Below are 230686 nucleotides of genomic sequence, written 5' to 3'. Positions count from 1 at the left end.
CATCCATGCCGATCTTTTCCCGGACAATGTCTTCTTCCTCGGCGAAAAACTGTCCGGGCTGATCGACTTCTATTTCGCCTGCAATGATCTCTACGCCTATGATGTCGCCACCTGCCTCAACGCCTGGTGCTTCGAGAAAGATTTTTCTTTCAACCTGACCAAGGGCACGGCGCTGCTTGCCGGCTACCAGAGCGTGCGACCCTTGAGCGGCGACGAGAAAGCCGCGCTGCCGATGCTGGCGCGCGGCTCGGCACTGCGCTTCATGCTGACCCGGCTTTACGACTGGCTGACTGTTGCCAACGGCGGGCTGGTCATAAAACGCGACCCGACCGAGTACATCCGCAGGATGCGCTTCCACCGGGCGATCAAATCCCCTTCCGAATACGGACTGACATGACCAAGCGCGTTGAAATCTTCACCGATGGTGCCTGTTCGGGCAATCCGGGGCCGGGCGGCTGGGGGGCGGTCCTGCGCTTCAACGGCATCACGAAAGAACTGTCGGGCGGCGAGGCTGCTACCACCAACAACCGCATGGAACTTTTGGCCGCCATCTCGGCGCTCAATGCGCTAAAAGAACCCTGCGCCGTCGATCTTTATACCGACAGCAACTACGTCAAGGACGGCATTTTCAGCTGGATTGACGGCTGGAAGCGCAACGGCTGGAGGACGGCCGCCAGGCAACCGGTGAAGAATGCCGAACTGTGGCAGGCACTCGACGAGGCGCGCAGCCGTCATCAGGTCGTCTGGCACTGGGTCAAGGGCCATGCCGGCCATCCGGAGAACGAGCGTGCCGACGAACTGGCGCGGCTCGGCATGGCGCCGTTCAAGAACAAGTCGGCCAGGCCCGCGCTCCTTTCGGCCAAGGAAAGCACCCAAGCCAAGCAGCCGGCAGCCAAGAAAATGCGGCGCTCGACCCAGAGCTACTAAACCAGTCTGGTCCTCCGTGTTCAGCGGATCAGCAGCGCCGTGCCGAAAAGCCCGAGCGCGAACACCGTATGCGACACCAGGTTGAGGGCGCGGATCTGCATGGGGTTGGGGCGCTTTGATGCGGCCCAGCCGGCGCCCATGCCGGGCGCCAGCAGGAACCAGCCGGCGCCCACGGTGACGATGCCGAGGATGAAGGCCGGCAGGAAGGTCGGCGCCGCCAGCCACGCCGCTCCCGCCAAAACGGCCAGAATGATGCCGTAGACGATGCCGACAAAATAGTGGAAGGCCCAGCCCAGCGCCGATTCATGCGCGTAGGGTGCTGCCTCGCCGATATCTTCGTGGAAGACCTTGCCGTCCCTCAGATGCCAGACCCAGCGGCCGACCAGCCCCCAGTTCGGCCGCGGCTGAGCAAACACCGTGTTCAGGAAAATCGCCCAGAGGTCCATGAGCGCCGTGGCGCCGATGCCGATCGCCACAGCGCGCCAGAAGATATCAAACATCATCGAGGTCCCCCAAAAGCAAGCAGTCCCGAAGAGCCAGCGCACGATCCCGAAAACCGGAATCGGCTTTCGGAAAGGATCATGCGCCGATTCGAAAGTCTTGAAGCGTCCTTGGGACGCGCGACGTTCTAAAAGGCGACTGTGGCCTATGCTGTCGCCAGAACGGAAAGCTGTCCGAGAATGTGAGCCGCACCGGATTCATCAACGCCAGGCTTTGTCTCGACATTAAGCGCGATGACCTTGCCGTCGTCGACGATCATCGAGAACCGCTTCGAACGCAGTCCCATGCCACCGCCGGAGAGGTCGGCGTCGAGGCCGATCGACTTGGCGAAGTCGCCATTGCCGTCGGCAAGGTAAAGGATCTTGCCTTCGCCGCCGCTGAAGCGGGCCCAAGCGCCCATGACGTGAACATCGTTGACGGCGACGACGGCGATGGTGTCGACGCCGCGCGCCAGGATGGCGTCGTAATTATCCAGATAGCCGGGCAGATGGTTGTTGCTGCAGGTCGGCGTGAAAGCGCCGGGAACGGCGAACAGCACCACCTTCTTGCCCGAGAAAATCTCGGCCGTCGTGATCGGTTTTGCCCCGTCGGCAGTCATCGTCTTGAAGGTCGCTTGGGGCAGCTTGTCGCCAATGGCAATCGTCATGATGGTCCTCATTTGACAAATGGGAGGGAGTATCCTTGCGATAGCGAACTCAGACCTTTCCCGCAACCGTTGGGAAGCCCCTCGCAAAAGGATGTTCGACCCTGAACATCCTTTGCCCGAGATCAAGGGAAAGGCAGCTGTCCCTCGACCGCGCCGACCGCAGTTGTCAGCGTGTAGTAAAGTCCGCCATCCGTCGGCGTCGTCGTCGGCCTGTCGAGGATCGGCACGGTAAACACCAGCTTGCCGTCCTTTTCGCTGCGAGCCGGCACGCCGAACATGTAATCCCGCTCACCGGCGACGAAGAAATCCGCCGCCTTCGGATTGCCCGGAAAGCTCGCCTCGACAATCAGTGTCTCGCGGTCACCCGGCAGGATATTGATGCCGAAATCGGGCCTTGCAGGGGCCGGCAGGGTTGCGAGGGCCGCCTTCACCAAAGCGGCGTCTTCGACATTGTCCGGATCGGAGCCCGGATCGATGGCCAGCCTCGTCTGCACCGGGATGCAGATCGTCTCGCAAATGCCGAGAAAGATATCGGCGTCGATGACGGCCGGCTCGTTCGGCGCCGACAACGTGAACGTCACCGGCAGCGAAACCGGATGGTCATAGCCGGCCCATTTGCCGTAGCCGTCGTCGTGGCGCTGGGGCGGCGGAAACGAAAAAGTCGCGTTGGCAATGTTGGTGCTGGCCGAGACATCGATTTGCGGCGGCACGCCCGCGTCGCCCGGATCGCGCCAGTAGGTTTTCCAGCCAGGCTTGAGCGCAATATCGAGGACGCCATGGATGCGCCCGGCTTCGTCGGGCTTGCCGGTGGTCACAAGCCGCACTTTGCCGCCTTCGGTGTTGTACCAGATCGACGAGGAGGCTACAGCGGGAAGGCCGGTTCCACATCCAACAGCGGCGCTGAGCAGCAGGACTTTCAAGCTTTGCATGGCGGTGATTTGAGCGTCCGTTCATGGCTGCGCAATGATTTCATGGCTTCGCTGTTATCATATTTGCGTGACCTCGGGCACAGCTTTGCGTGACCTTAGACGCACAGCCGAGACCAAATCGCGCGCGGCACATCTTTTCGGCGCTTCCAAAACGCGTTACGCTGCCTGTCATGGACTTATTGCGCCACAAGAAGATGGTCGCAGGACGCGGCTTTCTCGACGACCAGTTCCTGATTGCCATGCCTGGCATGAAGGACGACCGCTTCACGCGCTCCGTCATCTACATCTGCGCGCACAGCGACGAAGGCGCGATGGGCCTGATCATCAACCAGACGCAGCAGATGCTGTTTCCGGATCTTCTCGTGCAGCTCGGCATTATGAACGAACAGGAGGCGATCCGCTTGCCCGCGCAGGCCCGTGACTTCGTCGTGCGCAACGGCGGACCGGTGGACCGCAGCCGCGGCTTCGTCCTGCATTCGGGCGACTACCGGGTGGAATCGTCGCTGACCGTCTCCGACGAGATATGCCTGACCGCGACCGTCGACATATTGCGCGCCATTTCGTCGGGCCGCGGCCCTCGGCACGCGCTGATGGCGCTCGGCTATTCGGGCTGGGGCGCCGGCCAGCTGGAAAGCGAAATCGCCGAGAACGGCTGGCTGACCTGCCCGGCAACTGCGGAGCTTCTGTTCGATACCGACATCGAGCGCAAATACGACCGGATTCTCGCTTCGATCGGTATCGACCTTGCGCATCTTAGCCTGGCGGCCGGTCACGCCTAGTGGTGAAAACCTGACACCATCGCCAGCCGTTTGCCCAAATCGTAGACGAGATTCTCGATAACGGCTGTCCAGAAAAGGTCAGCCTCTTTCACGCGGGTTTCGACATCGCTGTATTTGCCGATGCGGGCTTCTAAGAAGGAGCGCATGCGCTGGTGAAACTGGCCGACGGTGAGCTGTTTTCCCTTGGCCCTGAACATCGCGGTATTGAACCGCGCCGCCTTGGGGAAGATTTTGCTGGCTTTGGCATTGGGCGTCTCGTCGGCGTTCGACAGGAGGTTTGCTGCGCCGTTGGTGCCAAGGAAATGGGGGAGGTAAAGATCCCGTTCGTCCATGGCCTTCTCGAGACGGGCTTCGATGCGCTCCTTGGCCGCAAGAAGGTTCTTGGCCGCAAGTGCTGCCGACAGATAGGGATCGCGCCTGAATTGAAGGATGCGCTCTTCTTCGGCCTTGTCGTCGACGAAATGGTGTTCGCGCTTGCCCTCGAGGCGGATCCGGATCAGTTCCGCTTCGTCGCCCAGGCCGAACTCTGCACCGTAGTCCTTCACGGCCTCGAGCCATGTCTGGTCGAGGAACTGCATAAGACCAAGTGCCGACCCTTTAGGCGGGCGGTTGTTGATGTCGAAGGAGGATTCCTTCTCGGCGATCGCGAAAAGGGTGTCGGCAGGAAATTGGGTGTCCTTGGCTGCACGCAGAATCTCGCTGGCAATGTACTGGGACACCTTGTATTCGCCGAACTCGTGCACCGACATGCCGACGACGATCTGTTCCGCGCCTTTGGAAAGGATGGAGACGGTGCCCTTCAATGCATCGGCCAAGGTGCCTTCTCCCTTGCGTCGGGAGGTCGATATGGTGCCCGGATCGATGATGTCGAACTCGGGCGCGGCCGAGGGGAAACCCAGAGCGGAGGACGGAACAGCAGTGGCAACCGCGGCTTCGGTCGCTCCGTTGACCAAGGCTCCCGAATAGACCGGCCATGGCATGGCTGCCACTGTCGCCGCCAAGCCAAGCCCCGCGATCCTTTTCGACAAAGGCCGCACGCCCGAAAGAATGACGCCTCCGCAAGCAAAGAATTCACGTGTTCTTTGGAGCGACGCCAGGTCTTCCTCCGTTCCTTGTCTGGCCCAGATATTTTGGGCAGATCTATTTCCAACGTTGAGCCGTCAACGTCGAAAAAGACAAGAAGAACGGTCAGTTCTTCCGCTAGCTAGTCATGGATAATGGCGGTACAATGGCCGCAGTGCGGCGAAATAATTCGAAATGTACAATGAGTTGATTTTTATCGAGCGTTGCGTAGGCAATTTGTTGCTTGTGAAGAGAAATCATTTACCCTTTGGCTGTCGCCAGATTGGTGCTGAGCTCGAAGGCTAGTTTCGACCCGTTGGTGTACGGCTGCAGCACGGGCGCACTCTCGCTCACGATCTCCTCCACGACGCGCTTGCGTTCCTGATCGTCCATTTCTTTGGCTAAAGAACTCATCCCGACCAGCGCCATCGTATTCAAATGCAGGAAGGGTGCGCCTTCCCCGAAATGGATGGTGCGCGAAATAATCCTTGATCGGACCTCGCGGAAGCCGGCGTCTCGCAGCAGCGCCTCAAGTGGCGCCGCTTCCCCGAAGCTGTACCGTTGATCGGCGATGGCGCCCAGGTGGCGCTCCGCCACGCGGCGCAGTTCGCGAAAGAACGGGATTTCGTCATCCGGGCGCCACGTGGCAAGCGCCAGCCTACCACCCTTCGCCAGCGCGCGACGCATCTGCGCCGCCGCCGCGGGTTTGTCGGGAAAGAACTGCAGTCCTTGCTGGCAGACGACCACGTCGAACGTCTCACCGTTACGCAGAGGCAGCTCGCCGGCATTGCCCCGACGCCAGTCAATGGCTGGTTCTACAGCCCGCGCCACGGCAAGCATGTCCAGGCTGATGTCGACGCCGACGATGTATCCGGCTTCACCGAGCCGCTCTCTTGCAACGCGCGCCACTATTCCTGTTCCGCAAGCGATATCGAGTACGCGATCGCCCGAAGACAATTCCAGCTCGTCAAGAGCCAACTCGGCCCATGGACGGAAGAGAGGGCCGACGAGCCACCGCTCGTACATTTCCGGGAAACTTGCCTGGTTCATTGCGTAACTGGGCAAGGTCATGATTGTCCTCCCTCAGATTTCCATCCGGCCATCGCGAGCCTTCTCCGCTGTTCCTTGGCCGCGTGCGATTCCAACCAAGAGAAAGTTGCAGCCGTTTAGGAGAAAGAGAGAAAGCATCTCAAACCAGCAGCAGCTCAAGCTTCAGCAATAACGCCTAGCCCGGCCAATCGAAACTTTGGGCAGCTCGGACCATTGCCGCCGTCGCCGGGCTATATGGCCGGCCCGGAACGCTAGCCAGGGACACCGTGCGTGCCACCGCGGGTTCGATCAGCGGGCGTTGAAGAAGTTCAGGCGATGTCACCGAATATTCAGGCATGAAGGCGAAGCCGATCCGCGCCAGCACCATTGATTGGACCCAATCCTCGCGCTCGGAACGAAAGCGGGCATAAAGGCTAACGTTTCTTTCCCGGCACACCCCCATCACAAGGTCCCGCATTTCGCAGGACAGACGATCGACATAGGGTTCTTGAGAGAGATCGACCAACTTGATTGCATCGAGGGTCGCAAGCCGGTGATCGGGCGCGAATACGACGACGTAACGCTCACTGTAGAGATCATGGACGCGGAAAGCCGCTCCCAATCCCTCCAGCGGATTGAGAACGGCCAGATCGAGATCGCCATGCTCAAGCCTGTCTTTCAGTTCCTGAACGCCCGCTTCGCTAACTTCAAGCTCGACACCATGATAGTCGCGCTGGAACTTTGCCAGGAACCGGGCGAGCTTCACATGGCCGATGGTCGACATCACGCCGAGCCGGATCGGCACCTGATTGAGTAGCCTAAAATTATCGGCAAGCGTCCTGGTTGCGTGGGCCTCCTGCATGATCTGCTGAAGATGAGGCAGAATGGAGCGCCCGAACTCACTCAGGAGGATGCGCTTACCCTCGCGGTGGAACAAGGGCGCGCCAAGCTCATCCTCGAGTGTTTTGACCGCTTTGGTGAGCGCCGGCTGAGACACATTGCAATCGGTGGCGGCCTTGGTGAAATTCAGTATTTTCGCGGCCGCAAGCACGTAGCGGACCTGAAACATCTCCATGGCGAGCCCTCCCGAGGCGGTTCCACGAAACGACATTATAGCCCCTTCATCGATAACTGTCGGCTATCGATCGATAGAAAAAATGTCGTTTTCTTTCGCCCGCCATTGCATTCAACTCCTGTAGTCACCGAACTAGGAGGAGATCTGGAAATGACCGTCTATATGGTGGAACGGGACCTCAAGGGCATCAGCATGGAAGCTCTGGGAGATGCACAGAAGGCGGCGATCAGCAAGGCCGCTGAGATGACGTCCAACGGCACCGACATTAGGTATCTGCGCTCGACCTTCGCACCGGAGGACGGGCGCTGCATGTGCCTGTTTGACGCTGTCTCCAATACCGACGTGAAGCGTCTAAACGACGATGCAGGACTGCCCTATCACAGAATCGTGCCGGCGCTCGATCTTACCCCATAAGACCAGCACGACCGGGCTCGTGATGACCATCCGGGCCCGGCGTTCTGGAGAGGCTGATCATTTGGAACGACGGAAAGACCCAAGACGTTCGTGCTGCATCCGCTAGCCGCAGTTCTAACGCTTGTTGCTCCCAGGAGTCTGAGGCGGACCATGTTTGGCAGCTCGGGCATCATTCCTCTGCCTCGCCCGCTTGAGCGTCGTGTGGATACTCTTGCGCAGTCGTTCATGCGCCAGCGGCTCGGATCTCAGATGGATTTCTCGATCCCGCAAGGCGAGCCGGCGCTGTTGCCGCCCAACTCGGTGTCCTGGCGTATTTTCAAGAACCCTGTTGCGCTGTTCATCGGCGGAGTTACTGCGGTGCTGCTCGAATTGGCAGAGCCGCGGGTTCGCGACGCCATTTGGCAGCACAGCACATTCCGCTCCCACGCGCTCCGACGATTACAGCGTACTGGCCTCGCTGCCTTGGTCACGGTCTACGCCCCCCGAACCAAGGCTACGGCCATGATTGAAGGTGTGGTCAGGATGCATGGGCGCGTTTCAGGTCGAACGAGCGAAGGCGAGCCATACCACGCCACCGACCCGGAGTTGCTGGATTGGGTGCAAGCGACGGCCGGGTTTGGTTTCATGGAGGCGTATCACGTCTATGTGCATCGTCTGCATTTCTTCGAACGGGACGCGATGTTTGCTGAGGCTCGCCCCGTCGCGCTTCTCTATGGTGCGGTTTACGCGCCCACGTCTCAGGCCGAGCTTTACGCGCTGTTCGACGTGATGAGGCAAAGACTCGTCGCGTCGCCGATCATCTTGGAATTCCTGGAGATCATGGAAGAAGTTCCCGCCTTGCCGGGAGTGGCTCGACCGCTTCAGCGGCCGCTTCTGAAGGCGGCCGTCGAGATATTACCCCGCTGGGTGCGCAAGCGCTTGGCACTCGGCGACCGATGGACGTTGAAGCCGTGGGAGCGTGCTTTTGTGAAGACGACGGCTGCAATCTGCGAGAGCATCGTGCTCCCTTCATCACCGGCCGTCCAGTCGTGCCGTCGCCTCGGCCTTTCCGAGAACTATCTCTATCGCCGCCGTTAATTCAGGCTTCCAACATTGGTAGAGCCACGCCACGGGTCGGGAGTTAAAGTTTTCGATACTGCGGACCAGAAGGGTTGACTTGCAACCTCCGAGCGCCGGGAAGCGGCCGGCATAAGGCCGCTCTGGTTAGGAAGGGTCGTTCTCTGCCATTCCAAGCGGGTACGCATGTCGCCCAAAAAATGCTCAGCGGATTTGGGACAACGACATGCGCAAAAATCAAGCCTGAGTCAGCGGATACTGTTCCTTCAGCGTCTTCAGCACCTGATCGCCGGGCATCGGTGCGCCGAACATGAAGCTCTGCACATATTCGCAGCCCATCTGGCGCAGTTCGAGCGCATCGCTTTCGTCCGAAATGCCTTCGGCCACGACCGAAAGGCCGAGCTCATGCGCCATATTGACCATGGATTTGAGCAGCACCGCGCGCTTCGGTGTCGAGTCGTCGACAAAGCTCTTGTCGATTTTGATCGTGTCGAAGGGGAAGCGCGTCAGATAGGCTAGCGATGAGTAGCCGGTGCCGAAATCGTCCAGCGACAGGCCGATACCAAGCTTCTTCAGCTTGTTCAGCACATGGGCTGTCTGCTCGGGATTGTCCATCACCAACGATTCGGTGAGTTCGAGCCGGAAGCAGCGCGGCTTTAGATTGGCTCGCGCGATCACCGAGCGGACGTCGCTGACCAGATCGCGGCGGATGAGCTGACGGCTGGACAAGTTGACCGAAACCGACAACGGCGCATCGCCGATCTGCTTTTGCCAGCCCGCCAGATCTTCGGCGGCCTGTTGCATGGCAAAAAGGCCAAGCTGCACGATCAGGCCGCAGCTCTCGGCGACCGGGATGAAATCGCCCGGCGGGATCATGCCGCGGCGCGGATGGTCCCAGCGCAAAAGCGCCTCGAAGCCGGCAACGCTGCCGTCTTCGAGCCGCACGATGGGCTGGTAGGCTAGTGTGAATTCGCGCCGTTCGATGGCGCGGCGCAGGTCGGACTCGAACTGCAGCCGGTCGGTGCCGACGGTCCGGAAGGCGGGGCGGAACGGCTCGATCCTGTCGCCGCCGAAACGCTTGGCCTGATGCATGGCAAGCTCGGCGTCCTTGACCATGTCCTCGGCTGAGCTCTGCGCCGAGGTCCAGGTGACCAGTCCGATCGAGGCGGTCAGCACGATCTCGCGTTTGGCAAAGGTGATCGGATTGTTGATCGCATGCTTGATGGCGTCGGCGACCGCCGCGATGCGGGCCGGGTCCTGTTCAGAAAGCAGCATCAGCGCGAACTGGTCGCCGGCAAAGCGCGACAGCGAATCCTTCGGCTTGAGCAGCCGGTGCAGGCGGCGCGCAATGGTCAGCAGGATGGTATCGCCGGCCGAGATGCCGAGCCCGTCATTGACCTGCTTGAACCGGTCGATGTCGATGACGAAGACGGTCGGACGCACCTTCTCTTCCGTGCGCGCGATCGAGATGATCGCCTCCAGCCGGTTCATCAGCAATTCCCGGTTCGGCAGGCCGGTGAGATTGTCATGCACGGCATCGTGCAGCAGCCTCTCCTCTGACTTTTTCTGCTCCGTCACGTCGACCATGGTGCCGACGCAGCGGATGACCTCGCCGTCCGATCCGATCACCGGCCGAGCGCGCAGCGAAAACCAGTGATAGTGCCCGTCGGCGCCGCGCAGGCGGAAGTTCTGCGACACGCGGCCGCGCCGGTGTTCGAGCACCACGTCGAGCGTCGTGCGGAACGTGTCGCGATCGTCGGCATGCAGCACCGGCAGCCAGTTGCGGGCGGCCCCGCCCAGACTGTCGGGCGCAAGGCCAAGCTGGATGCTGACATCCGGCTTGGTGACGACGCGGTCGCGCATCACGTCCCAGTCCCAAACCGTGTCGCCCGATCCGGCGACGGCCAGCGCCTGCCGTTCGAGATCGGAGAACAGGCCCTGATGCAGCGCGCCACCGGCAAAGGCGTGCTGCATGACGGTGAAGCCGATCAGCAGGATGATGAGGATCAGCCCGCCGCCCAGCGCCGGCTGGGCAATGTCGTTGTCGAGCATGCCGGTGATCGCCATCCACGACCCGCATAGCCACAACAAGACCATGACCCAACTGGGCACCAGCATGATGGCACGGTCGTAGCCGCGTATGCCGAGGAAAATGATCAGGCCGAGGCCGGTCAGGGCGGTGGCGGCGAAGGACAGCCTGGCGATGCCGGCGGCGACCGCCGGATCGACGATGGCCACACCCGCGATCAGCACCAGCCCAAGAATCCAGACCAGCGCGCCGTAGCTGAAATGGCCGTGCCATCGGTTGAGGTTGAGGTAGGCGAACAGGAACACCACGAAGGTCGCCGCAAGCGCCACCTCCGTTCCGGCTCGCCACATCTGCTCGTTGCCGGGCGATATTTCCAGGACCTTGTTGAGAAAGCCGAAATCGATGCAGATATAGGCGAGCACCGCCCAGGCGAGTGCAGCGGTAGCCGGGAACATCGAGGTCCCCTTGACGACGAAAAGGATGGTCAGGAACAGCGCCAGAAGGCCGGCGATGCCGATGACGATGCCGCGAAACAGCGTGTAGGAGTTGACCGAGTCCTTGTAGGATTCCGGATCCCACAGATAGACCTGCGGCAGTTTGGGCGAGGCAAGTTCGGCAATGAAGGTGATCACCGTTCCGGGATTCAGCGTCACCCGGAACACATCGGCGTCGGGGCTGGTCTGGCGGTCGAGCGCGAAGCCCTCGCTGGGCGTGATCGCGGCAATGCGGGTCGAGCCGAGATCCGGCCAGAAGATGCCGGAATTCACCAGCCGGAAATGCGGTGCGACGATCAGCCTGTCGAGCTGCTGGTCGGTGGTGTTGGCTAGCGCGAACACCGCCCAGTCGCCGGTCGAGCGCGCATCATTGGCCTCGACCTCGATGCGCCGCACGATGCCGTCCGGTCCCGGCGCGGTCGACACCTGGAAGTTCTCGCCCTGGTTGCGGTAGATTTCGACCGCGCCCGAAAGGTCGAGCGCCACGTCGTCGCGGGCGATCTTGATCGGTTCGACGGCGAAGGCCGAGGACGCCGCGCAGAGCGTGACGATTGCCGTCAGGACAAAGGCGAACAGCGACCCGATTCGCAGGAAATTCGTCAAAAATCAGTCCTTCGTTCCCGCGCCGGGCAGATCGTCCTCGATCCGGGCGTAGAGGTAATGGTCCTGCCAGATGCCATTGATCCTGAGATAGGATCGCAGAAGTCCTTCGCGCCGGAATCCGGCTTTTTCAAGCACGCGGATCGACCGGGCGTTGTCGGGAATACAGGCAGCTTCGATCCGGTGCAACCTCAGCGTGTCGAAGGCGAAGCGCGTCACCACCTTGACCGCGTCGGTCATCAGGCCGTGGCCGCTGTAGCGCTCGCCGATCCAGTAGCCGATATGGCCGCTTTGCGCGACGCCGTGGCGGATATTGCCGAGGGTGATTCCGCCGACAAGCTTGCCGCTGCTTTTGTCGAAGATGAAGAAGGCTATGGCCGTTCCCTGCGCGTAATCTTCGCGGTAACGGCTGAGGCGATGCCGCCAGGCCGTGCGGTCGAGCTCGTCGGGGTTCCACCGCGGCTCCCACGGCTCCAGGAAGCGGCGGCTTTCCCCGCGCAGCACCGACCATTCGCGATAGTCGTTGGTCAGCGGCACGCGCAGCGTGACGCGATCGCCCTTCAGTGCCGGCAGGTCACGGCGAAAGAAAGGGAGCGCGAACATGACGCTTTGATGGACTTAGCCGGCGAGCTTTCGGGCCGTGGTCTGCGTGCCCGAAAGCGACTCAAGGACCGCCTCATAGGGAGCGAGCGTGCCCACCGGTCCGACGGCAGTCAGCGTCGGCTTGGTCGAAAACAGCCGTGACGACAGGTCCGTCAACCGCTCGACCGTCAGCGCCGACAGCCGTTCCATCAGCTCTTCCTTGGCGATCGGCCGGCCGAACAGAAGCATTTGCCGGGCGATCTGCGAGGCGCGGCTGGCCGGGCTCTCGGCGGACATGATCAGGCCTGCGCGGTACTGGGCGCGTGCCCGGTCGAGTTCCTCCTGCAGGATGTTCTCGCCGGCCTTCTGCAACTCGTCGATGACCACCGGCACCAATTCGGCGATGTCGCTCTGCCCGGTCGCGGCATGGACGCCGAATATGCCGGTGTCAGAAAAACCCCAGTGGAAGGCATAGACCGAATAGCACAGCCCGCGTTTTTCGCGGACTTCCTGGAAAAGGCGCGACGACATGCCGCCGCCAAGGATCATCGACAGGACCTGCGAGGCGTAGAAGTCACGCACATGATAGGCGCGGCCCTCGAAACCCAGCACGATCTGCGCGTCCATCAGGTCGCGGTCCTCGCGGAAATCGCCGCCGACATATTGCGCATATTGCGGCATCGTGTTGTCGGACTTGCTGCGGAAGCCGCCGAGATGCTTCTCGACCTCACGCACGAAATTGTCGTGCTTGATGTCGCCGGCGGCGACGACCACCATGCGTTCGGCGCCATATTGCCGTTCGATGAATTTGTGCAGTTGCTTCGAGGTGAACGATTTGACGGTTTCCGGCGTGCCGAGGATGGAACGGCCGATCGTCTGGTGGCGGAAGGCCGTCTCGGTGAAACGGTCGAAGACGATGTCGTCGGGCGTGTCGTGAGCGGCGCCGATCTCTTGCAGGATCACATGCTGCTCGCGCTCTAGCTCCTGCGGGTCGAACTCGGATTCCTGCAGGATATCGGAGAGGATATCGACGGCCAGGGGCACGTCGTCGCTCAGCACCCTGGCATAATAGGATGTGGTCTCGACACTGGTGGCGGCATTGATCTCGCCGCCGACATCCTCGATTTCCGAGGCGATCTCGAAGGCGCTGCGCCTTCTGGTTCCCTTGAACGCCATGTGTTCAAGCAGGTGGGCCATTCCGTGCTCTTCGTTACGCTCGTTGCGGGCGCCTGATTTGACCCAGGCACCAAGAGCGACGGATTCGAGGCTTGGAAGGGTTTCGGTGGCGACTGTCAGGCCGTTCGACAGACGGCTTACCTCAACACCCATATAGCTAATACTCCCTAACTTGCCGCCCGCGTGTGACGGCTAACATAATCTTCCACCATTTTCAGGTCGGATGGAAGTACCGTGTATTTTTCCTCTGATGTCATCAACCCGCCTAGCCAGGCGGGCAGGGCAGGCGACACGCCGCTGGCGGCTTCGACGGCAGCCGGGAATTTTGCCGGATGGGCGGTGCCGAGCACCACCATGGGCACGGCCTTGGTGGCCTTCGCACCCGCAACATGCATGGCCGCGGCCGTGTGCGGGTCGAGCAAATAATCACTGGCGTCGAGCGTCGAGCGGATCGTGGCGGCGACTTCGTCCATCGTCGAACGGCCAGCATCGAATTCGGAGCGGATCCTGGCGATCTCGCCCGCTTCGATGGCGAAGGCGCCGGACTGCTTGAGGCCGCTCATGTAGCGCCGCACGGTCGAGGCATCGCGACCGGCCGCCTCGAACAGCAGGCGCTCGAAATTCGACGAGACCTGGATGTCCATCGACGGCGACGTGGTCCAAAAGACGCCTTTCGTGCGGTACTCGCCGCTCGACAGCGTGCGCGCCAGAATGTCGTTGTCATTGGTCGCGATGATAAGCCGCTCGATCGGCAGCCCCATCTTCTTGGCGGCGTAGCCGGCGAAGATGTCGCCGAAATTGCCGGTCGGCACCGTGAAGGAAACCGGCCGGTCGGGCGCGCCGAGCGACAGCGCCGATGAGAAATAATAGACGATCTGGGCCATGATGCGGGCCCAGTTGATCGAATTGACGCCCGACAGCGACACCCGGTCGCGAAAACCGTGATCGTTGAACATGTCCTTCACCAGGCCTTGGCAGTCGTCGAAATTGCCTTCGACCGCCAGTGCATGGACATTTGCCGCGGTGGACGTCGTCATCTGCCGCTGCTGCACCGGCGAGACCCGGCCGTGCGGGAAAAGAACGAAGATGTCGGTCCGATTGCGCCCGGCGAAGGCATCGATGGCAGCCCCGCCGGTATCGCCTGATGTGGCGCCGACAATGGTGGCGCGCTGGTCGCGTTCGGCAAGCACATGGTCCATCAGCCGGGCGAGAAGCTGCATGGCGACGTCCTTGAAGGCAAGTGTCGGGCCGTGGAAGAGTTCCAGAACGAACATGTTCGAGCCGGTTTGCACCAGCGGGCAGACCGCCTCGTGGCGAAAGGTCGCATAGGCTTCACGCACCAGGCGTTCGAACACCGGCATCGCGACCTCGTTGCCGAGAAACGGCGACAGCACGCGGATGGCGAGGTCGGGATAGGCAAGGCCGCGCATGGCGCGGATCTCTGCCGCCGAAAACTGCGGCCAGGCATCAGGCACATAAAGTCCGCCATCGCGTGCCAGACCCGCCAGCACCGCGTCGGAAAATCCAAGCACGGGCGCTTCCCCGCGGGTACTCACATATTGCATCGTTACATGTCCATTGCTGCCGGGCGGCTTCATCCGCGGCAAAGTGGTTAATTTCCGCGCTTGCTCAGTCGCATTTTTGCCGCGCGGTTGATATACGTCACCCGCTTTGCGAGAGGGAAGTGCAGTTCATGGCGTTTCATTCATTCAACGGTCGTTTTGTCGCGGGTCTGGCCCTCGCTGGCTTTATGCTTACCGCCGCCGGCTGCCAATCAGGCGGCAGTAGCATTCTGGGCTTCGGAAAAAAGGACACGACACCGCCACCACCTCCGGACCCGAAGGTTCTTTCCAGCCAACTGCTGGCCTATTGTCCGAAAGTGACGCTGCGCGACGGCACCGCTTTCTTCAACACCTATGCCAAGGGCAACCAGAAGCCCAAGAAAAAAGCCGCCGCTCAGGACGCCGAGGCTGCTGTGCTCGACGCGAGCAGCGATCAGCAGGACGATTCGGCAAAGGTCATCTATCAGGCCTCGATCACCGATGTGACCCGCGACTGCAACCGTGCCAACGGCTCGCTGACGATGAAGATCGCCGTCGCCGGCAAGGTCGTTCCGGGACCGATGTTCAGCCCGGGCACGATCACAATGCCGATCCGTATCGCAGTGATGCATGGCACCGAGGTGCTTTACTCGCAGCTTCATCAACATCAGGTCCAGGTTACCAATCCCTCGAGTGCCACCCAGTTCGTCTTCACCGATTCGAACGTCGTCGTTCCCGAGCCCACTGCGCAGGACTATCAGGCGTTCGCCGGCTATGACGAAGGCCCGGCGAAGAAGACCGACAAGAAGATTGCCGCAGCCGAATAGCGGCGGCATTGGGGCCGCCTCCGGTCGGAGGCGTATGCATCACGCATCCGACCATTCCGACAGGGCGGCGATCACGCTTTTCAGTTCCGCCCAGCGGCGGATGACCGTTTCGGCGCCGGCCTCGGTCAGCGCGTCGGCATGCCCGGGATAGCTGTGCGCCGCGCCGGTAAAGCCGATAACGCGCATGCCGGCTGCCCTGGCGCCGGTCACGCCATGCACGGAATCCTCGATGACGAAGGTGTTGGCCGGATCGGCCTTGAGCTTTGCCGCGGCAAAGAGAAACACGTCTGGGGCAGGCTTGGACTTTCCGCTCGGTGTTTCCAGAGAGGAAAAAATCCGGCCGTTGAAAAACGGCAGCAGATGCACCTTCTCCAGCATGAATTCGATCCGCTCGGAGCGAGAATTCGAGCAGATGCAGCGCGGTGCAGTCACCGCGGCGACCGCCTCGTGCACCCCGTCGATGGCGCGCACATCGCTGCGCAGCCTGCGGTCGACCAGGTCTTCGGCGCGATCGATCAGCGAGGCCTGGAACGGGATGCGGGACTTCTCCTCGACCCGCATCATGATGTCCTTGAAGGTCAGCCCGGCATAGGTTTCGGAAATCTCCTCGGCCGATATCTCGTAACCGGCCGATGTCAAAAGCTCGGCTTCGATGCGCGCGGCGATGATTTCGGAATCGACGAGCACGCCGTCGCAATCGAAGATGACAAGGTCTGGCTGGGGCATTGGCGATCCGGAAAGCGGGAGGGAGGAGGCTGAGACGCTCAGGCGGCGCGGCATACACCAACAGGCCGGCCTTCGCAAATTACCTGTGGTCCGAACCCTCAACCTTCATCGAATATTTACGCTGATCGGTAACCATAACAGGGAGTAAACAGTAACGCGTGCTTTGGGTGTCACAATGTCTGCCGTGCGTCTTCTCGACGACCTTTCCCATGCTCCCCAGCAGTCCGAATGGCTGGATACGATCCTGAAGGGCGATTGCGTCGCCGCGCTCGACCGGCTGCCCGAAAAGTCCATCGACGTGATCTTTGCCGATCCGCCCTACAATCTGCAGCTCGATGGCGATCTGCACCGGCCCGACCAGTCCAAGGTCGATGCCGTCGACGATGACTGGGATCAGTTCGCGAGTTTTGAGGTCTACGACGCCTTCACCCGCGCCTGGCTGCTGGCGGCGCGCCGCGTGCTGAAACCGAACGGCACCATTTGGGTCATCGGCTCCTACCACAATATTTTCAGGGTCGGCGCCAAGATGCAGGATCTGGGGTTCTGGATCCTCAACGATGTTGTGTGGCGCAAGACCAATCCGATGCCGAATTTCCGCGGCCGTCGCTTCCAGAACGCCCATGAGACGATGATCTGGGCCTCGCGCGATCAGAAGGGCAAGGGTTATACCTTCAACTACGAAGCGCTGAAGGCGTCGAATGACGACATCCAGATGCGCTCCGACTGGCTGTTCCCGATCTGCACCGGCGGTGAGCGCCTGAAGAACGAAAATGGCGACAAGCTGCATCCGACGCAGAAGCCCGAGGCGCTGCTCGCCCGCATCATGATGGCCTCGACGAAGCCCGGCGATATCGTCCTCGATCCCTTCTTCGGCTCCGGCACCACCGGCGCGGTAGCCAAGCGCCTCGGCCGCCATTTCGTCGGCATCGAGCGCGAGCAGACCTATATCGACGCCGCCAACGAGCGCATAGATGCAGTCCGGCCGCTGAATGGCGCCGATCTTACCGTGCTTACCGGCAAGCGCGCCGAGCCGCGCGTTGCTTTCGTCAGCCTCATCGACACCGGGCTGATGTTGCCGGGTGCCACGCTTTATGACGCCAAGAAGCGCTGGGCGGCCAGGGTACGCGCCGATGGCACGGTGGCGATCGGCGACAGCGCCGGATCGATCCACAAGATCGGCGCGGAAGTGCAGGGGCTGGACGCCTGCAACGGCTGGACCTTCTGGCACTATGAGCGCAGCGGCGGCCTGACCCCGATCGACGAGCTTCGCCGCATAGCCCGTCTTGGCATGGAGCGGGCAGGGGCCTGACGACGGATTCTATGGATCCGTCATGTTAAAGCGGATTATCGATCGGCCTGTCGAAGTGATTCAAATCACACTCTGATCCCCAGCTCTCTAAGGTCCGCCTTGAGCGTCTTGGCGTCGGTGAACAGCACGGACTGCCAGCCGGCCGCCTTGGCACCTTCGACATTCTTCTGGCTGTCGTCGATGAACAGCGTGGCCGCGGGCTCGAGGCCGAAGGCGGCGACGTGATGATCGTAGATGCCGCGATCAGGCTTGATCAGGCCGATCTCGCCCGAAATGGTCACCCCGCGCGGACGGTTGAGGAAATCGAAACGCTGCCGGGCTTCGGCGAGCGTATCGGAGGCGAAGTTGGTCAGCATGGTGACGTCGTGGCCGGTGTCGATCAGCTTCTCCATGATCTCAACGCTGTCCGCATAGGCGTGCGGCACCATCTCGTGCCAGAGGCGGCGGAAGCTGCGGATGTTTTCGGCATGGTCGGGATGTTCGGCGATCAGCAGGGCTTCGGCTTCCTCCCATGTCCGCCCTCGATCCTGCTCGATGTTCCAGTCATGCGTGCAGACATTGTCGAAGAACCACTTTCTCTCCTCGGCATCCGGAATGAGACGGCTGAACGGAAGGTTCGGGTCATAGTGGATCAGCACTCTGCCGATGTCGAAAACGATGTGGCGGATTTCAGTCATTCTGTCCTCATTCAATGCAATTCAATGCGGGCGCTGCTTTTTGGTCGCGCCCGGTATCGCCGCTTCGATTACCTTTTTCATGACAGTGGGTAAGGCTTCCCCGGAAATTTCATGGGCCAGTGACCAGAAATGCCCCGCCGGAGCAGCGCCTTCTGTCACCGATTTGAACACGTCGAGTTCAAGCCCGAAATGGGTAAAGACGTGGCCAATCCGCCCGGCGGGCCGCCAGTCGCCGGGAAAGGGGGCTGCCGCATCCGTGGTGGCGCCGTCAATCCGTGCTGTCCAGCCGGTCGTCGGCACCTCGGTCATGCCGCCGAGCAGGCCTTTTTCCGCACGTTTTCGCAAAAGAATGGCGCCGTCGGCCCTGACGGCGACAAAGGCGGCGCCACGCCGCAATGGCTTTTCCGCCTTCGGCAGGCGCACCGGAAAATGCTCGGGGTCGCCCGAGACAGTGGCGCTGCAATCGTCTCGCAGCGGGCACAGCATACAGCGCGGCCGGCGTGGCGTGCAGATCGTCGCGCCCAGATCCATCATCGCCTGGGCGAAATCGCCCGGTCTAGTCGCTGGAACCATGCGCTCGACATAGGCGCGTATGTCTCCCTTGGCTTCGCTTAGCGGCGTGGCGATCGAGAACAGCCGGGAAACCACACGCTCGACATTGCCGTCGACGACCGCGGCTGGCTGGTCGAAGGCGATCGCCGCGATCGCCGCCGCCGTGTAGGCGCCGATGCCGGGCAGCTCTCTCAAGGCAGCTTGCGTATCCGGAAACCTGCCGCCTTGCCGTGCGACGAGATCGGCGCAGGCCTTTAGATTGCGCGCGCGGGAATAGTAGCCGAGCCCGGCCCAGGCCTTCATGACATCTTCGGTCGGTGAAGCGGCCAACGCCTCGACATCCGGCCATTTCTGGACAAAGGCCCGGAAATACGATTTTACCGCTTCCACCGTGGTCTGCTGCAGCATGACTTCGGAAAGCCAGATGCGGTAGGGATCGGGACGCACCCCGCGTGCCAGCTCGCGCGGCGCAATGCGCCACGGCAAGTCGCGGTGATGCGCGTCGTACCAGGCGAGCAGGCGGGACGCGATCTCGGCGCTCTCCCCCGATGCAGCCTTGCTGCTATCGTCGGACGCAGCTTTGCTGCTGTCTCTAGACGCGGCTCCGCCGCTGTCTCCGGATGCGGTCTTGCGGGTCTGGTCGTGCAGTGCCATTGATCGAGGACAGGCCTAGCCGATGCTTGGTGAAGGTCGTGACTGGAGAGCGCACATGGCAGGGAAAAGGCCCTTCGGCAATCCCGTTCCGGTGAGTGATCTCGCAACCCAGATCCTCGATCCGGTGTTGCGCAAGCGGGCCGGCATGTCGATCGGGCTCGTGCAGTCTTGGGAGGAGATTGCCGGGCCTCGGCTCGCCAGCCGTTCGCGCCCTGAAAAGATCCAGTGGCCGCGGCGCATGCATGAAGACGATCCGTTCGAGCCGGCGGTGCTGGTCATCGCCTGCGAAGGCATGGCCGCGCTCCATCTGCAGCACGAAACCGGCGAGATCATCAACAGGGTCAACGCCTTCCTCGGCTTCAACGCTATCGGCCGGATCAGAATCGTGCAAAAGCCGGTGACGGCGGACAAGGGGCGGCCTAAACCAAGCTTCCGGCCGCTGACTGCGGCCGAGAAGGTGAAGCTGTCAGGCACTGTCGGAATGATCGAGGATGACGGGCTGCGTGCTTCGCTGGAGCGGCTCGGCGCCACCATTCTCGGTCAAAAGAAGGTATAATCTCGCACTTTCGTGATCGCGCACACAAAGTTTGGCGATTGGAATGGGGACGGCGATGCCTTAATTCGCGCCAACTCTCGCCTTTTCTAGTCTTTGCATTGCAAAATCCAACTATTGTCAGGTGATTCGTATGACCCGTCCTTTGTCCCGCAGAAACCTCCTGTCGTCGCTGGCCGCCATTCCGGCGGTGGCTCTGCTCGCCGCCTGCAGCGACTCGGGCGAGAAGGCCGTCGCGCAGGATGCGGCTCCCGCCGATGCGATGAAGCCGGCCGATCCGGCGAAGCCGGCAACGCCGGCCGCGGTCAAGGCGCCTGAGGCCCAGGGCACGGTGGACATGGCGGCCTTGCTGAAGCCAGGCGCGCTGCCCGACGCGCAACTGGGCAAGGACGACGCGAAAGTCACAATCGTCGAATATGCCTCGATGACCTGCCCGCACTGCGCGCATTTCCACGAAACCACCCTCCCGGAGCTGAAGACGAAATATATCGACACCGGCAAGGCCCGCCTTATCCTGCGCGAATTTCCGTTCGACCCCAGCGCTGAGGCCGGTTTCATGCTGGCGCGCTGCTCCAAGGACAATTATTTCCCGATGGTAGACGTTCTGTTCAAGCAGCAGGCGAACTGGGCAGGTGTTGCCAATACCAAGGATGCCCTGCTGCAAATCTCCAAGATGGCCGGTTTTACACAGGAGTCCTTCGAGGCCTGCTTGACGGACCAGAAACTTCTGGACGATGTGAGGTCGGTCCAGAAGCGCGGCGCCGATGAATTCAAGGTCGACTCGACGCCGACCTTCTTTATCAACGGAAAGACCTACAAGGGGGCGCTGTCGATTGAGGAAATATCGGCCATCATCGACCCTCTGCTCTGACGTTTCCGCAGCGCCGAAGCGGCTGCGCTTCGGCGTGCGCAGCTTTTTGCTGTGCCGCGGATTCTCTTCGCAAAACCGCGGAACACTTTTGCGGAACTTGGCTATGGGGCGGCGCGAATGAAGTTCTCGCGCCTTCGCCTGCTCGGGTTCAAGTCCTTCGTCGAACCCGGCGAGTTCGTCATCGAACGCGGCCTGACCGGCATCGTCGGGCCGAACGGCTGCGGCAAGTCGAACCTTGTCGAGGCTTTACGCTGGGTGATGGGCGAAAGCTCGTACAAAAACATGCGCGCGTCCGGCATGGACGACGTCATCTTTTCCGGTTCCGGAACGCGTCCGGCCCGCAATACCGCCGAAGTCACGCTTTTCCTTGACAACAGCGACCGTACTGCGCCCTCGGCCTTCAATGATGCCGATGAGCTGCAGGTTTCGCGCCGCATCGAGCGCGAGGCCGGTTCGCTCTACCGCATCAACGGCAAGGAAGCCCGCGCCAAGGACGTGCAACTGCTTTTCGCCGACCAGTCTACCGGCGCGCGCTCGCCTTCGATGGTCGGGCAGGGCCGCATCGGCGAGCTGATCCAGGCAAAGCCGCAGGCGCGCCGCGCGCTTCTGGAAGAGGCGGCCGGCATTTCGGGCCTTCACACACGCCGCCATGAGGCCGAGCTGCGGCTGAAGGCGGCCGAACAGAATCTGGAACGGCTGGACGACGTCGTCGGCGAACTCGAAAGCCAGATCGAAAGCCTTAAGCGCCAAGCCCGCCAGGCGTCGCGCTTCAAGAACCTGTCGGCCGATATCCGCAAGGCCGAAGCGACGCTGCTGCACCTGCGCTGGACGCTGGCCAAGACGCAGGAAGGCGAGGCCCGCTCGGCGCTGGCGATCGCCACGGCGCTGGTCGGCGACCGCGCCGCCGCCCAGATGGCTGCCGCCAGGGAGCAAGGGATCGGCGCGCACCGGTTGCCGGACCTGCGCGATGCGGAAGCCGCCGCCGCTGCCGCCTTCCAGCGCCTGTCGATCGCCAAGACGCAGATCGAGGAGGAAGCGGGCCGCATCCGCGCCCGCCAAGTGGAACTCGACCGCCGCCTCCAGCAGCTCGACGGCGACATCACTCGCGAGGAGCGGATGGTCCGCGACAATGCGGATATCCTCGAACGCCTCGCCACCGAAGAAGCCACGCTCAATGCCGAGAATGCAGGCGCCGCCGAGCGCGAGGCCAGTACCCGCGCCGCGGTCGAACAGGCAGCGTCGACGCTTGCCGCGAGCGAAGCCAAACTCGCCGGGCTGACGGCCGAACGGGCGGAGGCCGCCGCCTCCCGCAACCAGATCGAGCGAACGCTGCGCGATACCGCTGAGCGCCGCGACCGTTTCGCCCGCCAGCTCGCCGATGTCGACCGGGAATTGTCCGACATCGCCTCCAGGGTCGCCGGCCTGCCCGATCCCGCCGAAAAGCAGCTTCTGGTCGAACAGGCGCTGGCGCTGCTGGAGGAGACCGAAGCCGCGGCGATTGCCGCCGAACAGGCTGTCGCCGAGGCGCGTACGGCGGAAAGCGCCGCCCGCCCGCCGGTTCAGGATGCGAAGGCCGAGCTGGCGCGGATCGAAACCGAGGCCCGCACGCTGGCCAAGATCCTGAATGCTGCGAGCGGCGACCTCTTCCCCTCCGTCCTGGAGCAGATCAGCGTCGAACGCGGCTACGAGACGGCGCTGGGAGCGGCCCTCGGTGAGGATCTCGACGTGCCGCTCGACCGCAGCGCACCGGTGCATTGGGGCCAAAGCGAGGTCCAGCCCGGCGACGCCGCTCTGCCCGAAGGCATCAAGAGCCTTGCCAGTATGGTGCGCGCGCCGGCGCAACTGGCCCGCCGATTGGCGCAGATCGGCATCGTCGAGGCCGGCGACGGAAAGCGGCTGCAGGCGCTGCTCGCCCCCGGGCAACGGCTGGTAAGCCGCGAAGGAGCGCTCTGGCGTTGGGATGGGTTCACCGCCAGCGCCGACGCGCCGACCGCGGCCGCGCAGCGGCTGGCGCAGAAAAACCGGCTGGCCGAACTCGACGCCGAGGCGGTCGACGCGATCCGCATCCTGCGCCAGGCCGAAGAGGCTCTCGCTCATGCCGAGCAGGCGCTTACCCAGGCGAGCGAGGCCGAGCGCTACGCCCGTCAAGCCGGGCGTGATGCCCAGCATGGGCTGGACGCCGCCCGCAGCGTGCTGGCCGAGGCCGAGAAGGCCGGCGGCGAGCTGTCGAGCCGACGCGCAGCACTTGACGAGGCGCGCGCGCGCATCGTCGACAGCCATGAAGAGACGGCGGCGGCCTTCGTCGAGGCGGAGATGCTGCTGCAAAGCGCTCCCGATCTCGGTGATCTCCAGTTGCAGCTCGAACAGTCGGCCGCCAACGTTGCTCGCGACCGCGCCACCCTTGCCGATGCACGCGCCGTCCATGAAGGCTTGAGGCGGGAAGCCGAAGCGCGAACGCGCCGCCTTGAGGCCATCGGCGCGGAACGCCGCAACTGGCTGGCGCGTGCCGAAAACGCCTCGACGCAGATCGCCGCACTCGGCGAACGCAAAGCCGAGGCCGAGGCCGAGCGTGAAAGACTGGCCGACGCACCCGATGAGATCGACGCCAAGCGGCGCGCTTTGCTGTCGCAGCTTGCCGAAGCCGAAAGTCTGCGCCAGGCAGCCGGCGATCGTTTGCAGGAGGCGGAGAACCGGCAGTCCGAACTGGACAAGGCCGCGACATCAGCAATCCAGTCGTTGGCCGAAGCGCGCGAAACGCGCGTCCGCGCCGAAGAGCGGTTGACCGCAGCCGACGAAAGACGGCTCGAGGTCGAGGCCCGCATCCAGGAGACGCTGAACACGCCGCCGCATCTGGTCATCCGCCACACCGGCCTGGAGGCCGACAGCCCGATGCCGGAGATGACCGAGATCGAGCGCCAGCTCGACCGGCTGAAGATCGAGCGCGAACGGCTGGGCGCCGTCAATCTGTGCGCCGAGGAAGAACAGAAGGAACTGTCCGACCGGCTGGAGACCATCGTTTCCGAACGCGAGGACATCATCGAGGCCATTCGCAAGCTGCGGCAGGCGATCCAGAGCCTGAATCGCGAAGGCCGCGAACGGCTGCTGGCTGCCTTCGACGTGGTCAATGGCCATTTCCAGCGGCTGTTTTCGCATCTGTTCGGCGGCGGCACGGCGGAACTGCAACTGATCGAGTCCGACGATCCGCTCGAGGCTGGTCTCGAAATCCTTGCGCGGCCGCCTGGCAAGAAGCCGCAGACGATGACGCTGCTTTCCGGCGGCGAGCAGGCGTTGACGGCGATGTCGCTGATCTTCGCCGTGTTCCTGACCAATCCCGCGCCGATCTGCGTGCTCGACGAGGTCGACGCGCCGCTAGACGATCACAATGTCGAGCGTTTCTGCAATCTGATGGATGAAATGGCAGCCACCACCGAGACGCGCTTCGTCATCATCACGCACAACCCGATCACCATGGCCCGCATGAACCGGCTGTTCGGGGTGACCATGGCCGAGCAGGGCGTGAGCCAGCTCGTGTCGGTCGACCTGCAGGCTGCAGAGGCCCTGCGCGAGGCGAGCTGACGCGTCGACTAGACCGCTTGTCGGTAGCGCTTATAGGGACTCTCGGTTGTAGCACGAACTGAAACGGTCGGTTCCGTTCATTCGGATGTAGCATTTTGATGTTGTGCATGATCCTTTCCGAAATCGATCTCGATTTTGCGATCATGTGCCGGCATATGCGTGGAGAACCTTGTTGCCTATACTTGTCACTGGAGCCGCGGGATTCATTGGCAGCCATGTTTGCCACTACCTCCTGAACAGGGGGGAAGCAGTCGTCGGCGTCGACAACATGAACGACTACTACGACCTGGCGCTGAAAAAAGGACGGCTCGCCCGCCTTCAGCCTGACAAGAAATTTTCATTTCATCAGATCGAGATCGCCGAACAGGGCGCGCTCGCTACCGCTTTGGCCGGGCAAGGCATAACCAGGATTGTCCATCTCGCTGCTCAGGCGGGTGTGCGCCATTCGCTCGACAATCCGCGCCTCTATGTCCGTTCCAATGTCGTCGGCCATCTCGAAGTGCTTGAATTCTGTCGCGCGCAGCCCGCATTCGAGCATCTGGTCTATGCCTCGTCGAGCTCGGTCTATGGGGGCAACCGCAAGGTGCCGTTCAGCGAGACCGATCAGGTCGACAGGCCCGTCTCGCTCTACGCCGCCACCAAGAAGTCAGATGAATTGATGAGCCATACCTACGCCCATCTCTTTGGGGTGCCGCAGACCGGCTTGCGGTTTTTCACCGTCTACGGTCCCTGGGGCCGGCCCGATATGGCCTATTGGATATTCACCAAGGCGATGCTCGAGGGCAAGCCGATCCGGGTGTTCAACAATGGCGAGATGTGGCGGGATTTCACTTATGTGGACGATGTGGTGAGGGCGGTCGTTGCCGTGCTCGACCAGCCGCCCGTGGCCGAGGTTCCGCCGAGCAGGGTTTACAATGTCGGCAACAACCGGCCGGTGCGGCTGGGCGATTTCATCGACACTCTGGAGAAACTGCTCGGTGTGAAGGCGATCCGCCACAGCGAGCCGATGCAAAGCAGCGACGTCGAGCGGACCTATGCCGACATGACCGCCATGGAGCGCGATTTCGGCTTTAAGCCGAGCGTTTCAATCGAAGACGGGCTGAAGAAATTTGTCGACTGGTACCGGTCGGAATGGGCTGCGGGATCAACGACAAGATGATGGCGGCCTGAGTATCGTCATCGCCGGGTTCTCCGCGCGTCAGCATATACCGAAGAACTTGCCGGTGATACGCGCCACGTCCCACCGAGGCTCCGTCGTCTGCATTGTGACGTGGCCGGTTTGTAGCCTTGAGCCTCGCGCCATAACCAGCCCAGCTCGATCATCGCCTCAGCCCGGCCATGAAGGCCTTTACTCTGGCGGGGTCGACCTGGTTCCACCAGACGCCGTCATGCTTCAGCGCGCTGGCGATGATGACGCCATCGACGATGCCAAGAATATCGTTTGCATTGTCGGGCGTCACGCCGCTGCCAACCAGCGTCGGTAGGCCGGCAGCCTCTTTGATCATGCGGATGTAGCTCAGATCCGCAGCGTGCCCGGTGCGCTGACCGGTCGCTATGATGGCATCGGCATCGAAGAAGACCAGATCCTTGACCAGTTCCTCCACCGGGCGGTCGGCAACGATCGCGTGCGCGCCATGCTTGACATGAGCATCAGCGAAAATGCGGATGCCGTTGGCGCGCAGCTTGGCGCGGTAGCGTGCTGCGCGACCCGACTCCCCCTCGACAAAACCCTCGTTGGCGACATAGGCATTTGCCCATTGATTGACGCGGATGAAGCCCGCGCCAGCGGCACTGGCGATGGCAAGGGCCGGGATCGCGGCGTTAGCGAGCACATTAATGCCGACCGGCTTGCCGAGTTCGCGGCGAATACGGTCGGAGATAACAGCCATATAGGCCGCTGTCTCCGGCCCAATATCGTCAGGTTTGGCAAAGGGGATGTCGCCATGATTCTCGACGATCACCCCGTCACATCCGCAATCGAGATAGGATCTCGCATCATCGAGGCCCCGCTGATAGATCGCCTCGACCGCCTCGCCGTCAAAGCGCGGCGCGCCAGGAAGCGGCGCAAGGTGAACGACGCCGATCACCACCTTGGTGCGGCCGAAAAGTTCTACGAGCGCGTCGCCGCCTGATTGGCCGAGTTGGGTCATGAGAACTCCGTTTGATCGATGAGCGCCGCCATTTCAGACGCGGAAGGACAGGATATCAGTGTGCCCGGGCGAGTCACTGCAATTGCCGCCGCCGCGAGCGCGAACTTCAGCGCTGAGATAACCGACATTCCCTTGGCAAGCCCGCCGGCCAGACAGCCGCAGAACACATCGCCGGCACCGCTGGTGTCGAGCGCTTCGACGCGCGGCGCCGGCAAACGACGCGGTCCTGCCTGGTCCGGGCCAAGCACGAGACAACCTTCAGCGCCAAGCGTGACCACAACTGTCCCGGCGCCTTTGGCCGCGAGCGCGTCGGCCGCGGCTGCCATATCACCCTGGCCTGTCAGTGCTTTCGCCTCGGACTGATTCACCACCAATACCTGCGCCAGACCGAAGTCAGGCAGAGCCGCCGCATCGATAGGGCTGGCGTTCAGGACGGTGCGCGCGCCATTTTGCCGTGCTGCCCGCAGGCAGGCATTTATCGCGGCGGCTCGCAGGTTTCCTTGGCAGACAAGGATGTCGCCAAACGCGATCCGGCGGGCAAGCGCAGTTTGCGCGATCGGATCGAACGCCTCGCTGCAGGCGACACCGCTGACGATGAAATTCTCGCCGCTAGCCTCAATGACGATAGTCGAGCGGTCGCTTGGCAGGTCAAATTCGCTCGCCTCGAGGTCAGACAACTCCCTGTCGAGGCGGCTCCTGATCCATGCGCCTGCGCGGTCCTTGCCGAGCGCCGTCCAAAACGTCACCGCAGCACCCGTGCGCGCGGCCGCAACCGACTGGTTTGCGCCCTTGCCGCCGAGGCCGTCGGCGTAGCTGCTGGCGTTTAAAGTCTCGCCGGCGGCAGGGAAGCGGCCGACGCGAAACATCGTGTCGACACAGGCATTGCCCACGACGTGGACGTGCATCGCTCAGCTCTCGCCGGTCGCCCAGCTCAGCATCTGTTCGAACAGGGTTTTGTAGCCTTTCCAGGCGATGAACTCCGGTGGCAGCCAATGCGGCCCGACATCGGATGTCCAGGCCACAGTGCGGCCCCTGCCATAGTGGCCGGTGACGAGCAGCGGCAGCGATCCGTAGTCCGACGACACGGTCGCCAGAACTTCCGCCCCGTCCTTCAGCGTCACCTCGTTGAAGCCGAGCAGGATCGGCCAATCCGCACCGAGACCCTTCAGGATGGGATGGCTGGACGAGCTATTTATTACAGGCGAAAAACCTTCCGGCACCTCGACGCGGTCGTCGAACGCGAGGCAGTTCACCGGCAGGACCTCCTCGACCGGCGTCTTGCGGTAACGCGCGCCGCCATTGATGCCTTGGAAGCTATAGTAGCCGCCGAACATCAAAAGCCCGCCGCCATCGCGCACGTAGTCGCGCAGCAGGCGCAAGCGGTTCGGCGTCGGCTTCGAGTGGACCCAGGTGTCGGGATGCAGAAGCAGCGTATTGGCGCCGATGTCGGAGAGCACCACCGCGTCATAGGCCGAAAGCGCCTCCATCGTTTGCGGAAAGCTGCGCTGTGCCTCATGCGCCGGCATGAAGGTCACGTCGAAGTCGGTCGCCTTCAGGGCCGTCAGCAATTCGTCCGCGCCGGTGTGATAGGTGACCGTCGGAAACTGGTCGAAACCCTTGATATGGGTCGCGGTCGACACCCAGGATTCACCGGCAAGCAGGATCTTTTTCTTGGACATTTGAACTCCGTCGTAAGTGTAAGCCGTAAGTCTGCGCTTAATTCTGCCGCGAGAACACCGCCTTCGGATTGGCGATCAGCATGCGGTCGATGGCTGGCCGCTCGACGCCATGCCGTTTCAGGCGCGGTATGAAATGCTTCAGGATATAGCCGTAGCCGAAACCGCCGAAGCGGGTCAGCATGATCTTGAGGAACACATCCTGCGACAGCAGCAGGCGGTCGCCGAAGCCGGCCTCGATAAGTGCCGCAATTGCCCGCGCGTTCTCTTCGTCTGAGGGCGACTGCGCGTCCTGATCGGCATAATAATAGTCCATGCCGATCATATCGTATTCAAGGAATGCGCCGCGCCGGGCGAGGCTTGTCTGGTAGTCGAGATCGTTGTGGCTCGGATTCATGTGGCAGAGCACGGTGTGGCGGAGATCGGCGCCCTCGGCCTCGACGACATCGAGGACCTCGTGCGCCAGCCGCTCCCAGCCCGGCAGGTGGATCGATAGTGGCACGCCCGTGATGCGCGAGGCCCGCGCCGAAGCGCGCAGCGACTTTCGTTCCTCGGCGGTAAAATCCTTGCTGACGCCGACCTCGCCGATCAGGCCGGCCAGGATCGGCGGCTGCGTCTCGCCGCCGCCGACGTCGTCGACGATGAACTCGGTCACTGCGTCGACATCCATGGTCTTCAGCCATTCGGGATGGGTGTGCTCAAGATAGAAGCCGGTGCCCATGACGATCTTCAGTCCGGACACGCGGCCGATGCGGGCGAGTTTTTCCGGCTCGCGGCCGATGCCGATATTGGTCGCGTCGACGACGGTGTGCCCGCCGAGCGCACGATAGCGCTGCAGCTCCGATAGCGCGAGATCACTGTCGTCGAGCGAAACATTGTCGCGGTTGACGTAAGGGTTCATGCGCAATTCGCCGATGATCTCGATGTTAACCGGCTGCTCGGCGAGCGCCAGGTCGTCGGGATGACAGGGACATTTCCAGGTGCGCGCGCCGTCGAGCAATATGTGCTCGTGCATCAGCGTAATGCCCATTTCTTCGACCGGAACGGGGCCGAGCACGGTCATCACATGGCCGGTTTCGACCCCGATCGCCAGCCGCTTCCTGGGAGCCGCGTCATCGAAGAGATCACTCATAGGCTCAGCGGCTCCGCATGGCGCCGCGGAACAGGCGGAAGTTCAGCCAGATGGCGATCAGGATGATCGTTCCGGTCACGATCGGCGTCAGGAAGGGCGACAGATGCGCCAGGATCAGGCCGTTGCCGATGACGGCCACGGTAAGCGCGCCGAGCACCGTGCCGACGATCGTTCCGCGGCCGCCGAACAGGCTGGTGCCGCCAAGCACGACGGCAGCGATCACTTCGAGCTCAAAGCCTTGCCCGGCATTCGAGGACCCGGATCCGAGCCGGGCAGCAATGATGATCCCCGCAAGCGCTGCCGCGGCCGCGGAAATCACGTAAACGAAAAGCGTCGTCAGCCGCGTGTTCACGCCGGCGCGCCTAACCGCTTCGGCGTTGGCGCCGATGCCGGTCACGTAGCGGCCGAACGGCGTCTCGTTGAAGGCGATATAGGCGATCGCGAGGATCGCCACCGCGATCAGCGCCGGCGCCGGCACGCCAAGCAACCAAGCGCGGCCCAGCACCGTGAAAGGGCTTCCCGGCTCGATAGGGATGGAGTAGCCGCCGGTGATCAGCAGCGCCACGCCACGGATCACCGAAAGCCCGGCAAGCGTGACGATGAAGGCCGGGATGCCCTCATAAGCCACGAAATAGCCTTGTATCGCGCCAAGCAAGGCGCCCAGCGCAAGCATGGCGATGATGACCACAGGCCATGGCAAGCCCAGCTGCAGCAGTGTTGCCGACAACGTTGCCACCAGTGCCAGCACGGAGCCGACCGAAAGGTCGATGCCACCCGTGGTGATGACGAAGGTCATCGCTGCGGCGACGATCAGCAATGGCGCCGACTGACGCAGGATGTTCAGCAGATTGGGCGACGTCAAAAAGGCGTCCGTCGCCACCGAGAAGATGACGCAAACGGCCAGAAAGAACAGCGCAATCGACACGACACTGCCATTGGCGAGCACCGCATCTCGCCATGTGCCTTCGCGGACCCTCCGAGACTGAGCGGAGTGGGTCGAAGTCACCTCGCTCATGCTGATGCTCCATCGCGATGGGCGTTGTTGGCGGAACGAGCGTTGAACTTGCGGCCCACGATCAGGTTGACGACATCCTCGATATTGGTTTCGCCGATCAGCCGCTCGGCGACGTTGCGTCCTTCGTACATGACCTGAATGCGGTCGCATACGAGGAACAGATCCTGCAGGCGGTGGGTGATCAGAATGACGCTGACGCCGCGGGCGCTCACGGTGCGGATCAGGTCCAGCACAGCCTCGACCTCGGCGACGGCAAGCGCTGCCGTTGGCTCATCCATAATCAGCACGGACGGCTCGAACGAGGCGGCGCGGCCGATCGCGATCGACTGCCGCTGTCCGCCGGACAGGTTTTCGACCTTGAGCCGCGTGTCGGCGATAACGATGCCGAGCCGGTCGAGCATCTGGCGCGTTTGCTCGTGCATGCGCTTCTTGTCGAGAAAGGAAATGCCGGCGATGCGGCGGCGCGGCTCGCGGCCGAGAAAGAGATTGCCGGCGACATCGACCGTGTCGCAGAGCGACAGATCCTGATAGACCATCTCGACGCGCGCTGCACGCGAGTCCGCAGGCGAGTTGAAGGTCACCGGCATGCCATCGATCTCGATCGTGCCGGCATCGGGAACCACCGCCCCCGAAAGCACCTTGCTCAACGTCGATTTTCCCGCGCCATTGTCGCCGACCAGCCCCAGGACTTCGCCCGGCCTCAGCACCAGCGACACGTCATCGAGCGTCTGGATGGCGTTGTAGCGCTTTGAGATGCCGCTCATCCGCACCCGATAGGTCTCGCCACTGCTCATCTTGGATCCACCGGATTTGCAAAGCGTCCGCGGCGTAGCCTCATGCGGCGCCGCGGACCGGTCATCGATGCAGTTTACTGGAACATCGCGCGGTATTGCTCGACATTGTCCTTGGTCACGATCGTCACCGGAATATTGATGATCGGCTCGACCGTTTCGCCTTTCTTGAGCTTGGTCAATGCTTCGACAGCAGCCTTGCCTTCACCGGCCGGATCCTGCTGGACGACCGCCGCCACCCAACCATCGTCAATGCCCTGAATGACCTGCTTGGTCAGGTCCCAGCCGAACACCTTGACGTCGCCGGTGCGGCCTTGGCTGGTTACGGCCGAAACAGCGCCGAGCAACGCCGGCTCGCCGGTCGCATATAGCGTCGTCATGTCCGGATTGGCGGTCATCAAATTCTCCGAAGCGCTCATCGCGGTCTCCTGAACGTTCTGGCCGTCGACCGTGTCGAGGAACGTGATCGCCAAGCCGCTGTCAGTGACCGCCTTCTTGAAACCGTCGAGCCGCTGGTTCTGGATGAACGAATTGAGTGCGCCGACAATACCGATCTTGGCAGTGCCGCCCATTTGGGATTTCACATAGTCGGCGTAGAACTTGCCGATATCCTCGCCGGCCTTGGCGTTGTCGACACCGATGAACGCAACGTTATCGCCGTCGGGGATCTGCGCGTCGATGGCGATCACGGGGATGCCGGCCGCCTTCGCGGCGGTGATTGCAGGCTTGACGCCGTTTACGTCGATGGCGACCAAAATGATGCCGTCGACTTTCTGTGTGATGTAGTTCTCGATCGCGTCATTTTGCGCGCTCGGCACATTGTTGGCATTGAAGATGACCAGCTTGGCGCCGGCGGCGTCGGCCGCCTTCTGCGCGCCCTCGTTGATCTGGTTGAAGAAGAGGGCCTGCTGGTTGATGTTGACGAGAGCGAACGTATCGGCGAACGCCGATCCCATTGCCGTCGAGCAAATGGCGATGACGGCGGCGCAACCGACGAGAAGTTTGAACGGACGCATTTACGGTTCCCCTTGCTTGCGGGCCAAACCTGTTCGGCTGGTCCCATTGGTGCTACAGGCACGAAACAAACATTCAAGAGACTTGAATGTTTGTCAACTCCTTTGAACCCGTGCGCAGGTCAGAAGGTCGCCGGCGTGTTGACCCAGAAAATGCTGGCTCTCTCCTTGCCGATGTTGCGGTAATGGTGCGGCAACTCCGACCTGAACACGAATGCATCGCCAGTGGCGAGATCATGGCTCTTGCCATCGACGATCAGCTTGATCCGGCCGGCGAGCACATAGCCGACTTCCTCGCCGGCATGCTGGATGGGACCTTCGCTCTCGCCGTCTGCCTCGATATGATGGATATTGCACTGCAGCAGGTGACCGGGCGAATACGGAATAACGCGTTCGAGCGAGATGCCCTCGCCGCGCCTTAGCGCGTCGAGCGAGATCAATGGCCGCGCGCCTGCGCGGAACACGATTGCCTCGTCGTCGTCGACCTGTTCGAACATCCAGCCGATATTGGTCTCGAGAACTTCGACCAGGCGGTGAAGCATAGGCAGGGATGGCGAAGCCTTGCCGTTCTCGATCTTGGACAAAAGGCTTTCAGAGCAGTTGGCAGCTGTCGCCAGCGTCTTCAGCGTCATGCCCCGTGTCTGGCGGGCGAGGCGCAACCGCGTTCCAAGCCGCGCGGCATTTAGGGTGGCGTCCATTTCGGACTCTGGCCGTCGCCGATCGATTTTGTTCATCCGTTCGCCAACCATTCAACAGTCATTGGACAACTGTCGCGCGAGCAAAAGACAGCGGCGACCGATTTGCAAGTGGTGATCTGTCAATTTCGACGCTGCAGTGCCCCGACCAGGTTTTGATAACACGGATAAAGCAACTCAGCGTCAAAAACACTCGCCAACGGGCGAACGGACGGTGATGCACGAGGCGCCACAGCGATATCGGCCGTGCCTCGATAAACCAGCGCTGACTGGAACGAAAAGCTTTCCTGCGTTGTTCTCCAACCGTCCTGACGTTCGATGAGGCTGGTTCATACGCCGGCCAAGGACAATCCTCCGGCAGGCACGCGAAGAAGGGATGGCGAGGCAAATGGATCCCGACGATCTCAACACAAAACGGATCGTCACCGTGTTCGGCGGAACAGGCTTTCTCGGGCGAAGGATCGTGAAGCGGCTCCTGGAAAGGGGTTTTACGGTCCGCGCTGCATCCCGCCACCCGGCTCGCGTAAGCCAAGTTTTTTCCTCGACTGCAAGGATGCCCGAAGCCGTCGAGGCGGATATATTGGATGCGTCCTCGATCGGCTCGGCCATTGCCGGATCACAGGCCATTGTGAATGCTGTCAGTCTTTACGTCGAGCAGGGTGCCCAGACGTTTGAACGGGTGCATGTGGTAGCCGCCGCTGATCTCGCCGCCGCGTCGCGCGCCGGCGAGGTTGACCAGTTCGTCCAGATTTCGGGGATTGGCTCCGATCCTCAATCGGATTCGAATTATATTAGGGCACGTGGGCAGGGAGAAATCGCCGTGGCGAGCGCATTTCCCGGCGCTTTCATTGTGCGTCCCGCCGTCATGACCGGACCTGACGACGTTTTCCTCACGACCATTGTGAGGCTGATACGCCTCCTGCCGGTCTATCCGCTGTTCGGCGACGGCAGCACACGGCTTCAGCCGGTCTATGTGGCAGATGTCGCGGAAGCAGTGAGCCGGCTGATCGACGGGCGAAACCATAAGGGTTCATTCATATTCGAATTCGGTGGCCCGCGCATCTACACCTATACGGAGCTGCTGCGGGAGGTCGCCCGGCAGCTCGACACCCACATCAGGCTGATGCCGGTGCCGTTTGCGGCGTGGGACGCCTTGGCTGGCCTCGCGGAACTCCTTCCGGCCGCGCCCATAACGCGTAACCAGGTCGATCTTATGCGGCACGACAATGTGGCAGCAATCGGCGCGCCGGGCCTGAAGGAACTCGACATCGAGCCGCGGGACATCGACGAGGTGATCCGCTTGATCGAACGGCGCGCGTGATGCCGGCTCGCGCTCTTCTCCTGCTTAGCAAGACTCTACGACCCTGACGGGAACCTATCGCGATGCGGCGGGTTGGTCGAGCGCGAGCCAATGAAGAAGGAAAAGAGCCATGGCCAAATGCGACCAGTGCGGGAATGACTACGACAAGGCTTTCGAAGTGAAGCTAGCCGAGGAGACCTATACGTTCGACAGCTTCGAATGCGCGATCCAGAAACTTGCTCCGATGTGCCCGCATTGCGGATGCCGGATCATCGGACATGGCGTCGAACAAGATGACATCATCTACTGCTGCGCCCATTGCGCCGCGGAGGAAGGTGCAAGCGCGCTGACCGATCGCGCGCCTTGAAGCAACGCAACCAGGAACATCGCCCTCAAGGGCCAGGAACATCGCTCGGCACGGGCTTATTGGCGAGCATGGAAGTTCAGCATTGAGAAGCGTGCTAGCAAAGCCGTGATCAGCGAAAGCAACTAAAAAGCGGGTTGGCCGTTCTGATCAGCCGCCCCGCTTTTTAGTTGCTTTTCGCTGAATTGGCGGCGGGGCATCCGAACATGACTACGCCGCAAATTCTGTCGTTCGCCGTTACCTTCGTGATGATGGCAGCGTTCGTTTGGGGTCGATATCGATATGATCTGGTCGCAGCTGCGGCACTGTTGCTTGCACTCGCGGTTGGCATTGTGCCTTTTGACGAAGCCTTCAGCGGGTTCAGCGACGATATCGTGGTCATTGTCGGCAGTGCTCTTCTGGTGAGCGCGGGCATAGCACGCTCGGGCATCATGGAAGTCGCCATCAAGCGCTTCGTTCCGAATTTATCGGGAGTTCGGTCGCAACTGGCGCTGTTGGTGATCGTGGTCACGATCCTGTCTGCCTTTGTTAAGAATATCGGTGCGCTCGCTATCATGATTCCGATCGCCTTCCAGTTCGCGCGCCGGTCGAGCATTTCACCCTCGATATTCCTGATGCCTATGGCGTTCGGGTCACTGCTCGGCGGACTCATGACGCAGGTGGGGACATCTCCCAATATCGTTGTGTCCCGTGTGCGGGAGGAACTGACCGGAACCGCCTTCACGATGTTCGACTTCACACCTGTTGGAGCTGCCCTAGCCGCCGCCGGAACGATCTTCCTGCTGCTTTTCTATTGGCTTTTACCGGTGCGCGAAAAGCTCGGCGGGTCGCTGAATGAAGCCATCGACATCAAGAATTACCTGACAGAGGCTCGAATTGTCAGCGATTCCACGGTGCTCGGGAAAACCGTCACAGACCTCATGAAGCTTTCCGGCGGCGATGCTATCGTGACGTCGATCCTTCGCAATCGCACTATGCGGATGACGCCGCTGCCCGATGCTGTGCTCAAGGTGAACGACATACTGCTGCTCGAAGGCGACCCGGAGGCGCTGGATCGCCTTGTCTCTCAGGGCAAGCTCAGCGTCACGGGCAATAGGGTCGGTGGTGACGGCACCACCAGCGAGACGGTAGCCATCGAAGCCGTAATCGGTGAAAGCTCCTCTTTGATCGGCTGGACAGCCCAGCGCCTTGCCCTTTACGACCGCTTCAATGTCAATCTCCTGGCCGTCAGCCGCCGCGGCGAGCGCCTCGACCGCAGGCTGGCCGAAATCGAGCTAAGGCTCGGCGACGTCGTCGTGTTGCAGGGCAATGCTGCGACGATACCCGAGATACTGCGTGAGCTCGGCTGCCTGCCGCTGGCAGAAAGGGCTATCCTGCTTGGTAGCGTCCGCAAGGGAATCGTGCCGGTAACGGTCCTTGCTCTCGCCATTGTGGCGACTGCGTTTGGGCTGCTCCCGGTCTCCGTCGCTTTCTTTGCGGCAGCGGTCGGGATGGTGCTTTTCAAGGTCATCCCGGTCCGGGAGGTCTACCAATCGCTGGACGGTCCAATCCTCCTTATGCTCGCCGTTCTCATTCCAGTGAGCGATTCGCTACGCAGCACAGGGGCGACGGGAGTAATTGCCGGCGAGCTTGCCAAACTGGGGACCACTCTTCCAGCGTCCGGCGCGCTGATGCTCATTCTCGTCGCTGCCATGGCCGTTACGCCATTCCTCAACAATGCCGCCACCGTTCTTGTCATGGCGCCCATCGCCGCCGCATTTGCCGGCGATCTCGGCTATAGGCCGGAAGCATTTTTGATGGCAGTCGCCATTGGCGCCGGCTGCGATTTTCTCACTCCGATCGGACACCAGTGCAACACGCTCGTCATGGGGCCGGGCGGCTACCGCTTCAGCGACTATCCGCGTCTGGGACTGCCGCTATCGTTCCTCGTCGTCATTGTTGCTGTGCCGATGCTTATGATCGTATGGCCAATGAATTAGTATGCGATGGACGGACCAATCCGGCTCGACCTTTCGACGGCCGGCGAAAACAACCCCTCGCTGCCAATTCGAGAAGGCTGGCACATCAGCACATCGAACATGGACCCCGCGTATATGATGGCCATGCTTTGGTATCCCGATCGCCGGCGACGGATTGTTAACCACACCGGAAGCACAACACTGCCAGAGGTGTGCTTGACCGATCAAATGGCGTGATGACCATATCTCGATAGAGGGTAGTCACCCGAGCGCAAGCGGTTACAATTGGCGATCAGATCAGTTATCAACCGAACGCAGGCGCTAGTGACCAATCGATTGAAAAAATTTCTGGCCCTGACGGCCGCACAACGCAGGACAGTGATCGCTGCAATGTTGCTGTTGCCATTCACTGCAATGGTATTGCAGTTGTTTGGTTTCCGACGTGCAAGAATTATACTGATCTGGATTTGCGACCTTCGAAGCGCGAGGAGGGTTGCAACTCCGTCACTCACGCTTCGTGAATCGCCGCCGCCTTCAAACGTTCCGGTTGCGGTTTGCAACCCCGACCGGCTTCAATCAATGGGCGGGGAGACCGATTTTTATGGGCAGGCACAAGAGACCGCTCGTCTGGTATCCATCGCCGCGTATCGTGGTTCCTATTCCGGCAACTGCCTGAAGCGCTCAATGACGCTTTGGTTTTTGCTGCGCCGGCAAGGCATCGAAGGAGAACTGCGCATCGGCACGCGTAAGGCTGATGGCAAATTTGAAGCCCATGCCTGGGTCGAATACCGGGGCAAGGTTCTTAACGATACGGTCGATGTTGGCGAGCGCTTTGCCGCATTCAAGCGCAATTTTGGTTGATGCCATGGGGATGATATGAGCGGCATCGCCGGGATAATTCATTTTGACGGTAAGCCGGTCGAACCCGGGTTAGTGGAAAAAATGACCACGGCCATGGCGCACCGGGGCCCGGATGGCATCCACCATTGGGTGAAGGGCTCCATCGGGCTCGGCCAATGCATGCTTCGCACCACGCCAGAGTCGCTGGAAGAAACCCAGCCGCTGACGAATGAGGATGCAAGCCTTGTCCTGGTCATGGACGGGCGGGTGGACAACTGGGAGGAACTGCGGGGGGAACTGCTGGTGCGCGGCGCCGTACTTCGAGATCGCTCGGATGCTGAACTGGTGCTGAGAGCCTATCAGATTTGGGGGCGGGAATGTTTGCCGCATATCGACGGCGATTTCGCACTGGCAATCTGGGATGCGCGGCGACAAGAGGCCTTTTGCGCCCGCGACCGCATGGGCAACAAGCCTTTCTATTACCATTGGGACGGCAAAACCCTGGCCTTCGCCTCAGAGTTGCAAGCGATCCTTGCGCTGCCTTGGATGAAGCAGGAACCCAATGAAGGCATGTTGGCCGAAATGCTGGCGGCGGAATGGTATTCCAGGGACGAGACTCTATGGAACGGTATCCTGCGCTTGATTGCAGCACATCAAATGGTAGCCGGGAACCAGGGGCCGCGACTCGAACAATACTGGGAACCGAATCTTTGGGCGATGTTGCCGTTTCGCAAGGACGAAGAATACATTGAGCATTATCGCGAATTACTGTTCGAGTGCGTCAGGCGTTCATCCCGGTCGCATCGGCCGGTCGCCATTGAGGTGAGCGGCGGGCTCGACTCCTCGGCGGTGTTTTGTGTGGCGGAACACCTGCGCCGCTCGAACAGACTGCTCACGCACGGCATAAATGGCTACACGCTTGGCTTCACGGAGGAGGAAGGCGATGCCAGCGAACTCCCCTACGCACGGGCCGTGGGCGGGTATTTAGGGCTCCGGATTCATGAGACTCCCCCTTCCAGGATGCCTCTTTCATGGTTTGCGGAACGCGCCCGGTCCGGCCGGCAGTTTCCGGGGTTTCCGAACCTGTCAATGCAGGCTGGCCTATGGCAGCAAACCGTTGCGCACGGGAGCCGCGTGACGCTAGGCGGTCACGGAGGAGATCAATGGCTGGAAGGTTCCCGGGCGTATTACGCAGAGGCACTGGCGCAAGTGCATTTGCGTACGCTCTATGACTGCCTCAAAACCGACGCGACGGCATTCGGCGCGCGACAGGCGGTGAGTTGGCTCATACGGCAGGGGTTTTTCCCGCTACTGCCAATCGCTCTCCAGGAGGGTCTCCGCCGCCTGGTTCGTAGGATGCGCGGGAGCGGGACCAGCAAAGCCTGCTACTGGCTCTCGCCGCGGATGGGGGAAGTGATCCGGATGCGTCGCGAGCTTATTCCCCCATCACACCATCGGCGAGTGCGCAGGGTCGGCCAGAGGGCGCTACTTGAGGCTCTATACGATGCTTATGATGCCCAGGCGATGGAGGACCTTGATTGCATGAGCGCCCATTGCGGGATCGAAATGCGATACCCGCTCGACGACCCCAAACTCGTTCAGTATGCGTTTTCGCTACCCGAGAGGCTGCGTCTGCGTGGAGACAGAACCAAATATATCCATATCCAGGCTTTGAAGAATCTCCTGCCGAAGCGGATTCTCGAACGGAAAAGCAAGGCAGAATTTTCTATAGTGCTCCGTGAGCATCTGGACCGGATGCAAGCCATATTGACCGAGACGATTCCCGATGAGCGTAGCACCTGGGTTGATCGGGACGGGATGGCCCGGCTATTCCGGGCTTATCGAGACAATCCGCAGGCCGGCATGGCGAAATGGATTTTGTGGGGAATTTATGGATGTCATGTAACGTATATAGGGGACTGTTAATGGGTTATATAACGTACTGTTAATCGATGCCATGTAACGTACCGTTGAAGCCGTGTAGCGTACCGTTAGATAACTTGATCGTCACATCGGTTAAATTTTCGACGAATGCTGCCCGTCAGGGTTGCGCCCGTTTTCGCTTGGTGGCAAGGTAAAATCTTGTTCAAAAGCCACCGAGAACGTCCAGATAGTTCATCTGACGGTTTCCTGAGAGATTTCCCAGTCAGCGTAAAGGGCCGAGTTAATGAAAAGCAATCTGAACGACCAGCAGACGCCATCCCACCTCACCGTTGAGAACAAAGCTGCTGAGGTAAACAAGGCGCCCTATTCGACTCCCACACTGCAGATCTACGGTTCCGTAAGCGCGATAACAAGAGGCGGTACCGGAAGCGGGCTAGATGGGGGCCCCGCCGGTATGAGTATGGTGTCCGACCCGCGCGCCAAAGAGAACGTCGTCCGTATTGGCACCCATTCGCTTGGAATCGGCCTCTATCTGTTCGACTACAAGCCTGAATACCGCGAGCAGTGGGGCCTTGGCAGGCAGTTTGGTGTAATGGCCGACGAGGTCGAGACGGTGATGCCGGAAGCCGTAAGCGTTCATCCTGACGGTTACAAGAGGGTGGACTACGGGATGCTGAGGATACGGCACTCCTCTATTCACTGAGCCTTGCGGGGGAATGTCGAGTTCCGCGCTGCAGGAACACTTGGGGTATGTCGGCGATTCGGTAAGGCTTGAACAGTTCAAGTCCGCTGTCGCCCAAGTCGTCAAACATGGGGATTACATCACGGATCTCGGTTGTGGCACCGGGATCCTGGGGCTGTTGTGCTTGCAGGCGGGCGCGTCCCGTGTCTACGCCATCGACTCAACCGCCATGATCGAGGTCGCGCGGGAATCCTTCGTTCGCGCGGGATGGGGTGGCCAGGCGATTTTCATGGGGGACTACTCTGCGCGGGCCAACCTGCCCGAACGGGTTGATGTGGTGATCTGCGATCAAGTCGGCTACTTCGGCTTTGATGCCGGTATCATCGAATACCTCGCGGACGCCAGGCGGCGTTTCCTGAAGCCAGGGGGGGCATTGATTCCCGCCAGGCTCAGGCTTCAACTCGCCGCAGTGGAATCGGAAACCAGTTACGGCTTGGCCGACGGGTGGCGACGAGAGGGCGTACCCAGCGAATTCCATTGGGTGGGCCAATACGCCGTCAACACCAAGTATGCGGTCAATCTTCAGCGGGAAGAATTGCTTGGCGCCCCCGCTGAACTGGGCGGCATCGATTTTCGTGAAGACAATCCGGACTTTTTCTCCTGGGATGCGGAGTTGCGCATAGAGCGCGATGGCGTTGTGCACGGACTCGGCGGCTGGTTCGATTGTGAGTTGGCCGAAGGGGTGTGGTTGACGAACTCGCCGCTTGCCGATCGTCCAATCAAACGCTCTCAGGCTTTCCTGCCCATCGGCGAAGCCGTCGAGGTAAAATCCGGCGATGTGGTGAGGGCGAGGGTGATGGCGCGCCCGACGGATTCGGTTATCGCGTGGGAAGTTGAAATCGCGTCCGGAGGGCGGAAATTCAGCCATTCGACCTGGCAGGGCGAGTTGCGGACGCCGGCCGAGATCATCACACGGAATCCCGCGCATGTGCCCCGACCCAATTGCCAGGGGCAGGCAAGAATGATCGTGCTAGGACTTTGCGACGGTCAAAGGACGGTCAGGCAGGTTGAAGAAGCCGTGCTGCGCGAACACCCCGGCTTGTTCCCTTCCGTGGAAGAAACAGCGCGATTTGTCGCCCAGGTGCTGGGCAAGGACACGGAATGACGGTGGACTTTCAGGTGGCGGACGCCCGCCCTCAAATGCCACTTGACGCCACCTTGTTTCACCAGTGGGTTTTCCCAGACGGAACTTTGTGGACGGATTTCTACCGCATCGGGGGAGCCTACCTGCTGCGTTTTCCCGAACTGGCGGATTTCCAGCTAAGTCAAGATGGCGGACAGATCCAAGCATGGCCGGTGCAGGGAGTCTCCGGCGCGACCATTCAGCATCTTTATCTGAATCAGGTTTTGCCCCTGGCGCTCAGCAAACAGGGGAAGCTGGTTTTGCACGGCAGCGCGGTCGAAATCAGCGGCGAGGGCATCGCATTTATCGGCGAGTCAGGCCGAGGCAAGTCCACGCTGGCGGCAAGCTTTGCAACCGACGGGTTCCGCTTCCTGACGGATGACGGGCTGCTGGTAGAGCCTTGCGACGGTGGGTTTCAGATTATGCCGAGCCATCCTTCGATCCGCTTATGGGGAGACAGTGAGGAAGCCTTGGTCGGCAAGGATGGTGTGCGGAAAGCGCCCCCGGTGCAGTTCACATCGAAGGCGCGTTTTCTTGCGGGCGATGAGATCGCCTTCTGCGGGCAACCCCGGCGCTTGCGCCAGGTGTATTTTCTTGGCGAGGGTGTTCAGCAGGAAGCGGTGTTCGAGGGTATGACCGGGCGCGAAGCTCTGATGGAACTAATGAAGCATTCTTTCTTACTTGAAATTGAGGCACACGAATTGCTTGCCGCCCATTTCGATGAATTATCCAGCCTGGCTGGGCAACCAATTTTTTACCGCCTGGATTATCCCCGTCGCTTTGAAGACCTGCCGCGGGTCAGGCAGGCCATTGTGAAACACGCGTTTAAGGTGGGTGAACAGGCATGAATTTGACTGACAGAGTGGCGATTCCGGCGCAAGTGATGGCGCGACAGGTGGGCAATGAGACAGTGATCCTGGACCTCGCCAGCGGAACGTATTTTGGGCTGGACACGGTCGGAGCACGTATCTGGATACTACTGTCCGAAGGAAAAACCGTCGGCGAAATCTGCCGAACCATGCTCGACGAGTACGAGGTCGAGCCTGCGCCCTTGGAGAAAGACGTATTCAGCTTGTTGCAAACGCTCGAACGCCAGGGGCTGATCAAGATTGAAGAGGCATGAGTGTATAAATTTGTATGTCTAGCAGCAGGTGCGCGTAGCCTGATCCGAAGCACCGAGTTCAGTTGAGCCGGCCTGGGTGACGGTGAGGCTGGACTTACTCGGCGCTTGTCGTGATGCCGTCATCCAGCTTGAACACCCGATCAGCCAGTGCCAGGCTCGCCGGCCGGTGGGTTATCAAAAGCACTGTCCTCTGTCGCAGCACATCGACGCATGCCTGCAAGAACTCGCGCTCCCCCTCCGGGTCGAACATAGCGGTAGCTTCATCGAGTATTAGAATCGGCGGATCTTTCAACAGCGCCCGAGCCAACGCCAGCCGCTGCTGTTGCCCTCCGGACAGCCGCACGCCCCGATCGCCGATCGGCGTCCGGTAGCCCTGCGGCAATTGCATGATGAAATCATGCGCGCGGGCCGACCGTGCTGCTGCCTCGACCTCATCCTGTGTGGGCTCAGGCCGCCCGTATGCGATGTTGTCGCGGACGGTGGCGTTGAACAGTAACACGTGCTGAGGCACAACCCCTATCTGGCTGCGCAGGCTATGCAAGGAGACCGTGGAAATATCCACGCCATCGATGAAGATGCTTCCCTTGGAAGGCTCATGCAATCGCATAAGCAAATGCGCCACAGTGCTCTTTCCTGCGCCGTTGGGACCTATGATTGCTATTGTCTCGCCCGCGGCGACGGATAGATCGAGGCACCTCAATGCAGGCTCACGCCCCGGGTAAGCGAATGTGACACCACGGAATTCGATGTCGCCGTTTATTTTTCCCATCTGCTTGCCCGCATGCCAGCTCGGCTCAGGCTCTTCGGCCAAGGCTGTTGCGAGCCGGCTCAGCGCTCCGCGCGCGCGCTGGGTCTGTCCATAGACGTCTGCGAGCCCCGCCATGGGTCGAGCCATGACTTGGGCGTAGAGGAGAAAACTCACCAATTGAGGCACGGTGAGAGCCCCATCGCCAATTTGCCCTTGGGCCAACCAAAGCATAAGAACGACCGCGGTCGCCGTCACAAGCTGAACCCCCGGCCCCAATGCGGCGTGGATAGCGCGCTCCTTGGCGCTCAGGCTGACGACGCGCTCGATTTGGCTCCGATAACGTTGCGATTCTTGCTGTTCGCGCGTGAAGGTCTTGATGGCGGGAAGCATGCCGAGGTTTTCCTCAGCAATGGCGATGGCAATGGCGTGCTCCTCCTGAAGTTGGAGCGCCAATGGCCGCATGCGCCGTCCGAAAATTTTAAGCAGTAGATAGAGCAAAGGAATCATGATTGCAGCGGACATGGCGAGAAGAGCATCAATTCGGAACATTAAAGCCAATGCCCCACTGACGGTGAAAAAGAGCGGCAGGGCAGCAAGTGCGGTGCCGCTGATGTAATCGCTCACGACGTGCACATCATGGGTGAGTAGCGCGAGCGTATCGCCGTGACGCCGCCGATGGGAGAAAGCAAGCGGTAAGGCCTGAAGGTGGTCGTAAATTCGAATTTTAAAGTCCGCCAGTATTTGTGTAGTCGTCCCACCAATCAGGTATATATTGCTGAATTTTAAAACAGCCTGAACCGCGAACAGCGCCAGTGCTCCTAGAAAAAGTACCTGAATATCGATCGTGCTGCTGCTTGCGCGTTCTTGGAGAAACGTTTCAGCAAGCCTGCCACCAAGCCAAGGCATAACCAATAAAGCAGCGCTTTCGCATAGCATTAATACCAGACCAGCGGCCAATGCCAGGCGATAAGGTGCCGCTAAATTCAGCAGAATGTTTGTCTCGCTAATTTTCGATAATCTGTTCATAGTTCCACAAGAGATAGATCGATATGATCTGCTGGAGCAGACACCAATAGTCAGGCTGCATCATCAATCGCGGTAGATTTTCTTACGATTTTGCGGGATCATACCCGCAGATAGCAGTCACCTGTTCGGGGTGTGTAAGTACTTTAAAAACCCGGCCGTGGCCCGGCGTAAGTAGAGCCAAGGTAGCCAGGATGTGTTTGCCTGGCGATATTTTTGCCGCATATGAATTGCGGGCGGGAAGAGGAGTTCGGCCAGAAAACCGGACTTGTTCCGTACGCCTCTCGCGGCCTGGAAGTCCATCCATATTCGGTTCACCCTGGATCCGCTAAGATAGCTCGACGCGGGTTCTGTCGGTCCAGGACGGGAAAGCGCGTCAGACACGGCTTCGGGCATAGTGGTACGAAAACGGGCTCGGGTCGCCTCGATGCCGTCCAGGCAGGCCGCCCGCAGTCCTTTACGCTCGGCAAATTTCACAAACTCATTGCGTTGCGACGGCGATAGCATCGAAAACAGAAGCTGAATATCGTAAAGCCAGATCAGTCGATCGCCGCCATAATATTCCACGCCATCGACATAATACAAAGCGTGTTTGTGGACCGCTCGATGCATGCAGGCGAGCACGAGCGCATGCACTGGATCAGCTGCGAGGGCATTCGCGCTCAAGTTCGGCAGTGGCCGGGCCACGGAGCGCAATTCTTCATACGAGAACAGATTTGACAGGAGTGTGGAATTGGTGATCCGCCAATGCAAATCGAGGGTGTGTTCCTGATTGGAGGCGGGGTCTGTCCAGCTATAGCTCGTCTGGCCGCGGATGACATCCGCTCTTGTTCCCCGTTCACGAAACCCCAGGGCCTCTAACGCTTTGGCTACCCGATCACGCGTGTCCGACGGTACGAGGAGGTCCGTGTCACCTCTTGTACGCAGGAAAGACGTCGGATAGACACTGTAGGCTAAGGCCGTGCCTTTGAACAGAATTGGATGGATCCCAATAGCTGCTAGCCGCTCCAGTACTTGTTTCAGCATGTACTGGTGGCGCATCTCCCACAATGCTTGAGCAGTGGCCTGCTGACGACAAGTAGCCAGGATAACTTCCGGCCAACCCATGTCAACGCGTTCGCGATCTGCAATATAGTGATGAAGTAACGCCTGTACCCCGTGATAAGCACTTCGCTCGATGAAGCGGGCCGCGAAACTATTGTCGCCGTATTCCGGCCAAGTCGGATTTTCGCCACGTAAGGTAGCACAAAGCAGCTCTTCAATTCCCTGCATGACTAGAGCTCCGTTGCAGAGATCCAACAGCGCCCTTGAGCCCGGCGCTCTGGCAGATTGTTGTCATTCGTTCGGGCCTAGCCATCTGTTCGCTGCTGCGTTCATCGCAAGCTTTGGTCGTGACATGGTCCTGATGGGCATTGGCGACGAGGCTGTCAAGTTGGCATCGACGTAGCGTGCCGGCATTACGAAGTGGCTGCTGCACATGTGTCCGGAACGGACCTGTGAGCGATGGCTGGGGCGCCAGGATTCGAACCTGGGATTGTCGGTACCAAAAACCGATGCCTTACCACTTGGCTACGCCCCAGCAGCGGGAACATGCCCGTTGCGCGCGGCCTTATAGGACGAGCCGACGGAAAGCTCAATGCCGAGAATAGCGGTGCGCGGAACTGATCCATCGGTTCCCGCAGATAGGAGTTCGGACATTATCCCCTGCTGTCAGGCCATGGCGTCTACTCGCCCCAGACGGCCATTTCGTTGCCGGCCGGATCGACGAAATGGAACCGCCTGCCACCAGGGAACGAAAAGATCGGCTTGACGATCGTGCCGCCGGCATTTTCGACGGCGCCCAGGATTTTTTCCAGGTCCTCGGAATAAAGCACCGGAAGCGGCTTGGCGGGCGCTTCGCCGGCATCAGCCTGGAAGCCTCCATCAAGACCTTCCGAAAAGGCCGAATAGGTCGGCCCATAGTCGGTGAATGACCAGGAAAAGGCGGCGCTGTAGAAAGCCTTCAGCCTGTCCAGCGTTCCACCAGTTGCCGGCATTTCCAGATAATCGAGTTTTCCGGTCAGTCTCATGGCGCCACCTCATGTTCCTCTTATGTTCTACTTTGGTGGCCGATAAGCCGCAAGTCTTTTTGGCATGGCTTTTTCTTAATCGATTGTAGAAGCCGGCTGGCTTTGCCGACGCCTTGCCTTTCGCACTGCAGCATCATATCGCTCGGGTAGGGACACGGCGAAACTTCGGCTTCGTCAATCTTTTCAATCTCCTGCAACCGGAGAGCAAGCATGACCAAATGGGTCTACACCTTTGGCGACGGCGCCGCAGAAGGCCGTGCCGGCGACAGGAACCTCCTGGGCGGCAAGGGTGCCAATCTCGCCGAAATGTGCAGCCTGGGCCTGCCCGTGCCGCCGGGATTCACCATCACCACGGCGGTCTGCAACGCCTACTACGCCAATGAGCGCTGCTATCCGGCCTCGCTGGAAGCGGATGTCGCGGTCGCCCTCGATCATATCGGTCGGCTGACCGGGCGCCGTTTCGGCGATCCCTCGAAATTGCTTTTGGTGTCGGTGCGTTCCGGTGCCCGCGCTTCCATGCCCGGCATGATGGACACCGTGCTCAATCTCGGTCTGAACGACGAGACGGTCGAGGCGCTGGCCGCCGATTCAGGCGATGCGCGCTTTGCCTATGACAGCTATAGGCGTTTCATCCAGATGTATTCCGATGTCGTCATGGGCCTCGACCATGAGGTGTTCGAGGAAATCCTCGAAGACCAGAAAGGTGGGCTCGGCCATGAGCTCGACACCGAACTGACCGCCATCGAATGGCAGGGCGTGATTGCACTCTATAAGGCCAAGGTCGAGGAGGAACTCGGCAAGCCGTTTCCGCAGGATCCGAACGAGCAGCTCTGGGGTGCGATCGGCGCCGTGTTTTCGAGCTGGATGAACAGCCGCGCCATCACCTATCGGCGCCTGCACGACATTCCCGAAAGCTGGGGCACGGCGGTCAACGTCCAGGCCATGGTCTTCGGCAATATGGGTGAAACTTCGGCCACAGGTGTCGCTTTCACCCGCAATCCGTCAACCGGCGAAAAGATGCTCTATGGCGAATTCCTGGTGAATGCGCAGGGCGAGGATGTCGTTGCCGGCATTCGCACGCCGCAAAACATCACCGAGGCGGCGCGCATTGCCGCAGGCTCCGACAAGCCGTCGCTGCAGAAGCTGATGCCGGATGCGTTCCAGTCATTCGTCACCATTTCCGACCGTCTGGAAAACCACTACCGCGACATGCAGGATCTCGAATTCACCATCGAGCGCGGCAAATTATGGATGCTGCAGACGAGGTCCGGCAAGCGTACCGCCAAGGCCGCGCTCAGAATCGCCGTCGAAATGGCGCAGGATAAGCTCATTTCGAAAGAAGAGGCCGTCGCCCGCATCGATCCGGCCTCGCTCGATCAATTGCTGCATCCGACCATCGATCCGGAGGCCGCGCGCGATGTGATCGGCATCGGCCTGCCAGCTTCTCCGGGTGCTGCCACCGGCGAGATCGTCTTTTCCTCCAACGACGCTGAGGAGCTCAAGACGCAAGGCCGCAAGGCGATCCTCGTGCGCATCGAGACCAGTCCCGAAGACATCCACGGCATGCATGCGGCGGAAGGTATCCTGACCACGCGTGGCGGCATGACCAGCCACGCCGCGGTGGTGGCGCGCGGCATGGGCAAGCCTTGTGTGTCGGGCGCGGGCTCGCTGCGCGTCGACTACAGGGCCGGCACGCTGACGGCGATGGGGTCGACGTTGCGCAAAGGTGACATCATCACCATCGACGGCGGCAACGGCCAGGTGCTGAAAGGCGCCGTGCCGATGCTGCAGCCGGAACTCTCGGGCGATTTCGCCGCCATCATGGAATGGGCCGATTCCGTGCGCCGTATGAAGGTGCGCACCAACGCCGAAACGCCGCTCGACGCGCGCATGGCGCGCTCCTTCGGCGCCGAAGGCATCGGGCTTTGCCGCACCGAGCACATGTTCTTCGACGGCGACCGTATCGTCGCCATGCGCGAGATGATCCTGGCCGAAACGGAAAAGGGCCGGCGAACGGCGCTCGCAAAACTCTTGCCCATGCAGCGCTCGGATTTCCTCGAACTGTTCGAGATCATGGCCGGCCTGCCGGTGACGATCCGGCTGCTCGATCCGCCGCTGCACGAATTCCTGCCCAAGACCGAGGAAGAGGTGGCCGAAGTCGCCGCCGCCATGAACGTGTCGCCCGACAAGCTCCGGCAGCGCACCGAGGCTCTGCACGAATTCAATCCGATGCTTGGCCATCGTGGCTGTCGGCTTGCGGTTTCCTATCCCGAAATCGCCGAGATGCAGGCGCGCGCCATTTTCGAGGCCGCCGTCGAGGCCGGCAGGAAGGCCGGCGCGCTGGTGGTTCCGGAAATCATGGTGCCGCTGGTCGGCCTGGTGAAGGAGCTCGATTATGTCAAGGCGCGGATCGATGCCGTCGCCAAGAGCGTGATGGAGGAAACCGGCGTCAAGATCACCTATCTTACCGGCACGATGATCGAATTGCCGCGCGCGGCGATCCGCGCCCATGTCATCGCCGAGGCGGCCGAATTCTTCTCTTTCGGCACCAACGATCTGACCCAGACCACCTTCGGCATCTCACGCGACGATGCGGCCTCGTTTCTGGAGACTTATCGTCAAAAGGGCATCATCGAGCAGGATCCGTTCGTGTCGCTCGACATCGAGGGCGTCGGCGAACTGGTGCGGATGGCGGCCGAAAAGGGCAGGGCGACACGGCCGGACATCAAGCTCGGCATTTGCGGCGAACATGGCGGCGATCCGGCGTCGATCCATTTCTGCGAGGAGGTCGGCCTCGACTATGTGTCATGCTCGCCCTACCGCGTGCCGATCGCCAGGCTGGCTGCCGCTCAGGCGGCGGTGCAGGTTTCGAAGACGTCAGCGCCGCGCGCCGTTTAATTGGGACGCAAACGACGCTTCGGCACCTGGTCTTTGCGCATGATCCCGTCGAACCGAACCCCAGCGTAGCGAAAACCCGATTCGGATTTTCGCTGACGCGCACCCTCTCGGGCATGGTCTCTTGAGGCGCATTTCGCTCGCTGCACTCGCCGGTGCGGCAAGAGTCCACGCGGGAACGTCCATGCTCGCCAGAAGAGACAGACTGAACGGTGCAGTTTGTCCACCTGTCCCTGTTGGCGACCGCGGGTCCTCCCACCATGTCGCTTCCCGTCAGCTCCTTCAGGTCACAAAGAATGCGCCTGCCGTAATCGAGAGACCTGGAGAAAGGGTGGCGAACTGTGTTTGAGCTGCGCCGCCGATCCCGTCGCTGTCGAAGGAGAGCGCTCCAGTTGAACTGTTGTAGATAATATGGTCGGAGCTATCATGCGCGCCCGCGCCCGTAAAGAAAGCGGCGGATGTGAGCGCGCCCGAGCTCAGCCCGGCAAAGATGGCGTTGTCGATGTGGATTTTGTCCTGGAGCGTGTTGAAGTCAGTGACCCTGTCGATATTTCCGCTTCCAAGGGCGGAGTTGAAAACGAAAGCATCATTGCCACCGTTGCCGGTCAAGATGTCGGCACCACGGCCGCCATTGATGATATTGGCGCCGGCATTTCCCTGGATGGTCTGGGCGAACTCGTTGCCAGTGAGGTTGATTGCCGTCGTGGCGGACGGATACCTGGTGGCGAGAAGCTCGACCGCCGAGCCGGCCGCAAGCGCATAGCTCACCGTAGTGGCTATGTTGTCGCGACCGCCGCCTGCCACCTCAATCACTTTGTCGCCGGCATTGTCGACATAATAGCCGTCATTGCCGCCATAGCCGGTCATCGTGTCGGCCCCGCCGTGGCCATTGAAGACATTGGTGCCGGCATTGCCTTGGATGGTCTGGGCGAACTCGTTGCCGTTGAGGTTCATAGCCGTCGTGCCTGACGGGTTCGTGGTGGCGAGAAGCTCGATCTGCGAGCCGGCCGTAAGCCCATGACTCACCGAGGCGAGCACTTTGTCGGTACCGCCGCCTGTCGCCTCAACCACCCTGTCGCCGGCATTGTCGGCATAATAGGTGTCGTTGCCGCCATAACCGGTCATCGTGTCGGCGCCGCCGAGGCCGTTGATCACGTTGGCTCCGGCATTGCCTTGGATGGTCTGGGCAAACTCATTGCCGGTCAGATTGATCGCCGCTGTGCCGGCCGCGTTGTTGGTGGCGAGGAGTTCGATATGCGAGCCGGCTGTAAGCGCATAGCTCACTGCAGCGAGCACCTTGTCCGAACCGCCGCCCGCCGCCTCGATCACCCTGTCGCCAGCATCATCGACATGATAGGTGTCGTTGCCGCCATAGCCAGTCATTGTGCGGGCACCGACTGCCTGAAGCACATCGGCTCCGCTTGTGCCGTCCAGAACATCGTCGGTTGGAGGCGGGGTCGTGGTGCTGGTGTTGTGCTGCAGGAAAAAGGATTGCATCGACGGAGTGTTGCCAAGCGAGGTTTCGCCGTTCTGCGAGGCCCATTTATAGGCCATGTCAAAGGCAGGATTGGGAACCAGCCTTTCCCAGTGGTCCATCATGGTCTGCATCTGGGACGTCGTGGGCATGACATACGATCCGCCCGTATTGGTCGCCCAGCCGCCGCCGCCAAACGCCTGATAGACTGGAATGATCGCGCTCTGCGGGATGCCTGCTTCCAACGCCGCAGCCACGGCTCTATCAATGTAGTTGAAGTCCACCGCAGTCGTGCGCACGGGATAAGGGTTTATCCCATAATAGTCGATGCCTGTGTTGGCAGGATTGTAGGTGTTGGAATAGTCCGAATCTGCGAACGACCCCATGTCCATCAGGGTGATAAAAGTCTTGGCGCCCGGAAAATGGGAATGGATCCAGTCGGATTCCGCCTTCAGGTTGGCAGCGCTGACCTGGGTATGGTATCTGCCGGTGGGATCAGGCTCGTCGGTCAGGAAAAATCCAAGAACCTTCGGATTGCCGATGAGAGGCGTTACCTTGTCGATAAAGGACTGGGTTACCCCGTTGCTCTCGCCGAGCCAGATCAGGGCCTTCGAGCCATCCGGCAATGCGTTGACCGATGACGCGTATTGAAGATCGACCAGGTTGAAGCCAGTGGCCGCGGCCTGGGCCGCTGAGGCGCCCCAGGTGAAGTGCATTGTGGCCATGCGATATCCCTCGTCTGATTCGGAAGCCCCCGATCCCTGCCTACTCGACGGCCCATATTAGCGCCTAATCAATTAGCGACACGCCATTGATAGAATCGTTGAACTTCGATGGACCGCCAATTGTCATGTGATTTGACTGCACGGGCTTTGTGCGAACCTGCGCGAATCTTAATGGCGGCAATACGATCTTCTGGCGCTGAAGGACAGGAGGCTGACCTTCGTGCGGCTCGACCTCGGCAGCGGTGGCCCCGACTGATCGGCGGGACAGGTCTCGAGCCGTCCCTGCTCAGGCTGGTTTGGCTTCGATCGTCGCCTTGTTGGGATAGAACGCGCCGTGATCGCGGATTTCGACCATCTCGTCGAAAGGCCGCTCATACGCCCACATCGCGTCCTTGCCCGCTTCGGCGGCAGGCAGCACGCTCCAATAACTCGCATCGCCCTTGTAAGGGCAATGAGTCGAGAACTCCGTCTTGCGAAGCTGGTCGAAATCGATGTCCGCAAACGGAATGTAAAAGACTGAAGGATAGGGGGACTCGGTCAGTACCTTTGCTTTCGTGGACGAGGCGACGACCGTTTCGCCGCTGCGCACCGTGACGGTGCCGCGATAGGGCTCGACGGTGATGACCTTGCCGGGATTGCTTTGAAAGCCTGGTGCGGGGTTTGCGATCTGGTCCATTGGCGGGGTTCTCCTTGTCTGGCATGCGCCCCGAAATAGGTGTGGCGAGCGAGCGAATTGCGCAAGGTCGCCCTCTAGGAATAACGCACAGCCAGCCGTGTGGCTCAGGTTTCGGCCTGGTCTCCCGTTAAACCGGTCTGGAAACGATCAGGCGGCAGCCTGAAACGCATCCATCAGCTCGGCATAAGCGGCGGCGATACCGGCGACCGGATTGCTGCTTCTCGATGCGGTCTCGACCTTCAGCGCACCCCCGCCGGTCGGCAAGGTGAGCAGAAGGAACTGGCGGTTGCCGCCATCGCCGACGCATGCCGCGGCAACGTGCTGGCCTTCGCCTTCGTTCTGAACGCACATCTTGAACAGCAGTGTGCCACCGACCGCCTCAAGGGCGCCGCCGACAACTTCGACAAATTCGTCTTCGGAAACGGTCTTAGTGTCCGGCACCAAATCAGCCAGGCTTTCGGCGAGCGTATTTTCGAGAGTCTTGTCGTCGAGCTGCGCGTCCATGCGAACCTCTTTCATTCGCCAATCGCACCCTTGCCCATTAATCAAAGTTAACGCCGAGGATGGCCGGATTGTGGCGGTTTTCCTGTCTTTTCGATCAATGCATCGCTTCTGCCCGGTCATGGCTGGACAATCAGCTGGTTCGCCCCACAATGGAACGAAAAACCAATGGGAGGAAAAAATGCTCGGACTGATGCAGGAATGGCCGCTGCTTTGCCACAAGCTCATCGACAATGCAGCCAGGCAGCACGGCGAACGCGAGATCGTGTCGCGTTCGATCGAAGGCCCTATCGTCCGGACCACTTACGCCGAAATACGGCGCCGCGCCTTGAAAGCCGCGCAGCGGCTCGAGCGAGACGGTTTTGGGCTTGGCGACCGCATCGCCACATTGGCCTGGAATACGGCGCGCCACGTCGAAGCCTGGTACGGCATCATGGGTGTCGGCGCGATCTATCACACGCTCAATCCGCGCCTGTTTCCCGAGCAGATCGTCTGGATCATGAACAATGCCGAAGACAAGGCGATCTTCGTCGATCTGACATTCGTGCCGCTGCTTGAGAAGATCGCCGGCGCGGTCAAATCGCTGAGAAAGGTGATCGTGCTGACCGAAAAGGCGCATATGCCGCAAACGGCGCTGCCGAACGTCGTTGCCTATGAGGAGTGGCTTGACGAAGCCGATGGCGCCTTCGCCTGGAAGACGTTCGATGAAAACACCGCCGCTGGCATGTGCTACACCTCGGGCACGACAGGCGATCCGAAAGGCGTCCTTTACAGCCATCGCTCGAACGTGCTGCACGCGATGATCGCCGCGATGCCCGACGCCATGGGCCTCTCGTCGCGCGATACCATACTGCCGGTCGTGCCGATGTTCCACGCCAACGCCTGGGGCCTTGGCCAGAGTGGCCCGATGATCGGCGCCAAGCTGGTCATGCCTGGCTGCAAGATGGACGGCGCCTCGATCTATGAGTTGCTCGACACCGAAAAGGTGACGTTCAGCGCCGCCGTGCCGACAGTGTGGCTGATGCTGCTCCAGCATCTTGAGGAGACCGGCAAGAACCTTCCTTATCTGAAGAGGGTCGTCATCGGCGGCTCGTCCTGCCCGCGCGCGATCACGGCGAAGTTCCAGGACAATTACGATGTTGAGGTCATCCATGCATGGGGCATGACCGAGATGTCGCCGCTCGGCACCCTGTGCACCATGAAGCCGGGCTGTGCCGGGCTCGAGGGCGAAGCCCGGCTCGACGTCCAGAGCAAGCAGGGCTATCCGCCGTTCGGTGTCGAAATGAAGGTGACGGACGACGACAATAAGGAGCAGCCATGGGACGGCAAGACATTCGGGCGCTTGAAGGTCCGCGGACCGGCAGTCGCGCGCGCCTATTATGGCGGCGTCGGATCCGAACAGTTCGATCAAGAAGGCTGGTTCGATACCGGTGACGTCGCCCATATCGACCCGGGCGGCTATATGCAGATCACCGATCGCGCCAAGGACGTCATCAAATCGGGCGGTGAATGGATTTCGACGATCGAGCTCGAGAATCTCGCGGTCGGCCATCCGGATGTGGCGGAGGCAGCCGCGATCGGCATCCAACATTCGAAATGGGGCGAACGGCCCTTGCTTGTCGTCGTCCGCAAGCCGGGCCGGGAGCCGACCAAGACGGATATTCTCGCTTTCATGAACGGCAAGGTGGCGAAGTGGTGGATGCCGGACGACGTCGCCTTCGTCGGCGAAATTCCCCACACCGCCACCGGCAAGATCCAGAAGACCACCCTGCGCCAGCAATTCAGGGACTATCGCCTGCCGACGGATTGACGGAGATGACGTCTTTCGCCTTCAAGCCGCCGCTAAAGGGCTCTAAACGCCCGTTCGGGTTGGGGCAGTGCGGATAATGGAAACTCCCGAGCGACAGACGTCGAAGGTGGCCGGCTGGTCGCGGCGCACAGGCGCTTTTTCGGCGGTCCTGCTACTGACCGTTCTTATCGGCCATCGATATGGCCTGGTTGAAACGCCGGCTTTCCTCTGGGTGCTTGGCATTGTCGCGTTGCTTGCTGCTTTTGCCTTGCTGTTCGCCGGATTTGCCTTTTCGAGACTGTGGAATTTCGGCGACCGTGGCGGTCGCGATCTCACCGTCGGCACGTTGCTGGCACTGCTGGTGCTTGCTCCTTTTGGCATTGCTGCCTACTGGGCAGCGACTTACCCGCCGCTCAGGGACATCTCGACGGATTTCGACGATCCGCCGATGCTCGACACCAGCACCCGGACCGGGGATATGAACGCGCTTTCGCCACCGACCCCGGGCGAGCAGCGCCTGCAGACCGAGACCTATCCGCTTGTCACCGGACGCAGCTACAATCTGCCGTTCGATCGCGTCCTGGAAGCAGTCGAAACCGTGCTCGATCGGCGGGATTGGCAGCTTACGGCGCCGTTTCCCCGCGCGATCGGGCAAAGCGAGGTGACGATCAACGCCCTGGCCAAGAGCTTCATCCTCAGCCTTCCCGCCGACGTCGCTGTCCGTGTGACCGACGATGGCGATGCGATCATTGTCGACATGCGTTCGGCGTCGCGTTACGGCCGCTACGACCTTGGCGACAATGCAGTTCGCGTCGTGGATTTCCTGGCCGAACTGGATCAGGAGGTCGCCGGCCAGGTCGGCACGGCCCCGACCGAGTAGCGCCTACGCAACGGGCGCGAAAATGCCGTCGATCGCCGGGTCGCCGTCGGTGCTCACCAGGCCGCGCGCCACCAGGTCCTCCAGATGGGCAAGCACGGACAGTCCGGCAGCGCCATGAAGGCGCGGATCTGTATTGCTATAGATAGCCATGACCATGTCCTTGATCGTCCGGTCGCCGCTTCTGATCCGTTCGAGGATCGCTTGTTCGCGCATCCTGCGATGCGTCTTCAACTCGTGCATGAAACTGCGCGGCGCGGTCACCGGCCCGCCATGACCGGGCAGCAGCAGGCGATCGTCGCGCTCGATCAGCCGATCCAGCGAGGCCATATAGTCGGCCATCGCGCCATCCGGCGGCGCAACGATGGTGGTCGCCCAGGCCATTACGTGATCGGCCGAGAACAGGACACCGGTTCCTTCCAGCGCAAAAGCCGCGTGATTGGCGGCATGACCTGGCGTCAGCACTGTTCTGATCGCCCAGCCGTCGCCGTTGACGACTTCATCGTCGGGCAGTGTGATGTCGGGAGCAAAGGCGATGTCGGCGCTGGCGTCGAGCGGATTGACCTCGCCTATGCGCAGCGGCCTCGCCGGGCGATGCGGGCCTTCGGCCAGGACAATTGCGCCGGTATGCTGCTTCAGCCGCGCTGCCAGCGGAGAATGGTCGCGATGCGTGTGGCTGACAAAAATGTGGCTGACCGGCCTGTCTCCGATCACCTCGATCAGTGTCTTGAGGTGCGCGTCGTCATCCGGTCCCGGATCGATCACCGCCAGCGTCTTGCGCCCGACGATGTAGCTGTTGGTGCCGTAAAAGGTGAACCGGCTGGGGTTTTTGGCGGTAATCCGAAGCACGTCGGGCGCTACGGTCACGCTGTGGCCGTAGGACGGGTCGAAGCGTGTGTCGAATTCCAGCGCCATGGTGAATGTCGTGACCTTTATTGGGGGGAGGGCAAAACTGATTGCCGCATAACACGGAAGCCAATATAGGAAAACGCAAGGCCGCGCTCTGCGGCAGTCCGAAATGGGGAAGACCATGGCAATTGTAACGACGATGCGCCCGCTTGTTTCTCTCGCTTTGCCTGAAAAGGGCGCGGCCCGCCTTGCGATGCAGCTTCTGCTGGCGATCATTGGAACGCTGGTGCTGACCTTGTCGGCCAAGACCAGAGTTCTGCTCGGACCGGTCGACATCTCGATGCAGACCTTAGCCGTCTTTCTGATCGCCGCAGCATTCGGCATGCGCCTCGGCGTCGCCACGCTGCTTCTCTACATGGCGGAGGGCGCCATGGGCTTGCCGGTCTTCCAGGGCACGCCGGAAAAGGGCATCGGCATCGCTTACATGCTCGGCTCGACCGGCGGCTATCTTGCCGGCTTCGTGGTCATGGCGGCAATCGTCGGCTGGGCCGCCGATCGCGGTTGGGATCGCCATCCGATCAAGCTCTTCAACGCGATTCTGATTGCCGAAATCGTCATGATGGCGATGGGCTTTGCCTGGCTGGCACTGCTCATCGGCCCGGAAAAGTCATGGCAGTTCGGCGTCGTGCCCTTCATCGTCGGCGACCTGATCAAGGTCGGCCTGGCAGCGAGCCTTGTGCCAGCCGTCTGGTCGCTGCTCAAACGCTCCTGAACTCTGGTCGATAGATCGGGCGCGGCACTGATCGAGTCCACGCAACCACAGGCCTGTGATTGCGTGGTCCTGTTTCAGCGACGGCCTGGCCGCGAGTTCTCGTCAAAGCAGGCCGCCGCCAAGTGGTCGGTAACGCTTTGCTAACGATAACCGTCACACTATGTTCAAATCGACCGATTAAGGACCAGAAGTGCCAGCGGTTCGCCGCGAGTCAGCGTAACCAAGCAGCTACATATCGACGCAATTGCTCGATACCCCTGCTGGATAGCTAAAAAAGAAAGCGGCTCGATGACTTTTAGGTGCAGCCAAAGTTAGTGGACAATTAACAGGACTTTTTCGACCAAGCTTGATTCTCGCGAGATGGTTGCTTGCTGGTATCTTCACGCTGTCGTAACCCTTGCCGTCAGCCATGCCGAAAACCGCCGAGAGCGAGACGTGTGATTAGCCCGGAAAAAATAACTGTTAAGGCGACTGTATCGTTGCAACGGCCCGCAACCGGCACCGCCGCACGCTGGTATGCCGCCAGCGTATTTCCGGGAAAAGAAGACGTCGCCGAACGGCATCTCCGGGTGCAGGGGTTTCACCCGTTTACGCCTCGCTGCGAGAAGACCACACGTCATGCCCGGCGCATCGAGACGCGACCGGCGGCCTATTTTCCAGGGTATATGTTCATCTCCCTCGATGTCGCGCTGCAGCGGTGGCGCTCGGTCAATGGAACGTTCGGCGTGCGCTCACTCATCATGCAGGGCGAACGGCCATTGCCAGTCCCGTCGGGGTTGGTGGAGCGGTTCATAGCTCTGACTGGCAGGGACGGCCTGCTTGATTTCAGCGGAGGCCTCGTTGCGGGCGCATCGGTTCGGATTCTTTCAGGTCCTTTCGCGGAGATGATCGGCCGCCTTGACCGGCTCGATCCAGCTGGAAGAGCCCGGGTTCTGGTTGCCATCATGAATGGCGAGATCCCTATTGACATGGATTCAAGGGAACTCGTCGCGATCGCATAACCGCAATTGTCGCTCGGTCATGCGGTGTAGACTGTTGGAAAGTCGGCTCTCGGGTTTCACCCGGGAGTGCGGTAGCCATTGTTGGAGCCTAAGCATTCCGATGGAACGAAAGGTTGCCTTGCGCGCGTGGGCACGGAGCCTGACAATTTCTGCATTTCGCGTGGAATGCCTAACGTTTTCTGGCCGTTTCTCGGGAACCCATTAGAGAGCACTCTGAATTGAATGCGCCCATCATAAAGCCGCAAAACCAACGGCACCTGCTACACCGGATTAGATTTCAACTTCTCGGTGGATTGGCTTTTGCGATTCTGACTCCTGCGCTGGTTAGGATGCTGGTAGGTCAAAATATATTATATTACTCAAACGTTCAGATTACGATTTTCGCCGGAATAGTCGCGCATACTTCGGGATTTTTTTTCTTTCGCCGAATAATAAATCTGCCTGGCGTCGCGGCCGCTGGTTATATTATGCCGACTTTTGCGCTTTCCTACGGACTTGTATATTTGGCGATTTTCCTGTTCCGAATTGACTATAGCGCTTTCCAGGCAGCCGGCAGTTTGACGCTGTCAATCTTCTGGTATTTCGGTTTGAGTATCCTGAGCCGGCGCCTGGATCCGTACAGTCTCGCCGTGGTTCCAGGCGGGGCTGTCAGTCGTCTTGAAGAGATTGGCGGCGTGAATTGGCATTGGCTCCGCTCCCCCGAGACGGTCATTGACCGCGTGAGCGGAGTCGTTGCCGACCTTCGTGCCGAGCTATCCGACGATTGGGAGCGCTACATCGCCGATCAGGCTCTCGCAGGCGTTCCTGTCTATCACGTCAAGCAGATCAGTGAATCGCTGACGGGTCGCGTCGAAATCGAGCATTTGTCCGAAAACACGTTGGGTTCGCTTAATCCCAACCAGGCCTATATCAAGATCAAGCAGGTGATCGACTGGGCTTGCGCCCTGTTGGCCCTGATTATGCTGGCGCCGTTCTTGTTGTTGATTGCGCTGATGATCAGGCTGGAATCTCCTGGACCCGCCATATTTCGCCAGGAGCGCCTAGGCTACGGCGGAAAATCATTTACGGTCTATAAGTTTCGGACGATGACGGTTAGCGCGCCTGAGGCGGCGAACGTTCGCAGTCTCGCCGTCACCAAGCCGGGCGATGCCAGGATTACCCGGCTCGGCCGCTTCCTTCGCAGGAGCCGAATTGACGAACTGCCCCAGTTGATAAATATCGTTCGTTCGGAGATGAGCTGGATTGGGCCCCGCCCCGAAGCGACGGTGTTGTCTTCTCATTATTCGATGGCGCTGCCGTTCTATCGCTATCGAAATATCGTTCGTCCAGGAATTTCCGGGTGGGCCCAGGTGAATCAGGGGTATGTGTCTGACGACGACGACGAGATCGAGAAGCTGCACTATGATTTCTATTACATCAAGAATTTCTCGCCATGGCTCGATATCGTTATTGTGCTAAGAACCCTAAAAACGATGCTAAGCGGGTTTGGATCCCGTTAATAGCCAGGTTGAATTAGTCTGATTCGATTGGTCGAACGCCGCACCGTTAATTGGAGAACGCTATGGTTGTGTTTCTAGAGCCGCCGAAGGGAACGAAATGAGCCGAAAAACCGCATTGATTACTGGCATCACTGGCCAGGATGGCGCCTATCTGGCGGAACTCCTTCTGGCAAAAGGCTATGACGTCCACGGCATCAAGCGGCGTTCCTCGTCGTTCAACACCGGTCGCATCGATAATCTCTACCAGGACCCGCATGAAAAGAACGTCAGGCTATCGCTTCACTATGGTGATATGACTGACGCCACCAACCTCATCCGCATCGTCCAGGAAGTGCAGCCAGACGAGATCTACAATCTCGCCGCACAATCGCATGTCCAGGTTAGCTTCGAGACCGCGGAATATACGGCGAATGCCGACGCGATCGGTACATTGCGTCTCCTCGAAGCGATCCGGCTGCTTGGCCTGACAAAAAAGACGCGTTTCTATCAGGCATCGACTTCCGAGCTCTACGGCAAGGTGCAGGAGATTCCGCAACGGGAGACGACGCCTTTCTATCCCCGGTCACCATATGCGGCGGCAAAGATTTATGCCTACTGGATCACCGTGAACTACCGTGAAGCTTACGATATCCATGCTTCCAACGGCATCCTCTTCAATCACGAAAGCCCGATGCGCGGCGAGACGTTCGTCACCCGCAAGATCACGCGCGCGGCTGCTGCAATCAGCCTCGGCCTTCAGGACAAGCTGTATCTCGGCAATCTGTCGGCTGAACGGGATTGGGGCCATGCCCGTGATTACGTCGAAGGCATGTGGAGAATTCTTCAGCATGACGTGCCAGACGACTACGTCCTTGCAACCGGCGTAAAGAATTCGGTCCGCCGCTTTGTAGAGCTAGCATTCAATGAGGTCGGGACCGAGATCGAGTGGGTTGGTTCCGGGATTGATGAAAAAGGCGTCGATGCAAAATCAGGCGCTGTCCTGATCGAGGTGGATCCGCGCTATTTCAGGCCGACTGAAGTAGAGCTTCTGATCGGCGACGCCTCGAAAGCGGAGCGCGTTCTCGGGTGGAAGGCAACAACCTCGCTCGACACGATGGTTCAGGAAATGGTTCAGTCCGACCTTGAAACGGTAAAGCGGGAATCGGAGCACCGGCGCCTGGACGAGGATCGCATTCGCGTTGCGGCGCAGTAAGCGACTTTGGGCCTGGTCGACATGAAAATCTCGGTTCTGACGGTCTGCCGGAATTCCGCAGCAACGATCAGGCATACGCTTGACAGTTTTTTTGCCCAAGATCATGAGGACAAGGAACTGGTCGTCGTCGATGGAGCCTCGACCGACGAAACGCTCTCGATCGTTCGTTCCTATGGGGACAAACAACTGCAGATCGTCAGCGAGCCGGACCGAGGCATGTATGACGCTCTGAACAAGGGGCTTGCGCTTTGCAGCGGCGAGGCGATCGGGGCCCTCAATGCGGACGACGCGTTTCACGACCGGTCCGTGCTTGGCAAGATCAGCGTGGCGCTCGCTGACGCCGATATCGTCCACGGCCATCTCGACTTCGTCGAAAACCACGACAGCAAGCGGGTGGTTCGCCGCTGGCGGGCAGAACCAAGACCTCGAGATGGGTTTCGTTCGGGCTGGATGCCTGCTCACCCGACCTTCTATGTTCGGCGTGGCGTTGCCGAGAAGGTCGGGTCGTTCGATCTGGCGCTCAAAGTCTCCTCCGACTACGACTGGATGCTGCGGGCCGTCGAGCTTCATGGATTTAGGCTCGCGACAATGGATCAGGTCCTTGTCGACATGATGGTTGGGGGGGCAAGCACAAGGAGTTTCCGTGCCCATATCGGGCACAATCTGGAAGCGCTGCGCTCCCGCCGCCGTTGGCTTGGATCAGGCCCTGTCGACTACGCGCTTGTTGCGAAGCCGATGCGGAAGATTGGGCAGTTCTTCGGCGTCAAGGGTGCCAGCACTGCCAAGCAAGCCGGCACGGAGCAAGCTGAATAGTGGTTTCGGCAACTCATGCCGCGAAGGCCGGCGCAGGGGTGAGGCGAGATCGCGTTCACGTGTTTGCGCCCGATGGTCACCGCCAATTCTACCAGGGTCTCTTTGCCAGCCTGTTTGACCTTGAGCCGGTAATGGGACGCATTGGACCTCGATTGTGGCTTGACCTCGTTCGGGCCCGCCACCTCCTGTTCGCCACCATAGACGATGACTACGCTGGTTTTATAGCAGTTGCGTTGACAAGATCGCTGATCGGACGGCGCACGGTTGGGCTTTTTCTCAGGCCGTCCCAATGTTTCGAGAGCGGGAGGCTCGTCTATCGCCTCAAGAGATGGGCTTTCCGGTGCTTGCGATATTTGCCTCGCCTGTCGCTCTTTACGATTTTGCCGTTCACATTTGATCGTCGATTTGCCCAGGTCGCGTACGGATGGGTACACGACCCTCAGATGTGGGACATGCATGACCGCGCGATGTCCATCGAAACGTCTCAACTGTCACGCGACGTGTTGGCCGCGGCCGCTGGACGCGCGATTTTGTGCTTCCTGGGCAGCGTGAGAAAGTCGAAGGGCTTCGAATTCTTAGTCAACATCCTCTCCGACCATCCAGATCTCGCGAAAGATGTCTTTGTGGTGGCTGCCGGCCGCGTCGATCCGGCCTCTGGCCGGGATTGTGCTCGGCTGATTTCTACTGGCGGAATGGTGGTCGACCGTTTCGTGTCCGACGACGAACTTCTGAGCCTTTACAAGACCTGCGATTTCGCCTGGTGCTGCTACGAGCCCGACTACGACCAGGCCTCCGGCATATTCGGACGAAGCGTACAATTGGGGGCACGTCCGATCATCCGCAAAGGCTCGCACCTTGAAAAATACGCACAAGAAGGTGCAGTTGCGCCGGTCTGTCTAATTTACGGCGACACCCGTGACGCTGCCGCCAATATAGCAACGGCCGCAGCCAATCGATCCGAGAAGGTCGCGGACAGTCGGTCCGACAAAGCGGTTCGGCTGGGCGAAATCGTCGGTAGCTGGCGGTCTGATTTTATTCAGAAGATCCGAGCGGCCCTTTGACCCGCAGGCACATATTCCTCAAGTACCGCTGGCAGTCAGTTTCGGGTGCCTGCAAGGCGTGGTTCGAAAGTGTGGTCGGTTCCGAGTGTATCCGATAGTGAAGAAAGTTCTGTATTTTCATCATGCGACGGGCTTGGGTGGCGCGCCACGGAGCCTTTCCTTGCTCATCCGGGGGCTTGATCGCGAGCGATTCCAGCCAATCGTAGCTATGCCTAAGCGGGAGGGTAATGGTGCGGTAAAGGCCTTATTTCGTGAAGCTGGTGCCGAGGTCATCGAAGAGAGAGATATACGGCCGTTCAATGGGTCCTCAGTAGCCCGCAATGACGCATTAAAAGATCGCGCCTATGCGATCGCTTCCTATCCACTCACTGTAAGGTGTGCAAAGCGTCTAGTTAATGATGTTCGTCCCGATCTGGTGCATCTGAATTCAACCTGTCTAGTGGCCGCCGCCGCCGGGGCGCACATGGCGGCGCCAAAATTGCCGGTGATCGCTCATGTACGCGAGCCTCTGCTCTCCAATAGGTGGGGCCGAGCGCTGGCCAGCCTTAATAGGAGGCACGTGAATGCCTTTATTAGCATTGACGAAGCTGGTTTGCGGACGCTCGGAAGCAAAGATGCAGATGGGATAGTTGTGTACAATTTCGTCGACGACGAAGCATTTCACTCCGATCCTGAATCCGGTGAAAAATATAGGCGCATGCAGGCTTGGAATGCTGACGATATCGTTTTCTTATTCTTGGCTCGTGTTGCTCCGTCAAATGGCCCCCTGGAGTTAGTGAAGTTGATCGACGAGAACGCGCAAAAGTTGCATCCGTCTGCTCGATTTGTTGTTGCCGGATTCCCAAAAAGCAAGACCGGCTACGCTTTGGCTGCGTACGAAGCTGCAGGACGGAGCCCCCGATGTGTCGCAGTGGATTTCGTAGAAGATCCGGTTCCCTTGATGTTGGCTTCGGATGTAATGGTCGCTCCCTTCACAGAGCCTCACAGTGCGAGAAGTGTGTTCGAAGGTGCCGCGTTAGGAAAGCCGGGCTTGGTCGCCAACGTTCCACATTTGGTTGAATTAGTGAGGGACGGTCACACAGGCGCTGTGTTCAGTTGGGAAGAGCCAAATACCTTTGTGTCTGCTGTTAATGACTTGTGCAATAGGGATAAGCGAACGGAAATGGGGCGTGCCTCGCTCGAGTTTGCTAAGGCAAACTTTTGCAGCAAGACGGGTGTCGAAAAGACAATGTCAGTCTATGACAAACTGTTAGAGAACAGATGATCGCACGAATTGGACATCTGTATAACATAATATGCCGTTTCTACTGGTCTGTGAGAGTTCGCCTGCAACTGCGCATCCGCAGGGTCCCTTTGCCAAAAGGCTTTGTGGTACTTGGCCCATTGGGATTAAGCGCGCGGGGTCGAATTCGTATTGGTGAGAACGTCACAATCGTAAACAGCTCTCGTTTTAATCGGGCCGGTATCAACCACCCAACACAGTTGGTGGCTGGGCAGGGAGCAACACTGACGATCGGTAATAATACTGGGATATCGGGAGCAGCGATATTCTGCTCAGAGTCGATTACGATTGGAAATAATGTACTTATAGGAGCAAATTGCAATATATATGACACAGATTTCCATCCAGTAGACTTTATGCGGCGGCGCGAGGGCATGCCGTGCAAAACCGCGCCGATAGTTATCGAAGATGATGTTTGGCTGGGCGCGGGCGTTACCGTCCTGAAGGGGGTAATGATTGGCGCGCGCACCGTCATCGCGGCGGGAAGCGTCGTCACTTCCGACATCCCGCCGGATTGCCTGGCCGCCGGCGTGCCTTGCAAGGTCATACGGTTCCTGGCGCCCACGCACGTCGCATCGATTGAATGACGACTTATTTCCTCAATGGCGGCTGGATGACGGCCAACAACGTCATTGCCCGGGTTCTGGGCCTTCTGGTCATAGTCTTCGCCGCGCGACGTCTGAGGCCCGAAGTTGCGATGCCGCCGGTCAGCGCCGTGTTTGGTAACTGGTTCTGCTCGCGCGTCGAGGCGTGCTGTGCCGTCGTTTCCAAGTTAGCCGGTGTTGTGTGGGGGGAGGAGGTTCAAGGTGGGTGCCGTTGGAGCCATTCTGGGCGTTGGATAACGTCTCGCATGATCATGGCATTTCACGACGCTGGAAAGAGCGAGCGCCGAAGATGGCGACAGGTGCCAAATAGCTACGTGCATGGGCCCGTGACCAACCGACGAGAGCGCGCTGGAATGCCATTGTGACGAAGGCTCCGTCCGGTCGTTCTGATACGTCAAAAAGCTCTGTGCTAAGCAGCGAGCATCTGACGCGCGATCTCGGGAGACGCACGGCATCTGGGGGGGTCATAGCCCTCTGCGCTCAGGCTTTGATTCTTCTTACACAGGTCGGCTACATGGCGCTAATGGCGCGGTTGCTGCAACCCGATGACTTCGGTCTGGTGGCCATGGCGGCGTCCGTCACGGCGTTTGTCGGAGTCTTCGCCGACTTGGGTCTGTCCATGGTGACTGTCCAGCGCAAGGAGGTTGATCACGACACCGTCAGCGCGTTATTTTTCGTCAATCTTGGCGTCGGTTTCGGTCTGATGCCGCTGGCGTGGCTGATGGCGCCGGTCGCGACCTGGCTTTTCAATGACCCTCGCGTTTTTCACCTTGTCTTAATTCTGGCGATCGCCATCCCGATCACCGCGGCCGGTGCGCAGCACAAGGCGCTATTAATTCGACACATGCGTTGGATGTCGCTGCATAGTGTAAATCTTGGCAGCCTCGTGTGTGGATGTGCTGTCGGTGTTGCAATGGCCTGGGGTTGGCACTTCGAATACTGGTCGCTCGCCGGGGCGACGCTCACGACGGCTCTTGTTGGCACGACTGGCCAGTGGGTACTGTCACCTTGGCGACCGACCAGGGTCGCCAATTGGAGGAATGCACGATCGGCCATTAGTTTTGGGATCAATTACAGTGGATCCCAGTTCACAAACTACATTAACCGCCAATCCGACAACGTGCTGGTCGGCTGGAAATCCGGTCCCAACGAACTCGGATTCTACACCCGCGCTTACTCACTGTTCATGCTGCCGATGACGCTTATAAGCGGACCAATTGGCTCGGTTATCATTCCGATGCTGAGCCGCCTTCAAACCCAACCCGACAAATGGGCTAGAACCTATCTCAGCGCCATGCGGCTTACACTCATGATAAACACGATATTGTGCATTCTCATTACGATCAATGCGCAAGAAATCGTAGAGATCGTTTATGGAGAAAACTGGTCAAAGTCTGGTACTATTTTGGCGATACTCTCGTTGTCCCTCATCACGAGTATTTCCGGTCAGTTTGGTGGTTGGGCGCTGATCTCTTTGGGTCGAGCGCGCGAGTTGTTTGTATTTTCCATCTTCTCTTCGTTAATCCGATTTGCGCTCTTCCTGTTCGCCATTCAATGGGGGGCTCCGGGAGTCGCTGTCGCGTGGTGCATAACGTCTTGGGTGTTCACCCCGGTACTCTGGCTTTATGCGACAAGAGGTACAGAGCTGAGATTCAAGGATCTTGTGAAGGCATCGAGCCTATTCTTCTTTGCTTATATTGCGATCGTCGCGCTCTTTATTCTCGGGGAGTCGGTCGGAACTTCATTTAACGCCCTGTCTATGCTGACCGAGGGCGGCCTCGTCTTAAAGACTATCAGCACGATGTTAATCTATGGAGCTTTTGTTGTTGCTCCATATCGTTTCGCCGGTTCCATGTGGGAGGACATGCGGCTCTTTCTAGACAAAGACGTCCATCCAGAGGATCTAAAGCATTGAAAATCATCGTCGAAACCACGGTTTTTTTGAACGGCGGAGACGCTGCGATCCAGGTCGCGACAAAACGGATTCTTAAAGCCGCGTTCGGAGACGATATCGAGATCGTTTTTGCGGACATGGATGCGCAGGTCGCCAAACGGTACTATCCGGGAAACACCTTTGTTTGCTTTCCTTCTGCACAGCTTCACAAGAGCAAATATATTAGGTTGCTGAATAGGCTGACAAAGGGACGGCTGGAATTAAATTCAGTTTATTCAATTCTGATCGCCATGATCTTTATAGAGCGGCATTTGAGCTGGTTGAAATACCTTGGGTACGGAGGCCAAGTTGCTCGAGCCTTACGAGAGTACATTGCGGCAGATCTCATTATTTCGACCGGCGGCACGTACCTTTCAAAGAAACACCGAGGGTCGGTTTCCCATCGGCTGCCGGAATATGAGAGAGACGTCTATCTTGGAAAGCCGCCCATTTTTTTTACGCAATCGATGGGTCCATTCGGCGACGATCGCATTTTTCACCGACTTGCGGAGATTCTGAGAAAAAGCCCTCTCATACTGGTCAGAGACCGGAAATCCATGGCTTTCGCGAAAGAGCTCGTCGGACATGCGGATAATATTGAGGAAGTGGCAGACTGCGTATTCATTCTGACGGACCAGGACGAGATCGAGAGACGGCGCGCAGCGTCGCAGGTTGCGAAGCCGGGACGGCGGCCGAGAATCGCCGTTTCAGTTCGGCCGTGGGCGGATTTTGGGGAACGAGATTCTGAGGTCGGCCGCGCGAAATACCATCAATCGGTAGCCCGAGCGACCGCGTGGTTCGTGGAAGAAGTCGGGGCCGAAGTGACATTTATTTCGACCTGCCAAGGGATTCCCGAGTATCGCTTCAACGACTCGGACGCGGCGCGCGACGTCTTGAAGTATCTGCCGGAGCACGTGCGAAACAGCGTAGTCATTGATTTGCAGTTCAGGGACACCGAAACATTGCTTCGTAAAATTGGCGAATTCGATGGCGCCATATGCACACGCATGCACATGTGCATTCTGAGTTTGTGTCGCGGCCTTCCAGTCTTGCCGATTTGCTATGAGAGGAAAACAGCAGATCTTTTTCGATCACTTGATTTGGAGGACTACGTTACTTTCATCGATAAGATTGAGCCGGATGGTTTTCGCAATCTCGCTGAGCGCTGGTGGCAAAACCAGGAATCGATAGCGGAAAGATCGCTGCGGGGAACCCTTGCGCTCCGCGACAGTGCTTTATCCACGGTTGGTATTCTCAAAAACAGATTTGCACCGGTGGAGTTGCAGATGGAGGCAGTATCCCCATGATTGCTGTCATTTCGCAATTCTTCAACACGCCTTCTGAAACATTTATCCGTGATCATGTTCGCCATCTCGCGCCCGGCAGGACTGTGCTCATCTGTCAGGAGCCCGATGGTGCCGATCAATTCGGTTATCCAGTTCTTTCCGGGGTCCCGCGGCTGTCACCGCTTAGCCGACTACACAGCCGCATTGTCAATGTGGCGCGTCTGGGCTGGCTTGCGTATGTGCGTGAGGGAATGTCGCGGAGCGATGAGGACCGGGTTGTCGAATTCTTGAAGGCCCACAAGGTGGATGCCGCCCTTGTCGAGTATCTTACGATGGGCGCGCTGTTCGCTCCCGCTTGTCGCCGCGCCGGCGTGCGGTTGTACGCCCACGCCCATGGGGCGGATTCAACCGTGATGCCCAGGAAGCAACTATGGCGACGTCGCTACCGGCGTCTGTTCGCCATTGCTGACGGCATCATCACGCCATCGCGTTTCATCGCCGACCGTCTGAGTCAAATCGGCTGTCCGAATGAGAAACTCCACGTCAGTCCGTGTGGAGTTTTGCCCGAGCGCTTCACACCATCGAAGCGCGAAAGCGGTCGGCTCCTTTTCGTTGGGCGGTTCGTTGAAAAGAAATCACCGCACCTCGCGATCGAGGCGTTCGCCCGGATTGCTTCAAAGTTTCCCGAGGCGCAGCTCGATTTCGTTGGGGATGGGCCCTTGATGGCGCGATCCAAGGCGTTGGTGGAGCAGGAGAATTTGTCGGATCGTGTCATTTTTCACGGCTCTCGAAGCATAGAATATGTTCAGGGCATGATGCAGGACGCTGCTATTTTCGTGCAGCATTCAGTGACGGCTCGCAATGGAGATATGGAAGGCCTGCCGGTATCGATCCTGGAGGCCATGGCGAGCGCGCTTCCCGTTGTGGCGACACGTCACAGCGGCATTCCAGAGGCCGTTGTTGATGGTAAGACTGGCATACTTGTGGAAGAACACGATATCGAAAGCATGGCAGAGGCGCTTGCTAGTCTCCTGGCAGAGCCTCACCGTGCTGCCAAGATGGGGGATGCCGGGCGCCAGCGCGTGCTGGATCATTTCACCCAACGGCACACGCGCGATCGCCTTCGACACGCCATGATGCTGCCGACAATTGCGGAACCTCTCGACTTCGCTGAGGGCCAGGTTCAATGAAGAATGCCGAGCAGTGGAAGCCTACTAAGTTCGAACAGACCGGCAAGGGCGTTTGGCGCTCGAACCGCAAGGAGGTACCGGCGCGGTCGCGATTGATCGCCGATCGATTGGCGTCCGTCTATGCCGCGGCGATCGCTACTCATGCCAAGGGTCGTCTTGTCGATTTGGGCTGTGGTGCCGTTCCGCTTTACGGGATCTATCGCGAGCATGTCAGTGATGTCTTCTGTGTCGATTGGCCGGGCAGCACCCATGGCGCCGCCTACGTCGACCTTTTCGCGGACCTCAACGAGCAATTGGTCCTGGAGCAAGGGAGTTTCGACACGGTCATCGCCAGCGACGTTATCGAACATCTGCATACGCCGCAGGCCTTGTTCGACAGTGCAGCCCGGGCTTTGAGGCCTGGTGGTAAGTTGATAATCGGCGTGCCGTTTTTTTACTGGCTGCACGAGGTTCCCCACGATTATCATCGCTACACCCGCTTCGCCTTGGAGCGGATGACGATGAAGGCGGGCCTAAGCACAATCGAGTTGTCGTCCTACGGCGGCGTCACAGATGTTATTTCCGATCTTGCCACGAAGGCGGTGGCGTCTCGGCCCCGGATTGCCAGTTCGGTCTATTGGCTGACCAGCCTGATGCGGGCATTGCCGCCTGTCAAGAAATTGGGGCTTGCGACTCGCGAGAGCATGCCGATGGGTTATCTTCTAATAGCCGAAAAAGTATCAGCCCCACCGTCTTCGGGGGGAGGCTAAAAATACAGGACCGCCGAATATTGTGCCTGCAACCGGTGTCGCCGAGAGCTGTCAGGCTCGATTTCGTCATCCGGCGCACAGAAGAGAGACACGACAACGCTTCGTTTCATTCTTGACCGGCATCCAGAAATCGAATTGCGCGAGAGGCGCCACCTTCATCGGGTTGGAGAAATGGGGCGAATCTCGTGGTGCAGCTGGCTATGCCATATCCACTAGGAAGCAGCTATCCGCGGTACGACCGATTGGCAGAAAAGGGATACGGTGATTCTCAAGACATTTATTGGCTGGAACAGGAATGCTGCAGCATGGCTCGAACGCCGTTTTCCCCGAATCTTCGGTGCGCCATCCTACAAGGAAGAACTTGAACGGCGTATCGCTGACGATGTTGCGCGCCTAAGGCCGTCGGCGATCCTCGAAGTCGGCGGGATTGACCGGCCACTCCTCAAGCGGAGTGCTGATTTTACCTATATCGGGCTCGACATCGAGGAGAAGCCAGACTGCTATCGCATCTATGATCGATTTGTCGTCCAGTCGATTGAGCGGCCAGTCGATGTCGAGGCCGGCATGCTGATTTCGATCACATTGATGGAGCATATACCGGACAACAAGGCGGCGGCGCGTTCGATGTTTTTGGCGCTACGGCCGGGGGGCGTGATGCACCACTACATCCCATCGAAATGGCACCCCTATTCGGTGGCATTGCGGCTCGTCGGACCGGTTATGCAAAAATGGCTGATCCCGCACCTTAGGCCGTCTGCCGTCGGTGTTACCGGCTACCCTGCCTTTTTTGACCATTGCTCTCCTTCGGACATGGCGAAGCTGTTTCGCGACCAAGGATTTGAGCGGGTCGACGTCATGTCATTTTACCGCGCCAGCGATTACTTTGCGTTCTTTTTACCCGCCTATCTTTCCGTCGCTCTGTTCGAGAATCTTTGCGCGGCCCTGAACTGGCGCATGTTCTGTTCCGGCTTCGTCATCAGCGCTACAAAACCCACTCACCAGTAGGAACGAGGCCATGCGACTTTTTCAAAATTCTGGGCTCAACCCAAGCTATCGGCCCCGGCTTGCTGACCTCGTCGGGCAGGCCAGGGGATTCGAGCAGCAGAAGGAAGTGTTTCTGAACGATCGCTACGGGGCGGCACACATTCTCTTGCCGATACTCGGGCGTAGCCCGGAGGCATTCTTTACGAACGGCGACGACGAATCACTGCAGCGGGCTTGGGCGCGCGAAAACGGGCTGGGCCAAGATACGCCGCTGGCCGACATTCTGCTTGCTCAGATCGAGCACCACAAGACAGATGTCTTCTACAATCTCGATCCATTTCGCTACGACGCCACCTTTGTGCGCCGCTTGCCAGGACATGTGAAACGAAAGATTGCCTGGCGCGCCGCACCAGGCAAGATTGACTTTTCAGGTTATGATCTCGTGCTTTGCAATTTTCCGTCCATGCGACAACTTTGGGAGGAGCAGGGCGCCAGGACGGCTCACTTTTTCCCCGCTCATGATCCGGAGCTCGATACCGTCGCCGCAAATCGGGACAGGGACATCGATGTCCTGTTCTTCGGTGGTTACAGTCGCCATCACCAGCGCCGGCGGCAGATATTGGAAGCTGTTGCAGGTCTTTCCAGCCGCCGCCGGGTTGTTTTCCATTTGGATCTATCACGCTATACACCGCTGGCCGAAACGCCGCTTGGCTGGTTCGGTCCCCTGAGAGCGGTGCGGCGCCCGCCTGCGATCCGCGAGGTCAGTGCGCCTCCCGTATTCGGTCGCTCTATGTACGCGCAGCTTGGAAGAGCCAAGGTCGTGGTCAACGCCTCAATCGACATGGCAGGCCCTGACCGTGGCAATATGCGCTGTTTCGAAACCATGGGTGCCGGGGCTCTGCTGGTTTCCGATTCCGGTAACTATCCAGCGCCGATGTACGATGGGCAAACCATGGCAGTTTATGAGCATCCGCAGGACGCATCAGAAAAAATCGCACGGCAATTGGACAGCGGGAACTGGGACGGGATCGGTTGGGCCGGTCACCGCGCAATCCGTGAAGAATACAGCAAGCAGCGACAATTTGAGCGGTTTCTCGAACTGACATAGCGGAGGATTCCGTCGTTTAGCGATCAATAGCGATGGGACGCTCTGTGTGCAGCGGCTATGACCCGAGAGCGGGCTTTTGGGCGACGCGCATTGGGTGGCCAGCGCCAACCCATTGTCTTGACTGGAAGAGACATGGTATCGATCTTGCTGTTTCAAAGGTGCCATTATCGTTATGCATGTCAGCAAACCCGTCCCGATTTACAAGGATTTGTGGGCGTGGAGCTTTGCTCTGGCGCTTGCCGGTTATCCGTTGGTCGGGCTCCTTTCATCTGTGACCGGACGAGAAGATGAGAGGCTTTCGATCGCCTTTCGGCTTCTGGTAGTTTGCCTCTGTGGGCTGTCTTTTTTGTTTTCAGACCGGCAGAAAGCCTGGCGGTTCGGGGACGTATGGTTATTGTCTTTCGTCGGACTTTACCTGCTGAAGCTTGGCATTGACGCTTCCGAGATCGCTAAGGCGAGGGACGATCTTGTATTTGCCACCATCACTTCGATCGTGCCCGCGGCTTTTCTGGGCCTGTCGACGAACAGATGGTCGGAGATCAACGTGGCGTGGGCTCTTTTTGCTGTTGGGGCATTGAGCGTGGCGGGCATCGTTTGGCTTCAATATAGTGGCTCCAATGCCGTGCTGATCGATAGTACGGACCGAGTCCATTTCGCGCGGTTGAACCCTATTTCCATTGGTCACGCCGGTGTGACTACACTTATCGCCTCGTACACGCTGATAAGAATTCCCCAAAGAAAAATTCTGAAGATCGCAATTGTTGCTGTAATCGTCACCTCGGCAGCCGCCATTTATCTGGCTGCTGCTCGCGGTCCGATTGTCGCCTTGGCATGTTGCGCCATTTTGCTTCCCATGCTCCGTCCCAAATTCATGACCATGATGATGTGTCTGTTGTTTCTTACGGGCGCAGTGTTGGTGTTGGCGGTCACGGACATAACGCCGTTGCTGGATAAGTTCCATTTGACGGCGATTGGAAAAGACACTTCAACAACGAGCCGTCTTGGATCGATTGCATTGTCGTGGGAGCTCTTTCAGCAAAACCCATTGTTTGGATACGGGACGCAACTGCCTTTGTACGGATATCCGCACAATATGTTCATGGAGATCCTTCAAGCCATGGGGCTTCTCGGCATGGCGATATTCGTTCCGGTTTTCGTGAAGGTAGCAAAGGCGGTAAAGTTTTTGGCCGACAGGCGCTTGGCGCTCCTGCCGCTTTTGACCACGCAAGCCATCGTCGGAGCCCAATTTTCCGGATCGCTCTGGGGTGCAGCGTTCCTTTGGATTGTCGTTACGGTCATGATCTTCCGCGTCAACGCCATGAGGTCGTTTGATTTGTGGGCACACCGACGCATGATGTCGCGCTCATATGCCCGGTTTGGAGCACCCATCAGGGCCGGATAACCGGACGCCATAGCCCGCTCGAAAACCGGTATGCACCGGACATGAGCCGGCGATACGTTGACCCGCCACTATGGAGCCTTGTCAAGCTCGTTCAGGAATCTCAAGGTAGCTTGCCACCACTCCGCTTTTTCATCCCATTTCGCTGGCCGATAAGGGGAATTGCTGCCGATGGTACCCCATAGAACGATACCGTCAGCCAGCTTCCTGCAAGTGTCCAGTTGGGTATACCAGAGATCGCCTGGCAGAAAGGCCAAGGTCTTATGAAACTGCGGCCACAGAAAGCAGTAGACCGGCTTCCCTTGTGAAATCCTTCGTGCTTCCCCGATATTGGCCCGTGCATAGGCCACCCAGGCGTCCTTGTCGCCGTAAAATGTATACAGGGAGGGAAATAGCGCATCGACATAAGGGACGAGGGCGGACCCGATCTTGGTGTTTTGCTGCTTCCAATCGTCCAGTGCAACGGCGCCCTGGTGGCCGATCGCTCTCCAATGATCCCTGAGCGGCAAGACAGCATAAAGGCCGAGCTTGACGCTCGGGTCTGACTTTCTGAAGGCGCTGAGCGTCTTCTGATATTTCGCGATGGACGACGCTTGATCCGGGCCCTCCAAGGGCCAGCTTTCAATGTCGATATTCAGATATTCGTTACTCCTCGGCATTGCCAGCGCTTGCTGCACTTGGCCAGCGTCGGGAACGTCCGGTCCCAGAACATGAGGGTCCACGATCCTCAGGTACTCGAAGCCGAACGAACGAAAATCGGGCCCGCCGGCGAAGTTCATAGCCTCGAAAAGCCTGAACGGAGCCTGCGTCTGCGCTATCGCCGGCCAAGACGTTAGAAGGCATATTATGCAGAATATTGTCTTGAAAAACATGATGCTCGCTATCCGTAGTCCGCAACGGGGTGAGTTTGCGCTCGCGATATTGGCGCGGGTCGAATTCTCGTGATCTGAACTTGACGAGTCTCGAAACGGTAGCTTAGCTGGACGTCTCGAACAACCTCCTGACTAAAGCGTGATCGACGCTGGAAATTATCCGCCTGGGATGGTGGACGGGCGAAGCATGCGGGCCTATGACCGAAGCGCTATCCCACTCGTTAAGCTAAGCCTTGGCGGTGGTCGTCTCGGGCAATCTGAGAAATCTGGCGAGAGAGCGAGATCGTTGTGACCAAGAACATGCCGCCTCACGCAGTTGTAGCCGGAAAACCACGGGGATGATCCAGCATATGGTTTCTCTCGATGCCTGAAGCGGCCATGACTTGGGAAGACGCCGTCCGCTGGTGCATGAGCGAGCCTTCGATGAAAGAGCTCGCCCGCGCCGCCTATTTCGACGATCCGGTCGTGGCCGCACAGCGCTATCACGAAAGCGCGGAGTTCCTGGCAGTTCGCAGCATGATCCCGCGCAAGGCGGGCCGTGCTCTCGACCTTGGCGCCGGCAACGGCATTCTCTCCTACGCTCTGGCGCGCGAGGGTTGGTCCGTAACCGCAGTTGAGCCCGATCCGAGCGCACTCGTCGGCGCCGCTGCAATCCGGACGCTTGCCGAAAGGACAGGCACGCCCATCGACGTGATCGAAGCCTTCGGTGAAGCGATCCCATTGTCCGCCGCAGGCTATGATTTGGTCGTCGCACGGCAGGTGCTTCATCATGCCCATGACCTTCCGGCTTTCTGCCGCGAGATGGCGCGCCTCTCTCGCGAAGGCGCGACGATCCTGTCGTTGCGCGACCATGTGGTCACCGGGCCGCAGCAACTCGAGCCTTTTCTGCGCGCTCACCCGCTTCATCACCTCTACGGTGGAGAGAACGCCTTTACGCTGGCGGCCTACCGCGCTGCAATCCAGGAGGCCGGGCTTACGATCGACCGCGAATTGAACTCATTCCAGTCCGTCGTGAATTATGACCCAATGACACCATCTGAGATTCGCGAGAGGCTCGCCAAAATCTTTGGCCCGTTCTCCCCGGTTGTTCGCCTGGCTCTTTCGCCTGTTCCCTTTGGTGTCGTCGCCAGGGTCGCCGCGTCGGTTGACCGCCGGCCCGGGCGCCTGGTCTCTTTCCTTTGCCATAAGCACGGGAAGGACTGATTTCTTGACACAATCACAAGAGGCTAAGCCTGTCTGGGTGACTGGAGCCGGCGGTTTTATCGGCCTGCACCTCGCTCGTTTCCTTGCTCAAAAGGGCTGCCACGTCATTGGCTTCGGTCGAAAAGAAGCACCCGAGTTTGCTATGGCAACCCACGGCGCCTTTCTTTCGGGCGGGGTGACCGTGGAAACGCTGGATGCGGCTCTGGCGGCGCATGGCCGCCCAGCAGCCGTGTATCATTTGGCGGGTGGCGCAACGGTCGGCCAGTCAATTGCCGATCCCCTGAAGGACTTTGAACAAAGTGTTGTCTCTGCGGCTCGTGTGCTTGATTTCTTGCGCCGCCACGCACCCGATGCACCTGTCGTTCTTGCATCCTCGGCTGCGGTCTATGGCGGCGGGCATGCCGGTTCGATCAGGGTCGACGCGGCGCTCGATCCCTATTCTCCGTATGGCTATCACAAACGCATGGTCGAGGAGCTTGGCCGGTCATATTGTGCCGCATACGGCCAGCCGGTCTCGGTGGCTCGCCTCTTTTCGGTCTATGGCGAAGGATTGCGCAAGCAGCTGCTCTGGGATCTCTGCGGCAGGCTCGCGGCAGGCGAAACCGACATTGTGCTTGGCGGCACGGGTACGGAAATGAGGGATTGGCACCATGTCTCGGATGTCGTGCGTTTGATCCATCGCATTTTGCCTGCCGGCGAACCGCGCTTCGCCATCTATAATGGCGGTGCGGGCGCAGCTGCGTCCGTCAGCACGATTTCCAGCATGATTTTGAAGGCCTGGGGAGGGAACCATCGCCTCTCGTTTTCTGGTGAGTCCCGGCGGGGCGACCCTGTCAATCTGATCTCGGATCCGTCCGGCGTCCCGGAGGGGCTTCAGTTGCAGGTGCCGCTCAGCAAGGGTATTGCAGGCTACGTCGATTGGTATCGCGCCGACGTTCTCGCCGAGCCTGTCGGTCGTCAGCGGCGCGCCGCGCCTTGATTACCGTCGGTTTCACTCTCATCGGCCGCGGAACTTGGTCAGGCGGCGAATCCTATCTACGCAACATGTTGAGCGTTATCGCCTCCGAGCTGCGTGGTAAGGTGCAGGCGAAACTGTTTCTTACACCCGAGCAGCATTCAAGCATTGGCGCGTCCTTCGATCATATGTTGGCTGCACCCGCTATTATTGATGACCGGGTCATGGGCGCCGGGCTCGGCAGGCGAGGGCTGATCGCACTTGCTGGCGGAAGGGATCGTGCCTTCGCGGACCTTGTCGCTGCGCAAGGCATCGATGTTGTCTTTGAAGTCGCCCAGTGGTTCGGGAACCGGTTTCCAGTACCGGTTGTTTCCTGGATCCCGGATTTCCAGCACCGGCGCCTGCCGCAACTCTTTCCGCGTAGCGCCTGGTGGCGCAGGGATCTCGGCTATCGCCTGCAGACGTCCGGAAATCGTACGATAATGCTATCGAGTGGGGATGCGCTGGCGGACTGCGAAACATTCTATCCAGCCTCGCGCAACAAGACCGCTGTCGTGCGTTTCGCTATCGACCTCGATCCCGGTGCCATCCTGGCGCGCGCCGATGAGGCGCGACAGGCACATGGTCTGCCTGCGCGTTTCTTCTTCCTCCCCAACCAGTTTTGGATCCACAAGAACCATAGGCTGGTCATAGAGGCGTTGAGGCATATAGGCCAAATGGGGGCGCTGGACTCCTTGCCGCCGATAATCCTCACGGGGCGCACCACCGATCCGCGCGACCCGACATTGTTCAAGCGCATGATGGAGCTTGCGGAAACGCACCGGCTCGGAAGCCATTTTCGACACCTCGGATTGATTCCCTATGACGATGTCGTCGCCCTGATCGGAGCCGCGGACTATCTCCTGAACCCTTCGCACTTCGAGGGGTGGTCAACCACGGTCGAGGAAGCGAAGTCGCTGGGAACGCCGATGCTGCTGTCCGACATTCCGCTGCATCGCGAGCAGGCGCCGGAATCGCTCTTCTTCGCACCCGATAGTGCAGAAGCGCTGGCGCAGCGACTCCTGGAGGCCGGGCAGCGCCCACGCTTAGCCCGCGATAGTGTCGCCGTGCTGCAGGGTCGGCAACAAATGCGCCGCCGAGACTACGCGGCAGCGCTCCTTGCTTTGTTTGAAAATGTCAGAGGTGTCACCCAATGACCGAACGGATCGTCAGTTTTGTCATGAGCGGCGGCGTTGGCTCACGGCTGTGGCCGCTGTCGCGCGAGGACAATCCCAAGCAGTTCCATGACTTTTCGGGCGATGGCTCGATGCTGGCCAAGACGTTGCGCCGGTTGACGGCGCGGCCGGATGGTGAAACGCCGATTTTCCTGATTGCCTCGGAGCGGCACGCCGACCGCGTCCATGCCGACCTCGCCGGCCTCGACCTTTCCGGCGGCGGCCCCTTGTTCGAGCCGACCGGCCGCAACACTGCCGCCGCCGTTGCCTTGGCGACGCTGCGCACCTTGTCCGAATATGGCGACAGCCTGGTGCTGGTGGTGCCGTCCGATCATGAGATCACTTCCGCACGGCAATTCTGGCAGAGCGTGGAAAACGGCGCCGGTGCGGCGCGCGCGGGCCGGCTGGTGGTGTTCGGCATCAAGCCTAGCCAGCCGGAGACCGGCTACGGCTATATCGAGGTCGCCGGCGAGAAGGATGGCATCTGCGATGTCTCGCGTTTTGTCGAGAAACCGGACCTCGCGACCGCGCAAAGCTATCTGGCGGCCGGTAACTTCTACTGGAACACTGGCATCTTCCTGTTTCGTGCCAGCGCCATGCGCGACGCTTTCACGGCTTTCGAGCCCGAGATATGGAATGCCACCGAAATTGCCTACCAGGCAGCGACATCAGATCTTTCCGGTCTCTATATGCCTCTGGAGCTCTACGCCGCCATTCCCTCGACGTCGATCGACTACGCGATCATGGAGCGCGCCAGTCACATCGCCATGGTACCGGCCGGCTTCCGCTGGAACGATCTCGGTTCCTGGCAATCACTGCTCGATGTCGGTCCCTCCGACGAAGAGGGCAACGTCATCGTCGGCGACGTCGTCGCCATCGACTGCGAGAACTCCTACATCCGCAGCGACAGTCGCTTGCTGTCGGCCATCGGCCTGAAGGACGTTGCCATCGTCTCGACCGCCGACGCCACCTTCGTCGCCCCGGTCAGCCGCAGCCAGAACGTCAAGAAGATTGTAGAGCAGCTCGAAAAGAGCGGTCGGCTTGAAACCAGGTTCACGCCCGCCGACGACCGCGTGATCGAAAGCGGCGCTTGGCGGCGCCGCGTTCACCACTGGCTGTTTGAAGAGACGGTGCCGCTATGGTCCACGGTCGGTGTCGACGAGCGCCATGGCGGTTTCCACGAGGCACTCGGCTTTGACGCCACACCGCTGATGAAGCCTAAGCGCATGCGCACCATGGCCAGGCAAGTCTACGCCTTCGCTGTCGCCAAGGCGCGCGGCTGGGATGGGCCCGCCGACAGGTTGATCAGCCACGGCATCGAATTCATGAACAGGAACGGCCGCACCGACAATGGCGGCTGGGTGCGCACGCTTAATGTCGATGGCACGGTCGCCGATGCCACAGAGGATGCCTACGATCATTCCTGCGTGCTCCTTGCGCTGGCGCATGCCCATATGGTCGGCAATGCCGATGCATTGCGGCTTGGCGAAGAAACGTTTTCGTTTCTCGACGCGCATCTCGAGGATCACCGCATGACCGGCTTTCTCGAAACGTCGAGCGGCGCGGGCGAACGCCGCTCCAACCCACACATGCATCTGCTCGAGGCTTTCCTGGCCTGGCATCAAGCGACCGGCGATCTCGCCTATCTTCGCCGCGCCGCGCGCATCGTCGATCTGTTTCGCAGCCATTTCTTCGATCCGGAAAGCTGGACGTTGGGCGAATATTTCGACGCCGAGTGGAGCCCGGCGGAGGGCGAGAAAGGCGGATGGACGGAACCCGGCCACCATTTCGAATGGGCTTCGCTGCTGGTCGACTTCGCAGGGCGCACCGGCCAGAGCGAACTAACCAGCTTTGCCAGAAAGCTCTATGCCTCGGCCATCGCCAACGGCCTCAATCGCGCCACCGGCCTCGCCTATGGCGCCGTCTCGCGGCAAGGCCTGCCGCTCGACCTTGTCTCGCGCAGTTGGCCGCAGGCCGAAGCAATCAAAGCAGCGATTGCACTGGACGGTTCGGGCGGTCCCGACCTCAAGCCGGAGATCGAAGCACGTGTCGGTCGCCTGTTCCGTTGGCACATCAATCCGGCGCCGCTCGGCCTGTGGATAGACCGCATCGACGAGCGGGGGCGCTCGCTGGCGAGCGATGTACCGGCAAGCATCTTCTACCATCTGGTCTGTGCGCTGACCCAGTATCTCGACAGCACGGTCGGCGAATCTCGGTAGAGCGATTGACGGAGAGACGCGTGCTTGGCCACGGCGGGAGTGAGAATTTTTGTCGTTCAAGAAAATAGGCTTGCTGGCACTCGTTGCCTTGGCGTTTGCGATTGGCTTCTTTGCCATCATCGTGAAAAAAGGGACGCCTGTTCGTTCGCAACCCCCTAGGCCGCAAGCGGCGCTTGAGCCGTTTGATGGCAAGCTTTCCATCCAGGCGGTCGATGATCTTCGCGTCGGTGGCCGCAAGATTGTGTTGTGCGGCGTGGCGTTTACCAAGCCGCGATCTATGCGTGCGATGGTAACGGAGGCGGCGCGCCGGGATTACCAAGGGCTCGCCCTGACCTGCAAACCGGTCGGCACGGGGACGCCTTGCGACGGCAATGTCGCCTCAAAGTTTGGTGATGCCATCGTTGTGCAATGCCTCACGTCCGATGGCACGGATTTGGCGGCGAAGCTTGCCGAGAACGGCATCTTGTGCGGTCAGCCTGCGCAGGCAGGTCCGATCTACAAATCTTGCTTGTCGGGTTCGTAGCTCACGGGTTCCCTAACTGCCCCTCGCATTCCCATGGATCGCGACTGTCATAAAACGAAAGGCAGGATGTGCGATGACGCCCCCAAGTCAAACAGAGTCGACTCATAATCCCTGTACGAAGCACGGCGCGATTGGCGGTCATCAGGGCCCAAGAAATAGACCTGACTTTCCGACAATTTCCAGATGGGCCGGCGCTAGAATGCTAAATTCAAATCTGCCACGTGAGTGTGTCCGATGAAACACAGCGGAACCAAAAAGTCATCTCGCACCTGCGAAGCAGGTTGGAATCAAAGCAAAAAGCTGTTACGCGCTTGTTCAATACCTTGGTACTTGGGCGGGACGAGGTACGGCGGGAAAAAAGGATCGAAACGAATGAACCTTACTGTAAAAATTGCGTTGGCCGGATTTGTCGCCTCAATCGGCTTCGGCTCGGTTTCGTCTTTCGCTCAGGACACGCCATGCACCTGTACGACCCCTTACCAGGGAGCGGCGAATTCGATTGGTTCCATCGGGCACGCCAATGGTGACGTAATGGTTTCGCAAGCCGCCGGCTATGGCCCGGCCAAAGCGGGAAATGCGCTGGATTTCGGCAGCCGCGTAGTGGTCGGAGCCAGGGGATCGGCTTCCGTCAAGGTCGGTGGCTGCAATCTGGATGTGCCGGCTAATTCAAGCCTCGACATTTCTCGTGTCGAGAACAATATCTGCCTGAAAGTTGTGGGCTCCGAGCAGACGGCTGCCGCCGTTAGCTCTGAGTATACGGGTCAGATTCCCCCGGGCGGCAACCGGTCCAACACTCCGCTATTCATTTTCGGTGGTATGGCTGCCGCCGCCGGTATTCTGGCCGCAACGCAGGATGACGACGACGGCGTGAGCCGTTAGGCGCAACAGGACAATCGCAGCAAAGGCATGTGACGGCCTCTGCTGCGATTGTGTCGCCGGTGCCCTCTGTGCCTTGGGCTTAGCGCGCCGGCTGGAGCCGGGGTATTGATGAAACTCGTCAACCATACCGCTCTATTGCTTGAGTTGGAGCTGGGTGCGGTTCGTCTTGGGCGAACTCGCACCGTGACAGGTGGCGCGGCAACGCTGATCATTCGCTTGCACGATGACGGCAGCGCCGTCGGCGAATGGCTTGAATCTGGCAGCTAAAGCATTGCATGAATTTGATAAATGCGTCATTCGCTATCGTGCGGGTGGCGCATTTGCCTATTATCCGGGAGAAAATGTCACGTTGCTTCAGTGCGGCCACAAACGTCAATGATCGACCTGCATTCCCATATCTTGCCCGGTCTTGATGACGGCTCGCGCAGTCTTGCTGAATCGCTGGAAATGGCGCGGCTGGCCGTGGCAGACGGAACGACCCATATGGCGTGCACGCCTCATATCGTGCCAGGCATGTATGAAAACGGATCAGCAAATATTGCCCGAGCTGTTCAAGGGCTGGAGCAGGCGCTGCGCCGGGCCGAAATACCGCTCGCTCTTTATGTCGGCGCCGACGTTCATGTAGCGCCCGATCTTCCGGAGCAATTGGCTCTCGGCGATGTGCCGACGTTAAACAGGTCTCGCTATTTTCTATTCGAACCGCCGCATCACGTTTTACCGCCAAGGCTGGAAGATCTTGCTCTACGTCTCGTAAATGCCGGGTTCGTCCCGATTCTTACCCATCCTGAGCGGCTGACCTGGATCAAGGCAAATTACGACGTTGTCGAGAGGTTGAATGCAATGGGCTGCCTTGTTCAGCTTACGGCAGACTCGATTGTTGGTGCTTTTGGGCGCACGGCACTTTACTATTCGGAAAAGCTGATTGACGAAGGCAGGGTAGATATTATCGCATCCGACACTCATGGCGCCACTCGCCGGCGTCCTGGGCTCTCGCAGGCAGTCGCTGCTGCCGCGAAGCGATGTGGGGAAGATGAGGCCCGCAATATGGTGTTCAAACGTCCAGGCGAAATATTGGCGAATCGGCACCTCGAGCCGGTCGGAAAGGCACACGCAAAAAAACCAAGCCCCGGCAACGTCGGTCGCTTTGCGGGATTGGGTCGCTTGTTGAAGGGTGGGACGGCGTGATGGGCGTTTTTCATTTCGCAAAAGGCTGTATGGGCACGATGTGTGTCTTGCTCGCTTCGCTCACGATGTCTGCCTGCACAAGCACCTCGTCAACGACACCGGCTTCGGTCGATGCGCTGCAATTGACTTCAACCTCTGCGCCGCTTTCGGGCGGCGGTGCCCTGCAGGTCGTAAAGGACCTGCCTGCGCCGCAAAACACCCAGAACGGCAGCGAGCAGCCTTTGTCTCCGAACGACGTGCTCGAGGTGAATGTGTTCCAGGTCGACAATCTGAACAGAACCGTTCAAGTCGACGCCGGCGGGCAAATTTCGCTTCCACTTATCGGCACCGTCGCCGCGGCGGGAAAGACCGTCCGTCAGTTGGAGCAGGAAATCGAAACGGCATACGGCGCCAACTATCTGCAGTCGCCCGATGTGTCGGTTTTCGTCAAGGAATCGATCGGACAGCGCATTACCGTCGACGGCGAAGTTGCCAGGGCCGGTATCTTTCCGGTATCGAGCAATTCTTCTCTCATCGATGCGATCGCCCTTGCCGGAGGGTTTAATAATGTTGGAGATGCAAAAAAGGTCTTTGTCTACCGCACTATTGGCCCAAACACGTTGGTCGCAAATTACAATGTGGAGGAGATTCGTGCTGGCAAGAGCCGCAATCCACGCATCTACGGTGGTGACAAGGTTGTCGTCTTCGCCTCGAAATCGAAAATTGCGATGAACAATCTCAAAGACGCTCTCGGAGTTGCATCAAGCGCAGCGAGACTTGCGGTGGTCCCGGGACTATAAATTGCAGCTGGTCGGAATTTTCGGAACACAGACAAACCCCAGGATCATGTCGCACCATGCTCGATCGTAACAGACAGCATCAAATTGCAGGCCCAGGACACGGCCAAGCCCTGTCCGCCGACCTGTATTATGACGGCGCGCACAACTATAGCCCCTACGGCCGCGATTACTCGGAGCAGGACGAGGGCTTCAATCCGCTCAAGCTGCTTTTTTACGTTGTCCAGTATCGGTGGCTGATCGTCATGATGGTAGCCGGCGGGCTTGTCGCCGGCGTCATCGTTACCATGATGCAGACGCCAAAATATCGGGCAACAGCACAATTGGAAGTGCTGGTTCCTTCGGCCAAGGTCTTCAAGGACATTGAAGTGGTTTCTGAAGCCAGCGACGCCTATCTGGTCTTTGAAACCGCCCGGGAAAAGCTGAAAAGCCGGGCTTTGGCGCAGCGCGTGGTTTTCCAACTAGGGCTTAGCGAAAAGCCGGATTTCCTGTTTCCGACCCCGAACTTCTCGCTTAGCAATATTTTCTATCGTGCGTTCGGAATTTCCAAATCGCCTTCCATTGAAGAGACAACCCCGGAGGAACGTGAGCAGATTGCAATCGGTCGCGTTCGAGGTGACCTCACAGTCAATTTGGTCCCCAACACCAGCCTGCTGTCGATTACGTTTGCCGACCAGAAACCGAAATATGCAAGTGATATAGCCAATCAGGTTGCGCAGAGTTTTATCGACCAGCGCCTCGATCAGACGAGCGAAACCTCAGACCTGGCACGGCAATTCATTCAGGAACAGGTTTTGCAGGTCAAGCAAAAGCTGCAGAAGTCGGAGGAGGAACTCGTCGCTTACGCAAAGGATGTAGGCATCACCATAACCGGCGACGAAAAGTCGCTGATTGGATCGAACATCGAGGCTTTGAACACGGCGCTCGCGACAGCAATCCAGGAACGTCTCGATGCCGGCCGGGTGGTGGAACAAATCGACAAAGGTCGCGGCGCGAGCCTTGGCCCGGTCTTGGAAAGCGAAGGTCTGCAGAAGCTCAGCGATAAACTGGCCGATTTGACCAGCCAGTATCAACAAAAATTGGGCATATTGAAACCCGGTTTTCCGGAAATGCAGCAGCTTCAGTCGCAGATCAAGGAGCTGCAACGGCTTTATAACAATGGCGTTTTGACTATAACCGATTCGCTGCGACAGAAATACCAGGAAGCTCAGAACAAGGAAGCCGACCTCAAGTCAAAGCTCGCCGAGATGGAGATGCAGCAGGTTATCTTCAACGACAAAAATATCAAATACACGATCCTGAAGCGCGAGGTTGATTCCAATAGGTCTCAGTATGACAGCCTTATTACCAAGCTGAACGAGGTTGGCGTCAGCTCAGAGCTCAAGTCACAAAGTGCCGCAATCGTGGATTTCGCAGCACAGCCTGGCAGCCCTTATTCTCCACGATTGACAATTAGTCTTGCAATCGCTCTGTTTCTTTTCATGGCTCTGAGCGCGTCAATTATCTATATCATCGAGTTGTTGAACAACACCTTCACCAATCCTGAGCAGGTCGAAAAGGAATTGGGATTGGCGATGCTCGGCATCTTGCCGCTTGTCGATGACCGGGAACTCATAGCCAGCATCGCCGATCAGAAATCCGGACTATCCGAAGCCTACCGTTCGCTTCGAACGTCGTTGCAGTTCTCCGGCGCCGAAGGTGCGCCGCGATCGCTGCTGGTCACGAGTTCGGAACCCTCGGAAGGCAAGTCGACCACCTCGTTCAAGCTCGGGCAGGATTTTGCGGCGCTCGGTGCAAGGGTTCTCATTGTCGACGGCGATCTTCGAAAGCCCAATCTTCATCGGCTGTTTGGTCTCGACAACACAATCGGACTGAGCAACCTCCTGACGAACACCGTCCGCAAGGAAGATCTGGCAAGCATTTTCAGGGCGACGAAATATCCTAATGTGACCGTTCTGACCTCTGGAACGATCCCGCCGAACCCCGCTGACCTGCTTTCTTCACCGAAGATGGCACTGATCATCACGAATCTCGGCAAGCGCTTCGATCTTGTCATAATCGATGCCCCACCGGTCGTCGGCCTTTCAGATGCGCCCATCCTCAGCCGGCTTGCCGAGGGCACATTGATGGTCATCTCTACCAATCAGGTGACGCGCAAGTCGGCGAAGACGGCGTTGAAACGCCTGCGAGCTGCCGGCGCGAACGTGGTCGGAGCGGCGATGTCGAAGTTTGCAGTGAACAAGTTCGATTACAACTACGGCTACAAGTATATGAACTATCAGTATTACGACTACGGCACGGGTACCCCGAAAATTGAGGGCAAAGTCGATGACGGAGCAGACCAGCCCGCTTATGCAAAATCTCCGGCGTTCAGGCGTTTGGTTCGTCGCATCCGTTCTGGTGTTGGCGGCTTCGTCGATCGGGCTAAGTCGATTTCTTGAAACCGAAACGCCAACCGTTTCCCTTGCGCTGGATCCGCTGAACGTCAATGCCCTGATAGGCGAAATTACCAACGACCTGAACGATACAAGCACCGCTCCCGATCTCGACGCATTGCTTGCCAAGGCCGAAAGCGCGCTTCGCTTTGACCTTGCGGACGCACGTCTCTACAGCCTGATCGGCGAGATCAAGTACCGACAAGGTGACAAAGTCCAAGCCTATGAATTTTTCGATCAGGCTCGAAATTTATCCAAGACTGAAATCCACGCGCTCCAGAGGTCGATCGGCCGCTCGATCGAAACAGGCGATCTGTCAAAGGCTGTTGGCGAGATCGATATTTTGCTGCGGCGATGGCCAGATCAATTTCCGGCGATCGCCGAGGGGCTGCCGACAATCCTCTCGAACCCCGATGGATACCAGGCTGTACTGGCGGCCATCAGGGCCGCGCCGCCCTGGAGAGCCAAGCTGTTGGTCGAGCTGGGCAAAACGCCCGACGGGCTCGATTTCGCAAATCGGCTGCTGCTCGATTTGATTGGGTCAAGCGTGCCACCAAACTCAAGCGAATTGTCCTATGTGATCTCCGGCCATATTCGACAGAAAGAATATGAACAAGCGTATCGGTTGTTTCTTTTCAGCCTGTCCGATCAAGAACGAAAGCTGGGCGGGTACATTTTCAACAGCACATTTGAGCCTGTGTCCAGCGGTAAGCCTTTTGACTGGCAGGTCGGCAATCAGTCGGGCCTGGAAGTTACGTTTCTATCATCTCAAGATGCGGTCGAAGGTGAGGGTGGAGCGACGGTCCGCTTCCTAAACACGCCCGTCAAGAACACAGCTCTTCAGCAATATATAGAACTGCCTCCAGGCTCCTATAAAATTTCTCTCGCTGCGTCTGCGAGAAACTTGAAGCTGCCAAAGGAGTTGTTCTGGTCGATCAGATGTGTGGGGCCGACCGGCGAAATAGCGCGTCTCAATATTCCGGAGGGTACATACAACCGCCAAGCGCTCAGTCAGGATTTTTCGGTTGGACCGGCTGGGTGCCCCATGCAATTGTTGAAGCTGGAAACTGCCGCCATCGCCGAGAGCTGGCGCTTTCGATATGTCGGTACGTTGATAATGCACAAATTGAGCATCGAGAGACTTTCATCTTGAGCGACCGGCCATCGGAATGGGATAAATATCTCCTCGGATCGGTTCTGTTTATATCGCTTTTGTTCGGCGGTGGCACTGCAAACGGCCTCTATACGGACACGCTGATTGAGATCGCGGCAATTGTCTCGGCGGCGGCTGTCTTTTCACAGACCTCTGGCCAGAGGGTCCCCCATTCTGTTCTGTGGCTGCTTATCTTCGCTGTGGCGTTGGTGATTTTGCAAATTGTCCCGCTGCCTGCGGCGATTTTCAGTGGATTGCGACCAGAGCTGTTGCTCGCAGATTCCGGGCTGGTTGGAGAAACTCGTTTTCGCTTCGTCAGCGTCGGAGTTGGACGGACGATTGAATGTCTGTTGTATCTGGTGGCGGCGGCGGCATTTTTTTTGAGCGTATTGCGTTTGCGCGTCGAGCAGGTGCACGGGCTTCTGCCGTTCTTTTTTATGGGTGTTATCTGTAACGGCTTGGCAGGCGCGATTCAATATTCGCTCTCCGACGACATCGCCATAGAGGGATTGTTGCCTTTCACGATCAACGCCGGGCTTTTTGCCAACGAGAATCATTTTGCGGCATTACTTTTTGTTTCTATCCCCTTCGTCGTTTATTATGGTCTGTTCCGCGGACATCTTTTGTCCGGATCGCTCGGGCTGGTCACGCTTTTGCTGCTTCTTTTGGCCGCCGGTTCGCGCGCCGGTGTTCTGATTGGACTGGCGATCACCGTACTGTCCATCGTCTTTCTTTCAGCGCGTTCCAAGGCGAGTGGATTCGGCATCCTGCTGATTTTCATTGCGCTTTCGGTCTACACCATGGGCGCGTGGACAAAGATCGATGCCGAGGCGGTTGATCCGGATTTCGGGCGAGGAGAATTTGCGCGTACCACTGTCGAAGGAATCAAAGAGAATTGGGCTACTGGCGTTGGGTTTGGGAATTTTCAAAAGGCTTATCAGATATACGAAAAAGAAGAGATGATTTTTAAGCAATACGTCAATCACGCCCATAATGAGTATCTTGAAATAGCCTTCGAAGGTGGAGCTCTCGCCATTCTGCTGATGGTGCTTTATTTCGTAATTCTTTTGATGGCGTTTACTAGAATTCGCCGCGACCCACTTCAAAAGGCGGCGTTTCTCTCGGTGTCTTTTCTTCTCATCCATTCACTGGTTGATTATCCGTTGCGGACCGAAGCGCTTGCAATGACGTTTGCCTTTATGAACGCCATCATCTTCCATAAGGGATTTTCAGACCGTTTGGCCCAGAAGAACGAATTGATCGAGATCGACCACAACGGTGACAAATTGTTTGTTCCAATCGAAACTTCGTCCCAACGCAAGCCAAGATTGACAAGCCGCCGCGTGAAACATAAGCACGAACGCGCGAAACATAAACACGAATAAGTTGCGTCGGCTGGGGAGCGAAGGCGGTTTTTAGGAGAGCTTGTTGAAAGGCATTATCTTGGCTGGGGGCAGCGGAACCCGGCTCTATCCGCTGACACTGGCGGTCTCTAAGCAAATCCTGCCGATATACGACAAGCCGATGATCTACTATCCGCTGAGCGTCCTGATGCTGGCGGGAATCCGCGAGGTTCTGGTCATCTCGACCCCGCGCGACCTGCCGGTTTTTCGGGATCTGCTCGGCGACGGCTCAGAGTTCGGGCTTGATCTGTCCTATGCTGAGCAGCCGCATCCCAACGGCCTTGCTGAAGCCTTCATCATTGGCCGTGACTTCATCGGCAATGACAGCGTCTCGATGATCCTCGGCGATAACATCTATTTCGGCGAAGGGCTGTCGCAGCTCTGCCGCACGGCAGCTTCGCGCAAAAGCGGCGCCTCGGTGTTCGCCTACCATGTCGAGGATCCGCAACGCTATGGCGTGGTTTCGTTCGACAAGATCAGCGGCTCCGCTTTGACGATCGAGGAAAAACCGCAGGCACCGAAGTCGAATTGGGCCATCACCGGCCTCTATTTTTACGACAATGATGTCGTGAATATAGCCCCGACGATCCGACCTTCGGAGCGTGGCGAGCTCGAGATCACGGCGGTCAACAACGTATACCTGGAACGCGGGCAGTTGCAGGTTCACCAACTCGGCCGCGGCTATGCGTGGCTCGACACCGGCACCCATGACAGCCTGCATGAAGCCTCTTCCTTCGTGCGCACGATCGAGCATCGTCAAGGTATCAAGGTTGCCTGCCCGGAAGAAATCGCCTTCGAGCAGGGCTGGCTGACGGCGGACAAGGTTCTGCAGCGCGCCACCCGCCTGGGAAAGAATGAATATGCCGCCTATTTGCGCAAGCGCGTCATCGAGTTGACGGAGAACTAGGTGTTGGAGATCAGGCCCCTCGGCCTCGACGGCGTGCTGGAGATCATCCCGAAGCGGTTCGGCGACACGCGGGGGTTCTTTGTCGAGACCTACAACGTCGAGCGGTTTTCAGACGCCGGTATCGATCTGCGTTTCGTGCAGGACAACCACTCCTATTCCGCTGCCGCGGGTGTGTTGAGGGGGCTTCACTATCAGCTTCCCCCGCGTGCCCAGGACAAGCTGCTGCGCGTTATCCGCGGCAGGATTCTTGACGTTGCGGTCGATATTCGCCGCAGTTCGAAGACATTCGGAAAATGGGTGGCCCTCGATATCTCCGCCGAAAAAGGCAATCAAATTTTGGTGCCGCAAGGCTTTGCGCACGGTTTCGTCACGCTCGTGCCGGACACCGAGGTGCTGTATAAGGTCACCGACACCTATTCGCCGGAACATGACCGATCGATCCGTTTCGACGATCCCGCCATCGGCGTCGAATGGCCATCGCTATCAGGCGGATTTCAACTTTCGGACAAGGACCTCAAGGCGCCGCCGCTCGCCGCCGCCGAGGTGTTTGTGTGAAAGACGTTTACGTGAGGAGAGCGGCATGAATTTTCTGGTGACTGGAGGTGCCGGCTTCATCGGCTCGGCGGTGTGCCGGCATTTGTGCGGCAATCCGGCCTACCGGGTGACCAACATCGACAAGCTCACCTATGCGGGAAACCTCGCCTCGTTGCGGCCGATCGAAAACGCGCACAACTACAGATTCGTGCACGCCGATATCTGTGAGGACAGGACGATTCTGGAAGTGCTGCACCACGACGACATCGACGTCATCATGCATCTTGCCGCCGAAAGCCATGTCGACCGGTCGATCGACGGGCCGGGCGCGTTCATCGAGACCAACATCGTGGGAACTTACCGAATGCTCAATTCGGCCCTGGAATATTGGCGCAGACTTCCCGACGAGAAGAAAAGCCGTTTTCGTTTCCATCATGTTTCGACCGACGAGGTGTTCGGCGATCTGCCCTTCGACAACGGCATCTTCACCGAACAGTCGCCCTATGCACCGTCTTCGCCCTATTCGGCGTCGAAGGCCGCATCCGACCATTTGGTGCGTGCATGGCATGACACCTACGGCCTACCGGTCGTCCTGTCGAACTGTTCGAACAATTACGGTCCGTTCCATTTCCCCGAAAAGCTGATCCCGCTCGTCATATTGAACGCGCTCGACGAAAAACCGTTGCCGGTCTATGGCGCCGGCGCGAACGTGCGCGACTGGCTTTTCGTCGAGGACCATGCGCGCGCCTTGGCGATGGTCGCGACCCAGGGGGCGGTTGGCGAGAGCTACAATATCGGCGGCGGCTCGGAACGTACCAATCTGGCGGTGGTCGAGGCGATCTGCGACATCCTCGACAGCAGGCGGCCGCGTTCTGCCGGCCGACGCTATCGCGATCTCATCACCTTCGTCGCCGACCGCCCGGGCCATGACCGGCGCTACGCAATCGACGCTTCGAAGATCGAGCGTGATCTCGGCTGGACGCCGCGCGAGACCTTCGACAGCGGCCTCGCCAGGACGGTGGACTGGTATCTTCAGAACGAGTGGTGGTGGGGTCCGATCCGACGCGAGCAGTACGCCGGCGAGCGGTTGGGCGAAGCGCGGAAGGGCGCCGCGTGAGGCTTGTCGTCACCGGACGCGAGGGCCAGGTTGTCAGCAGCCTTGTCGAGCGTGCGCGCACGCACCCGGATGTCGAGGTCGTCACCCTCGGCAGGCCTGAACTCGATCTGGCGAAGCCGGAGACGATCGAACGGGCGCTTGTGGCTACCCGACCCGACCTGGTCGTGTCCGCCGCCGCTTACACCGCCGTCGACCAGGCTGAGGACGAACCGGACCTTGCCTTCGCCGTTAACGGCATCGGCGCCGGCCATGTCGCCGCGGCTGCAGCACGGATCGGTGCACCGGTGATCCATCTGTCGACCGATTATGTCTTCGATGGGAGCGGCGAGGGGGCTTATGTAGAAGAAGACGAGCCCGCTCCGCGCAGCGTGTACGGCGCCTCGAAGCTCGCCGGCGAGCAGGCGGTCGCCAAGGCCAATCCGCGCCATCTCATCCTGCGCACGGCATGGGTCTACAGCCCGTTTGGCAGGAATTTTGTCAAGACGATGCTGCGCCTCGCTGCCGATCGCGACGAGTTAGCGGTGGTGGCCGACCAGTGGGGAAATCCCACTTCGGCGCTTGATATCGCTGACGCAATCCTGCATTCGGCGGCGATGCTGCAGAGCAACAAGGATTTTGCTTCCTTCGGCGTCTATCACCTCGCGGGAACCGGTGAGACCAACTGGAGTGGCTTTGCCCGTCATATCCTGGACACAAGCCAGGCGTTTGGTGGCCCCTATGCGCGGGTGCGGGATATCGCCACCGTGGATTATCCGACCAAGGCGCAGCGTCCGGCCAATTCTCGCTTGGCGACGACGAAATTCACGTCCGCGTTCGGATGGACGGCACGGGAATGGCGAGAGTCGACGAAAGAGGTGGTCCGTCGTCTCTTGATCGGAGAGACGAGACAGGCACTGACAGCATGAACAAGCAGCCGTCTCCGGAAAATCTGCACGATGCGGCGCCTGATCCGCAGGCTGCCAGCGAAGAGACGCCAAAGACACGCAAGGCAAAACCGGCTGCTGCCAGGCGCACCTGCATCGTGGTGCTCGGCATGCACAGGTCAGGCACGAGTGCTCTGACGCGGGCAATCAGCCTGCTTGGCGCGGATCTGCCGAAGAATACGCTCGGTGCCAACCCGACCAACGAAACGGGCCATTGGGAGCCCGTGCGGCTGATGGAACTTCATGACCTGATGCTCGCCGAGGCCGGCAGCCGGTGGGATGACTGGCGGTCCTTCGATCCGGCTGATCTCGGTACGGCACGGCTGCGCTTCTATAAAGCCGAGATCGCCAGGCTGATAGACGAGGAATATGGTACTGCGCCGCTTTTTGTTCTCAAGGAGCCGCGCATCTCGCGTTTCGTGCCGCTTTACGCAGACATTCTGAAGCGCATGCGCCTTGATGCGTGCTACGTGCTGATCGGGCGCAACCCGCTGGCTGTCATTGCTTCACTCGAAAAACGCGACGGATTCACATGTGGTTTCAGCGCGCTATTGTGGCTACGGCACGAACTGGAGGCCGAGCGCGCGACAAGGGGCCGGCCACGTGTGTTCGTTTCATATGAAGCTATGCTCGACGATTGGCGGGCTGACATCGAAAAAATTGCGGGAACTCTGCGGATCGAGTGGCCGCAACCGACGGCCGAAATGACGCATCTCTCGACCGATCTTCAGCATCATTTTGCAAGCGTGGATCTGCTCGACGCCGATCCACGCATCGCCGACTGGGTTAAAGAGGCGTATGGGGCGCTAAAAGCCCTTGAGAAGGATCCCGCAGATGCCATCGCCATGGAGCAGCTCGACACGATTCGAGGTGCCTTCGATGGCGCGAGCGGGGTCTTCGGCGAAGCCGTCTTCCCTGAGATGGATGCACGCGAAAAGGCCGCGGCTGAGCAACTAGCGCAGCAGCGCCACGCAACCGATGAGCGAGCGGTGGAGCTAGAAGCTAGCCGCCTTGAAGCCGCCGCGCGAGAAGCTCAGCTGACGCAAAGATTGAACGACGTTCTACGTCTAGCCGACGAGCGAGCGGCAGACATCAGTCGACTGACGCACCAGCAGGAGACCCTTCGACGCCTAGCCGAAGAGCTGGCAGCGGAACAGCACAAGCGAGGAGTGGAAATTGCAGCTCGCGAAGCCGATTTGGTGGCGCAGACCGACCGCGAAGCACAACGTGCCACTGACGCGGAAACGCAGGTTCAATGCTTGACCGAAGAATTGGATGCAATGAAGACGGCTATTTTTGAAATAAAAAGTAGTTATTCATGGAAAGTAACTTATCCGGCTAGATATTTAAAGTATCTCTTGAAGGCCAGCGCTCGAAGGTCAGACGATGCTTAGAGAGGAGTATCTGGTATCTATCATCATCCCCGTTAAGAACGGCCTTCCGCATATTGCGGAAGTGTATAAGATGATTAAATGTCAGGATGCGGATTTCGAGTTTGAAGTAATTGTTATTGATTCTGGGTCAACAGACGGATCGCTGGATGCCGTTCCTCTCGATGACAAAAGGTTTCGGCTTATCAAAATTCCTTCCGCTTCGTTTGGCCACGGACGGACAAGAAATTTCGGCGTAGAAGTCTCGCACGGAGAGTTGTGTGTATTCCTGACGCACGACGCGGTGCCAGCCAGTTCCCAGTGGCTCCGGGAGCTTGTACGGCCGCTGCGCGAAGACCCCCGTATTGCTGCGGTATTTGGGAGGCATATTGCTCATGAGAATGCCTCGCCATTTACAGCATGGGAACTAGAAATGCATTTTGCGGGCTTGAGGCAGTGGCCAGTCGTTTGGATATCTGACGCGCGAGAGTATACGAAAAATCAAGGCTTGCGGCAGGCTTTTCATTTCTATTCCGACAACTCGTCGTGTCTTCGAAAATCCGTATGGATGAGGCATCCATATCCCGACGTATCTTTTGCAGAGGATCAGTTGTGGGCGAAGACGATCGTCGAGGCGGGATACCGAAAGGCTTTTTCGTGGGATTCTATAGTATATCATTCGCATGATTATTCGTTTTGGACTAGATTAATGCGAAGTTATGATGAATCAAAGGCCTTGTATGAGTTGTTCGGCTATCGACTGTCTCCTTCAAAAAGAGAAATGTTACGACAAATTATTAGAACTACTGCGAGGGATCTCAAATTAGCGGTGGTCAATCGTTGGTTTCTTTCTAACTTTTGGGCTACTGTTGGGCGGCCATTTGATAATATCGCTCGCCAGGTTGGCTATTATCTTGGTACCGCAGATATATCGTTCGTAAAACGAAATGAAACGAAATTCTCTCGAGACAGGCAGTTGATGGGACGCTGATGCCATATGTTGTTGGATAATTTCAGGCGATTTCGGACCGTTGCGGCACGCGACGGAATTAGGGCGGCAACTCGAAAGGCCTTAACTCGTGCAGCGAAGGGCATCCCGATTGCCCTACAAGGCAAGATTGACGTGTTCCACCACTATGAAGCCTTATTGGGCGAAGAACAGGGTCTTGGACTCAAAATCTCCCCAGAGAACGTGCCTGTAGGCTCAATGACCTGGTTGGTCCCGGATTTCAACGCTTCGTCTGGGGGCCATATAAATATTCTACGGTTCATGGCTCTTCTGAAAGACTTAGGATTCCCTGAACAGCGTCTTGTTGTCGTGGAACCTCATCGATGGGGCTCGGCGGCAGAGGCGCAGGCGGCGTTGAACGCAGCCTTCGGTGACAATGGCATTATGGTTTCATTGGGCGCGCGCTCCATTGAGCCATGCCAATATCTTGTTGCTACCGGCTGGCAGACTGCTTATTGGGTTGCAAAGTATAGGGACACTGCGAAAAGGCTGTATTTTGTTCAGGATTTTGAGCCTGCATTCTATGCGCACGGGACTGAATATATACTCGCTGAAAATACTTACAGACTTGGCTTGATAGGTATTACAGCGGGTAAATGGTTGGCTGATAAGCTACGCCATGAATACGGTATGCACACGATATATTTTAATTTTGCTTGCGATCTGGATCTATATCGGCCTCATGAAAGGCGCCCGTCGAAAACAAAGCACATTTTTTTCTACGCTAGACCGGTGACGCCTCGGCGATGCTTTGAACTAGGGCTTTTGGCGTTGAAGAGAGTTTGCGACCAGATGCCAGATACGGCCGTTATTTTCGCGGGGTGGGATGTCGGCGGATATGAAATTCCCTTCCATCACCTGAATGCTGGGACTGTGGCGGTGCCGAATCTCCCCGATCTTTATTCGCAATGCGATATTGGCTTGATCCTGTCGTCCACAAATTTATCGCTGCTCCCCCTGGAGATGGCTGCGTGCGGTTGTCCACTTGTAATTAACCGAGGCCCAAACGCTACCTGGCTGCTGCCAGAAGAGGAGGCTTTCTATTGCGAATTGGACGTGGATTCGATCGCCGAAACGCTTGTCGCTGCGCTCAAAAACCCTGAAGAAATGGCCGGACGCGCGGCTTTGGCCCTGGAGCGGTCCAAAAGCAGTAACTGGAAGGCGGAAGCAGAGAAGGTTTCCGTCTTCTTGGAAGAGATAGCATGATTGGGATATTCGGAGGAACTGGCTTTATTGGCCGTAATTTGATTGACCATCTGAACGCCAGAGGAATGGAGTTTCGCGTCTTTTCCAGGCGGGAAGTCTCTGATCTGGGTGTGGAAAATACGATAATAGATTTTGAGAACCCCGAAACGTATAGCGGCCATTTGAAGGATCTGACCTCGGCAATCCTTCTTGTCAGCGCTTCCGTGCCGAGCACGTTTGCCAATGACATCGCTTCAGAAGTAAAAAGGAACGTTGTTCCTTACTCTACGTTTTTCCAAGCGGCACGATCGTCGGGCATTCAGCACGTCATCTATCTATCGTCAGGTGGGGCGGTCTATGGGCCACCCCTTTCGCCGATCATTTCTGAGGATCATCCTACCAACCCAATAAGCCCGTATGGATGTGGCAAGTTGATGGTGGAGGAGATGATTCGAACAATGTCGGTTGAAGGCCGATGGACTTATACAATTATCAGGGCGTCTAACCCTGTAGGGCGCTACCAGTCATCTGAAAAGGGCCAAGGGCTTGTCGCGCGTGCGCTTAGTGCCGCGGTATCAAATCGTGAGTTGGAAATTTGGGGCGATGGAAGCAGTTTGCGCGACTACATCGATGTCAGGGATCTCTGTGAAGTTATAACGCGCACCCTGAACGCGGAAGTTGCAAGGAATCAAATATATAATGTCGGAATGGGTAAGGTTTATAGTGTAAATGAAATTGTTGAGATGTGCTCTTCTGTTGCGGGAGTCGAAATAAAGAAAACATACGTGAAGGAAAAGAGTTTTCTGGTAAAAGACGTAAAGTTGGAGATTGAAAAAGCGCGTAGGCACTTGGCATGGACGCCCAATTTCGATATCCGTTCGTCCATCGAATCGGAGTTTTCTCATGCATCTGCATTGATCTCGGATGCCGGGAGCGCTCCGCATTTATCGATCAATGAGTGATCGACTTGCCCAAAGGTGCCGTGGAGTGAGGCGATGAAAAACAAGCTCGATTTTCAAAGCAGAGCAAGAATCGAAGTTGATGATCCGCCGGATCGCGTGCTTAGGCACCCCATTAATTCGATCAACGGATGGATTGCAATTGCGGCCAACGAGACAATTGTCATCAGGTTGTCCGGAGCAGATTCTAAAATTCCTGCTGGAGCTCTGAGAGTCTCCTTTTATCCGCGCCCGGATCTCGATCAGAATGCGGCGGTCGGGTTCACTGTGTATCTTGATTTATGCGGAGTGCAACTTGTAAGCCGTTCTCTGAGCATCGCTTTCGTATCAAGTAACGTGCAGGTGGCAGAGTTAACCTTGGAGGTGACCGACGAGGCCGTAGCGCTTGCTGTCTCTTGCCATGCTGCGAAAGCGACAAAAAAAGCAAGGCTTGCGTCCCTCCTTAAGGATGGGGTTAGAAGAGACAGTCGTTGCTTTGCCCCATCGGCGCTCCCCGACAGTTGGGCAGTGTCTCCTGTCCTTGAGGAGAAGCGCGATGCGGTGTCGTCGCATTTTTATGGGCCGACGATTTACAAGTTTTTGAACGAATTTCCGCAAGACAGTATCTTTTTGGACGCTGGTGCCGGCCTAAGAAAACGTCCGCTGCCTAGCGTTATAAATGCCGAGATTTACGACTATCCTAGCACTGATATCCTTACAATTGGCCAGTCGCTGCCTTTCAAGGATAATAGTTTTGATGGGATACTTTCGTTAGCGGTTCTTGAGCATGTGGATGATCCATTTCTTTGCGCAAAGGAGTTAGTACGCGTCTTGAAGCCCAATGGAAGGGTATTCGTCATGATACCGTTCCTTCAGGCGGAGCACGGTTATCCTTCACATTATTTCAATGCAACGAGATCTGGTGTCGTAAAACTTTTCGAAGATTTGACGTTGAAAGAGCAAGTATTGGAGAAGTCGAATCATCCGATTCTATCTCTTCAGCAGATAGCCGGTATTTATCTTTCAGGGCTAGCAGAGGAGTGTCGTTATGATTTCCTGGAAATGCCGGTGAAGGATTTGTTTGCGCTTGCTGAAAAGCATATGAAAGACGAACCGCATGAAATGCTAAGGCTTGATCCCGAAAAGGCTTTTCACATAGCTTGGGGTACTACTTCAGTTTTCCAAAAAGAGTAAATAAATCGAAAAGCTGATATCGATGTTCGAGTCTTTTTTCTTTCCTTTAGCGATCTCCCTCATCCGTCGCGAGATCTCCGGCCGTTACCGCGGCTCTGCGCTCGGGTTGTTGTGGTCGTTGCTCAATCCGCTGTTCATGTTGGCAGTCTACACCTTTGTTTTCGGTGTGGTGATGAAATCGCGCTGGACAAGCCCCGACCAGCAGAGCGCCACGCATTCGACCGGCGAGTTTGCGGTCATACTATTCTGCGGACTGATCGTTTTTCAGTTTTTTGCGGAGGTGATCTCACTGGCGCCCGGGCTGGTCGTGGCCAACGCCAACTATGTCAAGAAGATCGTGTTTCCAGTCCAGATACTGCCGGTGGTTTCGGCGGGGGCGGCCCTGTTTCACGCGGCCGTCAGCCTTCTGGTATTACTCGTTTTCGCCTATACGGTCTTTGGCCGCGTCCCGCTGACGGCGGTTCTGGCGCCGGTGGTGTTCGCGCCACTGATTGTTCTCGTGCTCGGTATCGCCTGGATGTTGGCATCGATCGGCGTTTATTTTCGCGACATGAACCAGATTGTGGCGCCGTTGGTGACGGCGACATTGTTCCTGTCGCCGGTGTTCTTCCAGAGGACGTCGTTGCCGACCTGGCTACAACCCTGGCTTTCGCTCAACCCACTCGCGATCCCGGTCGAGAGTTTTCGCAACGTGGTTATCTTCGGCGTGCAGCCCGACTGGACAGCGCTTGGCTATTACTCGCTCGTGGCGATTGTGGTGGCCTTTCTCGGCTATCAATTTTTCCAGAAGACCCGCAGGGGCTTTGCCGATGTCCTCTGATGGGTCTGGCATCGAGGCTGGCGGCCGCGGCACGGACATTGCCATTCGCGTGCGCGATGTGTCGAAGCACTATGTGATGTTCGAGCGGCCCGAAGATCGTTTCAAGCAGATGGTCGTGCCGCGGCTTGAACGCTTGATGGGTCGCCCGCCGCGCCGCTACTACCGCGACTTCGCCGCTCTGTCTGGCATTTCATTCGAGGTCGGCCGCGGCGAGACAGTCGGCATCATCGGTCGCAACGGCTCCGGCAAGTCGACCCTGTTGCAGATTGTCTGCGGCACGCTGCAGCCGACCAGCGGTTCGGTCGAGGTCAACGGTCGCGTCGCCGCACTGCTCGAACTTGGCGCCGGCTTCAATCCCGAGTTCACTGGTCGCGAGAACGTCTTCCTCAATGCTTCCATCCTTGGCGTGCCGCACAAGGAGATGGAGTGGCGCTTCGACGACATTGCACGCTTCGCCGACATCGGCCCCTTCATTGATCAGCCGGTGAGGACCTATTCTTCAGGCATGTATGTGCGGCTAGCATTTGCCACCGCGATCAATGTCGACCCGGATATTCTGGTGGTGGACGAAGCGCTTGCCGTGGGCGACGAGGCGTTCCAACGCAAATGCTTCACCCGCATCGAGCAGATCAAGGACAGGGGAGGCACCATCCTGTTCGTCAGCCACGGCGCATCGACGATCGTTCAATTGTGCACGCGAGCCATGCTGATTGATGCTGGCGAGAAGATATTCGAAGGGCCCTCGAAGGCGGTGGTCAACCAATACCAGCGACTGGTGAATGCGAGTACCCAGGCGGCCGGCGAGGTCCGCGCGGCCATTGTAGGAATGCCAGATCTGAATCCCGCTCAAACGGGGATATTGGTTCAACAAACAACCCCGGCTGCCGATGGGGACGAGATAACCACGGATTCGTTGCCAAACTCTGGCCAAGAGGCTGGACCTTCGCTGCCTCAAATTCAAGATCAAGTTCAAATGGTCAAATATGCAGAGCACTTTGATCCGACACTTGTGTCGCAATCAGTTATACATCTGGAAGAACGGGGTGCCCGTATCCGTGATATTCGGATTCTCACATTCGCTGGAGAGCGTGTGAACACTCTACAGCTTGGAAAACGCTATGTATTTGAATACTTTGTAGATTTCTCGGCAGAAGCCAACAATGTTGGGTTTGGAATGTTCATCAAGTTGCTCAATGGTGTTGGCCTTGGAGGCGCCAATAGCAATCGTACACCCGGATCGCAGTTGAGGTCGGTATCGAAGACGACAACGCGCCACGTACGGTTCGAATTTGACTGTAGATTTCTCCCGGGAACCTATGTCGCAAATTGCGAGGTAACCGGCACAGTTGCAGGTGAAACCTACACGATGCATAGGGTTGTGGACGCCGAGCTTTTTCGCGTTTCGCCTGAGCCAGATCTGCTTGCAATAGGCTATCTCAACCTGGAGCCCATGCTCACCGTTTCGTATGAAGATGATGTTGCCGAAAGAACCCAGAAAAATGCCGGGACGTCTTTTGATTGATTTGGCGCTTTCCCGCGATCGAAGTCATTTTGATAGAATCAAATCGAGAAAAATAGAATAGTGAAAACGCTAGGTTTGATAATGATCGTGCGGGACGAGGCCGACGTCATTGAAAAAAATTTGAGATTTCATGAAAGTCAGGGATTTGATTACTTTGGGATAATTGACAATCTATCCACCGATGGAACTCGGGATATAATTGAGGACCTTTCAAAAGATATTCCAATGACGATTCTCTCCGAGGAGAACACCGACTATAGGCAGGATGTATGGGCGGGACGTTTGGCGGAATGCCTATCTCAAAGAGGGATAGATCTTGCGATAAGTCTGGATGCCGACGAGTTCATTTCAGGATTAGGATCAACCTTCAAGGAAATTGCAGATGAACTGCAATGCCCTTTGATGTGCCCAAGGCACAATATGGTGCCACTGAAGGCTGAATTTTCTGAATTTGCTAAGAACCCGCTCCTTGCTGCACGCTACAGGGTGGCTAGGCCGCTTTCAACGCAGTTGCCAATCATGCTTCGAAGCATGCCCGGGAAAATGCTCTTCCCGTTGCAGGGACTGCGTTCCATTGCCCGTGGGAATCACAGCATCGAACATGAAATTGGCGAACGTTCGGTCTCGGACCGCGCTCTCATTCGCCATTTCCCTGTTCGCACATACGATCATTTCCTAAAGAAGCTGGAACAGGCTAGGGCAAGATTCCGGCAGGAGCAAGATGCGCATCAAAATACATCCTGGCACATCCGCCGCTGGCTGTCGCTCAAGGACGACGGATTTATTGAAAATGAGTACGCGTCTTTTTTCGTAGGCGAAAATGATATGAAGATGTACTTGTCGGATGGAACAATTGTTGAAGATTTATTTTCAAATATGTTGTGATATAGGCTAGATTTTTGCCATATCAATTTGGGGCTTAGCACTATCGTGTTTGGCGCTTGGCACTCTTCGAGCCCCACAGCAAACCAGTGCAAACCGGGCTGATCAAGGTCCAAGTTCGGCAGGATCCGGGATACAAAATCGCGCTTGCCGCAGATCATAAATCTTCACGGTGGGTGCCACGTATGCGTAGTCGCCGTACAATCTTGAGAACTGCGCCGCGACATGGCCGTCGAGACACCGAAACATGCCGGCCAGCACGTAGGTAAGCTGGGGTTGCTCGCTCAGACCTCCGCCGCGCAGATATCGCGCAAATCTCTGCGATACGAGATAGTCGACCGACGACAAATCTCGATAGTCCCGTGTCTCGGGTGCCGGCTCTCCCATTAAATAATCCGCAAAGAAACGGGTAATGCCCCGGGTTTCGAGAAAACGCATCGCTGCGAAGCGGGTATCATTTTTCCTGCTCATAGATCCGGTGTACTCGATGCTGGCATGAGAACTGGCGGCCATGGCCAGAAGCCCCAGGCCGGCGCTCATCCAATGCGACCTGGGCGCTATCGCTTTGGAGCAGGCAATGCCGGCCGCCAGAAGCAGATAGATTACCACGGGCAAAACATAACGCATGGAGCCTATGATCTTGAGCGGCGAGAGCTCGAGCATGAAAAGCCACGCAATGGCCGCGCCCGCGAAAGCGGCGACAGCCCTGTTGCGATCGCCAAGAATAGCGATGGCGATTGCTCCCAGTGAGATCACCATCGTCGGCACCGTGAGGCTGGGAATCAGGTGATAACGGAAGTGAGTCAGCCCGTAGCCCTCGAAAAACCACTCTTTCAGATCGTGCCCTTCTTCAACATGGTTTAGTTCAATAACGAAGCCTCGGAGTATGGTCGAAAGCCCGCTGCCGGTTTCGGTCAAAAGCGACGCGGTATAGACAGCCAGAACGGTCAGTGCGCCGACTGCGGCAACGATCGCGGCTTGTCTCCACTCCAGTTTGCAATATGTGATCGCCACAACGAACAGCACCAAACTGTTGGCGACTCCGACATACTTGGCCGTGATTGCGAGCCCCAATGCGAACCCGAAATAAAGAAGGTCGACGCTGTCGGTGCGCTCTCTCAGTCGCACAAGCGCGTGCAATCCTATGCAGATCGCGAAAATAAGAACTGCGTCTTCTTTGAAGTAGTGCGCGTGGATTGTGATGGCCGGTGACGCCGCAAAAACGCAACCCCACAGGAAAGCGTTGAGCTTGTCCGCATATCGTCGCAAGACGAGATAAAAGAGGACGCTCGCCGCGACGGAAGCAAATGCACAGACGGTCCGGCCAGCCAAGCGAAAATCCCGGTCATGCACGGCACCATCGAGCCATGCTGCAAACCGCGCCAATACGATCAGCAGTGGTGGATGGCGGTAATTGTCGGGTTGTCCAAAGGCAAATCCCACTTTGATGGCTTCGTCGGGATGGACACCGAACGGAAAGTCGATGTTGTGAAAAGCCAGCAATGCGGAGATTGCCGCAACTGCCAAGGTTGCGGACAAAAGCTCGAGGGAGACATAACATCCCGATGAGCCTGTCGCCTTGAGTCGCCATGCCGCGACGAATGCCATGCCCAACCTCTGATGCATCGTGCGGGTTTTGTGAATAAACCGGCCACCAAGCCAATCCTGATGCTGTTTGTAGACCACGGAGTCGACTTATCAATACCGCCCCGCTCGGCCACATAGACTAGGCTTTAAAAAAATCTCTGGCGATGACTGCGGCTCCGCAGTATGCGATACAGCCGCTGGCTGGTGATTGGCACGACAAGCCAACGTGATCGGCGGCGAATTCGCCCGTATCACACTGGCAGCCAGTCCTCGATCTCTGGAGTGTAGTGCCGCGCAATGAATTCATACTTAGAAGCCGTATTCGGACTTCGGCCGGACATGCGGCGTTTTTTTATCATGATCCAGGACGCCGTCATGGTTCTGGTCGCGGTCGCGCTTAGTCTAGTTCTGTCGCGTTCCAACCTTTCGTTCGAAGCGTTCTCCTATGCTGGCCTGACCACCTGGGCGTGCATCGTCGTTTCCAGCCATTTGCTGTTCAGATATTGCGGCCTCTACAACACGGTCTGGCGCTTCGCTTCGACGCCGGACTTTTTCAACATCCTGAAGAGCTGCGCGATTTTGACTGTCGCGCTCTATTGCGCCTCGCTCTCGTTTCGTTTCTTCAAGCCGGTGACGGGCATCAACGAGCGCCAGTTCATCGTCTTCTTCCTCGTGTCCTTCACGATCATATCGGCGCCTCGGCTCTTCTACCGATTCCTTCGTGACGGAGCGAGCTGGCGTATCCTGAACAGGGCCGCCGACAAGGGATTGACGAAGCAAGCCCTGTTCGTCGGCCGGCTCGGCGAGGCCGATCTGATCATTCGGTTTACGCGCACGGCGCAGCCCGGGGACTATTCCATCGCGGGAGTCATGGCGATCGAGAACGACGCGCCGTTGGGCACCCGGATTCAAGGCGTTCCGGTGGTGGCAGTCCGCCCCCGTTTGACGGAATTCCTGGAGGACTACACAAGGGGCACGAAAAGCCTCGACATGCTGATTTTCGGAAATGGTGCCGGGCGGGAGATCGAGGAGTATTCGGAGCTGGTTCGTGTCGCCCGGCATAGTGGCATAGCCGTTGTGCAATTCTCGGGGTTTTCCGAACTGGGGCAGGGAGGAAAGCTGGTTCTCGATGCCGTCGAGATGGAAACGATCCTGCGCCGTCCAGCGGTGCCTTCCGACATCGAGCGTATCGGCGCTTTTGTCCGTGGCAAGCGCGTCCTGGTGACGGGCGGAGCCGGCTCAATCGGGCGAACTCTGGTCAGGCGGTCGCTGGAACTGGGCGCCGAGGCGGTTCTGGTCGCCGATCTCTCCGAGTTCGGCATTTTCCAGTTGAGCCAATATATCGACGAGAAAGACCATGATCGTCTCAAGGCCCGCATAGTCGATGTGGCGGACCGGCGGCAAATGACGCGTGTCATAAGCGAATTCAAACCCTGCATCATCTTTCATGCCGCCGCGCTCAAGCACGTCCCCCTGCTCGAGGAAAACTGGGATGCGGCGATCCAGACCAATGTTTTCGGAACGCTTGTCTGTGCAGAGGTGGCCGCCAAATGCGGGGTTCCGCAGTTCGTGCTTGTCTCGAGTGACAAGGCGGTGGATCCGACATCTGTGCTTGGCATGACAAAACGAGCAGCCGAGCAGATCGTGAGCGCCTTACATGAAACCCATGCGGCCCAACCAAACGGGCATCAACCGCGAGGGCATCATTCCGGCACCAAGTTCATTGCCGTCCGGTTCGGCAACGTTTTTGGCAGCAATGGATCAGTGGCGACCATATTCCAGGCGCAGATCGAGGCTGGAGGGCCTGTCACCGTTACGGATCGGCGCATGACGCGCTACTTCATGACGGTGGCCGAAGCCGTCGACCTCGTCATCATGTCGGCAGCCGATGCGGCGTCGCGACAGGGCAGGGACGACTATGCCGTCTATATGCTCGATATGGGCAAGCCGGTGTCCATAGTTGAAGTCGCCGAGACGATGATCCGCATGGCTGGAAAGAGCCCCTACACGGATATCCCAATCCGGTTCACCGGGATAAGGCCAGGCGAGAAACTTCATGAAACGCTTCACGGCGAAGATGAAGAAGTCGTTGAGCTCAGCACCTCCAAGGTTTTTGGCCTCAGGATGGATGTTGTCGACTGGCCGCGGGTCGAGACCGCGCTTACGGCGCTGCAGACAGCGATGAAGAGCCAGGACAAGGGCTCGGCGCTTGCCGTGCTGGAAGGGCTCCATCAAGCAGAAAGATCCCCGGGTGACGCACGTCGGCCAACAGGTCCGAAAAGAATTGGACATGCAGGATAGGACCCTTCGGGCGGTTGTGATTGGATGATGGGAAAAAATCCGATGGCCGTTCCCGGGCATTTGCAGATGACACCACAATCGTGAGCAAACAAGATCAGCGCGTCGCCATACTGATGGGCACGAAGGACGGCGCGGCTTTCATCGAAGAACAGCTCGGCTCTCTCCTCGCGCAGTCGCATTCCCCCGTCGATCTGTGGATTTCCGATGATGGTTCGACCGACGGCACGACCGCCCTCATCGGCGCCTGGAAACCCCGCTGGCACAAGGGTCGGCTGACCTTGGTGGACGGCCCCCGCCAGGGTTTCGCTGCCAATTTTCGATCAATGATCGTCGATCCGCGGATCGAGGCGGACTACTATGCCTTTTGCGACCAGGACGACATTTGGGAGCCGGACAGGTTGGAAAGCGCTGTCCGCTGGATGCGGACGCTGGACGCAGAAATCCCGGCTATGTTCTGCTCCAGAACCGCAACCATGACCGAAACCGGAAGCGTGATCGGCTGCTCGCCGCTGTTCCAACGGCCGCCGTCCTTCCGCAACGCTCTCGTGCAAAGCATTGCCGGCGGCAACACCATCATGATCAACGGCGCGGCACGCGACCTGCTGGCCAAGGCGTCGTCAAAGACCCGATTTGTCAGTCACGATTGGTGGGCCTACCTCATCGTAACGGGTGCAGGCGGCATCGTTCGGTATGATCCGCGGCCTCTGGTGCGCTACCGCCAGCATGGGGCAAATTTGGTCGGGGCCAACGTTTCGTGGAGGGCGAGATTTTCCCGGCTCGCACATCTGCTGAAAGGCGGATTTGCCAATTGGACGGATGAGAATCTCAGTGGTCTGGCCGCCAATCGTGATCTTCTCACGACAGACGCGGCTGCGTGCCTAGGCTTGTTCATCCTGGCGCGAAAGGGCAATATCTTCCGTCGTCTGAGCTATCTGCGCCAAAGCGGCGTCTATCGGCAGACGCCTTTTGGAACCTTCGGGCTCTATTTGGCAATCACCTCCGGCCGGATTTAATCCATGTTCATTGGGGCAGCGAAGCGGACCTTCGACCTCGTGGTGGCGGCCCTGCTGCTGCTGATCACGTCGCCTGTCCTGTTGGTTGCCATCCTGGCTATTCGGCTATCGTCACCCGGGCCTGCAATCTTTTCCCAGACGAGGGTAGGCCGCAACGGCGGGCTTTTTCGCTGCCACAAGTTGAGAACGATGTATCTGGGGACGCCGTCATTGCCCTCGCACGAGGCGCCGGCAAATTCGGTTACGGTGGTCGGAAAAGTCTTGCGGCGGTTCAAGCTTGATGAATTGCCGCAGCTCTGGAACGTCCTTAAGGGGGAAATGAGCCTGGTCGGGCCACGTCCATGCTTGCCCACACAAACGGAGCTGATCGAGCGTCGCAAGCAGTTGGGCGTGTCATCCATGCTTCCGGGCATAACCGGCCTGGCTCAGATTCGAGGCATCGACATGTCGGTCCCGACGCTCTGTGCCGAAACCGATGCCGCTTATCTCAAGGCGGCGTCGTTCGGTCTCGATGTCAGGATTCTGCTTGGAACGATTTATCGGACCTGAGCAAGTCTGCTGACCCGCGCTATTGCGGTCAGTCGCTCGATCGTATCGGTTTCCGGCAGCCAGCCCTCCGAAATGAGCAGGGACGGATCGCATATCTGCGTTGCGGTCAAGCTTTCCCAAAATTTGCGTTTGCCCAGCAACGATGCGACCGGCCGTATCAGGCCGGCAGGGGCCGCAACCAGGCGTTTCGGCCGTCCAAAGCCTTGTCGAAAGGCTTCGATGATGGCGGCGACCGGGATTGGCCGTATATCGCTGGCGATATAGACGGGGCGAAGCGGGATCGAATGGGTCAACAGGTGCAAAACCGCCCGGGCCGCTGCCTCGGAGGATATCAGCGAGCGGACGCCCGCCAGGGCCGCTGCGGGCAGCGGCAAGGCGGTGTCGGCCAAGCGCATCAGTGTCGCCAGATTTCCCTTCATGCCAGATCCGTAGACCGGCGGCAGGCGCAGCATGGCGGCATCGGAGCGGCCGGACGATGCATAAGCATCCAGGACCCTGATCTCGCCTTCGCGTTTCGAACGCCCATAGGCGCATTGCGGGGCAGGGATAGTCTCTTCGTCGAGCTTCCCGCTGAAGCCGGCGCCGACCACAGCCCGGGTCGAAGACAGGTAGATAAAACGACCGCTGGCCTGTGCAGCCGCGGCGCGCGCGAGCCGCCCGGTCAATTCGGCATTGGCTTTCAGGTAATCGGCTTCGGTTGGATTGCCACGATCGTTGTTCAAACCGGCGCAGTGGACGACATGCGTGACGTCTTTCGTGATCGTCGCAAAAGCCTCGGCAGGCGCGTCGAAATTCGGCAGCAGGAGGATGTCGTTTCCCGAACCGAGCTTTTCCGGGTGCCGGGAGGCGATCCGGATTTCGAACTGCGCCTCTCGGAGGAGTTGCACGACAAGGCGCCCGATGAACCCTGTCGCGCCTGTGACCAACACTTTCATTGCATTGCTCGAAGCTACTACTCGGCGGCCGATGTCGCAGGAAGCGCTTGTTCGTCCGCCAGCGGCATATGGCGCCCCGATGCAAGATATGTCCCCGACACCAGGAAGATCATCAGCACCGAATCCAGAATATCATGACCGATAAGAATGCCCACCATTCCGCCTGAGAGATAGGTGATCACCACAATGACGATCATGGTGGCGCCGAACCGCTCGACCGGATCGGCACTGATGCGCAGCACTGCGGCGGCATTTTTGGCGGCAACGATAAAGATGGCCGCCAGCGCGACAGCTCCCACGATTCCTGCTTCCACCAGTGCGGTCAGAAAGCCGTTGTGGAAGTGGCTGAAGCCTTTGTCCATGCCGAACTGCTCTTGGAATCCCTGTTTCATCAACAGCGGCGTCGCGCCCACCCCATGTCCGAAAAGCGGCATTTCGCGAAATGCGTCGAGGCCAATTTGCCACATGGCAACGCGAAATCCCAAGGCGGTGCTGTAGTTGCCATGCGCCGTGAGCGCCTCCCAGTCGGAATGGAGGAACTCGGCTCGCTCCAATATTGTTTGGAATCCAAAGGCAGCGATCGCGAGGCCGGCCACGCCCAGCATCAACAACAGACGAAGGGCGTACTTGCCCCTGAGCTTCTGCCGATTGATCAGCAGAACGGCTATGCCTGCAATCAGCATCGCCAGCCAGATGATACGCGAACCGGAGTAGAGGATGGCGATTGTTCCGGCCAACGCCGCACAGGCGAGAAGGCTCCTGGCCTTTTCGATTCCCGACAAAGCGCCAGCCATGCATACCAAAACACTGAGGCAGGCGACCGTCGCGAACACGATCGGATTTCCGGCACCACCTTCAACCCTTGGCAGGCCAATCCAATAGTACTGGATGCCAGTCAGCAGCAATGCGCCGAAGCAAGCGGCCATGCTGCTCAGTATGATGACGCGGGCAAGGGTGGTTTTCTGCGAAATGCTCCAGACCGAATATGAGAAGGGGAAAAACAGGAAGGTGATCAACGGTACAAGATGCGTCGCATCCCTCGCAATCGAGTTGTTGACGATGGAGGCGAGGACAACGGCGCCGCAAAAGGCATAGATCGCGACGGTGAGGGCGGCCATGGGCCGATCGACATTGAAGCGCCGTCTCTTCAGTGCAATGAGTAGGGTCGACCACAGGCCGCCGCCATTGAATGCAAAACTAACCACCGATCCCAAAACGGAGGGAGAAAAGAAGCAAAGAATGGAAAAGTAGATATTGACCCGTGCCGGTGTGAATTGTTGTTTTATCGATGAAAGCCGGTCCAAGGGTATAATTCGCATTCTTCGGGATCTTTTGAGATGAGGATTTAACTTGACCGTGGCTGGTGCAATGATCTTCAAGATTTCATGCCCATGCGCTACGCGCGGTGGCTCATTCAGGAGCCGGTATAGCGGCTGATCATGGTTTTCGATAGTACGGCAGGGCCGGGCCTGCCATCAAAATCGAGAGTGCGGCTTAATCCACCACTCGTGACCGCAGGAGAGGATAGCCCGAGTTGACGTTGATCTCGCCCCCGCGAATATTTTTCTTGGGCCACTAGGTCCCTTAGCCCATTGAGCAGGAATTTCCGAGATCTGGCCCCAGCGTGGAAAATTCATTCCCGAACCACTCTAGGGCAGGCTTGTCTTGCATTGTTATAGACATTGGCGATCTGCTAGAACGCCTGCACGAAAAAACGAAAAAAACATTGTCCAGAAATGAAGCTTGAACCGGGTAGCTGAAAATTGCGCCTGATGCATCGATGCAGGGTCTGGATGGCACGAGAGAACGCTCACAGTCCATGAACATCGCGCTTACGCACCTTCAGCGGCTCGAGGCTGAATCCATCCATATCTTTCGCGAGGTTGCGGCGGCGTTCGCCAAGCCGGTCATGCTCTACTCCGTAGGCAAGGACTCCTCCGTGCTGATGCACCTTGCGATGAAGGCGTTTTATCCCGCCAAGCCGCCGTTTCCCTTTCTCCACGTCGACACGACCTGGAAATTCCGCGAAATGATCGCTTTCCGCGATCAGATGGCGCAAAAGCTCGGCTTCGATCTCCTGGTCCACGTCAACGAAGATGGTGTGCGCGACAAGATCAATCCCTTCGATCATGGCTCGAACACCCACACCCATGTGATGAAAACCGTGGCGCTGCGGCAGGCGCTCGACAAGTACGGCTTCGATGCAGCCTTTGGCGGTGCCCGTCGCGACGAGGAGAAGTCGCGCGCCAAGGAGCGGATCTTCTCCTTCCGCAACGCCCAGCACGTCTGGGATCCGAAGAATCAGCGGCCGGAGATGTGGAAGATATTCAACACCCGCATCGCGACCGGTGAATCGATCCGGGTCTTTCCATTGTCGAACTGGACCGAGCTCGATATCTGGCAGTACATTCTCCAGGAAGACATCCCGATCGTGCCGCTCTATTTCGCCAAGGAGCGGCCGGTCGTCGAACGTGACGGCATGCTCATTCTGAGGGATGACGACCGCATGGTATTGCGCCCCGGCGAGACAGTGGACAACCGGCTGGTGCGCTTCCGCACGCTTGGCTGCTATCCGCTGACCGGCGCGATCGAATCGGACGCCGATACGCTGGAGGCCATCGTCGGCGAAATGCTCACCGCGCGCACGTCAGAGCGCCAGGGCCGCTTGATCGACCGGGATGAAGCGGGCTCGATGGAAAAGAAGAAGCGCGAGGGGTACTTCTGAGCATGCGCCACATCATGGCCAAGAGCCTCGCCTCCACCGACGGCATTCGTGACTATCTTGCGGTGCAGGAACGAAAGTCGCTGCTGCGCTTCCTGACCTGCGGTTCCGTGGACGACGGCAAGTCGACGCTGATCGGGCGTCTGCTTTCGGACACCAAGCAGATTTTCGAGGACCAGCTTGCCGCGCTTGAGCGTGATTCGCGCAAGCATGGGACGACGGGCGACGACGTCGATTTCGCGCTGCTGGTCGATGGCCTAGAGGCGGAGCGCGAGCAGGGCATCACAATCGATGTCGCCTATCGCTTTTTCGCCACGCCGAAGCGCAAATTCATCGTCGCCGACACGCCCGGCCACGAACAATACACGCGCAACATGGCGACAGGCGCGTCGACCGCCGATCTGGCCATCGTGCTGATCGACGCCCGTCAAGGTGTGCTGCGCCAGACAAGGCGCCACTCGATCATCGCCTCGCTGCTGGGCATTCGGCACATCGTGCTCGCCGTCAACAAGATCGATCTCGTGGGCTTCGACAAGGCCGTCTTCGAACGGATCATCGAGGATTTCAGGCAATTTTCGCACAAGCTCGGCTTCCAGACGATCGTGCCGATCCCGATGTCTGCCCGTTACGGCGACAACGTCACCAGCCGCTCGGACAAGACGAAGTGGTATTCCGGGCCGACGCTGATCGAACATCTGGAAACCGTGTCGGTCGATGAAGCCGTTGTCGAACTGCCGTTCCGTTTTCCGGTGCAGTATGTGAACCGCCCCAATCTCGATTTTCGCGGTTTTGCCGGCACGATCGCGTCCGGCTCCGTCTCAACAGGCGACGAGGTCGTTGTCGCCAAATCCGGCAAGTCCGCACACGTCAGGCGCATCGTCTCGCATGGCGGCGACCTGAGCCAAGCGGTTGCCGGCCAGGCCATCACCGTTGTTCTCGACGACGAGGTCGAGGTCTCGCGCGGCAATATGCTGGTGTCGCCGGTGGCGCGGCCTCAGGTCGCCGACCAGTTCGCCGCCAATATCGTCTGGTTCGACGAGCATGCGCTGTTGCCGGGCCGCTCCTATATCCTGCGGACCGAGACCGATCAGACCAGCGCCACCGTCACCGACCTGAAATACCGCGTCAACGTCAACGACTTTGCCCATGAGGCGGCCAAGTCGCTCGAAATGAACGAGGTCGGCATCTGCAACATCTCGACGCGGGCGCCGATCGCCTTCGACACTTTCGCCGAGAACCGAACGACCGGCGCCTTCATCCTGATCGACCGCATCACCAACGCCACGGTCGGCGCTGGCATGATCCTGCATTCGCTGCGCCGTGCCGAAAACATTCACTGGCAATCGCTCGATGTCGGCAAGCACGGCCGCGCCGATCTGAAGAACCAGCGGCCTGCCGTGTTCTGGTTCACGGGTCTCTCGGGCTCGGGCAAATCGACCATCGCCAACCTCTTCGAGAAGAAGCTGTTCGCCACCGGCCGCCACACCTACATCCTGGATGGCGATAATGTTCGCCACGGCCTCAATCGCGATCTTGGCTTCACCGACGCCGACCGCGTCGAAAACATTCGCCGCGTTGCGGAAGTGGCGCGCCTGATGGCCGATGCCGGGCTGATCGTCATTGTTTCCTTCATTTCGCCCTTCAGCGCGGAGCGGCGCATGGCCAGGGAGTTGATGGCCAACGGTGAATTCGTCGAGGTGTTTGTCGATACACCCTTTGAGGAATGCGCCAGACGCGATCCGAAGGGTCTCTATGCGCGGGCGTTGAATGGCGAAATCAAGAATTTCACCGGCGTCGATTCCCCGTATGAAGCTCCTGAAAACCCGGAAATCCATCTCGAGACACTCGGCAAGTCTGCCGAGGAGATGGTAGAGGCCCTGGAACTCTGGCTAAACGAGCGCGACATTGCCGAAAACCAATACGATAGCGGCGGCGGCATCTGACGACGAAGCGATGCTCGGCGTGTTCGAGCGCCTTGCCTTGGCGGCGGGGCGAGAGGTGATGCGGGTTTTCGATGCTGGTTGCGCGGTCGATCAGAAATCAGACAGCTCGCCGGTGACCGAGGCCGATCGCGAGAGCGAAAAGATCATCCTCGCCGGCTTGCGCGCCGCGTTCCCCGACATCCCTTGCGTGGCTGAGGAAGAGGCATCGGCCGGCATCGTGCCGCCCGACCTCGACGACGCCTTTTTTCTGGTGGATCCGCTCGACGGCACCAAGGAATTCGTCAACCGCAGGACCGACTTCACCGTCAACATCGCGCTCGTTCGTCACGGCGTGCCGGAGATCGGCGTGGTCTTTGCGCCATGCACCGGACGCTTTTTTTCCGGCCGGCCGGATAGGGCGGAAGCAATCGAAGTCAATGGCGACTACCAGATCATCGGCCGTCGGCCGATTTCGGCCAGGACCGGTGTGGCGCCACTGACCATCGTCGCCAGCCGGTCCCACAACACGCCCGAGACCGAAGCCTATATCCGCACGGTAGGCGCTGCCGAGATCGTCTCGGTCGGCTCGTCGCTGAAATTCTGTCTTGTCGCCGGCGCCGAGGCCGACGTCTATCCGCGCTTCGGCCGCACCATGGAATGGGATACCGCGGCCGGCGATGCGGTGCTGCGCGCCGCCGGCGGCATGACGCGCACGCTTGATGGCAAACCGCTGGCCTACGGCAAGCGCAATCAGAGCGATGACGAGGACTTCGCCAATCCGCATTTCATAGCCAGCGGCAAGGCAGTCGGGCCAACCTGACGATTATAACGTCGCTAGCCCTGCAGGGCGTGGATCGCCGTGCGAAGCATAAATCCGGCTGAGACCGCGCGTCACGATCCCCGCTTCGGTCGTGGCATCTGGCGCACAGAACTCTTCGACGAAACGATTTCGCCCAAAACATCGCCGCTCGAGTCAAAATACATGAACCGGCCGCGGGCAATCAGACGTGGCCCCAAGAACAGGTTCTTCTTGGCTACGTTCGCATTCCGCCGCACACAAAACCTTATGCTCTCCTGATGGGCGGTTGCCATCACGTGTTGGCGTTTCTATATGTACGTCTACACATAGGAGAATTCGCTATGCCGCTCAACATTCGCAGTGAAGAGGTAAATATGCTTGCCAAAAAATTGGCGGCGCGCACGCGGTTGAACAAAACGGCTGCCGTGAAGCTGGCCCTGGAAAACGAACTGCGCCGTGCCGAGGAGGCGATCCCTCTGTGGGAGCGGCTGAAGCCTTTGCGCGCGAAAATTGCGGCCTATCCGGACACCGGCCTTGCGGCCGACAGGGCGTTTTTCGATGACCTCAGCGGCGACTACTGATGTTCGTCGATGCGTCGGCAATCATCGCAATTATGACGGAAGAGCCTGAGGCCGAGGACTTTGCGGCGGCGCTCGATGCCGCGCGCTCGCCGCGGCCGATCACATCGGTCGTGGCTGCATGGGAAGCGACTGTTGGGCTGTTTCGCAAAAAGCGCATTCCCATGGCAGAAGCTGAAGCGCGAGTGCAGGAGTTCCTTGAAGCGGCTGGGGTCGAGGTTCTGGCGATTTCGAGCCGTGAGTTGACCGCCGCGCTGCAAGCCTTCGATCGCTATGGACGGCACCGCTATCCGGACGCTGAACGCAATAGTGCGCTCAATCTTGCCGATTGCTTCCATTATTCCACCGCGAAATCCTACCAGGCGCCGATCCTGACCATAGATGCGGGATTTGCGCTTACCGATGTCGCGACTGTGGGTGCCAAGACTTGAGATATCGGAAGGGGAGGGCGGCCTCCGCCATGCGCTGGCGCCGGGGAAGCGCGTCGTCGCAACTGACGCCTGTTGATGCCGCGATCGGCGTGCTGCTGGAAGGCATACCGGCTAGACTGTGATCGCGCGCGTGAAGCTCTACGCTGCGGCGACGTCCGCCGAATTCGAGCCGATATAGTTGCGGATCGTCTCGATGATCCGGTCCTGATCGGCTTCGCTCAGGTAAGGGTGCATCGGCAGACACAGGATGCGCTTCGGCAGCTCCTCCGAAACGGCAAGACCGGACGGCGTGCGCGGATAGTCGCGATAAGCGACTTGGGCATGCAGCGGCTTCACGTAATAGATGACCGACGGGATGCCCTTTTCGCCGAGATGCGCCTTGAGCCCGTCGCGCTTCGGCGTCTCGATGGCGTATTGCGCCCAGGCCGAACGGCGGCCGTCCAGGTTGCGCGCCGCCTTGAGGATGTCGCCGAGCCCTTCGGCGTAACGATTTGCAACCGCTTGCCGGGCAACCATCTCGTCTTCGAGAATGGCCAGCTTCTCGATCAGGATCGCCGCCTGCAACGTGTCGAGCCGCGAATTGATGCCGACGCGGACATTGTCATACTGGGTTTCGCCCTTGCCGTGGAAGGCGAACGAGCGGAGCTGTTCGGCCAGCGCATCGTCATTGGTGAACATCGCGCCCCCGTCACCATAGCAGCCGAGCGGCTTTGCCGGGTAGAAGCTGGTCGAGCCGACCGCGCCGAACGAACCGCACATCTTGCCGTCGATCGAGCCGCCCATCGACTGGGCAGCATCCTCGATAACCATCAGCCCTTCGCGGTTGGCGATCGCCATGATCGCCTCGTAGTCGGCGGCAAGCCCGAACAGGTCGACAGGGATGATCGCCCTTGGCTTCAGTCGGCCTTCTGCCTTGATCATGGCGATGCCAGCCTCGAGGCTGGCGATGTCGATGTTGTAGGTATTGGGATCGACATCGACGAAAACCGGCTCGGCCTTGGCCAGCGCCACCACTTCCGCCGTGGCGGCGAAGGTGAAGCTCGGCACGAACACCGCGTCGCCTGGGCCGATGCCGGCCGCAAACAGCGGCAACAGCAGCGCGTCGGTGCCGTTGGCGCAGGCGACGACATGCTTGGTGCCGATATAGGCGGCGAGCTTATTTTCGAATTCGGTGACCTCAGGTCCCAGAATATAGCGTCCCTCATCGACGACGCGGTCGATCGCCACTTTCAGCCTGTCGCGGATTCGTTCGCGCTGCGCGCCAAGATCGATGAACTGCATGTCGGCCTCAAAACGGTACTAGCCAGATAACCGGCCGCTGGTATCAGAGTTGCGCCAGCCGAGAAAGCTGCACGAACCAAACCGCGAATTGCTCAAGTGTCGCAGCCTGTTACCTCTGATTTCCGAGGTGCCCTTTGAAGATGCCGGAAATCCGGGCTTCATCAGGCATCATTTGGTTTTCATATCGCGTCGCGTCCGGCCGGCGAAACATAAAGTGATCGCCAAGCTGGGTGTATCGCCGTCCAATCAGGCGATTTCGTGCCGCCATGGCGGATTGGCGCCGGCTCGCGACACGGTAACCGCCGCAGCCTTGGCGCCGAGCGTCAGCGCCTTGTGGATGGCGTCTTCCGGCAGATTGGCGATCGCCTCCTTCGACAGCAGGCCTTGCTCGTGCAGCGAGGCCAGGATGCCGGCGTTGAACGTGTCGCCGGCGCCGACCGTATCGACCACCTCGACCTTGTCCGGCGCGACCGTGACCTTGTGATCCCTGGTGTAGCCGGCAGCGCCTTCGCTGCCATGGGTGACGACGATCAGGGTCGGGCCCCGATCCAGCCAGTTGCGGACGACGTCTTCGTGCGAGCCCGCTTCGCCGAACCAGTTGAGGTCCTCATCTGACAGCTTCACGATGTCGGCCATCGCCATCATCGAGCGGATGCGCCGGAGATGCTTGGCCTTGTCCGGAATGAAACCGGGTCGAATGTTGGGGTCGAGCATCATGACGCGGCGCTCATGCTCGCGCCGCATGAACTCCTCGTAGGCCGATCCGGCAGGCTCCGAGATCAGGCTGATGGCGCCGAACAGCATGGCTTCGATCTCGCTGCCGAGTTTCGGCAGATCGTCGACGGTCAGCATGCGTCCGGCTGTGTTTTCATCGTAGAACGTGTAGGTCGCCTGGCCGTTGTCCAGCCGCACGAAGGCGAGCGTGGTCGGCCGGGGAGATGTGTGCGCATAGGTGGAACTGACTTTGCTCTCTCCAAGTGCGTCCCTGAACTGGCCCCCGAACAGGTCCGACGACAGGCCGGAAAAGAAACCGGCGGGTGCTCCCAGCCTGCCGAGCGCAATAGCGGTGTTGAACACCGCGCCGCCGACATAGGGGGCAAAGGCCGGCTCGCCCTCCGTCGTGGTACGCGGCAGCATGTCGATCAGGGCTTCGCCGCAACAGAGGATCATGATTTGCTGTTCTCCGGCGGATAGATCACACCCTTGCGGATGATGATGTTGGCCGCGACGATCGCGTGCGCGGATCTGAACCGTAGATAGAAGCCGGCGCCGGCAAGCGCAACCGCCTTGCAACCATTCCGGTCAGCAAACTCAGGCACTCCTGGAAATCGTCGTCGAACCGATGAGGAAGCGCTCGGAAAGCGGCAGGCTGGCGCCGCCCAGGGCACGTGCATGAATACCGACAGTCCCCTCGCGAACGGCTGGGAGCTTCAGGCCTTCGCCGTCGATGTTGCCGATGGCTTCGACAACGGCATCGACGAGCCGGCGCCGCACGGCCTTCGGCATCCACCCGTCGATCACCGCTGCCTCGAAATCGATAACCGAGGACGCCGCCACGATGGCATAGGCGAGCGCCTGTGAGGCGCAGGCGATCCAGTCGTCAAGCTCGACGCCGATCTCGCCCCAATCCTCCGGTGACGTCCACAGATGCGAGGCCTCGACACCGCGCGCGTTGAGCGCCTTTTCCAGCATGGCGATCGACGCCACGTCGATCAGTTGGGTCGGCTTGCCGTCCGGTCCGGGCACCGGCATCGAACCCAGCGCGCCGGCATTGCCGGTCGGCCCGCCAAAAAGGTGACCGTTGAGCACGATGCCGCCGCCGGCGAAGGCGCCGATATAGAAATAGACGAAGTCGCGCGCCGCACCCGCCTTGCCGAACACCAGTTCGGCGCCGCAAGCCGAGGTGGCATCATTCTGCAGATAGACGGGGAATTCGCACTGCGCCTGGATATCGGCGCGGATGTCGCGGTGGCGCCATTCGTCCATGACGTCGCGCGGCGCACCTGCCGTATCGGCCCAGTTCCACAATTCGAACGGCATGGCGATACCGAGCCCGGCAATGCGCTTGTCCTGCGCCGGGGTGAGCTCGCCGCGCATCGTCTTCATGCCCGAGGTGACGAATTCGACGGTCTCGCGCGGTGCCGGATAGCGGTAGGAATGCTGCAGCATCGAGCGTACATTGCCGAGAAAGTCGATCAGCACGAGTTCGGCGCTGCGACGGCCGATCTTCAGGCCAATGAAATAGGCGCCATCGGGATTGAGCGCCATCGGAATGGAAGGTTGGCCGATCTTGCCGCGCAACGGCGCCTGGCGGACAAGGAGCTTGTCCACCTCGAGCTCGCGCATGATGACGGAAACTGTCTGAGCCGAAAGTCCGGTCATGCGCGCAATGTCGGACTTGGCCAGGCTGCCGTGCCGACGCACCAGAGACAGCACCAGCCGCTCATTGTGGTCTCGCATGCCGCTCTGGTTGGTGCCGCGATGAATGCGGCTTTCGGCTGCCTCGGGCGAACCGTGCCCCGTAATGCCGGTCTCCACCCTTGTTCCTCCCGTCGTTTCCCCTCAAAGCTTTTGGGGCCAGAATGAGTGAACGATGCAGCCCTGTCAATAATAAATAAGAGTGATTTAATTATTGACAGAAACCTCGGCCTGGTGTTGTGTTGGGCCAGGCGTCCACGCCGGGAGAAGTCGTCTGGATGCTTGTGCGGATGCCGGTTGGCTGGCATCTGAAATGGTTCCACTGGGAGGAAAATCGTGACCAAGACAGCACTATTGAAGTCCACCGTTTTTGCCGCGGCCGGACTGGGTCTGATGGCGTTCACCTCGGCCGCGTCCGCTGCCGACGTCGGCGCCTGCCTGATCACCAAGACCGACACCAACCCGTTCTTCGTCAAGATGAAGGAAGGCGCGGCCGCCAAGGCCAAAGAGCTCGGCGTTGAGCTTAAAGCCTACGCAGGCAAGATCGACGGCGACAGCGAGAGCCAGGTGGCGGCGATCGAAAGCTGCATCGCCGACGGCGCCAAGGGCATCCTGATCACCGCGTCGGACACCAAGGGTATCGTCCCGGCGGTGAAGAAGGCACGTGACGCCGGTCTGCTCGTGATCGCGCTGGACACGCCGCTTGATCCGCTCGATGCCGCCGACGCAACCTTCGCGACCGACAATCTGGAGGCCGGCAAGCTGATCGGCGCGTGGGCCGCCGCGACGCTCGGCGACAAGGCAAAGGACGCCAAGATCGGCTTCCTCGACCTGACCCCCTCGCAGCCGACGGTCGACGTCTTGCGCGACCAGGGCTTCATGATGGGCTACGGCATCGACGTGAAGGACCCCAATAAGATCGGCGATGAGGACGATGCACGCATCGTCGGCCACGATGTCACGAACGGCAACGAGGAAGGCGGCCGCAAGGCGATGGAGAACCTTCTCCAAAAGGATCCCGGCATCAATGTCATCCATACCATCAATGAGCCGGCAGCCGTCGGCGCCTACCAGGCGCTCAAGGCCGTGGGCCTCGAAGGCAACGTGCTGATCGTCTCGGTTGACGGCGGCTGTCCCGGCGTGAAGTCGGTCGCCGAGGGCGTGATCGGCGCGACCTCGCAGCAATATCCGCTCCAGATGGCGGCACTCGGCATCGAAGCGATCGCCGCTTTCGCCAAGGATGGGACGAAGCCCAAGCCGACCGAAGGCAAGGATTTCTTTGACACGGGCGTCAACCTCGTGACCGACAAGCCGGCGGAAGGCGTGAAGTCCATCGATACCAAGGAAGGCCTCGCCAAGTGCTGGGGCTGATGCTGGTCTGACAGGCAACAGAACCGATCGGCCGGGGCTTGATCCCCGGTCGTTTCGGGCGGACGATGCGCTATCGCAAGCGCGAACAATTCCGGCGGCAGATCGGGAATGGTTGGACGGGCGTCGGCGTGGCTGAGGCCCCATGGGAGGAAACATGGCTCAGGTTCAGGAATTCGAAAAGGCTCTCTCGAACAGCGAGACAAGCGTTGCTGCTTTTGACGAGCACGGCACGTCGATCGTCAAGCGCATCCAGCATTTTTTGCATTCCACTCCGGCTGCGGTGCCGCTGATCGTGCTGGTTCTGTCGATCGCTGTCTTCGGCGTCACCATCGGAGGGCGGTTCTTTTCGTCCTACACGCTGACGCTGATCCTGCAGCAGATTGCCATCGTCGGTATTCTCGGAGCCGCGCAGACGCTGGTCATCCTTACAGCCGGCATCGACCTGTCAATCGGCGTGATCATGGTGATTTCGGCCGTGATCATGGGCAATTGCGCGGTCACCTATGGTCTGCCGACCTTGCTTGCGGTGGTGATCGGGCTTGCCGCCGGCGGGGCCTGCGGGCTGCTCAATGGGCTGCTGGTCGCCTACATGAAGCTGCCGCCCTTCATCGTCACGCTCGGCACCTGGAACATCGTCATGGCCACGAACTTCATCTATTCGGCCAATGAGACGATCCGCGACGCCGACGTCGACGTCCAGGCGCCGCTGCTCCATCTGTTTGGCCTGAACTTCAAGATCGGCACAGCGGTGCTGACAATCGGCGTCATTGCCATGGTCGTGCTGGTGCTGATCCTGTGGTACGTGCTTAATCACACGGCATGGGGCCGCCATGTCTACGCCGTCGGCGATGATCCGGAGGCGGCAAAACTGTCGGGCATCCAGACCAAGAAGGTGCTGATCTCGGTTTACACCCTTGCCGGGCTGATCGCCGCTTTCGCTGCCTGGGTCTCCATCGGCCGCAACGGCTCGATCTCGCCGTCCGCCGCCGTCACCGACTACAATCTGCAGGCGATCACCGCGACGGTGATCGGCGGCATTTCCCTCTTCGGCGGGCGCGGCTCGATCCTGGGCACGCTGTTCGGCGCGATGATCGTCGGCGTCGTTTCGATGGGCCTCAACATGCTGGGCGCCGATCCGCAATGGAAAGTGCTGCTTACCGGTGTGCTGATTATCGGCGCCGTGGCAATCGACCAGTGGATCAGAAAGGTTTCGGTGTAACCATGACCCAGGAGCCCATCCTCACCGCGCGCGGCCTCGTCAAGCGCTATGGCCGCGTCACCGCACTGAATAGCTGCGACTTCGATCTCTATCCGGGAGAAATCCTGGCCGTGATCGGCGACAATGGCGCAGGCAAGTCGACGCTGATCAAGGCGATCTCGGGCGCCGTGGTTCCGGACGAGGGGATCATCGAGTTGGACGGCAAGCAGGTGCTCTTCAAGTCGCCCATCGAGGCCCGCGAGGCCGGCATCGAAACCGTATACCAGAACCTGGCGCTATCGCCGGCGCTGTCGATCGCCGACAACATGTTCCTCGGTCGCGAGATCCGCAAACCGGGTTTTCTGGGCGACTGGCTGCGCATGCTCGACCGGCCGGCAATGGAAAAGCGCGCCCGCGACAAGCTCACCGAACTTGGCCTGATGACCATCCAGAACATCAGCCAGGCCGTGGAAACGCTCTCGGGTGGCCAACGCCAGGGCGTGGCGGTGGCGCGCGCCGCCGCCTTCGGCTCGAAGATGGTCATCATGGATGAGCCGACGGCGGCGTTGGGCGTCAAGGAGAGCCGCCGCGTGCTCGAACTGATCCTCGACGTGAAGAAGCGCGGCCTACCGATCGTGCTGATCTCGCACAACATGCCACATGTCTTCGAGGTGGCCGACCGCATTCACATCCATCGGCTTGGCCGTCGCCTCTGTGTCATCGATCCCAAGCAATATACGATGTCCGACGCCGTCGCCTTCATGACCGGAGCGAAGCTTCCGCCGGAGGCGGCGCTGGCGGCCTGATGCATGTCGCCCAAAAGTGCGTAGCGGTTTTGGGATAACGACATGCATAAACGAGAAAGCATGTCGCCCAAAAGTGCGTAGCGGTTTTGGGATAACGACATGCACGCATCGCGGAAGCCGCCCAAACGCGACGCGCTTTAAGTTGCTAAACTGCCGCAGGGTAAGCTGCCCCGCGGCAATCTAACTCGATTGAATGTATAACAAAATATGCGCTAGCATGGGCTGGGAGGAATGGTGAAAGCCAGTATGATCATGGCAACCGCACGAGAGGCGACATGACGCACGCGATGGCATCCAAAGCTCCCATTCTCGAAACCCCAGATCCCAAGACGCTCGCTGACGAAGTCCTGAAGGCCCTCAAATACAGGGTCGGCAAGGGCACCGCAGTCGCCACGCAATACGACTGGCTCACCGCCTCGATCAAAGTCGTGCGTGACCGCATCGTCGATCACTGGATGCAGGCGACGCAAGAGGCCTACGCCCAGCAGGAAAAGCGCGTCTACTATTTGTCGCTGGAATTCCTCATTGGCCGCCTGATGCGCGACGCCTTCTCCAACCTCGGCCTGATGGACAATATGCGCGAAGCGCTGCGGTCTCTCGGCGTCGACCTCGATCTCATCGCGGCCCTCGAGCCGGATGCAGCGCTTGGCAATGGCGGTCTCGGTCGGCTCGCCGCCTGCTTCATGGAAAGCATGGCAACCGTCGACATCCCCGCGCATGGCTATGGCATTCGCTATGCCAACGGCATGTTTCGTCAGGAAATCCACGATGGCTGGCAGGTCGAACTGCCCGAGACCTGGCTCGATCACGGCAACCCCTGGGAGTTCGAGCGGCGCGAACGCTCCTTCGAGGTCGGTTTCGGCGGCGCGGTGGAATCGATCACCTCCAAGGACGGCAGGCTTGAGCGCCACGTCTGGAAGCCGATCGAACATGTTCTGGCGGTTGCCTACGATACGCCGGTGGTCGGTTGGCGGGCCAACCGCGTCAACACGCTGCGGCTCTGGTCCGGCATGCCGATCGATCCGATCCTGCTCGACAAGTTCAACGCCGGCGACCACATCGGTGCGCTCGCCGAAAGCAACAAGGCCGATGCTTTGTCGCGCGTCCTTTACCCCGCCGATTCCCACAAGGCTGGTCAGGAGCTGCGGCTAAGACAGGAGTATTTCTTTTCGACCGCATCGTTGCAGGACATCATCCAGCGTCATCTCAGCCAGTATGGCGACCTGCAGTCGCTGCCCGACAAGGCGGCGATCCATCTGAACGACACTCATCCGGCCATCGCGGTGCCCGAGCTGATGCGCCTGCTGATGGATGTCCACGGCATGGATTTCGACCAGGCCTGGAGCATCACCAAGCGCACCTTCGGCTATACCAACCACACGCTGCTTCCCGAAGCGCTCGAAAGCTGGCCGGTGCCGCTGTTCGAGCGGCTTTTGCCGCGCCATATGCAGATCGTCTACGCCATCAACGCTGAAGTGCTGTTGGAGGCGCGCGCCTCCGATCAGTTCTCGGACGAGCAGATCGGTCGCATCTCGCTGATCCAGGAAAACGGCGACCGCCGGGTGCGCATGGGCAATCTGGCCTTTGTCGGCTCGCACTCGATCAACGGCGTCTCTGCCCTTCACACCGAGCTGATGAAGGAAACGGTGTTTGCCGACCTTCACAAGCTCTACCCCGACCGCATCAACAACAAGACCAACGGCATCACGCCGCGGCGGTGGCTGATCCAATGCAATCCCGGTCTTACCGCGCTTACCCGCGAGGCGATCGGCGACCGCTTCCTCGACGACATCGACGCGATCAAGGAGCTCGATGCCTTTGCCGACGACGCCGCCTTCCGTGACAAGTTCGCGGCCGTCAAGCGGGCGAACAAGGTCAGGCTGGCCAATCTCGTCGCCGACCGCCTCGGCATCAAGGTCGATCCCTCGGCGCTGTTCGACATCCAGATCAAGCGCATCCACGAATACAAGCGCCAGCTCCTGAACATCCTCGAAGCGGTCGCGCTCTACGACCAGATCCGCTCCCATCCGGAGCGCGACTGGATGCCCCGCGTCAAGTTCTTCGGCGGCAAGGCGGCGCCCAGCTATCACAACGCCAAGCTGATCATCAAACTCGCCAACGACGTCGCCAAGGTCATCAATCGCGACCCGGCCGTTCGCGGCTTGCTGAAAGTGGTGTTCGTGCCGAATTACAATGTCAGCCTGGCCGAGATCATGATGCCGGCCGCCGACCTTTCGGAGCAGATATCGACCGCCGGGATGGAAGCCTCCGGCACCGGCAACATGAAATTCGCGCTGAACGGTGCGCTGACCATCGGCACGCTGGACGGCGCCAATGTCGAGATCAAGGAATGCGTCGGCGACGACAACATCTTCATTTTCGGCCTGACCACTGAGCAGGTCGCCGAGCGGCGCAGCAACGGCTACGATCCGCGATCCGTGATCGAAGCCTCTCCCGAACTGGCGCAGGCGGTGGCTGCCGTTTCGTCGGGCGTCTTTTCGCCTGACGATCCGGAACGCTATCGCGACCTGATGAACGGCCTCTATCAGAGCGACTGGTTCATGGTCGCAGCGGATTTCGATGCCTACGCCGCCACCCAGCGCGACGTCGACGCCGTCTGGCGCAACAGCCCGGATTGGCACGCCAAGGCAATCCGCAATGTCGCCCGCGTCGGCTGGTTCTCATCCGACCGCACGATCCGCCAATATGCGAAAGAAATCTGGAACGTGCCCGTCTGATATGATTGCATGAGGCCACGAACAACGTGGTCCCCGGGGAGGGTCACTGCCTGATGAGGAAGCCGCGCGCGACCGCTGCGACAAGCGGGCCGGATGGACTGGCGTCAGCCGGTGATGTCGCGGCGATTGTCGCCGGCACGCATGGTGATCCTTTCGCTGTCCTCGGTGTGCACGAGGTTGACAAGGGCTTTGTCGCCCGCTGCTTCGTCCCTCATGCCGAGCTCGTCACTGCCTATACGCTGACCGGCAAGAAAGCGGGCGAACTCTCCAGGCGCGACGAAGGCGGCTTCTTCGAGGGCAGGCTGTCGCTCAAAAAGCGACAGCCCCTGCGCTATCATGCGCGCAATGCCGGTGGCGACTGGTGGCTGACCGATCCCTATTCATTCGGTCCGGTGCTTGGTCCGCTGGACGACTATTATATCGCCGAGGGTTCGCATCTCAGGCTGTTCGACAAGCTCGGCGCGCATCTCATCGACCACGAGGGTGCGTCCGGCGTGCATTTCGCCGTCTGGGCGCCCAATGCCAGGCGTGTGTCGGTGGTCGGCGACTTCAACGAATGGGACGGCCGCAGGCATACGATGCGCGTCCGCCGCGACACCGGCATCTGGGAGTTGTTCATTCCCGACATCGGCGCCGGCCGGCCCTACAAATACGAGATCATCGGACCCGATGGCGTGAGGCTGCCGCTGAAGGCCGATCCGTTCGCCTTCAAATCCGAACTGCGCCCGGCCACCGCTTCGGTGACGGCGCTTCCGCCGGCGCATCAATGGGGTGACGAGGCGCACCGCAATTTCTGGCGCAACACCGACCCCAGGCGCGAGGCGGTGTCGATCTATGAGGTCCATGCCGGCTCCTGGCAGCTTCACGACGACGGCAGCTTCCTGTCGTGGGACGAACTCGCCGAAAGGCTGATCCCCTACGTCGTCGACACGGGTTTCACCCATATCGAATTCATGCCGATCTCCGAACATCCCTATGACCCGTCCTGGGGCTACCAGACGACAGGCCTCTACGCGCCGTCGGCCCGCTTCGGCGATCCGGACGGTTTTGCCCGCTTCGTCGACGGCGCCCACCGCGCCGGCGTCGGCGTCATCCTCGACTGGGTGCCGGCACATTTCCCGGTGGACGCGCATGGCCTGGCCAATTTCGACGGCACCGCGCTCTATGAGCATGCCGACCCGCGCAAGGGCTTCCATCCCGACTGGAACACGGCGATCTACAATTTCGGCCGGCGCGAGGTCGTCTCGTTCCTCGTCAACAATGCGCTGTTTTGGGCCGAGAAATACCACGTCGACGGTTTGCGGGTCGATGCCGTCGCCTCGATGCTCTACCTCGATTATTCACGCAAGGCCGGCGAATGGATTCCCAACGAAAAGGGCGGGCGCGAGAACCTCGAGGCGGTCAGCTTCCTCCAGAGGATGAACAAGGAGGTCTATGGCCATCATCCGGGAGTGATGACGATTGCCGAGGAATCGACCTCATGGCCAAAGGTCTCGCAGCCGGTGCATGAGGGCGGACTGGGTTTCGGCTTCAAGTGGAACATGGGCTTCATGCACGACACGCTGGAGTATTTTTCCAAGGAGCCGATTTTTCGCAAGCATCACCACAACGATATCACCTTCGGCCTGGTCTACGCCTTCTCAGAGAATTTCGTGCTGCCGCTCTCCCATGACGAGGTCGTGCACGGCAAGGGCACGCTGCTCGGCAAGATGGCCGGCGACGACTGGCAGAAATTCGCAACGCTGCGCGCCTACTACGCCTTCATGTGGGGCTACCCCGGCAAGAAGCTGTTGTTCATGGGACAGGAATTCGCCCAGCGCCGCGAGTGGAGCGAGGCGCGCGCGCTCGACTGGAACTTGCTCGATTTCCGGCTCCACCGCGGCGTCCGGCAAACGGTGCGCGATCTCAACTATCTTTACCGTTCGCGCCCGGCGCTGCATGCGCGCGACTGCGAGCCGGAGGGCTTTTCCTGGCTGATCGTCGACGACAGCGCGAACTCCGTCTTTGCCTGGCTGCGTAGCGCGCCGGGCGGAAATCCGGTCGCCGTCATCTCCAATTTCACGCCCGTGCCACGCGACAATTATCGCGTGCCGTTGCCGACGGCCGGAAAATGGCGCGAGATCATCAATACGGACGCCGCCGACTATGGCGGTTCCGGCAAGGGCAATGGCGGCGCCGTCGAGGCTCGGGCGGAAGGAGGAAGCATCTCGGCGACGATGCTGTTACCGCCGCTGTCAACGATCATGCTCGAATTTGCTTCGGAATGAGCGATGTCTCGCAGCGCGTAACTTGGGAGGATAAAATGGCAGAGATAAAACGAACCCAGCCGCTGGCGCGCGATGCCATGGCTTATGTGCTGGCCGGCGGCCGCGGCAGCCGCCTCAGGGAGTTGACCGACCGACGCGCCAAGCCGGCGGTCTATTTCGGCGGCAAGACGCGCATCATCGATTTTGCGCTCTCCAACGCGCTCAATTCCGGCATTCGCCGCCTCGGCGTCGCCACGCAATACAAGGCGCATTCGCTGATCCGCCACCTGCAGCGCGGCTGGAACTTCCTGCGGCCCGAGCGCAACGAGAGCTTCGACATTCTGCCGGCCAGCCAACGCGTGTCGGAAACGCAATGGTATGAGGGCACGGCCGATGCCGTGTACCAGAACATCGACATCATCGAGGCCTACGGGCCCGAATACATGGTCATCCTGGCCGGCGATCACATCTACAAGATGGACTACGAGCTGATGCTTCGCCAGCACGTCGAAGCCGGTGCCGATGTCACCGTCGGCTGCCTCGAAGTGCCGCGCATTGAGGCGACGGGCTTTGGTGTCATGCATGTCGATGCCAAGGACACCATCATCTCCTTCATCGAGAAGCCCGCCGATCCGCCCGGGATTCCCGACAAGCCGGACTTCGCCCTGGCCTCGATGGGCATCTATGTGTTCAAGACCAAGTTCCTGATGGAGCAACTGCGCCGCGACGCGGCCGAACCGGGCTCAAGCCGAGACTTCGGCAAGGACATCATCCCCTATGTCGTCGAGCATGGGAAGGCGATCGCCCATCGCTTCGCCAAATCCTGCGTGCGCTCCACCGCCGAGAACGAAGCCTACTGGCGCGATGTCGGCACGGTCGACGCCTATTGGGAAGCCAATATCGACCTGACCGACATCACGCCGGAGCTCGACCTCTACGATCGCGACTGGCCGATCTGGACCTATGCCGAGCTGAAACCGCCGGCAAAGTTCGTGCATGACGAGGATGGCCGTCGCGGCTCGGCCGTGTCGTCGCTCGTCTCGGGCGATTGCATCGTCTCAGGCGCGTCACTGAAGCGAAGCCTGATCTTCACCGGCGCGCGCATCAATTCCTATTCGACGCTCGAGGACGTCGTCATGCTGCCCGACTGCCATGTCGGCCGGAACGCAAGGTTGAAGCGCGTGGTGATCGATCATGGCGTAAGGATACCGGAGGGGCTCGTGGTCGGCGAGGATCCGGTTCTCGACGCCAAGCGCTTCCGCGTTTCCGAAAAGGGCATCTGCCTCGTCACGCAGGTCATGATCGACAAACTGGGGTTGTAGTGGATGCAGGTTCTGTCGGTCACGCCCGAAATATACCCTCTGATCAAGACTGGCGGGCTTGCCGACGTGACCGGCGCGTTGCCCATCGCGCTCGCCGGCAACGGCGTGACGATGCGCACGCTCGTTCCCGGCTATCCCCAGATCATGGATGCCTTCAAGAAGAAAAAGGCCGTTCACCAATACTCGCAGCTGCAGGGCGGCAAAGCTTCGGTCCATGCTGTGGAGATTTCAGGGCTCGATCTTTTCGTGCTCGACGCGCCGCATCTGTTCGATCGTCCCGGCGGTCCCTATGGCAATGCCACCGGCGCCGACTGGCCGGATAATTGGCGGCGTTTCGCGGCCCTGAGCCAGGTTGGCGGCGACATCGCCGGCGGCGCCATCTCGGGCTACCAGCCGGACATCGTCCACGCCCATGACTGGCAATCGGCGATGACGCTGGCCTATATGCGCTACGGCAAGGCGGTCGGAACGCCGTCGATGATCACCGTCCACAACCTCGCTTTCCAGGGCCGGTTCGGCGCCGGCATCTTTGGCGAGCTTGGCTTGCCGGCGTCGGCCATGGCGCTCGACGGCGTCGAATATTATGGCGGCGTCGGCTTCCTCAAGGCCGGCCTCCAGGCCGCCTGGGCCATCACCACGGTCAGCCCGACCTATGCCCAGGAAATCCGCTCGCCGGAATTCGGCATGGGCCTCGATGGCCTCGTCAACATGCGGTCTGTCGATCTCTACGGGATCGTTAACGGCATCGATACCGAGATATGGGATCCGGCCACCGACAAGCATCTGGTATCCAATTACACGGCCAAGACTTTGAAGGCGCGGCACCCCAACCGGACCGCCGTCGAGGATCGTTTCGACCTCAACCGCGACGACAGTCCGATCGTCTGTGTCATCAGCCGGCTCACTTGGCAGAAGGGCATGGATATATTGGCGGCGGTCGTTGACGGGATCATTGCGAGGGGTGCGCGCCTGGCGATCCTCGGATCCGGCGACGCCGGCCTCGAAGGTGCGCTGCTGGCCGCCGCCGCCCGCCACCGCGGTCGCATCGGCGTCGTCATCGGTTACGACGAGGGCCTTTCCCACACCATGCAGGGCGGCTGTGACGCCATCGTCATCCCGTCGCGCTTCGAGCCTTGCGGACTGACGCAGCTTTATGGCCTGCGCTATGGCTGCGTGCCGGTCGTCGCCCGCACCGGCGGCCTCGCTGACACGATCATCGATGCCAATGAAGCGTCCGTTTCGGCAGGCGTCGCGACCGGCTTCCAGTTCGCGCCCGCCGATGCCGGCGCCTTGCTGCACGCCATCCGCCGGCTGGTCGAAGCGCACGCCAACCCCACGGTCTGGACGTCGATGCAGCGGCAAGGCATGAAGGCCGACGTGTCGTGGGACAAAAGCGCGGAAAAATATGTTGAGCTCTATCGCTTGCTGCTTTCGAAAAGGGTTGCCTGAAGCATGACACAAACCGTCCCCACCAAACCCTATCTCGACCAGAAGCCCGGCACCTCCGGGCTGCGCAAGAAGGTGCCGGTGTTCCAGCAGGGGCACTATGCAGAGAACTTCATCCAGTCGATCTTCGATGCGCTGGATGGATTCAAGGGCAAGACCCTGGTGATCGGCGGCGACGGCCGCTTCTACAACCGCGAGGTCATCCAGAAGGCCATCGCCATGGCGGCGGCAAACGGCTTCGGCAAGGTGATGGTCGGGCAGGGCGGTATCCTGTCGACGCCGGCAGCTTCCAACGTCATCCGCAAATACAAGACTTTCGGCGGCATCATCTTGTCGGCCAGCCACAATCCGGGCGGCCCGCATGAGGATTTCGGCATCAAATACAATGCCGGCAATGGCGGCCCGGCGCCGGAAAAGCTGACCGACGCGATCTTCGCCAAGACCAAGGTGATCTCCAGCTTCAAGATCGCCGACATCGAAACCGTCGACATCGACACAATCGGTACCGTCGAGGCGGGCGGCATGACGGTCGAGGTGATCGACCCGGTCGCCGACTATGCCGAGTTGATGGAAAGCCTGTTCGATTTCGATGCCTTGCGCGCGTTGTTCAAATCGGGTTTCCGCATGCGCTTCGACGCCATGCATGCCGTGACGGGTCCCTACGCCAAGGAGATCCTGGAAAACCGTCTCGGCGCGCCGAACGGCACTGCCCGTAACTTCATTCCCCTGCCGGATTTTGGCGGCCACCATCCCGATCCCAATCTGGTTCACGCCAAACACCTCTATGACGAGATGATGGGACCGGATGCGCCGGATTTCGGCGCCGCTTCCGACGGCGACGGCGACCGCAACCTGATCATCGGCAAGGGTATTTTCGTCACCCCGTCGGATTCCGTGGCCATGCTCGCCGCCAACGCCCATCTGGCGCCGGGGTATAAGGCCGGCCTGAAAGGCATCGCCCGCTCGATGCCGACCAGCGGTGCGGCCGACCGCGTCGCTGAAAAGCTCGGCATCGGCATCTACGAAACGCCGACCGGTTGGAAATTCTTCGGCAACCTTCTCGACGCCGGCATGGCGACGATCTGCGGCGAGGAAAGTGCCGGAACCGGCTCCAACCATGTCCGCGAAAAGGACGGGCTGTGGGCCGTGCTTTTGTGGCTCAATATCCTTGCTGCCCGCGGCGAAAGCGCCAAGCAGATCGTCACCGAGCACTGGGCGACCTATGGCCGCAACTACTATTCGCGCCATGACTATGAAGAGGTCGAGACCGACCGCGCCGACGCGCTGGTCGACGAATTGCGCGCCAAGCTCGCTTCGTTGCCCGGCACCAGCGTGCGCGGCATGAAGATCGCCAGCGCCGACGATTTCGCCTACCACGATCCGGTCGATGGCTCGATAGCCAAGAACCAGGGGATCAGGGTGCTGTTCGAAGGCGGATCGCGCGTCGTCTTCCGTCTCTCCGGCACCGGCACCTCGGGGGCGACGCTGCGCGTCTATATCGAGCGCTACGAGCCCGACAAGTCTAGGCACGATCTTGACACCCAGGAGGCGCTTGCCGATCTGATTGCGGCAGCCGATGATATCGCCGGGATTCGCGGCCATACCGGCCGCGTCAAGCCGAGCGTCATCACCTGATGCCATCTGGAATGCCGGCCGGTTATCGGCCGCGATTTGGCGGACTTGTCGGGCAAGGCGGCATTCGTTTTGCCGCATGGTCGTCTGCGGCCAGCCGGCTCTGGGTCTCGATCTTTGACGAACGGGGAAACCGCGAGATCGACCGGCTCGAACTCCGGTCGGAAGGCGAGGGCGTTCACGCGCTTTTCGTTGCCGGCCTCGCTGCCGGCACCCGATACGGCTTTCGCGCCGATGGCGACTATGCGCCCGAGCGAGGGCTCTGGTTTGATCCCGACAAGCTGCTGGTCGACCCCTATGCCGTCGAGATCGACAGGCCGTATGTCTATGACGACCGGCTCACCGCTCGCCGGGGCGAGGGGACCGACACCGCCCCGCTGCTGTCGAAGGCGATTGCCGGCGCCTTGGCAGAGCCGCTGGCTGCTCTGCCGCCGCTGTTCCAGCCCGGTGGACTGGTCTACGAGGTGCCGGTGCGAGCCTTCACCATGTTGCATCCGGACATCCCGAAGCAGCAGCGCGGCACGATTGCCGCCCTTGCCCATCCGGCCGTCGTCGAGCACTTGAAAAAACTCGGGGTCCGCGCAGTCGAATTGATGCCGGTGACGGCGTCGATCGACGAACGACATCTGCCGCCACTCGGGCTCCGCAACGCCTGGGGCTACAATCCCGTGACCTTCATGGCGCTCGATCCGCGCCTCGCGCCCGGCGGTCTCGCGGAATTGCGGCAGACGGTCGCCGCACTGCGTGAGGCCGGCATCGGTCTTATCCTCGACTTGGTCTTCAACCACACCGGCGAAAGCGACAGGTTTGGACCGACGCTGTCGCTGCGGGGCCTCGACAGCCGCGCCTACTACCGGCATTGGCCGGACGGCAGCCTGGTCAACGACACCGGCACCGGCAATACGGTCGCTTGCGATCATCCGGTCGTCCAGGAAATGGTCCTCGACACACTTCGTCATTTTGTCCGCCATGCCGGCGTCGACGGTTTCCGTTTCGATCTGGCGCCCATTCTAGGGCGGGTCGAGGGCGTTTTCGACACCGATGCGCCGTTGCTGAGAGCTGTTCGGAACGACCCGGTTCTTGGCGACAGGGTGCTGATCGCCGAGCCTTGGGATATCGGGCCGGACGGCTATCAGCTCGGCAACTTTCCGCCGCCTTTCCTCGAGTGGAACGACAGATATCGCGACGATATCCGCCGCTTCTGGCGTGGCGATCGCGGCATGGTCGGCGCGCTGGCGACGCGGCTCGCCGGCTCGTCCGATGTCTTTGCCAAAGCGGGAGAGCGCACGAGCCACAGCGTCAACTTCATCGCCGCGCATGACGGCATGACGCTGGCCGATATCGTTGCCTACGAGCACAAGCATAACGAGGCCAATGGCGAGCAGAACAGAGATGGCCACAACGAGAACCTGTCATGGAATAATGGCGTCGAGGGCGAAACCGGCGACCTCGCGATTGCGAAGGCTCGCCTCGCTGATCAATGCGCGCTGCTGGCGACGCTGTTTGCTTCGCGTGGAACGATCATGCTGACCGCCGGTGACGAATTCGGCCGCACGCAAAAGGGCAACAACAACGCCTATGCGCAGGACAACGAAATCACCTGGCTCGACTGGGCCGGCCGTGACCAGACGCTGGAGCATTATGCCTCTGGACTTGCCGCGATGCGTCGCGCCGCGCCGGCACTTTCCGACACGCGCTTCCTGACCGGAGAGCTGCGGCCCGCGTCGGAAGTACCGGATGTTGCCTGGCTGACCGAGACCGGGGCGCCAGTCGATGAGAGAAGCTGGCAGAACCCTGAGCGGCATCGCCTGGCCATGGTGCTCGGCGGCACTGGCGACGGGGGCTGCCGTCTTGCGGTCGTCGTCAATGGCGATCGTCGGGCCTGTATGTTCACGCTACCGGAGCGCGAGGGATTTTTCTGGGGCCCGGCCATGGAAACATCGGCTGGCGCTTTCGACATCTCGCGGCCGGTGCCTGGGCGAACGGTCGTTTTCATGATCGAGAAGGTCGGGCCGGCCCGCATCGAGGAGAACCCATGATGGCTGATGACAATGCCGAGTGGTGGCGCGGCTGCGTCATCTATCAGATCTATCCGCGCTCCTTCCAGGACACGACGGGGGACGGCGGCGGCGATCTGCGTGGCATTGCCTCAAGGCTGGCTCACGTTGCATCGCTTGGCGTCGACGTTATCTGGCTGTCGCCCTTCTTCAAATCCCCGATGGCCGATATGGGCTACGACGTGTCCGACTATACAGCCGTCGATCCGATGTTCGGCACATCGGAGGAATTCGACGCCGTGGTCGCCGAGGCGCACCGTCTCGGCCTGAAAGTCATCATCGACCAGGTCCTGTCGCATTCGTCCGATCGGAATGAATGGTTCGTCGAAAGCCGCTCAAGCCGCGATAACCCCAAGGCCGACTGGTATGTCTGGGCCGATCCGAGGCCTGACGGCACCGCGCCCAACAACTGGCTGTCTGTCTTCGGCGGCCCCGCCTGGGAGTGGGATGCGACCCGCAGGCAATATTACATGCACAATTTCCTCGCCTCGCAGCCGGACCTGAATTTCCACAATCCGGAGGTTCAGGACGCCTTGCTGGAGACGGTACGGTTCTGGCTGAAGCGCGGCGTCGACGGTTTCCGGCTGGATACGGTCAACTACTACGTCCATGACCGCTGGCTGCGCAGCAATCCGCCACTGGCATCGAGCGTCGCCGGCATCAATACCGAAGCCAATCCCTATCTCTATCAGGAGCATCTGTTTGACAAGACGCAGCCTGAAAACCTCGCTTTCCTCAGGCGTTTTCGGGCGCTGCTCGACGAATATCACGGCCGCGCCGCCGTCGGTGAGGTCGGCGACGAGGACCGTTCGTTGCAGACGCTCGCCGCCTACACCGCCGGCGGCGACAAGCTCGACATGTGCTACACTTTCGACCTGCTCGGTCCGCAATTCTCGGCAGCACACGTACGTGGCTGCGTCGAGGCCTTCGAGCGCGCAGTGTCCGACGGCTGGGTCTGCTGGGCGTTTTCCAACCACGACGTCGTTCGCCACGTGACGCGCTGGACAAAGCCCGGCGGCGATCTGGAGGCGGTGGCAAAATTCTCGATCGCGCTGCTGTCATGCCTGCGTGGATCGATCTGCCTCTATCAGGGTGAGGAGCTTGGGTTGGAGGAGGCGAAACTGGCGTTCGAGGATCTGCGCGACCCCTACGGCATCCGCTTCTGGCCCGGGTTCAAGGGCAGGGATGGATGCCGCACGCCGATGGTCTGGGAGAAAGGCGCCGAGAATGCCGGTTTTTCCACCGGCAGGCCGTGGCTTCCGGTGCCGGATAGCCATCGCGCCCGCGCGGTTGATGTCCAAAACGGCGAGGAGAAGTCGGTTCTAGCCAGCTACCGGGCGATGCTCGCCTTGCGCAAGCAGCATGTGGCCCTGGTACAGGGCTCGATCCGGTTTCTCGATGCAGAGGGTGATGTCCTTGCCTTCATTCGTGAAGGCGGCGGCGAGAAGCTGCTCTGCGTCTTCAATTTCGCAGACGAGCCGGCCAACTGGCCGTTGGCGCCGGATGTAGATGTTGCAGAGACAATCGATCTTGGCGGCACTGGGGCCGCCTTGCAGAGCAAAATTCTGTCGCTGCCGCCGCTGGGCTGCTTCCTCGGGCGAGCCGGCTGACCTTCCTACCTGGCCGTCATTGAACGAGCACGGAGCGCCCGCAAGTCGCGCCCAAGACCCGGACATCGGCCTCGCCGACACGCACGCCCAGTGCCGCAAGCACGTTATAAACCAATTCGTCGACAGGTGCAGTCACACCGTTCAGCAGCGCCACAACTGCTGGCTTCACCGTTCCAAGCAGCGCGGTTACATCAAGCCCGAGGCCCAGCGCACTGACCGAAAGCGACAAATTGTTGACCAGCGACGTGGTAAGAGATTGCGTCAGGTTTTTCGTGGAAGCGGTCTTTATCGTCTTGTTTGCGATTTCGGTGCTGTTGAAGGTCAATGCCGTCGGCTCGGTGTTGGTGATCTCGAAGGCCGCAGAGCCATTCACGCCGATCAGATTTAGGGTGAGAAACAGAAGCTTCACGCTGACCTGCGCGATTTCGGCATTTTGAAACGACTGTGGGTTGCTGAAATCGGCGAAGGCGGACGGGCTGTTGTCGGCATCGCTGGCGCCAAGGTGCAGCGATGCTAGGCTCGGCCGTGCGGCAATGGAAACCTTCAAACTGTCGGGATGCCCCGTCGGGCAGCTGATGTCGGTCAGCTTGGCTTCGGCAGAGGCCACCTCGACATGCAGCGGCAGTTTGACGGCCAGGAGGCTGATGCCGCCACCGAGAGTCGCATTGCTGCCGCCGACCGACGCCACCAGCTTGATCCGTGTCTGCGCCGTTCGCACCACGGCGCCCTTCTCGCCAATTGTCAGCCATGGCGAGAATTGCGCAGGTTCGCCGATGGCAACGGCAAGCGTGGTGGAGACAAGCCCCGGAATCGTGGCTCCGAGATTGAGCTCGACCTGCTTCGAGCCGTTGGCCAGTGCGGCGGCGGTAGTCAGTATGCCCATGGCGCTAGCGTCGACCGAGAAACCGGCCGACTTTTGCCCGAGGCCCAGTTGGCCAATTGATCCAAGGTCGACAAGATGATTGAGCGGTATCTTGACCGTGCTGGTGGTCCTTGAGGCGATTGTCTGCAAAGCAAGCTTGCTGGTGCTGCCAACGGGTGAAACATCAGCCATGGCCGTCGCTATCTGGCCCACCGTAGCTTTCGAAGCCAGCACCTCCGAATAGCTGACACCTGTCAGCTGCAACTGAACGGCAAGTGCGTCAAAGAACGAAAGCAGGTTGACGTCGGCGGTGATCAGAGCGTTGTAGTCCATGACGCTTAGCGAAATGTTGCCGCCCAGGAGGCCGCTGAGAAGCGAGTTCAGGATGCCGCCATTGACGCTGAGAAGCCTGGACCCGACCGAAAACATCGCCTGCGGCGCTATGCTGGCAACGGCTTGGGTGCCGATCACCGGAGTCGCGATAAGCGAACTCGCGAAATAGCGGGCGGGTATCTTTTGCAGCGCGACATGGACGGCGTTGTAGGGCGTCTTGCCGGCCTCGAAGCGCTTGTCAACGCCGAGCGACGACTCTGGTGAATATCGGCCGGCGGTGACCGACACCACGGTTTTTCCGAGAGTAGGAACGATTGTCTGTCCTGCCTTCTGAACAACAATACCCGGCATTCCGTTATCGCCGAGCGTGGTCACCACCGCGGCCTCTATGTTGTTGATGTTGGAAGCCGCCGTGATCGCGGCAAGATCGACCAGTGACTGCGCCTCCCGGCGCTCCACATAGATCGAACCTTCATCGATGGCGAAGGCAGCCAGCGCCAGCGCGAACGGTGCGCACAGCGCCGTCATGACGGTGAAGTTCGCCTTCGGGTCGCCAAGCATTGAGCGAGCAACCCGGCCGATCCTCCCCAGTAAAGGTTCCGACATTCAGATGCCCCCGACCCGTATTGTCGACTTGCGTGAGATCGTGCTTCCCGGCATGGGCAGCGCCGGGAATAGATTCCAGACGGGCAGGTTGCTGGCATCGTATTGGATGGAGACCACGAACTGTTTTCCGTCGGCCGTGCTGTCTTTAGCCTGATAGGTCAGCTTGTCGGAATCGACAAAGGGATATCCACTGGCGTTGTTGTTGACGAAGCTGGTCACCAGCGCCTGGCGCTCGGTTTCGTTCAGCCCGGCAATTGCCGTGCGTGCGGCATCCGCCGCGATCTGCTGCACGGAGTTGCTTGCACCAAAATAGATACCATATGCAACCATGCCGAGCAAAAGCAGGATGAAAATGGGCGAAAGCAGTGCAAACTCGATTGCAGAGGTGCCGGAATTTTCTCTACATAGACGCCAGATTATTCTTAAGTGGAGTGTTTTTTGGCACTTTGTGGCGGCTGCCTTACTTTCTGTGCTGTTCATACCCTTTGCCCGTTGGGAGATGTGTGAGATCTATCGAAGCCCATCGTGCAATGTAACCCATGGTTGCTTAAAGGCGGCTTAAGACATTTCGACAAAGTGGAATCGACGACAGGTTTCTTGCCGGAAACGAAAATCTCGAAGTGAGAAAACGCAGCCAAGCCTATGGTTTCAATTACTGTTCTATCGGCCACGAGGTAGCTCTCGGCGCGCCTTACTTTGGGTGACCCCTAGAGCCTGTTGAAATAAAAATTCTCCACGTTACTGTCTGGCCACCAGCTGCCGGAAAGGGAACCGGCGGCGCGCTCAAAGGGGCCATCTAATCGGTTTCGGGGCGTCAACACTCAAGAGGCGTAGCTGTAGGGCCGTCTCGACAGGGAGAACTTCATGCTGAAAAATATGCTGAAGGCGACGGTATTCGCCACAACCATGACGTTGGCCGCGGGCACGTTCTACGCGCCGGCTTTCGCCGAGGTCGTCTATAACAGAGGCAGCGCCGCCGAAGTGGAGTCGGTCGACCCGCACAAGACCTCGACAGTCTACGAAGCCAATGTTTTGCGTGACCTGTTCCAGGGACTGGTCATGCAAGATCAAAAGGCGAATGTCATTCCGGGCGCCGCCGAGAGCTGGACGGTATCGGACGACGGCACCGTCTATACCTTCAAGCTGCGCAAGGACGGCGTCTGGTCGGACGGCAGCCCGGTGACGGCAGATGACTTCGTCTACTCTTTCCAGCGGCTGGAAGACCCGGCCACCGGCGCCGAATATGCCTCGATGCTCTATCCCGTGAAGAACGCCGAGGAGGTGAACACCAAGAAGGCCAAGCCCGAGGAGATGGGCGTCAAGGCAATTGACGCAAGTACCCTGGAAGTGACGCTGAAGGCGCCCACGCCCTACTTCCTCGAAATGCTGACCCACCAGGCGGCCTATCCGGTCAACAAGGCTTCCATCGAAAAGCTTGGCGCAGATTGGATCAAGCCGGGCAACCTGGTCTCCAACGGCGCCTTTACGCTGGCGGAGTGGGTTCCCAACGACCACATCAAACTGGTCAAGAATCCGAAATTCTGGGATGCTGCGACCGTCAAGATCGATACCGTCAATGTTATCCCGACCGAAGACCGCTCGTCGGCGATGAAGCGCTTCGAGGCCGGCGAACTCGACAGCTACGACGATCTCCCGACCGAACAGCTCGCCGATCTCAAGGCCAAGTTTGGCGATCAAATCCGCGTCGGGCCGTATCTCGGCACCTACTATTATGCGATCAAGACCGACAAGGCCCCATGGGATAATGTCGAGCTGCGCAACGCCATCTCCATGGCAATCGACCGCGACTTCATTGCCGAAAAGGTCTGGCAGAACTCGATGCTGCCCGGTTATTCGATGGTGCCTCCGGGCATCGAGGGTTACACGCCGGCAATGGCCAAGTATGCTGAGATGTCGCAAATCGACCGCGAGGACGAAGCCAAGAAGGTGCTTGAGAAGCTTGGCTACACGCCCGAGAATCCGCTGAAGATGGAAATCCGCTACAACACTTCGGAAAACCACAAGAACACCGCGGTCGCCATCCAGGAACAGTTGAAGCCGCTCGGCATCGAAATCACGTTGCTCAACACCGACACCAAGACCCACTACTCCTTCCTGGAGCAGAAGGGCGACTATGACGTCGCGCGTGCCGCCTGGATTGCGGACTACAAGGATCCGGAAACCTTCCTCGGCATCACCCGCAAGGCCAGTGGCAACAACTATTCGGTCTACAATAGCCCGAAATACGAGGAGGCCATGGACAAGGCGGCAGCCGCCGGCGGCAAGCCCGAAGAGCGCATGAAGGAACTCGCCAAGGCCGAGCGCATCCTCGTCGATGAGGTCGGCAACATCCCGCTTCTCTACTATAGTTATCACGATATCGTTTCTCCGAAGCTTCATGGCTTCGAGGACAACGTCATGGACGTGCATCCGTCGCGCTTCATCTCCAAGGACTGATTTTCCTTGGCCGAACTGCCGCTCTTTTGCAGCGCCGCGCGTCCTTCGGAACGCGCAAAGGACGCTGTAACGCTTTGATTTTGCGCATGGCCCCTTCCGAACCTTCGGTTCGGTTCGGGGTCTTGAGTTAGGGCGGCGGTTCCGGTTTGCTAGCAAAGCGGGGAACCGATGCTGCGTTACGTATTTCGGCGGCTCCTGACCGCCATTCCGACGCTGTTCGTCATCGTGACGATGGCGTTCTTCCTGATACGCGTCGCGCCGGGCGGGCCATTCAATCAGGAGCGGGGCCTGAGTCCGGAGATCAAGGCCAATCTTGAAGCGCAGTTTGGCCTGAACGATCCGCTCTGGCTGCAATATGTCCACTATCTCGGCAATCTGCTGCGCGGCAATTTCGGGCCGAGCTACAACATGCCGGATTTCACCGTCACCGAATTGTTTGCCAAGGGGCTGCCCATTTCGATTCAGATCGGCGCCTCGGCCCTGATCCTGGCGCTGCTGCTCGGCAGTCTCCTCGGCACCATTGCCGCGCTCAATCAGAACAAGCTTGCCGACTATTCGGTGATTGCGCTGGCTGCCGCTGGCAGCACTATCCCGACCTTCGTCATCGCACCAGTGATCCAGCTTTTGTTCGGTCTGACCTGGAAGCTGCTGCCGATCGGCGGCTGGGGGGATGGCGCTCTCCTCAACAAGGTCGGGCCTGTGCTGACCCTCGCTTTGCCGCAGATCGCCATCGTCGCCCGCCTGATGCGCGGCTCGATGATCGAATCGTTGCGCTCGCACCACATCCGCACCGCACGCGCGCTCGGTCTGTCGGACTGGTCGGTGGTCGTCAAGCATGCGCTGCGCGGCGCCATTCTGCCGATCGTCTCCTTCACCGGCCCGGCGGCGGCGGCATTGCTCACCGGCTCGATCATCGTCGAGACGATTTTCGCCGTTCCCGGCATCGGCCGCTATTTCGTCGAGGCTGCGCTCAACCGCGACTACACGCTGGTCATGGGCACCGTGGTGGTCATCGCTCTGTTCACCATCGTCTTCAACCTGATCGTCGACATCATGTACGCCTTCGTCGATCCGAGAGTGCGCTATGACTGACATCGCAGCCACCGTTCCGGCCGTCGTCGGCCGCTCCCTGTGGGCCGATGCCTGGGCGCGCCTCAAGGCCAATCGCGCCGCCATGTTCAGCCTGTATTATCTTGCCTTCATCGCGCTCCTCAGCGTGTTCGGGCCCTCTTTGGTGCCGCATCGATACACCACCATCTACGCCGACTATGTGCGCACGCCGCCGAGCTTCTCGGCCTATCCGAAGGCCGACAAGATCGAAACGGCGCTCAATGAGGCGATCAAGCGTATGCGTGTCGACATCAAGGAGTGGCGGCAGGAAGACAATCGCATCTTCGTCACCGTCACATCTTCCAAGCCGATCGACGACCGCAATGTCCGCTACCTCGACCGTTCCGATGCCTTCGACAACACGAAGATCGAGAGCAAATCGCCTGACGGCCTTGAAGCGGTGATGAGCGCTTCGATCAGGCAGCAGTATTTCCTGTTCGGCACCGACAATACCGGCCGCGATCTCCTGTCGCGGACGCTGATGGCCGGGCGCATCTCGCTGGCCATCGGCCTGCTCGCCGGGGTCGTCGCCGGCGTCATCGGCGTGCTCTATGGCGCTACTGCCGGCCTTGCCGGCGGCAAGGTCGACGAGGTGATGATGCGCATCGTCGATGTGCTTTATTCGCTGCCGTTCATCTTCTTCGTCATCATGCTGGTGGTCTTCTTCGGCCGGAACTTCGTGCTGATGTTCCTTGCGGTCGGCGCCGTGCTCTGGCTCGACATGGCGCGCATCGTGCGCGGTCAGGCGCTGTCGATCCGGCGGCAGGAATATGTCCAGGCGGCGGAGGCGATGGGCATCGGCCAGCGCGGCATCCTGATCCGCCACGTCATTCCCAACCTGCTTGGCCCAGTGGTCATCTACATGACGCTGCTGGTGCCGCATGTCATCATCCTGGAGAGTTTCCTGTCCTTCCTCGGGCTTGGCGTGCAGGAACCGATGACCAGCTGGGGCGTACTGATCTCGACCGGCGCCAAGAACATCGGCACCGCCAACTGGCTGCTCTTGTTCCCTGCCTTCTTTCTCGTCTCGACGCTGTTCGCGCTGAACTTCGTTGGCGACGGCCTGCGCGATGCGCTCGACCCTAGGGATCGTTGAGATGGACGCTTCCGAAACGATCCTCAACGTTAAAGACCTTCGCGTCCGCTTTCGAACGCTCGACGGCGTGGTCGAGGCGGTCAAGGGCATCAACATCCACGTCAATGCAGGCGAAACCGTCGCCGTGGTCGGTGAATCCGGGTCCGGCAAGAGCCAGACGATGATGGCAGCGATGAGCCTGCTGGCCTCGAACGGCGAGGCGACAGGCGTCGTCGACTATCGCGGCCGCAACCTTTTAACCCTAAGCAAGCCCGAGTTGAACAAGGTCCGCGGCCGCAAGATCAGCATGATCTTCCAGGAGCCGATGACCTCGCTCGATCCGCTCTATTCGATCGGCAATCAGCTGATCGAACCGATCCGCCGGCATCGCGGGCTTAGTGCGGCGCAAGCACGCGAAGAGGCGCTCAAGCTCTTGCGGCTGGTTCATATTCCCGATCCCGAACGGCGGATGAAATCCTACCCGCATGAAATGTCGGGTGGCCAGCGACAGCGGGTCATGATCGCCATGGCGCTGGCCAACGATCCCGACATACTGATCGCAGACGAACCGACGACGGCGCTCGACGTGACGATCCAGGCGCAGATCCTCATGCTGCTCGCCGAGCTGCAGCGCAAGCTCGGCATGGCGATCGTCTTCATCACCCATGATCTCGGCATCGTCCGGCGCTTTGCCGACCGCGTCTACGTCATGCGCTACGGCGAAGTCGTCGAGGAGGGCGAGGCGGAAGCGATCTTCGTCAACCCGCAGCATGCCTACACCAAGATGCTGCTGGCCGCCGAGCCGACCGGAACCAAAGCGCCGCCGCCGCCAAACGCGCCTGTCCTGCTCGAAGGCAGGAATGTCGAGGTGAACTTCAAGATCGGCGGCGGGTTTCTTGCCGGAGAGCCGCTGGTGCTGCGCGCGGTCGATCACATTTCGATCCGCCTTCAGCGGAACCAGACCATCGGCATCGTCGGCGAATCCGGTTCGGGAAAATCGACGCTCGGGCGGGCTTTGCTGCGGCTCCTGCCAAGTGATGGCCTCATCCGCTTTGGCGATCGCGATATCTCCTCCGCCGACCGTCAGGCCATGCGGCCGCTGCGGCGTGAATTGCAGCTCGTGTTCCAGGACCCTTTCGGTTCGCTGTCGCCGCGCATGACCGTCGGCCAGGTCATCACCGAAGGGCTTCTGGTGCATGAGCCGACCCTGTCGGGCAGGCAGCGCGATCTGCGCGCGGTCGAGGCCCTGCGCGAAGTCGGACTCGATCCGAATGCGCGCAATCGCTACCCGCACGAATTCTCCGGCGGCCAGCGCCAGCGCATTGCCATCGCGCGCGCGATGATCCTCAAGCCCAAGGTGGTCGTGCTCGACGAGCCGACCTCGGCGCTCGACCGCTCCGTCCAGAAGCAGATCGTCGAGCTGCTGCGCAAGCTGCAGGCCGACCATGAATTGTCCTATCTGTTCATCAGCCACGATCTCGCCGTCGTGCGCGCCATGGCCGACTACATCATCGTCATGAAGCAAGGCAAGATCGTCGAGGAAGGGCCGACCGAGGCGATCTTCAGCAATCCGCAAGCTACCTACACGCAGACGCTGATGGCCGCGGCCATCGACGTCACTCGGTTTCGCTTAAGCGCGTAACGCGATCAGTCAGGCCTGCAGCGGAGGGAGATTTTTTCGGGAGCAAAACAGCCAACCACTGGCCGTTCCGGGAGAAGGAGACAGTTCATTCCGGCTAGGTGATTAGTATCAAGTCTGACCACACAAACCCTGAAGAGTGGGACCCACGTGATTGACCTTTCGGGATCAACGCCCACAAAAGCATAAATGCGCAATGGGGATAAACCACGCATGCTTTGAGCTTGCATTCCAGACAGAGCACCCGCCTGATTTGCGCGACAGTTGGCTGTTGTTAACGAACATCCAGCGCAGGTCGATGTAGGAAAACGTCGCTAGTCGGGTCGAGCGCGGCAGATGCCGGCGAGAATGGTTCAGTCGAAGAAGCCCGCGTCCTCTTCCCTGAGATACTTCCTGGTTGCTTCGGCGTCGATATCGAGGCCCAGCCCCGGCGCTTCCAGCAGGTCCACCATGCTGTCCTTCACGATCTGCGACGGCAGGCCGATTACGAGGTCCTCCCACCAGGGGTCGGAGGCGCTCGGGTATTCGAAGGCGATGTAGTTGGCGGGCAAGGTGGCGCAGACATTGATCAACGCGCCGAGGCCGAGCAGGCCGTTCGCCGTGCCGTGCGGCGCCATCAGGATCGAGTGCATATGGGCGTGCTCGGCTACCCATTTGAGCTCGGCGATGCCACCGATATCGGCCGGGTCCGGACCGATGATACGGACCGCCTGCGTTTCGATCAGCTCCTTGAAATTATGGCGCAGGTAGATCTGCTCGCCGGTATGGATTGGCGTCGAGGTGGAGGTGGTCAGCTCCCGATAGGCCTGCGGATTGACCCACGGCACATAGTCGCCAGTCAGCATGTCCTCGAGCCACATCAAATTGTACTTCTCGACCGCGCGAGCAAACTTGATCGCATCGGGCAGCATCCAGCCCGGGCCGCAGTCGAGCGCCAGGCTGACCTCGTCGCCCAGCACTTCCTTCATCGCGATCACGCAGTCGAGCATGTGATTGAAACCGCGCTCGCTGATCACGCCTTGATCCATGGCACCGTGATAGCCGGCCTTCTTCTGCGTCACGCCGTAATGGAAGCCCTCAATGGTGTCCTTCATGTTGGAGTGGAACGAGATTCCTTGCTTGATCATGAAGAAGTTCTGCGGCTGCTCCATCATCCATTTGACATCAGCGGCGTAATCCTCCGGCCGGTCGCCCGTGCGTTTCTGGCGGATCGAGCCGTTGTAGACGCGCACCTTGTCGCGCACCTTGCCGCCGAGCAGCTTGTAGGCCGGCACGCCTGCGGCCTTGCCGGCAATGTCCCACAGCGCATGCTCGATAGCGCTTACCGCCGCGCCATAGGGCTTGAAAGAGCCGCGTTGGCGGATCTTCAGCATCACCCGCTCGACGTCGGTCGGGTCTTCGCCGATCAGCGCCTCGCGAAAATGCAGGACCCAGGGCTTGAGGTAGGGCTTGGTGTACTCGACCTCGCCCAGGCCATAGAGGCCCTCGTCGGTGACGACGCGAACGATGGGGTGCTTGCCGATGACGGCACAGCGGAGATCGGTGATCTTCATGGCGCAGTCCTATTTCACAGACGAGAAAGCTGTCGGCGTGAGCATCTGGCTGCTGATATTGGCAATGATCTGCCCGTCGCGCTCAGACTCGTCCCGGGCTCTGTGCCATGCCGGATCGGTGACGAAAGCCGCCCATTTCGCCTCACGCTCGGCCAGCGATTCCCAGGCGAGGAAATAGGTGAGGCGATTGCTGTTTTCGCCGATCGCCGTGGTGAAAAACCCGGCTTGGCGGATGCCATGCCTCTCCCAGATGGCCAGCGTTTGGTCGGAAAAGCGCTTGAGCAAAGCCGGCAGCCTGCCCGGCAGGCAGTCATAGATACGCAGTTCGTAGATCATGGTTTCGTCCGTTTCTTTCTTCGCCTCTCCCTTGGGAGAGGTCGACACGAATGGTCGGTCGTTGGCCCTGTGAGCCTGGGGGAATGAGGGAAAGGGGTCTGGGCTAACTCCAGGTCCGGTCCCAGCTATATTCATTGTCCCAATGCTCGGTGGATTGCCATATCCCCGTGACCCCCGGTTGCAGGTGCAGCGAGATTACCTCGTCGACTACGTCGTCAATCCCCAGGCCCGGCTTGTCCAGAACAGTGATAAAGCCGTCCTTGACGAGCGGCTTGGGAACGCCGGTGACGATATCGTCCCACCAGTCGACATCGGCGGAGTGATATTCGAGCGCCATGAAGTTTTCGGTCGCGGTCGCGACATGCGCCGCAGCCATTGCCGCGATTGGACTTTCCGCCATATGGATCGCCATGGCGACACCATGGTCCTGTGCCGCGTCGCCGATCTTCTTGGTCTCGAGGATGCCGCCGGTGGTCAGCAAGTCCGGATGGATGACCGAGATGCCTGAGTTGAGCAGCGGCTCGAAGCCTTCCTTGAGGTAGATGTCCTCACCCGTGCAGATCGGCACGGACGTAGCCTGCTGCAACTGCCGATACTGCTCGGTGTACTGCCAGGGGATCACGTCCTCGAGCCAGGCCGGTGCATATTTCTCGATCCGCCGGGCGAGACGGATGCCGTCTTGCAGCGAGATGTGGCCGACATGGTCGATGGCGAGCGGGATCTCGTATCCGATCACCTCGCGGACCTCGTGGATGTACTGCTCGAGCAGGTCGATACCCTTTTCGGTGAAATGCAGGCCCGTGAACGGGTGCTGCACGTTCTGCGCATCGTAGGCGAGATTGCGCGCCTTGCGCTCCTCGAGCGCGCCGCCACGGCCGCGTGGATTGGCGTGAAACCCTTCAAGCGCGCCGGCGGGCGCGGCCACGGCGCCCGGGACATGGGCGATCTGCATCAAACCCAGGTCCATCTTGAGGAAGGTGAAACCACGGTCCATGCGCTCCTTGAGACGCTTTCCGGTTTCGGTGCCGCTCGGTTTCTCGGCGTCGGTATCGCAATAGACGCGCACCTTGTCGCGAAACTTGCCGCCGAGCATCTGGTAGATCGGCACGCCATAGGCCTTGCCGGCGAGATCCCACAGCGCGATTTCGACCGCCGAGACGCCGCCGCCTTGCCGGCCATGGCCACCAAATTGCTTGATGCGGCGGAACAGTCGGTCAATGTCACAGGGATTCTCGCCGAGCAACCGGCTCTTCAGCATCAGCGCGTAGGTCGCGCTGGCGCCGTCGCGCACCTCACCAAGCCCCACGATTCCCTGGTTGGTGTAAATCTTGAGCAGCGCGGAGGTGAACGGCGCGCCGACGATTTCGGCAACCCGCATGTCGGTGATGCGAAGGTCGGACGGCTTGGAGTCCGTGTTCACCCGATTGAGCGCCTCGTCGGCCCCATCCGTTTTTGGCATGATCAGTCCTCGTTCTGGTCAGCTGGGCTCGTGGGCAGGCCTAAACTAGCCCAGCTCAATCTCATGGGCCTGCAGGTAGTCGCGGTCCATCTCAACACCCAGACCAGGCTTCGATGTCAGCTTCAGGCTGCCGTTCGAAACGTCGAGAGGTCTGTCGATGAGGTGATCGTATTTGCCCAGGTTCCACTCCGACGTTTCGAGCTTGTAGAAGTTGGGAACGGTCATCATCACCTGCGCTCCCGCAACCACGTTGATCGGCCCAGCGGCGTCATGCGGCGAGACCGGGATGTAGTAGGCTTCGCATAGGGCGGAAATCTTCTTGAGTTCGGTAATGCCGCCGGTCCATGTCACGTCGGGCATAATGTAGTCAGCGAGCTTGTTCTCGAGTACCGGCACGAAATCCCATTTCGTGTGGCCGCGCTCGCCCCACGAGATAGCGGCACTGACCTTCTCACGCACCTGCTTGAGGGCGTTAAGGCTCTCGGGCGGGCACGGCTCCTCAAACCAGTCGATCTGGCCGGCTTCCTCTAGGCTCCGACAGAGGCGAATGGCGGTGGGAACATCGAAGCGGCCATGCGCATCGATGAGAATGTCGATGTCAGGCCCCGCCGTTTCGCGGATCAGCGCCGTGAGTTCGGCCGCTTCGCGCTCGTCCTTGCGGGTCATGCTGCCATCGAGGTAACCGTCCCGCTGTTCGCGGGACAGGCCATCGGCGGTGCGGCCCTGGTGGGGGAAAGGATCGAACTTGAGCGCAGCGTGTCCGGACTCGACGATGTCCAAAATTTCGCGGACCACAGCCTCCTTGCTGGTGAATTTGGCCTGGTTAGGATGGGTATAGAGTGCGATTTCATCGCGCACCGGTCCGCCTAGCAGCTCGTAGATCGGCTTACCGAGGACTTTGCCCCGGATATCCCAGAGGGCTATATCGATGGCGCTCACGCATTCGACGGCGGCGCCGCGGCTGCCCATGTAGGTGAAGCTGCGGAAAATCTTGTGCCAGAGACGCTCGATATGAGCTGGATTCTCGCCTGTCACGGCGATGCCGATCTGCCGCAGGATCGTGCACAGGGCGCGGTTGGCGAGCCTTGTGGTTGTCGTGATCTCTCCCCAGCCGCTCACCCCTTCGTCGGTCGTCACCTCGACGAAAAGGAACTCTCCCCAATAGGAAGCATCGGATTTGATCAGCCACGGCCGAATGCTCGTGATTTTCATCTCAACTACCTTTTTCGAAATGGTCGGGCTAACGATGTTCTGGACTGGACATTCTATCCGGCCCGAGCGGCGTTGCGCGCTCGCATCTGTTCGAGAATATGCCGGCCCGAACCCTCGACATGGCGAGAAACGAGTTCGGCCGCCTTGTCGGCCTCTCCCGCCTTTACGAGCGCGATGAGTTCGCGGTGCTCGCGAATGATCGCGGCACGCCGTGCAAGCGTGAAGTTGAAACGCCGGCTCACGGCTCGCAGCACTTCGCGATGCTTCCACCAAAGTTCGGCGGCATGGCGGTTATAGTGCCGCTGGTACATCACGGTGTGGAAAGCCGTATCCAGCTCGCTGTGCCTGAACGTGTCGGCGAAGTTGTTCTCTTCGATCAGGCCTTGGAGACGTTCGAGCTCGGCGATGTCCTCGCCGGTTGCCATATTCACAAACCATCGCGTCAGGGCTGGCTCGATCAGAACACCGATCTCGTAGATATCCCTGACAAAATCCTGATCTATGGGTCGGACGCGCGCCCCGCGGTTGGGGAGAAAGATGACAAACCCCTCCCCGCGCAAGAGCTGCAGGGCCTCGCGCACGGGGTTGGTTGAGGTGCCATGACGCCGGGCGAGATCGGTGACCACAAGCCGTTCGTTGGCGGCGAGCCGTCCTTCGATGATGTCTTCCCTAATCAGTTCGTAAACTGAGGCGCCCTCGCTGGAGGCCCCTATGGGGTCAATCTCCACCGGTGGCTTGGCTTTAAAATCACTTATTTCGGCCAATGCCGGCTCCCCTATTTCAGTACATACTCTGCCCGATATCACACACGGCTTCCACAAACAATGTACGATCCTATGCGTTGACAGGCAATCCACGATCTGAAAACGTACAAGGTGATCGAAGGGATACATAGAATAGGGAGGCGTCCCACGGTCGTACGAGCTAAGCCGCTTTGCCTCGGCGCAGGGCGGCATGGAGAACCAGGGAGGATACCTATGACGAGGATTACGCTCGGCAGTGCGGTCCTGCGCGGCACTGTCGCCACTGCTTTGATGGCATCGCTGATGTCCACATCGGCACTCGGTGCGCCGCCGGTCGACCTGAGCAAGTGGTCGCCGGAATATGTGCGCTCCATTGCCGGCACACAGGATTTTGACACGGCAGCCGATTGCGCCAAGGTCACCCCGCTCGACTACAAGGGGCGACTGACTTTCTGGTATCAGGGCGTGTTCGAGGGCGACCCCGACCTCCTGCGCCAGTACTACAAGGAATTTTTCGAGACCTTCCGCAAGACCTATCCGAACATCCAGCTCGAGGAACAAGCCCTCACCTATAACGACCTTCTTGACAAGTTCCGCACGGCGCTCCTGGGCAATGCCGCGCCGATGGCGGTCCGCCTGCAAATCCTGGGTGGTACCGAGTTCGCGTCAAAGGGCTACCTGGAACCGCTCAAACCCGAGGATGTCGGCTATTCGACCGATGATTTCTGGCCCGGCGCCATGAAGGCTGTAACCTGGGAGGACGTAACCTACGGCATTCCGACCAACAACGAGACGATGGCGTTCATCTGGAACGCCGACATCTTCAAGCGGGCGGGCCTCGATCCGGACAAGCCACCGGCAACCTGGGACGACGTCGTCAAATATTCCAAGCAGATCCACGACAAGCTCGGCATTGCCGGCTATGGCCTCGTGGCTCGCAAGAATGCCGGCAATACGCCGTACCGTTTCATGCCACAGCTATGGGCTTATGGCGGCGGAGTCTTCGACGAAGCAACCGCGAACCCGACCTATGAGGAGGTCGAGCTCAATAGCCCGCAGAGCAAGGCGGCGCTGCAAGCCTCCTACGACATGTACGTTCGCGACAAGTCGGTTCCGGTTTCGGCACTCACCAACCAGCAGGCCGATAACCAGCCCCTGTTCGTCGCCGGCCAGCTTGGCATGATGATCTCGCACCCGTCCGACTACGACGTGATGCTCGACCTGCAGAAGAAGGCGACGGGCACCGACAAGGACAAGGCGCAGACCGTCATCGACAACATGCGCTACGGCCTGATTCCGACTGGCCCCGACGGCAAGCGCGCCGTCGTCTTCGGCGGCTCGAACATTCACATCCTGAAGCCCGAATATGTCGAGGGCGGCAAGGTAGACGAGCCGGCTGCAAAGGCTATCATCTGCATGTGGACGAGCCCTGAATGGTCGCTGAAGATGGCCTACGCCGGCTCGAACCCGGGCAATCTTAACGGCTTCAAGACCAAATGGATGAAGGAACGTCTGGACAACATCGAGTTCCTCGATGTGACGACCTCGATGCTACCATATGGCATCCCGTTCCCAGCGCTGCCGCAGTCCCCCGAGATCATGAACATCATCGTCCCGGACATGCTGCAGAATGCCCTGACCGGAGCGATGACCGTCGACCAGGCAGCGGACGACGCGGCCCAGAGGGTCAAAGACCTGATGGGCGGACTCTAGTCCAAGCCTGACCTGGATCTGGCCGGCTGCGCCGATAGTGCAGCCGGCTCGTTCCGAAGAACGAGGGCACGCCACAGTGACGATCGTGACCGGCAAGGCCGAGGCTCGCCGAATATTGCAACCCGGTAAATCCGGCCTGTTGCGGAAGATATGGGAGCATCGCGCCGACTACGCGTACGTGCTCCCTGCGATCGCCGTGATGCTCATCGTCATCGCCTATCCGATCTACTACACGATCGAACTGTCGTTCTTTAAGACGCCGCCCGGCCTACAGCTCCGCGACAAGACCTTTATCGGCTTCGACAACTACACGACCATCCTCGCCAGTCGTGTGTTCTGGAAAGTCACCTGGAACACTCTGATCTGGACACTGGGATCCACTTTCATCTCCTTTGTCCTGGGGTTTGCCGCCGCGCTGGCGCTCCACCGCGATTTTATCGGCCGTGGTGTCCTGCGCGCTATCCTGATCGTTCCCTGGGTCATCAGCGCGGTCGCCGCCTCCTATATCTGGAGGTGGATCTACCATTCGGACTTCGGGATCATCGGCGCAGTGCTGGTCGGCCTCGGATTGGCCGACCGGCCGCCGAATTTCATCGACAGCGTTAGCACGGTGCTGCCATCCCTGATCGTCGTCAATATCTGGCGCGAGTTTCCGTTTGCCATGATCATGATGATGGCCGGCCTGCAGACAGTCCCCGAACAGTTGCTGAGCGCTGCAAAAGTCGACGGAGCCAGTGCATGGCAGCGCTTCTGGCACGTCACCTTCCCGCATTTGCGCAACGTCTCGACAGTGACGATCCTGCTGCTCGCGGTGGCCAACTTCAATTCCTTCATCATCCCCTGGATCATGACCGGCGGCGGGCCGTCGAACGCATCGCATATCTGGATCACCCACATTTATGAGCTCGCCTTCGGCCGACAGCTCTGGGGCGTGGCATCGGCCTATTCGGTGCTCCTGTTCCTCATCCTGATGACGCTGGGCTACTTCTACGTCCGTGCGCTAAGCGGCAACGAGCGGAAAGAAGGGAGCGCATGAGCACGATTGTCGAGACAGCCCCTCGAGGTCAGACCCGGCGCCGCATGCGTGTCGACGGATGGCGGTGGGCCGGGCGCATCTTCCTCGTTTTCATGCTGCTTTACACCGCGTTGCCGATGATCTGGATGCTGATCACTTCGATCAAGTCCGGGTTCGCGGCGATGCAATTTCCCCCGCAATGGTGGCCGGACCAGCCTACCCTCGCCAGCTATCAAAAGCTGCTCGATCCGCAGAACAGCGTCGGTCAGGACTTCCTCCGCTTCTTCTGGAACAGCCTTTTCGTCTCGACCGTCACGACAATCCTTTCGGTGATCGTGGCTGTCCCTGCGGCCTACGCGTTTTCGCGCTTCAGTTTCCCCGGCCGAAACTTCCTGTTCTTCTCGGTGCTGCTGCGCAACATGTTCCCGGCGGTGATCTTTCTCGTGCCGCTCTTTATCCTGATGCGCGTGCTGGGGCTGGTGAACACGCATGGCTCGCTGATCCTCACCTATCTCACCTTCGGCCTGCCGCTGGCGATCTGGCTGCTCAAGGGCTTTTACGACAACATCCCGGTGCAGCTTGAGCAGGCGGCGCGCATCGATGGGGCAACGCGGTTCCAGGCCTTCATCCTGATCGTGATGCCGCTCTCGACGCCGGGAATCATTGCCACCGCGATCTATTCCTTCATCGGCGCGTGGAACGAGTACATCTACGCCTACACTTTCCTCTCCAAGAACGAACAGCTGACACTGCCGGTCGGCATCCAGCGCTTCTTCTCGGAAAATACGACGGACTTTCCGGGCCTAATGGCGGCCAGCTTTATGATGAGCGTGCCCGTCGTGGTGCTGTTCCTCGTCCTGCAACGATACTTCGTACGCGCCCTCACAGAAGGCGCGGTCAAGCATTAGGGAGTTGCCGATGGCCCACGTGGTCCTCAAAGATCTCGTCAAGACCTATGGCAGCTTCAAAGCCGTCAACGACGTTTCGTTGACGGTCAATGACGCCGAATTCGTTGCGCTCGTCGGCCCTTCGGGCTGCGGCAAGACAACCACGCTTAATCTCGTCGCGGGGCTGATCCCAATCACATCGGGCGACATCGTCATCGGGGAACGAGTGGTGAACGACCTCGACCCCAAGGACCGCGACATTGCAATGGTGTTCCAGAACTACGCGCTCTACCCGCAGAAATCGGTCTACAAGAACCTGGCGTTCCCGTTGCAGATGCGCAAACTCCCGAGGGACGAGATCGACAGGAAGGTCAAGGAAGCGGCGCGAGTGCTCGACATGACGCACTTGCTCGAGCGCAAGCCGCGCGAACTTTCGGGCGGGCAGCAGCAGCGTGTGGCCCTGGGCCGTGCCCTCGTCCGCGACCCCGCTGTGTTCCTGATGGACGAGCCGCTCTCTAACCTCGATGCCAAACTGCGCGTGCAGATGCGGTCCGAAATAAAGCGGTTCCATCAGGACCTGAAGGCGACGATCATCTATGTAACGCACGACCAGCTCGAGGCCGTGACCATGGCAGATAGGATGGCGGTGATGAACGGCGGCTATCTGCAGCAATACGATTCGCCGGCGCAGGTTTTCGCCCATCCCGTGAACATGTTTGTCGCGAGCTTCATAGGCAGCCCAGCGATGAGCCTTATTCCGCTGGAGGCATCGACGGCAAACGGCAACACCGTGTTGACCAGCGCGGAAGGCTGGAGCCTCGAGCTGTCGCAACTCAACGCGCGCAAGGTCCAGAGGGCGACGACCAAGAAGGTCGTGCTCGGAGCGCGACACTCGACGATCAAGCTGCACAACAGCGCGGTCCCCGGTGCCATTCCGGCCAAGGCCTTTACGGTGGAACCAACCGGAGACGTCACCTTCGTGCAGGCGTTCCTCTCCGGCGCCATCGTCAACATCAGCGTGCCTCCCAACATCGCCGTCGCACCTGACGAACAGATCTGGCTCGAGTTCGATCAGGAGCGGATGCATCTGTTCGACGGCGAAACTGAAATGGCCCTCACGGCCAACTGAGATAGGGCGGCGCGTGGAACGTGGGCGTAGATGACTGAGAAGCTTAAGATCACCGCGATCAAGCCCTATCCAGTATGGGTAGGAACGCGCAACCAGATGCTCGTCAAGGTCGAGACCGACCAAGGCATCTTCGGCTGGGGCGAGAGCGGCTTGAGCGGTCGCGAGAAGGCCGTGGCCGGCGCGGTAGAGCACTATCGCGAGTTCCTCATCGGCCGCGACCCGATGCAGATTGGCCGGATCTGGCAGGAGGTTTATCGCAGCCAGTACTTCGAAGGCGGCCGAGTTCTGCAGGCGGCGATTTCCGCCATCGACATCGCCCTTCACGACATCAAGGGCAAGGCGCTGGGGGTGCCTGTCTACGAGCTGCTGGGCGGCAAGCAGCGCGACCGCGTCCCCACCTTCGCCTCGACCGGAGACGAGGCCGAGGGGGATGTCGCCATAGAACGAGCCCGCGAACTCCGCGCGCAAGGGTGGCAGGCGATCCGCTTCTTCCCCGTCGGGCAAAACGGCAGGGACATCTTCGAGCCGCGCGAGTCGATCGGCGCCACCGCGAGTATGATGAACAAGGCGCGCGAGGCGCTGGGCGACGACGTCGTCCTCGGCATCGACTATCATCATCGGCTATCGGTGGCGGAGGCGGCGAGCTTCTGCAACAAGCTCGGCCGCGGCGTGCTTGATTTCCTCGAGGAGCCGATACGGGACGAGACACCGGAGGCCTACGAATCCCTGCGCACGATGACCGACATCCCCTTTGCCATCGGCGAGGAATTTGCCAGCAAGTGGCAGTTCCTGCCCTATATCGAACGCGGCATCCACCAGTTCAACCGGCTCGATGTTTGCAATGTCGGCGGACTCACCGAGGCGATGAAAGTCGCTGGCTGGAGCGAAGCGCACTACGTCGACCTGATGCCGCACAATCCGCTTGGCCCGGTGTGCACGGCCGCGACCATGCATCTCGCTGCCGCGGTCTCCAACTTCGCGTGGCTCGAGACCAGGGCGCCCGAGAGAAAGCTGGGCTTCGACAATTCCGACTTCTTCCCGGTGCAACCACAACTCGATGGCGCCGACTATCCGGTCAGTGACCTGCCGGGGCTAGGCGTCGAGGTCGACGAAAAGGCGGTCCAGGCGGAGAGCTTTCGTTTCTGGGAAGCGCCTCACCTTAAGCGCCGCGACGGTTCCGTTACGAACTGGTAGTTCTCTTTCAACCGGAGTCCACGATGACACATGCTCCTGACATCACGCGGCCGCCAAAAAACCTGATCGACGCGCTAAGGGAGATCGGCGCCGCGACGGTTGCCGGCACCCTTGGCCACATGGGATTTCGCAATCCGCACATGGTCGGACCGGTAGCCCAAAACCACGGGAAGTCGATCGTCGGGCCGGCGCTGACGCTGCAGTTCATGCCACAGCGGCCGGATCTATTCACCGAGGGAGAATATGCCGATCCGGAGACGCAGTTGCATCGGCACGTGCTCTATCACGCGCAGGGGGGCGATGTGGTCGTGGTCGACGCGCGCGGCGACATGAGCTCGGGCGTCTTCGGCGATATGATGTCGACGTATTTCAAAGGCAGAGGCGGCGCGGGTATCGTCATCGACGGGTGCATGCGCGACCGGCCTAATGTTGAAAAGCTCGATCTGCCCCTATGGCTGCGCGGCTGGACGCCAAATTATCATGTGCAGACCAGCATCTACCCCAATGCCGTCAACGTTCCGATTGCCTGCGGCGGGGTCACGGTGATCCCCGGCGACATCATCGTCGCCGACGACGATGGCGTGGTGGTGCTCCCCGTCGCGATGGCCGCAAAGGTAATCGAAGAATCGCAGAAGCATCACGACTGGGAGGAGTTCTCGCGAGTGAAACTCATGGGAGGCGGTTCGTTGCAGCGCTACTACCCGCTGCATGACGATGCCCGCGGGGAGTATGAGGAGTGGCGCAAAACAAACCGCTTGGAGAACCCGACTTAGCGCATGGATTACCCTGCGGCGGGCGGCAGACCGTCTGGCGGTATCGCCGGCGTCTACGAAAAAGTGGGGAGTCGAATTTCGCTTTGGGGCACCGCTTTCGATCTGGCAGCCGGGATTGACGTGATTCAGACTTCCCCGAAGTCCGCCGAATGTCGGCTCTTGACGGACTGTGTTGATTCTGGTTTCGGGTTTTCGAGAGTCACTTCTTGCCGACCTCGGCGAACAGGAGGGAGGGATCTTCGTTCTCGAAGCGAGGCGTTTGACGCGGTCCTAGAGGTCACGAGCGCGGTCGGACGAGTTGGTATTTGCTCGGCACACCAGGCCCCTAGTTTCCTACATCAAGAAACGCACAAGTCAGCGCTGAAGCGCGAGGCCGAAGCTCATGCTTTCCGCGTTAATGTTCAGGATGGTAAGGTGATCCTTGACGGCAACGTCAAGGTTTAGTCCGAGCGCCAGGCTCCCAAACTTGCTGCCTGGTTGTCGCAGGGAGTCCGGACTGTGGAAGATCGGATTTCGATCATCCGATGGCTCGACAAGCTGGACGCGGCGATTGCTTTGGAGGCAACCTCCCTTCGATCGATAGGCGCGGTACTCGACAGGCCCTGCATGAACATTGTGATGTTTACCAACACATTCAGCCCGCATGTCGGCGGCGTTGCACACAGCGTTGCGTCGTTGTCGGAAATGCTGCGTGAGTTGGGGCATGCAGTCCTGATCGTCGCGCCGGACTATGCGGAAGCAGCTCGATCAGAAAGCGACATCCTTCGTGTCCCTGCGATCCAGAATTTTAACGGCAGCGATTTTTCAGTGCCGATTCCGTTCACCCGCTCGCTCGAGAAGACACTGAACGCCTTCGAACCGGATGTCGTCCATTCGCACCACCCGTTTCTTCTCGGCGACACCGCCCTTCGCACCGCGGCGTCGCGAGCATTGCCGACGATATTTACCTATCACACCCGCTACGAACTCTACGGCCACTACGTTGCGCAGGATGCACCGGTCCTCCAACGGCTCGTGCTCAGCCTGGCGGCTGGCTACTGTGACCTGTGCGATCATATCATCGCTCCAACTCAGAGCATTGCCGACCTCTTGCGCCACCACGACGTCACCAAACCGATCACTACAATCCCGACCGGCATTGATCTGGCCAGGTTCGCCGATGGAGATCGGCTGAGATTGCGGAGCCGGTTGGGAATAGTGGAAACCGATTTCATCGTCGGGCACGTAGGCCGGCTGGCGCCGGAGAAGAACCTGACTTACCTCACTGAAGCGGTTTGCCTGTTTCTTTTGCAAAATGAGCGCGCGCATTTTGTCGTCGCCGGCGACGGTGCGTCAGCGTCCGAAATGCGCCGCATGCTGGACGAGGCGGGTCTTCAGGACAGGTGCCATCTGCTAGGCGTGGTCGAAGGCGCCGATCTGGCCGACGTCTATGCCGCCATGGACGTCTTCGCCTTCTCGTCGCGTTCCGAAACCCAGGGTCTTGTGCTCGTCGAGGCGATGGCGACCGGCGTTCCGGTAGTTGGGCTTGATGAACCTGGAGTCCGTGAAGTGGTACGCACCGGAAAGAACGGCTATCTCCTGTCAGCCGATGCGTCCCCAGGCCAATTCTCCAAGGCTCTCGCCAGAGTCCGCGCGCTCACTCCGCCGGGCCGAGCAGCACTGCAAGAAGAAGCCAGACTTACTGCGGCCTCCTACTCACAATCTTCGACCGCGCAGCAGACCGTCGATCTCTATTCGCACGCTGTCGCGAGCCATGCCGGTGCCCGGGCTACCCGCACCCGTTCGTTTGAGGCGACGCTCGAAGGTCTCAAGCAGGAATGGAGAATCCTCGCCAACCTTGCGAATGCCGTCAAGGACGCGGTGGCGACGCGCAGTGACTCCACAAAGTGACGGCTGTGGGACGCTGCGTTCGCGCCTGGACTGCTGCATCCGTCTTCAGCCTATCCCTTCCGCTGAAAGGAAATTTCGTCGGCTCGGTTCGTGTACCTGCCGGTCTCTCGATGCATCATCGATGTCTCTTTAATCTGCTGGCGATCCAGTCCAGGCCGGTAAACAATCCGACGCGATGAAATTCTACCCAAAACTTCGTCGCGAATCCGTTGACGAGAAATGCCCTGACAACATGAAACCCTGTCACAAGCCCGACGGACAAGTGCAGCGTTTGTGCGGTGATGGCCATTTCGACCAGGCCGCCAGGCGAGGCGCCGAGGGTCGCACTGGCCAGGTCCAGTCCCGTTAGCCAGCACAGAAGGGCAGCATAACCGAAAAGCAAGGTGGCAAGGATCAGAATGAAAACCGCGCTGCTGACGAAGACGCGAGGAAGCCGCAAGACCACCTCCCTCTTGAAGCGAGAGCCAATCGAAATGCCGATGAGAAACTGTCCGAACCAATAAGGTCCGCAGGTTGATGCCGTCGGTTGCCGAGCCATGGATGTCAAACAATGAGTGGCAGAATGCAGACCAGAAGCGCCTGGCTGATGCTATGGCCGATACCGTGGTCCTCACCTACTCGCTTTGCACGATCCCGCACCCGAACGGCGCGCTGGCTGAGTTCCGCCGCGTCCTGAAGGCCGGCGGGCGGCTGGTGTTCATAGAGCATGGCGGCGGCGAAACTCCGCTCCCCGAGCACGCTGCAAGGGCGTCTTGTCGGACTGTGGGGCTGGCTTGCCGGCGGCTGGCATCTGACGCGCGAGCCAGCGTGGCTGATCGCGGACGCCGGTTTCACGATCCAGCGCCAAGAAAGAAGGTGGTTTCCCGCGCCTCTGGCAGCTCGGAATTCACACCACCGGGGAAGCGCTCCTCGGCGCTGAAACAAACGAAACACTTCGCGTTCAGCGCGGAAAAACGCCTGAAACAGGGATGGTTTAAATGCAACGGCACCGCTGCATTCCGCGGCGTTAATCATGGAGCGTTGCAATGTCGATAATGCGAGCAGCTTACCGCTCTTTCCGGGACTACCGGGTTCACCGTATGGCGGAACGGACCCTTGCGGCAATGGAGGATGCCCTCCTGAAGGACATCGGGATCAGCCGGTCCGAAATTGGTTTGGTGGTCCGCGGCTTGAAGCGCGGCCAAGAAGACAAGGCGGGCTGAAACCATGAAGCTTTCATTTAGGCTCCCGCTACTGGCCTGTGCGAGCGTGGCCGCCCTTCTGGCGGCGCCCGCCGCCAATGCCCATGACTCGGGCCTTCCGCACCGCCAGGCCAAGGCGGCGGCGGTTGCCGAGGATTCGACAAGCGTCCCGCTGTTCGAAAACCTAGGCAGCCATTCCTACCTTGTCACCACCGCTAACCCGCTGACGCAGGCCTATTTCGACCAGGGCCTGCGCTGGGCGTGGGCGTTCAATCACTCTGAGGCGCAGCGCGCTTTCAGGGCCGCGCAGAAGCTGGACCCGACCTGCGCCATGTGTTTCTGGGGCGAGGCTTACGTGCTCGGCCCCAACATCAACGCCGGCATGGATCCGGAGGCAGCCGCGAACGCCGCCGAAGCCGTCGCGCAGGCGCGCAAGTTGGCGCACCTCGCCTCCAGCCGGGAAAAGGACCTCATCGCCGCGCTCTCCAAGCGTTACAGCGCCGACACTTCGACCGACCAGGGCGCCCTCAACCGGGCCTATGCCACGGCGATGGCGAAACTGGCCGAACGCCATCCGCAGGACGACGAGATCGCCACGCTCTACGCCGACGCGCTTATGAACCTGATGCCGTGGGACTACTGGCTTGACAGCGGAGCAACGCCAAAGCCGGACACGATCAAGCTTGTGGCCTCACTGGAGCGGGTGCTGGGCCGCAATCCGGATCATGCCGGCGCGATCCATCTCTATATCCACGCCGTCGAAGCGTCCAAGACGCCGGAAAGGGCCGAACCCTACGCCGACCGGCTTGCCGCCCTCATGCCCGGCGCCGGACACATCGTGCACATGCCATCTCACATCTATCACCAGGTCGGCCGGTGGATCGACAGCCTGGAGATCAACCGCGAGGCGGTGGTCGCGGACGAGGCCTATTTCGAGCGCGTCAGCATAGCGCCGGAGAGCACGCCCGGTGTCTACACGGACGGCTATTATCCTCACAACCTGCATTTCTTGATGACCTCCGCACAGATGGCGGGCGACGTCGAGGCAATCGCCGGGGCGGCCAAAAAGCTCGAAGCGCTGGTCTCCGACACCATGGCCAGAAAGGTGGCTGGGCTGCAGCCGATCAAGGCGGCCACCTATTTTGCGCACGCCCAGTACAGCGATCCCGAGGTCATACTCGCGCTGCCGGTGCCGGCAAACGCCCTGCCGTATGTCGAGGCAACCTGGCGATATGCGAGGGGTGTCGCCTTCGCCGCAACGGGTGCGAGCGAGGCGGCGCGCGCAGAAGCCACCGCAATCCGCAAGCTCGCCGCCGAGACCGATTTTTCCACGGAGACGGCGGGAGGACTTCCGGCGCCGGACCTGCTGGAATTGAGCGCGCTAATCGTGGAGGCCCGCATTGCCCAGCACCAGGGTGACCTACAGGAAGCGCGCAACAAGCTTGAGGCGGCGGTCGCGATCGAGGACGGCCTTGCCTATATGGAACCGGCCTACTGGTATTATCCGGTCCGACAGACGCTCGGCGCGATCCACATGGCCATGGGCGAGCACGAGGCGGCCGCGGCAGCTTTCGAGCACGTCCTGGAGCAGACTCCAAACAACGCCTGGGCGTTGTGGGGCCTGCGCGAGGTTTTCCGCAGGACCGGCAGGGCAGCGGACGCCGAAGAGATGGATGCACGCCTCAAGGCCGCCTGGGTGGGAGCGCCGGACTTTCTCGGCATCGAACGGCTCTGAGCCGCGCTTAAGGTGCCGGCGTCGTTGTCGGCTCAGGAAACGTGTCGCAGCCTCGCAACCCGGCGGCTGCGGCACACAATTCCAGGTGTCGAGAAGACAGGCTTGGCCTGCACGCCTGCCTTTCAGTGCCCACACGTCATAGTGGAACCGCAACCCAACGCAGCATGGATCCCGAAAATCAGAAGTTTGAGCGGGGGAGCCACAAAATCGCAATACCTCGGCCGCAAGGGCTGCGCTGGTCCAACTAGGCAGCGGCGCGCTCAAGAGTAGAGGTAACCCATGCCGCGGATTGTCCTGATTACCTCCGGCTTGGAGGGATCGACCTCAATTTTCTTCCGCAGGCGCGAAACGCGAATGTCGATGCTGCGATCGAAGGGATCCCATCCGCGGTCGTGGGCGAGTTCGAGCAGTTGATCGCGGTTGAGTACTCGTCCGCGATGTTCGCTGAATACTTTCAGAAGCCGGAACTCCATCGCGGTGATCGCTATTTCGGCCCCGTCGGCGTTGTATAATTTGTGTGCGTCCGGGTCGAAGCGGCACTTGCCGAACTGGACCTGGTGGCCCGGAGTGCTCGCTTTCTCCGCAGCTCTTTCGCTCGCCGATGTTCTGCGCAGCACGGCCTTTACCCGCGCCAGCAGCTCCCGCAGGTCCACGGGCTTCGCGACATAGTCGTCGGCGCCAATCTCCAATCCGACAACGCGGTCGACGATTTCCGCCGATCCGGTCAGCATGATAATGGCAACGTCTGAGTGCTCTCGTAGATATCGCGCCAGGGAGAGGCCATCCTCTCCTGGCATTCGGATATCCAATATGACCACATCGACGTGCTGGCTATCAACAAGTTCACGCAGGGCAGGCCCTGCATTGGCCGGCGTCACGGCATAGCCATGATGCTCCAGATATTCCGCCACCGTGTCGCGGATATCCGGTTCGTCATCGCAGACAACTACGTGTGCGTGCGTCGTCAAAATCGACCACCGAGCAACTAGCCTAATCGAAAAGTTGCCTCTGGAGTGACGTGCAATTCAATGGATCTGTCAAGTATTGTTGTTAACCAAGTTCGAGACAAACGAAAGGAGCTCGTTAGGTTTGATCGGTTTCTCAAGATAGGGCCGTTTCGCGGCGCGCAGGAACATCTGCGCGTCCGGGCTGATCGTGTCCCCCGTCAGGAAGGCTAACCTGTCGAGCTCGGCCGGATGGAGCTTGGCAATCTGGTTGAACAATCCCCGTCCGTCCATGTTCGGCATTTTCAGATCGCTCAGGATCAGCGCGAAAGTGCGGTTCTGGAGGTGCAGCAGCGCTTCTTCGCCGGATCTGGCAAAGGTGACGTTGAAACCATCTCGTCTGAGCACCTCAGCGACCAGCTCACCCACTTCCTCTTCGTCGTCCACCACCAGACAAGCAATGCCGGTTGAATTCGGGAGCTCGTCTTCGGCCGTTTCGGCTCGTTCGTCGAGACGGTCCGAAGCAGGCAGCGAAAGTATGAAGGTCGAGCCACCCCCCTCGGGGGATTCGACCTCGATGGTTCCTCCATGGGATTGAACGATCCGATGACAGAAGGATAGCCCGATCCCGGTTCCTGCCCCAATCTCTTTCGTCGTGAAGAACGGCTCGAAAATGCGGGGAAGTATCTCTTTGGAAATTCCCGGACCCGTGTCGGCAACGCTGACGACTATGTTGCCGGTCGTGGGATGAAGCCGCGTTGAAACCGTGATTGTCCGTCGCCCTTCCCAGCCGTGCAGCGCCTGTTCTGCATTGACAAGCAAATTGATCAGCACCTGGGCAAGCTGATCGGGATCCGCCCAGATCGGGGGAAGACCAGGTTCAAGATGAACTGAAAGCCCGATGTCCGACGATCGAATCGAATAGCTCGCCACGTCCACCGCTTCGGAAATAATGTCATCGATCGCAACGTTTGAGGTTCGCGTCGGCTGCTGTCTGGCCATAGCCAGGAAAGTCTTGACGATCCTGGCGCAGCGTTCGGCTGCCTTGCTCATCTTGTCGGCGCGTTCCACGACCTTGGCGTCGGTTGCGGTCTCCTTCAACAGCGATGACAGGCCAAGCACCACCGAGAGCGGATTGTTGAGTTCATGCGCCACCCCCGCCAGCAATCCGCCGAGCGCCGACATTTTCTCGTTCTGGTGCAGCGTCTCGCGCTGCCGCTCCAATTCCTGCTGCATTTCGATACGGTCGGTAAGATCGTAGGCGTGGGAAACAATCACCTTCTCACCGTGGTAATCGATCAGTCGAGACGAAATCGAGCACCAGCAGGTTCCACCGTCCTTGCGTTTGAGCTGGGTTTCGAAATCGTCGACCAACCCCATCGCGAGCAGCCGTTCAACGTATCGCATCCGCGCTGAAGGATCGACATAGTAGTCGATGGCGCTGGTCACGTTGCCGAGCAGCTCAACGGTGGCGGGGCTGCGGTAAAGCAGCTTCCCGTCATGCGCGCGGGTCATCTGGATGTTGACGGGGCAGGCTTCGAGGACCTTGCAGACCATTTCATCCGCTTCCTTGGCGGCCTCCTCGGCCCGCTTGCGCTCTGTAATGTCGACACGGGTGACCACGAACCCGCCTTCGCGGGTCGGACAGTTCGAGACGAAAAACCAACCCCCGTCTGTGTGACGGAATTCCTGTTGCCGGAATTCGCGGCGGTCCCTTGCCCTCTCGGCAAGCCAGTCGTCGATCTTGTCCCGTGGAACCGGAAACTGGTTGCGCTCTGCGGTCACGCGGAGGAACTCGAACCAGTTCACGCCGGGAACGAGCACATCCGCGCTTATCGCGTGCATCTGGCGGTACCTGCTGTTGGCCAGCACCAGGCAATCGTTCCTGTCGTAGAGGGCAAACCCTTCGGCCAGAGATTCGATCGCGTCGATCAGCCGCTCGTTGGCCTTGCGCGTTTCTTGCTGGGCGGCGATCATGTCGGTGATATTCGTCGTGTTCGACACTATCACCTGCCTTCCCTGGAAATCGATCAGGCGAGCGGAAATCGAAGCCCAGAAGGCCTTGTTCTCGGTGTCGTACTGCTGGATCCGAAAATCATCGATCCTGCCCTTTTCGATCAGGGTGCGCTCCAATATTGCGCTATAGTCTGGATCGACATAGTGGTCGGTTATTCGAGGACGGTCGGCGTAGAGATCTCTGGTAGCAGGATTGCGGTAGAGCGTTTCTCCCTCGATCGTGGTCATGTGTATCGGCGAAGGGCAGGCATCGAGCACCTTTTGCAGCAGTGCCGTGGCGTCGCGCTCGGCAGCCTCGGCCTTCTTGCGCTCGCTGATGTCGGCGCGCGTTACGACGAAGCCGCCAAGATCGGTGGGATGTATCGATACCGAGTGCCATTTGCCGTCGGAGAGGGGGACTTCGAAATGGGAGTGAAACTCGATCCGGCCTTGAATCCGCTCGTCCAGCCACTCATCCTCGCGCCCAACCGCATTGCGGTACACGCCGCGCTTGGCGGATTCGCGAAGGAGTTCGGCCCATTCCACGCCCGGTTTAACGAGATCCCGCACCGGGTGGTTCAGCTCGCGGTAAAGGCTGTTGCACATGACCAGGCGGTGATCTTCGTCGTACAGTGCGAACCCCTCGGAGAGTGATTCAACGGCGTCTGCGAGCATCTCCCGCGCCGCAGCGACCTCGCCGTCACGCTTCTTCTGCTTGGTCACATCGGCGATGCCGGCGAGAACCACTCGCCGGCCCTGGAACTCGACGATCCTGAGATTGCCCGTGGCCCAGAACTCTTGGCCGTCGGGTCTTTTAAGAAGCACCTCGCAATTTTCGACGACGCCCTTTTGCATGAGCTCCCGATTGATTTCCCGGTGTTTCTCGGGGTCGACAAAGTAATCGCCGAGCCGCACCGTCTCGCGTTGCGCCTTTTTGCTCCATCCAAGCAGCCGTTCGGCAGCATTGCTCTGGTAGATGAGTTCCCCCGAACTCGCGTCGTTCATCCATACCGGCAACGGATGATGCTTGATCAAGAAACCGAACAGATCTTCGCGCTGCTTCCGTTCCGTGATGTCCAACACCCCGATGATGAGCGAGCGGCGCCCGCCATAAACACCGCGACGGCAGTTGGTCGAACACCAGACAGTCGATCCGCTCGCGTTTCTAAGCTGGATTTCGTGATCCCGCACGATGTCGCTGTTGTTGGCAAGAGACCTGATTTCATCGAATTCGCCAGTATTCACGAAATGATCCGTCAGGAATTGCGGTTCGTTCGACGTCCATTTTCGGCCAAGCAGGTTCGACGCATCGAGGCTTTCATAGAGGATTTGCCCGCTTCCCGCGTCCACCACCCAAACGGGCAGCGGGTGACTGTCCGTGATGCAGCGGAATATCTCGGCGTTTTCCAGGTGCGCGATCTGCGCTCGCTTCATGTCAGTAATGTCGACGCTTACCAGGGCGATGCCACCGTCCGGCCGAGGATGTGCCGTGAGCAACTTCCACCGCCCATCCAAAGTCTCCGCTTCAACAGGAGCGTCGTCGATTTGCATCCATCGCGCCGCAGCGCTTTCAGCGAACGCGTTGCCCGGCTCGATGGGGCGGCCGTCGAAACTTTTCAGACATGAGAGGGCTTCGGCGATTGCGGCAATGGCGTCCATCGGCTGCATCTCGCCGCGGTCGAGCCGCTGGCTTCCAAATATCTCCGGATTGCTACCAACGAGGACATTGTTGGCGTCAAAGAGGGCATAGCCTGTGGGTGTGGATGTAACCGGATTATCAGGCCGCATGGACGTTCCCTTTGTTCGCGTGATGTCCCGAGGGCGGATACTAGACCCTCTTTGTTTCAGCACACATTCAGACGCTGCGTGATTTGTTTCAACTGTTTCGGCGCGTGGGAGTCTTCGCCAGCGCTGGCGTGAAAACGAAATCTATCCAACGCTCCAGAAAAACGGCCGAAACATGAATGGCCTAGATTGCACGGCCGAAACCACGGCTCGAGCTAACGACTCGGGATCTTAACCAGCCACAAAATGCCGGCTGTCATCCCCTTCGAGCGTGCCGCTGAAACAAACGAAACATTCCCACGGCGTCACAGAAAAACGTCTGAAACGAAGGCGGTGTATGACAAGAAGAGCCGCAGTGCGGCAGATTCAACCGGCGAAACGCAAATGTCCGGCGCCCAGGACGAACAATCTAGTCTTGGCGAGTTGCCGACGCGTCTTGCTCCGAAACCTGAGGGTTCAAAATGGATAAGCCAGTAACTTCGTATGATTTCCCCGACCGGCTCCGCGCGAGCCTTATTGACCAAAACCATCCGGTCTATGAAGAGGCTCGCGGGCTCTACAACGCTATGATCGACAAGAGGCCGCGCTGGATCATCCCTTGCGCCGAGGTCGCCGACGTCGTCGCGGCCGTCAATTACGCCCGAGAGAAGCATTTGCTTCTTGCCATTCGCGGCGGCGGCCACAACGGTCCAGGCTTCGGCAGTTGCGACGGCGGGATGGTCATCGACATGTCGCCGATGAAACGGGTCGATATCGATCCCACGACTCGAACGGTTCGCGTCGAGGCCGGCTGCACCCAAGGCGATGTCGACCGCGCCACCAGCGTTCATGGGCTGGCGGTGCCGGCGGGCATCGTCGCGACCACAGGCGTCGCCGGACTGACGCTGGGAGGCGGCACCGGCCATCTCACGCGCAAACACGGCCTCACCATTGACAATCTGCTTGCGGCCGAGGTCGTGCTGGCCGACGGCAGCGTCGTGACGGCAAGTGAGGACGAACACCCGGAGCTGTTCTGGGCGCTGCGCGGCGGCGGCGGCAACTTCGGCGTTGTGACGCGCTTCATATTTCAGGCGCATCCGGCGAAGGATGTCTATGCCGGGCCGATCTTCTTCGACATCGCAGATGCCGCGGAGATCATGCGCTGGTACCGCGACTTCCTGCCCGGAGCGCCGCGAGAGCTCGGGATGTTCTTCGGCATCAAGACGGTGCCCTCCTGCGACCCTTTCCCGCGCGAGATCTGGGGAAGGCGCATATGCGCGCTGATCAGTTGCTACAACAGCGCAGAGGAGGACGGCATCCGGGCGATGCAGCCCGTGCGCGACGCGCTTCCCAAGCCTTTGATGGACGGTATGGTGCAGATGCCCTTCGTCGATCTGCAGGCGCTGTTTGATCCGCTGCTGCCGAAGGGCTTGCAGTGGTACTGGAAGGGCGATTATGTCGACGAGCTGTCCGATGCGGCCATCGCTGCCCATGCCGAGCACGGCTCGAAGACCCCGAGCGAGCTGTCGCTGATGCATCTCTACCCCATCGACGGAGCGGTTCAGGACGTGGCTCCGGACGCCACCGCCTGGGGGGGCGCGGCGAGCGCGTTGGTCCATGGTTATCGCGGGCATCGATCCCGACCCGACGAAGGCGTCGGAGCTGAGGCGCTGGGCAAGCGAGTATTGGGCCGCGGTGCACAAGCACAACCCGCATGGCGGCGCCTACATCAACTTCATGATGGATGATGAAGGTGAAGCGCGCGTGCGCGCCGCCTACGGTGCCAACTATGAGCGGCTCGTCTCGGTTAAGCGCAAATACGATCCGGCGAACCTCTTCCGCGTCAACCACAACATCCGGCCGTAAGCCGGGCTGAGCCTGTCCGTCTTTGGGGCACGCCGAGGCGGACAGGCTTGTGGCATGCGAAAGCCGGTGTCGCGTTCCATCGAGGGCTGACCGGAAAGCGGCCCTTACGAACTGGAAATGCCAGACAGCAATTGGCCTGCGATCATCAGCCCTCGCCGTCATCGTCGCGGGTAGTGGCGCGCCCCCATTTCGGTCGACAATCCCTCTAAGACGACTTTTCCCAACATGCGGCCGCCCTCAACAAGCCGATGCGCCTCCAGAAGACTGCTGGGCGTGAGCTTTCCAAGGTCGGTCGTCACTGTGGAGCGCAGGACACCGGAGTCGGCGAGCGCCGAGACCTCTTCGAGAATCCTGTGATGAGCGACCATGTCAGCACCGCCAGAATGAGGTCGCGTCACCACGTCCTCCCAATGCAACGAAGCGCTTTTCGACCGAAGCGGCGTCGCATCAAGGATTGCGTGGTTGGTGATGACTCCGACCTTGCCGTAGGGGGCAATGATCGCTGCGATCGCAGCCCAATGCTGCTCTGTCTGGTTGAGGGCTGCGATGTGGGTGATTGCCGAAGCGCCTGTAGCGGCAAGCTCCTCAATCATCGATCGCGAATGATCGATGACATGGTGCGCCCCGAGCGACAGGCACCACTCCCGGCTCTCGGGCCGTGAGGCGGTCGCGATGACGGTCAGGCCGGTGAGGCGTCGCGCCAGCTGGATCAGCATCGAGCCGACACCGCCTGCCCCGCCGATGATCAGCAGCGTGCCGCCATCGTGCAGCCTTCCGGGCGTGACGTCGAGGCGGTCGAACAGTAACTCCCAGGCCGTCAGCGACGTAAGAGGCAGCGCTGCCGCCTGCGCGAATGTGAGCCGGGCCGGCTTGCGGCCCACGAGACGTTCGTCTACCGCGTGCAATTCCGCATTGGCACCGGGCCGATTGAGATTGCCCGAATAGAAGACTTCATCGCCTGGGCGAAAGAGCGTGACGTCGGCACCAACATCGACAACGACCCCTGCAACATCCCAGCCGAGGACGTCGATCTCTTCGCCTAGGAAAACCTGGCCGTTGCGGATCTTGGTATCGACCGGATTGACAGAGACCGCGCGTACCGAGACCAAGAGATCGCGCGGGCGCGGCTTGGGATCCTCTTTGCTGATCTCTACGAAGCATTGAGGATCGGACAAGGCGGAGCCTGGACGGTAGCCGATAGCCTGCATGGGAATTCCTTTTCGATGCTGAAACACCGAGCAAATTGCCATTGCGACAGACTTTGCCAATACGGCTGTTTGGCGTATTAACTTCCCAAAAGGGAACCGTCGGGATGAAGGTAAAGCACTATGTTGATGTGCCGGGGTGCCCGGTGGAGGTTACGCTCGACCTTATCGACGGGCGTTGGAAGGGCGTCGTGCTATTTCATCTGCTCGACGCCGGCTGCTTGCGCTTCAACGAGCTGCATCGCCGTGTACCCGGTATCACCGCACGGCTTCTCACCAAGCAACTTCGGGATCTGGAGGAGGTAGGCCTGGTCAGCAGGACGGTCTATGCCGTAGTTCCACCGCGGGTGGAGTACCGCGTCAGCCAGGAAGGTGAAAGTCTCCGGCCTATTGTGGAGATGCTTTCGAAATGGGGCGAGGCGCGGCTCGAGCGCCAGCGTACGAAGCAGGCTGCAACTCACGCCCGCCGGACTGTTTCGCGGAACTCATAGATAGTGGCAGCATGCGGACTTTGAGATGGCGCAATGCGACCTTGAGGTTGGTGACCTCCGACACAAATTAATAATGACTGCAATATCAATAGCATAGTGGAAAGTCGAGCGGGTCATGCTCTGGCGCCGGTCCACATGCACGAGGTCAGCCGCTGCGATGGCGAGCGTGGTGTCTCGCTCGGCGGATGCACCAAGCAAGTATGAAATATATTTCTGCATATGAATTTTATTGACAGATGAATGAACTCCTGCGAATGATCAATCGCTGGGCCTCGGGAGGAGGTTCGGTGTCAGCAACCACAAGCGGCGGCTCGTAAGTGTCCGACCGCCCAATTGACCAGGCTTCGGCCGAGGGAGGATTCTTGCGCAAATTTTTGAGCATGCTCGCCATTTCGGCAGCAGCCACCACTGTGTTGGGGGCAAGCCACGCCGCGGCCCAGGCCGCCAACCCGTTCAAATGCGAGCCGGGTGAAAAATACGTCATGAACGTCATGGTGTCCGGCGTCGAATATTGGTTCCCGGTCTACGAGATGTTCAAGCAGGCCGGACAGCAGTTCGGTTGCGAGACCGAATACACCGGAACGCCCGAGTACGACGTGAACAAGCAGATAGCGACATTCGACCAGGCGCTGGCTCAGAAGCCGGCTGGTATCCTGGTGCATCCGATGAACTCCGATCCATTCATCGAGCCGATCAATCGGGCTATCGACCAGGGAACGGCGGTAGTCACATTCGCCGCAGATTCGCCCAACTCCAAACGAGTGTCCTACATCACCTCCGACAATCTCGCCGAAGGTACCTATGCTGCTGATGCAGTTGCCAAGGCGATGGACGGCAAGGGTGAATACGCGGTCCTCGAAAACCCCGGACAGGATAATCACGACAAGCGCATCGCCGCTTTCATCGGCCGCATGGAAGCCAAATGGCCTGAGATGAAGCTCGTCGGCCGCGCGGTGTCGAACCAGGATGCGACGAAAGCCTATCAGGCCGTGCTCAGCCTTGCCCAGGCGCATCCCGAACTGGGCGCAGTGTTCATGCCGGAAGCCAACTCGGCAATCGGCGCGGCGCAGGCCGCGAAGGAGGGCGGCGGCAAGATCCGGGTTATGCTGGCCGACGTCAACGCCAAGATCCTCGATATGATCAAGGCCGGCGAAATCTTTGGCTCGGTCAATCCGAACCAGGGCATGCAAGGCTACATGGGGTTCATGCTGCTGTGGCTGGCCAAGCATCCTGAGCTGATCGATCCGATGAACGACGCCCGCCGGTCGGGATTCAACGGCATGGGCGTGCCGTTCGTCGACAACGGCTTTTCCATCGTCACCGCGGAAAATGCCGACGATTTCTATTGGGATGCCTACCTCAAGCGGCGCGGCACCAAGGGCATCGAGGAATAAGGCTCGCCTTCTTCGGAGATCTCTCGGAAATGCTCGAACCGGACGGGGCGCGCTCGCGCCCCGTCGACCGGGCGACTATCGTCAATATCAACATCAATGCTGCAGGGGGACGGAGTGACTGCCGCCGCCATACTTGAAATCCGCGACATATCGAAATCCTTCGGCGCCATCAAAGCGCTGACCGGGGTCGATTTCACGCTGCAGCGGGGCGAAATTCACGCGCTGTGCGGCGAGAATGGCGCGGGCAAGTCCACGCTGATGAATGTCATCGCCGGCATTGTGCAACCCGACGAAGGCACCATCCGTCTCGAAGGCAAGGACGTCACCATCGCATCGCCATCCGCCGCGCAGCGGCTTGGCATAGGCCTCGTCCATCAGGAAATCGCGCTCTGCCAGGATGCTACGGTCGCCGAGAATATTCTCATGGCGGCGATCAACAACCGGCGTGCGCCGCTGATGAATTTTCGCCGGCTCTACGCCGATGCGCAGAAGATAATGGACCTGCTGGCGCCGATCCCGGTCCAGACGCCGGTCGCCGAGCTTTCGATTTCCAACCAGCAACTTGTGGAAATCGCCAAGGCGCTGACGCTCGAATGCCGGGTGCTGATGCTCGACGAGCCGACAGCCGCCCTGACCGAGACCGAGGCGCGGCGTCTTTTCTCAATCGTCCGCGATCTCAAGGCGCGCGGAATTTCAATCGTCTACATCAGCCACCGTATGGCCGAGATCTTCAGCCTGTGCGACCGCGTCACGGTCTTTCGTGACGGCAGATATGTAGCGATCGATTCTATCGCTTCGGTCACTCCCAATGATGTCGTGCGCAAGATGGTCGGGCGCGAAATCACGCAGCTCTATCCGCAAAAGCTCTCGCCTGAACGGCGCAGCGATCGTCCTGTGCTGTCGGTCGGGAATCTCTCCTATCGAGAGGGTTCGGACGGCGTCAGCTTCGCGCTTCGTGCGGGCGAAATTCTTGGCATTGGCGGATTGATTGGCGCCGGCCGCAGCGAACTGGTTCAGACCGTTTGCGGCTTGCGCCCGAAAGTGTCGGGATCTGTCGAACTCAATGGCGAGCCGGTCAACATCAGGACCTACAGCGATGCGGTGCGCGCGGGCCTGGTCTACCTCTCCGAGGACCGCAAAGCGTCGGGCCTGTTCCTGGACCTGTCGATTGCGTCGAACATCTCCGCGCTGGACCTTCGGAAACTGACCACCCCCCTTGGGCTGCTCGACCGCCGCGCCGAGGCAAAGCAGGCCACCGAGCTGGTGGAGCGCCACGGTGTGCGCATGGGCGGCATCGAGACACAGGTGTCGACGCTTAGTGGTGGCAATCAGCAGAAAGTGGCCATCGCCAGGCTTCTTTCGGTTGGCCCCAAGGTGGTCATTTTGGACGAGCCCACACGCGGGGTCGATGTCGGCGCCAAAGTGGAAATCCATCGCCTGCTTCGCGACCTTGCCGAGCGGGGCGTCGGCGTCATCGTGATTTCATCCGAGCTTCCGGAATTGATCGGGCTCAGCGACCGGGTGCTCGTCATACACGAAGGGACCATCGTCGGCGAATTAGGGGCGGACGAATTGACCGAAGAGGCGATCATGCTGCTGGCGTCGGGTGTCCGGCAGCAACGATCAAACGCAAGGCAGGCTCACAATGTCGCTTAGACAGACCGGAGGAACCCTCATGGACGCTGAAATCAAGGCCAGCGCCCCCGGGCTTGGCGGGCGCAACTGGCTGCGTCTGGGGTCAATGCGCGAAGCGGGGCTGATCGCAATCATGCTGGCGCTGTGCATCGCCATGACATTCGCCTCGCCGCATTTCCTGACCTGGGGAAATTTCCGCGCGATGCTGATGAGCTTCTCCATTGAAGGCATCGTCGTGGTCGGCATGACGATACTCCTCATTGTCGGCGGCATCGACCTTTCCGTCGGATCGGTGGTCTGCTTCTCCATGGTCGTCTCAGGCGCTCTCTTCCTGATGGGACTGGACCCGTGGACCGCGAGCCTCATCGGCATAAGCGCCAGCGCGCTGGTCGGCGCGGCGATGGGCTTCTTCGTGACCGTCATCGGGCTCAATCACTTCATCACATCGCTGGCGGCGATGGTGATCGTGCGCGGGCTTTGCCTTGTCATCACCAAGGGAACCCCGCTGTCGCTGTTCACCCTGCCGCCCGGGTTCAAGGCGATCGGCCAGGGCAGCTTCGGCAATGTGCCTTATGTCATCGTAATCTTTGTCGTGGTCGTGGCCATCTTCGATTTCCTGCTTCGGCGCGCCACCGCGTTCCGCAAGGTCTTCTATACCGGCAGCAACGAGAAGGCGGCTCAATTTTCGGGCATCAAGACCAAGCAGGTCAAATTCTGGGTCACGGTCCTCTGCTCGACCCTCGCGGGCTTTGCCGGCGTCATCTACATGTCGCGCTTTGGCGCTGCGACCCCGACCTTCGGCGCTGGCATGGAGCTCAACATCATCGCCGCGGCCGTGATTGGCGGGGCATCGCTCAATGGCGGCTCGGGCACCATCTTCGGCGCCATACTGGGCATGGCGCTGCTCTCCGTCGTCACAAGTTCGCTGATCCTGCTCGACGTCTCCGTCTATTGGCAGGATATGATCAAGGGATGCATCCTGCTCGCGGCGGTATCGATTGACCACTTCCTGCACAGCAGGAAATCCTGAGCAGCAGCGCAAGAGTTGAGCATCCATCATGTCACCAACCAATTCGCGGGACGACATCACGATCGTCCGCCAGATGTATCAGGCGCTTGTGCTTCATTACATGGAAGGCAAGACGCAGGCTGAAATCGCCAAGGAGCTCGGCATCTCGCATGCGACGGTCAACCGGCTGATCAAACGCGGTCATCAACTCGGGCTTGTCGAGATCAAGATCAAGTCGCCGATCGAGCAACTGGTCGACATCGAGGCGCGACTTGTCGCGATAGGTGGCATCCAAAGGGCCGTCGTCGTCCCTTCCGTATCGGACAATCCGCAGACCGCGCTCCAGCGCGTCGGCGAGGCCGCGGCCAGACTGGTGCTCGAGACGATCAAGGACGGCGATACGATTTCCATAACCGGGGGCAAGGGGGTGAGTGCCGTCGTCGCCGGCCTCAAGCCGAACCGCAGCTACGATGTCGAGGTCGTTCCCGCGACCGGCCTGGTCCAGGGCAAGCATTACACCGACGTCAATCATGTCGCGTCGCTGATGGCCGACAAGCTCGGCGGGCGCGCCTATCAGATTCACGCGCCGCTGTTTACCGACAGCCCGGCCCAACGCGACATGTTGATGGGCGTCCGGGCCGTTTCGGACGTCTTCAGCAAGGCGCGGGAGGCAACGCTTGCGGTCGTCGGCATCGGTTCCATCCTGACCGACGATTCGAGCTACTACGATCTGCACCCGTCCTCAAGCGCCGACCGGCTGGCCATCGAGCGCTCGGGCGCGGCGGGCGAACTGCTCGCCCATCTCATAGACGGCAACGGCAAGCTCGCGGACTACCGCCTCAACCACTCACTCGTTTCGCTGACACTCGAGGAATTCGCGACCATTCCGCAGTCGATCGGGGTTGCAAGCGGCGCAAGCAAGGTGGTCCCGATCCTCAGTGCCATGCGCGGCTCCCACCTCGATATCCTCGTCACCGACGAAACTACCGGCTTGAAAATCCTCGAGCTCGCCGAAGGAAATGCAGCATGAATTCTCGACAAATCACCCGCTCGATCGGCAAGTCCGGCGTTGTCACTTCGGCAGTAGGGCTCGGCACCTGGGCCATCGGCGGCTGGATGTGGGGTGGCACCGATGAAGCAGAATCGATCGCTGCGATCCAGGCGTCCATCGATGCCGGCGTCTCGTTGATCGACACCGCGCCGGCTTACGGTCTCGGCCGCAGCGAGGAGATCGTCGGCAAGGCCATCAAGGGCCGGCGCGACCGCGCGGTCATCGCCACCAAATGTGGCCTGAACTGGCATACGAAAAAGGGCAACCACTTCTTTGATCAGGACGGAAAGCCGGTGAACCGATATCTGGGCGCCGACGGCATCGCTTATGAAGTGGAGCAGAGCCTGAGGCGGCTCGGCACCGACTATATAGATCTCTACATCACCCACTGGCAGGACCCGACGACATCCATTGCCGAAACAATGGAAGCGCTCGAACGCCTTAAATCAGCTGGCAAGATCCGCGCCATCGGCGCAAGCAATCTCAACGCCGCCGAGCTGCAGCGTTATGTAGGAGCTGGCCAGCTCGACGCGATCCAGGAGAGATATTCGATGCTGGATCGCGAGATTGAGCAGACATTGCTGCCGTTCGCGCGCCAGCATCAAGTTGCTGCGCTCAGTTACTCGTCGCTTGCGCTCGGCCTGCTTTCGGGTGCGATCGATCCGGCGCGTGAGTTCAGCGGCGACGACCAGCGCAAAGACAATCCGCGCTTCTCTCAGGCCAACCGGCGCAAGGTAGCGGCTTTGAAAGATGCGCTGACTCCGGTCGCGGAGGTCCACCACGCAAGCATGGCGCAGATCGTCATCGCCTGGACGCTGGCGCAGCCCGGCATCACCTTCGCGTTGTGTGGGGCGCGAAACGCGAAGCAGGCGGTCGACAACGCCAGGGCAGGGGAGATTTCGCTGAGCGCCGCGGAACTGGCGGCCGTCGATGCGGCGGTGGCCGGGCATCTCGTGGCGATAGATGCGTGATCGAAAGCGCATCCTGAGATGAATCGCATCCAGACGATCGCCGGCTTGCGCGAGAACCCCGATGTTGACGTGCTCGTCATAGGCGGCGGCATTAACGGCATCAGCGTGTTTCGCGAACTCGCTTTGCAGGGCGTCGATGTGCTGCTCGCGGAAAAGGGCGATTACTGCTCCGGCGCCAGCGCAGCCCTCTCGCGCATGGTTCATGGCGGCTTGCGTTATCTTGAAAACGGTGAGTTCAAGCTGGTCCGCGAATCTCTGCTCGAACGCGACCGGCTGTTGAAGAACGCGCCGCACTATGTCGCGCCATTGCCAACCACGGTGCCGATCTTCGACCTGTTCTCAGGCATAGCAAATGGCGCAGTCCGCTTCCTTGGGCTAAGCCGTCGTCCGGGCCGGCGCGGCGCATTGGTCATCAAGACCGGCTTGGCGATGTATGACTTCTTCACCGCCGCACGGCGTGTCGTCCCGATGCATAAATTCAGAAGCCGCGCTGAGACACTCAAGGTCTGGCCTGCAATCAATCCTGCTATCCGGAATTCGGCGACATACTATGATGCCTGGGTCAGCCACCCCGAGCGGCTGGGTACCGAGATGCTGTGCGATACCATGAAGGAGAAGCCGTCGGCCCGGGCGCTCAACTATGCACGCGTATCGCTCGACGACGCGAGCCTGGTGCTTAACGACGGACTATCCGGCGAAACGGTAGCCGTGAAGCCGCGGCTCGTCGTCAACGCAACAGGCGGCTGGATCGACTTGACCAATTCGGCGATCGGAGCCGTTGCGCCGAAGCTTATGGGCGGCACCAAAGGCTCGCATCTGATCGTCGACAATCGCGAGCTTCATGACGCGCTCGACGGCCACATGATCTACTACGAGAACGAGGACGGCCGGATCTGCATCCTGTTCCCCTATCTCGGCAACGTGCTGGTCGGCTCGACTGATATCCGTGTCGATGATCCCGACCAGGCGCGCTGCATGGATGACGAGCGGCAATACATTCTGCAGTCACTGTCCTTCGTGTTTCCCGGGATTGAGATCGCCGATAGCGACATCGTCTTTCAGTTCACCGGGGTGAGGCCGCTGCCGATAAGCCAAGACAGTTTTACAGGGCGCATACCCCGCGATCATTTCTGCGAACTCGTCGAGGGCGCCGGTATGCTGCCGCCGACGCTCTGTATGATCGGCGGGAAGTGGACAACCTTCCGATCGTTTGGCGAACTGGCAGCGGATATCGTGCTTGAGCGATTGCGCCGACAGCGCGTCGTCGGCACCGAAAACATGCCGATCGGCGGCGGCCGGAATTTTCCGATTGCGCCGACAAAATGGTGCGCAGAACGCGCGGCGGCACACGGCCTATCGCTCGACCGTATGCGCAGCCTTTTCGAGCGCTACGGTACCGCGGCGGATACCGTCGCCGCCTATATGGCAGCGGGACATGACGAACTCTTGCCCGGCAGCGACTACTCGGCCCGGGAGATTCAATATCTCATCGCCAATGAATATGTCGAACAGCTGGGGGACCTGCTGCTCCGTCGCACGACAATCGCCATCACCGGTGCGCTCTCGGCCGACCTTCTCGATGCGGTTCTCGATATTCTCGCTGTCGAAAAGAACTGGGACGCCGCGCGCAAGGCATTCGAGCGCACCGATTTCCTCGCTTTGTTGCAACGCCGGCACGGCGTCGATCTCGACCAGCTATCAAAAAAAGACCAAGGAAGGAGCGCCGAATGCGCATCAACAAGAAAGTCCGCATGAACCGGTTGTTCGGCGGAGCGCGCTGTCTCGACGTCGCAATCGACCATGGCGTGTGCAACGAGCCGTCGTTCCTGGAAGGGATAGAGGATATGGCCGGCGTCGTCGCCCAGCTGGTCGCTGCGGGCCCGGACGCCATTCAGATGAATTATGGCCAGGCCGATCTGCTGCAGTCCTTGCCTGGCAAGGATAAGCCAGCATTGGTCATGCGCATAGACATGGGCAATCCATACAACAAAACCCGCCATCGCTCGATGTGGGCCATCCTGCAGAACGAAGCCGAGCCGCTGATCGGCGCGCTGGAAATGGACGCGGCTTGCGTGGTCGTCAATCTGTTCATGCTGCCCGATGAGCCGGACCTATTCCGGCAATGCGTCCACAACATTGCCCGCGTTCGCGCCGACTGCGAAAAATACGGCCTGCCGCTGATGATCGAACCGCTGGCAATGCTGCCCAACTCGGAGCGCGGAGGCTACATGGTCGACGGCGACCCCGAAAAGATCGTCACCCTGACCCGGCTCGCAAGCGAGATGGGCGCCGACATCATCAAGGCGGACCCGACCACCGATCCGAACGATTTCCACCGGGTCGTGGCGGCGGCGCGCTGTCCTGTCCTTGTGCGCGGTGGGGGCAGGGAGGATTTGCGCACCGTCTTCGATAAGTCGGCGGCGCTGATGGCGCAGGGCGCGGCAGGCATGGTCTATGGCCGCAACATATACCAGCATTCCAACCCTCGTGCCGTCGTGAGAGGGTTGATGGCGATCATCCATGAGAATGCGGACGGCGCGGCGGCCTGGGAGCTCTACCAACAAGAATAACCCTGGCGCTTAGGAGGAGCTTCGATGCAGCAATACATTCTGGGTCTCGATGCGGGGAATACCGTCATCAAGGCCATCATCTTCGACGCCGCCGGTCGCGAGCTTGCGCTCGCCGCTCGGGACGGCCGCTCCTGCATGCCGAAGCCCGGCCATGTCGAACGGGATCTCGGCGAATTGTGGCGCAACGCCGTCGAGGTCATCCGCCAGTGCCTCGACCAGTCGGGCATCGACCCCCGCGACATCGCCGTGATCGGCTGCGCCGGCCACGGCAACGGGCTTTATGCGCTGGACCGCAGCGGCGACCCGCTGCTCGGCATCCAGTCGCTCGACACGCGCGGCGTCGGCATCGTGAGCGAATGGGCCGCCGCAGGCGTTGGCGACCGGACCTATGTCCATTGCCTGCAACGGCCCTGGGCGGCGCAGACGCCGACTCTGCTCGCGTGGCTCAAGCGTCATGACCCGGCGCTTTTTGCCCGAATGGGCACGGTTTTCCTGTGCAAGGATTTTGTCGTCAACCGCCTCACCGGCGCGCGCTCGACCGACACCTCGGATATGTCGGGCTGCGGGCTTTTGCACATGCCCGGCCGACGCTACGAGCGTGAGTTGCTGGCCGCCTACGGTCTCGACGATTGCATGGACCTGCTGCCCAACGTGCTGGAGGCCTCCGAGATCGCCGGCCATGTCACGCGCGATGTCGCCGCCGCCACCGGCCTTCGGGCGGGCACGCCTGTGGTGGCGGGCCTGTTCGACGTCGTCGCCAGCGCCATCGGTTCAGGCGTCACCAGCACCGGCGCCGCCTCCATCATTGCCGGCACCTGGAGCATCAACCAGGTTATCACCGAAGAGCCGATCCGCGATCCGTCGATCTTCATGCTGTCGACATTCGATCCGGTGCGCTACCTCGCCATCGAATCGAGCGCCACTTCGGCCGCAAATCTCGAGTGGATCGTGCGTGAGTTCTTCGAGCATGCGCCGGCAGGCGCATCGCCATTCGAGATATGCAGCGAGCTTGTTGCTTCCGTCGATCCCGCGGGAGACATGCCGATCTACCACCCATTCCTTTACGGCTCGCAGCAGAATGGCAAGGCGCGTGCAGGTTTCTACGGCATCGCCGGCTGGCACACGCGGGCGCATATGCTGCGCGCACTGTTCGAGGGTGTCGTCTTCGAACATCGGCGCCATGTCGAGACGCTGCGTCGAGCGGGAGCCACTGTCAGCCAGGCGGTTCTTTCGGGCGGCGGCTCGCGCAGCGCCATCTGGCCGCAGATATTTGCCGATGTGCTGAAAGTGCCGGTGACCGTGGCGCGCAGCCGCGAGACTGGTGCGCTGGGAGCTGCAATTGCAGCCGGGACCGGCGTCGGCTTGTTTGCCGACTTCTCTGCGGGCGTCGCCGCGATGACCGCGCCCGACCGCTTCCACAAGCCCAATAGCGAGATCGCACCGTTCTATGAGCAGCGCTATCGTCTGTATGGCGAGATCAACCAGGCCATGGGTCCGCTATGGGACAGGATGGCAAGCGAACGGACCTCTAATTGACACAGACCGTTGCCGATTTTGGACAATACGACTTCATCATCGTCGGCGCGGGTTCAGCCGGCTGCGTGCTGGCCAACAGACTGTCGGCCAATCCAGGCATGCGCGTGCTGCTTCTGGAGGCCGGCGGCAGTGACCGCTACCACTGGGTCAACATTCCCATCGGCTATCTCTATTGCATGGGCAACCCGCGCACCGATTGGCTGATGAAGACCGAGCCTGAAGCCGGGCTGAACGGTCGTGCGCTTAACTATCCGCGCGGCAAGCTTCTGGGCGGCTGCTCGTCGATCAACGGCATGATCTACATGCGCGGCCAGGCGGCCGACTATGACGGCTGGCGGCAAGCCGGAAATCTTGGTTGGGGCTGGGATGACGTGCTTCCATATTTCCGCAAGTCCGAGGACCATTTTGGCGGTGCGAGCGACCTTCACGGCGCCGGCGGCGAATGGCGCGTCGAGCGCCAACGCCTGTCCTGGCCAATCCTGGATGCCTTCCGCGACGCTGCCGAGGAACTCGGCATCCCCCGGACCGAGGATTTCAACGGCGGGACCAACGAAGGGTCGGGCTATTTCGAGGTCAACCAGAGGAAGGGCGTGCGCTGGAATACCTCGAAAGCGTTCCTGCGGGGCGTGCTCCGGCGGCCGAATTTGCGCGTCGTGACCGGCGCCGAGACCGAGAACCTAAATTTCGACGGAGCTTGCGTCACCGGCGTTGTCTTCCGCATGGGCGGTCAGTTGCATCGTGCGCGGGCAGGCGAGACGATACTTGCTGCTGGCGCGATCAATTCGCCGAAGCTGCTCGAGCTTTCCGGCGTCGGCCGACCTGCCGTGCTTGGCTCAGCAGGAATCCCGGTTCGCCACGCATTGGGTGGCGTCGGCGAGAACCTGCAGGATCATCTGCAAATCCGCACTGTCTTCAAGGTCAATGCCTCGACGCTAAACCAGCGCTACCACAATCTGCTCAGCCGCGCGGCCATGGGCGTCGAATACGCCGTCCGTCGCACCGGACCGCTGTCGATGGCGCCGAGCCAGCTTGGCATCTTCGCCAGAAGCGACCCACGCCTGGAGACGCCCGATCTCGAATACCATGTTCAGCCGTTGAGCACCGACCGGCTGGGCGAGCCGCTGCATCGCTTCCCCGCGGTCACGGTTTCGGTCTGCAACCTCAGACCGGAAAGCCGCGGCACTGTCCACATAGAGACGCCCGATCCGCAGACTGCCCCGAAGATCCGGCCGAACTATTTGTCTACCGAGGGAGACCGGACGGTGGCTGTAGCATCGCTCCGCCATGTCCGCCGCTTAATGAAGGCGCGCGCCGTTGCCCGTTTCGGGCCTGAGGAAATGCTGCCCGGCGCACAATATGAAGGCGATGAAGATCTCGTCCGCAAGGCTGGCGATATCGGCACGACGATTTTCCACCCGGTTGGCACCTGCAAGATGGGCGCAGACCCGATGGCGGTTGTCGACGGCCGGCTGCGGGTGCACGGCATTTCAGGCCTGCGCATCGTCGATGCTTCGATTATGCCGACGATCGTTTCCGGCAACACCAACTCTCCAGTGGTGATGATCGCGGAGAAGGCATCGGAAATGATCTTGCAGGACGCAACCACGAGAATGATCCTCGGTGGCGCATCTGCGCCAAACTAGGCTGACACCTCTTGACTTGAGGATCAGCGTGCCGATGCGCCAATCGCGCCATCAGCACCTTCGCGGCGATGGACCAAAGTAGCCAGCAGTGCCTAGTCCTGGGCTGGCACACCGCCGCGGGACGCCCGAATCGGCCAACAGCATCGGCGTATGGTCGAACTTCAGGTCCCTCAGAGGCTTCGCGGGCGACATGCCCAAACACTCATTGGCTGTTAAAAGCCGAGCGTCCCCTGGCGGATATCGGAGGGTGTCGCGCCGTAGAGCCGCCGGAAGGCGCGATGAAAGTAGGAGAGATCCCCGAAGCCGGCTTCGAATGCGATCGAGCTGATCGTCCAGTCGGCGTAACGTGGATCACTGAGGAGCCGACGGGCGCGCGCGAGACGCTGATCGAGCACGAAGGAGGAAAACGTCCTCCCCTCGGTCTCGAACAGCTTTTGAACGCAGCGTGGCGTGACGCCTTGGCGCAGTGCAACGGCGCCGACGGTGAGGTCGTGGTAGCCGAGATTGCTGACGATATCGGCCTTGACAGCCTTGAGCCGTGCTGCACGCAGGCCGCGACCTTCGGCGATCGCCGCGGCATCCCGGGTCGCGCCGATCGCCAGCGCGACGAGGTCTTGGATATGGGTTGCCGCAAGGTTCGCAACCGCTGGCGTTAAGGGCTGGTCCACATCCTCAAGTGTGGCAGCGTAGCTGACGAGCAATCGCAAGGAATCGACTGTCGACGGAATGGGTTTGCAGATCGCGTCCTCCACGTTGCCGACCATCGGGGCGAGCACATCGTGCGGGGTGCGAAAGGCGATCCGGCGTTGACGTTCACGAGGAATTGCAAGGCCTGGCTCAGCACATGCAAACACTGCGGCCTCGCCCGCACTGATCGTGCACTCGCGGCCGATTTGGTCGACCGTTTGGGCGCCGGATAAAGCCACAAACAGAACGATGTCGTCGCTGTCGATCAGCGCCGGTGTGCGCCTGTACTGCATGCCGGCAGCTGCTCCACTGGCAATGTCAACACCGGGCAGCGCACGCAGCGTGATGCTTGCGTCAGGCGAGCTGTCCGGCACGGGGTCAATCTCGAATTTCGTAATCGCGCGCCCGAGCACTTCGCGCCAAAACTCGAAGCGGTCCGGCTCTGGCAACCCCTCGGTTGAAAAGCAGATTGACGCAAACTCGGCGGCTGAGGAGGCCATTTAAACCCTCTCTGTGCTTCCCGATTTGTGCGAGAATTGCAACTTATCGACGAGAAATACAACTTTCCAGTAAAAAATCACGTTTTCGCGCGAGTCCATAATCGCGTTCGCTTCTGCCCACGACTCGACGAGCCGGGTTCGGTAGCATCAACAAACATGGTGATCGTGCACGATGAAAAACGCCACGACCTTTCGAAGCGATAAACGAAACGACGCTGCGATGGCCTGTTGATCCACGGCAGTTCTCCGAGTCTACGCAGCGCAGGAAGGAACCCGACGTTCCGTTTGGTGGCAGTATTCAACATGCGTTTGTCATGGCCGCCACAACTCAAGTCTCGCGGCGGCGAGGTTGCCCGGCCGTGCCTTGGCGCAAACGCCTTTGTGCTGCCCTTTCCAGGGGGGCGCAGTGTCCTGATCCCAAGCGAACGCACGAGCCGACCCGCAAATGACTTCTGAGCAGAGGAGGAGCCAGATGATCTGGAAAATCCGAAGAGTGCACGTGGAATGGAGATTCGTCCACGAAGACGCTCTCAGTCCTCATTCATTCCCACCTCCCGTCAAGGCGTGCGGGGACGACGCTGCAAGATGGCGTCAGTGGTTGCGCGACCCACTCTCGCATCCAGATCTCGAGGTGATGTCGCTGACCCAACTCGCCGACCTCCCGTTCGACCCGCGTCGTTTCAGCCGGGAATGAGGCCGGCCAGTTCTGTTGTTTTCAAATGGACAACCGCCATAGGCAAAAGGCTCACCTGGCCGCGAGAGTTTCCACTTCAATGCAAACAAAGTGGCTCACGATGAAACATGACATGTCGAACACCCTTGCCGACATTTCCGACGTGCAAGACGTCCTGGCGATGACACTCGGCGTAGCGAAAACCCACGTACTTGGCGTCGCTGCAGAACTAGGCATTGCCGACCTGCTCAAGCACGGCCCCCGGTCGGTCGCGGAAATCGCCGCGACAACGAAGACAAATCAAGGCGCGCTGCTGCGTCTGATGCGCGTTCTGGCCAGCCTCGGTATTCTGGAAGAACCGACGCCCGGCATGTTCGTCAACACCAGCAAGGGGCGGCTCCTTCAGACTGGCGCGCCACGCTCGGTCCGCCACTATGCCATGCTGATGGCGCAGGAGTGCTTAGCCGCCTCGTGGCCGTGCCTGCTGCATAGTATGCGCACCGGCGAGAGCACGTTCGAGAAGAGGAACGGCCATGGGATATACGAGTACTTCCGCATGAACCCAGCGGCGGGAGCAGTCATGAATCAGGCCATGAGCGAGATGTCCAGCCAGGAAAGCGTAGCCATTTGCGACGCCTACGAATTCGCACCGGACCTTTCGGTCGTCGACGTCGGCGGCGGGCGTGGCGGACTTTTGCTGAGCATTCTCGAAGCCCATCCGGGCATTAGGGGAACGCTGCTCGATCTGCCGCACGTGGCCACCGAGGCGCAGGAGATGCTGGCGGCGCGCGTCGTTGATCGGTGCAAGATCGTCGGCGGCGACTTCCTTCGTGAGGTCCCGGGTGGCGGTGATCTCTACATTCTGAAGCGCATTCTCGTAGACCAAACCGACGATACGGCAATGGCGGTGCTGCGGAACGTCCGCACCGCCATCGCCCCACAAGGCGCCCTGCTGATCGCCGACCCGGGCGTAGATTCCCTCTACGGCCGGAGCTTCGACATGCTCATGCTCATGATTTTCGGGGGAAAGCTCCGCAGCGAGTCTGATCTTGCGGCGTTGTTGGAAAAAGCCGGCTTCCGGCTCACGCGAACGATGAAAACTGCATCTGCAATCCATCTGGTCGAAGCGGTGCCGATCTAGGCACTGAACTATCGCCAATATGGAAGAGGGCCCGGCATTTGCAGCTCATCGCCTGGGCGACGGCTCTCAGCGGAGGAGAGCGTCCTGCGTCCTCGGCCATGTAGAGCGGGTTCTCGTAGCGCATGTCGATCACCGCTGTGCCGATCTCGATGCGGCTGGTCTTGGCGCCGACTGCCGCCAACAGCGGGAATGGCGAGCCGAGTTGCCGTGCGAAATGATGCACACGGAAATATGCCCCGTCGGCGCCATACGCAAACGCGTATTTTCGTCTTTTATACGCCTTCGCGTATATCTAAATTTTAAACGCGAACGCGTATATTGACAGTTTATACGCTCTCGCGTATATTGATGTGTGGAGGACTGCTATGACCGATCAGATCGCCCGCACAGAAAAACAGCTTGGCGCCATCCTGCGCCGCGCGCGAAAACAGGCACGGCTGAGCCAGGGGGCTCTAGGCGAACAAATCCATCTGCGCCAGGGCACTGTCTCACGTCTGGAAGCGGGAGAGCCCGCTGTCCAGTTGCGCACTTTAATGGAAGCGCTTTCGGCTCTGAACCTTGAACTGGTCGTCCGGCCACGCACCCAAGGCAGTGCCGCCGATATCGAGGACCTGTTCTGATGGCACGGAAACGCGCTCACGCTCCTCTCAATGTCTTTCTGAACAACCGCCACGTCGGCGTCCTGCGCCGTGAGGCGACAGGTGCTATCGACTTCCAGTACGGACGCGACTGGCTGAACTGGCGCGGCACGTTCCCAGTGTCACTGTCGCTGCCCTTGCGCGAGGATCGGTATATTGGCACCCCCGTCATCAATGTGTTCGACAACCTGCTGCCTGACAGCGACCTCATCCGAAAGCGCGTCGCCGAACGCGTTGGCGCAGACGGCACAGACGCCGTCAGCCTGCTGACGGCCCTCGGTCATGATTGCGTCGGCGCACTCCAGTTTCTGCCTGATGGCATCAAGCCGGGGACCGCCGGCAACACCGACGGCAAACCGATCACTGACGACGAGATTGCCGACATTATCAAGAATCTCGCGGCAGCACCCCTCGGCATGGGCGAAGACGAAGATTTCCGAATTTCGATCGCCGGCGCTCAGGAAAAAACCGCGCTGCTGCGTAAGGACGGCCAATGGTTCAAGCCGATAGGAACGACGGCAACCACCCACATCCTCAAACCGCAGATTGGGCAGCTTCCCAATGGCATCGACCTCTCCAACAGCGTCGAGAACGAATATCTATGCCTCAGACTGCTGCATTCGTTTGGTATCCCTACACCCCCCGTTGAAATCGCCGTTTTCGGGGAACGCCGCACACTGATCGTCGAACGCTTCGATCGTCTTTGGGCAAGAGATGGGCGACTGCTGCGACTGCCGCAGGAAGACATCTGCCAGGCGCTATCGATCCCGCCGACAAGAAAGTACCAGTCTGATGGTGGTCCCGGTATGCGCGAGATCATCAACCTGCTCAAAGGCAGCGACACGCCTGATGCCGACATCACGACTTTCATGCGTGCGAGCATCATATTCTGGTTGCTCGGCGCAACCGATGGGCATGCAAAAAATTTCAGCATTTTCCTCGGTCCCGGCGGGCGCTATCGCATGACGCCGCTGTACGATGTGTTGACAGCGCAGCCGAGCCTCGACCAGGGCCAAATTCAACGCAAGAAATTCAAACTTGCGATGTCCGTCGGAACAAATCGCCACTATGCCATCAGTGACATCGTGCCACGACATTTCATGCAGACGGCCGATATCGCTGGTGTCGGCACTCCGGCGATGCGGGCGATTTTTGAAGACATTGAAGCCAATGCCGATCGGCAAGTACAAGCTGTTGTCGGGTCGCTGCCCGGTAGCTTCCCCGATCAGCTTGTGACCTCGACAGTGGCGGCCATCAAGCACCGCAGCCAGCTCGTCGCAAATTCTCTGGAGGCTTCTCATGTCTGAGTTGGGGCAACGCCCGCGGATAGCAATCCTTGGCTGGGGCTCTCTGATCTGGGACAAGCGCCCCGAATTCGATGAAACATGTCCCCTGGGAAGATGATGGCCCGGCACTTAAACTGGAATTCTCGCGTATTTCCGATACCCGAAAAGGGGCTATGACCCTGGTGATCGACACTGACTACGGTCAGCAGTGCATCGTCCAATATGCGCTTAGTACCCGCGCAAACCCGGCCGATGTCGTCGCTGATCTGCGCTGCCGCGAAGGTAAGCTAAAGCAGACTGGCAGCTATTCGTTGGCGTGTCGCCGCCCCGCTCCTTTGAGGCGACGAACGGCTTCAAACGAAGCAGGCATGAAACGACCGACGCTGGCAGCGCCGAGGAGTTTACTTCGGCTTCGTCGCGCAAATCGCGAAGCGGTGTTGGATGGCTCGCTCGATCGCCTTAGGCCAACTCATCTGTCGAGCCTGAGCGCGATGGATCGCGCCGAGTTTCCAGTCGACGACGGGCTGATCGAACCCGGCTTCGGCCAGCAAGCGCCTTATCTCTCCCGCCCGTGCGCCGCCTGAGAAATGGACGCGGGCAAGAATGCGTTTGTGGCGTCCGGCCATGGCGGTGCATTCATTGTCTGCGACCCGCGACTTGCCTGCCATCAGCTTCTCCCAAACGTCCCGCAATCTCGTCGCCCAGTTGCGGCTGACGAAATCCCCGTCGATGACCAGCAGCTTGCCGCCGGGCTTCAGCAGCGAGAACCATTCGGCAAAGGCCGCCTTCGGATCCACCAGCGTCCAGACGAGGTGACGGGTGACGATGACATCGTAGCTCGCCTTGTCCTCGAGCGTCCGTTCGGCATCCCTCACGATGAAGCGGATATCGGCGCCGCGGTTTTGTGCCTTGGCGCGCGCCTTGGCGAGCATGGCTTCCGACCAGTCGAGGCCCGTCACCACAAATCCCAACTCGTGCATCAGATACGAAATCACGCCCGTCCCGCAGGCGAGGTCCAGAGATGTCCGCCCTGCGCCTTGCCCAAGGTGCCTGCTTATGAGCGCATGCCAGGCAGCGCGCTCGCGTTCGGAAAAAATCTCGTGGCCGACCTGCAGGTCGAACGTCTCGGCGCGGTCGGACCAGTAGTCCCGAATTTCGTCGCGCAGCGAATAGTTTGCGTGAGCCGTCATCGCCCGAAACGCTCTCCCCCAAAGCCGTACATTGGAATTGCTCTAAAAGATAATTCTTGATTACACAACTCATGTTTTCTAAGCCGTGGCGGCAAACTAAATCACGAGAGCACAATGATTTTGAAGTCGATATTTGCGGCCGCGGTCGCCCTCGCGACGTTCATGCCGCTTACCCTCGGCGCGCGCGCCGAAACCGTCACCGACATTAGCGGCCGCAAGGTCGAGGTGAAGACGCCGGTTGAGAAGGTCATCCTCGGCGAAGGCCGGCAGACCTACCTGATTGCCGCGCTCGATACCGACAATCCCTTCAAGCGGATCGTCGGCTGGCGCGAGGATTTCTCGCAGGCCGATCCCGACAATTACGCCGTCTATCTGGAAAAATTCCCCTCGATGGCCACGATCCCGACCTTCGGCGGTTTCAAGGACGGCACCTTCGACATCGAGCAGGCCATCGCGCTTCAGCCGGACGTGATGATCATGAATATCGAGTCCAAGCAGGCAACCGAGGACGCGCAATACATCGAAAAGCTCGCCGCCGTCGGCATCCCGGTGGTCTATGTCGATTTCCGCGAGCATCCCTTCACCAACACCGAGCCGAGCATGCGCCTCATCGGCAAGCTCTTTGGCCAGGAGGAGCGGGCGGAAGCGTTCATCGCCTACCGCGCGGCCCAGATCGCGCGGGTCACCGATGTTATCGCAAAGAATGTTCCCAAGCGCCCGACCGTGTTCATCGAGCGCGCCGGAGGCTATTCCGACGATTGCTGCATGAGCTTCGGCAACGACAATTTCGGCAAGTTCGTGGAGATGGCCGGCGGCCAGAACATCGCGGCGGACCTGATCCCGGGCACGTTTGGCGCGCTCAACCCGGAGCAGATCATCGCAAGCGATCCCGACCAGGTGATTGTGACGGGCGGTAGCTGGGAAGCGTATGTGCCGGGCGGCAAATGGGTCGGCGTCGGTCCCGGCGCGGACGAGGCGGAAGCACTGAAGAAGCTCAAGGGTCTGACGGAACGGCCCGCGCTAACCGGCGTCAAGGCGGTGGAAAACGGGCAGGTCCACGCCATCTGGCACCAGTTCTACAACAGCCCCTATCAGTTCGTCGCCATCCAGCAGATGGCCAAGTGGCTGCACCCCGACCTGTTCGACGATCTGGACGCCGAGGCCACCTTCAAGGAGTTGCACGAGAAGTTCCTGCCGGTCGAGTACAGGCCTGGCCATTGGGTCTCGCTCTCCAATGAGCAGTGAGCCAGCGGCATTGTCGGCAAAGGAAGGGCGCGGCCTCTACCGCGCCCTCGTCCTGCGCAAGCAGCTTATCCTCGCAGGCCTCGTCCTGGCGCTGCTCCTGAGCCTTTGCGTCGACCTCGCCCTCGGCCCTGCCAGCTACAGCCTCGACCAGGTGGTCCTCGCCCTCGTTTCTCCGGGCAGCGTGCCGCTTCAGGTGCGCGTGGTGCTGTGGGAAATCCGGCTTCCCATCGCGCTGATGGCGGTGGTCGTGGGCGCATCACTGTCGGTCGCCGGGGCGCAGATGCAGACCATCCTGAACAATCCGCTCGCCAGTCCGTTCACGCTCGGCATTTCGGCGGCGGCCAGCTTCGGCGCCGCGCTTGCGCTTGCCTTCGGCGTCGCGCTCATCCCCGCCGCGATCGAATATGTCGTGCCGCTCAACGCCTTCGTGGTTGCGATGCTGACCGCGCTCGTCATCCACCTGCTGAGTCTCAAGCGCGGCGTGACGGTTGAAACCATCGTGCTTCTCGGCATCGCGCTCGTCTTCACCTTCAATGCGCTGCTGTCGCTCGTCCAGTATCTTTCCTCAGAGCAGGCGCTCGCCGCGGTCGTGTTCTGGACGATGGGAAGTCTCACCAAGGCCACCTGGCCCAAGCTCATCATCACCAGCCTCATCCTTCTCGCAACGCTTCCGATATTCGCGCGCCGCGCCTGGGCGCTGACGGCGCTGCGGCTAGGCGAAGACAAGGCCGCGAGTTTCGGGATCAAGGTCGCGCGCCTGAGGCTCGAAACCATGATGATGGTGAGCCTGCTCGCCGCCATTCCCGTCGCCTTTGTCGGCACGATCGGCTTCATCGGGTTGGTCGGCCCGCACATCGCCCGCATGCTGATTGGAGAAGATCAGCGCTTCTTCCTGCCCGCTTCCGCGCTTGCTGGCGCCCTCATCCTTTCGGCGAGCTCGGTTGCCAGCAAGTCGCTCATCCCAGGCACGATCTTTCCGATCGGCATCGTCACCTCGCTTGTCGGCATTCCCTTCTTCATCTCCCTGATCCTCTCGAATGTGAGGCGCTCATGGTAACGATCAGGCTCGATGGTCTCGGAGCGTTTCACGGCGCGCGGCTCGTCCTTTCGGACGTTTCAACTCCCACTTTTCGGGGTGGCGAGGTGGTTGCCGTCATCGGGCCCAACGCAGCGGGCAAGTCGACGCTTTTCAAGCGCATCGCAGGACTTTTGAAGGGCCCGGGCCGCGTCTGCCTCGATGGAGCGGCCAAGGGACCGGACGGCATCTGCTACATGCCTCAGGATATGGCAGCCAACGCGGTGCTGACCGTCTATGAATCGATCCTGCTCGCCCGCAAGCAGGGCTCGGCCTGGTCGGTCGGTGACGGCGACCTCGCGCTCATAGACGGTATCCTGGCCGCGCTCAGCATCTCGGATATTGCCTTTCGCAATGTCGGAGAACTGAGCGGCGGGCAAAGGCAGGTGGTAAGCATCGCACAGACCCTCGCCCGCGAACCTGAAATCCTGCTGATGGACGAGCCGACGTCCGCGCTTGACTTGCACCGGCAGGTCGAGGTGCTGAGCTTCATGCGCGGGCTTGCACGCAAGCACGGGATTGCAGTGCTGATCGCAATTCACGACCTCAATCAGGCCCTGCGCTTCGCCGACAAATGCATCGTCATCGCCGACGGCCGGATGTTCGCCTGCGGTACACCGGAAGAGGTCGTTACGCCGGCGCTGTTGCGTGACGTTTATCGCGTCGAGGCGCGGGTCGAGCGATGCTCGCGTGGCATCGGTCATGTCATGGTGGATGGCGTTGCGGATGAAACGGCAGCGGCTGCGTCGATAGCAGCTTAGCCATCAAACTTTAGGGTTGAAGTCGAATCGCCGAAGCGGAAGACTGATCACCCGCTATTTGCGCTGACCGCATCACGAAGCATTTTGGTGCGGGGCTGCAGGCGCGCGACGGCCGGCGCGAAGACCGAAATCGCCTTCGGGTGGACCTTGAAATGCGCCGGCGTCGAGGTGACGATCTCACCGTCAGTGTTCACCGGCATCGGCCTTTTCGTCTCGATGTCGAACTCGACGCATCTGGCCGTGCGAACCTCGCTCCAGGCGCCGTGTGTGCCTGAGCGGAACGAGCGCAGCATAAGCGCCATTTTCCAGAGATTCGTCATTTCCAGGCTGTACAGGTCGAGATGGCCGTCATCGATCTCCGCCGTCTCCTCGACGACGTTGCCGCCGCCATAGTGCCGGCCGTTGCCGACCGCTATCTGGTAGGTCTCGACTTCGGTCGTTACGCCCTTTTCGGTAATCCTTGCTTCGAAGTGGCCAGCCTTGGTCAACACTTTCATAGCCGCCAAGGCATAGCCAAACCTGCCGAAACGCTTCTTCAGCGCCGGATCGAGACCCTGGGCAAGGTCGGTGCTGATGCCGATGCTCGCAACGTTGAAGAAAGCGTGACCATTGACGGTCCCGACATCGATCAGACGCCTTCCGCCCTGTACAATCACGTCGGCAGCCTTCAGCAGATCCAACGGTATTTCGAGGGTGCGCGCCAGATCGTTCGCCGTCCCCATCGGAATGATGCCCATAGGCAGCCCGCTTTCCATGGCCGCGACCGCCGCCGAGGACACCGAGCCATCGCCGCCGCACACGATCACAAGGTCGGCCCTATGGCGAAGGCGCACGATGTCGCGTGCTATCTCGGGCAGCGCCTCAAACGTCTCGACGGTGACGCGAAGCCCACCGGCCTGCAGCCGCTCGACGACCGGTGCGATAGATTCCTGCCCGCGTCGCGCCTTTGAATTGACGAGCAGAAGCGCGCGTCTGGTCGTGATTTCGTTCATGCGGCGTAGATAGGGTGCTTGCCTGCGGATTACGACGCCAACAGGCGCGCCTGGGAAGACCCAGAGTTGAATTTTCGTAACAGCCCGAATTGCTGGTTGTCACATCCGATCAGGAATCGGCACAGTTGCGGACGCTGTGTGCACGTATCCACCGCGGCCAACTTGGCCGAACCTGACGCTCAAATATCCTTCGTAGGTCGACTTCTCAATCTCGACCGTCGATCAATCGAAATTTAGGTTTCATGACCTGTTCAGAGCGGTTTCCCGATCCATTTTGCCAGGATGCCAACGACGCCCTCCCGGAACAACAGCACTGCGACAACGAAGATGGTGCCCTGGGCGATCGTGACCCAGTCGCCAAATGTCGCGAGGTAATTCTGCATCGTGACGATAACTGCCGCGCCGACGATAGGTCCGAACACCGTGCCCATGCCACCCAAGAGCGTCATCAGCACGACCTCGCCGGACATGGTCCAGTAGACGTCGGTAAGTGACGCCAATTGGAACACGATCGCCTTGGTTGCGCCGGCAACGCCGGCGAGCGCGGCTGACAACACGAATACGGTGAGCTTGTAGCGGTTGACCCGATAGCCCAGCGATATCGCGCGGGGCTCGTTCTCGCGGATCGCCTTCAACACCTGCCCAAACGGCGAATGGATGATCCGGTAGATCAGCAATATGCCGGCGAAAAAGATGGCGAGCACGAAGAAATAGAGCAATTCGTTTGAGCGCAGGTCGATCAGCCCAAACAAATAGCCGCGCGGGACGGCCTGGATGCCGTCCTCACCGCCGGTAAACGCCGCCTGCAGCGAGAAGAAATAGACCATCTGCGCAAAAGCCAGCGTCACCATGGCGAAATAGATGCCGTGGCGGCGAATGGCGAGGGAGCCGATGGCGAGACCGAGCACGGCTGCCACCAACGTGCCCGCGATAATGGCAAGTTCGGGCGTCAAACCCCACACCTTTGCCGCATGGGCCGAGACGTAGCTCGCCATGCCGAAATAGGCAGCGTGGCCAAAGGATAGGAGCCCGCCATAGCCGAGCAACAGGTTGAAGGCGCAGGCAAACAGCGCGAAGCACAGCACCTTCATGACAAAGATCGGATAGAACAGAAAAGGCGCGGCGATGAGGAAGACGAAAAGCGCGGCGAAGATCGCAAGGTGATGGCGTGGCATGCCGGCGGCGCCAACGGACGTGACGGCCGTCATGGCAATCGGGTTGGTGTCGGTTACCATCACGCGCTCCGCCCAAACAGGCCGGCGGGCTTGATCAGCAGCACCAGCGCCATGATGACAAAAATCACCACGGCCGAGCCTTCCGGATAGAACACGCGGGTCAGACCTTCGATCAGCCCAAGCCCGAAGCCGGTGAGGATCGAGCCAAGGATCGAGCCCATGCCGCCGATGACGACGACGGCGAAGACGACGATGATCAGGTCTGCGCCCATGTTCGGATTGACTGCGTATATCGGTGCGGCGAGCACGCCGGCGAAACCGGCGAGCGCGACGCCGAAACCATATGTGAGCGTGACCAGCAGCGGCACGTTGATGCCGAACGCACCGACCATGGTCGGGTTCTCGGTCGCTGCCCTGAGATAGGCGCCAAGTCGGGTCTTTTCGATGATGAACCAGGTCGCGAGGCACACGATGAGTGAGGCCACAATCACCCAGGCGCGCGAATTGGGCAGGTACATGAAGCCGAGATTGTGCCCCCCCGTTAGAAGCGGCGGCGGCGGGTAGGGCAGGCCAGATACGCCGAAAAACTGGCGGAAGAAGCCGACGATGATCAGCGCCAGGCCGAAGGTGAGCAGCAGCCCGTAGAGATGGTCGAGGTGATAGAGCCGTCGGATCAACACGCGCTCGAGCACGATGCCGGTGAGGCCGACGATCGGCGGAACGATGAACACAGCCCACCAGTAACTGACGCCGAGATAGTTGAGCAGCATCCAGGCGCCGAAGGCGCCCAGCATGTACTGCGCACCATGCGTGAAATTGATGATGTTCAGGAGACCGAAGATGACCGCCAGCCCGAGGCTCAAAACCGCATAGAAGGACCCATTGATCAGCCCGAGCAGCAATTGGCCGAACAGGACCTGTGGCGGAATTCCAAGGAGTTCGAACATGGTCGCTCCAGTTGACTTGTCGACGAAAGGACGCGCCGAGCGGTTCGGCGCGTCGTTGGCGAGGCCCGCTTATTTGACGAGCGGACAGCCGCCGTCGGCGAGTGGGCGGAACGCCTTGTCGGCCGGAATGGTGGCCACGGTCTCGAAATAATCCCATGCCCCCTTCGATTGGTCCGGCTTCTTGACGCGGAACAGGTACATGTCGTGCAGCTTGCGCCCGTCCGCGCGGATCGTGCCCTTGCCAAACAGCGGATCGTCCGTCGGCATTTCCTTCATCTTGGCCATCACCTTGGCCGCATCCTTGTCGCCAACGGCCTCGACGGCCTTAAGGTAATGCAGCACCGAAGCGTAGACTCCGGCCTCGATCATCGAAGGCTTCTGTCCGCTGTTCCGCTCCTGGAAGCGGGCAGAGAATTCACGCGTCTGATCGTTCTTATCCCAGTAGAATGCGCCGGTGAGCACGAGGCCTTGCGCCACTTCGAGGCTAAGCGCATGCACGTCATTGATAAACATCAAAAGGGCTGCGAGCGCTTGGCCGCCCTGCGTGATGCCGAATTCCGACGCCTGCTTGACCGCGTTGATGGTGTCGCCGCCGGCATTGGCGAGGCCGACGACCTTGGCACCCGACCCTTGCGCCTGCAACAGGAAAGACGAGAAATCCTGGCCGGGGAAAGGATGACGGACGGTGCCGAGAACCTTGCCGCCCGATGCTTCCACGACCGCCGACGTATCGCGCTCGAGCGCATGGCCGAAGGCATAGTCGGCTGTGACGAAGAACCATGTATCGCCACCCTGCGCGACCATCGCCGAACCCGTGCCGTTGGCAAGCGCCCAGGTGTCGTAGGTCCAGTGGACGGTGTTGGGCGAACAGGCCTTGCCGGTGAGGTCGGACGAGGCCGGACCCGAGGCGAGGAAGATCTTGTTCTTCTCCTTGGTGATCTCGTTGACGGCGAGCGCCACCGACGAGGTTGGCACGTCGGCGATCACGTCGACATTTTCGGTGTCGTACCACTGGCGGGCGATGTTCGAGCCGACGTCCGGCTTGTTCTGGTGGTCCGCGGAGACGATCGATACATTGATGCCCTTGTCGGTCGCCTTGAAGTCTTCCGCCGCCATCTGGGCCGCGATGACCGAGCCTTCGCCGGCGATGTCTGCATAGATGCCGGAACGGTCATTCAGAACGCCGATCTTGACATCCGTGGCGTAGGCTGCGCCGGCCGACAAAAGGCTCGCCAGTGAAGCCAGAATGAACCCTGTTGCTTTCATCACTACTCTCCTCCGATTGCGGCGCGACGCGCCCGTTGATGGCTGTCTCAGACACCAAGATAGGCGTGCAGCTTGTCAATGTTGGCGTCGAGCTCGCGGTTGGGAATCATGTCGATCACGCGCCCCTGCTCCACCACGTAATGACGGTCCGCGACCAATGCGGCGAAATGAAAATTCTGTTCGACGAGCACGATCGTGAATCCCTCGTCCTTGAGCCGGGCAATGGTGCGGCCGATCTGCTGCACGATGACGGGCGCAAGCCCCTCGGTCGGCTCGTCGAGCAGCAACAGCTTCGCGCCCGTCCGCAAGATCCGGCCAATGGCGAGCATCTGTTGTTCGCCGCCCGAAAGCTTGGTGCCTTGGCTCGAAAGCCGCTCCTTCAGGTGCGGGAAGAGCTCGAAAATCTGCTCGACGGTGAGCCCGCCGGGGCGCACCTGCGGCGGCAGCATTAAATTCTCCTCGACCGAGAGGCTTGAGAAGATTGCGCGCTCCTCCGGGCAGTAGGCGATGCCCATCCGTGCGATCAACCGCGACGGCAGCTTGATCGTCTCCCGGCCGTCGTAGGTGACCGATCCCGAGCGCCTGGACAGGATGCCCATGACCGCCTTCAGCGTCGTCGTCTTGCCGGCGCCGTTGCGGCCGAGCAGCGTCACCACTTCACCTTCGCCAACCTCGAAACTCAGGCCGTGAAGCACATGGCTCTCGCCGTACCAGCCCTGCAGGCCATCGACACGCAGGAGGGGTCTCTCCGAGGGGGCAGCAGCCGGCCTGCTCGTAAGTCCAACTTCAGACATGTCCGGCCCCGATATAGGCTTCGATAACACGCGGATCTTTGGAAACCGCGGCATAGTCGCCTTCGGCGAGGACTTTGCCGCGCGCGAGCACGGTGATGCGGTTCGACAGCGAGGCTACGACCGACAGATTGTGCTCAACCATCAAAATAGTGCGGTTCTTGGAGATGCGCCGGATCAGCGCCGAGATCCGCTCGATGTCTTCTTGCGCCATGCCGGCCATAGGCTCATCGAGCAGCAGCATTTCAGGGTTCAGCGCCAGCGTCGTCGCGATCTCAAGCGCGCGCTTGCGGCCGTAGGACAGATCGCTAGCGCGGATATCGGAAAACTCGGTCAGGCCGACATCGGCGAGAAGAGCCGCGGCCTCGCTATTGAATGTGGACAGCAGTTTCTCGGAACGCCAGAAATCGAAACTGTCGCCGCGCCGGCGCTGCAGCGCGATGCGGACATTCTCCAGTGCCGTCATGTGCGGAAACACCGCCGATATCTGGAAGGAGCGCACAAGGCCCAAGCGCGCGATGTCGGCTGGTTGCATCCTGGTGATGTCCCGGCCCTGGTAGCGGATTGCGCCGCGCGTCGGCTGGAGGAATTTGGTCAGCAAGTTGAAGAGGGTCGTCTTGCCTGCGCCGTTGGGGCCGATCAGCGCGTGGATCGATCCTCGCTCGACCGTCAGGTCGACATTATTGACAGCGACGAAACCCTTAAATTCCTTAGTCAATCCCACTGCTTCGAGGATCGCTCCGGAATTCATGCGCGGGAGCCTTCGCCGTTCATCGACGTGAAACGTGGAACCGCGCTGCGAGGCTGTCCGCCCCCAGGGTGACTTCCATGGTTTCCTCCCGTGGCACTCCCACCCGCAACAAACGACCTAATGCACATCGCGTCAAGGCTGCAATTTTTCAGATGCTCGAACTTCGTGAAACGCTCAGTCACTGTCCTTGGCACAGGATCGCCTGGAGAAGCTGGCGAGCGGTTGGTATCACATCCGATCGGGAGGCAAATTGACCGCAGTCAACCTCGATATCCCGATCTCATCTGCGACGCGCTAGTGCGGGGTCAAGTCCAATGACGCCATTGAGAGCCTTCTGGTTCGGATCGTTCGCCTGCACCGCCGCAGCATCAATGTCGAAACGTAGCAAATCCAGCTCAGTCGCTGGCGATCGTGCGATGTGGGCCTTGGAAAGCACGGCTGCGGTCACGCGCCTATCAGCATCAAGACCATTACCGATCGTTGCGACATTGGCCGCAGGAAAGGCTTGACGTTATCAAATCCAAGTGCGCTACTTGATCCGTAGCTAAGGTATAAATTCCATTGATATGGAATGTAGCGCGCGGGCATGGCGTGTTGGGAGTCAGCGAGTGTCTCGCAATCAAGACGACCGCAAGCCATGGCCTCGCCTGAAGCTCCTTCGAAGCTACGGCTTACGAGCGAAACTGGTTGGTCAGGAGCCTAGTTGGTCTTCAACTGGCCGACACGGTTTTCGGCAATCCAGCGGGCGGCAAGCACCAATGCTCCCATACTGAAATCCTTGCCATGCTTGGCCACCATTTCTTCCGACAGTTTGGCGAGCCGGTCGAAAAATTCGTCCTTGCTCTCGTCCTCGGGGGTGGGTTCGGTTTGCATTTGGTGCTCCTGTTGCATGCGGCCTGCCTTTGCTATTTGAACATCGACGCGGGAAAGGTGACGATCGCGGCGGTGCCGTCGACGGTGCCCACCGCCAGGTGCTGTCCGTCACTGGACCAGGCAAGCGCGGTCACCGCGCTGCCCAGGGGTCTGACGAGGAGTTCGTCCCGCGCGCCGATCTGGGCGATGGTGATCCGACCGTTGGCATAGCCGGCCGCAATCAGTTTTTTCTCCGGGTGCGCAGCCACTGTCTCGACCGGAACCAGCCCGGCGCGACCAGTCTCCAGCGCGCCGGAGATTTCGCCGTCAAGTGGCGGCGCGGTCATCGACCAGCCGGCGATCCGGAAGGCGCCCGATGCAAACAGCGCATTCTCCGGCAGGCTCCAGCACACCGTCCGGACCGGGGATGGAAATCCCGCGATAATGCCAGTGCGGCCATCGGCTATGCACACCAGGGCAAAGCCTCCGGCTTCGAGCCCACAGGCCAGCCAGGTGCCGTCGCCACTCCAGCGGATCGAGATCGGACGCGCTGAAAAGGCGATATCGCGTATCAGGGTGGTGTCGCCATCGACCATCCAGATCGACAATCCGTCGTCCAGGCTATGGGCGAGGCGCCTTCCGCCTGGCGAAAAGGCAAGCGCATCCGTGGACGGTGTCGTACCGTGTCGCAGTCGCACCGCATCGCCTTGGCCTCGTGCCAGGAAGACATCCTGCCCGTTGCTGACGGCTGTGATGGCTGTGCGGGGGCTGTGGTCGACGGCGACGACCGGCCCGTCGATCTTGACCAGCGTCTCCATCACATTGCCGTCCGCGGCCAGATGCACCGCTTCGCCAGCCGCCGTTCCAACGAGGAAGCCGGAGGAAAGGTAGTTGGCGAGCGGAACGTCGCCATCTCCCAACACAGCAGTGGCTATCAATGGCAACGGAAATTTTTCCCTTGGGCGGATCGTCGTCTGGCCGAGATCGCCGCTCACCCTGATCCGCGACTGCGGCGGTTCCTGGTCGGCGACCGCGGCTATGGCGACCGTTCCATCGACGCAGGCGAAGGCGACAGTCGAGTCATCGGCGCTAAAGCGCAGATCGGCGATCGCCGACGGACGACGCCAGCTTCTCGCCAGCAGGTCGAACAAGGTCAGGTTCTGTATCGCGTGCTGGTTCATGGCGATTCCCTTCGTCAGTTTCCATCCGTCGCCGCGAGGCTGCGATCGACGTCCTCGACGTCACCTTCCGCGGCGACGATGCTGTCCTCACATGCCGCGCATTCGTGCATGACTGCCGCGGCTTTCTCCTGCGCTTCATGCAAGTCCCGCACCAGTTGCGCGCTGACGCCGTTCCTGCCGATTTCGAGTTCCAGGCGCAGCACTTCCATCTCGATACCGGCGCGTTTCTGATTGAGCCGCAGCGCCTCGGCAGTGAGCGCGGAGACGTTGGCGACGAGATCGAGCCGGCGGGCGAGCAACGCGTCACGCCTGGTAGTTTGGCCCATTGGGTCCTCCTGTCATTTTTCGCCCAGCCATCGGTCAGGCTGGCTTTTCGAAAGCCGACAGCAATTTGGGCAATGTTCCGGCCTGCGAATGGAACTGTCTTTCAGCCGTTTCGATGTGGCTCTTGAGCTGATCCCAGATGTCGACCCGGATCATCGAAGTCGTATCGCCGGTGAGGCGCTCGATCTCGTCGACGCGGAACTGGCGTGACAGCGAAACGCCGGAAAACACGAATTCCCGCAACAGAATCGCGTGGTTCTCGATGAACAGATGGATCATCGGATGCGTTTCCGTGGTGACGCCGCCGGCGGCAAGCTCGGCCCGGATGAAGTCCTGGAAGTGGCTCTGGAGGCGATGTTGGCTCTCGCCCATGAAGCGCATCACAAAGACCAGATCGCGGGGCATCAGCCTGACAAGTTCGCCGGTGACGCCATCGGCTTGGCTGGACATTGGCTCGGGCGGTCTTCGGCTGTCTTTATCGTTCGGCACGGTCTCTCTCCAGCGCGAGGCCCGTCCATGGGCCGTCGCCTTCAAATAGTAGAGAAAGACGAAGAATTGAATAGATGATATTTGTTTTCGAACTTGCTGCATCTGCGAACTAGACGTATTACAATTGCGAATAGATATTATATATTACAGGCGTACGTTACAAATGTAAAAGAACGTTACATTTGGCTATCTGCCCGTATGCCGAAAGAGCAGCGATTTTGTTTTGAGCCCTTGCCATGGGTGCTATTTTCAAATTGGCACGGCGCTTGCTTTGTACATTTCCACAAGAAGCCCATCGCGCTTTGACGCGGTGCCAAAAGAACGAAGGAACGGAGGAAGCAGGGACAAGTCACGTCCGCTTCGATACGCCCATCGCACATGCGGTTGGCGCCGCGGGCCCTGCCAGCCGCCTAACACCTTTGCCGCGATCCACTTGAACGGCCGGACCATGAGTCGCGCCTGATGCGCAACCCTTTGTCGTGCCGCTCGCATTCTCACTGGCGGTGCTGTGCCGCCGCTTCATGCCGGGGTCAAGGGACCTGCGGCTCAAACCTGGTGGAGGCTTATGACCATGACGTCTCTGACGCTCAACAAGATTACCTCGCAACGCGGAATCTCCGTGGGCGAGGCAACCAAGAAGATTGCCGATCTCGGCTGGAACCCTTCCTACGTCCAGGAAGCGATGACGTTTCCGACGGACTACAAGATCAACAAGACGCCGCGCGACCCGATGAAACAGGTTCTGCGATCCTACTTCCCGATGCAGGAAGAGAAGGACAATCGTGTCTACGGTGCGCTCGACGCCGCGTTGCGCGGCGACATGTTCCGCAATGTGGAACCGCGCTGGGTCGAGTGGATGAAACTCTTCCTTGCGATCATTCCGTTCCCGGAAATTTCTGCTGCCCGCTCGATGGCGATGGTCGCCCGTATCGCGCCGGGCGAGGAGCTCAGAACCGGCTTCACCATGCAGATGATCGACGAGTTCCGCCACTCGACGATCCAGATGAACCTGAAGAAATGGTACATGGAAAACTACATCGATCCGGCCGGCTTCGACATCACCGAGGAAGCCTTCGGAAAATGCTACGCCACGACCATCGGCCGGCAGTTCGCGGAAGGCTTCATCACCGGCGACACCATGACCGCCGCCTGCATGTACCTGACCGTGGTCGCCGAGACCGCCTTCACCAACACGCTGTTTGTCGCCATGCCTTCGGAAGCCGCCCGTAACGGCGACTATGCGCTGCCGACCGTTTTTTTGTCGGTCCAGTCCGATGAGAGCCGGCATATCGGCAATGGCCATTCGCTGCTGATGGCGGCGCTCAAGGAGCCGGAAAACCACCTGCTGCTCGAGCGCGACCTGCGCTACGCCTTCTGGCAAAACCACGCGATCGTCGATGCAGCCATCGGCACCTTCATCGAATACGGCACCACCAACCGCGACAAGAACAAGGAGTCCTACGCGGAAATGTGGCACCGCTGGATCTATGAGGACTACTACCGCACCTACATGCTGCCGCTCGAGAAATACGGCATCAAGGTCCATCACGACGACGTCCAGGCGGCCTGGGAACGCATCACCAAGAAGAACTACGTCCACAAGGTCGGACAGTTCTTCGCGGTCGGCTGGCCGGTCAATTTCTGGCGTATCGAAGCCCAGACCGACAAGGACTTCGAGTGGTTCGAGCATAAGTATCCGGGCTGGTATGCCGAGTTCGGCGATTTCTGGAAATGGTACGCCAAGCTTAGCCACAAGGGCGAGAAGGTGCTGCTCTTCAACAGCGACGTGGGCTACGTCTATCCACACCGCTGCTGGTCCTGCCTTGTTCCCTGCCTGATCCGCGAAGACATGGTGGTCGGCGAGATCGACGGCCAGTTGCACACCTTCGCCCACGAGCTCGACAAGTGGACCGCGACCGTGGCCTTCGCCGACGAGTATGAGGGCCGTCCGACACCCGCGATGGGCCGCTTCAGCGGCAAGCGCGAATGGGAGACGCTCTATGACGGCTGGGATTTGGCCGATGCCATCAAGGACCTGAACTTCGTCCGCTCCGATGGCAAGACGCTCGTACCGCAGCCGCATATGCGCTTCGACGACAAGGAGATGTGGACGTTGGACGACGTGCGCGGCAACACGCTGGGATCGCCGTTGAACGCGCTCCGCGGCATGACGCCGGAAGGACGCGCGCAGCACCTGGCAGACTACGCCAAGGGCTTCACCATCAATCCCTGCAACTGATCAGGCCAAGGGGGCGGGTTCGTCCCGCCCTCTCTTTCATTGGAGGTCCGTATGTCGGAAACCCACACGGTCAGGCTCAGCCCAGTCGGCGTCGAATTCGACGTCGAGCATGGCGAGACGGTGCTCAACGCCGCTTTCCGCCAGGGCATCGCCCTGCCGCACGGCTGCAAGGAAGGGCAATGCTCGGCCTGCAAGAGCGTGTTGCTCGATGGCGAAGTCGACATGCTCAAATACTCGACCTTCGCACTGAACGACATGGAGAAGGAGAGCGGCCACGTCCTTTTGTGCCGCTGCATCGCCTACTCCGATCTGGAAGTCGAGCTTCTCAACTACGACGAGGAGATTTTGGCGAAAGCGATCGCCGTGAAGACGTTCAAGGGCCGGATTGCTCTGATCGAGCACCTGACCCACGACATTCGCGGCATCGAGATCGAACTCGGCTCGCCGATAAAGTTCTGGGCGGGGCAATATGTCGACATCACGGTTACCACGGAAAAGGGGGAGACGATTACGCGCTCGTTCTCCATGGCAAATACGCCGGACCAAACCCAAAAACTCTGCTTCATCATCAAAAAATACCCCGAGGGAAAGTTCTCCGGAGAACTCGATTCCGGAGGAATCAAGCTCGGAGCCGAAGTCACCGTCGTCGGACCCTACGGAACCTGTTTCCGACGCGACGAACGGCAAGGACCCCTGATCCTGGTCGGCGCCGGATCGGGCATGTCGCCGATCTGGTCGATCCTCAACGACCATCTGAAGAGCGGCGAGAAACGCCCTGTCTATTTCTTCTACGGTGCCAGGACGCGCAACGACCTGTTCTATCTCGACAGGATCGCCGAGCTGATCGGTCAGCATTCGGATGTCACTTTCATTCCCGTGCTGTCGCACGCGACAGACGACGCCGAATGGGAAGGCGAACGCGGTTTCGTGCACCAGAGTGTCGACGCCAAGCTCAAGCAATTGGCGGTCGACGGACAGGGCGATGTCCATGCCTGTGGCCCGCCACCGATGATCGATGCGCTTCAGCCGGTTCTGTTCATGAACGGGTTCGAGACGGAGCGAATCTTCTTCGACAAGTTCACCACATCGGCAGGTGCAACACCGGCCCACTGAGGGGCGGCAACGCAACTGCAACCACAACTGCAACAAGGGAGTGAAGACTATGCCAGCTACCTCGAGTTCAGTCGGGTCCGGAGCCGCCGGCGCGGCGATCTTTGCCGACTCCGACAGCCGGAAGTACCGGTATTTCGACCCGAAGGGCCAGCGCGCCACCCACTATGAGGACATGACAGTCGACGTGCAGCCTGACCCGGAGCGTTACCTGATCCAGGACTGGATCATCTCTTTTGCCGACGGCAAGGGCGCTTATGTCAAGCAGAACACCGCCGCTCAGAGCTCCAACTGGCATGCCTTCCGCGCCCCCGATCAGGAGTGGGAACGCACGCACTACCAACGCCAGTCGAAAATCGAGACGATGGTACAGAGCGTCATCAACAACGCCCGCAAGTCGGGGGCGCCTAAGACATTCGACAAGGCCTGGATCAAGATTCTGCAGACGCAGCTCGGCGCCTGGAAGCACGCCGAATTCGGGCTCGGCACCTCGTTGATGCAGGCGCAGCGCTACGGCTACACCCAGATGATCAACAACGCCACGCTGACCAACTCGTCTTACAAGCTGCGGCTTGCCCAGGACATCACGCTCTACCTTGCCGAGATCGGCATGGACCTTCCCGGCTGGGACGACGAACTCGGCAAGACAGCCTGGCTCGAGGACAACAACTGGCAAGGCACCCGCGAAGCGGTCGAGACCATCATGGGCGCGACCGACTATCTCGAACAGTACTTCGCCATCAACATCGTCTTCGAACCGCTGGTCGGGGAAGCATTCCGCTCAGGCTTCCTGATGCAGATCGCCGCCGCAAACCACGACTTCATCACGCCTGCGGTGATCTCGGCAGCCGAGGCCGACTACGAGCGCAATCTCGCCAACACGATCGACCTCATGCACATGCTCGCCAACGACGAGAAGCATGGCGCGGCGAACAAGAAGCTCTTCCAGGGCTGGGTCAAGAAGCACGGCGCGCTCGCCGACAAGGCAGCCATCGGCCTGCAGCCGATCTGGTCGATGCCGCATTCAAAGCCGGTCGCTTTCTCGGATGTCCGTGCCAAGTCCGAGGAACGGATTGATCAGATACTCGGCGAACTTGGCCTCAAGCGCTGACACAGGGAGAAACTGTCATGTCAACTGCAGCACGCGACGCATCGCAATCCAACATTTTCAGGTCGATGAAGGACATCACCTTCGAACAGACGATTTCGCACCAGTGCGGCGTCACCATGAACGACTCGGTGGAAGCCAGGGCCATCGCTGAATTCATGGGCCTGAAGCCGAACGTAACGGTCACCTACCAACCGGCGATGATCCGCATCGATGGCACCGGCAAGCTGATCTTCAAGATGGACGAGATCAGCGAATATCTCGGCCGCGAGATGACGGCGGAAACCTTCGAGGTCAACAGCTCGACCCACTACGGACGGATGGTGCGCATCGACGACAACACCGTGATCCTGTTCGGCAACATGGATGAGATGTTCGAATACATCGAATAGACGCTCCAGAAAATCAGGCGCGCCGCCTGGCTGCGGCGCGCCGAACCGATCAATCGCACATCTTGTGGAGGTAGAAATGTTTAGAACACCAGAAGGCAAGGATATTTTCATTGTCGATGGCCATACCCATTTCTGGGACGGCAGCCCGGAGAACCAGAAAAATATCCACGGCAAGCAGTTCATCGAGTGCTTCTATGCCTATCACACCGGGCTGAGCCCCAAGGACCAGCTGTGGGAGAAGAGCAAGTTCGAGAAGTACAGCGCCGACGATCTCTATCGCGACCTGTTCATCGACGGCCCCGATGATGTGGCGATCGTCCAGTCGACCTATCTCAAGGACTTCTACAAGAACGGCTTCAACACGATCGAGCGCAACGCCGAGGTGGCCAAGCTCTATCCCGAACGGTTCATCGTCAACGGCGCCTTCGATCCGCGCGATGGTGAGAAGGCGCTTGAGTACATCCACTTCCTCAAGGAGACCTACGACGTCAAGGGCGTGAAGATGTACACGGCCGAATGGAACGGGGCTTCCAAGGGCTGGAAGCTCACGGATCCCGATGCCTACAAATGCTTCGAACTCTGCGACAAACTCGGCATCAGGAATATCCATGTCCACAAAGGGCCGACAATCCTGCCGCTCAGCAAGGATGCGTTCGACGTGCATGACGTCGACCATGCGGCGACTGACTTCCAGGGCCTCAACTGGATCATCGAGCATTGCGGCCTGCCGCGCCTCGACGATTTCTGCTGGATCGCAACGCAAGAAACCAACGTCTATGGTGGGCTTGCGGTAGCGCTGCCCTTCATCCATTCGCGCCCGCGCTATTTCGGCGAGGTCATCGCCGAACTGCTTTTCTGGATCGGCCCGGAAAAAATCCTTTTCGGTTCCGACTACGCGATCTGGACGCCGCGCTGGCTGGTCGAGAAGTTCTGGGCCTATCAGATCCCAGAGGACATCGCCGCCGAACGCGGTGTGCAACTGACCGACGAGATCAAGGAGAAGATCCTGGGCCTCAATGCGGCGCGTCTCTACAACATCGACATCGAAGCCAAGAAGACGGCGCTCGCCAGTTCGCCCTTCAGCATCGCGGCGGAGTAGGGGCCATGGCAACTGCCAGCGTTTCCGGCAACCGCGAGAAGGAACTCTGGCGGCGCCTTGGTGAGGTCAACGACCCGGAGCTCGACGAACCGATTACCGAGATGGGCTTCGTCGAGCGGGCCGAAATGACGAGCGATGGCAGTGTGGAGATCGACCTCCGCCTGCCGACCTACTGGTGCTCGCCCAACTTCGCGTTCCTCATGCTGGACGGCGTCCGCAAGGCGCTCGACCAGCTCTCCTGGGCGCCGGCCTATCGCGTCAAGCTGCACGATCACATGTTCGCGGAAGAGGTCAATCGCGGCATGGAAGCCGGCAAGACATTCGGCGATGTCTTCGCCGTACTTGCCGAGGATCAGGATCTTGGCGGCTTGCGTGAGACCTTCAGGATGAAGGCGTTCAAGCGGCGCCAGGAGGCGGTCCTGCGCGGCCTGCGGCAGCACGGCCTGACCGATCGAGAGATCCTCGGCATGGACCTGCCGGCATATGACCTCGCACGGTTCGAACCGGGCGAGGCGGCCAAACAGAAGCCGAGATACAGGGCGGCTCTGCTTGAGCGTTTTCCCGACCGCCAGGCGGATGATCCTGTCTTCGTGACTTGGGAAGGCCAGAAAATACCACCTGCGGCGCTCGGTGCCCATCTCGCCGAACTGCGCGGCGTGCGCATCAACATGGAGTTCAACGGCGCGCTGTGCCGTGGGCTCAAGCAGACCAGATACAAGGAACTGGATGTGGTCGACGGCGAACCGACGCTGGTCGATTTCATCATGGATCGCGTGCCGGCACGAACCGCGCCGACCGCCTGAAGCAGAGCTGAAACAACGGCCTCCCTCGCACGAGGCCCCTAACCAACAACCCGCCCGTAAGGCGGAAGGAGAAACCATGCCCAAAATAATGCTTCACAATTCCGAAGCGCGCCGTGCACTTGCCCGTGGTGTCTTTCGGCTGGCCGCTGCCGTCGAGCCGACACTCGGCCCCAAAGGCATGAACGCCATGATCGACCGGCCGATCGGCACGCCGATGGTGACCCGTGACGGCGTCAGCATTGCCTCCGAGATCGAATTGCACGACCCTTTCGAAAACATGGGCGCGCAGGTCGTGCGCGAAGTGTCGATGCAGACCAATGAGGTCGCCGGCGACGGCACCACGACTGCCATCGTGCTCGCCAATGCGCTCATCCAGGGCGGTGTGGAGGCGAATGAACGAGGCGCGAAACCCGTCGATCTCTGCAAGGGCATCGATCTTGCCGTGGCAGCGGTGGTGGCGGCGCTCAAGGCTTCGGCCAAGCCCGCCAAGGGCAACGGCATTCTCGCTTCGGTCGCCAACATTGCGGCGACCGATACCAAGCTTGGCGCGCTGGTGGCGGAAGCCCATCAGCGGGTAGGGGCCGAAGGCGTCATCACCACTGACTTCAGCGTGACGACCGAGACCACGCTGGATGTGGTCGAGGGCATGTCCTTCGAACGCGGCTATCTTTCGCACCACATGGTCACCGATCAAGAGAAGATGGAGGCTGTTCTCGAACGACCCTACATCCTGATGACCGATCTCAAGATCAAGGAGCCTGAGGCGCTGGATGCGGCTCGTCGCATTGCCGACGAGGCCGGTCGGCCGCTGCTGATCGTGTCCGAGGAAATGTCGCCGGAAGTTGTGGTAACTCTGCTCGGCAAGCACGGACCGGGAAAATACCTCGTGGTCCATCCGCCGGAATATGGCCATTGGCGCAAGGCGATGATGGAGGATCTGGCGATCATCACCGGCGGCAAGGTGATCGCGCGCGACCTCGGCAGCCGGCTGGAGGACATCACCGCCGACGATCTTGGAACGGCTGACCGGGTGAAGACCAGTTCATCCTATACCTCGATCATCCGCGGGGGCGGCGACCATGCGGCAGTCGCATCGCGCCGCGCCCAGGTGCAGCGGCAGTATGAAGCCTCGCCGCCGAACATCGACCAGGACAAGTTGCGCGAACGCCTGGCCAAGCTCTCTGGTGGCACCGCGATACTTTATGCCGGCGGTGTAACGCCGGTCGAGCAGAAGCGAACCATACAGCTTATCGAGGATTCGCTGAATGCGGTGCGCGCCGCATGCGAAGAGGGCGTGGTTGCCGGTGGCGGCTCGGCGCTTGCCCAGATCGCACCGCTGCTCGACAAGGTGGCGGCCGGCGTCGACGGCGATGTCGCCGAAGGCGTGCGACTAGTGCGGTCGGTGCTGTCGCGGCCGCTGTGGCGTATCGCCGCCAATGCCGGCGCCGATCCCGAGGCAGTCGTGGCGGAAGTCACGCGCATCAACGGCGGCTACGGCTACAACGCTTCTGTCGGCAGCTACCAGAACATGTTCGACGCAGGGATCATCGATCCGGTCCGCGTCACCTACACAGCACTCGCCAACGCAGCTTCGGTGGCGACGCTGATCCTGACCACCGAAACGCTGATTGGTCATCTCGCCGAGGACGAGGACCCGACGGCCGGACCGGCGCGCGGCGGCGGCTCTGAGAAGCTCGGCCGCGCCTGAAGCAATCCGAACAATCTCGACGTTGAAAGGACACAGGCATGAAAGCCGCCAGACTGTACGAATACGATCCGCAGATGAACGTCCAGCTCAAGATCGAGGAGGTCAAGGCACCGACCATCACTGCTCCCGACGAGGTGATCGTGCGGGTGGGTGCCGCCGGCCTGTGCCGCACCGACCTTCACATCATCGAAGGTGTGTGGAAGCCGACCATGGACCCCGAAGGCACGCTGTTGCCCTACATCATGGGCCACGAGAATGCCGGCTGGGTCGAGGAGGTCGGCAGCGGCGTCAGATCGGTCAAGCGCGGCGACGCGGTGATCTGTCACCCGTTTCGCTCGTGCGGCATCTGCCTCAATTGCCGCCATGGCGAGGACATGTACTGCGACAATGGCCAGTTTCCCGGCCTTGGCATGAATGGCGGCTTCGCCGAATATTTCATCACCAGCGAGCGTTCGCTGATCAAGCTGAACGCCAACGTCACGCCGATCGAGGTGGCGCCGCTGGCCGATGCCGGCATCACTGCCTACCGCGCCGCCAAACGCGCCGCGAAGTTGCTCAGGCCAGGGAGTTACTGCGTCCTGCTCGGCATAGGCGGGCTTGGCCATATCGCGCTGCAATCGCTGCACGCGATTTCGGGTTGCCGCATCATCGCAGTCGATCGCGAGCCGGCGGCCCAGGTGCTGGCCAAGGACCTCGGCGCCGACTTTGTCCTCGATGGCGGGCCGAATGTCGTCGAGGAGGTCAGCCAGATCACCGGCGGCGGCGCCCATGTGGTCATCGACTTCGTCGGCGAACTCGGTGTCGAGAACATCTGCTGGAAGATGGTGCGCAAGGGCGGCCAATTGTTCGTCGTCGGCTATGGCGGCACGGTCAACGTGCCGACCGCGCATCTGGTCATCGAGGAGATCAACATCGGCGGCAGCCTCGTCGGCAACTTCACCGAGCTTGTCGAACTGATGGAGTTGAACGCCGATGGCAAGGTGAAGATGCATTACACTGAATACAACCTCGCAAGCATTAACACCGCGCTCGACGATTTCAAGAACCGCCGGTTCACCGGCCGCGGCGTCATCGTGCCGTGAAGCGTCTGGGTCGGGCCTGCACGGAGCAGGCCCGGCGTTTTGGTCCGCGTGCCGACATCGCCGTTTCCGAGTCGGTGTCGCCGAAGAGGCCGGTCTGGCTGCTTGCCAGCGTCGGCAAGCCGTTTTTCCTGAGCGCCGCGGCTGATGCCCTGGCTTTTCCGTATCGGGACGTAAGCGAAGCGTGGTCCTGAAACGAGTTCTTTCTTCGCGGTTTGAAAAAATGGGAGGACAATATGGATCTTATTACAGGGTTGGCCGTCGTCATCGGCATTATGGGCGGCATTGCAACGTGGGCAGCGATCACGATAGGCAACCCCTATCTGCTGATCTGGGCGGTATTTGTGGGCTGGGGAAGTTTCTATCACTGTGGCGGCAAGGAAGCCGGGTTCAAGAATTCGGCGCTTGCAAACCTTTGGGGAGCGATCTGCGCCGCAGGCGCGTTGATAGCACTGACGTCGATAGGCGTTACGGCTCTCACGGCCGGCATTTGCGTCGGCGTCTCAATCGTAATCCTGATTCTCGCTGCCAAGCTGCCATTGCTGAGTGCCATTCCATCAGCGGTCTATGGGCTACGCAACGACCGCGGCACTTTTTCTGCTTGGCGCTGCCGCCTATGGCGAGGGTCCAAGCGGCATCAGCAAGGTCGCGGCGGCTGTGGTGATTTCGCTGATCATTGGCAACAGTCTCGGCTACGTTTCCGAGAAACTGACAGCTGCTGTCGTGAAAAGCTGATCTAACCCCCGCTACCGCTTCAGTGATTAACTTTTCCCAATCCCGTGGCGCGAATGCCGCGGGCTTCTTTCGTGCCGGTGACAGGCTCTGATCCTAGATGAAACCGCGCCGGATGCCGTATTGGTCGAGCTTGCGGTAGAGCGTTGGCCGGGAGATGCCGAGCCGCTTCGCGACCCGGCTGAGGTTGCCGCCTTCCGCCGCCAAGGCGTTCTTCATTGCCTGGCGTTCGGCCTCGACGAGCGTGCCTCCCGATTCATGCGCGGGTACACGGCTGTCCGACCCGGCTTCCGATCCAGAGCCGGACGCGGTGATCTCCTCGGGAAGGTTGTGAAGCCCGACGTCGCGGCCGCGCGTCAAGACATGCAGCCGCCCGACGAGGTTTTTCAGTTCGCGTACATTACCCGGCCAACCATAGGCGAGCAGGGCATCGAGTGCTTCGCGCGAGAATTCCAGCGGGTCTTCACCCGCTGCGGTGGCGATCTGCCGGTTGAAATGTTCGATCAGTAGCAGCACATCTTCGCCGCGCTCGCGCAGCGGTGGAACGATGATCGAGACCGCGCCAATTCGATAGTAGAGATCGCGGCGGAAGCGGCCTGCGGCAATTTCCTGCTTGAGATCGCGATTGGTTGAGGCGACCAGGCGCACATCAACCGGGCGACCCCGGCTGTCGCCAATACGGTGGACCACGCGCTCTTCCAGGACACGCAGCAGAAACGGCTGGATCTCGAGTGGCAATTCGCCGATCTCGTCGAGACTGAGGACGCCGCCATTGGCGAGCTCGAAAACGCCCGGTTTGCCTTCGCGCGAGGCGCCGGTAAAGGCGCCGGCGACATGGCCGAACAATTCGCTGCCGAACAGGTCCCTGGTGATCGCTCCGCAATTCATCGCAATGAACGGATCGTTTGCCGCGCGCCGGCTGCCGGCATGGACAAGTCGCGCAAACAGCTCTTTCCCGACGCCTGTTTCGCCTTCGACCAACAGCGATGTCACGCTGCCCGACCGGGCGACGCGGCAGGCGACGTCGATGGCGGCCTGCAGCGCTTCGCTTTCGCCGACGATCATGGCGACAGCATCCTGAAGATGCTTGTTCACTTCCTGGTGGACCACCGCGGTGCTGGAGACGGACGGCACGGAGGGGAACACAAGCGCCGCGCCGCGGAGGTCGCCATCGAGCTTGAGCGGCGTGATGTGGCAGGATCGCAGGTGGGCCGGCAGCGCCCTGGCAAGGTCGGCCTCGGAGCCGGAGGACGGAAGGTTCATCAGCCAGCGGCCACGACCTGGCTCCATCGGGCCGTCCATCATCTCGGTGGTCTCGCCGTCAGGCACATTGTTGCAGAAGATGGCACGGCCGCGATGGTCGACGATTACCAGCCCGTCCTTTCGGCGGTAGCTGGGAGCCGATGAAATGAAAGCTTCGAGCAGGCGCGTGCGCTGTTCCTGCTGCTGTTCGGCCAATGCCTTTTCGATCTGCCGGGCTGTGGCGGCGACGAGCGCGGTGTTGTGTGGCCTGAAGATCGGCGAATAGCCTGACAGGTCGACCACACCGATGATCTTGCCGTCCAGCGGGTCGCGAATCGGCGCGCCGGCGCAGGTCCAGGATTTGATGCCGGCGCAGAAATGCTCGGCCGCATGCACGAAAGTCGGCTCACCCGTCCACAACGCCGTACCAATGCCGTTCGTCCCGACGGCATCCTCGTTCCATTTGCCGCCGATGGCGAGGTGGATATCCATGCCGTCATGCAGCGTCTTCTTGTCGCCGATAGCGTCGATCAGCACGCCGTCGCTGTCGGCCAGAACCAGCATCGCGCCGGTCCCGTCCAGCAACTGGCCAAGCGAGGCGAACGACCGCCGCGCCGCCGAAAGCAGTTCTGCATTGGCTCGGGTCAGATATTCGATCTCGTCGCGATCACTGCTCAGTGGCGCTTCAATGCCTTGAGCGTTGATGCCGCCGGTGGCGCTGCGATACCAGGAATCGTGAATGAGGGAGCGGACGTGGCTTGGGTGGACCGGATCGCGGGCACATCTGGGTTCGTCAGCCAGAAAACTTTCCCAGGCGCGCATGGTGGCGCGCTCGTCATAGTCGATGTTGCCCAGAACCATTTGCCCAGTGGCCAGCGACGTACGCGCCGGAAGAGCATTGATCTTCATGTGATTGGGGCCTATCTCGCGTTTCATTCCGTCATCACAAGAACCTTTGAGGCATGCCATTGCTGTATGCTGTCATGCATTGGACGTGCACACGTCCAAGCGTCTGCCCGTCAGTTGATGCCGAGTTTCGCGCCGATGTCGAAGGCAAGCTGTTCTTCGGTATAGGCGGCGGCGAGGCGGGAGCCGTCCAGGTCGGCAAGGGCCTCCGCTACGGTTTCGTCGACCGGCGAGAAGAAGCCATTTTGCTTCGTCGCCAGGACGAAGATCTGGTCGTCACCCCGATTGCGGATGTCGCCGATATGGTGAAGCTGGCGGCCTGTGTTCTGGTCCTTTGAGATCACCCGGCCGTTCATGGTAACCTGGATGGATGGCCTGGCTTCGGCCACGGGTGCCGTGCTGCCGCCAACATGGATGATCAGGCCTTTCGTCTTCGGTTGCTGGCGTGGCTTCCTGGAAGCCGAATAGCCGCCGCCGCTGATCTGGTCGGCAAGGCGAACGATAGTCGAACGGTTCTGCTCGATCAGTCTTTTGACTTGTAGGTCCTCGCGCCGCGGGCCATCCCGCTTGGAGATGATTTCGACCATGAATCCTCCCAGATTCGCTCAGCGTTGCCGTTGATACGGCTCATTCTTCTTCTTGTTAGGCCAAGCCTACACCGCCTCAGTCAGATCCGCCATTCATATTAGATAGCGCCAAAGTTCGTGTTGTTGGTAGCAGGTGGCTGCTACAATCGTGCGCAGCAACACCATGAAAAAGCGCTCTAGTTTGCGACAAAGCCGAACGGCCGCGACCAGCGGCGCGGTGTCCTCGCAGGCACCTTTGGATCATGAGATCGCAGTGTCGAAGTACGAACTGCGCTGCTGGAAGCCAGGCAACAAGCGCTTTCGATCAGGGGCGATATGTCGAGACGCTGATGGCATTGGATGAACGGTCGCGCATTGCGCCTGAGCGCACCGGCCTGATGGTGTTGCGCGCCTATGCGTATCTGAAATTGCGGCGTTTCGGCCATGCGGAACAGGTCTTCCGCGCCGCTGCAGGGACAGGAAATCGCAATGCCCTAAAGGGGGTGAACGACGTCAAGGTGACCCGCGACGCGAAAATTCAATAACGACGCATCAGAACGTCGCCATTGGATCGAGCATATTTGATACGAGGCGTCGCCCGCCCTGCTTCGCTGCGTGTTCCTACTCATGCAGCGGGCGAGGGCGCGTAGCGGCTGCCCAGCGAATAGCGGCTGCCGACATAGGTTAGCTTGTTGACGGTGGCGACCGCCGCGCCCGACCATGTCCGCCGATGCAGGAGCAGGCAGGGGTCGCCGGGCCGGATCATCAAACGGCCGGCGGCCACCTCGTCGGCGGCGATCGCCGAGATCACGTGCTCCACCTCCGTCAGCGGCGTCGCCCGCTGCAGATAATCGTAGGTGGTGGTCGCAACGAAATTTTGCCGGTGGTAGTCCGGTGCGAGAGCCGGATTGACGAAGCGCTCCTCGAGTTGGACGGGCACATCGTCCTCGAAATGCACGATGATCGAATGGGCGACCGGTCGGCGGCGCATGAACTCGAAGGCGACGATGAGCTCCAGCGCCGGGTTGCGGATCTTCTCAAGCACGACGACCTCGGCCCTGTGACGGCCGCCGCGCGCGGCGATCTCGCCGGCGATGTTCCTGATTTCGATAAGCGCGGATTGCGGTTTCGGTGGCGCCACGAAGGTGCCTACGCCCTGGATGCGCAGGAGGTGGCCTTCCGAGGTCAGTTCTCTCAGCGCCCGATGCACGGTCATGCGCGAGACGCCGAGTGTGCTGACCAGCTCGTTTTCGGAAGGCAGCCTCCGGTCCTTCGGCCATTTGCCGCTGCCGATGTTGCCGAGCACGTAGTCCTTGACCTTTTCGTAGAGCGGCCCGGCGGTTTCGGGAAGCTTGATCATCGTCCTCTCTCCATTCGGACGATGGTCTTCAGGCCGCCGCTCGCGCCTGCGATCAGGCGCTGGTAGGCGGCGGGAATTTCGCCGATCGCGATCTCCTCGGCCACGAAACGCGACAGCGCGGGGGCGAGCTCGCCAAGCATGGCGACGGCCGGCGCAAGCTCGTCGGCGAAGGCGTGGCAGCCAACCAGCGCGATCTCGCGCTCGACCAAGAGGTTGGGATCGAGGTCGAGGCGGCCATGCGAAATGCCGACCAGCGCCAGCGTGCCGCCGCCGGCCAAAAGATCGAGCAGCCGCGCCATCACCGCCACGCTTCCCGTCGCATCGACGGCATGACGCAGGTTGGGATCGTGGGGTAGGGCGTCCAGGTCGACGACGGTCGCGCCGCTCACCTCCGCCACAAGTTCCGCACGCGCCGCATTGCGGTCGGCGACGAGGACCGGTCTCTCGCCGGGCCGCGACAGGAGCAGCGCCGCCAGCCCGCCGATCGGGCCGCAACCAGCGATAAGCACCGGCGCCCCGGCCGGCGCCGACAGACGCCGCACTGCGTGCAGGGCGACCGCCAGCGGCTCCGTCATGGCGGCAATTGCGGGATCGAGCGCGGGGTCATGGCGCAGGAGCAGCCGCGCCGGCAGCTCCGTCTCTTCCGCGAAGCCGCCATCGCAGACCTCGCCTACAAAGCCCAGTCTGGCACAGACATTATGCAGGCCGGCCCGACAAGCAGGACACTCGCCGCACCAGAAACGCGAATCGGCGACGACTCGGTCTCCGAGGGCCAACTCGGACACGCCGGCGCCCACGGCGGTCACTTCGCCGGCGAACTCATGCCCGGCGACGCTCGGCGCGCGGCTGATCCACTGACCGGTGCGGAAATTGTGGAGATCGGAGCCGCAAATGCCGGCGGCCGTCACCTTGAGCCGCACCCAGCCAAGCGCCGGTTCGCCGGGAGGCGGCACATCCTCAACCCGCAAATCGCCCGCCGCATGGAGTCTGGCCGCCTTCATCGTCCGCTACCGCACCAGATATCGATCGCGCACGTCGGAGACGGCGTGCTCATGCGAGGAGAAGCCTTCATAGCGAGCAAGTGTGCGGGCATGACGTGCGAATTCGGGATAGGCCGCGGCCGTCACATAGCCGATGGAAGAGCGCTTGACGAAATCCGTGACCGAGAGCGGTCCACAAGTACGCGCCCAGCGGCTGGTCGGCAGGACGGCGTTGGGCCCCAGCCCGAAATTGCCGATCGAGACCGGCGTGTGCGGCCCCATCAGGATCTCGGCAGCTTCGGTGATGTGGCCAAGGTGCGCGAAGGGGTCGGTGGAGAGGATCTCCAGATGCTCCGGTGCGTAGTCGTTGATGAAGCGGTAGCTCTCCTCGATCGACGCCGTCAGCACGATGCCGCCACAGGCGCCGGTCAGCACCGCCGTGGAGAACACTACCCGCTGCTCGGTCATGCGCGCCCAGTGCTCGGGCAGCGCGGCCAATGCCTCCTCCGCCACGCGGCGGCTGTGGGTCACCAGATAGGCCGATGAGTCCGGTCCGTGCTCAGCCTCGATGAGGAGGTCGAGCCCGGCCAGTCCGCCATGCACGCTGTCGTCGGCGAGGATGATCGCCTCCGACGGACCGGCGGGAAGGCCTGGATCGATGATCCCTGCAAGCAGCCGCTTGGCCGCAACGACCCAGGGGCTGCCTGGACCGACGATCTTGAGTGCGGGCCTGATCGTCTCAGTGCCATAGGCAACCGCGGCGACCGCCTGTGCGCCACCGCATTTGTAGATCGTTTCGACGCCGGCGAGGCGCGCCGCAACCAGCGTTGCTGCGTCCACCGAACCATCGGGCGCTGGCGGCGTGACGATAGCAAGCTCCGGGACGCCCGCCACCACGGCGGGCACTGCGGTCATCATTGTGACCGAAGGGAACGCCCCCTTGCCGCGCGGGACATAGAGTGCCACCGAGCGGATCGGCGTGAAGCGGTCCCCGGCATAGGCGCCGGGCCGCATTTCCTTAAGCCACATGGCTTCCGGCTTCTGCTCCTCGTGGAAATGCCGGATGTTGTCGATGCCGAAGCGAATGGCGGCGACCACGTCCTCGTCCACCATGTCGAAGGCGGCGTCGAATTCGGCGGGGCTGACCTTCAGCCGCGCGGCATCGAGACCTGCCTTGTCCAAGTCGCGGGCGAAGCGAACGAGCGCTGCGTCGCCTTCTGTTCGCACTGCCTCGATGATCGGCGCGGCCTTCTCCATAAAGCTGGAGAGATCGGTCTCGGAGCGCCGCATTAATGCCGCACGACCAGCGGCGTCGAGCTGGCTCAAGTCATGGAATGATACGTTTGGCATAGGATTTCCTTTGCGGCCCCGGCGGGCCGGCATTCCTCATTTCGATTTCAGGAAGATGTCGAGCCCGACCAGCCTGTCGAGCAGGAAGATGGCGACAGCCGAGCAGGCGATGAAGACCACGGAGATCGCGGCAAGGTCCGGCGTGATGATCGAGCGGATGGAATTGTAGATCAGCACCGGCAGCGTCACGATACGCGCATCGACGAGCAGCAGACTGACCAGGAACTCGTTGAGCGCCAGGATGAACATCAGCAGCGAGCCGGTGATCACCCCTGGCATCACCGCCGGCAAGGTGACGGAGAAGAACACCTGGAGCGGCGGCGCGCCGCAATTGGCAGCGGCCAGTTCCAGGTCCGGGTCAAGTCCGGTGGCACTCGCCGTGACCGCCCAGATCATGAACGGAAGATTGATGACGCAGCAGGCGATGCCGACCGGCCAAAGCTGGCCGAGAATGCCGGCGTTGCCGAAGACCAGCATGAGACCGATGCCCGATCCGATCAGCGGGATGGTGAAGGGCAGCAGCAAATAGATCTGGATCGACTTCTCGAAACGCACCACATATTTCGCCAGCGCGATCCCGGCCAGCGTGCCCACGGGAATGGCAACGAGCGTGCAGACCGTCGCGACTTGGAGCGTGCGCAGGAAAGCGTTGCGCAGGTCGGAGGCCTGCGAGATGCGCGCGTACCACCGCAGCGACAGCCCATCCGGCGGAAACGTGATGATGTTGCCACCGGTGAAGGAAGCGCCGAGCACCACGACCGTCGGCGCCGAAAGCGTCACCAGGGCGATCGTCACCAGGGTCCACAGAACAACCGATTTGCTGCGCGAGCCGCTCACGCCCGGGACCTCCCCATGGCGAGCGTTCCGGCCCCGAACAGCGCGAACACGAGGCCGACAAGGATTGACCCGAGCGCAACCAGCATAAGCGCCAGCGTCGCGCCGAGGCCCTGGTCGGACGTTCGGAAGAACTGGTCGTAGATGGCGTTGGCGATGAAGTCCTGCGAGCCGCCGCCAAGGATCGCGGGGACTGCGAAATCGGTGAGCGAAAGGGTCAGCACCACCACGCCGGCGCCGATGAAGCCCGGACGAGCGAGTGGCAAAACGACGTGGACGAATGTGCGAACCCAGTTGGCGCCGAGCGATCCGGCGGCCGCCTCCAGCTCTTCGGGAATGGCTGTGAGTGCTGGCGCGAGCATCAGCACGGCGAAGGGCAGCATGTATTGGACGAGGCCGAACAGCACGGCGGGATAGTTATAGATGAGCCGCATCGGCGCGATCCCGACAAGACCAAGCGCCTCGTTGACCATGCCCTGGTTGCCAAGGATGATCAGCCAGCCATAAGCACGCACCACCTGTCCGATGAAGAAGGGCAGGAACAATGCAATCAGCAGGAACTTGCGCAATCCTGGCGAACGCGTGCGCACCATCAGATACGCATAGGGAAAGGCGAAGACGAGCGTCACCGCCGTGACGATCAGGGCGGCGATGAGGCTGCGCTGCGCGACAACGAGGAACAGCGGCTCCGTCAGCGCCCGCCGGAAATTGGCGATGGAATAGTCCTCCGAGAACTGGAAGGTGGTGGTGTCGAGCGTGCGCAGGCTCGCATCTGCGATCTGGATGAGACCGAGCACGAGCAGTCCGACGAGCAACACCGCCGGAAGCAGCATCAGATAGGGCGTAGCGCGCCGGAACCGCGCCGGCCAGACGGCGGCGGCAATGCCTTCCAGCGCATCCATGATGCGCCATTTCAGGGGATAGGCTGTCCTGGCTGCCCGCATGAAAAAATCCGTATCCGACGTCGTGAAGGAGCCGGTGCCGCACGAGGGCAGCACCGGCCAATCTGGCGTCAACCCTGCATGATCGCCTTGAACTTGGAAAACCACTCGCTCTCATTCTCGACCTGGATCTTCGACGAGATGCGGATGAGGCGCTTGAAATCCGCTTCGGTGGTCGGATAGGACGGATCGCCCACCAGATCCTTCGGCGGTGTGAGGCCCGGCACCACGCCCGGCAAGCCGAGCCCATCCAGCCAGACCTGCTGGGCTTCCTTGGTCAGCGCATGGTTGATGTACTGCTTGGCCCAGTAGAGTTCGTTTTCCGGCAGGCCTTTTGGAATCCACAAACCGTCCGTGTCGAACTTCGCACCCTCTTCCGGCACGACCCATTCGATTTTCACACCGTTCTTGCGGGCCTCCCGGGCGTTGGTCGAAATGGTGCAGGCAGCGTCGATCTCACCGTTCTGGAACCAGGTGGTGAAGTCGGGATCCTCGCCGAGCAGCGGTTGCTGCGCCTTCATCTTGGTGATGAAATCCCAGGCCGGTTGCATATTGCCGGGGATGTCCTCCAGCTTGCCACCACCGGCGACCTGCGCGGGGAAATGGAAGCCGATGCCGTCATTGTAGAAGGCAAGCCGGCCCTTGAACTTCGGGTCGAGCAGATCTTTCCAGGACTTAGGCGGTCCGTCCGGGAATGCCGCCGGCCGATAGGCAAGCACATAGACGTAGCCGTAGGTATTGACGATCGGGAAGCCTTCCAGGCCGGCCGGCTTGGCAAGGTCCGTCACATTGGCGAGGTTCGGCAGGTCTGAGAGGTCTTCCGTCACACCGCGCAATGCCGACTTCGTGGCATTGGTGGTGGTGTCCCAGTTGATATGGATCGGCGGGACTCGGTTCTGCGCCACGGCGGCCCAGACCTTGGGCTGAATCTCGTTGTCTTCGGTCAGGTCGTGACGGACGGCAATGCCCGTCATTTTGGTGAAGCTGTCGGACACGCCGGCCTTCAGGCTGTCCACCCAGCTGCCGCCCCAGGCGCGCACGATGATCTCGGCCGGCTTTTCCGGTTCCTGCGCATAGGCACTGCGCAGGCCGAGCGCTGAAGCGCCGCCAAGCGCGGCGGTAGCTTGAAGGAAGGTTCTGCGGGAAAGATGGGATAATGTCGGCTTGAAGCGCTTCATCTGCATTCTCCTCTGGGTTTGACCGGTTTCCGGTTCTATCGAAAAACAAGCATATCCCTGGCGTTCCACCCCAGGAACACGCTTTCGCCTATGTCGAACTGCGTGTGCGCGGCGGCATCATGGTCGAAAACGCGAATGATCTCGTCGCCAATCGCGGCGCAGGCTACCTCGTAGACCATGCGCTCGCCTTCGAAGATCGTGTCGGTCACAGTTCCGGCCAGCAGGCAATCGAGCTTCGACAGCTGAGCAGCATCGCCGGCGAGACGGATCTGTTCGGCGCGGATTGCTCCCGATGCATTGCCACCCTCCGCAGGTGGATTGACCGGATCGCCGACCTTGCCGGCAAGCATCAGATCACCCCGAAGGATGGAGACGTCGCCGGCTTCAGAGACGGACCGTACCGTACCGGCAATGAAGTTGGTGACGCCGATGAAGTTGGCGACGAAGGCGTTGCGGGGCTGGCGGTAGGTCTGGATCGGTTGCGCCTTCTGCTGGATCTCGCCCTGATCCATGACGACAATGTCGTCGGAAACCACCAACGCCTCGCGCTGGTCGTGGGTGACGTTGATCGTGGTGACGCCGAGTTCGCGCTGGATGCGACGGAATTCGAGTTGCATTTCCTCACGCAGTTTTCGGTCGAGCGCAGCCAGCGGCTCGTCGAGAAGCAGCAGGTCGGGCTCGAACACCAGCGCACGCGCGATCGCGACGCGCTGCTGCTGCCCGCCGGAAAGTTCGTGAATGCGCCTACCGCCATAGCCCCCGAGCCGGACCAGCGCGAGATATCGCTCGACGCGTTCGGGAATGGTGCGTGCGTCGCGCCGGCGCATCTTCAGCGGGAAGGCGACATTCTCGGCCGCCGTCATATGTGGAAACAACGCAAGCCTCTGAAAGACCATGCCGATCGACCGCTTGTGCGGTGGTACTGCGCTCACCGCTTCGCCATTGATGAAGATCTCGCCGCTGCTCGGGGTCTGGAACCCGGCGATCATTCGCAGGAGGGTTGTCTTGCCGGACCCTGAAGGTCCCAGAATGGTGAGAAACCGGCCCTTCGGCAGATCGAAGGACGCATTCTTGACGGCATGAACCCCATCGAAGTCCATCCCGACGTTGCGGACCGCGACTGCGATTTCCCTGCCGCCTTCTGCTTCGTGTGAAGCTATGGCCCGGAAAGCCTCCTGCATTGTGGTTCCCCTTTTTGTCGCCGTTCGCATGCAAGAACGATCAGCGTATCAGGTGGTATATACAACCATATACAAGTCGGGTCTACACGGCCCTTGTTGCACCGCACTTATATCGTTCAGATGGATGCGAGATAGCCTCCGTCGACGGGGATGCAATGCCCGGTGACATAGGCGGATGCCCCGCTCGCCAGGAACACAACGGCTCCGGCCAGATCCTGCATCGTGCCGAAGCGCCGCTGCGGGATCTTGGCCAGCATTGCCGTCTGCCAATCGGGATCCTCATAGAAGACATCAGTCATCGCCGTATGGAAATAACCCGGAGCGATGGCATTGACGCGAATACCGAGCGATGCCCATTCCGTGGCAAGCGCGCGCGTCATGCCTAGAAGGCCAGATTTGGATGAGCCGTAAGGCACCGCGGTCGGAATACCGACATAGGAGGTCAGCGAGCAAAGATTGATGATCGCGCCGCCGCTCTTGGCGGCAGCCATCCGTCGCGCCGCAGCCTGCGCGCAGAAGAAGGCGCCCTTCAGGTTGGTTGATACGATGCGATCCCACACCGCCTCGTCTACGTCGAGCGAGGGCTGGACTTGCTCATAGCCGGCGTTGTTGACCAGAATGTCGAGCCCGCCAAAGGCTTCCGCGACCTCGTCGACCACCACGCGGATGCGATCTGTGTCGAGCACGTCGAGAGACCGGCAAAGCGACCTACGCCCGAGTGCGCCAATTCGGTCCGCCGTCTCACGAAGGGATGTTTCGTCGCGGGCGGTTACCGCGACGTCGGCACCAGCCGCGCAGAGCGCCTCCGCGATCGCCTGGCCGATGCCACGGCTGGCGCCCGTCACCAGCGCCTTTTTTCCCGTCAGATCGAACAAGCGAGCGGCGTCCATGGCGTCACGGTTCCTGCATTCTCGAAAATTGCATGCGGGAAACGAACACCAGTTGCGGCCGGTTGTCTATACATCTTGCGCTATTGCCCGGGGGCGGTCGCCACCAAAATGGCGCGGCGCTGGATCTTCCCTTGCCAGGACCTACGGAGCGTGGAGGGATCTACGGGTCGGCAGCAATCAACCGACCGTCCTGCAGGGGAGAAGCCAGTCTTCCTTGGCGGTACGATTTTCTAGCGCCGCCTGTCCAACCACCCTCGTTGCATGGAGGGTGATTGGACAATTTTGCATCGGGCAAGTTCAGTATGTTAGCGGCCCGCCCATGGTGCACGCTTCCCATGGACCTTGCCGAGCTGCGTTTGTCCTTCTTTCGGGGGTGCTTCGGATACGGGCAAGGAAGCGGCATGATTGGTATCCAAGGTCATTTCGCTTTTGTCGGCATCAGTGGCGAACCCGCGGGTGGGGTCGCGGTCTGGGTTTTGATTGGCAGCGAGGGAGACTCCTGTCGACAAAGCGAGGAGGGCCAAGACTGTTACAAGCTTGTTCATCGTATTTTTCCTTTCTTAGAATGAGCAGACTTGCCAATCGGCGCCTCGCGCGCGGTGCCGTATTGACTCCTGCTTGCGAAACCGCGGTCGGCTTTCTGTCTCGTCACCATGACGAGACTTCCTGCTCACGATTGAATTTACGCTACGCCTGTCGCAGAGGTTTGCCCGAGCTCCATCGAAAGGTAACCGAATGTATGCGAGAGCCTCGTGGCTCCCCGGATTTCCGTCGCTTCGACAAATTTGGCTACAATTTTTATTCGGTCGCTTGTCCGCGTTTGGGCCGCCTATGACCGAACTTCGCCGATGCGGCCATGCGACAACACGCGAAGGTCATGACCTTCCAGTGGCTGTGGAAGTTCTCCAGCGTTGACCGCGCGGCGCCCAGCGTCAGGCCGCTGGTGGCTCGCGATCGCGGCTTTAAGCCGCGCGTCGGCTGCGTTGATGTGCTCATGAAAAGATGGTAACGCAATATTAAATAGTGTTTCGGGTCGTTACTTTGGGCGGGGCGAATGGGATTAGTGTTACCGCGGGCATGGCTGTGTGCCGGCCTACTGATAGGCTTGATGATGTCCGCGACGCCGATCGAGCAAGCTTCGGCCGATGCGGTGCATGGTGCCATGGCCATCGGGCAACGGACTTCCGTCCCGGTCGGCTATATCGAATTCTGCCGAAGGCAGGCCGCAGAATGCAGAATACGATCAGGCAAGGCTCCGCCAATCCTTATGAGCAGAGGAATGGAAGACAAGCTCGCGTCCGTCACCAAGCTTGTGAACAGATCGATCAGGCCCGTGAGTGATCTTGCCGTTCACGGAACGATGGAATTCTGGTCCTATCCTGACAGCGCGGTCGGCGACTGCGAGGACTACGTCCTGCTTAAGCGCCAGATGCTCACGCTGCAGGGCATATCGCTCTCGAACCTTCTGATCACCGTCGTCAAAAAGAAGGACGGCGAGGGGCACGCAGTGCTGACGGTCAAGACCGACAAAGGCGACTATGTGCTCGACAACCTCAACGACGAGGTGAAGCTTTGGTCGGAAACTGGATATAGATTTCTAAAAAGGCAATCGTCCACAGACACAGGGCGCTGGGTTGCGATACTTGAACACCCCGATGTCCTGGTCGGGGCAGTCGACTAAGCCTTGAGAATCGCGCCTGGACTACACTTGGCACCTCCCATGCCATGTCCGAGAATAGCAGAGTTGGACAGAGGTCGTGTGAAACGCGATTTGCGTGACAGGCCTAGACGGCCTCCGCTCGCTAGCATGGCTCGGGTTTCAGGCGATGGACGCTGCAGTCGACCGGCGCAGACCTCATGCCACAACTCGTACAAGCGGAGATGGGAATTCAATCCAAACTTGCACTATGTGGCGCACGGAGCGCGATTTGTTTGCGTCCCGCTACATTGATGCCAACCGCAATTTCGGCGGCCTTGCCAAGATCGGCTGCGTAGCGGAGGAGAATCCTTTGTGCCTCCACGGTATCTTCTTCCGTGAGTACGCTTTGTACCCCCGGCAGATGGCGCGCGCGTCGAAACTCTGCGGGGCTGCACCCGAAACGGCCCCTGAACTTATTGTAGAACACAGCAGGATTGCCGAAACCGTTTCGCTCCATGATCACACCAACAGTATGATCTGTCCGGTGGAGTTCGTCCGCTGCGGTGTCCAGGCGCAGGCTTTGGCAATAGTCGCGGTAGCCAATGCCCAAATGGCGCTTGAACAGGCGGGAAAGGTGGCTCAGCGTCAGTCCCTCAGCCGCGGCAATCGCACTCAGTCGCTGGGTGTCTAATTGCCCTTCGACTGCGCCCATAATCCTCAGGATTCGGTCTCGACTGTCGGACCGCAGGGGCGCTGCATCGCTATCTGCTTTCAGATGCGGGATCTGCCGATAGATGAAACAGGCAAGAAGATTGGCAACAGTCTGCCGAACTATGACCTCCTCGGGGCGACTCGTCTGATCAAGGATCAGCCGGGCCATGAAAGCCTTTATCGGCGCGATCCGATTCATGAACGGACGGCTATGGAGGAAGGAGCGGCAAAGGTAATGCCGGGATGCAAAACCGGGCAGGCCCATGCGCTCGAAATATCCAACATCGAGATGCGCGCCGCAGATCAGAGCATCGCGCGAAATCGAAGTCGAATTGTGCGGGACGTCGCTATTTATGATGATCACGTCATCCTGCTTCATCTCGCAAGCCTGTTCGTCGACGACTAGGCGGAAGCTGCCTCGCAGCACGAAAAGTATCTCCATTTCACGATGCCAATGATAGGGCACATTGGCACGGCCATGCATGAAGGCACGGCAGTGAAAATCCTCCGCAGGCGCATGATCCTCGAAGCTACTGTCGCGGATTTGCAGTTCGCCGTCGGTTTTGAGATAAGCGATATTCATCATGGTTCCCAGGCCAACCTGCTTACTAGACATCAAAAACTGTCGTAGTTCCAGCGCAAGTTTCGCGGCTAGAAGAGAGCCGTGGCCTCGTGTCATCAATAGATCATCTCTTGGCACAGCGGCGATGCCGCAATGGTGAGGCGAACCACCAGGGATGACCGGCGCGCGTCCGCAACAGCATATGGAATGACGATGACCTGGAATATTTCCGACAAGGAGCAGGCCGGTCTGCTGACGCAGATGAGCATCGAGGAAAAGGTCGCGATGGTCAGCGGCCACGGCCTCTGGCGGACGGTCGCCAACTACCGTCTTAACATTCCCGAACTGCTGATGACGGATGGCACATACGGTGTTCGCTATTCGATCGAACAGATCGACGGAGCGCATGACGCAGACAACCAGCTCGCCTCATTCCTGAGTGTCGTCAACACCGATCTCTCGACAGGGGTCGACAGTGCATTCGGCTCCACCCGTCCAGCAACATGCTTTCCGAATGGTTCGTCGTTGGCCTGTTCGTGGGATCTCAATCTCGCATATGAACTTGGCGAAGCGCTCGCTGCCGAATGCCAGGCGTTCGGCGTCAACATATTGCTCGGCCCAGGTGTCAATATCCGGCGTACGCCGCTGGCAGGGCGAAGCTATGAATATTACGCAGAGGATCCTCTGCTGACGGGTGATATTGCCGCCGCGGTCATCAGCGGCCTTCAGCGCAACGGGGTGGGGGCCTCGCTCAAGCATTTCGCGTGCAACAATTCCGAGGTCCAGCGCACGACGATGAGCTCGGTCGTCGAGGAACGCGCCCTGCGGGAGATCTATCTCGCCGGCTTCGAACGGGCGATCCGCAAGAGCGATCCCTGGACCGTCATGAGCTCCTATAACCGGCTCAACGATGTTCAAACCGCCGAAGATCACTGGCTGCTGACCGAAGTGCTGCGCGACGAGTGGGGATATGATGGCGTCGTGGTGTCCGACTGGCACGGCATCAAGGACCGGCCGGCTTCGATGAATGCGGGCAACGACCTCGACATGCCCGAAAGCGGCGCCCGCAAGCAGGAACTTCTGACAGCGGTCGAAGACGGACAGGTGTCAATAGAGACGCTTGATCGCTCGTGCCTGCGCATCTTGAAGCTTGTGCGTCTGGCCCGAAACGGTGTGAAGCCGAATGCCGAGGCCGACTTCCAAAAGCATCATGCCTTGTCCCGGCGCATGGCGGCCGAGTCGATCGTGCTCCTGAAAAACGAGAACGCCAGCCTTCCCTTGCTCCCCGAAAAGCTCAAAAGGATCACGGTCGTTGGAGCCGCCGCCGTGGAACCGGTCATCCAGGGTTCTGGTTGCGCCACGACGAGGCCGACCGAGGTCGACATCCCGCTGGAGGAAATCCGCAAACGCGCACCCGGCGTGGACATCGACTATCACACCGTCGCGGATTTCGAGGCCGGTGGCAGCTCCGAGGCGGTGGCGCTTGCGGCGGTCGACGCCGCCGACGCTGTCCTGTTTTTCGCCAACACCGAGGTCGGTTATGACGGCGAGGGCTCTGACCGCAAGCATCTCAATCTGCATGACGGCCAGGACGCCCTGATCGAGCGACTATCCGCACGTAAAAGTAAAGTCGTGGTCATTCTCGCGACGCCGGACGCCGTGGTCATGCCCTGGGCCGATCATGTTGCAGCCGTGCTTGCGGCTTTCTTCGGCGGGCAGGGTGCTGGCAGCGCGATCGCCGATGTTCTGTTCGGCAGCCAGAATCCGTGCGGCAAGCTGACCGTGACATTCCCCGTCCAGGTCGAGGACATACCGGGCTACCTCACTTATCCCGGCGAGGGCAATCGCCACATCTATTCGGAGGGCATCCACGTTGGCTATCGCTTCTACGACAAGCGCAAGCTCACGCCGCTGTTTCCTTTCGGTTTCGGGCTGAGCTACACCAGCTTCGAATATTCCAACCTGTCGGTCGATGCCGATCGGATTGATGCGTCGAGCTCGATCACGCTCGCGTTCGATATCACCAATACCGGCAGTGTGGCCGGCAAGGAAATCGCGCAGGTTTATGCGCGCTCGCACCAACCGCGGCTGATTCGTCCAATCCGCGAACTCAAGGGCTTCGCGAAAGTCTCTCTCGAGCCGGGCGAAACCAAGCGCGTCGAGATCAAGATCGAGAGCCGCGATTTGCGGTATTATGACCCGCAGTATCGCCGGTGGCTGCTCGATGCCGGCAGCCTGACCTTCGAGGTCGGCGCGTCCTCTCGCGACATCCGTCTGGAGCGGACGGTCGAGGTCGAAGCCGCGGCACTCGCCTCCACCGTCCTCAATGTCGAAAGCCAGCCCTTCCTGGTCTTCGAGCACGAATTCGCCCGCCAGCGCTTCCGTGCCTTCCTCAAGCAGCGGCTCGATCTCAGCGATCAGGAGGCCGACAAGATGCTCGAATACTGCGCCGGCTCCTTCCTCGGAATCCACAAGACCGTCGCCTGGGTCGCGGGCGAGACAATCTCCAAGGCCGAAATGGCCGCATTCCTCGACAGCCTCAACAAGGAGATGGGAATGACGCTCACCAAGGCTGCATAGACACCTGGGCGCCGCCTTGCGCGGTGCCGGACCGAGCGTCTCGGGAACAGAGACCGTGCAATCAATGCCAACCAAGGGGAACTGCCATGAAATTTCGCCACCTATTGTCCACGATGAGCATCCTGGGCGCGTTCGCTGCCTCTAGTCCCGTGCTCGCCCAGACCGTCGACGTGCAGCACTACTGGACGAGTTCGAGTGAATCCAAGGCGATGAACACGATCGCCGACAGCTTCAAGCAGCGCGGCGGAAAATGGATCGACAGCCCGTCGGCCGATTTCGACGCGGCGCTTGCGGCGGCAACCAGCCGGATTGCCGGCGGCCAGCCGCCATCGGCGATCCTGATGACGCCAAGCTCGGCGCTGCGCGACCTTGCCAGCTCCGGTCAGCTTCGAGATTTCGACGATCTCGCCGCCAAGGGCGGTTGGCAAAAGGTGATGGCGCCGATTGTGTGGGACAAGCTCAATGTCGACGGCCACCTTGTTGCCTTACCCGTCGGGGTGCATGCGCAGAACTGGGTCTGGTATTCCAAGCCCGTTCTGGAGAAACTCAAAATCAGCGAACCGAAGACCTTCGACGAGCTTTTCGCGGCCGCCGATAAGATCAAGGCGTCGGGCGGCATTGGCATCGCTACCGGCGGCGAACCCTGGCAGCAAGTCGGCATCCTCTACAGCGTGTTTCTCGCTCTCGGCGGTCCCGAGTACTGGAATGAATTGATCGTCAAGCGATCCCCCGAGGCGCTCAAATCGCCTGTCCTGACCCAGGCTTTCGATATCTTTCGCAAGGTATCGACCTATGCGGATCCGGCGAGCCCCGGCCGCTCCTGGAACGACACGACGAACCTCGTCGTGACGGACAAGGCCGGTTTCCAGTTCATGGGCGACTGGGCACGGGGCGAGTTCCTCGCTGCCGGCAAGGTCGCGGGTAAGGACTTCGGGTGCTTCCTGACGCCGGCTGAAAAGCCAGGATACGCGATCCTGATAGATGTCTTTGCATTCCCGGTGAACACCGACGACGACCGAATCAAGGGCCAGACGCTGCTCGCGGACTCGATCATGGAGCCCGCTGTCCAGGAAACGATCGCCGAGGTCAAAGGCTCTGTCCCGTCGCGGACGGATGTGGATACGTCCAAGCTCGACACCTGCGCGCAAATCGGATCCAAGGCGCTTGCCACGCCGGGCGCCGCGGTCCAGGCAGCCTATGATGCGCTCGCAGGCGACCTTAACGGCCAGGTGACGGATCTGGCCGGGCAGTTTTGGACCGACAAGTCCATGACCACGCAAGCGGCCGTCGAGAGCTTTAGCAACATTCTGCAGAGCGAGTAAGAATCACGCAACCGGTTGGCGGCATCGCTGGCTGGTTGCCAACCCTTGCACTCGCGGGTCGCTCGGCATGACGCACCTATGATCCTGAAAGCGGTTTCATGAGAACCTGGTTGCATCGGCAGACGTTCAGGCCGGACATGACGGTCGTCTTCTTCTTCGGCATCGTGGCGGTGTTTTTCTACGGATCGATCTTCTGGACCGGCTACATGTCCCTGACGCGGTCGACGCTGATGCCCAATTACAATTTCGTGGGCTTCGACCAATATATCAAGCTCTTCACGAACCACCGCTGGATGGTGTCTTGCCTGAACATGGTGATTTTCGGCGTGCTCTACATCGTTGGCACGCTCGCCTTCGGCACGCTGCTTGCCGTTTTCGCCGACCGCCGCATCAGGGCCGAGTCGCTGTTTCGAACCATATTCCTCTATCCGCTCGCCGTATCGCTGATCGTCACCGGTCTTTCCTGGCGTTGGGTGCTCGACCCTGTGAACGGCTTGCAGGGGCTTGTGCGCGGCATGGGTTGGGAGAATTTCAGCTTCGACTGGCTCACCGATCCCGACCGGGCGATCTACACGCTGGTGATTGCCGGCATCTGGCATTCGGCCGGGTTGATCATGGTCATCATTCTCGCCGGCTTGCGCGGCGTGGACGAAGACCTCTGGAAGGCGATCCGCATGGAGGGCATTCCCCTCTGGCGTGCCTATCTGCAAGTCATTTTTCCCGGTATGCGGCCGGTCGTGGCTTCCTGCGTCGTGCTTTTGATGTCGGACGTTATTCGAGGCTACGACCTTGTCATCGCCATGACCAAGGGAGGGCCCGGCATTGCCACGGAAATGCCGGCGAAGTTCGCTGTCGACTATTATTTCGCACGGGTCAATCTCGGCCTGGCTTCCGCCGCCTCGATCGCGATGCTGGTCCTCTCGCTCTTGCTGTTGGCACCTTATTTCTACAGTGAGTTCAGGAGGCGCACGTGACGCGAAGCCTTCCTGGGGAACGCTCCGTGTTCGGCCCACGCGCGGCGCGTCTCGGTCTCTATGCGTTTCTCTTCGCTTCGGCCGCCTTCTTTCTCCTGCCGCTGCTGCTGGTGATCAGCAACTCGCTGAAGCCGATGGAGGAAATCCGCCAGGGCAATCTTCTCGCTCTCCCCGTCAAGCCGACTTTCGATGCGTGGCTGACGGCATGGAAAAGTGCTTGCACCGGGCTCGAATGCGGCGGGGTGCGCCCAGGCCTGTGGAACTCGATCAAGATCACCGTTCCAGCCGTCGTGATCTCGACGCTGGCAGGCGCGCTCAACGGCTATGCGCTGGCGCAGTGGAAGTCACGCCACGCCAACCTGATCATGCTTCTCGTCATGGTCGGCCTATTCATCCCCTATCAGGCGATGCTCTATCCGACGGTGAAGATCCTAAGCAGCCTCAGTCTGTTCCGCACCTATAGCGGTATCATTCTTGTCCATGTCGTCTACGGCTTGCCTTATACGACGCTGCTGTTCCGAAATTTCTACGTTGGCGTGCCGGAGGAGATCAGCCGGGCCGCGCGCATGGAAGGCGCCAGTTTTCTCAGGACGTTCCGGTCCGTCATTCTTCCGCTGTCGACCAACATCCTGGTCGTCGTGGCGATCCTGCAATTCACCGGCATATGGAACGACTATCTGCTCGGGCTGATCTTCGCCGGCAACGACAATTTGCCGATGACGGTTCAGCTCACCAACATCGTCAACAATGCTCGGGGTTCGGCCTCGCCCAATGTCAACATGGCCGCCGCGGTCATCACCGCCATTCCGACGCTCATCGTCTATTTCCTCTCCGGCCGCTATTTCGTGCGCGGCATCGCCGCCGGTGCTGTGAAGGGTTAGCCATGTCCAGTGTATCCATCCGGAAAATCAGGAAATCCTTCGCCGGTCTGACCGTCCTGGATTCGGTCGACATGGAGATCGCTCCCGGCGAATTCATTGTCATTTTAGGTCCCTCGGGGTGCGGAAAGTCGACCCTGCTCAACGTGATCGCCGGACTTGACGATTGCGACTCCGGCCAGATCGTGATCGACGCAGTCGATGTCAGCGGCCTGGAGCCAAGCCAGCGGGGACTGGCGATGGTGTTTCAATCCTATGCGCTTTTCCCTGCCATGACCGTGCGGCGCAATCTCTCCTTCGGCATGGAAGTCGCTGGCACGCCCAAGCCGACGATCGTGCAAAAGGTAGACTGGGTGGCGAAGCTCCTGCAAATCGAGGCGCTGCTCGACCGCAAGCCGGGCCAGTTGTCAGGCGGTCAGCGCCAGCGGGTCGCGATCGGCCGAGCGCTCGTGCGCTCATCCAGCGTCTGCCTTTTCGATGAGCCGCTGTCGAACCTCGATGCCAAGCTGCGCGCCGAGACGCGCGTCGAGCTCAAGCAACTGCACGAGACGCTGAAGTCCACCATGATCTATGTGACGCATGACCAGATCGAAGCCATGACAATGGCCGATCGCGTGGCCGTGATGCACAAGGGCAGGGTCGAGCAGTTCGCTCCTCCGCAGTCGATCTACGAGAAGCCGGCAAGCCTCTTCGTCGCCGGCTTCGTGGGATCGCCTGCCATGAATCTTCTTGAGGGCAGCCTGGACGGCGCGGGGCGCTTTCTGGTCGGCCAGCGCAGCATCGGCTCTTCCGCCTATCCTTTCGAAGATCCGTCAACCGCGGGCGAGGCGGTGCTCGGCATTCGGTGCGAGGACATCGACGTCGTCGAGCCGGGTTCGCCTGACAGCATTCCCGCCAAGCTCGCCTTCACCGAACTTCTGGGCGCCGATGCCCTCGGCTGGTTCGACTGCCTGGGCAAACGCATGAGCGTCAGGCTCGGCGTCGATGCCGCCCGCTCGATGCGCAAGGAGGTCGGCCTTCGGTTCGACATGGCGAAGGCTTCCTTCTTTTCAGCGTCGACCGAACGGCGGCTGTGAGGAACACGAGAACTCAATCAACCGGCGGCACAAACGCCGCCGAGGCATCCATGGAGACTTCGGTTGTCGTATGAAAAGCTGATGGATGGCGCGTTCGATGCGCTGATCGAAGAGATGACGGATGCGGAGAAGGTGTCGCTTGTTTCGGGCCACCGCATGTGGAAGACGGCGGCGATCGAGCGTCTGGGCATCCCGCAGATCGTCATGACCGACGGCACCTACGGGGTGCGTTACTCCATCCCGCAGATCGATCAGGATGAAGCCGGGGGCCAGGATTTCGCGGCGTTTCTCTCCGTCGTCGACCAGAAGGCCGATGACGTGCAGATTGCCTGGGGACAGGTCAGACCCGCGACCTGCTTTCCAAACGGATGCAGCATCGCCTGTTCGTGGGACACAGACCTTGCGCGTGGGTTGGGCGAGGCTCTCGCCCGCGAATGTCAAGAAGCCGGCGTTCATCTGCTGCTCGGACCGGGGATCAACATCCGTCGCACCCCGCTCGGCGGCCGCTCCTACGAATATTATTCCGAAGATCCGATCCTTACGGGGGATTTCGCGGCCGGCGTCATCGGCGGGCTGCAGGACAACGGCGTTGGCGCATCGCTGAAGCATTTCGCCTGCAACAATTCCGAAGTCGAGCGGACGACCATGGATTCCGTGGTCGAGGAACGCGCTCTGCGGGAGATATACTTGAGCGGCTTCGAGCGGGCGATAGCCAAGAACAATCCTTGGACCGTCATGAGTTCCTACAATCGCTTGAACGGCGGCCAATCTGCCGAGAACCCTTGGCTCCTCGACGAGGTGTTGCGAGGCGAGTGGGGCTATGACGGCGTGGTTGTCTCCGATTGGCACGGCATCAAGGATCGACCCGCCTCGCTGGCGGCCGGCAACGACCTCGACATGCCGGAAAGCGAGACGCGCAAGGCCGACCTGCTGGAGGCGATCAAGGCGGGCAGGATAGACTGCGCCGTGCTCGACAAGGCCTGTGCACGCATGCTCGGTCTGATCCGGCGCGCCAAGCGCGGGGAAGCCCGGGGGCGGGTTTTCGATCGTGCCGAGCATCATTCGCTGGCCCGCCGGATGGCGGCCGAATCCATCGTTCTGCTGAAAAACGAGGGCGCACTCCTGCCGATCTCGCCAGCGAAGGTGAAGCGTATTGCGATCGTGGGCGAGGGAGCCCGCACCCCCGTTATCCAGGGCTCCGGCTGCGCCACGACGCCACCGACCTCGGTGGACGTGCCGTTGGACGAAATCCGCAAACTCGCCGGTGCCGATATCCAGATCGAAATCTTCCGGGGCACGAGCGGGATCGCCGAGGACCGCGAGGCGCTGATTGCTGAAGCCGAGACGGGTGCAGCCGAGGCCGACGTCGTGATCGTGTTCGTCAATGTCGAGAGCGGCTATGACGGCGAGGGCTCCGACCGCCGGACACTTGATCTCGCCCCCGGCCATGACGAACTGATCGAACGGCTTGCCGCCGCCAATCCAAATCTGGTTGTCGTCATTGCTAGCCCCGACGCCGTCGTCATGCCGTGGATCGACAAGGTGCCGGCCGTAGTCGAAACCTTCTTTTCCGGTCAGGCTATGGGCGGCGGCATCGCCGATGTCCTGTTCGGTCGGGTCAACCCGTGCGGCAAGCTCACCACGACCTTCCCGAAACGAATGGAGGACATGCCGGCCTATCTCACCTATCCGGGCGAGAATGGGCGCCATGTTTACAGCGAAGGCATCCATGTCGGCTATCGCTGGTATGATACCCGCGGCATCGAGCCGCTTTTTCCGTTCGGCTTCGGATTGAGTTTTACCGAGTTCGCCTACACCGATCTCTCGCTGGATCGGTCGGAAATCCGGCGCGGCGAACGCGTTCGAGCAAGCTTCACCGTTACCAACACCGGAGCGGTGGAAGGTAAGGAAATCTGCCAGCTCTACGCCCGTTACGGCAAGCCCCGCCTCAAACGCCCAATCCGCGAACTGAAGGGCTTCTGCAAAATTGCGCTGCGCCCCGGTGAGAGCCGCAGGGTCACCATCGAGTTGACAGCGCAGGATCTCTGCGCCTTCGACCCGGTGTGCGGAGACTGGACGCTCGACAACGATACGATCGGGATCGAGGTCGGTGCCTCATCTCGGGATATCCGGCTGGTGGCGCCTCTGCGAACCATTTCTTCCGTCTCGGAACATCGGCGCATCGAATGGGACACACAGCCGGTCTTCGTGCTTCGAAATCCGATCGCACGTCGAAAATTCATCGTCTTTCTGCAAGGCCAGCTCGGCATTTCCGCGGAGGAGGCGGACACGATGCTGGAGCACTGCGCCAATTCCTTTTTCGGCATATTCACGACCTTCGACCGCCGGTTTCGCCGCAGCTTTCCGAAAGCCGACATCGAAAGGCTGCTGTGCGAGATCAATGGCGAGGCGGATGAGCGGGACCATCAAGCTGCGTAAGCTCGGCACGGGCGCTTCCCTGCCGCAACGAGCCAATCGTCTTTGATCTCTATTGGTCGGCGCGCCGCTGAAAAAGTGGATCGTCGGCGTCGGCCGGAGCCGCCGTGCGGTCTACTGGGAATGGCAGACGCCGGAAGAGCGGAAGGCTGTTGCGGCGATCAAGGCCGCCTTCGATCCGCTGGGCATCATGAACCCTGGCTGCCTAATGCATGTCGCGCAAAAGTGCGCAGCGGTTTTGCGATAACGACATGCATAAAAACAAGAACTTAAAGCGCGTCGCATGAATCCGTTCAAACGCGACGCACTTTAGTGTCCGGCTGATATTTGTGCCGATTCCGCTCGACGCTACGATCCCCGGTCAGCGTTGCAACGGGACCCTCTGCCGCGTCTCGTAGGCCGCGCTCACCCGTAGCGGGAGCAAATCGCGTACACAGCTGCCAGATATGTGAGCGCAATCGTGATGTAGGAAACCGCCAGTTCGGCTATGATGGACGTGATTTGAAGCAGCGTCACCGGAAAAGCCTTTGTTAACCCTAACTCATTAATACGCGCAAACTCCGACTCTTAACAGCCCTCCAGAACAAGATACGCAACTGCTGTCGGCAGCTTTGCCGCACATTGTGCGCACGCTAGCACCTGCGCGGCGCGGCAGGCGCCAAGTCCAATGCGTTGTGTTTTCTAACGCTGAGGCCAAAAGCGGCGTTTATTGGCCCAAGATCATGTCTGAAGCTCTCTGCCCGATCATCATACTGGGCGCATTGGTGTTGCCGCCGATCAACTTCGGCATGACCGACGC

The 230686-nt window shown here is 60.1% G+C and carries 201 protein-coding genes, 1 tRNA gene and 2 pseudogenes (2 of these 204 cut by a window edge); 130 read left to right on the top strand and 74 right to left on the bottom strand.

Annotated features, from left to right (window positions below; translation table 11 throughout):
* Together EJ075_RS02595 and rnhA are read left to right on the top strand one after the other, a co-directional pair.
* Positions 1–397, top strand: partial view of a homoserine kinase gene (locus tag EJ075_RS02595; protein WP_126103234.1) — the 3' portion only. Its footprint begins 566 nt before the window's first position; 397 of the gene's 963 nt are visible here — the last part of the coding sequence; the start codon falls outside the window, past its left edge; it ends in the stop codon at positions 395–397.
* Positions 394–927 carry a ribonuclease HI gene (gene rnhA / locus EJ075_RS02590; protein WP_126103233.1) on the top strand — a complete coding sequence of 178 codons (534 nt, stop codon included), beginning with the start codon at positions 394–396 and terminating at the stop codon, positions 925–927. The genes EJ075_RS02595 and rnhA overlap by 4 nt, the downstream gene beginning before the upstream one ends.
* A 20-nt stretch (positions 928–947) precedes the next feature.
* On the opposite strand, the gene EJ075_RS02585 is transcribed toward rnhA, so the two are convergent.
* From EJ075_RS02585 to EJ075_RS02575, 3 genes are all read right to left on the bottom strand, one after another.
* Complete coding sequence (locus tag EJ075_RS02585; protein ID WP_126107215.1) at positions 948–1427, bottom strand: DUF2938 domain-containing protein; 480 nt, start codon at positions 1425–1427, stop codon at positions 948–950.
* Positions 1428–1573: 146 nt separating this feature from the next.
* Entirely contained in the window at positions 1574–2074 is a 501-nt protein-coding gene (locus tag EJ075_RS02580) for a peroxiredoxin (RefSeq protein ID WP_126103232.1), read from the bottom strand.
* A gap of 122 nt (positions 2075–2196) precedes the next feature.
* The gene (locus EJ075_RS02575; RefSeq protein ID WP_126103231.1) at positions 2197–3003 is read right to left on the bottom strand and encodes a protein-disulfide reductase DsbD domain-containing protein; all 807 of its coding nucleotides are present in this window, start codon (positions 3001–3003) and stop codon (positions 2197–2199) included.
* 170 nt (positions 3004–3173) lie between these two features.
* Here EJ075_RS02575 and EJ075_RS02570 point away from each other — a divergent pair, with 170 nt between their 5' ends.
* Positions 3174–3782, top strand: a complete 609-nt coding sequence (locus EJ075_RS02570; RefSeq protein WP_126103230.1) for a YqgE/AlgH family protein — start codon at positions 3174–3176, stop codon at positions 3780–3782.
* Here the strand turns inward: EJ075_RS02570 and EJ075_RS02565 are convergent.
* The 3 genes from EJ075_RS02565 to EJ075_RS02555 all read right to left on the bottom strand — a co-directional run bounded on the left by EJ075_RS02565 (position 3779) and on the right by EJ075_RS02555 (position 6942).
* Positions 3779–4762 (bottom strand): transglycosylase SLT domain-containing protein, encoded by a 984-nt coding sequence (locus tag EJ075_RS02565; RefSeq protein WP_245458256.1) that lies wholly within the window; start codon positions 4760–4762, stop codon positions 3779–3781. The two genes, EJ075_RS02570 and EJ075_RS02565, sit on opposite strands and share 4 nt — an antisense overlap.
* 343 nt (positions 4763–5105) lie before the next feature.
* Entirely contained in the window at positions 5106–5915 is an 810-nt protein-coding gene (locus EJ075_RS02560; RefSeq protein WP_126103228.1) for a methyltransferase domain-containing protein, read from the bottom strand.
* A gap of 154 nt (positions 5916–6069) precedes the next feature.
* Positions 6070–6942: a LysR family transcriptional regulator gene (locus EJ075_RS02555; RefSeq protein ID WP_164547027.1), complete on the bottom strand. Its 873-nt coding sequence runs from the start codon at positions 6940–6942 to the stop codon at positions 6070–6072.
* 156 nt (positions 6943–7098) lie between these two features.
* Between EJ075_RS02555 and EJ075_RS02550 the strand changes: the two genes are divergently transcribed.
* Positions 7099–7362, top strand: a complete 264-nt coding sequence (locus EJ075_RS02550; RefSeq protein WP_126103226.1) for a DUF4242 domain-containing protein — start codon at positions 7099–7101, stop codon at positions 7360–7362.
* A 150-nt stretch (positions 7363–7512) separates the two neighbouring features.
* Positions 7513–8439, top strand: coding sequence for an oxygenase MpaB family protein (locus EJ075_RS02545; protein ID WP_126103225.1), 927 nt, complete (start codon positions 7513–7515; stop codon positions 8437–8439).
* A gap of 216 nt (positions 8440–8655) precedes the next feature.
* Here the strand turns inward: EJ075_RS02545 and EJ075_RS02540 are convergent, their stop codons facing one another.
* The 4 genes from EJ075_RS02540 to thrC are packed head-to-tail and all read right to left on the bottom strand — an operon-like array spanning position 8656 to position 14864.
* A complete protein-coding gene (locus EJ075_RS02540; protein WP_095486163.1) occupies positions 8656–11544 on the bottom strand; it encodes an EAL domain-containing protein in 2889 nt (962 codons plus the stop codon).
* Positions 11545–11547: 3 nt separating this feature from the next.
* Positions 11548–12144: a GNAT family protein gene (locus EJ075_RS02535; protein ID WP_095486162.1), complete on the bottom strand. Its 597-nt coding sequence runs from the start codon at positions 12142–12144 to the stop codon at positions 11548–11550.
* A 15-nt stretch (positions 12145–12159) separates the two neighbouring features.
* Entirely contained in the window at positions 12160–13452 is a 1293-nt protein-coding gene (locus EJ075_RS02530) for a pitrilysin family protein (protein ID WP_126103224.1), read from the bottom strand.
* Positions 13453–13466: 14 nt separating this feature from the next.
* Entirely contained in the window at positions 13467–14864 is a 1398-nt protein-coding gene (gene thrC, locus EJ075_RS02525) for a threonine synthase (protein ID WP_126103223.1), read from the bottom strand.
* A 128-nt stretch (positions 14865–14992) separates the two neighbouring features.
* Here thrC and EJ075_RS02520 point away from each other — a divergent pair, with 128 nt between their 5' ends.
* Positions 14993–15667, top strand: a complete 675-nt coding sequence (locus EJ075_RS02520; protein WP_126103222.1) for a hypothetical protein — start codon at positions 14993–14995, stop codon at positions 15665–15667.
* A 39-nt stretch (positions 15668–15706) separates the two neighbouring features.
* Here the strand turns inward: EJ075_RS02520 and EJ075_RS02515 are convergent, their stop codons facing one another.
* Positions 15707–16393, bottom strand: a complete 687-nt coding sequence (locus tag EJ075_RS02515) for an HAD family phosphatase (RefSeq protein WP_095486159.1) — start codon at positions 16391–16393, stop codon at positions 15707–15709.
* A gap of 175 nt (positions 16394–16568) precedes the next feature.
* Here EJ075_RS02515 and EJ075_RS02510 point away from each other — a divergent pair, with 175 nt between their 5' ends.
* The gene (locus tag EJ075_RS02510) at positions 16569–17702 is read left to right on the top strand and encodes a site-specific DNA-methyltransferase (RefSeq protein WP_095486158.1); all 1134 of its coding nucleotides are present in this window, start codon (positions 16569–16571) and stop codon (positions 17700–17702) included.
* 65 nt (positions 17703–17767) lie between these two features.
* Here EJ075_RS02510 and EJ075_RS02505 read toward each other — a convergent pair whose 3' ends face one another.
* Together EJ075_RS02505 and mutY are read right to left on the bottom strand one after the other, a co-directional pair.
* Complete coding sequence (locus tag EJ075_RS02505) at positions 17768–18379, bottom strand: HAD family phosphatase (RefSeq protein ID WP_126103221.1); 612 nt, start codon at positions 18377–18379, stop codon at positions 17768–17770.
* 21 nt (positions 18380–18400) lie between these two features.
* Positions 18401–19585, bottom strand: coding sequence for an A/G-specific adenine glycosylase (gene mutY, locus EJ075_RS02500; protein WP_095486156.1), 1185 nt, complete (start codon positions 19583–19585; stop codon positions 18401–18403).
* Between the two features lie 55 nt (positions 19586–19640).
* Here mutY and EJ075_RS02495 point away from each other — a divergent pair, with 55 nt between their 5' ends.
* The 4 genes from EJ075_RS02495 (at position 19641) to EJ075_RS02480 (ending at position 25744) form a co-directional block, all read left to right on the top strand.
* Entirely contained in the window at positions 19641–20141 is a 501-nt protein-coding gene (locus EJ075_RS02495; protein WP_095486155.1) for a DUF721 domain-containing protein, read from the top strand.
* Positions 20142–20271: 130 nt separating this feature from the next.
* On the top strand, positions 20272–21009 hold the full coding sequence (locus EJ075_RS02490) for a DsbA family protein (RefSeq protein ID WP_095486154.1): 738 nt from the start codon (positions 20272–20274) through the stop codon (positions 21007–21009).
* Between the two features lie 117 nt (positions 21010–21126).
* Positions 21127–24585, top strand: a complete 3459-nt coding sequence (gene smc / locus EJ075_RS02485) for a chromosome segregation protein SMC (RefSeq protein WP_126103220.1) — start codon at positions 21127–21129, stop codon at positions 24583–24585.
* Positions 24586–24757: 172 nt separating this feature from the next.
* A complete protein-coding gene (locus EJ075_RS02480) occupies positions 24758–25744 on the top strand; it encodes an NAD-dependent epimerase/dehydratase family protein (RefSeq protein ID WP_185928145.1) in 987 nt (328 codons plus the stop codon).
* Positions 25745–25904: 160 nt separating this feature from the next.
* On the opposite strand, the gene EJ075_RS02475 is transcribed toward EJ075_RS02480, so the two are convergent.
* The 8 genes from EJ075_RS02475 to EJ075_RS02440 form a co-directional block, all read right to left on the bottom strand.
* Positions 25905–26735 carry a BtpA/SgcQ family protein gene (locus EJ075_RS02475; protein WP_095486151.1) on the bottom strand — a complete coding sequence of 277 codons (831 nt, stop codon included), beginning with the start codon at positions 26733–26735 and terminating at the stop codon, positions 25905–25907.
* The gene (locus EJ075_RS02470) at positions 26732–27640 is read right to left on the bottom strand and encodes a ribokinase (RefSeq protein WP_095486150.1); all 909 of its coding nucleotides are present in this window, start codon (positions 27638–27640) and stop codon (positions 26732–26734) included. The genes EJ075_RS02475 and EJ075_RS02470 overlap by 4 nt, the downstream gene beginning before the upstream one ends.
* Positions 27641–27643: 3 nt before the next feature.
* A complete protein-coding gene (locus EJ075_RS02465) occupies positions 27644–28414 on the bottom strand; it encodes a glutamine amidotransferase (protein ID WP_126103219.1) in 771 nt (256 codons plus the stop codon).
* A 37-nt stretch (positions 28415–28451) separates the two neighbouring features.
* Positions 28452–29543, bottom strand: a complete 1092-nt coding sequence (locus tag EJ075_RS02460) for a phosphotriesterase (RefSeq protein WP_126103218.1) — start codon at positions 29541–29543, stop codon at positions 28452–28454.
* A 4-nt stretch (positions 29544–29547) separates the two neighbouring features.
* Complete coding sequence (locus tag EJ075_RS02455) at positions 29548–30558, bottom strand: ABC transporter permease (RefSeq protein ID WP_126103217.1); 1011 nt, start codon at positions 30556–30558, stop codon at positions 29548–29550.
* Positions 30555–31352 (bottom strand): ATP-binding cassette domain-containing protein, encoded by a 798-nt coding sequence (locus EJ075_RS02450; RefSeq protein ID WP_126103216.1) that lies wholly within the window; start codon positions 31350–31352, stop codon positions 30555–30557. The genes EJ075_RS02455 and EJ075_RS02450 overlap by 4 nt, the downstream gene beginning before the upstream one ends.
* A gap of 74 nt (positions 31353–31426) precedes the next feature.
* Positions 31427–32365, bottom strand: a complete 939-nt coding sequence (locus EJ075_RS02445; protein WP_126103215.1) for a substrate-binding domain-containing protein — start codon at positions 32363–32365, stop codon at positions 31427–31429.
* Between the two features lie 119 nt (positions 32366–32484).
* Complete coding sequence (locus EJ075_RS02440; protein WP_126103214.1) at positions 32485–33096, bottom strand: cupin domain-containing protein; 612 nt, start codon at positions 33094–33096, stop codon at positions 32485–32487.
* A gap of 349 nt (positions 33097–33445) precedes the next feature.
* On the opposite strand from EJ075_RS02440, the gene EJ075_RS02435 reads away from it, so the two are divergent.
* From EJ075_RS02435 to EJ075_RS02395, 9 genes are all read left to right on the top strand, one after another.
* Positions 33446–34378 carry a complex I NDUFA9 subunit family protein gene (locus EJ075_RS02435; protein WP_245458092.1) on the top strand — a complete coding sequence of 311 codons (933 nt, stop codon included), beginning with the start codon at positions 33446–33448 and terminating at the stop codon, positions 34376–34378.
* 109 nt (positions 34379–34487) lie between these two features.
* Entirely contained in the window at positions 34488–34724 is a 237-nt protein-coding gene (locus EJ075_RS02430) for a hypothetical protein (RefSeq protein ID WP_126103212.1), read from the top strand.
* Between the two features lie 203 nt (positions 34725–34927).
* A complete protein-coding gene (locus EJ075_RS02425; RefSeq protein ID WP_126103211.1) occupies positions 34928–36700 on the top strand; it encodes an SLC13 family permease in 1773 nt (590 codons plus the stop codon).
* 303 nt (positions 36701–37003) lie between these two features.
* Positions 37004–37540, top strand: a complete 537-nt coding sequence (locus tag EJ075_RS02420; protein ID WP_206437529.1) for a lasso peptide biosynthesis B2 protein — start codon at positions 37004–37006, stop codon at positions 37538–37540.
* Between the two features lie 15 nt (positions 37541–37555).
* Entirely contained in the window at positions 37556–39445 is a 1890-nt protein-coding gene (gene asnB / locus EJ075_RS02415; protein WP_126103210.1) for an asparagine synthase (glutamine-hydrolyzing), read from the top strand.
* Positions 39446–39686: 241 nt separating this feature from the next.
* Positions 39687–40106: a tail fiber domain-containing protein gene (locus EJ075_RS02410; protein WP_126103209.1), complete on the top strand. Its 420-nt coding sequence runs from the start codon at positions 39687–39689 to the stop codon at positions 40104–40106.
* 13 nt (positions 40107–40119) lie between these two features.
* On the top strand, positions 40120–41250 hold the full coding sequence (locus EJ075_RS02405; protein WP_126103208.1) for a methyltransferase domain-containing protein: 1131 nt from the start codon (positions 40120–40122) through the stop codon (positions 41248–41250).
* Positions 41247–42116: a hypothetical protein gene (locus EJ075_RS02400; protein WP_126103207.1), complete on the top strand. Its 870-nt coding sequence runs from the start codon at positions 41247–41249 to the stop codon at positions 42114–42116. The genes EJ075_RS02405 and EJ075_RS02400 overlap by 4 nt, the downstream gene beginning before the upstream one ends.
* Positions 42113–42391 carry a PqqD family protein gene (locus tag EJ075_RS02395; protein WP_126103206.1) on the top strand — a complete coding sequence of 93 codons (279 nt, stop codon included), beginning with the start codon at positions 42113–42115 and terminating at the stop codon, positions 42389–42391. The genes EJ075_RS02400 and EJ075_RS02395 overlap by 4 nt, the downstream gene beginning before the upstream one ends.
* Positions 42392–42485: 94 nt before the next feature.
* Here EJ075_RS02395 and EJ075_RS02390 read toward each other — a convergent pair whose 3' ends face one another.
* The 4 genes from EJ075_RS02390 to EJ075_RS02375 all read right to left on the bottom strand — a co-directional run bounded on the left by EJ075_RS02390 (position 42486) and on the right by EJ075_RS02375 (position 46231).
* Positions 42486–44165, bottom strand: coding sequence for an ABC transporter ATP-binding protein (locus tag EJ075_RS02390; protein ID WP_126103205.1), 1680 nt, complete (start codon positions 44163–44165; stop codon positions 42486–42488).
* Between the two features lie 117 nt (positions 44166–44282).
* Positions 44283–45434 carry a nucleotidyltransferase family protein gene (locus EJ075_RS02385; RefSeq protein ID WP_126103204.1) on the bottom strand — a complete coding sequence of 384 codons (1152 nt, stop codon included), beginning with the start codon at positions 45432–45434 and terminating at the stop codon, positions 44283–44285.
* A gap of 232 nt (positions 45435–45666) precedes the next feature.
* Positions 45667–45741, bottom strand: a tRNA-Gln gene (locus EJ075_RS02380).
* A 145-nt stretch (positions 45742–45886) separates the two neighbouring features.
* Positions 45887–46231 carry a VOC family protein gene (locus EJ075_RS02375; RefSeq protein ID WP_126103203.1) on the bottom strand — a complete coding sequence of 115 codons (345 nt, stop codon included), beginning with the start codon at positions 46229–46231 and terminating at the stop codon, positions 45887–45889.
* 210 nt (positions 46232–46441) lie between these two features.
* Here EJ075_RS02375 and ppdK point away from each other — a divergent pair, with 210 nt between their 5' ends.
* Positions 46442–49129 (top strand): pyruvate, phosphate dikinase, encoded by a 2688-nt coding sequence (gene ppdK, locus EJ075_RS02370; RefSeq protein ID WP_126103202.1) that lies wholly within the window; start codon positions 46442–46444, stop codon positions 49127–49129.
* A gap of 279 nt (positions 49130–49408) precedes the next feature.
* Here the strand turns inward: ppdK and EJ075_RS02365 are convergent, their stop codons facing one another.
* The 3 genes from EJ075_RS02365 to EJ075_RS02355 form a co-directional block, all read right to left on the bottom strand.
* Complete coding sequence (locus tag EJ075_RS02365; RefSeq protein WP_164547026.1) at positions 49409–51325, bottom strand: calcium-binding protein; 1917 nt, start codon at positions 51323–51325, stop codon at positions 49409–49411.
* Positions 51326–51611: 286 nt separating this feature from the next.
* Positions 51612–52001 (bottom strand): DUF427 domain-containing protein, encoded by a 390-nt coding sequence (locus EJ075_RS02360; RefSeq protein WP_126103201.1) that lies wholly within the window; start codon positions 51999–52001, stop codon positions 51612–51614.
* A 147-nt stretch (positions 52002–52148) separates the two neighbouring features.
* Complete coding sequence (locus EJ075_RS02355) at positions 52149–52505, bottom strand: hypothetical protein (RefSeq protein ID WP_095486222.1); 357 nt, start codon at positions 52503–52505, stop codon at positions 52149–52151.
* 178 nt (positions 52506–52683) lie between these two features.
* Here EJ075_RS02355 and EJ075_RS02350 point away from each other — a divergent pair, with 178 nt between their 5' ends.
* The gene (locus EJ075_RS02350) at positions 52684–54312 is read left to right on the top strand and encodes a fatty-acid--CoA ligase (protein ID WP_126103200.1); all 1629 of its coding nucleotides are present in this window, start codon (positions 52684–52686) and stop codon (positions 54310–54312) included.
* Between the two features lie 76 nt (positions 54313–54388).
* Positions 54389–55171, top strand: a complete 783-nt coding sequence (locus EJ075_RS02345) for a DUF1499 domain-containing protein (RefSeq protein ID WP_164547025.1) — start codon at positions 54389–54391, stop codon at positions 55169–55171.
* 3 nt (positions 55172–55174) lie between these two features.
* Here EJ075_RS02345 and EJ075_RS02340 read toward each other — a convergent pair whose 3' ends face one another.
* On the bottom strand, positions 55175–56083 hold the full coding sequence (locus EJ075_RS02340; RefSeq protein WP_095486143.1) for an MBL fold metallo-hydrolase: 909 nt from the start codon (positions 56081–56083) through the stop codon (positions 55175–55177).
* 115 nt (positions 56084–56198) lie between these two features.
* On the opposite strand from EJ075_RS02340, the gene EJ075_RS02335 reads away from it, so the two are divergent.
* The 15 genes from EJ075_RS02335 (at position 56199) to EJ075_RS02265 (ending at position 72894) form a co-directional block, all read left to right on the top strand.
* Entirely contained in the window at positions 56199–56789 is a 591-nt protein-coding gene (locus tag EJ075_RS02335; protein WP_126103199.1) for a biotin transporter BioY, read from the top strand.
* A 437-nt stretch (positions 56790–57226) separates the two neighbouring features.
* On the top strand, positions 57227–57790 hold the full coding sequence (locus tag EJ075_RS02330; protein WP_158302603.1) for a transcription termination/antitermination NusG family protein: 564 nt from the start codon (positions 57227–57229) through the stop codon (positions 57788–57790).
* A 503-nt stretch (positions 57791–58293) separates the two neighbouring features.
* Positions 58294–59289 carry a sugar transferase gene (locus EJ075_RS02325; protein WP_245458091.1) on the top strand — a complete coding sequence of 332 codons (996 nt, stop codon included), beginning with the start codon at positions 58294–58296 and terminating at the stop codon, positions 59287–59289.
* A gap of 97 nt (positions 59290–59386) precedes the next feature.
* Entirely contained in the window at positions 59387–60481 is a 1095-nt protein-coding gene (gene gmd, locus EJ075_RS02320; protein WP_126103198.1) for a GDP-mannose 4,6-dehydratase, read from the top strand.
* 21 nt (positions 60482–60502) lie between these two features.
* Positions 60503–61294: a glycosyltransferase family 2 protein gene (locus tag EJ075_RS02315; RefSeq protein WP_126103197.1), complete on the top strand. Its 792-nt coding sequence runs from the start codon at positions 60503–60505 to the stop codon at positions 61292–61294.
* Positions 61295–61353: 59 nt separating this feature from the next.
* On the top strand, positions 61354–62355 hold the full coding sequence (locus EJ075_RS02310) for a hypothetical protein (protein ID WP_126103196.1): 1002 nt from the start codon (positions 61354–61356) through the stop codon (positions 62353–62355).
* 97 nt (positions 62356–62452) lie between these two features.
* Complete coding sequence (locus EJ075_RS02305; RefSeq protein ID WP_126103195.1) at positions 62453–63619, top strand: glycosyltransferase family 4 protein; 1167 nt, start codon at positions 62453–62455, stop codon at positions 63617–63619.
* Positions 63616–64224 (top strand): DapH/DapD/GlmU-related protein, encoded by a 609-nt coding sequence (locus EJ075_RS02300; protein ID WP_126103194.1) that lies wholly within the window; start codon positions 63616–63618, stop codon positions 64222–64224. The genes EJ075_RS02305 and EJ075_RS02300 overlap by 4 nt, the downstream gene beginning before the upstream one ends.
* 379 nt (positions 64225–64603) lie before the next feature.
* The gene (locus EJ075_RS02295; RefSeq protein ID WP_126103193.1) at positions 64604–66157 is read left to right on the top strand and encodes a lipopolysaccharide biosynthesis protein; all 1554 of its coding nucleotides are present in this window, start codon (positions 64604–64606) and stop codon (positions 66155–66157) included.
* Positions 66154–67482, top strand: coding sequence for a polysaccharide pyruvyl transferase family protein (locus EJ075_RS02290; protein ID WP_158302601.1), 1329 nt, complete (start codon positions 66154–66156; stop codon positions 67480–67482). Before EJ075_RS02295 ends, EJ075_RS02290 begins: the two co-directional genes overlap by 4 nt.
* Positions 67479–68651, top strand: coding sequence for a glycosyltransferase (locus EJ075_RS02285; RefSeq protein ID WP_126103192.1), 1173 nt, complete (start codon positions 67479–67481; stop codon positions 68649–68651). The genes EJ075_RS02290 and EJ075_RS02285 overlap by 4 nt, the downstream gene beginning before the upstream one ends.
* Positions 68648–69400: a class I SAM-dependent methyltransferase gene (locus tag EJ075_RS02280; protein WP_126103191.1), complete on the top strand. Its 753-nt coding sequence runs from the start codon at positions 68648–68650 to the stop codon at positions 69398–69400. Before EJ075_RS02285 ends, EJ075_RS02280 begins: the two co-directional genes overlap by 4 nt.
* Positions 69401–69661: 261 nt before the next feature.
* Positions 69662–70405, top strand: a complete 744-nt coding sequence (locus EJ075_RS02275) for a methyltransferase domain-containing protein (RefSeq protein ID WP_095486131.1) — start codon at positions 69662–69664, stop codon at positions 70403–70405.
* A 10-nt stretch (positions 70406–70415) separates the two neighbouring features.
* On the top strand, positions 70416–71492 hold the full coding sequence (locus EJ075_RS02270) for a glycosyltransferase (protein WP_126103190.1): 1077 nt from the start codon (positions 70416–70418) through the stop codon (positions 71490–71492).
* Positions 71493–71664: 172 nt separating this feature from the next.
* Positions 71665–72894 carry an O-antigen ligase family protein gene (locus EJ075_RS02265; protein ID WP_126103189.1) on the top strand — a complete coding sequence of 410 codons (1230 nt, stop codon included), beginning with the start codon at positions 71665–71667 and terminating at the stop codon, positions 72892–72894.
* 68 nt (positions 72895–72962) lie between these two features.
* Here EJ075_RS02265 and EJ075_RS02260 read toward each other — a convergent pair whose 3' ends face one another.
* Positions 72963–73670, bottom strand: coding sequence for a hypothetical protein (locus EJ075_RS02260; protein WP_164547024.1), 708 nt, complete (start codon positions 73668–73670; stop codon positions 72963–72965).
* Between the two features lie 516 nt (positions 73671–74186).
* Here EJ075_RS02260 and EJ075_RS02255 point away from each other — a divergent pair.
* The 24 genes from EJ075_RS02255 to EJ075_RS02145 all read left to right on the top strand — a co-directional run bounded on the left by EJ075_RS02255 (position 74187) and on the right by EJ075_RS02145 (position 100112).
* A complete protein-coding gene (locus EJ075_RS02255) occupies positions 74187–74966 on the top strand; it encodes a class I SAM-dependent methyltransferase (protein ID WP_245458090.1) in 780 nt (259 codons plus the stop codon).
* Positions 74908–75945 (top strand): SDR family oxidoreductase, encoded by a 1038-nt coding sequence (locus EJ075_RS02250; RefSeq protein ID WP_158302599.1) that lies wholly within the window; start codon positions 74908–74910, stop codon positions 75943–75945. Before EJ075_RS02255 ends, EJ075_RS02250 begins: the two co-directional genes overlap by 59 nt.
* Entirely contained in the window at positions 75942–77117 is a 1176-nt protein-coding gene (locus tag EJ075_RS02245; RefSeq protein ID WP_126103186.1) for a glycosyltransferase family 1 protein, read from the top strand. The genes EJ075_RS02250 and EJ075_RS02245 overlap by 4 nt, the downstream gene beginning before the upstream one ends.
* Positions 77114–79354, top strand: a complete 2241-nt coding sequence (locus tag EJ075_RS02240; RefSeq protein ID WP_126103185.1) for a mannose-1-phosphate guanylyltransferase/mannose-6-phosphate isomerase — start codon at positions 77114–77116, stop codon at positions 79352–79354. Before EJ075_RS02245 ends, EJ075_RS02240 begins: the two co-directional genes overlap by 4 nt.
* Positions 79355–79403: 49 nt before the next feature.
* Positions 79404–79877, top strand: a complete 474-nt coding sequence (locus EJ075_RS02235; RefSeq protein ID WP_095486123.1) for a hypothetical protein — start codon at positions 79404–79406, stop codon at positions 79875–79877.
* Positions 79878–80249: 372 nt separating this feature from the next.
* Positions 80250–80756: a hypothetical protein gene (locus EJ075_RS02230; protein ID WP_126103184.1), complete on the top strand. Its 507-nt coding sequence runs from the start codon at positions 80250–80252 to the stop codon at positions 80754–80756.
* 108 nt (positions 80757–80864) lie between these two features.
* Positions 80865–81023: a hypothetical protein gene (locus EJ075_RS33055; RefSeq protein WP_164547023.1), complete on the top strand. Its 159-nt coding sequence runs from the start codon at positions 80865–80867 to the stop codon at positions 81021–81023.
* 108 nt (positions 81024–81131) lie between these two features.
* Positions 81132–81941 (top strand): CpsB/CapC family capsule biosynthesis tyrosine phosphatase, encoded by an 810-nt coding sequence (locus tag EJ075_RS02225; RefSeq protein ID WP_095486121.1) that lies wholly within the window; start codon positions 81132–81134, stop codon positions 81939–81941.
* Positions 81941–82720 (top strand): polysaccharide biosynthesis/export family protein, encoded by a 780-nt coding sequence (locus EJ075_RS02220; RefSeq protein ID WP_095486120.1) that lies wholly within the window; start codon positions 81941–81943, stop codon positions 82718–82720. The genes EJ075_RS02225 and EJ075_RS02220 overlap by 1 nt, the downstream gene beginning before the upstream one ends.
* Before the next feature lie 56 nt (positions 82721–82776).
* Positions 82777–85158 (top strand): polysaccharide biosynthesis tyrosine autokinase, encoded by a 2382-nt coding sequence (locus tag EJ075_RS02215; RefSeq protein WP_126103183.1) that lies wholly within the window; start codon positions 82777–82779, stop codon positions 85156–85158.
* Complete coding sequence (locus EJ075_RS02210) at positions 85046–86305, top strand: hypothetical protein (RefSeq protein WP_164547022.1); 1260 nt, start codon at positions 85046–85048, stop codon at positions 86303–86305. Before EJ075_RS02215 ends, EJ075_RS02210 begins: the two co-directional genes overlap by 113 nt.
* Positions 86302–87690 (top strand): O-antigen ligase family protein, encoded by a 1389-nt coding sequence (locus EJ075_RS02205; protein WP_126103182.1) that lies wholly within the window; start codon positions 86302–86304, stop codon positions 87688–87690. Before EJ075_RS02210 ends, EJ075_RS02205 begins: the two co-directional genes overlap by 4 nt.
* A gap of 43 nt (positions 87691–87733) precedes the next feature.
* Positions 87734–88615 carry a glucose-1-phosphate thymidylyltransferase RfbA gene (rfbA, locus tag EJ075_RS02200; RefSeq protein WP_126103181.1) on the top strand — a complete coding sequence of 294 codons (882 nt, stop codon included), beginning with the start codon at positions 87734–87736 and terminating at the stop codon, positions 88613–88615.
* Positions 88616–89170: a dTDP-4-dehydrorhamnose 3,5-epimerase gene (rfbC, locus tag EJ075_RS02195; protein WP_095486116.1), complete on the top strand. Its 555-nt coding sequence runs from the start codon at positions 88616–88618 to the stop codon at positions 89168–89170. It begins immediately after the preceding gene.
* A 25-nt stretch (positions 89171–89195) separates the two neighbouring features.
* Complete coding sequence (gene rfbB, locus EJ075_RS02190; RefSeq protein ID WP_126103180.1) at positions 89196–90266, top strand: dTDP-glucose 4,6-dehydratase; 1071 nt, start codon at positions 89196–89198, stop codon at positions 90264–90266.
* A complete protein-coding gene (rfbD, locus tag EJ075_RS02185; RefSeq protein WP_126103179.1) occupies positions 90263–91171 on the top strand; it encodes a dTDP-4-dehydrorhamnose reductase in 909 nt (302 codons plus the stop codon). The genes rfbB and rfbD overlap by 4 nt, the downstream gene beginning before the upstream one ends.
* On the top strand, positions 91168–92583 hold the full coding sequence (locus tag EJ075_RS02180; protein ID WP_164547021.1) for a sulfotransferase: 1416 nt from the start codon (positions 91168–91170) through the stop codon (positions 92581–92583). Before rfbD ends, EJ075_RS02180 begins: the two co-directional genes overlap by 4 nt.
* Positions 92576–93550 (top strand): glycosyltransferase family 2 protein, encoded by a 975-nt coding sequence (locus EJ075_RS02175; RefSeq protein ID WP_126103177.1) that lies wholly within the window; start codon positions 92576–92578, stop codon positions 93548–93550. The genes EJ075_RS02180 and EJ075_RS02175 overlap by 8 nt, the downstream gene beginning before the upstream one ends.
* A 6-nt stretch (positions 93551–93556) precedes the next feature.
* Positions 93557–94774, top strand: coding sequence for a glycosyltransferase family 4 protein (locus tag EJ075_RS02170; RefSeq protein WP_126103176.1), 1218 nt, complete (start codon positions 93557–93559; stop codon positions 94772–94774).
* Positions 94771–95715 (top strand): NAD-dependent epimerase/dehydratase family protein, encoded by a 945-nt coding sequence (locus EJ075_RS02165; RefSeq protein WP_126103175.1) that lies wholly within the window; start codon positions 94771–94773, stop codon positions 95713–95715. Before EJ075_RS02170 ends, EJ075_RS02165 begins: the two co-directional genes overlap by 4 nt.
* Before the next feature lie 33 nt (positions 95716–95748).
* Positions 95749–96885: a class I SAM-dependent methyltransferase gene (locus tag EJ075_RS02160; RefSeq protein ID WP_126103174.1), complete on the top strand. Its 1137-nt coding sequence runs from the start codon at positions 95749–95751 to the stop codon at positions 96883–96885.
* 22 nt (positions 96886–96907) lie between these two features.
* Positions 96908–97705 carry an ABC transporter permease gene (locus tag EJ075_RS02155; protein WP_126103173.1) on the top strand — a complete coding sequence of 266 codons (798 nt, stop codon included), beginning with the start codon at positions 96908–96910 and terminating at the stop codon, positions 97703–97705.
* Positions 97695–99227, top strand: a complete 1533-nt coding sequence (locus EJ075_RS02150; protein ID WP_126103172.1) for an ABC transporter ATP-binding protein — start codon at positions 97695–97697, stop codon at positions 99225–99227. Before EJ075_RS02155 ends, EJ075_RS02150 begins: the two co-directional genes overlap by 11 nt.
* Before the next feature lie 81 nt (positions 99228–99308).
* Positions 99309–100112 carry a glycosyltransferase family 2 protein gene (locus EJ075_RS02145; protein WP_126103171.1) on the top strand — a complete coding sequence of 268 codons (804 nt, stop codon included), beginning with the start codon at positions 99309–99311 and terminating at the stop codon, positions 100110–100112.
* Positions 100113–100214: 102 nt separating this feature from the next.
* On the opposite strand, the gene EJ075_RS02140 is transcribed toward EJ075_RS02145, so the two are convergent.
* On the bottom strand, positions 100215–101717 hold the full coding sequence (locus EJ075_RS02140) for a glycosyltransferase family 39 protein (protein WP_164547020.1): 1503 nt from the start codon (positions 101715–101717) through the stop codon (positions 100215–100217).
* Positions 101718–102035: 318 nt separating this feature from the next.
* Here EJ075_RS02140 and EJ075_RS02135 point away from each other — a divergent pair, with 318 nt between their 5' ends.
* The 3 genes from EJ075_RS02135 (at position 102036) to EJ075_RS02125 (ending at position 105559) form a co-directional block, all read left to right on the top strand.
* The gene (locus EJ075_RS02135) at positions 102036–103997 is read left to right on the top strand and encodes a nucleoside-diphosphate sugar epimerase/dehydratase (protein WP_126103169.1); all 1962 of its coding nucleotides are present in this window, start codon (positions 102036–102038) and stop codon (positions 103995–103997) included.
* 80 nt (positions 103998–104077) lie between these two features.
* Complete coding sequence (locus EJ075_RS02130; protein ID WP_126103168.1) at positions 104078–105010, top strand: glycosyltransferase family 2 protein; 933 nt, start codon at positions 104078–104080, stop codon at positions 105008–105010.
* A 9-nt stretch (positions 105011–105019) separates the two neighbouring features.
* Positions 105020–105559 (top strand): sugar transferase, encoded by a 540-nt coding sequence (locus EJ075_RS02125; RefSeq protein ID WP_126107210.1) that lies wholly within the window; start codon positions 105020–105022, stop codon positions 105557–105559.
* Here the strand turns inward: EJ075_RS02125 and EJ075_RS02120 are convergent.
* Entirely contained in the window at positions 105547–106494 is a 948-nt protein-coding gene (locus tag EJ075_RS02120; RefSeq protein WP_126103167.1) for an NAD-dependent epimerase/dehydratase family protein, read from the bottom strand. The two genes, EJ075_RS02125 and EJ075_RS02120, sit on opposite strands and share 13 nt — an antisense overlap.
* 17 nt (positions 106495–106511) lie before the next feature.
* Positions 106512–107798, bottom strand: coding sequence for an O-antigen ligase (locus EJ075_RS02115; protein ID WP_245458089.1), 1287 nt, complete (start codon positions 107796–107798; stop codon positions 106512–106514).
* Between the two features lie 515 nt (positions 107799–108313).
* On the opposite strand from EJ075_RS02115, the gene cysD reads away from it, so the two are divergent.
* From cysD to EJ075_RS02090, 5 genes are all read left to right on the top strand, one after another.
* Positions 108314–109219 carry a sulfate adenylyltransferase subunit CysD gene (gene cysD, locus EJ075_RS02110; RefSeq protein ID WP_095486105.1) on the top strand — a complete coding sequence of 302 codons (906 nt, stop codon included), beginning with the start codon at positions 108314–108316 and terminating at the stop codon, positions 109217–109219.
* Between the two features lie 2 nt (positions 109220–109221).
* Positions 109222–111159: a sulfate adenylyltransferase subunit CysN gene (gene cysN / locus EJ075_RS02105; protein WP_164547018.1), complete on the top strand. Its 1938-nt coding sequence runs from the start codon at positions 109222–109224 to the stop codon at positions 111157–111159.
* A 10-nt stretch (positions 111160–111169) separates the two neighbouring features.
* Complete coding sequence (gene cysQ, locus EJ075_RS02100) at positions 111170–111958, top strand: 3'(2'),5'-bisphosphate nucleotidase CysQ (RefSeq protein WP_164547251.1); 789 nt, start codon at positions 111170–111172, stop codon at positions 111956–111958.
* Positions 111959–112278: 320 nt separating this feature from the next.
* Complete coding sequence (locus EJ075_RS02095; protein WP_126103164.1) at positions 112279–112518, top strand: type II toxin-antitoxin system VapB family antitoxin; 240 nt, start codon at positions 112279–112281, stop codon at positions 112516–112518.
* The gene (locus EJ075_RS02090) at positions 112518–112946 is read left to right on the top strand and encodes a type II toxin-antitoxin system VapC family toxin (protein WP_126103163.1); all 429 of its coding nucleotides are present in this window, start codon (positions 112518–112520) and stop codon (positions 112944–112946) included. The genes EJ075_RS02095 and EJ075_RS02090 overlap by 1 nt, the downstream gene beginning before the upstream one ends.
* A gap of 138 nt (positions 112947–113084) precedes the next feature.
* Here EJ075_RS02090 and EJ075_RS02085 read toward each other — a convergent pair whose 3' ends face one another.
* The 4 genes and pseudogenes from EJ075_RS02085 to EJ075_RS02070 all read right to left on the bottom strand — a co-directional run bounded on the left by EJ075_RS02085 (position 113085) and on the right by EJ075_RS02070 (position 116765).
* The gene (locus EJ075_RS02085) at positions 113085–114227 is read right to left on the bottom strand and encodes a DegT/DnrJ/EryC1/StrS aminotransferase family protein (RefSeq protein WP_126103162.1); all 1143 of its coding nucleotides are present in this window, start codon (positions 114225–114227) and stop codon (positions 113085–113087) included.
* A 246-nt stretch (positions 114228–114473) separates the two neighbouring features.
* Positions 114474–115397 (bottom strand): carbohydrate kinase, encoded by a 924-nt coding sequence (locus tag EJ075_RS02080; RefSeq protein ID WP_126103161.1) that lies wholly within the window; start codon positions 115395–115397, stop codon positions 114474–114476.
* Positions 115394–115522, bottom strand: a pseudogene (locus EJ075_RS02075) (transporter); the annotation flags it as partial. The pseudogene EJ075_RS02075 and the gene EJ075_RS02080, both read right to left, overlap by 4 nt.
* A gap of 16 nt (positions 115523–115538) precedes the next feature.
* Positions 115539–116765, bottom strand: coding sequence for an ROK family transcriptional regulator (locus EJ075_RS02070; RefSeq protein WP_126103160.1), 1227 nt, complete (start codon positions 116763–116765; stop codon positions 115539–115541).
* 234 nt (positions 116766–116999) lie between these two features.
* On the opposite strand from EJ075_RS02070, the gene EJ075_RS02065 reads away from it, so the two are divergent.
* From EJ075_RS02065 to EJ075_RS02015, 10 genes are all read left to right on the top strand, one after another.
* A complete protein-coding gene (locus tag EJ075_RS02065; protein ID WP_164547250.1) occupies positions 117000–118016 on the top strand; it encodes a sugar ABC transporter substrate-binding protein in 1017 nt (338 codons plus the stop codon).
* A 154-nt stretch (positions 118017–118170) separates the two neighbouring features.
* Entirely contained in the window at positions 118171–119235 is a 1065-nt protein-coding gene (locus tag EJ075_RS02060; protein ID WP_095486216.1) for an ABC transporter permease, read from the top strand.
* A 2-nt stretch (positions 119236–119237) separates the two neighbouring features.
* The gene (locus EJ075_RS02055; RefSeq protein ID WP_023802796.1) at positions 119238–120020 is read left to right on the top strand and encodes an ATP-binding cassette domain-containing protein; all 783 of its coding nucleotides are present in this window, start codon (positions 119238–119240) and stop codon (positions 120018–120020) included.
* 275 nt (positions 120021–120295) lie between these two features.
* Positions 120296–122758: a glycogen/starch/alpha-glucan phosphorylase gene (locus tag EJ075_RS02045; RefSeq protein ID WP_126103159.1), complete on the top strand. Its 2463-nt coding sequence runs from the start codon at positions 120296–120298 to the stop codon at positions 122756–122758.
* A 53-nt stretch (positions 122759–122811) separates the two neighbouring features.
* The gene (gene glgB / locus EJ075_RS02040; RefSeq protein WP_095486094.1) at positions 122812–125025 is read left to right on the top strand and encodes a 1,4-alpha-glucan branching protein GlgB; all 2214 of its coding nucleotides are present in this window, start codon (positions 122812–122814) and stop codon (positions 125023–125025) included.
* Between the two features lie 35 nt (positions 125026–125060).
* On the top strand, positions 125061–126326 hold the full coding sequence (glgC, locus tag EJ075_RS02035) for a glucose-1-phosphate adenylyltransferase (protein ID WP_126103158.1): 1266 nt from the start codon (positions 125061–125063) through the stop codon (positions 126324–126326).
* Positions 126327–126329: 3 nt separating this feature from the next.
* Positions 126330–127775: a glycogen synthase GlgA gene (gene glgA / locus EJ075_RS02030; RefSeq protein WP_126103157.1), complete on the top strand. Its 1446-nt coding sequence runs from the start codon at positions 126330–126332 to the stop codon at positions 127773–127775.
* Positions 127776–127778: 3 nt separating this feature from the next.
* Positions 127779–129407, top strand: coding sequence for an alpha-D-glucose phosphate-specific phosphoglucomutase (locus EJ075_RS02025; protein WP_126103156.1), 1629 nt, complete (start codon positions 127779–127781; stop codon positions 129405–129407).
* Positions 129408–129418: 11 nt separating this feature from the next.
* A complete protein-coding gene (glgX, locus tag EJ075_RS02020; RefSeq protein WP_126103155.1) occupies positions 129419–131443 on the top strand; it encodes a glycogen debranching protein GlgX in 2025 nt (674 codons plus the stop codon).
* Positions 131443–133071 (top strand): alpha-glucosidase family protein, encoded by a 1629-nt coding sequence (locus EJ075_RS02015; protein WP_126107208.1) that lies wholly within the window; start codon positions 131443–131445, stop codon positions 133069–133071. Before glgX ends, EJ075_RS02015 begins: the two co-directional genes overlap by 1 nt.
* Before the next feature lie 16 nt (positions 133072–133087).
* Here EJ075_RS02015 and EJ075_RS02010 read toward each other — a convergent pair whose 3' ends face one another.
* Positions 133088–134827, bottom strand: a complete 1740-nt coding sequence (locus EJ075_RS02010) for a pilus assembly protein TadG-related protein (RefSeq protein WP_126103154.1) — start codon at positions 134825–134827, stop codon at positions 133088–133090.
* Positions 134828–134872: 45 nt separating this feature from the next.
* The gene (locus EJ075_RS02005) at positions 134873–135352 is read right to left on the bottom strand and encodes a TadE/TadG family type IV pilus assembly protein (RefSeq protein WP_095486238.1); all 480 of its coding nucleotides are present in this window, start codon (positions 135350–135352) and stop codon (positions 134873–134875) included.
* A 384-nt stretch (positions 135353–135736) separates the two neighbouring features.
* On the opposite strand from EJ075_RS02005, the gene EJ075_RS02000 reads away from it, so the two are divergent.
* The 4 genes from EJ075_RS02000 (at position 135737) to EJ075_RS01985 (ending at position 141156) form a co-directional block, all read left to right on the top strand.
* Positions 135737–137329, top strand: a complete 1593-nt coding sequence (locus EJ075_RS02000) for a peptide ABC transporter substrate-binding protein (protein ID WP_095486239.1) — start codon at positions 135737–135739, stop codon at positions 137327–137329.
* 168 nt (positions 137330–137497) lie between these two features.
* A complete protein-coding gene (locus EJ075_RS01995; RefSeq protein ID WP_095486240.1) occupies positions 137498–138421 on the top strand; it encodes an ABC transporter permease subunit in 924 nt (307 codons plus the stop codon).
* Entirely contained in the window at positions 138414–139535 is a 1122-nt protein-coding gene (locus EJ075_RS01990) for an ABC transporter permease subunit (protein ID WP_095486241.1), read from the top strand. Before EJ075_RS01995 ends, EJ075_RS01990 begins: the two co-directional genes overlap by 8 nt.
* Position 139536: 1 nt before the next feature.
* Positions 139537–141156: an ABC transporter ATP-binding protein gene (locus tag EJ075_RS01985; RefSeq protein WP_126103153.1), complete on the top strand. Its 1620-nt coding sequence runs from the start codon at positions 139537–139539 to the stop codon at positions 141154–141156.
* Positions 141157–141506: 350 nt separating this feature from the next.
* On the opposite strand, the gene EJ075_RS01980 is transcribed toward EJ075_RS01985, so the two are convergent.
* From EJ075_RS01980 to EJ075_RS01960, 5 genes are all read right to left on the bottom strand, one after another.
* Positions 141507–142706 (bottom strand): mandelate racemase/muconate lactonizing enzyme family protein, encoded by a 1200-nt coding sequence (locus EJ075_RS01980; protein ID WP_126103152.1) that lies wholly within the window; start codon positions 142704–142706, stop codon positions 141507–141509.
* A 9-nt stretch (positions 142707–142715) separates the two neighbouring features.
* Positions 142716–143042 (bottom strand): NIPSNAP family protein, encoded by a 327-nt coding sequence (locus tag EJ075_RS01975; protein ID WP_126103151.1) that lies wholly within the window; start codon positions 143040–143042, stop codon positions 142716–142718.
* Positions 143043–143145: 103 nt separating this feature from the next.
* Positions 143146–144501, bottom strand: coding sequence for a mandelate racemase/muconate lactonizing enzyme family protein (locus EJ075_RS01970; protein ID WP_126103150.1), 1356 nt, complete (start codon positions 144499–144501; stop codon positions 143146–143148).
* A gap of 45 nt (positions 144502–144546) precedes the next feature.
* Positions 144547–145713 (bottom strand): mandelate racemase/muconate lactonizing enzyme family protein, encoded by a 1167-nt coding sequence (locus EJ075_RS01965; protein ID WP_126103149.1) that lies wholly within the window; start codon positions 145711–145713, stop codon positions 144547–144549.
* A 53-nt stretch (positions 145714–145766) separates the two neighbouring features.
* Entirely contained in the window at positions 145767–146477 is a 711-nt protein-coding gene (locus EJ075_RS01960; protein ID WP_126107207.1) for a GntR family transcriptional regulator, read from the bottom strand.
* Positions 146478–146690: 213 nt separating this feature from the next.
* Between EJ075_RS01960 and EJ075_RS01955 the strand changes: the two genes are divergently transcribed.
* From EJ075_RS01955 to EJ075_RS01925, 7 genes are all read left to right on the top strand, one after another.
* Positions 146691–148169, top strand: coding sequence for a sugar ABC transporter substrate-binding protein (locus EJ075_RS01955; RefSeq protein ID WP_126103148.1), 1479 nt, complete (start codon positions 146691–146693; stop codon positions 148167–148169).
* 76 nt (positions 148170–148245) lie between these two features.
* Positions 148246–149205 (top strand): sugar ABC transporter permease, encoded by a 960-nt coding sequence (locus EJ075_RS01950; protein WP_126103147.1) that lies wholly within the window; start codon positions 148246–148248, stop codon positions 149203–149205.
* On the top strand, positions 149202–150092 hold the full coding sequence (locus EJ075_RS01945; RefSeq protein WP_126103146.1) for a carbohydrate ABC transporter permease: 891 nt from the start codon (positions 149202–149204) through the stop codon (positions 150090–150092). The genes EJ075_RS01950 and EJ075_RS01945 overlap by 4 nt, the downstream gene beginning before the upstream one ends.
* A 10-nt stretch (positions 150093–150102) precedes the next feature.
* Positions 150103–151200 carry an ABC transporter ATP-binding protein gene (locus tag EJ075_RS01940; RefSeq protein ID WP_126103145.1) on the top strand — a complete coding sequence of 366 codons (1098 nt, stop codon included), beginning with the start codon at positions 150103–150105 and terminating at the stop codon, positions 151198–151200.
* A 30-nt stretch (positions 151201–151230) separates the two neighbouring features.
* Positions 151231–152394: a mandelate racemase/muconate lactonizing enzyme family protein gene (locus EJ075_RS01935; protein ID WP_126103144.1), complete on the top strand. Its 1164-nt coding sequence runs from the start codon at positions 151231–151233 to the stop codon at positions 152392–152394.
* A gap of 23 nt (positions 152395–152417) precedes the next feature.
* A complete protein-coding gene (locus tag EJ075_RS01930; RefSeq protein ID WP_126103143.1) occupies positions 152418–153167 on the top strand; it encodes a ribonuclease activity regulator RraA in 750 nt (249 codons plus the stop codon).
* 498 nt (positions 153168–153665) lie between these two features.
* Entirely contained in the window at positions 153666–155057 is a 1392-nt protein-coding gene (locus EJ075_RS01925; RefSeq protein ID WP_126103142.1) for a glycosyltransferase, read from the top strand.
* A 115-nt stretch (positions 155058–155172) separates the two neighbouring features.
* On the opposite strand, the gene EJ075_RS01920 is transcribed toward EJ075_RS01925, so the two are convergent.
* Positions 155173–155595 (bottom strand): AbrB family transcriptional regulator, encoded by a 423-nt coding sequence (locus tag EJ075_RS01920; RefSeq protein ID WP_095486254.1) that lies wholly within the window; start codon positions 155593–155595, stop codon positions 155173–155175.
* A gap of 2 nt (positions 155596–155597) precedes the next feature.
* On the opposite strand from EJ075_RS01920, the gene EJ075_RS01915 reads away from it, so the two are divergent.
* The 3 genes from EJ075_RS01915 to EJ075_RS01905 are packed head-to-tail and all read left to right on the top strand — an operon-like array spanning position 155598 to position 157973.
* The gene (locus EJ075_RS01915; RefSeq protein WP_245458088.1) at positions 155598–156092 is read left to right on the top strand and encodes a methyltransferase domain-containing protein; all 495 of its coding nucleotides are present in this window, start codon (positions 155598–155600) and stop codon (positions 156090–156092) included.
* Positions 156083–156259, top strand: coding sequence for a DUF1127 domain-containing protein (locus tag EJ075_RS01910; RefSeq protein ID WP_095486256.1), 177 nt, complete (start codon positions 156083–156085; stop codon positions 156257–156259). The genes EJ075_RS01915 and EJ075_RS01910 overlap by 10 nt, the downstream gene beginning before the upstream one ends.
* A 4-nt stretch (positions 156260–156263) precedes the next feature.
* Positions 156264–157973: a tetratricopeptide repeat protein gene (locus EJ075_RS01905; protein WP_095486257.1), complete on the top strand. Its 1710-nt coding sequence runs from the start codon at positions 156264–156266 to the stop codon at positions 157971–157973.
* 260 nt (positions 157974–158233) lie between these two features.
* Here EJ075_RS01905 and EJ075_RS01900 read toward each other — a convergent pair whose 3' ends face one another.
* Together EJ075_RS01900 and EJ075_RS01895 are read right to left on the bottom strand one after the other, a co-directional pair.
* Positions 158234–158941, bottom strand: coding sequence for a response regulator transcription factor (locus tag EJ075_RS01900; protein WP_095486258.1), 708 nt, complete (start codon positions 158939–158941; stop codon positions 158234–158236).
* A 69-nt stretch (positions 158942–159010) separates the two neighbouring features.
* Entirely contained in the window at positions 159011–162700 is a 3690-nt protein-coding gene (locus EJ075_RS01895) for a PAS-domain containing protein (RefSeq protein ID WP_126103140.1), read from the bottom strand.
* A 458-nt stretch (positions 162701–163158) separates the two neighbouring features.
* Here EJ075_RS01895 and EJ075_RS01890 point away from each other — a divergent pair, with 458 nt between their 5' ends.
* Complete coding sequence (locus EJ075_RS01890; RefSeq protein ID WP_245458087.1) at positions 163159–164424, top strand: FAD-binding oxidoreductase; 1266 nt, start codon at positions 163159–163161, stop codon at positions 164422–164424.
* Positions 164414–164542, top strand: a complete 129-nt coding sequence (locus EJ075_RS33430; protein WP_245458086.1) for a BBE domain-containing protein — start codon at positions 164414–164416, stop codon at positions 164540–164542. Before EJ075_RS01890 ends, EJ075_RS33430 begins: the two co-directional genes overlap by 11 nt.
* 158 nt (positions 164543–164700) lie before the next feature.
* Here the strand turns inward: EJ075_RS33430 and EJ075_RS01885 are convergent, their stop codons facing one another.
* Entirely contained in the window at positions 164701–165750 is a 1050-nt protein-coding gene (locus tag EJ075_RS01885) for a zinc-binding alcohol dehydrogenase family protein (RefSeq protein WP_126103139.1), read from the bottom strand.
* Between the two features lie 104 nt (positions 165751–165854).
* Here EJ075_RS01885 and EJ075_RS01880 point away from each other — a divergent pair, with 104 nt between their 5' ends.
* From EJ075_RS01880 to EJ075_RS01835, 10 genes are all read left to right on the top strand, one after another.
* Positions 165855–166238: a helix-turn-helix domain-containing protein gene (locus EJ075_RS01880; RefSeq protein WP_126103138.1), complete on the top strand. Its 384-nt coding sequence runs from the start codon at positions 165855–165857 to the stop codon at positions 166236–166238.
* 362 nt (positions 166239–166600) lie between these two features.
* Positions 166601–167632, top strand: a complete 1032-nt coding sequence (locus EJ075_RS01875; RefSeq protein WP_126103137.1) for a substrate-binding domain-containing protein — start codon at positions 166601–166603, stop codon at positions 167630–167632.
* A 114-nt stretch (positions 167633–167746) separates the two neighbouring features.
* Entirely contained in the window at positions 167747–169288 is a 1542-nt protein-coding gene (locus EJ075_RS01870) for a sugar ABC transporter ATP-binding protein (RefSeq protein WP_126103136.1), read from the top strand.
* Positions 169289–169307: 19 nt separating this feature from the next.
* Positions 169308–170297, top strand: coding sequence for an ABC transporter permease (locus EJ075_RS01865; protein WP_126103135.1), 990 nt, complete (start codon positions 169308–169310; stop codon positions 170295–170297).
* 28 nt (positions 170298–170325) lie between these two features.
* Positions 170326–171306, top strand: coding sequence for a sugar-binding transcriptional regulator (locus EJ075_RS01860; protein ID WP_126103134.1), 981 nt, complete (start codon positions 170326–170328; stop codon positions 171304–171306).
* A complete protein-coding gene (locus tag EJ075_RS01855; protein WP_126103133.1) occupies positions 171303–172298 on the top strand; it encodes an aldo/keto reductase in 996 nt (331 codons plus the stop codon). The genes EJ075_RS01860 and EJ075_RS01855 overlap by 4 nt, the downstream gene beginning before the upstream one ends.
* An 18-nt stretch (positions 172299–172316) precedes the next feature.
* Complete coding sequence (locus EJ075_RS01850; RefSeq protein ID WP_126103132.1) at positions 172317–174053, top strand: glycerol-3-phosphate dehydrogenase/oxidase; 1737 nt, start codon at positions 172317–172319, stop codon at positions 174051–174053.
* Entirely contained in the window at positions 174026–174868 is an 843-nt protein-coding gene (locus EJ075_RS01845; protein ID WP_126103131.1) for a class I fructose-bisphosphate aldolase, read from the top strand. Before EJ075_RS01850 ends, EJ075_RS01845 begins: the two co-directional genes overlap by 28 nt.
* A gap of 24 nt (positions 174869–174892) precedes the next feature.
* Positions 174893–176404, top strand: a complete 1512-nt coding sequence (locus EJ075_RS01840; RefSeq protein WP_126103130.1) for an FGGY-family carbohydrate kinase — start codon at positions 174893–174895, stop codon at positions 176402–176404.
* Positions 176401–178047 carry a GMC family oxidoreductase gene (locus tag EJ075_RS01835; RefSeq protein ID WP_126103129.1) on the top strand — a complete coding sequence of 549 codons (1647 nt, stop codon included), beginning with the start codon at positions 176401–176403 and terminating at the stop codon, positions 178045–178047. Before EJ075_RS01840 ends, EJ075_RS01835 begins: the two co-directional genes overlap by 4 nt.
* Positions 178048–178259: 212 nt before the next feature.
* Here EJ075_RS01835 and EJ075_RS01830 read toward each other — a convergent pair whose 3' ends face one another.
* Positions 178260–179234: an AraC family transcriptional regulator gene (locus EJ075_RS01830; protein WP_126103128.1), complete on the bottom strand. Its 975-nt coding sequence runs from the start codon at positions 179232–179234 to the stop codon at positions 178260–178262.
* Positions 179235–180040: 806 nt separating this feature from the next.
* Here EJ075_RS01830 and EJ075_RS01825 point away from each other — a divergent pair.
* Complete coding sequence (locus EJ075_RS01825) at positions 180041–181048, top strand: methyltransferase (RefSeq protein ID WP_164547016.1); 1008 nt, start codon at positions 180041–180043, stop codon at positions 181046–181048.
* Between the two features lie 82 nt (positions 181049–181130).
* Here the strand turns inward: EJ075_RS01825 and EJ075_RS01820 are convergent.
* A pseudogene (locus EJ075_RS01820) lies at positions 181131–181295 on the bottom strand (LLM class flavin-dependent oxidoreductase); the annotation flags it as partial.
* A gap of 118 nt (positions 181296–181413) precedes the next feature.
* Between EJ075_RS01820 and EJ075_RS01815 the strand changes: the two are divergent.
* Complete coding sequence (locus tag EJ075_RS01815; RefSeq protein ID WP_095486276.1) at positions 181414–181668, top strand: helix-turn-helix domain-containing protein; 255 nt, start codon at positions 181414–181416, stop codon at positions 181666–181668.
* The gene (locus tag EJ075_RS01810; RefSeq protein WP_126103126.1) at positions 181668–182993 is read left to right on the top strand and encodes a type II toxin-antitoxin system HipA family toxin; all 1326 of its coding nucleotides are present in this window, start codon (positions 181668–181670) and stop codon (positions 182991–182993) included. The genes EJ075_RS01815 and EJ075_RS01810 overlap by 1 nt, the downstream gene beginning before the upstream one ends.
* A 380-nt stretch (positions 182994–183373) precedes the next feature.
* On the opposite strand, the gene EJ075_RS01805 is transcribed toward EJ075_RS01810, so the two are convergent.
* On the bottom strand, positions 183374–184162 hold the full coding sequence (locus tag EJ075_RS01805) for a class I SAM-dependent methyltransferase (RefSeq protein WP_126103125.1): 789 nt from the start codon (positions 184160–184162) through the stop codon (positions 183374–183376).
* 162 nt (positions 184163–184324) lie between these two features.
* Between EJ075_RS01805 and EJ075_RS01800 the strand changes: the two genes are divergently transcribed.
* Genes EJ075_RS01800 through EJ075_RS01790 form a run of 3 tightly spaced genes read left to right on the top strand, consistent with a single transcriptional unit; the run spans position 184325 to position 187243 of the window.
* Complete coding sequence (locus EJ075_RS01800; protein WP_245458254.1) at positions 184325–185407, top strand: ABC transporter substrate-binding protein; 1083 nt, start codon at positions 184325–184327, stop codon at positions 185405–185407.
* Positions 185397–186464 carry an iron ABC transporter permease gene (locus EJ075_RS01795; RefSeq protein ID WP_126103123.1) on the top strand — a complete coding sequence of 356 codons (1068 nt, stop codon included), beginning with the start codon at positions 185397–185399 and terminating at the stop codon, positions 186462–186464. The genes EJ075_RS01800 and EJ075_RS01795 overlap by 11 nt, the downstream gene beginning before the upstream one ends.
* Entirely contained in the window at positions 186458–187243 is a 786-nt protein-coding gene (locus EJ075_RS01790; protein ID WP_126103122.1) for an ABC transporter ATP-binding protein, read from the top strand. The genes EJ075_RS01795 and EJ075_RS01790 overlap by 7 nt, the downstream gene beginning before the upstream one ends.
* Positions 187244–187290: 47 nt before the next feature.
* Here the strand turns inward: EJ075_RS01790 and EJ075_RS01785 are convergent, their stop codons facing one another.
* The 10 genes from EJ075_RS01785 to EJ075_RS01745 all read right to left on the bottom strand — a co-directional run bounded on the left by EJ075_RS01785 (position 187291) and on the right by EJ075_RS01745 (position 196011).
* Positions 187291–188235, bottom strand: coding sequence for a lipid kinase (locus EJ075_RS01785; RefSeq protein ID WP_126103121.1), 945 nt, complete (start codon positions 188233–188235; stop codon positions 187291–187293).
* A gap of 251 nt (positions 188236–188486) precedes the next feature.
* Complete coding sequence (locus EJ075_RS01780; RefSeq protein WP_245458253.1) at positions 188487–189410, bottom strand: branched-chain amino acid ABC transporter permease; 924 nt, start codon at positions 189408–189410, stop codon at positions 188487–188489.
* Between the two features lie 59 nt (positions 189411–189469).
* Entirely contained in the window at positions 189470–190357 is an 888-nt protein-coding gene (locus EJ075_RS01775; RefSeq protein WP_126103119.1) for a branched-chain amino acid ABC transporter permease, read from the bottom strand.
* Positions 190358–190426: 69 nt separating this feature from the next.
* Positions 190427–191623: an ABC transporter substrate-binding protein gene (locus EJ075_RS01770; RefSeq protein ID WP_126103118.1), complete on the bottom strand. Its 1197-nt coding sequence runs from the start codon at positions 191621–191623 to the stop codon at positions 190427–190429.
* A 47-nt stretch (positions 191624–191670) separates the two neighbouring features.
* Complete coding sequence (locus tag EJ075_RS01765) at positions 191671–192417, bottom strand: ABC transporter ATP-binding protein (protein ID WP_095486286.1); 747 nt, start codon at positions 192415–192417, stop codon at positions 191671–191673.
* On the bottom strand, positions 192410–193165 hold the full coding sequence (locus tag EJ075_RS01760; protein ID WP_095486287.1) for an ABC transporter ATP-binding protein: 756 nt from the start codon (positions 193163–193165) through the stop codon (positions 192410–192412). Before EJ075_RS01760 ends, EJ075_RS01765 begins: the two co-directional genes overlap by 8 nt.
* 699 nt (positions 193166–193864) lie before the next feature.
* Positions 193865–194038, bottom strand: coding sequence for a hypothetical protein (locus EJ075_RS33050; protein WP_164547015.1), 174 nt, complete (start codon positions 194036–194038; stop codon positions 193865–193867).
* Between the two features lie 32 nt (positions 194039–194070).
* Positions 194071–195198, bottom strand: a complete 1128-nt coding sequence (locus EJ075_RS01755; RefSeq protein WP_095486289.1) for a WD40 repeat domain-containing protein — start codon at positions 195196–195198, stop codon at positions 194071–194073.
* 14 nt (positions 195199–195212) lie between these two features.
* Complete coding sequence (locus tag EJ075_RS01750) at positions 195213–195497, bottom strand: hypothetical protein (RefSeq protein WP_126103117.1); 285 nt, start codon at positions 195495–195497, stop codon at positions 195213–195215.
* Positions 195498–195558: 61 nt separating this feature from the next.
* On the bottom strand, positions 195559–196011 hold the full coding sequence (locus EJ075_RS01745; RefSeq protein ID WP_126103116.1) for a hypothetical protein: 453 nt from the start codon (positions 196009–196011) through the stop codon (positions 195559–195561).
* Positions 196012–196582: 571 nt separating this feature from the next.
* On the opposite strand from EJ075_RS01745, the gene EJ075_RS01740 reads away from it, so the two are divergent.
* From EJ075_RS01740 to EJ075_RS01700, 9 genes are all read left to right on the top strand, one after another.
* The gene (locus EJ075_RS01740) at positions 196583–198250 is read left to right on the top strand and encodes an aromatic/alkene/methane monooxygenase hydroxylase/oxygenase subunit alpha (protein WP_095486586.1); all 1668 of its coding nucleotides are present in this window, start codon (positions 196583–196585) and stop codon (positions 198248–198250) included.
* Between the two features lie 51 nt (positions 198251–198301).
* Positions 198302–199363 carry a 2Fe-2S iron-sulfur cluster binding domain-containing protein gene (locus tag EJ075_RS01735; protein ID WP_095486291.1) on the top strand — a complete coding sequence of 354 codons (1062 nt, stop codon included), beginning with the start codon at positions 198302–198304 and terminating at the stop codon, positions 199361–199363.
* Positions 199364–199412: 49 nt separating this feature from the next.
* Positions 199413–200471 (top strand): aromatic/alkene monooxygenase hydroxylase subunit beta, encoded by a 1059-nt coding sequence (locus EJ075_RS01730; protein ID WP_095486292.1) that lies wholly within the window; start codon positions 199413–199415, stop codon positions 200469–200471.
* Between the two features lie 17 nt (positions 200472–200488).
* The gene (locus EJ075_RS01725) at positions 200489–200860 is read left to right on the top strand and encodes an MmoB/DmpM family protein (RefSeq protein ID WP_095486293.1); all 372 of its coding nucleotides are present in this window, start codon (positions 200489–200491) and stop codon (positions 200858–200860) included.
* 76 nt (positions 200861–200936) lie between these two features.
* On the top strand, positions 200937–201959 hold the full coding sequence (locus EJ075_RS01720; RefSeq protein WP_095486294.1) for an amidohydrolase family protein: 1023 nt from the start codon (positions 200937–200939) through the stop codon (positions 201957–201959).
* 5 nt (positions 201960–201964) lie between these two features.
* Entirely contained in the window at positions 201965–202762 is a 798-nt protein-coding gene (locus EJ075_RS01715; RefSeq protein WP_126103115.1) for an iron-sulfur cluster assembly protein, read from the top strand.
* A gap of 76 nt (positions 202763–202838) precedes the next feature.
* Complete coding sequence (locus EJ075_RS01710; RefSeq protein WP_126103114.1) at positions 202839–204470, top strand: molecular chaperone GroEL; 1632 nt, start codon at positions 202839–202841, stop codon at positions 204468–204470.
* 38 nt (positions 204471–204508) lie between these two features.
* On the top strand, positions 204509–205552 hold the full coding sequence (locus EJ075_RS01705; protein WP_095486297.1) for an NAD(P)-dependent alcohol dehydrogenase: 1044 nt from the start codon (positions 204509–204511) through the stop codon (positions 205550–205552).
* A 233-nt stretch (positions 205553–205785) separates the two neighbouring features.
* Positions 205786–206289, top strand: coding sequence for a DUF1097 domain-containing protein (locus EJ075_RS01700; RefSeq protein ID WP_126103113.1), 504 nt, complete (start codon positions 205786–205788; stop codon positions 206287–206289).
* Between the two features lie 88 nt (positions 206290–206377).
* Here the strand turns inward: EJ075_RS01700 and EJ075_RS01695 are convergent, their stop codons facing one another.
* Together EJ075_RS01695 and EJ075_RS01690 are read right to left on the bottom strand one after the other, a co-directional pair.
* Positions 206378–208459, bottom strand: a complete 2082-nt coding sequence (locus EJ075_RS01695; protein WP_126103112.1) for a sigma-54-dependent Fis family transcriptional regulator — start codon at positions 208457–208459, stop codon at positions 206378–206380.
* Between the two features lie 83 nt (positions 208460–208542).
* Positions 208543–209016 (bottom strand): hypothetical protein, encoded by a 474-nt coding sequence (locus EJ075_RS01690; RefSeq protein WP_095486300.1) that lies wholly within the window; start codon positions 209014–209016, stop codon positions 208543–208545.
* Between the two features lie 329 nt (positions 209017–209345).
* On the opposite strand from EJ075_RS01690, the gene EJ075_RS01685 reads away from it, so the two are divergent.
* Complete coding sequence (locus EJ075_RS01685) at positions 209346–209540, top strand: hypothetical protein (protein WP_095486301.1); 195 nt, start codon at positions 209346–209348, stop codon at positions 209538–209540.
* 80 nt (positions 209541–209620) lie between these two features.
* On the opposite strand, the gene hutC is transcribed toward EJ075_RS01685, so the two are convergent.
* The 9 genes from hutC to EJ075_RS01640 all read right to left on the bottom strand — a co-directional run bounded on the left by hutC (position 209621) and on the right by EJ075_RS01640 (position 218254).
* Positions 209621–210355, bottom strand: a complete 735-nt coding sequence (gene hutC, locus EJ075_RS01680; RefSeq protein WP_126103111.1) for a histidine utilization repressor — start codon at positions 210353–210355, stop codon at positions 209621–209623.
* Positions 210352–211356, bottom strand: a complete 1005-nt coding sequence (locus tag EJ075_RS01675; RefSeq protein ID WP_126103110.1) for an alcohol dehydrogenase catalytic domain-containing protein — start codon at positions 211354–211356, stop codon at positions 210352–210354. The genes hutC and EJ075_RS01675 overlap by 4 nt, the downstream gene beginning before the upstream one ends.
* Before the next feature lie 6 nt (positions 211357–211362).
* Positions 211363–212685 carry a histidinol dehydrogenase gene (gene hisD / locus EJ075_RS01670; RefSeq protein WP_126103109.1) on the bottom strand — a complete coding sequence of 441 codons (1323 nt, stop codon included), beginning with the start codon at positions 212683–212685 and terminating at the stop codon, positions 211363–211365.
* Between the two features lie 36 nt (positions 212686–212721).
* On the bottom strand, positions 212722–213522 hold the full coding sequence (locus tag EJ075_RS01665) for an ABC transporter permease (RefSeq protein WP_126103108.1): 801 nt from the start codon (positions 213520–213522) through the stop codon (positions 212722–212724).
* Positions 213519–214463 carry an ABC transporter permease gene (locus EJ075_RS01660; protein WP_126103107.1) on the bottom strand — a complete coding sequence of 315 codons (945 nt, stop codon included), beginning with the start codon at positions 214461–214463 and terminating at the stop codon, positions 213519–213521. The genes EJ075_RS01665 and EJ075_RS01660 overlap by 4 nt, the downstream gene beginning before the upstream one ends.
* 68 nt (positions 214464–214531) lie before the next feature.
* Positions 214532–215638 (bottom strand): PotD/PotF family extracellular solute-binding protein, encoded by a 1107-nt coding sequence (locus EJ075_RS01655; RefSeq protein WP_126103106.1) that lies wholly within the window; start codon positions 215636–215638, stop codon positions 214532–214534.
* Between the two features lie 35 nt (positions 215639–215673).
* The gene (locus tag EJ075_RS01650) at positions 215674–216819 is read right to left on the bottom strand and encodes an ABC transporter ATP-binding protein (RefSeq protein ID WP_245458085.1); all 1146 of its coding nucleotides are present in this window, start codon (positions 216817–216819) and stop codon (positions 215674–215676) included.
* A gap of 116 nt (positions 216820–216935) precedes the next feature.
* Positions 216936–217709 (bottom strand): glucose 1-dehydrogenase, encoded by a 774-nt coding sequence (locus EJ075_RS01645; RefSeq protein WP_126103105.1) that lies wholly within the window; start codon positions 217707–217709, stop codon positions 216936–216938.
* 305 nt (positions 217710–218014) lie between these two features.
* On the bottom strand, positions 218015–218254 hold the full coding sequence (locus EJ075_RS01640; protein ID WP_126103104.1) for a hypothetical protein: 240 nt from the start codon (positions 218252–218254) through the stop codon (positions 218015–218017).
* A 509-nt stretch (positions 218255–218763) separates the two neighbouring features.
* Between EJ075_RS01640 and EJ075_RS01635 the strand changes: the two genes are divergently transcribed.
* The gene (locus EJ075_RS01635; protein WP_126103103.1) at positions 218764–219390 is read left to right on the top strand and encodes a transglutaminase-like cysteine peptidase; all 627 of its coding nucleotides are present in this window, start codon (positions 218764–218766) and stop codon (positions 219388–219390) included.
* A 208-nt stretch (positions 219391–219598) separates the two neighbouring features.
* On the opposite strand, the gene EJ075_RS01630 is transcribed toward EJ075_RS01635, so the two are convergent.
* Positions 219599–220645, bottom strand: coding sequence for a helix-turn-helix domain-containing protein (locus tag EJ075_RS01630; RefSeq protein ID WP_164547014.1), 1047 nt, complete (start codon positions 220643–220645; stop codon positions 219599–219601).
* A 189-nt stretch (positions 220646–220834) separates the two neighbouring features.
* Between EJ075_RS01630 and EJ075_RS01625 the strand changes: the two genes are divergently transcribed.
* From EJ075_RS01625 to EJ075_RS01595, 7 genes are all read left to right on the top strand, one after another.
* Positions 220835–223201 (top strand): glycoside hydrolase family 3 C-terminal domain-containing protein, encoded by a 2367-nt coding sequence (locus tag EJ075_RS01625; protein ID WP_126103101.1) that lies wholly within the window; start codon positions 220835–220837, stop codon positions 223199–223201.
* A gap of 86 nt (positions 223202–223287) precedes the next feature.
* Positions 223288–224523, top strand: coding sequence for an ABC transporter substrate-binding protein (locus tag EJ075_RS01620; RefSeq protein ID WP_126103100.1), 1236 nt, complete (start codon positions 223288–223290; stop codon positions 224521–224523).
* 98 nt (positions 224524–224621) lie between these two features.
* Positions 224622–225497 (top strand): sugar ABC transporter permease, encoded by an 876-nt coding sequence (locus tag EJ075_RS01615; RefSeq protein ID WP_245458083.1) that lies wholly within the window; start codon positions 224622–224624, stop codon positions 225495–225497.
* Entirely contained in the window at positions 225494–226378 is an 885-nt protein-coding gene (locus tag EJ075_RS01610; protein ID WP_095486314.1) for a carbohydrate ABC transporter permease, read from the top strand. The genes EJ075_RS01615 and EJ075_RS01610 overlap by 4 nt, the downstream gene beginning before the upstream one ends.
* 2 nt (positions 226379–226380) lie before the next feature.
* Positions 226381–227451 carry an ABC transporter ATP-binding protein gene (locus EJ075_RS01605; protein ID WP_126103099.1) on the top strand — a complete coding sequence of 357 codons (1071 nt, stop codon included), beginning with the start codon at positions 226381–226383 and terminating at the stop codon, positions 227449–227451.
* Positions 227452–227514: 63 nt separating this feature from the next.
* Positions 227515–229890 carry a glycoside hydrolase family 3 C-terminal domain-containing protein gene (locus tag EJ075_RS01600; protein ID WP_245458082.1) on the top strand — a complete coding sequence of 792 codons (2376 nt, stop codon included), beginning with the start codon at positions 227515–227517 and terminating at the stop codon, positions 229888–229890.
* A 52-nt stretch (positions 229891–229942) separates the two neighbouring features.
* Positions 229943–230134, top strand: coding sequence for an FAD-linked oxidase C-terminal domain-containing protein (locus EJ075_RS01595; RefSeq protein WP_126103098.1), 192 nt, complete (start codon positions 229943–229945; stop codon positions 230132–230134).
* Between the two features lie 459 nt (positions 230135–230593).
* On the opposite strand, the gene EJ075_RS01590 is transcribed toward EJ075_RS01595, so the two are convergent.
* A protein-coding gene (locus EJ075_RS01590; RefSeq protein WP_126103097.1) for a GMC family oxidoreductase N-terminal domain-containing protein crosses the window boundary here: on the bottom strand, positions 230594–230686 show its 3' end. Its footprint extends 1509 nt past the window's final position; the window shows 93 of its 1602 coding nt (coding positions 1510–1602); the start codon falls outside the window, past its right edge; it ends in the stop codon at positions 230594–230596.

This window comes from Mesorhizobium sp. M6A.T.Cr.TU.016.01.1.1 (assembly GCF_003952585.1).
GTDB lineage: Bacteria > Pseudomonadota > Alphaproteobacteria > Rhizobiales > Rhizobiaceae > Mesorhizobium > Mesorhizobium mediterraneum.
Note: the sequence above shows the minus strand (reverse complement) of the source record. Positions and strands in the feature narration are given on the sequence as shown.

Bases quoted from the DNA above. Each gene is read 5' to 3' on its own strand.
- EJ075_RS02430 (WP_126103212.1), top strand. From the start codon at position 34,488: ATGGCCAAATGCGACCAGTGCGGGAATGACTACGACAAGGCTTTCGAA.
- EJ075_RS02215 (WP_126103183.1), top strand. From the start codon at position 82,777: ATGCTCGATCGTAACAGACAGCATCAAATTGCAGGCCCAGGACACGGC.
- EJ075_RS02515 (WP_095486159.1), bottom strand. From the start codon at position 16,393: ATGCCCCAGCCAGACCTTGTCATCTTCGATTGCGACGGCGTGCTCGTC.
- EJ075_RS02210 (WP_164547022.1), top strand. From the start codon at position 85,046: ATGACGGAGCAGACCAGCCCGCTTATGCAAAATCTCCGGCGTTCAGGC.
- EJ075_RS02260 (WP_164547024.1), bottom strand. From the start codon at position 73,670: ATGAACTTCGCCGGCGGGCCCGATTTTCGTTCGTTCGGCTTCGAGTAC.
- EJ075_RS02535 (WP_095486162.1), bottom strand. From the start codon at position 12,144: ATGTTCGCGCTCCCTTTCTTTCGCCGTGACCTGCCGGCACTGAAGGGC.
- EJ075_RS01720 (WP_095486294.1), top strand. From the start codon at position 200,937: ATGTTTAGAACACCAGAAGGCAAGGATATTTTCATTGTCGATGGCCAT.
- EJ075_RS01955 (WP_126103148.1), top strand. From the start codon at position 146,691: ATGACGAGGATTACGCTCGGCAGTGCGGTCCTGCGCGGCACTGTCGCC.
- EJ075_RS01970 (WP_126103150.1), bottom strand. From the start codon at position 144,501: ATGCCAAAAACGGATGGGGCCGACGAGGCGCTCAATCGGGTGAACACG.
- EJ075_RS02510 (WP_095486158.1), top strand. From the start codon at position 16,569: ATGTCTGCCGTGCGTCTTCTCGACGACCTTTCCCATGCTCCCCAGCAG.
- EJ075_RS02170 (WP_126103176.1), top strand. From the start codon at position 93,557: ATGTTGTTGGATAATTTCAGGCGATTTCGGACCGTTGCGGCACGCGAC.
- cysD (WP_095486105.1), top strand. From the start codon at position 108,314: ATGAACATCGCGCTTACGCACCTTCAGCGGCTCGAGGCTGAATCCATC.
- EJ075_RS01605 (WP_126103099.1), top strand. From the start codon at position 226,381: ATGTCCAGTGTATCCATCCGGAAAATCAGGAAATCCTTCGCCGGTCTG.
- EJ075_RS01770 (WP_126103118.1), bottom strand. From the start codon at position 191,623: ATGAAAGCAACAGGGTTCATTCTGGCTTCACTGGCGAGCCTTTTGTCG.
- EJ075_RS02045 (WP_126103159.1), top strand. From the start codon at position 120,296: ATGACGCACGCGATGGCATCCAAAGCTCCCATTCTCGAAACCCCAGAT.
- EJ075_RS02560 (WP_126103228.1), bottom strand. From the start codon at position 5,915: ATGACCTTGCCCAGTTACGCAATGAACCAGGCAAGTTTCCCGGAAATG.
- EJ075_RS02405 (WP_126103208.1), top strand. From the start codon at position 40,120: ATGTCGAGTTCCGCGCTGCAGGAACACTTGGGGTATGTCGGCGATTCG.
- EJ075_RS01740 (WP_095486586.1), top strand. From the start codon at position 196,583: ATGACGTCTCTGACGCTCAACAAGATTACCTCGCAACGCGGAATCTCC.
- EJ075_RS02555 (WP_164547027.1), bottom strand. From the start codon at position 6,942: ATGTTTCAGGTCCGCTACGTGCTTGCGGCCGCGAAAATACTGAATTTC.
- EJ075_RS01615 (WP_245458083.1), top strand. From the start codon at position 224,622: ATGAGAACCTGGTTGCATCGGCAGACGTTCAGGCCGGACATGACGGTC.
- EJ075_RS01855 (WP_126103133.1), top strand. From the start codon at position 171,303: ATGAATTCTCGACAAATCACCCGCTCGATCGGCAAGTCCGGCGTTGTC.
- EJ075_RS02425 (WP_126103211.1), top strand. From the start codon at position 34,928: ATGACTACGCCGCAAATTCTGTCGTTCGCCGTTACCTTCGTGATGATG.
- EJ075_RS02095 (WP_126103164.1), top strand. From the start codon at position 112,279: ATGCCGCTCAACATTCGCAGTGAAGAGGTAAATATGCTTGCCAAAAAA.
- EJ075_RS01825 (WP_164547016.1), top strand. From the start codon at position 180,041: ATGTCGAACACCCTTGCCGACATTTCCGACGTGCAAGACGTCCTGGCG.
- EJ075_RS02545 (WP_126103225.1), top strand. From the start codon at position 7,513: ATGTTTGGCAGCTCGGGCATCATTCCTCTGCCTCGCCCGCTTGAGCGT.
- EJ075_RS01695 (WP_126103112.1), bottom strand. From the start codon at position 208,459: ATGAAACGCGAGATAGGCCCCAATCACATGAAGATCAATGCTCTTCCG.
- EJ075_RS02225 (WP_095486121.1), top strand. From the start codon at position 81,132: ATGATCGACCTGCATTCCCATATCTTGCCCGGTCTTGATGACGGCTCG.
- EJ075_RS02300 (WP_126103194.1), top strand. From the start codon at position 63,616: ATGATCGCACGAATTGGACATCTGTATAACATAATATGCCGTTTCTAC.
- EJ075_RS01815 (WP_095486276.1), top strand. From the start codon at position 181,414: ATGACCGATCAGATCGCCCGCACAGAAAAACAGCTTGGCGCCATCCTG.
- EJ075_RS02015 (WP_126107208.1), top strand. From the start codon at position 131,443: ATGGCTGATGACAATGCCGAGTGGTGGCGCGGCTGCGTCATCTATCAG.
- EJ075_RS02165 (WP_126103175.1), top strand. From the start codon at position 94,771: ATGATTGGGATATTCGGAGGAACTGGCTTTATTGGCCGTAATTTGATT.
- EJ075_RS01885 (WP_126103139.1), bottom strand. From the start codon at position 165,750: ATGCAGGCTATCGGCTACCGTCCAGGCTCCGCCTTGTCCGATCCTCAA.
- EJ075_RS01845 (WP_126103131.1), top strand. From the start codon at position 174,026: ATGCGCATCAACAAGAAAGTCCGCATGAACCGGTTGTTCGGCGGAGCG.
- EJ075_RS01710 (WP_126103114.1), top strand. From the start codon at position 202,839: ATGCCCAAAATAATGCTTCACAATTCCGAAGCGCGCCGTGCACTTGCC.
- EJ075_RS02445 (WP_126103215.1), bottom strand. From the start codon at position 32,365: ATGCGTCCGTTCAAACTTCTCGTCGGTTGCGCCGCCGTCATCGCCATT.
- EJ075_RS01735 (WP_095486291.1), top strand. From the start codon at position 198,302: ATGTCGGAAACCCACACGGTCAGGCTCAGCCCAGTCGGCGTCGAATTC.
- EJ075_RS02350 (WP_126103200.1), top strand. From the start codon at position 52,684: ATGCTCGGACTGATGCAGGAATGGCCGCTGCTTTGCCACAAGCTCATC.
- EJ075_RS01730 (WP_095486292.1), top strand. From the start codon at position 199,413: ATGCCAGCTACCTCGAGTTCAGTCGGGTCCGGAGCCGCCGGCGCGGCG.
- EJ075_RS02000 (WP_095486239.1), top strand. From the start codon at position 135,737: ATGCTGAAAAATATGCTGAAGGCGACGGTATTCGCCACAACCATGACG.
- EJ075_RS02565 (WP_245458256.1), bottom strand. From the start codon at position 4,762: ATGCCATGGCCGGTCTATTCGGGAGCCTTGGTCAACGGAGCGACCGAA.
- EJ075_RS02580 (WP_126103232.1), bottom strand. From the start codon at position 2,074: ATGACGATTGCCATTGGCGACAAGCTGCCCCAAGCGACCTTCAAGACG.
- EJ075_RS01930 (WP_126103143.1), top strand. From the start codon at position 152,418: ATGACACATGCTCCTGACATCACGCGGCCGCCAAAAAACCTGATCGAC.
- EJ075_RS01700 (WP_126103113.1), top strand. From the start codon at position 205,786: ATGGATCTTATTACAGGGTTGGCCGTCGTCATCGGCATTATGGGCGGC.
- EJ075_RS02120 (WP_126103167.1), bottom strand. From the start codon at position 106,494: ATGAAAGTGTTGGTCACAGGCGCGACAGGGTTCATCGGGCGCCTTGTC.
- EJ075_RS01895 (WP_126103140.1), bottom strand. From the start codon at position 162,700: ATGCGGCCTGATAATCCGGTTACATCCACACCCACAGGCTATGCCCTC.
- EJ075_RS01945 (WP_126103146.1), top strand. From the start codon at position 149,202: ATGAGCACGATTGTCGAGACAGCCCCTCGAGGTCAGACCCGGCGCCGC.
- cysQ (WP_164547251.1), top strand. From the start codon at position 111,170: ATGCTCGGCGTGTTCGAGCGCCTTGCCTTGGCGGCGGGGCGAGAGGTG.
- EJ075_RS01840 (WP_126103130.1), top strand. From the start codon at position 174,893: ATGCAGCAATACATTCTGGGTCTCGATGCGGGGAATACCGTCATCAAG.
- EJ075_RS01795 (WP_126103123.1), top strand. From the start codon at position 185,397: ATGAGCAGTGAGCCAGCGGCATTGTCGGCAAAGGAAGGGCGCGGCCTC.
- EJ075_RS02230 (WP_126103184.1), top strand. From the start codon at position 80,250: ATGAACCTTACTGTAAAAATTGCGTTGGCCGGATTTGTCGCCTCAATC.
- EJ075_RS02505 (WP_126103221.1), bottom strand. From the start codon at position 18,379: ATGACTGAAATCCGCCACATCGTTTTCGACATCGGCAGAGTGCTGATC.
- EJ075_RS02085 (WP_126103162.1), bottom strand. From the start codon at position 114,227: ATGCAGTTCATCGATCTTGGCGCGCAGCGCGAACGAATCCGCGACAGG.
- EJ075_RS02160 (WP_126103174.1), top strand. From the start codon at position 95,749: ATGAAAAACAAGCTCGATTTTCAAAGCAGAGCAAGAATCGAAGTTGAT.
- EJ075_RS02240 (WP_126103185.1), top strand. From the start codon at position 77,114: ATGACCGAACGGATCGTCAGTTTTGTCATGAGCGGCGGCGTTGGCTCA.
- EJ075_RS02390 (WP_126103205.1), bottom strand. From the start codon at position 44,165: ATGAACAGATTATCGAAAATTAGCGAGACAAACATTCTGCTGAATTTA.
- EJ075_RS02080 (WP_126103161.1), bottom strand. From the start codon at position 115,397: ATGATCCTCTGTTGCGGCGAAGCCCTGATCGACATGCTGCCGCGTACC.
- EJ075_RS33055 (WP_164547023.1), top strand. From the start codon at position 80,865: ATGAAACTCGTCAACCATACCGCTCTATTGCTTGAGTTGGAGCTGGGT.
- EJ075_RS02010 (WP_126103154.1), bottom strand. From the start codon at position 134,827: ATGCTTGGCGACCCGAAGGCGAACTTCACCGTCATGACGGCGCTGTGC.
- EJ075_RS02055 (WP_023802796.1), top strand. From the start codon at position 119,238: ATGACCCAGGAGCCCATCCTCACCGCGCGCGGCCTCGTCAAGCGCTAT.
- smc (WP_126103220.1), top strand. From the start codon at position 21,127: ATGAAGTTCTCGCGCCTTCGCCTGCTCGGGTTCAAGTCCTTCGTCGAA.
- EJ075_RS01940 (WP_126103145.1), top strand. From the start codon at position 150,103: ATGGCCCACGTGGTCCTCAAAGATCTCGTCAAGACCTATGGCAGCTTC.
- EJ075_RS01810 (WP_126103126.1), top strand. From the start codon at position 181,668: ATGGCACGGAAACGCGCTCACGCTCCTCTCAATGTCTTTCTGAACAAC.
- EJ075_RS02150 (WP_126103172.1), top strand. From the start codon at position 97,695: ATGTCCTCTGATGGGTCTGGCATCGAGGCTGGCGGCCGCGGCACGGAC.
- EJ075_RS01915 (WP_245458088.1), top strand. From the start codon at position 155,598: ATGTCAAACAATGAGTGGCAGAATGCAGACCAGAAGCGCCTGGCTGAT.
- EJ075_RS01850 (WP_126103132.1), top strand. From the start codon at position 172,317: ATGAATCGCATCCAGACGATCGCCGGCTTGCGCGAGAACCCCGATGTT.
- EJ075_RS01995 (WP_095486240.1), top strand. From the start codon at position 137,498: ATGCTGCGTTACGTATTTCGGCGGCTCCTGACCGCCATTCCGACGCTG.
- glgC (WP_126103158.1), top strand. From the start codon at position 125,061: ATGGCAGAGATAAAACGAACCCAGCCGCTGGCGCGCGATGCCATGGCT.
- EJ075_RS01655 (WP_126103106.1), bottom strand. From the start codon at position 215,638: ATGAAGCGCTTCAAGCCGACATTATCCCATCTTTCCCGCAGAACCTTC.
- EJ075_RS02175 (WP_126103177.1), top strand. From the start codon at position 92,576: ATGCTTAGAGAGGAGTATCTGGTATCTATCATCATCCCCGTTAAGAAC.
- EJ075_RS01905 (WP_095486257.1), top strand. From the start codon at position 156,264: ATGAAGCTTTCATTTAGGCTCCCGCTACTGGCCTGTGCGAGCGTGGCC.
- EJ075_RS01630 (WP_164547014.1), bottom strand. From the start codon at position 220,645: ATGATGAATATCGCTTATCTCAAAACCGACGGCGAACTGCAAATCCGC.
- EJ075_RS02155 (WP_126103173.1), top strand. From the start codon at position 96,908: ATGTTCGAGTCTTTTTTCTTTCCTTTAGCGATCTCCCTCATCCGTCGC.
- EJ075_RS02090 (WP_126103163.1), top strand. From the start codon at position 112,518: ATGTTCGTCGATGCGTCGGCAATCATCGCAATTATGACGGAAGAGCCT.
- EJ075_RS02365 (WP_164547026.1), bottom strand. From the start codon at position 51,325: ATGGCCACAATGCACTTCACCTGGGGCGCCTCAGCGGCCCAGGCCGCG.
- EJ075_RS02395 (WP_126103206.1), top strand. From the start codon at position 42,113: ATGAATTTGACTGACAGAGTGGCGATTCCGGCGCAAGTGATGGCGCGA.
- EJ075_RS02315 (WP_126103197.1), top strand. From the start codon at position 60,503: ATGAAAATCTCGGTTCTGACGGTCTGCCGGAATTCCGCAGCAACGATC.
- EJ075_RS01685 (WP_095486301.1), top strand. From the start codon at position 209,346: ATGGCATTGGATGAACGGTCGCGCATTGCGCCTGAGCGCACCGGCCTG.
- EJ075_RS02285 (WP_126103192.1), top strand. From the start codon at position 67,479: ATGATTGCTGTCATTTCGCAATTCTTCAACACGCCTTCTGAAACATTT.
- EJ075_RS01620 (WP_126103100.1), top strand. From the start codon at position 223,288: ATGAAATTTCGCCACCTATTGTCCACGATGAGCATCCTGGGCGCGTTC.
- EJ075_RS01725 (WP_095486293.1), top strand. From the start codon at position 200,489: ATGTCAACTGCAGCACGCGACGCATCGCAATCCAACATTTTCAGGTCG.
- EJ075_RS02495 (WP_095486155.1), top strand. From the start codon at position 19,641: ATGGCAGGGAAAAGGCCCTTCGGCAATCCCGTTCCGGTGAGTGATCTC.
- rnhA (WP_126103233.1), top strand. From the start codon at position 394: ATGACCAAGCGCGTTGAAATCTTCACCGATGGTGCCTGTTCGGGCAAT.
- glgB (WP_095486094.1), top strand. From the start codon at position 122,812: ATGAGGAAGCCGCGCGCGACCGCTGCGACAAGCGGGCCGGATGGACTG.
- EJ075_RS02005 (WP_095486238.1), bottom strand. From the start codon at position 135,352: ATGAACAGCACAGAAAGTAAGGCAGCCGCCACAAAGTGCCAAAAAACA.
- EJ075_RS02450 (WP_126103216.1), bottom strand. From the start codon at position 31,352: ATGAGCAGTGGCGAGACCTATCGGGTGCGGATGAGCGGCATCTCAAAG.
- EJ075_RS02475 (WP_095486151.1), bottom strand. From the start codon at position 26,735: ATGACCCAACTCGGCCAATCAGGCGGCGACGCGCTCGTAGAACTTTTC.
- cysN (WP_164547018.1), top strand. From the start codon at position 109,222: ATGCGCCACATCATGGCCAAGAGCCTCGCCTCCACCGACGGCATTCGT.
- EJ075_RS02145 (WP_126103171.1), top strand. From the start codon at position 99,309: ATGATCGTGCGGGACGAGGCCGACGTCATTGAAAAAAATTTGAGATTT.
- EJ075_RS01805 (WP_126103125.1), bottom strand. From the start codon at position 184,162: ATGACGGCTCACGCAAACTATTCGCTGCGCGACGAAATTCGGGACTAC.
- EJ075_RS01645 (WP_126103105.1), bottom strand. From the start codon at position 217,709: ATGGACGCCGCTCGCTTGTTCGATCTGACGGGAAAAAAGGCGCTGGTG.
- EJ075_RS02140 (WP_164547020.1), bottom strand. From the start codon at position 101,717: ATGGCATTCGTCGCGGCATGGCGACTCAAGGCGACAGGCTCATCGGGA.
- EJ075_RS01760 (WP_095486287.1), bottom strand. From the start codon at position 193,165: ATGAATTCCGGAGCGATCCTCGAAGCAGTGGGATTGACTAAGGAATTT.
- EJ075_RS02570 (WP_126103230.1), top strand. From the start codon at position 3,174: ATGGACTTATTGCGCCACAAGAAGATGGTCGCAGGACGCGGCTTTCTC.
- EJ075_RS01920 (WP_095486254.1), bottom strand. From the start codon at position 155,595: ATGGCTCGGCAACCGACGGCATCAACCTGCGGACCTTATTGGTTCGGA.
- EJ075_RS01755 (WP_095486289.1), bottom strand. From the start codon at position 195,198: ATGAACCAGCACGCGATACAGAACCTGACCTTGTTCGACCTGCTGGCG.
- EJ075_RS02440 (WP_126103214.1), bottom strand. From the start codon at position 33,096: ATGAACAAAATCGATCGGCGACGGCCAGAGTCCGAAATGGACGCCACC.
- EJ075_RS02385 (WP_126103204.1), bottom strand. From the start codon at position 45,434: ATGCAGGGAATTGAAGAGCTGCTTTGTGCTACCTTACGTGGCGAAAAT.
- EJ075_RS02355 (WP_095486222.1), bottom strand. From the start codon at position 52,505: ATGGACGCGCAGCTCGACGACAAGACTCTCGAAAATACGCTCGCCGAA.
- EJ075_RS02400 (WP_126103207.1), top strand. From the start codon at position 41,247: ATGACGGTGGACTTTCAGGTGGCGGACGCCCGCCCTCAAATGCCACTT.
- EJ075_RS01705 (WP_095486297.1), top strand. From the start codon at position 204,509: ATGAAAGCCGCCAGACTGTACGAATACGATCCGCAGATGAACGTCCAG.
- thrC (WP_126103223.1), bottom strand. From the start codon at position 14,864: ATGCAATATGTGAGTACCCGCGGGGAAGCGCCCGTGCTTGGATTTTCC.
- EJ075_RS02280 (WP_126103191.1), top strand. From the start codon at position 68,648: ATGAAGAATGCCGAGCAGTGGAAGCCTACTAAGTTCGAACAGACCGGC.
- EJ075_RS02490 (WP_095486154.1), top strand. From the start codon at position 20,272: ATGACCCGTCCTTTGTCCCGCAGAAACCTCCTGTCGTCGCTGGCCGCC.
- EJ075_RS02550 (WP_126103226.1), top strand. From the start codon at position 7,099: ATGACCGTCTATATGGTGGAACGGGACCTCAAGGGCATCAGCATGGAA.
- EJ075_RS02340 (WP_095486143.1), bottom strand. From the start codon at position 56,083: ATGGCGCTGGAATTCGACACACGCTTCGACCCGTCCTACGGCCACAGC.
- EJ075_RS02180 (WP_164547021.1), top strand. From the start codon at position 91,168: ATGAACAAGCAGCCGTCTCCGGAAAATCTGCACGATGCGGCGCCTGAT.
- EJ075_RS02460 (WP_126103218.1), bottom strand. From the start codon at position 29,543: ATGAGTGATCTCTTCGATGACGCGGCTCCCAGGAAGCGGCTGGCGATC.
- hisD (WP_126103109.1), bottom strand. From the start codon at position 212,685: ATGCCAAACGTATCATTCCATGACTTGAGCCAGCTCGACGCCGCTGGT.
- EJ075_RS02265 (WP_126103189.1), top strand. From the start codon at position 71,665: ATGCATGTCAGCAAACCCGTCCCGATTTACAAGGATTTGTGGGCGTGG.
- hutC (WP_126103111.1), bottom strand. From the start codon at position 210,355: ATGATCAAGCTTCCCGAAACCGCCGGGCCGCTCTACGAAAAGGTCAAG.
- EJ075_RS02345 (WP_164547025.1), top strand. From the start codon at position 54,389: ATGGAAACTCCCGAGCGACAGACGTCGAAGGTGGCCGGCTGGTCGCGG.
- EJ075_RS01935 (WP_126103144.1), top strand. From the start codon at position 151,231: ATGACTGAGAAGCTTAAGATCACCGCGATCAAGCCCTATCCAGTATGG.
- EJ075_RS01965 (WP_126103149.1), bottom strand. From the start codon at position 145,713: ATGAAAATCACGAGCATTCGGCCGTGGCTGATCAAATCCGATGCTTCC.
- EJ075_RS02520 (WP_126103222.1), top strand. From the start codon at position 14,993: ATGGCGTTTCATTCATTCAACGGTCGTTTTGTCGCGGGTCTGGCCCTC.
- asnB (WP_126103210.1), top strand. From the start codon at position 37,556: ATGAGCGGCATCGCCGGGATAATTCATTTTGACGGTAAGCCGGTCGAA.
- EJ075_RS02255 (WP_245458090.1), top strand. From the start codon at position 74,187: ATGAAAGAGCTCGCCCGCGCCGCCTATTTCGACGATCCGGTCGTGGCC.
- EJ075_RS01790 (WP_126103122.1), top strand. From the start codon at position 186,458: ATGGTAACGATCAGGCTCGATGGTCTCGGAGCGTTTCACGGCGCGCGG.
- EJ075_RS02335 (WP_126103199.1), top strand. From the start codon at position 56,199: ATGGCAATTGTAACGACGATGCGCCCGCTTGTTTCTCTCGCTTTGCCT.
- EJ075_RS33430 (WP_245458086.1), top strand. From the start codon at position 164,414: ATGATGGATGATGAAGGTGAAGCGCGCGTGCGCGCCGCCTACGGTGCC.
- EJ075_RS01860 (WP_126103134.1), top strand. From the start codon at position 170,326: ATGTCACCAACCAATTCGCGGGACGACATCACGATCGTCCGCCAGATG.
- EJ075_RS02135 (WP_126103169.1), top strand. From the start codon at position 102,036: ATGCGGCGTTTTTTTATCATGATCCAGGACGCCGTCATGGTTCTGGTC.
- EJ075_RS01975 (WP_126103151.1), bottom strand. From the start codon at position 143,042: ATGATCTACGAACTGCGTATCTATGACTGCCTGCCGGGCAGGCTGCCG.
- EJ075_RS02470 (WP_095486150.1), bottom strand. From the start codon at position 27,640: ATGCACGTCCACGTCGTGGGCAATGCCTGTGTCGACACGATGTTTCGC.
- mutY (WP_095486156.1), bottom strand. From the start codon at position 19,585: ATGGCACTGCACGACCAGACCCGCAAGACCGCATCCGGAGACAGCGGC.
- EJ075_RS01660 (WP_126103107.1), bottom strand. From the start codon at position 214,463: ATGCGGGCAGCCAGGACAGCCTATCCCCTGAAATGGCGCATCATGGAT.
- ppdK (WP_126103202.1), top strand. From the start codon at position 46,442: ATGACCAAATGGGTCTACACCTTTGGCGACGGCGCCGCAGAAGGCCGT.
- EJ075_RS01765 (WP_095486286.1), bottom strand. From the start codon at position 192,417: ATGTCTGAAGTTGGACTTACGAGCAGGCCGGCTGCTGCCCCCTCGGAG.
- EJ075_RS02220 (WP_095486120.1), top strand. From the start codon at position 81,941: ATGGGCGTTTTTCATTTCGCAAAAGGCTGTATGGGCACGATGTGTGTC.
- EJ075_RS01785 (WP_126103121.1), bottom strand. From the start codon at position 188,235: ATGAACGAAATCACGACCAGACGCGCGCTTCTGCTCGTCAATTCAAAG.
- EJ075_RS01775 (WP_126103119.1), bottom strand. From the start codon at position 190,357: ATGTTCGAACTCCTTGGAATTCCGCCACAGGTCCTGTTCGGCCAATTG.
- glgA (WP_126103157.1), top strand. From the start codon at position 126,330: ATGCAGGTTCTGTCGGTCACGCCCGAAATATACCCTCTGATCAAGACT.
- EJ075_RS01910 (WP_095486256.1), top strand. From the start codon at position 156,083: ATGTCGATAATGCGAGCAGCTTACCGCTCTTTCCGGGACTACCGGGTT.
- EJ075_RS02410 (WP_126103209.1), top strand. From the start codon at position 39,687: ATGAAAAGCAATCTGAACGACCAGCAGACGCCATCCCACCTCACCGTT.
- EJ075_RS01650 (WP_245458085.1), bottom strand. From the start codon at position 216,819: ATGCAGGAGGCTTTCCGGGCCATAGCTTCACACGAAGCAGAAGGCGGC.
- EJ075_RS01990 (WP_095486241.1), top strand. From the start codon at position 138,414: ATGACTGACATCGCAGCCACCGTTCCGGCCGTCGTCGGCCGCTCCCTG.
- EJ075_RS01690 (WP_095486300.1), bottom strand. From the start codon at position 209,016: ATGGTCGAAATCATCTCCAAGCGGGATGGCCCGCGGCGCGAGGACCTA.
- EJ075_RS02435 (WP_245458092.1), top strand. From the start codon at position 33,446: ATGGATCCCGACGATCTCAACACAAAACGGATCGTCACCGTGTTCGGC.
- EJ075_RS01865 (WP_126103135.1), top strand. From the start codon at position 169,308: ATGGACGCTGAAATCAAGGCCAGCGCCCCCGGGCTTGGCGGGCGCAAC.
- EJ075_RS01800 (WP_245458254.1), top strand. From the start codon at position 184,325: ATGCCGCTTACCCTCGGCGCGCGCGCCGAAACCGTCACCGACATTAGC.
- EJ075_RS01635 (WP_126103103.1), top strand. From the start codon at position 218,764: ATGGGATTAGTGTTACCGCGGGCATGGCTGTGTGCCGGCCTACTGATA.
- EJ075_RS02375 (WP_126103203.1), bottom strand. From the start codon at position 46,231: ATGAGACTGACCGGAAAACTCGATTATCTGGAAATGCCGGCAACTGGT.
- EJ075_RS02025 (WP_126103156.1), top strand. From the start codon at position 127,779: ATGACACAAACCGTCCCCACCAAACCCTATCTCGACCAGAAGCCCGGC.
- EJ075_RS02360 (WP_126103201.1), bottom strand. From the start codon at position 52,001: ATGGACCAGATCGCAAACCCCGCACCAGGCTTTCAAAGCAATCCCGGC.
- EJ075_RS01640 (WP_126103104.1), bottom strand. From the start codon at position 218,254: ATGAACAAGCTTGTAACAGTCTTGGCCCTCCTCGCTTTGTCGACAGGA.
- EJ075_RS01830 (WP_126103128.1), bottom strand. From the start codon at position 179,234: ATGGCCTCCTCAGCCGCCGAGTTTGCGTCAATCTGCTTTTCAACCGAG.
- EJ075_RS02060 (WP_095486216.1), top strand. From the start codon at position 118,171: ATGGCTCAGGTTCAGGAATTCGAAAAGGCTCTCTCGAACAGCGAGACA.
- EJ075_RS02585 (WP_126107215.1), bottom strand. From the start codon at position 1,427: ATGTTTGATATCTTCTGGCGCGCTGTGGCGATCGGCATCGGCGCCACG.
- EJ075_RS01890 (WP_245458087.1), top strand. From the start codon at position 163,159: ATGGATAAGCCAGTAACTTCGTATGATTTCCCCGACCGGCTCCGCGCG.
- EJ075_RS01880 (WP_126103138.1), top strand. From the start codon at position 165,855: ATGAAGGTAAAGCACTATGTTGATGTGCCGGGGTGCCCGGTGGAGGTT.
- glgX (WP_126103155.1), top strand. From the start codon at position 129,419: ATGCCGGCCGGTTATCGGCCGCGATTTGGCGGACTTGTCGGGCAAGGC.
- gmd (WP_126103198.1), top strand. From the start codon at position 59,387: ATGAGCCGAAAAACCGCATTGATTACTGGCATCACTGGCCAGGATGGC.
- EJ075_RS01675 (WP_126103110.1), bottom strand. From the start codon at position 211,356: ATGAAGGCGGCCAGACTCCATGCGGCGGGCGATTTGCGGGTTGAGGAT.
- EJ075_RS02270 (WP_126103190.1), top strand. From the start codon at position 70,416: ATGCGACTTTTTCAAAATTCTGGGCTCAACCCAAGCTATCGGCCCCGG.
- EJ075_RS02575 (WP_126103231.1), bottom strand. From the start codon at position 3,003: ATGCAAAGCTTGAAAGTCCTGCTGCTCAGCGCCGCTGTTGGATGTGGA.
- EJ075_RS01985 (WP_126103153.1), top strand. From the start codon at position 139,537: ATGGACGCTTCCGAAACGATCCTCAACGTTAAAGACCTTCGCGTCCGC.
- EJ075_RS33050 (WP_164547015.1), bottom strand. From the start codon at position 194,038: ATGCAAACCGAACCCACCCCCGAGGACGAGAGCAAGGACGAATTTTTC.
- EJ075_RS02465 (WP_126103219.1), bottom strand. From the start codon at position 28,414: ATGTCCAAGAAAAAGATCCTGCTTGCCGGTGAATCCTGGGTGTCGACC.
- EJ075_RS01980 (WP_126103152.1), bottom strand. From the start codon at position 142,706: ATGAAGATCACCGATCTCCGCTGTGCCGTCATCGGCAAGCACCCCATC.
- EJ075_RS01715 (WP_126103115.1), top strand. From the start codon at position 201,965: ATGGCAACTGCCAGCGTTTCCGGCAACCGCGAGAAGGAACTCTGGCGG.
- EJ075_RS01780 (WP_245458253.1), bottom strand. From the start codon at position 189,410: ATGCCACGCCATCACCTTGCGATCTTCGCCGCGCTTTTCGTCTTCCTC.
- EJ075_RS02530 (WP_126103224.1), bottom strand. From the start codon at position 13,452: ATGGGTGTTGAGGTAAGCCGTCTGTCGAACGGCCTGACAGTCGCCACC.
- rfbB (WP_126103180.1), top strand. From the start codon at position 89,196: ATGAATTTTCTGGTGACTGGAGGTGCCGGCTTCATCGGCTCGGCGGTG.
- EJ075_RS02455 (WP_126103217.1), bottom strand. From the start codon at position 30,558: ATGAGCGAGGTGACTTCGACCCACTCCGCTCAGTCTCGGAGGGTCCGC.
- EJ075_RS01625 (WP_126103101.1), top strand. From the start codon at position 220,835: ATGACCTGGAATATTTCCGACAAGGAGCAGGCCGGTCTGCTGACGCAG.